The following is a 203,365-nucleotide window of genomic DNA, read 5'->3' as shown; positions in this document are numbered from 1 at the left end:
TGCTGGCGCACGACCGGGCGTATGACCGCGACTACGTCTCGGTCAGGCCTGCCTGACGGCAGGCCGGGCTAGCAGGAAAGGAAGGCAGGACCCGTCCACAGGTTGCGACGGATAGATGAGCATCATGGCAAGACAGGTCGGACCGCGGGAGCGCAAGCCCAACGAGTCACCGGTGCTACCAAGCACGAACAAAAGATAGGGACGCTCCCGGCGGATATCCATGAAGGCCCGCAGGCTCGCCTGCACCGCAAGGCCGGATATAAGTCTGCAACCAGTCCTGCTCAAGCCAGCATGTTCGTCTTACCTTGCAAACCGGGGCGCGTTCATATAAGTGACTCGCCGGCTACGCCGGCGAAACGGCAGCGTATGCCAAGCACGACACGCCAATCAAAACCCTACCGGCTACGCCAGCGAAACAGCGGCGCCCGCCAAGAGCGTCACAGCCCATCCCGCCAATTCGACGACGAACCCTTTGTATCCCTCTGTATCACCCCCACGCGCCGATACGTGAGCACGCGCACCGGGCCTCCATGCAATAAGGCCGCGATACACCGGTCGACTTAAATGCAGGCGTGGCAGCGCGATGAACGCGCCAGCCACATCGCCCAACGACCAGAGAGCGCGACCGGCGTCGCGTCCCAGCCCCAATCATGCGCACCTTCATTCGCGCCGCCATGGCAGCGGCCATCCTCATTGCCATCTATGTCTTCAGCACCGGGTTCGGTGCCTCGTCCGGCCCGGACATTGCGGACCAGGGCAAGGCTCCCGAGTTCACGGACATCGACCACTGGCTGAATTCGCCGCCGCTTTCGATGCGCGAGCTGCGCGGCAAGGTCGTGCTGGTCGATTTCTGGACCTATTCATGCATCAACTGCATCCACACGCTGCCCTACGTGAAGCAGTGGCACGAGAAGTACAAGGACCAGGGACTGGTCGTGGTCGGCGTGCATACGCCGGAGTTCGCCTTCGAGAAATCGACCGCCAATGTGCAGGAGGCCATCCAGCGCTTCGGCATCCGCTATCCCGTTGCGCAGGACAACGCGTATGCCACGTGGTCGGCATTCCGCAACCAGTATTGGCCGGCCACCTACCTGATCGATGCACAAGGGCGCATCGTCTACCGCCACTACGGTGAAGGGAACTATGCCGAAACCGAGGCGGCCATCCAGAAGCTGCTGGCGCAGCGCACGTCGCCACCCGAGGATGCAAAGTCGAAATCGGTCGTTGGGGCAGGGGCGGATCGTTCATAGACTTCAGGCAGGGCCGGCGGATCGACCGCACGGCCCCTTGCAAGGAGTCTTCATGGCCGAGTGGCTCGACTGGCTTACCGCGATCGGCGCGGCCGTGGTCGTGTATGCGGCCTTGCGCTACCCGATCTACCCGCCTGGCTTCTACGACGACGAGCCTGCCAGGACGAAGGCGCGGCAATCCCATTGAGAGTGGTGTCCGGGATTTTCCCGAAATCCGGGAAAGTGATTGCCGGATCATCCTGCTAATCAAAGAGGTCAATAAAGGCTACGCTACAGTCCATTCTTCCCTGACCGGCTGGCGGGCACGCCCGCCAACCGGTACGAACCACCGGACTGTGACCATGAAAGCCATCGGCCTGACCCGCTACCTGCCCATTTCCGATCCTGATTCGCTGGTCGACATCGAGATCGAAACCCCCGCCGCGTCCGGCCGTGACCTGCTGGTCAAGGTCGAGGCGATCGCCGTCAACCCGGTCGACGCCAAAGTGCGCGCGCCCAAGCCGCAGGTGGAGGCGAATCCGCGCGTGCTGGGCTGGGATGCGGCCGGCACGGTCGTTGCCGTGGGGCCGGATGTCACGCTGTTCAAGGTGGGCGACCCGGTCTACTACGCGGGCAGCATCACGCGCCCCGGCGCCAACGCGGAGTACCACCTCGTGGACGAGCGCATTGCCGGGCACAAGCCGGCATCGCTCGATTTCGCACAGGCCGCGGCCCTGCCGCTGACGGCCATCACCGCGTGGGAGGCGCTGTTCGACCGGCTCGGCGTGTCGCCCAAGGGGGACGATGCGGGCAAGTCCGTGCTGATCATCGGCGGTGCGGGCGGCGTGGGCTCCATCGGCATCCAGCTCGCCAAGACGCTGGCGGGCCTGACGGTGATCGCCACGGCGGCGCGGCCGGCGTCGCAGGCGTGGTGCAAGCGGCTCGGCGCCGACCATACCGTGGACCATCGCGGCGACATGGCGGCGCAGTTGAAGGCGCTGGGGTTTGCACAGGTGGACTACATCCTGTGCTTCAACGACACCGATGGCCATTTCCCGGCCATGGCGGAGCTGGTCGCGCCGCAGGGCAAGATCTGCACGATCGTCGAGAACGCGGCACCGCTGCCGGTCGAGCGGCTCAAGAGCAAGAGCGCGGCGCTGATCTGGGAGTTCATGTTCACGCGCGCCATGTTCGGCACGCCCGACATGATCGCGCAGCACCGGCTGCTCAACGAGGTGGCGCGGCTGGTGGATGCCGGGCGGCTCCAGGCCACGGTCGGGGAACACCTCGGCACGATCAACGCGGCCAACCTGCGCCGCGCCCATGCCATGCTCGAAGGCGGCCAGACCATCGGCAAGCTGGTGCTGGAAGGGTTCTGAAGCCGGCGGGCGCGCAAGCGCCTGCAAGCGCCCGCAAGCCCCCGAAAGCAGAAAGCGCCTGCCGCACGCAAGTGCCCGGCAGGCGCTTTCCGTTTTATGCCCGCATCAACGCACCTTGCCGAGAATGCCCTGCATTTCGTCGGCATTGAACGCGCGCAGCGTTTGCGTACGCACATTGCCCTGCGCACCGATCGACATGCCGAAGGCGGTCATTGCCGCGTCATCCGATGCTTCCGCGACCAGCACCACGTCATAGGCGCCGAGCGTCCAGTAGATGTCCTTTACCTGCACGCCGAGCTGCGCCCCCATTTCGCGCACCGCGGCGGCGCGCTTGGTGGTGTCCTTCACGGTACGGATGCCCTGGTCGGTGAAGGTTGCCAGTACGAGATATCGGGTCATGTTGTGTCTCCGGCAAGTTGGATCGGCGCCGTCGGCGCGGCTGGCGCCGACGGTGGTTCAGGGCTTCGGAGCGTGCCGGGCGGCCCGGATATCGGAGCCCGGGCCGCGTGCGGGAGGTGGAGCGATGAGGCGCTCGCGCCTCGGGGGAGAGGCGCCCCTGGCATCTGAGCAAACTAGCCATCACGCAAGTTGCGCGCCACGCGCCGTACCAGGCGGCTTTCCGGTCTTCAGGGGTGACGCGCGGCGCGGCCATTGGCTCGCACCGTTGCAGGCGTGATACGGCTGGTCAGTCGCTTTCAGCGTCTGCAGCGCCGGTATCCAGTGCCTGCATATTGTCCAGCAGCTTGAGCAGGTAGTGCAGCGTATGCGTCAGGTCGTTCGTGGAGAAGCCATCGAGCGCGCGCTCGTAGTAGTCGCGGATCTTCGGCTGTGCCTGGTGCAGCCACACCTCCCGTCCGGTTTCGCTCATCCGCACCAGCCTCGACCGGCGGTCCCGCCCGTCCGGCGCCAGGCTTACGTGGCCGTCCCGCTCCATGCGGCTGACCAGCCCGGACAGGTTCTGGCGGCTCACCATCAGGTATCGCGCCAGGTCGCCCACGCTCATGCCGTTGGCGGCCTCCGGCCGCGACAGCGCGCCCAGGACCGCCCACTGCTGCGTGGTCAGCCCCTCGGCTTCCACGGCGCGGGAACCGGTCTTATGCAACATGTTTGCGCATTGATAGAGGCGAAAGAACAGCCGGTTGGCCAGTTCCATCCGTGCGTTTGGGGCGATATCGTCGCCAAATTCCGGGTTAACCATGATGCTATCCATTGATTGAGAGCCTTGCGTGCTGACACGACACAGCCTAGTATAGGTAAATATATTTACCTAATTCAGTGGCGACGCGTGATTCGATGGCGGCACGATAGCACTGGAGACCTCGTAGGAGAAAGCTGTGCAAGGACTCAAGGGCAAGACGGTCATCGTGACCGGGGGTGGTGGCGGTATCGGCGGCGCAACGTGTTTGCGCTTTGCACGGGAAGGCGCGGCAATAGGCGTGCTGGATCTGGGCGCGGATGCGGCACGGACGGTGGCGGCGCGCATCACCGAGGCCGGCGGACGCGCGTTCGCAATACCTTGCGACATTACCGACCGCGCCAGCGTGGATGCGGCAGTGGCGGCGGTCCAGCACGAACTCGGTCCTGTCGACGTGCTGGTCAACAACGCGGGCTGGGACGTGTTCAAGCCCTTTACGCGAACCGAGCCCGCGCAATGGGAGCGCCTGATCGCCATCAACCTGACCGGCGCGCTGCATATGCATCACGCGGTGTTGCCCGGCATGGTGGAGCGCAGGCAGGGACGCATCATCAACATCGCCTCGGACGCGGCGCGCGTGGGGTCGTCCGGAGAAGCCGTCTATGCCGCGTGCAAGGGCGGGCTGGTGTCGTTTTCCAAGACCATCGCGCGCGAACATGCGCGCCACGGCATCACGGTCAACGTGGTGTGCCCGGGGCCGACGCAGACCGCGCTGTTCGAAGACTACAAGCAGGGTGCCGGCAACCCCGAGAAGCTGGTGGAAGCGTTCACGCGCTCGATCCCGCTCGGCCGCATCGGCCAGCCCGACGACCTGCCGGGCGCGATCGCCTTCTTTGCCAGCGATGACGCGGCATTCATCACGGGACAGGTACTCAGCGTGTCCGGCGGCCTGACCATGAACGGCTGACCATCGACAACACGCAACACACACACAAGGCATCCGACCGGAGACAGAACACCATGCAATACGAAGACATCCTCTATGAAGTCCGCAACGGCGCGGCCTGGATCACCATCAACCGCCCCGGGAAGATGAACGCGTTCCGCGGCCGCACCTGCGACGAGCTGATCCACGCGATCAACCGTGCCGGCTACGACCGCGAGATCGGCGCGATCGTGCTGGCCGGTGCCGGCGACAAGGCGTTCTGCACCGGCGGCGACCAGTCCGCGCATGAAGGCCAGTATGACGGGCGCGGCACCATCGGCCTGCCGATGGAAGAGCTGCATAACGCCATCCGCGACGTGCCCAAGCCCGTCATTGCGCGCGTGCAGGGCTATGCCGTCGGCGGCGGCAACGTGCTGTGCACGATCTGCGATTTCACGATTGCCTCCGAGAAGGCTGTGTTCGGGCAGGTCGGGCCGAAGGTCGGTTCGGTGGACCCTGGCTACGGCACCGCTTTCCTGGCCCGCGTCGTCGGCGAAAAGAAGGCGCGCGAAATCTGGTACCTGTGCCGCCGCTATCCCGCCGCCGAGGCGCTGGCGATGGGCCTGGTCAATGCCGTGGTGCCGCATGAGCAGCTCGATGCCGAGGTGCAGAAGTGGTGCGACGAGATCCTGGAGAAGAGCCCGACCGCCATCGCCATCGCCAAGCGCTCCTTCAACATGGACACGGCCCACCAGAGCGGCATCGCCGGCATGGGCATGTATGCGCTGAAGCTCTACTACGACACCGAGGAATCGCGCGAGGGTGTCAGGGCCTTCCAGGAAAAGCGCAAGCCCGAGTTCCGCAAGTACGCGAAGTAAGGCGCCGCCAGGCAGATCGAGAAGACACCATGAATCCCTACCTCAACGAAGACCTGCAGGCGCTGGCCGGGCATGCGCGCCGGTTCGCCGATGAATGCATCGCGCCGGGTTTCCTGGAACGCGACAAGACGCGCGTGCTTGACCGCACGCTGATGCGGCAGATGGGCGAGATGGGCTTTATCGGCCCCGAGTTGCCGGAGGCCTGCGGCGGGCAGGGCATGGGTTGCCTGGCCGCGGGCGTCATCCACGAAGCCGTCGCCCGCGCGGACCTGAGCATGTCGTACGTCAACCTGCTGGCCTCGCTCAACGGGCAGATCCTGGCGCAGCATGCTTCGCCTGAAGTGGGGCGGCCATGGCTGCAGCGGCTCACGCGCGGCGAGGCCCTGCTGGCGATCGCGCTGACCGAGCCGCGCGGCGGGTCGGACGCCGCGAGCCTGCGCCTGCGCATGGAGCGCGTGGGTGACAGCTATGTGCTCAATGGCGAGAAGACGTCGATCTCGGCGGCCGACCAGGCCGATGCCGCCGTGGTCTTTGCGCGCACCGGCAGCGTCGAGGATGGCGCGCGTGGCATCTCCGCCGTGCTGGTGCCGATGGACTTGCCGGGCGTGACGCGCAGCCGCTTCGACTGCCACGGCCAGCGCGCGATCGGGCGCGGCTCGATCTTCTTCGAGAACGTGCGGGTGCCGGCGGACCACTTGCTGGGCAGGGAAGGCGAGGGCTTTGTCCAGGTCATGCAGGGCTTCGACTTCTCGCGCGCGCTGATCGGCCTGCAGGTGCTCGCGGTGGCGCAGGCGGCGCTCGACGAGACCTGGGAGTACGTGGCCGGGCGCCAGGCGTTCGGCAAGCCGCTGTCCGCGTTCCAGGGTGTATCGCATCCGCTCGCGGATTTCGAGACGCAGGTGACGGCTGCACGCCTGCTGTGCCTGCAGACGCTGTGGCTCAAGGACCAGGGGCTGCCGCACACGGCTGAAGCCGCCATGTGCAAGTGGTGGGCGCCCCGGCTCGCCTACGACGTGGTGCACCAGTGCCTGCTGTCGTTCGGGCATGGCGGCTATGACCGCGGCGTGATGGAACAGCGCCTGCGCGATGTACTGGGCTTTCAGATCGGCGACGGCACGGCCCAGATCATGAAGACCATCATCGCGCGCGGCCGTGCCGGGCGCGCCGCGGTGCCGGCCTGAGGCAGCCGGCGGGCCGGGCTATCCATACAAGTACAGAGGAGACAAGCGATGGATTTCGACGCGGTACTGATTGCGCCGCGCCGCGCGGCGAGCGTGGCGGCAGGGCTTTGGCATGACCGGACCATCAACGACTATCTCGACGCCAGCGTGGCGCGCTCGCCGGACGGGGCCGCCGTCACCTCGCTGCAGGTGGAGAGCGGCGCGGTGCGGCGCTTTACGTGGCGGCAGCTCGACGCGGTGGTCGCGCGTATCGCCGTCGAGCTGAGCCGGCTCGGGATCGCGCGCAATGATGTGGTGTCGTGCCAGCTGCCCAATGGCTGGGAAGTGACGACGCTGTACCTGGCCTGCGCGCGCATCGGCGCCGTGCTCAATCCGCTGATGCCGATCTTCCGCGAGCGCGAACTGGCGTTCATGCTGGCGCACGCGGGCAGCAAGGTCGTGGTTGTGCCGCGGCGGTTCCGCGGCTTTGACCACGCGGCGATGCTGGCAGGATTGCGCGCGTCGTTGCCGGACTTGCGCCATGTCGTGGTGACCGGGAGTGATGGCCCCGACGGGTTTGAAGCCATGCTGTGCGGATCCGGCCATGAGGACGATCCGGATGCACCGGCCATTCTGACGCGCGCTCGACCGGGCCCTGACGACATCACGCAGCTGATCTATACGTCCGGCACCACGGGCGAGCCCAAGGGCGTGATGCATACGTCCAACACGCTGCTGTCGAACATCCTTCCGTATGCGGAACGGCTGCGCCTTGGTGCCGCAGACGTGGTGCTGATGGCCTCGCCGATGGCGCACCAGACCGGCTTCATGTACGGACTGATGATGCCGGTGGTGCTCGGCGCGCATGCGGTGCTGCAGGACATCTGGGACCCGGTGCAGGCGGCCCGGCTGATCCGCGAAACCGGCGTCACCTTCACCATGGGATCGACGCCGTTCCTGACCGACCTGGCCGGCACGGTGACGGAATCGGGCCAGCCGGTGCCAAGCCTGCATACCTTCCTGTGCGCGGGGGCGCCGATCCCCGGGGCGCTGGTCGAGCGGGCCCGTGCGGCGCTGGGCGCGAGCGTCGTCTCGGCCTGGGGCATGACCGAGAACGGCGCGGTGACGACCACGCTGCCCGATGATGCCGAAGCGCGCGCGTCGACGACCGACGGCGTGCCGCTGCCCGGTGTCGAGGTGACGGTGGTGGACGGACTTGATGCGCCCGTGCCCGCCGGCGATATCGGGCGGCTGCTGGTGCGGGCATGCTCGAATTTCGGCGGCTATCTCAAGCGATCTCAACTGAACGCCACCGATGCCGAGGGCTGGTTCGACACCGGCGACCTCGCGCGGATCGATGCGCAGGGCTATGTGCGCATTGCGGGGCGCAGCAAGGACGTGATCATCCGCGGCGGCGAAAACATCCCGGTGGTCGAGATCGAGACGCTGCTGTACCGCCATCCCGCCGTGTCGCAGGTGGCCATCGTCGCGTATCCGGACGAACGGCTGGGCGAACGCGCCTGCGCCGTGGTCGTGCCCCGGGAGGGGCAGGGCTTCGACAAGCAGGCGATGGTGGACTTCCTGAAGGCGCAGAAGGTGGCGCTGCAGTACATCCCCGAGCGGCTGCTTGTGCGGGACGCCTTGCCGGCAACGCCGTCCGGCAAGGTGCAGAAATTCAGGCTGCGCGAAATGCTTCAGGAGCCGACGATCGAAGGTAAATTAAGCAATTAACTGACAGGCCGTCCCGACCACCCGCATGAGCGGGACGGCGCTTCGCGCCACCCCGCCAGAAAGCGCTAGTTGCCGGTGCGCAAAGGTTGGGCCAGCCCCAGCAGGCGCTTGAAACGGCTACGCCAGCCGTTTCCGGCAACGCCGCCCGATCGGCAGCGCGTCACGCGCAGGGTGGCCGGGGTAACGGCGTAGAGTTCCACGCGGCTGGCTTCGGGCAGCGTGAAACTCTCGCTGGCGGCGAGCGAGGTGTCCTTCGGATCGCCATCGCGGATCAGCCACAGTTCGCCCTCGGTGCAGCGCACCGCGACGCGTTCGCCCGGGTCGGCCACTACGCGCAGCGACGCGCGGGCGGGCAGGGTGGCAGTCATATCGTTGCTGACCAGGAACATGTCGGTTCTCCCGTGCTCACTGCAAGGCCAGGTCCGGCCGCGCCAGCCCCGGTAAAGATTGCGCGGCCGCCGGCCGGATGAAACCGGCGATGCGCGCGATGACGCCCGCGTCCTGCAGGATGCGCCGGTGGCCCAGGCCCTCGGTCGTCACCAGTTGCGACTGCGGCCACGCGCCGGCAATGGCGGCGCCATCCTCCCAGCGCACCTCGCGGTCGTGCCGGTCATGGACGATCAGCGTCGGCGGTACGGGGCGCGTGCGGCCCACCTCCGGCACGTTGAAGGCGGACCAGGGCATGCCCAGCCATTGCTCGCTGTCGCGCTGCATGCGCGCGAGCACGCGCGGACCGATGCCGAGCCGCCACGCCATCGTCGCGCAGGCGGCGTGCATGTCGGCCGGCGGGCCCACCATCACGGCGGCGCGCACGGGCAGGCCTTCGCGAATGGCCAGCGCGGCGGCGGCACTTCCCAGCGAGTGCGAAACCACCGCATGCACGGGGCCCGCGTGCCACGCCGCCGCCAGCAGCGAGCGCGACATCTCGAGCACGGAGGTCTGCGTGCTGCCACGCACGCCGGCATCCGAGGCCCCGTGCGACAGCGCATCGAAGGCCACCACGCGCATGCCGGCTGCCAGCAGTCCCTCGACTACCGCATGCCACTGGCCTGCATGGCCGCCCCAGCCATGGGCCAGCAGCACGACAGGGCCTTTGTTGCCCCAGCGATAGACGCGCACGCGCCGGCTCGGTCCGTGGCCAACCACCAACGCCCAGTCGGCACGCGCGCGCTCGATCACGCGCCGTGCTGCGCCGTTCGGGATCGCATGCGGCGGGCCGAACCACAGCCTTTCCAGCGCCCGCGCCGTGCCCGCCGGGTCGAGCAGGCTGCCGGCCTGCCAGCGCAGGCGCGTCAGGGCGCCCGCTGCACCCTGGCCCGGAGCCGTCAGCTTCACGGCGGGGCCTGGGGCCGATGATGAAAGTCCTTGCCTCACAACAACCACCTCCAACTGATTGGACGCGCGGATCGGTCCGGATCAGGCCGTTCGTGCCTGTCGCTGTCTGCGCTGTTATAAAGAACGACCAGTCGTGCTTTTTTAAGGAAAGTCCGGCACTGCCGTTCAGGATCCTTCATGGCTATGTCAGCCTGCCATCGACGTCCGCTGACGGGTGCGTTCAAGCAGGCCGGCAAACGCGCGCCGCGCCATGGCTTCGGCGTCGGCGCGCCCCAGCAGCTTGAACGACTGCTGGAAGGACATGCCGATGCCCACCAGTTCGAACGCGAACTGGCGCGGATCGACATCCGGCGCGACCTGGCCTTCCTCGATGCCGTCGGTCACCACGCGGGCGATGGTGCCGTGCCAGTCCTTCAGCGACTGCACCACCTGGTCGCGGATCGCGCCCGGCTTGTCGCGGTATTCCTGGCCAAGCGCCATAAACAGGCAGCGTCCCTGGGTTACGGTGCCGCCCAGCCATTGCAGATAGCCTTCGAACAGCGCCTCCAGCCGCGGCACGCCGCGCGGCTGGCGCATGGCGGGGCGCGCGACCATCGTGGCGAAGCGTTCGATGGCCAGTTCCAGCACGGCCTGCTGCAGCGCCTCCTTCGACTTGAAGTGCGCATACAGCCCACTCTTGGACATATTCGTGTCCGCTGCGAGGCTCGCCAGCGACAGCTGTTCGAACCCGACCCGGGTGGCTGTGTCGAGCGCCTGTTCGATGATGGCGTTGCGCGTCAGTTGGCCTTTTTGCATGGAATGCAGAATAGCACGACCGGTCGGTTTGTCAATGAAGTTATCCCTGCTTGGGCGTTGGGGCGGTCACGTCCTATGGTTTTCGCGTCAACGCAATCGGCACATTGTCGTTAGTGTCAGGGCGGTGCGGCGATGCAGTGCAGTATCCGGCCCATAGACAGCCGGCTTTGGCCCCGGAAAACCTCGTTGCAAGAAATCTGCACAAAGTGTTTCGGCAGTTACATACGGAATGCTTTGCGTGCTCTATACTCGAATGCACGTCCGCGCACTTTTTTTTCACTGGTGACTGGAGACCGACATGAACAGTACAGCCGTGCCAAGAGGCGCTAGCGAACCGTTCCGGCAACTGCGGGCGTTGCGTCGAGCGCGCAAGCTGAAGCAGGAAGACGTTGCCCGAAAGGCGGGGATTTCGCGAGAAGCGTACCTGCGGGCAGAGTCTGGCCAGGCCGATCCCCGCATGTCGACCTTCCTGGCCGCATGCGAAGCCCTCGGGCTTGAAGTCGTCCTGGCGCCGCAGCATCTTGCGGCCGACGTAAACGCATTCATCGCCAGCCGCAATGGCGGCGTCACGGCAGCCTCGATGGCCGGCCAGCCGGCAGCCGCGAGTGCGCCGGCGACCGCGGCCAGCCCGGCAACCGGTGGCTTCGGCTCCGGTACAGGCGAGGGCCACTAGCCAGCCTTCTCATGACTCTGCCTGACCGGCCACGTTCCAGACGCGGCCGGCGGGAGCGGAGGAATGCCGGAAAGGGGGGCAGCAACCGGCACAGTGCGAGATGGACTGTGCCGGTTGCTGTTGTCTGCTTTTTCGGTGGTTACATCGCATCATCGCCTTTGGCTGCTTCGCGACTCACTAGTCAGCTGGCGGCCGGCATCAATGTCTCTGGCGCCGACACTTTCCCTTTTTTGGTTTTTCAGCTGAGCCGCGCGCAGCGCAGCCGTTGGCGTCCCCATAACGCCGCTTTCGGCAACGGTCACCAAGTAATCCCGGTTCCTCCATCGGGCGGTTCGCCCACCACGAAAATGCGCTTTCTGTCGCTTTTGCCGTCCGCGCAAAAGTGACTCGTCGGCTGCGCCGGCGAGACAGCAGCCCTCGCCACGCCCCAAAACCCCCGCATCCCCAATTTCCCCACTAGAACATCATTGAGGCCACGCCATCGTCAATGGTTTGACACGCCTGCGTCCGACGATTACGATATGGTAAATGCATTACGCATTCCGTAATTACCCCTGAGGAGCCCAATAAGGACAAAGCTCCCAGGCCCGCGGCACAGCCGGATACCGGCGTGACATGGAGACACCGTGGACACCAGCTCCCAGCCCCGTACCTTCGCGTACCAGCCATGCGCCGAGCAGCGCATGCCGCTGGAGGGCGGCGGTCAGCCCGCGTCGCATCCCGTTGCAATCGTGGGTGCGGGGCCGGTCGGGCTGGCCACGGCGATCGACCTCGCGCAGCGCGGCATACCGGTGGTTTTGCTTGACGACGACTGCACGCTGGCCAGCGGCTCGCGCGCGATCTGCTTTTCCAAGCGCACGCTCGATATCCTGGACCGCCTGGATTGCGGCGAAGGCATTGCCGCCAAGGGCGTCAGCTGGCACGTGGGCAAGGTGTTCTTCGACGCGTCGCTCGTGTACCAGTTCGACCTGCTGCCGGAAAGCGGCCACCGCCGTCCAGCCTTCGTCAATCTCCAGCAGTACTACCTGGAAGGCTTCCTGGTCGATCGCGCCGCCGAACTGCCGGCAATAGACCTGCGCTGGCGGCACCGCGTCAGCGGCGTGGAGCAGGACCGGGATGGCGTCTGCCTGACCGTCGAGACGCCGGACGGCAGCTACAGTTTGCGCGCGCGCTACGTGGTGGCCGCCGACGGCGCGCACAGCACCGTGCGGGCGCTGATGGGACTCGAAAGCAAGGGCCGCGTCTTCCGCGACCGCTTCCTGATTGCCGACGTGAAGATGTCGGCGCCATTCCCGGCCGAACGCTGGTTCTGGTTCAATCCGCCATTCAACCGCGGCCAGTCGGCGCTGCTGCACCGCCAGGCCGATAACGTCTGGCGTATCGATTTCCAGCTTGGCTGGGACGCGGACCCCGACACCGAGAAGCAGCCGGAGCGCGTCATGCCGCGCATCCGCGCGATGCTCGGCGACGATGTCGATGTCACGCTGGAGTGGGTCAGCGTCTACACCTTCTGCTGCCAGCGGATGGACGCATTCCGCCACGGCCGCGTGCTGTTTGCCGGCGATGCCGCGCACCGGGTGTCGCCGTTCGGCGCGCGCGGCGCCAACAGCGGCGTGCAGGACGCGGAGAACCTGGCCTGGAAGCTGGCCCTGGTCCTGCAAGGCCGCGCCCCGGACGCGCTGCTCGACACCTACGCCAGCGAACGCGAGGCCGCGGCCGACGAGAACATCCGCCATTCCACGCGTTCGACGGATTTCATCACGCCCAAGAGCGCGGTGAGCCGCACGTTCCGCGATGCCGTCCTGCGGCTGGCCCGCCATCATGCGTTCGCGCGGCAACTGGTCAACAGCGGCCGGCTGTCGCAGCCATCGGTGCTGGACGGCTCGCCGCTCAATACGCCGGATGCCGACAGCTTTGCCGGCGCCATGGTGCCCGGCACTGCCTGTGCCGATGCGCCAGTCACCACCGGTACGCCCGCCCATGCGGGCTGGCTGCTTGGCGAAATGGGCGCGGGCTTCACGCTGATGGTGTTCGGCAACGGGCAGGGCGTTTCGCTGGATGCGCTTGCCGCCGCGCCCGTGCCATTGGCTGTGCTGTGCGTCGTCGCTCCCGGAGCGCACTGCGCGGTACCGCCCGGCGTGCATGCCGTGACCGACACCGAAGGCCTGGCCGCGCGTCGCTATGACGCCCGCCCGGGCACCTGTTACCTGCTGCGCCCCGACCAGCACGTCTGTGCGCGCTGGCGCAGTTTTTCCGCGGATGCCGTGCTCCGCGCCATGCAACAGGCGATCTGTACGCCGACCGTTCACCAGGCCACGGCCTAGCACGGCATGCCTCCCGATTCCGCCAGGAAACTCCCGACCACCGACGCTGATCCGACCATGAACCTCACGCACACCCAGCTGGCCGAACACGGCTACATGTCCGGCTTTGCCAACGAATTCGCCACCGAAGCGCTGCCCGGCGCACTGCCCGTGGGCCAGAACTCGCCGCAACGCGCGCCGTATGGCCTCTATGCCGAGCAGCTGTCCGGTACGGCCTTCACGGCACCGCGCGCCCATAACCGCCGTTCGTGGCTGTATCGCATCCGTCCGGGCGCGGTGCACAAGCCGTTCACGATGGTGGAGCAGTCGCGCTTCCTGAGCCGCTTCGACGAAATCCCGGCATCGCCGAACCAGATGCGCTGGAGCCCGCCAGCCATGCCGGCCACGCCGACGGATTTCATCGATGGCATCGTCACCATGGCCGGCAACGGCGGCCCGGAAGCCATGACCGGCTGCGGCATCCACCTGTACCTGGCCAACCGGTCGATGCAGGACCGCTTCTTCTACAACGCCGACGGCGAAATGCTGGTCGTGCCGCAAGAGGGCCGCGTGCGATTCGTGACGGAAATGGGCCGGCTCGATGTCGAGCCGCAGGAGATCGTGGTGATTCCGCGCGGCGTGCGTTTCCGCGTGGAGTTGCTGGACGGCGAGGCGCGCGGCTATATCTGCGAGAACTACGGTGCGCTGTTCAAGCTGCCCGACCTGGGCGTGATCGGCTCCAACGGCCTGGCCAACCCGCGCGACTTCATGACGCCGGTGGCCGCGTATGAGGACCGCGAAGGCGATTTCGAACTGGTGGCCAAGTTCCAGGGCAATCTGTGGCGCGCCGATATCGGCCACTCGCCGCTGGACGTGGTGGCGTGGCACGGCAACTTCGCGCCATACAAGTACGACCTGCGCCGCTTCAACACCATCGGCTCGATCAGCTTCGATCACCCGGACCCGTCGATCTTCCTGGTGCTGCAGTCGCCGTCGGACACGCCGGGCGTGGACACCATCGATTTCGTCATCTTCGGGCCGCGCTGGCTGGCGATGGAAAACTCGTTCCGCCCGCCCTGGTTCCACCGCAATATCGCCAGCGAGTTCATGGGCCTGATCACCGGCGTGTACGACGCCAAGGCCGATGGCTTCGCTCCGGGCGGCGCCAGCCTCCACAACTGCATGAGCGGCCACGGCCCCGATGCGGAGACGTTTGCCAAGGCCACCTCGGCCGATACGTCCGCCCCGCATCACATCACCGACACCATGGCGTTCATGTTCGAGACGCCGGGCGTGATCCGGCCCACGCCTTATGCGGCCAGCTCGGCATCGCTGCAGCAGGACTACTACACCTGCTGGCAAGGGCTGAAAAAGCATTTCAACCCGAACGAGCGCTGAGCACACAGCAGGCGCCACATATCCAAAAGAAGCAAACGGCGCGCGGCAGTCCGCGCGCCACAGACAATTTCCGGAGTCCCTCATGACCGCCCCGACCACCAGCTGGATTGAATCCGCCAACGACGGCAAGACCCATTTCCCCCTGCAGAACCTGCCGTACGGCATCTTTTCCGTGAAGGGCCAGCCCGCGCGCGTTGGCGTGGCAATCGGCAACGCCGTGCTGGACCTCGCCGCGCTCGACGACGCGGGCCTGCTGTCCGCGGCGGCCAAGGGCAGCTTTGCCGCCGCCAGCCTGAACCGCTTCATCGCGCTGGGCAAGCCGGTGTGGTCGGAGACCCGCCAGCGCCTGACGGCACTGCTGTCGGGCGCGGACGCCGCGCTGCGCGACAACGCCGCACTGCGCGATCGCGCTCTCGTGCTGATGGACCAGGTCACGCTGCACCTGCCGGTCGAGATTCCGGGCTACACCGATTTCTATTCGTCGAAAGAGCACGCCACCAACGTCGGCCGCATGTTCCGCGACCCCGAAAACGCGCTGCTGCCGAACTGGCTGGAAATCCCCATCGGCTATAACGGCCGCGCCAGCTCCGTGGTGGTAAGCGGTACCGACCTGCGCCGTCCGAACGGCCAGATCAAGCTGCCGAACGAGGCGCGTCCAACCTTCGGCCCGTGCCGCAAGCTGGACTTCGAACTCGAGGTCGGCTTCATCGTCGGCAAGGAATCCGCGCTCGGCGAGCCGGTCAGCACCGCCGATGCGCCGGACCACATGTTCGGCATGGTGCTGCTGAACGACTGGAGCGCGCGCGATATCCAGCAGTGGGAATACGTGCCGCTCGGCCCTTTCAATTCGAAGACCTTCGGTACGTCGATCTCGCCGTGGGTGGTGACCATGGAGGCGCTGGAGCCGTTCCGCCGCGACAATCCGGCGCAGTCGCCGGAGCCGCTGTCGTACCTGCAGCAGCACAGCAAGAACGCCTATGACATCGCGCTGGAAGTGGCGCTGCGCCCGCAAGGCGCTGCTGCCCCGAGCACGATCTGCCGCACCAACTTCAAGGCGATGTACTGGACCATGGCGCAGCAGCTCGCGCACCACACGGTGTCGGGCTGCAATGTGCGCGTGGGCGACCTGATGGGCTCGGGCACGATCAGCGGCACTACGCCGGATTCCTATGGCAGCCTGCTGGAACTGACGCGCAATGGCGCCGAGCCGCTGAAGCTTGCCGACGGCAGCAGCCGCGCGTTCCTCGAGGACGGCGACGAGATCGTGATGACCGGGTTTGCCGAGGGCAACGGCTTTGTCGTGGGCTTCGGCGAGGTATCGGGCAAGATCCTGCCGGCACCCAGGCCGTAAGCCGGTTCAGGCGGCGCCGGGCAGCGCCACGTCGAGAATGACCGCCGCCCGGCCGGCAAGCAGCCGCTTGTCGCCGCCGCTGACTTCGAACGTATAGAGCACGTTGGTGCCTTCGCCACTGACGCGATGCGCTTCGATGGTCAGCGGCCCGTCGATATCGTCGAGCCGTTCGACGTCGAGCACCAGCTTGCGCACGCTGGCCAGGTAGCCCGTGCGCGGACGCTGCGCGCCTTGCTGCAGCACCGCGCCATGCACGGCCATTGCCTGCGCCGCGTATTCCACGCCGCACACGGCGGCCAGCCGGCCATGCGTGCGCAGCGGGTTGTCGGCGCTGCGGTGGCTCGTGGCCTCGCAGCGGATGAAGTCCGCATCCCAGTCGAGCACGCTGTCGAGCAGGCACATGCTGCCCTGGTGAGGAATCCGGGCAGCGATCCAGGCCTGGTTCAGCGGCGTATGCGGGGCCGGCACGCTATCCGCCAGTCCCGGGCCGCGCGGACGGCTGCACCGCCACCTGAAGCTGCAGGTCGTCCAGATAGTCGATCACGACCGTGCTGGCCGACTGCATGGCAATGGCGTGCAGCAACGGCAGCGCGCGCGCGGTCGGTACCGAGCGGCGCAGGCTCTCCAGTGCGGCGTCGTCCATCGGCGTGACCGGCGCGTGCGCCAATCCCACTTCGATCCGTGCCAGAGATCGGTCCGACGCTTGCGGCGACAACAGCAGCGCCACGCCGAATGGCGCGGCAATGGGCCGCAGCGTGCGCAGCGGTTCCGGGTAATCGGAGTCGTAGGCGATCAGCAGGCACGGCTCCTGGTCGGCCGACACCTGGGCGGCCGCTTCCAGCAGGCCGGCGGCGAAGCTTGCATCCAGCGCGCTCAGCACATTGGCCGGTCGCATGGCGCGCGTGGCAATCGACCAGTACCCGGCCGCGACGTTGTGCACCGAGTTGTGGAAGCGCGTGGGCGACATCAGCGGTTCGGGCTGCGCGAGGGCTTCGCAGATCGCGTGGAAGTTGTGACCGTCCGCACTCGACGACGTAATTACCGTTGGCAGGTCCGCCGCGTCCATGCCGCCAGCGTCCACGGCCTGTTGCCCGATGCCAAGCGCCAGCCTGACGGCCGTGCCGCTGCGGCGCCGCTCGGCGGGTGGCAGGATGGCCGGGGGCGCCAGTTCGGTCGGCGCGGGCCGGTAGGGCTGCCTGCCGGCGAGCACGTCGCCGGCCTGGGTCCAGTTGCCGAGCCCCGGGCCCAGCACGCCGATGCCTTCGATAAAGGAGAAAAGCGGTGCGCCCATGGTCATTGCCCGCCAGTGGCGCGCCCGAGCAGCAGGCTGCAGTTCGAACCGCCGAAGCCGAACGCGTTGCTCAGCACATGGCGCAGCGGCTGATCGCGGCTGGCGAGGCGATAGTCGACCGTCAGCGCCGGATCCACCTGCGTGGTGTTGATGCCGCCCGGCAGCAGCCCGTGACGCAGCGCCAGCGCGCAGATCACCGCTTCCAGCGCGCCCGCGGCGCCGAGCGTATGTCCGGTGGCGCCCTTGGTGGAGCTGCACGGCGTACCCGGCAACAGCGCGTGGATCGCGCGCGCCTCGGCGGTGTCATTGGCACGCGTGGCGGTGCCGTGCAGGTTCACGTAGCCGACCTGTGCCGGCGCGACGCCGGCGCTGGCCAGCGCCTGCTCCATGGCCATGCGCGCGCCCAGCCCCTCCGGGTGCGGCGAGGACATATGGTGCGCGTCGCTCGACTCCCCGATGCCCAGCAGCAGGATGGCGCCTTCGGGTGCCGGCTCCGGTGCGCGTTCGACCAGCACGAACGCCGCGGCTTCCCCGATCGAGATGCCGTTGCGGTCGGCGTCAAAGGGCCGGCACGGCTGGTCCGAGAGCAATTCCAGCGAGCCGAAGCCATACAGCGTGGTGTGGCACAGCGAATCCACGCCGCCCACCACGGCGGCGTCGATCAGGCCGGCTTCCATCAGCCGGCGCGCCGACGCAAACACCTTGGCGCCCGACGAGCATGCCGACGACACCGCGGCGGCCGGACCTTTCAGCCCGAAGTACGCGCGCACGAAGCCCGGCAGCGAATACGGACTGTGGGTGCCGGCATAGCTGAATCCTGCAGGCAGTGCGCCGGTCTGCGGGTCGCGCTGGCGGTAGGCAAGCTCGGTCTGCAGCACGCCGGCCGTACTGGTGCCGAGGAACACCCCGATCCGGTCCGCGCCATACCGCGCCACGGCCTCCCTGACACGATCGGCGAAGGCATCCTGTTCCAGCGCGAGCAGCGCCAGGCGATTATTGCGGCATTCGAAGCCCGCGAGCGCCGGGGGAAGGGCGACGTCATCCACGCCCGGTACCTCTCCGATCCAGGTATCCAGGCGGACGTCTGCGAACCGGCATGGCGCCAGGCCGCCGCGCTGTTCGCGCAGGGCGCTCAGCGTGTCGTCAAGCCCGGTGCCGATGCAACTGGTGGCGGTGAAGTGGGAGAGATGGAGCGGCGACACTGGGTGCGTGTGTGGGGGGCGCGGGGGTGAAGTCATTGTATCAAGCCGTGCGCGGCGCCTCTGCCGCCATGCCGGCGGGCAGCGTCACGCACTGCAGGCCGGCATCGGCAATGGACGTCAGCAGCCCGGGCAGCACTGTCGTGCAGTGCGGCCTGCCTGCAGGGTCGACCCCGCTGTTGCCGTCATGCAGCAGCAGGATATCGCCAGCGGCCAGGTTATGCGCGAGGCGCTGCACGACGCGGGCCGCGCGGTCCCCGTTGCGCGTGTCGAAGCCGCGCCGGGTCCATGCCGCCAGCTGCAGGCCCTCCGTGCACAGGATCGGTTCAAGGAACGGGTTGCGCAGGCCGGCCGACGCGCGGAAATAGCGCGGCGGTTGCCCGGTGATGTCTCCAAGCAGGTGCTGGGCGTCGCGGATTTCCCGGCGCATGCGCCAGGGCCCGAAGATCGAGAAGTCCAGCCGGTGATGCATGCTGTGGTTTTCCACCGTGTGGCCCCTGCGCGCAATCTCGCGCACCAGGCCCGGGTAGCGCGCCGCGCGTTCGCCGATGCAGAAGAACGTGGCCCGCGCGCCGTGACGGTCGAGCACGTCGAGCACGCGTGGCGTGAGTTCCGGATGGGGGCCGTCGTCGAATGTCAGCACCACGCTATTGCCTGCCGCGCGCGGCAGCCGCAGCACGTTCGGGCCCAGCCAGGTGCTGCGTGGCCACAGTCCCACGGCTGCCAGCGCCGCGTGCGTGGCGCCGACGCCTGCCGCGGCCCATGGCAGCGTGGACGGGTTGGCCAGCACGGCCACGGCAGCGCCGGCGTGCACCACGCCCGCGCCGCACAGCAGCATGCCCGGACGCCAGTGGCGCGTGGTGGCCTGGGTCTGGCCGTGTGCCGGGGCGGGCAGGGGTGTCGCGGGTTTCATCTCGGACGTCTTCCGGTTACGTCTTCCGGTTGCCCGGCCTTGGCGCGGCTGCCGCCCGCCGGCGCACGCGCCAGGATGGCAGAGAAGCACAGCGCCAGTACCGCCCCCGGCCCCACCGTCAGCCCGAATGCCTTGAGCAGCGGCAGGTCCGACCAGGCCAGCAGGCCGAAGGCCGCCACGGTGGTCAGGTTGGCCAGCAGCAGCGATACCAGTGTATGCGCCGAAATGGCCGTTGCCGGCCCCGTACTGGCCGCGCCGTTGAAGAACAGCGCGTAGTTCGATCCGACCGCCACCAGAAGCAGCAGGCCCACCAGGTGCAGCAGGTTGAGCGGCTGCCCCAGCGCGGCAAGCCCGCCCATGACAGCCAGCGCCGCCGCGGCAAGCGGAAGTACGGTCGCCAGCACGCGGCGGGGCGAACGCAGCGCCACCGACAACAGCACGAGGATGGCGAGCACGCCACCCAGGGACAGGTGCAGCGCCTCGCGCATATAGCCGCCGTAGAGCTGGTCCGACTCGCGCTTGAGGTCGACGAAGAGCGCGTGGCTGGCACCGGCGCGATCCAGCGCCGCGCGAACCGGCTGGCTGTCCAGCACATCGGTGGCCCTGGCCGTTGCCGGCGCGCGCAGGGGCAGGGTGGCGTTCCAGTGGTCGCCGCGCTGCGTGAGCAGGGCGTCGATGGCCAGCGCCATCGAAGTGCCCTTCAGGTCCTCGCGCTGCAGCGGCGCAGCCGTGCGGGCCTGACCGGCCTCGGCCAGGAACGGGGCGAACAATTCCGGGCGCACCGGTTGCTGCGCGACCGCCGCTTGCAGGCGCCGCGCCAGTTCGTCGGGCGCCGGCAGGCTGGCCTGGCGCGCGCGCTGCGTGGCGGCGCTGGGCAGATAGCGCGCCGGGCTTTCGTAGCCGCCGATGACGCCGGACGCGACCAGCGGGTCGAGCTGCCGCGCCACGCGCTCGGCACCCTCCAGCACGGACTCCTGGTCCGGGCCGGACAGCACCACCAGGTAGCGCACATCCGGCGCGCCAAGATCCGCGCGCAGCGAGGCATCGAGCGCCTGTTCCGCCGCCGGTACGGGGCTCAGCGCCGACAGCTCGCGTCCCCACAGGGTGTCGTGGCGGGCCCACAGCACGGCACAGGCGGCAATGGCCACCACCGCGACCAGCCAGCGCAGGCGGCCGGCGCGGGCCAGCAGCGCGGCCAGGCGCGTGCCGAGCGGCGTGACGTCGCGCAGGTGCAGGGTGGCCGGAACCAGGTGCGGCAGCACGAAGCGCGTCACCAGCGCGGCCGTGGCCAGGCCGGCGATCGAGTACAGGCCCAGTTGCGCCAGCCCGGGAAACCCCGACAGCAGCAGCGAGGCAAAGCCGCACACCGAGGTCAGCACGCCGAGCCGCACGGTTGGCCAGAAGCCGGCAATCCACGCGCGGTTGTCGCGCTGCCCGCCACGCGTGTACTGCGCCGACTGGACGAACAGGTAGATGGAGTAGTCCACGGCTTCGCCGATCAGCGTGGTGCCGAAGCCAAGCGTCAGCCCGTGCACCGTGCCGCCGAAGCCAAGGCTGACCGCCGCCACCCCGGCCAGGGCGCCGGACAGCACCGGGACCAGCCCGAGCACCAGCAGCGGCACCGACCGGTACACCACCAGCAAGAGCGTGACGATGATGGCGATGCCGATGGCCGACAGCCGCTCCACGTCATGCCGGATGGTGTCGCGCGCCTTGACCGAGAACACGCCGGGCCCCGTCATCACGAGACGGTACGGACCGGCCCTGGCCGCGACGGCGAAGGCCTCGCGGATGGCGTCAATGGCCCTGGCCTGGCCGTCGGTATCGGAACCGGCGCTGGCCGTCTGCGCGAGCAGCACGGCACGCCGGCCATCGCGCGAGACCCAGGCGCCGGCATGCATCGGCACGCGCTGCCGGGCGTCGAGCTGCGACATCACCGACATCACCTCGCCAGTGGGGTCGCGCGGCAGCAGCGACTTGGTGAAGAGCCCGGCGGGGGACGCCAGCAGGTCGAAGGTGTCCGCGACGGCCGCCGTGAGCCCCTGCTGCGAGAACCGTTCGGGCGTGACCGAAGGGCTCAGCAGGTAGCGGTGGTTGTAGAGATAGCGCTGGTCGGCCGCCTGGTTGACCGGCTCGCCGTTGCTGATGGCGGAGAAGCCTGCATCCTTGCGCAGCTGCGCGGCCATGGCGCGCGAGACCGCTGCGCGCCCGTCCGCATCGCCGCCTTCCACGCCGACCAGGATCAGGCGCGAGACCAGCCCTTCGCGCAACTGGTCCACCAGCAACTGCTGTTCGGCGCTCGGCATGCGCGGCAGGAAGGCCGACAGGTCCGCGGTAAAACTCGTGCGCGTGACGACCGCCGCGCAGGCCAGCAGCCACGCCAGCCAGAGCACCACGGCCAGGCGCGCGGCCGGCAGGGCGGTTGGACGCGGCCCGCCGCGCGGCGCGAACATCATGGCCTGGCGGGGCGGATCTTCATGACCGAGCGGTCGCCGTCGGCCTGGCGGATTTCCACGCTGTCCAGCGCGTCATGGGCGCCGTCGATGCGCACCTGGCTGATGATGGCGGCCATGCGCGAATCGGCCGGCGTGAGCGTCAGCGTCCAGCGGCTGGCGCGGCCTTCCACGCCCAGCTTGTAGTAGCGCTCCAGCGCGGTGCGGTTGCCCGCGAGCGTGCCGCGGATGCTCTCGATGAACGCGGCGATCTCGGGGTAGTTCTGCAGCGGCAGGGTGAAGCGCTTGCCGCCGCGTTCCACGGTCATCATGTCGCCGTCGAGCACCAGGTTTTCGGGCTTGGGCGCGACGGTGCGTTTCTCCAGGTGGTCCGGCGCGACGAAGACGAGTTCGCCGCTCGATTCCACCGGGCGCTCCAGGATGGCCAGGTACTTCTTCTCGGTGAACTGCACGCGGCCGGACTTGCGCTGCGCGAGCGCGGACATGAGCTGGTCGACGCCCCAGGCGGCCGGGCCGCTGTCAGCGGCCAGCGCCCGGCCGGTCATGGCGGGCAACAGCGCAACGCCCAGCACCAGGGCTGGCAGGATCAGGCGGATTCGGCGCATGGGTCAGGGCTCGTTGCCGGGGGGCGGCTGCTCGGACAGCGGCGGGCCGGCGTGCCAGAAATCGTAGAAGTTGAACCAGTTGTAGGGGGCGCTGCGGCAGAACTGTTCGAGCAGCGCCACGTAGCGCTGCAGCGCACCCTGTACCTCGGCCTCGCGGCGCCCGCGCGCGACCTGCGAGAAATCGGCCAGCCGCACGAAGTGCACATCATAGCGATTGCCGCCGCGATACAGCCCCGTGATGAAGAACACCGGCCGGCGCAGCATCGCCGCCATGCGCAGCGGTCCGGTCGGGAAACCCGTGGGCGCGCCGAGGAAATCGCACTGCTGGATCGGGTCGGTGGCGCGCTGCGACAGCGTGCGGTCGGCCAGCATGCCGATCATGTAGCCGCGGTCGAGGTAGTCGCGCACCTTGAGCATGGCATCGACCTTGCCGAGCGTGATCATGTCGCGCCGCATGGCCGGGTTGATCGACTGCAGCACGTCGTTGAGCTTGTGGGCGTTCTCTTCGTACATGGTGATCGCGACCCGCATGTCCGGATGCTGGCGGCCCATCGCGCGGGCCACCTCGAAGCTGCCCAGGTGCGCACCGAGCAGGAACGCGCCTTGCCCGCGCGCCATGGCCTCCTCGAGCTGCTCCTGGCCGTGCAGGCGGATATCGAACAGGTCGAACCGTCCGTTGAGCAGGTAGATGCGGTCGTGGATCGTCGACGCGAACGTGAAGACATGGCGGAAGCCGTCGATCCAGCCGGCCTCGCGGCCGAGCGCGCGGTCCATGTAGGCGCGCGACGCATGGCGTGCCGCCGGCGAGCACAGCGTGAAATAGGCCGCGATCAGCCGCAGCACCACGCGTCCGGCGGGACGGCCGAGCGCCAGCGAGATCCACGTCATGATGCGCATCAGCGTGACGTTGCTGCGTTCCTGCCGGCCGGACCAGTTCGCGTCCAGCGGCTGTGCCTTGCGGAGCCAGGTCAGCATGGCGATGCCTCCTGGCGGCCCGGGGCCGGCCGCATGGTCAGCGTGCCGCTGGCCACGTCGCGCCCGCCCGCGCTCAGCCTGAAGCGGATCGAGGCCAGGGCCGCGCCGGTATCCTCGTCCTGCAACTGGTGATCGACCTCGACCCGTTCACCGGGCCGGACCGGACTGAGGAACTTGACCGTGCCGACCTGGCTGACCGCCACCGGGCGCCCGAGCGCCGCGCCGATCTGCAGGATGGCATGGTCCAGCAGCACCACGCCGGGCACCACGGGGTTGCCCGGGAAATGGCCGGCCAATGCCGGGTGCCCGGCGTCGATCACAAAGCCCGGCGCATGGCGTTGCGCAAGCCGGGCCGCGACCAGCGGCGCCAGCGCTTCGCGCGGCAGCTTGCCCGCGGCGTTGCGCGGCAGTTGCCCGACCAGGCACAGCGGGCGGGGCAGGAAGGCGGCGTCGATGCGCCCGCGCAGCGCCTGCAGGATATGTGCGGCCGTCACGCCGGGGGCCACGGCCAGCGCCACCAGGCGCACCACGCGGCCGGCGGCCTCGTCTTCGTGCACGTCGTCGGGCAGGAAGAAGGTGCCGTCCTGCACGCCGTCAATGCTGGTGAGCTGCTGGTTCAGGTAGGCGAGCGAGGTGCGCTTGCCGGCGATCTTGATCATGTCGGCCTTGCGGCCATGGAGCCGGAAACGCGCGGCGTCGATCGGCCCGATGGCATCGCCGAGCGCGACCGGCTGGTCGATGTGGCCGCCCATGGCCCAGGTCACCGTCGCGGCGCCGGCGGAAGGTTCGGGGCGATGATCGAGCGTGATGCCGGGCAGCAGCGTCCATTCCTCTGTTGCGGCCGTTGCGCGCGTGGCGAGTGCGCCGGTCTCGGTGCTGCCATAGATCTCCGTCACGGGTGCCGCCAGGCCGGTCTGTGCCTGCCGCGCCAATGCACGGCCCAGCGGGGCCGTGGCGGAGAGCACCAGGTCGGCCGGGGGGAGCTCGCTGCCAGCCTGCAGCAGCGCGCGCAGGTGCACCGGCGAGGTCACCAGCGCGCGTGGCCGCGGAACCGCTTGCAGGGCGGCGCGGATATCGGCCGGATAGAAGGCCGTGGCGCAGGCCAGTGCCGCGCCGCCTTGCAGCGCCAGCATGACGGTCGCTTCCAGGCCGAACATGTGCTGCGGCGGCAGCGTACCGACCAGGGTCCACGCGCGGCCGTCGAGCAGCCCGAGGCGCTGCGCCGTGGCGCGCGCGCCGCGTACCATCGCGCCCCAGGTCTTGGCATGCGCGACGGGCTGGCCGGTCGAGCCCGACGTGAATACGTGGGCCATCAGCCGGTCGGCAGGGACCTCCGGTATGGTCGGCTGCGCGGCGGGCGTCGTGGGATTTTCCCCGCCGGCATAGAAGAAGCGCGGCAGATCCACATTGCAATCCGCCTCGTCATGCAGGCAGTAGAGATCAGGCGCAAAGGCCGCCAGCTGCCGCACCATGTCCGGGGTCTGCGACGGCGGCAGCAGGCTCACCTTGCCGCACAGCAGCGCGGCGCAGAGGCCGACCGCGAAGCGGTAGCGGTCCGTGCAGGCGTTGAAGACATGCTGAGCGGCAGGCAGTCGCGCAGCCAGTGCGTTGACGTCGGCAAGGAACCGGCTGGCCGTGATGGCCTGCCCGCCTTGCCAGGCGACGACGCTGTCCGGCGTCGGGTGCGAGAGTAGCGGGAACGTGGTCATGGGCAACCCGCGTTCAGTGCGACGTGCCGGCACGGCTGGCGCGCTCAGTCATGACGGCCCGATAACCGCGCACGGCACCGCGCACGGCATCGAGCACGCCGGTGTGCTTCGCCGCCGGCAGGACGGCGCGGCGGCAGGCGGCTTCGGCCACGAACATCGCTGCGATCAGCACGGGCGTGCCGAGATTGGCGAAGGTCGACCAGGCGGGCATCGGCGCGAGCGCGAACAGGACCAGCGATACCGCCGCCGTCAGCGCGAAGAACAGGGTCCAGGCCTGCGTGACACGCCGTGTGTAGTGCCGCATCTCCGGCGTCAGCGGCCCATGCACTGCCGCCGCGAACTCCGTGCACAGCGGCGTGCCCTGGCGCAGCGTGCGGCCGAACATGGCGGCCAGCGCCGCGTTCGCGCCAAAGTGCTGAAGGAAGTAAGTCCAGCCGAAATGTGCGGCCAGTGGAAGGCGGCCCAGCCACAGCGCGGCGCCACAGGCGGCCAGCAGGAGCAGCCAGGGCAGGCGCGCGGCAGACCGCCACGCGGCGGCCAGTGCAATCAGCACGAACGGCGCCAGGCCCAGCATCAGCGCGCCAACTTGGCCGCCCGGCGTGTGCGCCGCGTGATGGAGAGCCGACTCGTAGGCGAGGAAGCCCACGGGCGCGGCGATCCAGCCGGCGCGCTGTAGCAGCGGCGTTGCGTCGGGAGACGTGGCAACGGAGTGGGGAAGCTGGCTCGAAGACATTGAATGGTTATTGTGGTGCAAAATACTCTTTTCCTGCCACCGAACCGGCACATGGGGCGATTTGCGGCGCGCCAGGACGGCAAGGCGAACGTTTTATACCTTAAAAGACCCGGCCGGCGCAGCGATGTTTCAGCAAAGTGGCTCCAATGTTGTTACTAAACTTCTCGCAGGTAGTGCGATGTGCCGCGCTTTGGTAGCATCGCCTCGCCATCTTCCGGCGCCTCTTGTGGCGGGGAAGAAGACCATGACAACCATGAACGAACTCCAAACGGAACTCGCCAGCCTGATCATTGGCGAACTCGATATTGCGGACCTGAAACTGGAAGACGTCAGCGCCGATACGCCGCTGTACGGCGAAGGCTTCGGGCTGGATTCCATCGATATCCTCGAAATCGCGCTTCTGGTGTCCCGCAAGTACGGGGTCGAATTGCGCTCGGACAATCCCGACAACAAGACGATCTTCGCCTCGCTGGGCAGCCTCGCCGACTATGTCGCGGCCAACCGCACGCGCTGAGCGCGGCGCGGGCCGCAGCACGGCGCGTCCGTAATCCGGCAGACACGGGAGCAGCATATGGCGCAGCAGGGCACGCCGCAGGTCACGCGCAGGCTGGCGCTCGTCACCGGCGCGAGCGGCGCCATCGGCAGCGCCATCAGCCACGCGCTGGCGGGTGCCGGACATGAGGTCTGGGTGCACGCCAACCGCAACCTGGCCCAGGCGGAAGCCGTGGCGGCCGCCATCCGCGCCGCGGGCGGTGCCGCCACCGCCATCGCCTTCGACGTGACCGACGCCGACGCCACCGAAGCGGCGTTGCAGGGCATCCTCGCCCACGGCACGGTCCAGATCCTCGTCAACAACGCCGGCATCCACGACGATGCGCCGCTGCTCGGCATGAGCCGCGAGCAGTGGCGCCGCGTGATCGATGTCTCGCTGCACGGCTTTTTCCACGTTACCCAGCCCCTGCTGATGCCCATGATGCGCACGCGCTGGGGCCGCATCATCAATATGGCCTCGGTGGCGGGCGTGATGGGCAACCGCGGGCAGGCCAACTATGCCGCGGCCAAGGCCGGCCTGATCGGCGCCACGCGATCGCTGGCGATCGAGATGGCGTCGCGCGGCGTGACGGTCAATGCCGTGGCGCCGGGCGTGATCGAATCTCCCATGACGGAGCTGGCGTTTCCCGCCGAGCGTATCCGCCAGCTTGTGCCGGCGGGCCGCGCAGGCACGCCCGAAGACGTGGCGGGCATGGTGGCCTACCTCGCTTCCGATGCCGCAGCCTATGTGACCGGCCAGGTGCTGTCGGTCAATGGCGGCATGGCCTGAACCGAGCGCGCCGCCATGGCCGTGCAGCCGTCCCCGACCCATCTGGTGCTGATCCCCAGCTACAACCCCGGCGCCATGCTGCAGGGGACGCTGCGCGCCGCCCGCGAGGCGTGGTGCCCGGTCTGGGTGGTGGTGGATGGCAGCACCGACGACAGCGTGGCGTGGCTTCAGGAGCAGGCCGCCAACGATTCCGGCCTGCGCGTGCTGGTCCTGCCCGAGAACCAGGGCAAGGGTGCCGCGGTGCTGCGCGGCATCGAGGCCGCCGCCGCGGAGGGCTTCACCCATGTGCTGGTGATGGACTCGGACGGCCAGCATCCGGCGCACCTGATCGGGCAGTTCATGGCGGTGTCGATGCGCGAGCCCGGCGCGATGGTGCTCGGACGGCCGGTATTCGACGCCAGCGCTCCGGTCGAGCGCGTCTACTGGCGCCGCCTGTCCAATCTCTGGACGGACATGGAGACGCTGTGGGCCGGCGTCGGCGACTCGCTGTACGGGTTCCGCGTCTACCCGATTGCACCGCTGCGCGCCGTGATGCGCGAAAGCCGCTGGATGCGCCGCTTCGACTTCGACCCGGAAGTCGCCGTGCGCCTGTGCTGGCGTGGCGTGCGGCCGGTCAACCTCGACGCGCCGGTACGCTACTTCGATCCACGCGCGGGCGGGGTATCCCATTTCCGCTACCTGCGCGACAACCTGCTGCTGGCGTGGATGCACCTGCGGCTGACGGCGGGCTGCCTGGTGCGCCTGCCGTGGCTGGTCTGGCGACGCCTGCATGCGCCGGCGGGCGGCAACTCGCATCCGCCGAACCGGGCCGCCTGACGAGGCTGGCAGGACGAGGCTGGCCGGACGATTGCCGGGCTCCGTGCGGCATCGTGCTTCTGCACTACGATGGTCTCAGGCACCGCCCGGAGCTTGCGATGCGGTGCCGAAGCAATAAGGAGAAGACCATGAATGCGCATTCTTCCGGGCACCGGGCGCGGCTGGCATGGCTGGCGGCCGCGACGCTCGTGCCTTTGCTGGCAGCCGGGCCGGCCAGTGCCCAGGAGCCGGCCGCGGCCGGCATGGAGATGATCAATCCCGCTGCGTTGAAATGGGCTGACGCGCCACCCTCGCTGCCCAAGGGGGCGAAGCTTGCCGTGCTCTACGGCGACCCGGGCAAGGACGCACCGTTCGTCATCCGGCTCAAGATGCCGGCCGGATACAAGGTGGCACCCCACTGGCACACCCAGGCCGAGAACCTGACGGTGATCTCGGGAGCGCTCTACCTCGGCGCCGGAGACAAGATGGACATGGGCCACGCCCATGCCCTGAAGACCGGCGGCTTCCACTACCTGCCGGCCAAGGCGCATCACTACGCTTTCAGCAAGACCGAGACGGTCGTGCAGATCCACGGCACCGGCCCGCTGGACATCAACTACCTCAACCCGAAAGACGATCCTTCCGGCAAGTGATACCCGCCCCGGCCGGCAGCCAGTTGCCGGCCGGGTATGGCCATACGGCCCCATGTATACCCTGATTGAACGGGCTTCAGCGCAGCCACCCTGCAAGTCGCGCCAGTCTGTGGGCGCCTTTGCGGGCAATACCCTCAAGGTATTCCGGAAATACCCATTCGGTGTTGGACTGCCGGCTTGCCGCACTCCTATCCTCCACGCCAGAAGACGTGCCGCCGGCAACGTCGCGATCCCGACGCAAGAAGCGGGACCTTTGGACGACAAGGAGACAGGTAGTGAGAAAAATCGACGTATATGCGGTGGCGGACGGCGCCACCTTCAACCGCTTTCATGCCGGCGTGCTGTTCTGGTGCGCGCTGATCATCATTTTCGATGGCTATGACCTGGCGGTCGCCGGCATTGCCCTGCCAGCCATCATGAAGGACATGGGCGTGTCGGCCACGCACGCCGGCTTCATGGTCAGCTCGGCGCTGTTCGGCATGATGTTCGGCGCCATCTTCCTGGGCACGATCGCCGACCGCATCGGCCGGCGCAAGGCCATTGCCATCTGCATTCTCTTGTTCAGCGTGTTCACCGCGGCGTCGGGCCTGACCCATGATCCGATGGTGTTCGCCGCAAGCCGCTTCCTGGCCGGCCTGGGCATTGGCGGCGTCATGCCCAACGTGGTGGCGCAGATGACCGAGTACTCGCCGCGCCGCATCCGCGGCACGCTGGTGACGCTGATGTTCAGCGGCTACTCCGTCGGCGGCATGCTGGCCGCGCTGCTCGGCAAGCAGCTGCTGGAACAGTATGGCTGGCAGTCCGTCTTCCTGGCGGCCGGCGCGCCAGCCGTGCTGGTGCCGCTGATTCTCGGCAAGCTGCCCGACTCCATGCCCTTCCTGCTGCGCACCGGTCAGCACGACGCGGTGCGCAAGATCCTGCGCGCGATCGACCCGGCGCGCCCCTGCCGTGACGACGACCACCTGGTCCTGCCGGACGCCAGCACGGGCGGCAAGGCCGCCGTGGCCGAGCTGTTCCGCGAAGGGCGGGGCTTCAGCACGCTGATGTTCTGGCTGGCCTTCTTCATGTGCCTGTTCATGGTCTACGCGCTCAGCTCGTGGCTGACCAAGCTGATGGCGTCGGCCGGCTACAGCCTGGGCTCGGCGCTGACGTTCGTGCTGGTGCTGAACATCGGCGGCATGCTGGGGGCCATCGGCGGCGGCTGGCTGGCCGACCGCTTCAGCATCAAGTACGTGCTGATGGGCATGTATGCGCTGGCCGCGGTGTCGATCGCGCTGCTCGGCTACAAGGTGCCCACGCCGGTGCTGTTCGTGCTGGTGGGCCTGGCCGGTGCCTCGACCATCGGCACGCAGATCGTCACCTATGCCTATGCGGGGCAGTTCTACCCGGTGGCCGCGCGCTCGACGGGCATCGGCTGGGCCTCGGGCGTGGGTCGGGCCGGCGCCATCCTTGCGCCGATCGTGATCGGCGTGCTGGTCGGCATGGCCTTGCCGCTGGAGCAGAATTTCCTGGCGATCGCGGTACCCGCCGTGGTGGCCGTGCTGGCGGTGGGCGGCATCGACCACCGGCGCGCGGCGGCGGCGGGCGCGTCCGCGCCGGAGCAGGCAGAACTGGCGCCGAAGGCCTACGCCACTTCCCGCGCCGAGGGCTGATCCCGACGGCTACGGCCGCGCGCCGGCCACGGCGCCGGCCAGCCGGCCCAGCGTGGCCAGCGCGGTCTCGGCGCGCTTGTCCCACTCATGCCCGTAGTTGAGCCGCATGCAGTTGCGGAAGCCGGGCCGCGCCGAAAAGATCGGCCCCGGCGCAATGCTGATGCCGTGCGACAGCGCGAGCTGGTGCAGCGCCAGCGTGTCGGTGCCTTCGGGCAGTTCGATCCACAGGAAATAGCCGCCCGCCGGGCGCGTGGCGCGCGTGCCGGGCGGGAAGTGGCGCGCCACGGCCTGCGCCACGGCGTCCTGCCGCAGCATGAGCGCATGCCGCAGCTGGCGCAGGTGGCGGTCATAGCCACCTTTTTCCAGGTAGGCGGCAATGGCGGCCTGCGCGGGCGCGGAGCCGGCCAGCGTGGTGGTCAGCTTGAGCCGTGCGACGTCGCGCGCGAAGCGGCCCGGCGCGGCCCAGCCCACGCGGTAGCCCGGTGCCAGGCACTTGGAAAACGACGCGCAGTGCATGACCAGGCCGGCCTTGTCGAAGGCCTTGGCCGGCGTAGGGCGGCGCGTGCCGAAGTAGAGCTCGCCATAGACATCGTCTTCGATCAGCGGAACCTCGTAGCGCGCCAGCAGCTCCACCAGCGCCTGCTTCTTGGCGTCGGGCATCAGCGAGCCGAGCGGGTTCTGGAAATTGGTCATCAGCCAGCACGCCTTGGGGCGGTGGCGCTGCAGGGCCTGCTCCAGCGCGCCGAGATCAATGCCCTCGCGCGGATGCGTGGGCACTTCGATCGCGGACAGGCCGCAGCGCTCCAGCGCCTGCAGCGCCGCGTAGAACGTGGGGCTTTCGATCACCACCGCATCGCCGGGACGCGTGACGGCCATCAGGCACAGGTTCAGCGCTTCCAGCGCGCCGTTGGTGACGACGATCTCGTCGGCCTGCACGGTCAGGCCGTCGGCCAGGTAGCGCAGCGCGATCTGGCGGCGCAGGCTCGCATTGCCGGGCGTCAGGTCATCCACGCTGCTCCACGGGTCGAGCTTCTGCACCGTCGCGGCCATGGTCTTGGCCAGCCGTTGCAGCGGGAACAGCAGGGGACTCGGAAAGGCCGAGCCGAACGGCACCACGTCGCGCCGCATGGTCGATTCGAGCACCTTGAAGACCAGTTCGCTGACATCGATCGGACCGGATACCTCGGCCGGCGCCGACGGCGTTTCCGCTTCCGGCGCCAGCTGGCGCGAGCCCGTGGCGACGTAATACCCGGAACGCTCGCGCGCCCGGATCAGGCCGCGCGCCTCGAGCAGGTAATAGGCCTGGAACACGGTCGACTGGCTCACGCCGCGGCCCGCGCTCGCCTGGCGGACCGACGGCAGGCGGTCGCCCAGGCGCAGCACGCCGGCATGGATCGACTGGGCGATGTCCTCCGCCAGTTCTTCATAGCGTGTCATCTGTCGCGCGGTGCCTGTCATCTGATCTCGTCCTTTTCGCCCTTTCATCAACTGTAATGGATGCAGGGGATCGGTACCAGACCGGTCTTGTCTGCCAGCCTGTTCTTGGCGTGTGAAGTACGAGCTGCGACAAAAGGTAGCACCCACGGAAACGCTGCTCCGGTCGTTTCCTCCCTTTCTGCTTCTGTTGCACCGGAGAGGGCGCGTCTAGCATTGGCCGGCCAATTCCCGGGAGACGGACCGCACCGGCCCGCTCCCGTATCGCCCCCAATGCCATGGATCCCACCAGCCTGCTGCTGCTTACCTTCCTGCTGTCGATCGGCGGCCTGTTCGCCTTTATCTGGTCCCTGAGGAAAGGGCTGTTCGACCTGGAGTCGAGCGGCGCCCGGACCATCTTTGCCAGCGGCGAGGTGGGCCGGCCCGAAGATCCCTCGGGGTCCGGCGCGACCACGGCGCCCGACGCAGACCTTGCCGAGGAGCTCGCCGCGCGCGCCCGGGCCGACCGTTCCAGCGCCATGCCGGCGCTGATGCTGCTGAGCTGTGCCGTGGTCTGGCTGGTGGTCGCGTCCGCCGCGGGGCTGGTCAGTTCGCTCAAGCTGCACCTGCCCGACTTCCTGGTCACGCAGGCGTGGCAGTCGTTCGGCCGCATGCGCGTGCTGCACCTGAACGCGGTGGCCTATGGCTGGGCGCCGATGGGCCTGCTGGGCCTGGCGATCTGGATGATGCCGCGTCTCTTGCGCACGCCGCTGAGCGGCGGCCGCTTCGCGCTGGCCGGCACGCTGATCTGGAACGCGGGGCTCGTGGCCGGGCTGGGCGCGATTGCCAGCGGCATCAATGCCGGCATGGAATGGCTGGAGATCCCTTGGCAGATCGGGCTGCTGTTCGCGGCGGGCGGCATGCTGATCGGCGTGCCGCTGGTGCTGATGCTGCAGCGGCGCCAGGTGCATCATCTCTACGTGTCGGTGTGGTACATGGGAGCGGCGCTGTTCTGGTTTCCGGTGCTCTACATCGTCGCCAAGGTGCCGGGCGTGCATTTCGGCGTGGAGCAGGCCACCATGAACTGGTGGTTCGGCCACAACGTGCTCGGGCTGTTCTACACGCCGCTGTCGATTGCCGCGGTGTACTACTTCCTGCCCAAGGTCATCGGCAAGCCGGTGCAGTCGTACAACCTGTCGCTGCTGGGCTTCTGGACGCTGGCGTTCTTCTACGGACAGGTCGGCGCGCACCACCTGATCGGCGGACCCATACCCGGCTGGCTGATCACGCTTTCCATCGTTCAGAGCGTGATGATGATCATCCCGGTGGTCGCGTTCTCGGTGAACCAGCACCTGACGCTCAAGGGCCATTTCGGCGTGCTGAAGCATTCGCCGACGCTGCGCTTCGTGGTGCTGGGCGCCATCATGTACACGCTGGCCTCGGTGCAGGGCTCGTTCGAGGCGCTGCGCTCGCTCAACGCCATCACGCACTTCACGCATTTCACCGTGGCGCACGCGCACCTGGGCATGTATGGCTTCGTGTCGATGGTGATCTTCGGCGGCATCTACTTCGCCATGCCGCGCATCGTCGATGCGCCGTGGCCGAAGCCGGCGCTGATTTCCGCGCACTTCTGGCTGGTCGCGGGCGGGTTTGCGATCTACCTCGTGACGCTGACGATCGGCGGCGTGCTGCAAGGGCTGGCGCTGCTTGACCCGGCCCGGCCATTCATGGAGTCGGTCGCGGTGACCTTGCCCTGGCTGCAGGGACGCTCGATCGGCGGCGCGCTGATGACACTCGGCCACCTGGTGTTCGCCTGCCACTTCGCGCTGATGGCGTTCCGCCCGGCCACGCTGCGGCAGGGCGACCGCGTGGTTTCCGAATCCCTGGCCTGACTGGCCGACGGACCGACGACGATGGAAAACGAACTGAAGCTCGTAGGCGGCGCCATGGTGACGCTGTCGCTCGCCACCTGCGCCATGATCGTGGTGCCCTTTCTGCAACTGAAGGATGTGCCGGCGCCGAAGGAACTCGCGCCCTACACCAGCGCGCAACTGCGCGGCCGGCAGGTCTACATGGCCAACGGCTGCATTGCCTGCCATACCCAGCAACCCAGCTCCACCGGCGCCGGCATTGCCGATGCGCAGCGCGGCTGGGGCCGGCCCTCGGTCGCGGCGGACTATCACTATGACGACCCGCCGCTGCTCGGCACCATGCGCACCGGCCCCGACCTGTTCAATATCGGCGTGCGACAGCCCAGTGCCGACTGGCACCTCGGACACCTGTACCAGCCGCGTGCCTACGTGCCCGGCAGCATCATGCCCGCCTATCCGTTCCTGTTCGAGACCAAGGACAGCGACGCCGTCGGCAAGGACGATCGCGTTGTCTCGCTGCCGCCCGGTGCCGCCCCGGCCGGAAAGGCCGTGGTGGCGACGCCGCAGGCGCTGGACCTGGTTGCCTACCTGACCGGGCTGCGCCACACCTATCCCGTCCTGACCCCGACCGAGGCGAGCCTGGCCAAGGGCCTCGCGCTCGCCGCCGGCACCACGAAGAGCCATGCCCCAGATGAAGCCCGCAAACAGCCACAAGACTGAACACGCCGACCCGCACGAGCAGCACAACCCGGTGCCGAAGATCGTGCTGGGCCTGGTCGCCGGACTGGTGGTCTGGGCCGCCAGCTATATCTGGACCGAGCGCGCCGACGGCCTCGCCCAGCTTGGCGATCGGCGCGACGCGCAGGCGCTGGCCCAGGGTGCTGCCGGAGGTGCGCGCGTGGCCGACGGCAGGCAACTGTTCGCGGCCAACTGCCAGGCCTGCCACCAGGCTACCGGCCAGGGGCTGCCTGGCGTATTTCCGCCGCTGGCCGGGTCGCCGCTGGTGACGGGCGATCCTGTCGTGCTGTCGCAGATCGTGCTGCACGGACTGACCGGTCCCGTCGAGATCCTGGGCACGACCTATAACGGCGCGATGCCCGCCTTCGGCGAGCAGCTGGGCGATGCCGAACTGGCCGCGGTGCTCACGCATATCCGCAGCGCGTGGGGCAACCAGGCGCCCGCCATCGACGCGGCGGCCGTTGGCGCGGCCCGCAAGTGGAGCGCGTCGCGCAAGGACCCGTGGCATAGCGACGAACTGCATAAGCTCGCCGGAGCACAGTGATGTCCGGCGGCTGGCGGGGCACCCTGGTTGCGACGGCCCTCGTCAGCGCGCTGGCGCTATTCGCCTTCGCCCACGTGACACGCGGCTTTCGCGTGGTGACGTCGGACGGCGCGAGGCAATATGACCTCGCGCGAGCACCGCTTGCACTGCCCGGGATCGAACTGGCCGATGCCTCCGGACGCCGCTTCCCCCTGCGCGAACCCGGCAGCGCGCAACGGCAGACGCTGGTCACCTTCCTCTACACACACTGCCTCACGGTCTGCCGCAGCAGCGCGTCCGGGCAGGCCTACCTGCAGGCCGAGCTGGTCGCGCGCGGCCTGGCAGGGCGCTACCGCTTGCTGGCCATCAGCTTCGATCCGGGCCGCGACACGCCTGACGTGCTCAGTGCCTATGCCCGCAAGCAAGGTGCCGATCCCGCCGTCTGGCGCATGGCCACGGTGGCGGACGCCGCCGACCTGCCGGCCTTGCTGAAGGCGTTCGGCATTGTCGTGCTGCCGGATGGCCGCGGCGACTACGTCCACAATGCCGCGCATTTCCTCATCGACGCGCAGGGCCGGCTGGCCCGCGCCTACGACATCGACCGGCCGGATGCCGTACTGGCCGACATCGTCCATGCGCAGCGCTGAGCGGCCCACCCCGGCCTGGCTGCCCGGCGCGGCGCTGGCCATGCTGGCGCTGCTGCGTGGGTGGCTGGAGGCCTCGATGTTCCGGCATATGGCGATCGAACTGCCGTTGCTGCTGGCACTCGGCGTGGCTGCTGCCGCGCTATCGGGCCGGAATGCACAGGCTTGCGACAGCTGGAACCGGCGCGGGCTGCCGGGCCTGGTTGCCGTCACGGCCATCGCCAGCTACTGGATGCTTCCGGTCGCGCTGGATCTCGCGGTGCTGGATGCGCGCTGGTCCGTTGCGAAAGTGGCGAGCATGATCATGGCCGGCGCCGCGCTGGGCCTGTCCTGGCCGCGCGCCGGCGTCGTGCTGCAGGCATTCTTTGCGATCAACTGGAGCGCGATGACGCTGGTGGCGGGGCTGCTCTACCAGGACGCGCCGCAGCAGCTGTGCAGCGTGTACCTGGCGGACCAGCAAGGTGCGGCCGGACGCGCGCTGGTTGGCCTTGCAGTCGCCGGGCTGGCGGCCTGGACCGTCTCCGTGGTGCGCAGGGTCGGCCGCGACGAGGGCGGCCTGCGGATCTGAGCGCCATGCGTCGCCGCGGGCAGGCGTCAGCCGCGCGCGGCGTCCGCCTGCTGACGTCGCCGGGCAATTGTCGGGTTCTGGTAGACCGCCGCCTTGAACGGTTCGAAACCGACGCGCTCCACCACATCGATGAAGCGCTCCGCCTCGCTGTCGCGCATGGCAAGGTAGCTTTTGATCAGTTGTTCGATCACCTCCGGGATCTCGTCGCGCGCGAACGATGGCCCGATGATGCGGCCGATCGCTGCCCCGGACGGCCCGCCCTGGCGCCCGCCGATGGTGACCTGGTACCACTCCTCGCCAGCCTTGTCGACGCCGAGGATGCCGATATGGCCGACATGATGGTGCCCGCACGAGTTGATGCAGCCGGAGATGTTCAGGTCCAGCTCGCCGATCTCGTAGAGATAGTCGAGATCGTCGAAGCGCTGCTGGATCGCTTCGGCCAGCGGAATGGACACGGCATTGGCCAGCGAGCAGAAGTCCCCGCCCGGGCACGCGATGATGTTGGTGAGCAGCCCGATATTGGGCGTGGCGAGGTTCCACGTCTGCAGTTGCTGCCACAGCTCATGCAGGCGCGTGCGGCGCACGTCGGCGATGATCAGGTTCTGTTCATGCGAGACGCGCAGTTCGCCCGAACCGTAGCGGTCCGCGAGGTCGGCCGCGGCGTCCATCTGGTCGGCGGTGATGTCGCCGGGCGGCGTGCCGGTTGCCTTCAGTGACACCGTGACGGCGGCGTAGCCAGGTACGCGGTGCGCATGCACGTTGCTGCGCAGCCAGCGCGCATAACGCGGGTTGGCGGCCGCCAGCGCGGGATTGGGGTCGTCATCGGTTGCGGCGGAGGGCGCGTATTCCGGGGTGGTGAAGCGCGTGGCGATCGCGCGCACGAACCCGGCATCGACCGTATCGGGGCCGCCGCGAATGCTCTGCCAGTGTTCGTCGACCTGTTGCGCGAAGACTTCCGGCGTGAGGTCCTTCACCAGGATCTTGATGCGCGCCTTGTACTTGTTGTCACGGCGGCCATGCAGGTTGTAGACCCGCAGGATGGCTTGCAGGTACGTCAGCAGGTCAGACCAGTGCACGAACTCGCCGATCACCTTGCCGACCATCGGCGTGCGGCCCATGCCGCCACCGACCCAGACGCGGAAGCCGGTTTCGCCGTCGCGCTCGACGGCCTGCAGGCCGATGTCGTGCACACCCACCGCTGCGCGGTCGGTGCTGGCGCCGCTCACGGCAATCTTGAACTTGCGCGGCAGGAAGGCGAACTCGGGATGGAGCATGGACCACTGCCGGATGATCTCGCACCACACCAGCGGGTTCACCACCTCATCCGGCGCAATGCCGGCGAAGTGGTCGGTCGTGGTGTTGCGGATGCAGTTGCCGCTGGTCTGGATCGCGTGCATCTGCACCGTGGCGAGCTCGGCCAGGATAGCGGGCGCGTCTTCCAGGCGCGGCCAGTTGAACTGCATGTTCTGGCGCGTGCTGAAGTGGCCGTAGCCGCGGTCCCAGCGCCGCGAGATTTCCGCAAGCTTGCGCAGTTGCCGCGAGACCAGCATGCCGTAGGGGATGGCAACGCGCAGCATCGGCGCATGGCGCTGGATGTAGAGCCCGTTCTGCAAGCGCAGCACGCGGAACTCTTCTTCCGGAAGCTGTCCGTTCAGGAAGCGTGCGGTCTGGTCGGTGAACTGCGCAACGCGCTCGTCGACCAGTTGCTGGTCGGTGGAGTCATAGAGGTACATGGGGCTGGTCTCGCATAGCTCTGGGGCTGGCCACGCTTTGCAGGCGTGGTACAGGCTCAAGGCTAGCGATGTCCCCTGACTGCGGACAGCAGCAGTCGGGCGCGAATTCGCCGTAGCAGAGCGCCGCGTTCAGCCCCAGTGCCGCACGCGTCCGGTGTCGATGTGCACGAAATCCTCCTGCGCATAGAAGCCTACGCCGCCGACGCCAAGCGACATCGCGGCATCGCGCAGATCGGCCAGCGCCACGCCGGGCAGGCGGATATCGATGGCCTTCCCGTCCATGTGCAGGCTGTGCCTGGCGACACCGCCACCGCCCGTGCGGCGCAGGCGCGCGTTGGTGACGGGGCTGCGGTAGCCCGAGATCACCTGGAACGGTGACTCGCTGCCGAGCGTCTGGCGCAAGTCGAACAGCAGGCCGAACAGTTGCGGATCGATCACGCCCACCTGGCCCGAGTAATGATCGCGCAGGAAGCGGTTGAGGGTGGCCTGTGCCTGCGGCAGCACCTGTTCGCCCAGCGCGTACACCAGCGAGAGGTGCTCGCCGGTATGCGTATGGTCGAACGACAGCCTGCGCGCGCCCGGCACGCTGGCCAGCGCCAGCTGCGGCGAAAGCGCGGCCAGGCCGGCCCCGATGGCCAGGCCGCCGGTGTGTTGCAGGAAGCGCCGGCGCGAAGGAATGCGGGAGTGTTTCATGTCGGGTTCTGCGATGGCGAGGGATGTGCAAGGGCATCCGGCGCAGCCGGTGCCGATGCAGGCACACCGGGTGGCCGGCGCGCGGTGTTCTGCCGCAGCGCCTGGTCCAGCAGCTTGTCCTGGCCGTAAATGTCAGGCAGGAAGTATATCCGGCCATTGGCGCGGGCAATGGCGGTGCCATAGGCCAGCACCACCGGCAGCGGCTGCTGGAGCGCCACGGTATTGGACTGGCCCTTGGTCATCGCCTGGCGGATGCGTGCCTCGGTCCAGCCCGGCATGTCCTTCAGCACGAACTGCGCGAGCGCCACGGGCTCTTCCACGCGGATGCAGCCATGGCTGAAATCGCGCCGGTCGCGCTTGAACAATTGCGGGGTGGGCGTGTGGTGCAGGTAGATGTTCTGGTTGTTGGGGAACACGAACTTGATGTCGCCGAGCGCGTTCATCGGACCGGGGCGCTGGCGGATGCGCATCTGGCCGTTCAGCACCGCGTCCAGGTTGGCGTCGGACAGCGTGGTCACGGCCTTGCCGTTGGAGACGAACTCGAAGCCCTGGCGCGTGAAGTACGCCGGATCGCGCCGCAGCTGGGGGATGGTCTCCGAGCGCGCGATCGACGGCGGCACGTTCCAGTACGGGCTGAACTCGATGTAGCGCATGTCCTCCTTGAACAGCGGTGTGCGCGTGTCCAGCGCCTTGCCGACGATGACCTTCATCTCCAGCTTGATGTCGAGCTTGCCGTCGTTGTATTCATAGGCGCGCAGCATGAACTCGGGGATGTTCACGACGATCACGCGCGGTCCCTCGGCAAGCGGAGTCCAGCGCAGCCGCTCCATGGTCAGCTCGATCTGCCGTACGCGTGCCGCCGGCGGGGTATTGAGCTGGGCCAGCGTGCCGGCGCCGATGGTGCCGTCCGCTTCCAGTGCGTGGCGCGACTGGAAGGCCTTGACGCCGTCCACGACGGCGCCGGCATAGCGCCGCGGCACCCGCGCGTCCGCAGCCATGTCGCCGAGCGCTTGCAGGCGCCGGGCCAGTTCGGCAATGCCGCTGTAGGCCTGCCCGCTGGTCAGCTTGCCGCCCGGCGGGGCGGGCAGCGGACGTTCCCAGCCTGGTTGCGCGGCCAGTGCACGATAGCGCGCGAGCGCATCGCGCAGCGTGCCGTAGAGCGGGAAGGATGGCGCGGCTTCACGGATCGCGTCGGGCAGCCGGTGGCTGGCCACGGCGGCGCGCAGGTAGCTGTCGGGCTCGAACTGCGCCGACGCCGGCGCCGTGAAATTGGCGTGCACCTTGCGCGGATCGACGCGCCCATGGTGCAGGTCCGACAGGTAGCGCCGCATGGCGTCGCTGAGCGCGTTGTCGAGTTTCTCCATGGCCTCCGGCGCCGCTTGCGGGCCGGTAGCGGCCTGCTCCAGCGCACGCGTCAGGCCCTCGGCATCGTAGTCCTTCGGCGTCAGGCCGTCAGCCTCGGCGCCGGCCAGCGCCGTCACGGCCTGCTGTGCGTCGGGCGTCGGGCGTCCGCCCGCGAACCATAGCGGCTGCGCGCCGGCGCTCGCGGCGCAGGCCAGCAGCCAGGCGGCGAGCGTGCCGCCGATCCAGCGGCGGGCATTGCGGGCGGGAATGGAAGGCAGGCGCTTGCAAGGCGTGTCGGGTGTCATGGGGATCGAATGGGTGTGGCTTGCCCGCCTATCGTACTTGAATAACGCGGGAATCCGGGCGGCTGGGACCGTGCAACAAATATCTTCAGCTCGCCTGTAAAACCGTTAAAGCCGGTCCGGTCCCGGCGCGCCCATGCGGACATGGAAACGCCCGCTGCGCGGGCAGCGGGCGTTGGCAGAGGCATGCTGTTGGCGTTCCGTCCCGGGCTACTTGCCCAGTTCGTGGCCGACTACGCCGCCCACTACGGCACCACCCACGGTGCCTGCGGTGCTACCGTGCGTGAGTTCGTGCCCCGCCACGCCGCCGGCTACCGCACCCGTCGCGGTACAGCCGGCCAGGCCCATGCCGGCGCTGATCACCAGCGCGATTGCAAGTTTCCACATGGTCATCTCCTGTACCGTGCACGGATGACCGCGGCCGCCCGTGCTCCTGCCTACAGCTTAGGCAGACCGGTACATCGGGCCTCTCGGGCGCTTGCCGATTGCTGTGTAGGAATTGTCGGACGGCCGCAGGTGCCGTCCGGATCGCTCATTCCCCGGAGAAGCGGCGCAGGCGCTTGATCAGCGACGAGGTGTCCGCGCGGCCGCAGCCCATCTGCTGCAGGTCGGCATAGAACTGGTCCACCGTTGCGGTGACGGGCAGGCTGGCGCCGTTGCGGCGCGCCTCGTCGAGGCAAAGCCCAAGGTCCTTGCGCATCCAGTCCACGGCGAAGCCGAAGTCGAACTTGTCGTCGATCATGGTCGGGCCGCGGTTCTCGAGCTGCCAGGAGCCGGCTGCGCCCTTGCTGATGACGTCCAGCACCAGCCGCATGTCGAGGCCGGCGCGTTCGCCGAAGGCGATCGCTTCGGACAGGCCCTGGATCAGGCCGGCGATGCTGATCTGGTTGACCATCTTCGCGAGCTGGCCGGCACCTGCTTCGCCGACGCGCGTCACGGCACGCGCGTACGCGCCGAGCACGGGCTCGGCGCGCGCATAGACTTCGGCGTCGCCGCCGCACATGATGGTCAGGATGCCTTTTTCCGCGCCGACTTCGCCGCCCGATACCGGCCCGTCGATGAAATGCAGGCCGCGCTCGCGCGCGGCCGCATAGAGTTCGCGCGCCACATTGGCGCTGGCGGTGGTGTGGTCCACGAAGATGCAGCCGGTGGGCGCGGTGAAGAAAGCGCCGTCCGGGCCGATCAGGACCGAGCGCAGGTCGTCGTCGTTGCCGACGCACGAACACACCACGTCCGCCTGCCTGACGGCCAGGGCCGGTGTTTCCGCCGCGCTGCCGCCAAACTGTGCGACCCAGGCCTGCGCCTTGGCCGCGGTGCGGTTATACACGGTGACTTCATGGCCCTTGGCGGCAAGATGGCCGGCCATATGGAAACCCATGACGCCAAGCCCGAGGAATGCGACACGCATGCTGCGACTCCAGTAACTGATTGGATATTGTTGGATATTCGGTGACGCGCGGCGGCTCCTGCAGCGAGCACCACAGGGAGACGCGCCGCGCGGGGGAGGCATGGCCTCTGTCGCAGAGTATACGGCTGGAGCCGCATTTGTTGCCGGTTGCTTTGCCGAGGCAGGGCAGGGCGAGGCTTGCCGCAGATGTATGGCGTGACCGTGCGTTTCGTGGCAAGCGGCTGGTCGATGCGTTGCCGTGGCCTGAACGGGTATCCCGCCCAGGCCGGTTTCCGGCAGGTGCCTGCTTAGTCCGGCTTCACGCCGGCATCGCGGATGACCGTATTCCACTTCGCCAGTTCGGCCTTGATCCGCGTACCGGTCTGCGCCGGGCTGGTCCAGGTGGCGATGGCGCCCTGCTTGAGCAGGGCGTCCTTGACCTCCGGTTCGGCCAGGATCTTCTTCAGGTCGGCGCTCAGGCGGTCGACCACGGGCGCCGGCGTGCCGGCCGGCGCCACGATGCCGATGAACTGACCTCGAAGTCCTTCAGGCCGGCCTCCTCAGCCGTGGGCACGTCGGGCAGGGCGCTCACGCGCTGGGCCGAGGTCACCGCCAGCGCGCGGATCTTGCCGCCCTTCACATAGGCCTGCGCGGCCGGCACGGTTTCCACCATGCTCAGCACCTGGCCGCCGATCAGGTCGGTCATGGCCGGGCCGCTGCCCTTGTAGGGCACGTGCAGCATGTCCACGCCGGCCATGCGCTTGAACATCTCACCGGCCAGGTGTTGCGGCGAGCCGTTGCCGGCCGAGCCATAGGTGATGGTGCCCGGCTTCGACCTGGCCAGCGACACCAGTTGCGGCAGCGTGCTCGCGTTGACGGACGGATTGACCACGAACACCAGCGGCACGGTGCCGACGATGGCCACCGGCGCAAAGCTTTTCTCGATGTCATACGGCACGCGGCTCTTGTACAGCGCGGCGTTGATCGCATGGCTGGTCAGCGCGCCCATCAGCAGCGTGTAGCCGTCCGGCGCCGACTTGGCGACCAGGTCCGCGCCGATATTGCCGGCGGCGCCGGCGCGGTTGTCCACCACGACTTGCTGGCCGAGCGTGACCGACAGGCGCTGGGCCAGCGTGCGGCCGATGACGTCGGTGGCGCCGCCCGGCGGGTAGGGCACGACCAGGCGGACCGGCTTGTTGGGATAGTCGCTGGCGGCGGCCAGAGAGGGGGCCAGCAGCAGGCTGGCGCAGGCCAGCGACGACAGCAGCAGGGCGCGGCGCGGCGCGCGAACGCCCCGGCCAGGCATGCGGGAAATGCCGGACATGTAAGTCTCCTGTGCCGGGATCTTGTGGGAATCGGGGGGAAGCCGCGGCGACTCGCGTGCCGCATCGCTGATGATGCCCGGCTCGTCATCGCGGCCAAGTGTAGGGTGGACCTCTTGATTGATGAATCAGAATTTTTCTATCGACTGATCTCGAAATCGGATTAATTGGCCATGTTCCCGGAGGCGCTTGCAGCGTGCCCCCCAGGCCGGCTAAGCTTCGCATCTCGATTATCAATAATCCTATTGGAGATGCAGGATGCCTTCCTCCCGAGACCCCGAACAGTCGCCGGACACGCCCGCAAGCACCCAGGGCCTCGCCAAGGGCCTGACCAACTACGGCGACACGGGCTTCTCGCTGTTCCTGCGCAAGGCCTTCATCAAGGGGGCGGGCTTTACCGATGACGCGCTGTCGCGGCCGGTCATCGGCATCGTCAATACGGGCAGCAGCTACAACCCCTGTCACGGCAACGCGCCGCAGCTCGTGGAGGCGGTCAAGCGCGGCGTGATGCTCGCGGGCGGCCTGCCGGTGGACTTCCCGACGATTTCGGTGCACGAGAGTTTCTCCGCGCCGACCAGCATGTACCTGCGCAACCTGATGTCGATGGACACCGAGGAGATGATCCGCGCGCAGCCCATGGACGCGGTGGTGCTGATCGGCGGCTGCGACAAGACCGTGCCGGCGCAGCTCATGGGCGCGGCCTCGGCCGGCGTGCCTGCCATCCAGCTTGTAACCGGGTCGATGCTGACCGGCGCGCACCGCGGCGAACGGGTCGGCGCCTGCACTGACTGCCGCCGCTACTGGGGACGCTACCGTGCCGAGGAGATCGACGGTGCCGAGATCGCCGACGTCAACAACCAGCTGGTGGCCAGTGTCGGCACCTGTTCGGTGATGGGCACGGCCAGCACCATGGCCTGCGTAGCGGAAGCGCTCGGCATGATGGTGAGCGGCGGCGCGTCGGCACCGGCGGTGACGGCGGATCGCGTGCGCGTGGCCGAGCGCACCGGCACCACGGCGGTCGCCATGGCCGCCGCCCGGCTGACGCCGGACCGCATCCTGACCGGCAACGCCTTCGAGAACGCGCTGCGCGTGCTGCTGGCCATCGGCGGGTCGACCAACGGCATCGTCCACCTGACGGCAATCGCCGGGCGCCTGGGCATCGATATCGACCTCGCCGGGCTGGACCGCATGAGCCGCGAGACCCCGGTGCTGGTAGACCTGAAGCCTTCCGGCCAGCACTACATGGAGGACTTCCACAAGGCCGGCGGCATGCTCACGCTGCTGCGCGAGCTGCGTCCGCTGCTGCATCTGGACACGCTGACCGTCTCCGGCCGCACGCTGGGCGAGGAACTGGACGATGCCCCGCCGCCGTTCCCGCAGGATGTGATCCGCACCGCGGCCAGCCCCATCTATCCGGCCGGCGGCCTGGCGGTGCTGCGCGGCAACCTGGCACCGGGTGGCGCCATCATCAAGCAATCAGCGGCCAACCCCGCCCTGATGGAGCATGAAGGGCGCGCCGTGGTGTTCGAGCATGCCGAGGACATGGCGCAGCGCATCGACGACGAGTCCCTGGACGTCAAGGCCGACGACATCCTGGTGCTCAAGCGGATCGGACCGACCGGCGCACCGGGCATGCCGGAAGCGGGCTATATGCCGATTCCGAAGAAGCTCGCGCGGGCCGGCGTGAAGGACATGGTGCGCGTGTCCGACGGGCGCATGAGCGGCACGGCCGCCGGCACCATCGTGCTGCACGTGACGCCTGAAGCCGCCATCGGCGGGCCGCTGGCGCTGGTGCGCAGCGGAGACCGCATCCGCCTGTCCGTGGCGAACCGCGAGATTGCGCTGCTCGTCGACGACGCCGAGCTTGCCCGGCGCGCTGCGGAGCAGCCGGTGGAGCGCCCGCGCGCCGAGCGCGGCTACCGCAAGCTGTTCCTGGAGACCGTGACTCAGGCCGACCAGGGCGTGGATTTCGACTTCCTGCGTGCAACGCAGACCGTCGACACCGTGCCGAAGCAGGGCTGAGCCATGGGCGCCACCACAGCGACGGTCACTGCCATCGACGGCGGCGACGCGATGCAGCAGGTCGTCGCGACGCTGGAGGAAGACATCGTCTTCGGCCGCCTGCACCCGCGCGAGCGTCTGACGGAAGACGCGCTGATGGCACGTTTCGGCCTGAAGCGCCACGTGGTCCGGCAGGCGCTGGCAGAGCTGGAGCTGATGGGCGTGGTGGAGCGCCGGCGCAATGTCGGCGCGGTGGTGCGCGCTTTCGACGCGCATGAGGTGGTGGAGCTCTACGCACTGCGCGAGGTGCTGGAATGCCATGCGGCGGCGCTGATCGCCATGCCGGTGCCGCCGCGGCGCCTGCAGGCGCTGATCGACGTGCAGCAGCGCCACGATGCCGCCGTGGCGGCCGACGACCCGCGCGCCGTGTTCCGCATCAACCAGGCATTCCACCGCGAACTGTTCGCGCTGTCCGACAACGCCGTGCTGCAGCAGGCGATCGGCGAATACGCGCGGCGCACCCACCCGATCCGCTTCGGCACGCTGGCCGCGGCCGCGTACCGCGAACGCGCGCGGCAGGAGCACTGGTCCATGATTGAAGCGCTGCGCGAAGGGCGGCGCGACGACCTGGTGGCGCTGTGCCGGCGGCACCTGCTGCCGTCGCGCGATGCCTACCTGGCGGCGCAAAAGGCGCGCGGGCAGTAGTCCGGTTAGTCCCGCTCCCGGGGCGCGGCGACGCTAGTCCCGGTGCGCGTGCCGGAACTCCCCGGGAGTCATCGGCTGGGCCTTGTTCCAGCAGGAACGGAAGGCCTGCACGCTCGCGAAGCCGCATTGCCCGGCAATCTCGTCGATCGGCAGCGAAGACGCCTCCAGCAGCCTGCGGGCCTTGTCCATGCGCAGCGCAAGCTGGTACTGCTTGGGCGTCAGCCCGGTTTCCCTGGCAAACACACGCGACAGGTGCCTGACGCTGGTGGCGAAGGTCCCGGCAAAAGACGGATCGGACACGCTGGCGGCCAGGTCCGTGGAGATGGCGTCCTGCACCGCATGGACCAGCGCATTGCCGTGCGAGCGCGAGCGGAATTTCGAATCGAGCTCCGGATCGCTGCCGAAGCGCCGGAAGGGCACGACGTTCTCGCGCGCCACGCGGATCGCGGCCTCGTCGCCGAACACATCGGCCACGAGCTGCAAGGCCATGTCGATGCCCGAGGCGACGCCTGCCGAAGTCCAGATATTGCCGTCGCTGACGAAGATGCGGTTGTCGACCACCGATGCGCCCGGATGCCGTGCGCGCAACCTGCCGACGTGGGCGTAGTGCGTGGTGCAGAGCCGCCCGTCCAGCAGGCCGGCGTCGCCGAGCAGGTAGGCACCCGTGCAGACGGCGGCAATGGTAGGTCTTTCCCGCGCGCAGGCTGCCACGCCGCGCAGCCAGTCTGCCGTATCACGCCATGCCGGCGAGCGGGTCAGCGTGTCCGTCATCTTGCTGCCGATGGCCAGCACCAGATCGCCCGGAAGCAGCCGCGCCGGCAATGGCCCGACCCGGCCGAGTTCGATACCCTGGAACGCCTGCACGCTCGAATGCGGTCCCACGCAGCGCACGGCCAGCTTGCCGATGCCAAGTTCGGCAACCGTTGCAAGGATCTGCAGCGGCCCGGCCAGGTCCAGCATGTGGATGCCGGGCAGCATGAGGAAATAGGCGGTTCGCATGGGTGGGATAGTCGTGGCCTCGATGCGGTCAGTCTAAATATTGCCACAGGTGCAAGTTTATCGCGTCCATGTGCCTTCAGACTCGAATATCAGGATGGCCGAAAATTTGCCATGGATGGCGGGTCCGTTGCTGGCGGGGGGCCGCCGCATGCCATAGCATCGAATCATTACTCACTGTCCGCCGCCCGGTAACCGCCGCGCCGCGTGCTATCCGGAGACCGATGCCATGCTGCCTTGCCATTTCCCCGCGCCGGGACTGCCGGCTTGCCCCCGGAGCCGCTGACATGACGACCGTCCGGGTTTCCCGCGCCGTCACGCTGCTGCTCGTCGCCACCGGCTTTGCCGTGATGTTTGCGTCGACCGCCGTCAAGGGCGTCTACCAGGTCTACTTCGTGCAGCTTGCCACGCACTTCGGCCAGGGGCGCGCGCAGTTCGCGTGGTCGGGCGGACTGTTCATGCTGGCCACGGGCCTCATGTCGCCCGTGGTGGGCGCGCTGAGCGACAGGGTGGGGCCATTGCGCACCGCGGCGATCGGGGCGCTGGCGGCGGGCCTGGCCTATGCCAGTGCGGCGTGTTGGCACCAGTCGCTGGTCTGGTTCAGCCTGGCGTTCGGCATCGTCGGCGCATTCGGGCTCGCGGCGATGACCTTCGTGCCGATGGGCGTGCTGGTGGACCGCCTGTTCGAGGCGCGCAGGAAAGGGCTGGCCTATGCCGTCGTCACGAACGGCACGGCGATCGGCTTTATCGTGCTGTCGCCGTTCTGGATCTGGCTGCAGCCGCAGGCGGCGTGGACCACGGTGTTCGGCGCCGTTGGCCTGGTCTTCGCGCTGCCGGTGGCCGCCACGCTATGGCTGCTGTCGCGCTGGGAGCCGCCCGCGCCCGGGGCTGCCGTGGCGCAGGTGCAGGCCTCGGCATGGGCGATCGTGCGGCGTGATCCGGTGTTCTACGTGCTGGCCGCCGGGTTCTTCGGCTGCGGCGCGACCATGGCCTTCATCGACGTGCACCTGCTGGCGCACTGGCAGGACCGTGGCGTGCCGCGCCTGGAAATGGGTTACGCGCTGAGCGCGCTCGGGGTGCTGGAACTGGTGAGCGGCATCGCCTCAGGCGCGCTGGCGCTGCGCTTCGACAAGCACCGCCTGCTGGCCGGCTTCTACGCCATGCGCTGCGCGGCGATGCTGTTGCTGCTGGTGCCGCAGGCGGGCGTGCTGCCGTTTGCGCTGCTGTTCGGCAGCAGCTACCTGGGCACGGTCATCCTGACGTCGATGTTCTGCTTCGAGCGCTACGGCAGCCAGGTCAAGGGCAGGGTGTTCGGGCTGCTGTTCCTGGTCCACCAGGTCGGCGCATTCCTGACCGTGCAGCTTGGGGCGCGTTCGTTCGAATCCACCGGCAACTACGTGCAGACCATCGTCGCGCTCGGCCTGGTGACCGGCTTTGCGGCCGTCTGCTCTTGGCTGGGTTTGCGCCGCGGTGCCAGCTTGCCGCCCGCCGCGCATGCCGGTGCGGGCGCGCAGGCCTGACCCCGGCGGAGCGACGCATGCTGGCAATCCGCTGCGTGTTCATCGGAGCCTGCCTGCTTCCGCTGGTCCTGACGGTCCCCGGTGCCGGCAGCCGCGCCGGACGTGCGGCCGCGTGGTCCGGTATTGCCTTGCTGGCCGCGCTGCTCTGCCTGGTCGATCTTTCCGCGTGGATGCAGGCACGCGTCGACGGCACGCTGTTCCGCGCGGGTTGCGGCGGGTAATACGGCAGGTAATACGGCTGGCAATACGGCTGGCAATACGGCTGGCAATACGGCACGTCGCGCAGCCCGCTATTCGTTCGGACGGGATCCCGGTGCCGACTCCGGCGCGGCGTTCGCGTCCGCCTGGCGCGCTTTGCGCCAGCTTGCCCAGCGGTCGGAACCCGCGCTCAGGGGCGGGCGCACCAGGTTGGCCTGCCACGCGTGCTGCATGATCTGCTCGATCTGGTTGAACGCCTGCTTGGAGATCACGGCTTCCTCGCGCATGGACGCCAGCGAGTGTTGTCCCTTGCGCAGCGCGAACAGCATCAGCAGGCGCCGCTCCAGCGCCACCGTGTAGTCGCCGAACTGCTCGCGCATCTGCGCCAGTCCCTCGCCGGCCGAGTGAAAGCGCTCTTCCAGCACGCCGTCCAGCACCGTGGTCATGCGCGCGCCAAACACCGGCGTGAGGAGCGAGCGGTTGTAGCGGCGCAGGCGGTCCAGCACGGTCTGCCGGCAGATCAGCAGCTCGAAGCGGTCGGCCAGCGCGCGCGCCAGCGGCCGGTCCAGGCCCAGCCACTTGTGCAGGAAGAGCGCGATCCGGTAGCCCAGGTGGTACTGCAGGATGGCCCGCGCCGCGCGGTTGTAGCCGATGCGGCCCTGCTCGCGCGCGGCGTCGATCATGTGCGAGGTGTTGCGCATCATGGCGTCCAGGTTGGCCACCGAGATCACGCCGTCGCCGTACTCGGGAATCAGCTCGCGTTCGCGCGTCGCCAGCGTGACCAGGCCGATGGTCAGGCGGTCGCGCTCGGACAGCGCGCGGTCGAAGTCGAACTCCGCCGAGCCCAGTTCGATGCCGCGCCGGTAGTGCTGGGCGACCTCGCGCGCGGCGGCCGGCGGCAGGTCGAAGGTGTCGGCCACGCGGCCCAGCATGGCCTCGACCTCCTCGGTCGACAGGCGGATCGCCTGCTGCTGCAGCGCGCGCTCCTGCGGCGAAAGCTGGTTCAGGCCAAGCCGGTGGATCAGCCAGCGCAGCGTGGTGCCGTTCAGCAGCAGGCTGACCAGCACGAAGCCGGTGGCCAGGATCGCAACGAAGTGGCGCACCGGGTGCGGCAGCGCGGTGTTCTCGGCGATGCCGAGCGCAAGCACCAGCGTGACCGCCCCGCGCAGGCCGCCCCATGCGATGGCCAGCTTGAACGCGCCGTTGATCGGCGCGCTCAGCCGCAGCCACGACAGCACGGGCAACAGGCCGAACAACGTCAGCAATCGTGCCGCCAGCGCGGCCACCACCAGCACCAGCAGCAGCCAGCCGTGATGGACCGAGACGCCGGCCAGCAGCGACGGCACGCGTACCGCGGCCAGCAGGAAGACCACGGCGCCCGCGATGCCCGCGAACTGTTCCCAGATCATGCGCAGGTGCCGCCAGTTGGCGGGCGTCAGGCGTGTCGGGCCGAGCGCGCTCACCATCAGGCCGGCACAGACCACGGCCACCACGCCGGACACGTCGAGCAGCTGGTCGGCCAGCAGGTACAGCGGGTAGGGCAGCGCCAGCGTCAGCGCGCTCTCGGCCATGGCCAGTCCCGACAGGCGTGGCAGCACCTCGGCCACCAGCCGGCCGGCCAGCGTGCCGCACAGCACGCCGCCGACGAACGACCACGCCAGCTCGCGCACGCCGGCGCCCAGCGTGGCCTGCGCGCCGTGGCCCGTGAGCATGGCTACCAGTACGCCGACGATGGCGATGGCCGCGGCGTCGTTCAGCAGGCTCTCGCCCTCGACCAGGCGGATCAAGCGCGCCGGCGCGCCCACGTCACGGAAGATTGCAATGACCGCCGCGGGGTCGGTGGTGGCCACCACGGCCCCGAGCAGCAGGCAGGCGGCCAGCGGCATGCCGCTCGCGGCAGCGGTGGCAAGGCCGATCACGCCCGTGGCGACGATCACGGCGACCACGGCCAGCAGCAGGATCGGCCCCGCGTCGGGCAGCATGCTGCGCACGTCGGCGGTCAGCGCGGCGTGGAACAGCAGCGGCGGCAGGAAGATCCACAGGTAGGCCTCCGGTGGTAGTTCAGGGTCGATCAGCGGATGCAGGAAGTGCCGCGCGAACTCCGGATGCGCGGCATCGATCGCCACGTAGCCCGCGCCAATGGCGATGCCGATGGCCGACAGCAGCGTCGATTCCGGCAGCACGAGACGCGCGGCGGCGACCTGCACCACGGCCACGATCGCCAGCAGGATGCCGGCCAGCACCAGGACGTCGACGAGGATGCTCATGCATCCACCCCTGCGCTGGCCGCTTCGGGCTGGCCGCGGAACTGGGAAAGATGCACGCGCACGGCGTCGGCCAGTTCCGCCGCGGCGGGCGACAGGCTGCGGTTGCGGGGCGTGACCAGCCCGATCGAACGCTCTGTCACCGGCCCCGTCAGCAGCCGCTCGACGATGCCCGGCTGGCGCACCGTGCCCGCGGCGATCTCCGGCAGCGCCGCCACGCCGAAGCCGCATTCGACCATGGCGGCGATGGTGGCCAGGTGCTCGGCCTCGAACACCGGCTGGAAGCGGATGCGGTTCTGCAGGAAGGCCCACTCGGCATACTGGCGCACGCTGCTCGGGTGCGTCATCGACACATGCGGCGCGCTGGCGGTGTCGGCCCAGCGCAGCGGGCCCGTGCTGCGCGCCAGCGGATGCGCGGCCGGAATCAGCAGTACGAAGCGGTCGGACAGCAGGGGTTCATAGTGCAGGTCGGCCTGCTGCGGATCGGCGGCGGTCAGCGCGAAGTCGACATCGCCCGAGCGCACCAGGTCGAAGGCGGGGCCGGACAGCGTATCGAACACCTTCAGCGCCACCTCGGGGCGGGCGCGGTGGTAGTCCATCAGCACGCGCGGCAGCATGCGCGCCGCCAGCGATGGCAGCGCCGCTACGGCCACCTGGCCGCGTTCGGCGCTGGCAATGCCCGTGACCGCATCGATCGCGCCACGGAAGGCCGCCTGCAGCAGCGCGGCCTGCTGCATGAAGACCTGGCCGGCCGCGGTCAGCCGCACCGTGCGCGTGGTGCGGTCGAACAGGCGCACGCCGAGTGATTCCTCGATCCGCAGGATCTGGGTGGAGAGCGCCGATTGCGACAGGTGCAGCTGGGTGGCCGCCTGACGGAAGTTCAGCGTGCGGCCGAGTACGAGCGTGGTCTCGATGTCACGCATCGACAGGTTGATCTTCATGGGCGATGGCATCCCGGCTCGGTTCCGGGCCGGATGATTGATCTCGAATTCAGATCATTTTATCCATAGAATCGACTTCATCAATCAAAGCGGCTTCTCTACACTGCTGCCATTCCCCAATTCCGGCGGTGGCCAAGCGTGCCTGCCGCCTTCGCCATGCCAAACGACGCTATGCAGAATCCCGTCCCCTCCGTCCCCCCCGTCCCGCTTGACCGCCCTGGCGTTGCCCATGCCGTCGTGGTCGGCGGCGGCACCATGGGCGCCGATGTCGCCGTGGTCCTGACCCGGGCGATGTGCCATACCACCGTGATCGAGCCCGATGCCGGCCGTGCCGGCGCGCTGCCCGGCCGCGTGGCCGCCAACCTGGCGGCGATCGGCCGCGCCGAAGGCGCGCAGCGGCTTGCCGTGGTGCCGGACCTGGACGCAGTGGACTGGTCCTCGGTGGACCTGGTGATCGAGTGCATTCCCGAGCGGCTCGAACTCAAGCAGGCGCTGTTCGCGGACCTGTGCGCACGGGCGCGCCCCGACGCCGTGCTGGCCAGCAACAGTTCCAGTTTCCCGATCAGCGCCATCGGCGACGGGCTTGCCGGGCGCGGGCGGATGCTGGGCCTGCACTTTTTCATGCCGGCGCACCTGGTGCCGCTGGTCGAGGTGGTCATGGGCACGGGCAGCGACGAAGCCTGTGCCGATGCACTGATCGCCTTCATGCGCCGCTGCGGCATGGTGCCGGTCAAGGTGCGCCAGGACCTGCCCGGCTTCCTGGCCAACCGGCTGCAGCACGCGCTGTCGCGCGAGGCCTTCAGCCTGATCGACCGGGGCATTGCGTCGGCCGAGGACGTGGACGCCGCGGTGCGCTTCGGCTTCGGCTTCCGCTTCCTGGCCGTGGGGCCAGTCCTGCAGCGCGACCATGCCGGCATCGACGTGCACGCCGCCGCCGGCGCTACCATGTACCCGACCTTCTGCAATGACGACCATCCCGCGCGCTGTCTGAGCGAGCGCGCGGCCGACGGCCGCCACGGCATGAAGCGCGGCGAAGGCTTCTATGCGTGGACCCCCGAAACCATTGCCGCCGAACGCGCACGCTATGACCGGCTGCTGCGCGCCGGCCTTGACCTGATTGCCCCCGAACTGCCCGAGATCCAGCCATGACGCAAGCAACCCAGGCCCCGCCCCAGCAACCGCTGGCGAGCTCGCCGCTGATCATCACCGTGGCGCCCAATGGCGCCTACAAGCGCGCCAGCGACCACGCCGCGGTACCGCTTACCGCCGCCGCACTGGCGGCTGACGCCAAGGCCTGCCTTGATGCCGGCGCGGCCATGATGCACATGCACGTGCGCGATGCGCAGGGGCGCCATTCGCTCGATGCGCAGACCTACCGCGAGGCGCTGGCCACGGTCAGGCAGGCGGTGGGCGATGCCTTGCTGGTGCAGGTCACCAGCGAGGCCGCCGGCGTGTACCAGGCCGCGCAGCAGATGGCGATGGTGCGCGAGCTGCGGCCCGAGGCGGTATCGGTGGGCCTGCGCGAAATCGCGGTCCCGGACGTGAGCGAGGCCGAGCTGGCGGATTTCCTCGGCTGGCTCGCGCGCGAGCGCATCATGACGCAGGTGATCCTGTATGACGCGGCGGATGTGCAGCGCTGGCAAGCCATGCGCGAACGCGGCATGGTCCCGCCCGGCGCGTGGTCGGTGCTGTATGTGCTGGGGCGCTATTCCGCGGGACAGGTATCGTCGCCGCGCGATTTGCTGCCGTTCCTGCAGGTGGCCGACGGCACCCTGCCGTGGTCCATCTGCGCATTCGGCCGCGAGGAGAATGCCTGCGTGACCGCCGCGGCGGCGTTCGGTGGCCATGTCCGCGTGGGCTTCGAGAACAACCTGTACCTGCGTGACGGCAGCCTGGCCGCGGGCAACGCAGCGCTGGTGGCACAGGCCGCGCAGGGCGGGCTGACGCTGGGCCGTCCGCTGGCCACGGCCGCGGACGCCCGCCGCATCTATGGCGAGGTGCGCTGAGCCATGAGGGCTCAGGCGCCGTCGGAGTAGGGATCGGGCGTGCGCGGACCGCTGCGCCCGCCGTCGGTGTACGGGTCGGGCGTGCGCGGGTTGCTGCGGGCGCCATCGGTGAAGACATCGCGCGGGCTGTGGATGCTGCGCGCGCCGTCCAGATAGGGGTCGGGCGTGCGTGTGCCGGCAGCGCTCGCCGCGGTGGCCACGCCGGCCAGGGTAGCGGCCATTGCCGTGGCCATCAGGGTATGTCTGAGCAGTCGCATGGTGTATCTCCGTCATCGGCGGTCAGGGCTTGACCAGCCATGCGGGCAGTCTAGGCAGGCGTGCCGCACGGCAGCATGACTCCACCATGACAATGGCGTCATGGGCCCGCGCCTGCGGGTCGCCGGCCGCGTTTCGCGGGACCCGTCGCCAAACACGGTAAAATCCCGGAAATCAAACCGGTGCCGCTGTCTGGCGCCGGTCTTCCATTGCACCGCCGGGATCGGAGACATTGCGGCGGGCTTCTCACAATACGCATGCCTGAGTCTGAATCAGCCAAGCTTGCCGCGATCGCCTGGATTCGCGAGCAAATGGACAACTACGCCCTCACGCTTGACGACCTGATGGCCGCCGGATGTTTCGACGTGGAACCGTCCCCCGGAGAGGCCGCGGCCGCGGAAATTCCCGACGCAACGGACAAGCCCACGCCCATTGAAGCCACTGCAGTGCAGCAGCCGCCAAAGAAGGCCGTGCTTTACCGCAATGCAATGGGACAGAGCTGGGACGGCACCGGGGAGTATCCGGACTGGCTTCAGCGCGCGGTCAACGCGGGCCAGTCGATCGATTTTTACCGCGTCGACTAAACCGCGTCGACTAAACCGCGTCGACCAATCCGCGTCGATTAAGGCACCTGCAGGTCCTGGCGGGCGCGCCAGGACGCTTCAGGGCAGGGCAGGGAAGCCGCTGAGGGGGCCGGCAAAAACGGCCGTGGACGCCATCGCGGCAGCATGGCCATAGTGCGCCAGCGACGCGATCGGGAGTTCGGTCAGCACGCCCACGGTGCATCCGTCGCGCGCGGCGCAGCGGCCGTCGGCACGGCTGCTGTCGCCCTGGGCGGGCTTGCCATCGGCGTTGCCGTTCCTGTCGTGCAGTTGCAGGGGGCTGCCGTCGCTGTCGGGGTTGGTCATGACGCGCACGGCGCCATCGGCGCAATGCGGCGCCGGAACCAGGGCCGCTTCGGCGCTCGCCTTGGCCGCCGCATGTCGTTCGGCCAGCGACAAGCCCGCGGCCTGCACCACGGCACAGGCCGGCGACTGGGATGCGGCCTGGCCCGCACCGGGCAGGGCCAGCAGCGCAAGGCACAGCAGGAAGAAGCGGATATTCGGGCGTTTCATCGGGGGGGGCGTGGAACCAGCTGTGGAACCAACAGGTGCGTTCGGTGTCAGTGGCCATTCTACCGGGCTCGCTGACGCGGATGCGTCACCTGCAGATGACATTTTTGACATCTTGCGCCGCGCTGGACCAGACTCCGCTAGCGTTATGCCCTGGCGGCGCAATGGTGCCCGCCCGAAAGGACCTGCATGCGCATCCTGATTGTCGAAGACGAGCCCAAGGCGGGCGATTACCTGCAAAAGGGACTGACCGAATCCGGCTTTGTGGTCGACCTCGCGCGGGACGGCATCGACGGCCTGGCCCACGCGCGCGAGCAGCCCTATGACCTGATCGTGCTCGACGTGATGCTGCCCGGCCTGGACGGCTGGAGCGTGCTGCGCGAGCTGCGCCGCGAGCGCGATACGCCGGTGCTGTTCCTGACCGCGCGCGACGAGCTGCAGGACCGGCTCAAGGGCCTGGAGCTCGGCGCCGACGACTACATGGTCAAGCCGTTCGCGTTCGCCGAGCTGGTCATGCGCATCCGCACCATCCTGCGCCGCGGGCCCCTGCGCGAGAGCGAATTCATCGAGCTGGCCGACCTGCAGATCGACGCGATCCGCCGCCGCGTGACGCGCGCGGGGCAGAAGATCGACCTCACGTCGAAGGAATTCGCGTTGCTCTACCTGCTCGCGCGGCGCCGTGGCGAGGTGCTGTCGCGCTCGCTGATCGCCTCGCAGGTGTGGGACGTGAACTTCGACAGCAACACCAACGTGGTCGACGTCTCCATCCGCCGGCTGCGCGCCAAGGTCGACGACCCGTTCGACCGCAAGCTGATCCACACCCGGCGCGGCATGGGCTATGTGCTCGACGAGGATGAGCCGAGCCTGGGCGACGCGTGATGCGCCTGCCTTCCTCCCTCACCGCGCGGCTGACGCTGGCGTATGGCCTGGCCACGGCTGCGATCCTGGCGGGCGTTGCGGCCTACCTGTCGGGCGCGCTGTCGGCGCAGTTGCAGGGGCGTGACGAAAGCGAGCTGGTCGGCGAAGTCTTGCTGGTGCGCCACCTGCTGCGCGAGGTGCGCAATGAAGACGAGGTCCGCGCCGATACCCACCGGTTCGCCGATATCGCCATGGGGCACGAGGGCCTGATCCTGGTGGTGCGCACGCCGCAAGGCGAGCCGCTGGTCACGCTCAACCCGCGCAACGAGGCCATTCCGGCGCTGCATGTGCTGCCCGTCGCCACCCAGCCGCAGAAGTCGCTGCTGCAGACGTGGCAGCCGAAGAGCGGGGCGGAGTCGTCGGCCATCGCGGCGCTTGGGCAGCTTGGCGATACCGGCCGTTCGGTGGAGATCGTGGTGCTGCGCGACGCCGGCTATCGCGTGGCGCTGATGCGCGAATACCGCCACCGGCTGCTCGCGGCAACACTGTGCGGCGCGGCCGTGGCTGCGGCGCTCGGCTTTGTGCTGGCGCGGCGCGGCCTGCGGCCGCTGCGGCGCATGGCGGCCGATGCGGCGGCGGTGACCACGAGCCGCCTGGCCACGCGCCTCGACGCCGGCAGCGCACCGGCCGAACTGCGCGAACTGGCGGGCGAACTCAACGGCATGCTGGCGCGCCTGCAGGACAGCTTCTCGCGGCTGTCCGCGTTCTCCGCGGACCTGGCGCACGACTTCCGCACGCCGATCAGCAACCTGGTCGGCCAGACCGAAGTCACGCTGGCGCAGAGCCGCAGCGTGGCCGAGTACGAGGCCTTGCTCGAATCCAACCTGGAGGAGTACGAGCGCCTGTCGCGCATGATCGAGAACATGCTGTTCCTGGCGCGTGCCGACCATGCGCAGGTGGCCATGGGCGTGCGCGCGCTCGACGCGCGCGCCGAACTCGACAAGGTCGCCGAATACTTCGAGGCGGTAGCGGCCGACCGCGATGTGCGCGTGTCGGTGGCCGGCGCTGCCAGCATCCACGCGGACCAGACGCTGCTGCGCCGCGCCGTCACGAACCTGCTCGACAATGCGTTGCGGCACGCGCCAGCGGGCAGCACGGTGCGCGTCGATGTTGCCCGTCGAGCCGGCGAAGAGGGCGGCGATATCTGCATCCGCGTGGCCAATGCGGGGCCGGCCATCGCGCCGGAGGTCCTGCCTCATATCTTCGGCCGCTTCTACCGCGCCGATCCGTCGCGACGCAACTCCGCGGCATCCACCGGCCTGGGGCTGGCCATTGTCGATTCCATCATGCGCCTGCATGGCGGACGTGTTTCGGTAAGCAGTAGCGACGGTGAAACCATGTTTGCGCTGCTGTTCCCGGCGCACGGCGAGCCGCGGCCGCACGCAACTGCCTGATGCCACGGAGCCGCCGGCGCGCTGCACGGCGCCCGTCGCCTCAGACCCGCCCCCCCACCGCCGTCACGCTCGCCACCAGCGCCGCGATCTTTTCATCCTCCCCCGACTCCCTGCGCCACATCACGCCCACGGGCGGCAGGTCCCAGCTCAGTGGGTGGGGTAGCGTCGTCGCGCCTTCGGCCTCCACCAGTTCGGCGGCGACGCCTCTTGGCACGATGGTGATGGCGCCCAGATGGCTGCGCAGCACGGTGGCCATCGTCTTGATCGAGTACGTTTCGACGATCGGCGTGGGCTGCGCCACGCCTGCCACCGCGAACATGGTGTTGATGGTGCGGCGGATGGGCGTATTGGGCGGGGGCAGCAGCCAGTCGCGCTCGGCCAGGCGGCCCCAGTCCAGCCCGCTGCGCGCCAGGCGCGCCGCCGCCTGGGTCGGCACCACCAGCACCGGCTCTTCGCGGTAGAGCGGACGCTGCATGATGTCCTCGCCGGGCACGTAGAACGTGCGCGCGATCACGCAATCGAGTTCGTGGGCGCGCAGCGCGGCCACCAGTTCATCCGTGGTGCCCTCGCGCACCAGGACCGAGATGCGCGGGGAGCGCGCCAAGCCGAAGGTGCAGGCGGCGTCCAGCACCGGCCGCGCGATGTACGGAATTACCCCCAGGCGCAGCCGCCCCGACAAGCCGGCCTCGATCACGGCAAGCTCGCGGCCGAGCGCGTCCGCGTCGGCCAGCGCCAGGCGGGCGTGCGCCAGCACGCTCAGGCCGGTCGGCGTCGGCTCCAGCCCCTGACGCGTGCGCGTGAACAGCGGTACCGCGAAGATGTCCTCGATTTCGCGCAGCATCTTGGTGACGGCCGGCTGCGACAGGTTCATCTCGGCGGCGACCCGCGAGACCGAGCGCTGCCTTTCCAGCGCCAGCAGCAGCGGCATGTGCCTGAGGCGCAACCGCGAGATGACACGATGGACCAGCTGGTCGGAGGCGATGGACATGAGGGGACGGGGCAGGACAGCCGTATAACCAATCGGTAATGCAATGATAACTAAAGATGTCATTGCGGTTATTTCATGATCCTATACTGACCTGATCCCCTGGAGCCCTTCTATGTTCACTACCCGTCCGGAAATCGTCGGCACCTTTGGTGTGGCGGCATCGACCCACTGGCTGGCCACGCAGACCGCCATGGGCGTCCTGGAGCGGGGGGGCAATGCCTTCGACGCCGCGGCCGCGGCCGGCTTCGTGCTGCAGGTGGTGGAGCCGCACCTGAACGGGCCCGGCGGCGAAGTACCGATCCTGTACTGGAGCGAACGCGAGCGCCGCGTGCGCTCGGTCTGCGGGCAGGGCGCCGCGCCGGCGCTGGCCGACCCGGAAAAACTGCGCGCCATGGGCCTGGAACTGATGCCCGGCATCGGCCTGATGCCGGCCACGGTGCCGGGCGCGTTCGGTGCCTGGCTGACCATGCTGCGCGACCATGGCACCTGGCCGCTCGCCGACGTGCTGGCGCCGGCCATTGGCTACGCGCGCGACGGGTTCCCGCTGGTGCCCCGCATTTCCCGCGCGATCCTGGCCGTGCAGGCGCTGTTCCGCGACGAATGGCACAGCTCCGCCGAGACCTGGCTGCCCGATGGCAAGGTGCCGCGTCCCGGGAGCTTGCATACGCTGCCCGCGCTGGCGGCCACCTACACGCGCATCGTCGAGGAAGCGCAGCAGCGCAGCCAGAGCCGCGAAGGCCAGATCGACGCGGCCATGGACTGCTGGTACCGCGGCTTCGTGGCACGCGAGATCGACAGCTACTGCCGCAACACGCACGTGCGTGACACCACCGGCGACAAGCACACGGGCCTGCTCCGGTACGAGGACATGGCCGCATGGCAGCCTGACGTGGAAGCGCCGGCCACGCTCGACTTCGGCCGCTATACCGTGGCCAAGTGCGATATCTGGAGCCAGGGACCGGTGTTCCTGCAGCAACTGGGCATGCTGCGGCAGGCAGGCCTCGAACAGCACGCCCCGGACTCGGCGGAGTTCGTCCACCGGATTGCCGAGGCCTGCAAGCTGGCCATGGCCGACCGGCTCGCGTGGTATGGCGATCCGCGCTTCGCGGCCAGTCCGCTTGCCGCGTTGCTGGACGGCGGCTACCTGGCCGGCCGCGCGCAGCGCATCGGCGAGCGTGCCGCGCGCTCGATCGACCCGGGCATGCCTGGCGGCGCGACGCCGCGCCTGCCCGACCTGGAAGCCGCGGTGCGCACGCTGCAGCGCGCCGACGTGCGCTTCGGCGTGGGCGAGCCGACCTTTGCCGAGCTGCCGCCGGTGTCGGAGTGGGCCGAGCGCGAGCTGTTCGTGGGCGACACCTGCCATGTGGACGTGATCGACCGGCACGGCAATATGGTGGCGGCCACACCGTCCGGCGGCTGGCTGTCATCGAGCCCGACCATCCCCGCGCTGGGCTTCGCGCTCAATACGCGCCTGCAGATGACCTGGCTCGAGCCCGGCCTGCCGAACTCGCTCGCGCCGGGCAAGCGCCCTTGCACGACGCTGTCGCCTTCGCTCGCGCTGCGCGACGGCGAGCCGTACATGGTGTTCGGCACGCCCGGCGGCGACCAGCAGGACCAGTGGTCGCTCGCGTTTTTCCTGCGCCATGCGGTGCATGGCATGAACCTGCAGGAGGCCATCGACGCGCCCGGCTGGCATATCGACCATTTCCCGGGCTCGTTCTGGCCACGCCAGACCGTGCTCAACCGGATCACCATGGAATCCCGCTTCCCCGAGGCCACGCTCGCCGCACTGCGCGACCGCGGCCATGACGTGCGCGTGGGCGATCCATGGTCCGAAGGGCGCATGTCCGCATGCACGCGCGAACGCGACGCGAGCGGGCGCCTGGTGCTGCGCGCCGGTGCCAATGCGCGCGGCATGCAGGGCTACGCCGTCGGGCGCTGAAGCCGGCCATCCATCAACAGAAGGGGGCGCGGATAGCGGCACGCTGGTTCGCGCGAGACAGAGGAGAGCAAGACCATGAAATCCATCGTGAAACGACTGCTGGGCGGCGTTGCCGCGCTGGCGCTTTGCGCCGCCGCGCATGCCGCGGACACCTACCCGCAGAAGCCGATTACGCTGATCGTGCCGTGGGCCGCGGGCGGTTCCACCGACATCCTCGCGCGCGTGCTGTCCGAGCACCTGACGCGCTCGCTCGGGCAACCGGTCATCGTGGACAACAAGCCGGGCGCGTCGGGCAATATCGGCTCGGCGATGGTCGCGCGCGCCAAGCCCGATGGCTACACGCTGCTGGTCGGCTCGATGAGCACGCATGCGATGAACCCGGCGCTGATGGCCAATATGCCGTTCCGCGGTGTCGAGGATTTCACGCCGCTGGGGCTGCTTGCCTATGTGACCAACACGATGGTGGTGAATCCGTCGGTGCCCGCGCAGAACCTGAAGGAGCTGATCGCCTACGCCAAGGCGAATCCCGGCAAGCTGGCCTATGCGAGCGCGGGCCCCGGCTCCACCAATCACCTGAGCGCGGTGCTGTTCGAGCGGATGGCCGGCGTGCAGATGCTGCACGTGCCGTACAAGGGCGGTGCGCCGGCAGTGGTCGATACGGTCGCCGGCCAGACGCAGGTACTGTTCTCCGCGGGCACCCAGACGCTGCCGCACGTGAAGGCCGGCAAGCTGCGCCTGCTGGCCGTCACCGAAGCCAAGCGCTCGCCGCTGCTGCCCAATACGCCGACCGTCGCGGAGACCGTGCCGGGCTATGAACTGGCCGTCTGGTACGGCGCGTTCGGCCCGAAGGGCATGCCTGCCGAGCTGGTCACGCGCTTGAACCGCGAAATCAATACGGTGATGTCGCTGCCCGAGGTCAAGAAGCAGATGAACGCGATCGGCGTGGAGACCGCCACGTCCACCCCGCAGCAGTTCGGCACCATCCTGCGCAAGGATGCGGACCGCTACGGCAAGCTCATCCGCGAGCTCGGCATCCATGGGGAATGACGTGAGTGCCGCCCTGGACCACGCCGCGGAGATACTGGTCTGCGCCAATGGCCTGTGCGATGCGCTGCAGCGCGCGGCCAGCCCGCTGGAAACGCTGGATGCCGTAGGCCGGGCGACGCTGCGGCTGCTGGGACCGGGCCTGCTGACCATCAACGCGTGGCATGCGGGTACGGCGGAAATCGAGCGGATCTGGTCGTCCGATCCCGCGGCCTATCCGCCGGGCGGGAAGAAGTCCAAGCCGGACAGTCCCTGGCGCCGGCAACTGCTCGAAGCCGGCCAGGTCTTCGTCGGCGAAGGCGACGCGGCGCTGGCCGCGGTGTTCGACGACGTCGCACTGATCCGCTCGCTGGGATGCACGGCCGTGGTCAATGTGCCGCTGTGCAAGGCCGGGCGCGTATTCGGCACGTTCAACTACCTGGCCGGCCGCGCGGCCTGGGATGCCCGCGAGATGGCCGCGCTGCGCGTGCTCGCGAACCTCGCGGCCCCCGCGGTTCACGCCACCCTCTGACGGGTCCGAGCCGGCGCCGCAAGGCGCCGGGATCCGGGCTCCGGGACGAGGCCCGCGCGGCGCTAGCTGGCCGGATCGCGCACCAGCGCACTGCGCACGCCTTCGCCGGCACCCACCGGCTCATCGCGGCGATGCGCAAGCCGGTACAGCACCGGCAACACCAGCAGCGTCAGCGCCGTCGACGACACGATCCCGCCGATCACCACCGTGGCCAGCGGGCGCTGCACTTCGGCACCGGTGCCCGTGGCGATCGCCATCGGGATGAAGCCGAGCGAGGCCACCAGCGCCGTCATCAGCACCGGCCGCAGCCGGCTCAGCGCGCCGGAGCGCACGGCCTCGTCGAGCGCCAGTCCTTCCTCGCGCAGGCTGCGGATGAACGACAGCATGACCAGCCCATTGAGCACCGCCACGCCCGACAGCGCGATAAAGCCCACCGCTGCCGAGATCGACAGCGGAATGCCGCGCAGCCACAGCGCCAGGATGCCGCCGGTCAGCGCGAACGGGATGCCGGTGAACACCAGCAGGCCGTCCTTCAGGTTGCCGAACATCGCGAACAGCAGCACGAATACCATCAGCAGCGCCAGCGGCACGACGATCTGCAGGCGGTTGGTCGCCGACTGCAACTGCTCGAAGGTGCCGCCCCAGGCGATCCAGTAGCCGGTGGGAATCGCCACGCGCCCGGCAATCGCGGCCTGGGCGTCGGGCACGAAGCTGCCGACATCGCGCCCGCGCACGTTGGCGCTGATGACGATGCGGCGCTTGCCGTTCTCGCGCGACACCTGGTTGGGGCCTGGCGCGATGTCGAACGTGGCGATCTCGCCAAGCGGGATATAGCTGGTGCGGGGCGCGGCGTCGGCCGATGTCATGCGCACGCCGCTGGCGGCTGGCCTCGCATCGGACGGCAGTGGAATCGGCAGGCGCCGCAGGGCATCGACATCGGCGCGCACGTCTTCAGGCAGGCGCACCGCAATGCGGAAGCGCCGGTCGCCTTCGAACAGCGTGCCGGCATCGCGCCCGCCGATGGCGATGGCGACGGTGTCCTGCACGTCGGTCATGTTCAGCCCGTAGCGCGCCGCGCGGGCGCGGTCGATCGCGACCGTGAGCACGGGCAGGCCGGTGGTCTGCTCGACCTTGACTTCGGCGGCGCCGGGTACCGATTGCAGCGCAGAGGCGATCTTCTGCGCCGTGGCTTCCAGCACCGCGTTGTCGTCGCCGAACAGCTTGACCGCGACATCGCTGCGCACGCCCGAGATCAGCTCGTTGAAGCGCAGCTGGATCGGTTGCGAGAACTCGTAGCGGTTGCCGGGGATGGTCTCGAGTTCCGCCTGCATCTGCGCGAGCAGCCGGTCGCGCGTCTTGCGCGGATCGGGCCATGCGCTGCGCGGCCGCAGCATGATGTAGGCATCCGAGGCATTGGGCGGCATCGGGTCGGCGGCGATCTCGGCGGTGCCCGTGCGCGAGAACACACGTTCGACCTCCGGGAATTTCTCCTTCAGGCGCGCCTCGATCTGCTGCTGCATCGCCACCGACTGGCTCAGGCTGGTGCCGGGGATGCGCAGCGCCTGGACGGCGATGTCGCCTTCGTTCAGGTTCGGGATGAACTCGCTGCCAAGACGCGTGGCGACCAGTCCGCTCAGCACCACGGCGACCAGGGCGAAGGCCAGCACCACCGGCGTATTGGCGATGGCGCGGGCCAGTGCGGGCGCATAGAGTTGGCGCGCCCACTGCATCACGCGGTTCTCCTTTTCCGCGACGCGCTCGCCGATGAACAGCGCCACGGCGGCGGGCACGAAGGTCACCGACAGCAGCATGGCGCCGGCCAGTGCCAGCACCACCGTGATCGCCATCGGGTGGAACATCTTCCCTTCGACGCCGGACAGCGCAAAGATCGGCACGTAGACGATCATGATGATCAGCTGGCCGAACACGAGCGGGCGGCGCGCCTCCCGGGCCGCCGCAAACACCTCGTGCAGGCGTTCGCTGCGCGTGAGCGGGCGGCCGTGGTGGTGTTGCGCATGGGCCAGGCGGCGCACGCAATTCTCGACAATGACCACCGCGCCATCGACGATGATGCCGAAGTCCAGCGCGCCCAGGCTCATCAGGTTCGCGCTGATGCGGTAGGTGGCCATGCCGGTGAAGGTGAACAGCATCGACAGCGGAATCACCAGCGCGGTGATGACCGCCGCGCGGATATTGCCGAGGAACAGGAACAGCACCGCCACCACCAGCGCCGCGCCTTCGAGCAGGTTCTTCTTCACGGTGGCAATGGCCTTGTCGACCAGCACCGTGCGGTCATACACCGTCACGGCGCGCACGCCCCGGGGCAGGGAGCGGTTGATCTCGGCCATGCGCGCGTCCACCGCGCGCGAGACCGCGCGGCTGTTCTCGCCGATCAGCATGAACACGGTGCCCAGCACCACCTCGCGGCCGTTGTCGGTCGCAGCGCCGGTGCGCAGTTCGCGTCCCAGGCCGACCTCGGCCAGGTCGCGGATGCGGATGGGCTGGCCCTGCGCGGTGCCGACGATCACGTCGCGGATATCGTCCATCGAGCCGACCTGGCCCGGCGCACGCACCAGGTACTGCTCGCCGCGCCGTTCGATGTAGCCCGCGCCCACGTTGCTGTTGTTCTTCTCCAGCGCCCGCACCACGTCCTGCAGGCTCAGGCCATACGACGCCAGGCGTTCCGGGCTGGGTGCCACCAGGTACTCGCGCGCGAAGCCGCCGATGGTGTTGATCTCCGTCACGCCAGCCACGGTGCGCAGCTGCGGCTTGATGATCCAGTCCTGGATCTCGCGCAGGTCGGTCGGCGTGTAGCGCGTGCCATCAGGCTTGCGTGCGTTGTCGTCGGCTTCGACGGTCCACAGGTAGATTTCCCCGAGGCCGGTGGAAATCGGCCCGAGCTGGGGCGTGGTGCCGTCGGGCAGCTTCTCGCGCGCTTCCTGCATGCGCTGGTTGACGAGCTGGCGCGCGAAGTAGATGTCGGTGCCATCCCTGAAGATCACGGTGACCTGGGACAAGCCATAGCGCGACAGCGAGCGCGTCTGCTCCAGCCCGGGCAGGCCGGCCATGGCGGTCTCGATCGGGTAGGTCACGCGCTGCTCGGTTTCCAGTGGCGAGTAGCCGGGAGCCTCGGTGTTGATCTGCACCTGCACATTGGTGATGTCGGGCACGGCGTCGATCGGCAGGCGGCTGTAGCTGTACAGGCCCAGCAGCGCCATGCCCAGCACGCCCAGCAGGACCAGCCAGCGCTGCTCGATGGCAAAGCGGATGATGCGTTCGAACATGGTCAGCTCCTGCCGGTCAGTGGGCGTGCTCGGCGCCGGCCTTGCCCTGCTCGGCCTTCAGCACGAAGCTGTTGCGCGCAACGTAGCGGGCGCCGGGCTGCAGGCCCTGCACGATCTCGATATGCTTGCCGTCGCTGCGCCCCGTGGTGACCTGCCGCGCTTCAAAGCCGCCGGGTACCTCGACATAGACCATTGGCTGACGGCCTTCGGTCTGCACGGCTTCGCTTGCCACGACGACAGGGACTTCCGTTTCCTGTCCGGCCACGCTGACGGTGACGAACAGGCCCGGGCGCCACGCCATCTCGGGGTTCGACAGCGTCACGCGCGCGGTCGCGGTGCGCGTCTGCTGTCCGAGCAGGGAGCCCACGTAGGACACGGTCCCGGCGGCGGTGCCATCGAACGCGGTGGAAGCGATGCTGACTTTTTCGCCGAGCCGCACCTGGTTCAGGTCCTTGGGTGCGATCACGAACTCCGCCCACACCGTGGCCAGGTCGGAGACCGTGAAGACGGTGGTGTCCGCCGCTACCGCTTCGCCAAGCGCCAGGTGTTTCTCCACGACGATGCCGTCGAACGGCGCGCGCAGCTCGAACTGGTTGAGCCCGGCCGACGCCGGCCGCGCGCCGATTGCGGTGAGCTTCTGCGTGGCGTTCCGCACGGCGATCTCGGCTTCCTGCAGCGCGGTGCGCGCGGCCAGGAAGTCCTGTTCGGCGGAGATCCTGTCTTCCCACAGGCGTTTTTCGCGCGCATAGGTCGTGCGGGCCAGCTCCAGCCGCTTCTGCGCGGCGAGCAGCTCGCTGCGCTGGTCCGAGAGCTGCGTGCTGGCCAGCACGGCCAGCAGGTCTCCCTTCTTCACGCGCTGGCCCAGTACGGCCGGCACGGCTTCGGCCACCCCGGCCACGCGCGGCACGACGTGGGCGGTGCGGTCTTCGTTGAAGCGGATCTCGCCCGGAAACTGCACCGCGGCCTGCACGCGGCCGGGGCCGGCGGTGCGCAGTTCGAGTCCGGCACTGCGGATCTGTTCGGGTGTCATCGCGATGCTGTCGGCGGCGTGCGGGTCCGCGGCCTGCGCGGCGGATGCGGCGGATGCGCTGGACGCGGTGTCTTTGCCTTGCGGCTTTGATGCCTGCTCGCCGTGATCGTGGCCGTCGCCGGTGCCGCGGCCCGTGAAAAGCAGCGAGGCGCCGGCCAGTACGCCGGCACCGATGATCGCCACGATGGCGTTGCGTTGGGTCTTGGTGATTGCCATGGGAATCCTTGGTGGGCCGTCAGCGGCCGAGCATGCGGTCGATGGCGGTGGCGGCCTGGTAGGTGGCGGCCACGGCGCCGAGATAGCGCACGCGTGCCTGCAGCAGCGTGCGCTGGGCGTCCAGCACTTCGAGATAGGCGAACTTGCCCGCTTCGAACCCCTGCGCCGCCGCCTGGTAGGCGCGCTGCGCGGCCGGCAGCACGGTCTGGCGCAAGGTCAGGGCGCTGTTGCGCGACAATGCGAGCTGGCTGGAGGCCTGGCGCAGGTCGCTGGCCAGCCGCACGCGCGTGGCGCGGTATTCGTCGGCGGCCTTGTCGGCCTGGCGGATGGCGGTGTACAGGTTGCCCTGGTTGCGGTCGAACAGCGGCAACGGCAGCGAAATGCCGAGCACCGGGTAGTAGCCGCGGTCCGACGCATATTCGCGCTTGGCGCCTACGCTCACGGTCACGTCCGGATACTGCCGGCTGCGCTCGACATTGACGATCGCCTGGCGCCGCGCGATCTCGCTCTGGCTGGCGCGCATGGCGGGCGCGACATCGAGTGTCTCATCGAGGGCATTGGGCAGCGGCCGCGATGGCAGGGCCTCCAGGTCGCCGTTTGCCGAAGCGAATACCGGCGCCTGGCTGCCCCACTGGGCGGCGAGCTGCTGGCGCGAGGTATCGAGCGTCGCGCGTGCCTCGGCCAGTTCCAGTCCGGCGTTGGCCTGCTCGACTTCCGCACGGGTCTGCTCCACGGGCGAGACCTTGCCGGCGGCCACGCGGCGCGCGGCGGCCTGCATCCCGCGCGTAGCGATGCCGGCCGAGCTCTCGGCCAGGCCGACGCGCTCCTGCGCCACCAGCACCTGGAAGAAGGTGCCGATCACCGCGGCGCGCAGGTCGGCCTCGGCATTGCCGAGCTGCGCGCTGGCCAGTTCGCGCGCCTTCTGCGCGGCATCGATGCGGGCCGAGCGCTTGCCGCCAAGTTCGATCGGCAGGCTCACTTGCGCCGTCGTCGTGCGCGACGCGCGCCGCGTGTCTTCCATCTCGAAGCCGACGGCCGGATTCGGGATCGTGCGCGCCTGCGTGATGCCGCCTTCGGTGGCGTCAAGCTCCTGCCGCGCGGCGGCAAGGGCAGGGTTGCGGGCCATGGCCAGCGCCAGGGCGGCGTCCAGCGTCAGGACGCCTTGCGGCTCTGTCGCGTCGGGCGGTTCTGCGAAGCGCCGCACCTGAGGCACGGGCGGCATGGCCGCATCGGTGGCGGCCTGCGCAAGGGGGCCAAGCAAGGCGGCAGCCAGCCCCAGCGGTATCACTACGTGTTTCATCGGGTATCACCAGATCGACGTCAGGGAACACCGGCGTGACCGCCGTCAGGCGCGCGCATGCGCGCTCTGACGGCGGTCACGCCGCGAGATCCGCCGATCCGGGATGCCGGCAGCCGCGCGGTCAGCGCGGGCGCGGCAAGGGCAGAGGATGGGCCGTGGCCCCGAACCGGCGGATTACGCCAGTTGCGGCCACTGGGGCCGATCCGGTTCGCGCGCGAGCACCGACCCGTAGTTCACGGGCAGCACGCGGTAGCGCACGGTGATGAAGTGGTGGGACGCCGGCTGCGTCGCGGCCGGCACCATGACCTGCGAGCCGGCGAAATGGCACACCGCGCAATCGGCATCGGGCAGCTTGGTGCCCGTCTTGCCATGGGCGCCGGCCTCGTGCTCGTGCGTGTGATGGCCGAAATGCCAGGCCGGCACGGTGCCGGTTTCCTGCTGGCGCTGATGCTCGCGCCCGTGCTCGCAAAATGCGGCCGCGCTCGCCCAGGTGAACTGGAGCGGCAGCATGATGGCGAACAGGAGGATGAGCAGGCGGCGCATGGCCGCGATTATAGCGGCGCACCGCTGCGGTCTGGCAAGCGCAGGCTGCGCCACCCTGACGGGGTCCGGGTCTTGTCGGCACCATGCTTGACTCTGTAGTGGCTACAGGGTCTTCAATGGCATCAGGTCAAACCAGCGGGATAGAAGAAATGGCTCGCACGACACCTGAAGACGCCTTGCCACACGAACACACTCGCAGCGAAACGGGCTGTGGCCACGATCACGGGCACACCCATGAACCTCATGGCCACCAGCACGGGCATGAGCACCACGGCCACGACCACGACCACGACCACGACCACGACCACGACCACGACCACGACCACGACCACGACCACGCGCCGCAGCCGGCAGCGTGCTGCGGTGGCGGCTGCGATACGGCGATCAGCGTCGCGCCCGTGGCGCCGGCGGCGATTCCCTCCGGCGCACGCTCGGCCAGCTACCGGATCGACGCCATGGACTGCCCGACCGAGGAAACGCTGATCCGCAACAAGCTGGGCGGCATGGCCGGCGTGGCGGCGCTCGATTTCAACCTGATGCAGCGCGTGCTGACCGTGCATCACACGCTGGCCTCGACCGATCCCGTGGTGACGGCAATCGAGAGCCTCGGCATGAAGGCGGAGCCGCTCGACCCGGAGCGGGCCGCGCCGCCGCCCGCGGTGGAACCCAAGCCGTGGTGGCCGCTGGCGCTGGCTGGCGTGGTCGCGGTCGGGGCCGAAGCCACCGAATGGCTGGGCCTCTGGGATCCGTGGCTGCCGGCGCTGCTGGCGATTGCTGCCGTGGCGCTGGGCGGGCTGACCACCTACCGCAAGGGCTGGATCGCGCTGCGCAACGGCAACCTGAATATCAACGCGCTGATGAGCATTGCCGTGACCGGCGCGCTGGTCCTGCGCGAATGGCCCGAGGCGGCCATGGTCATGGTGCTGTTCGCGCTGGCCGAACGCATCGAGGCCGCGTCGCTGGACCGCGCGCGCAATGCCATCCGCGGCCTGATGGCCATGGCGCCCGAGCAGGCCACCGTGCGGCAGGCGGATGGCGGCTGGGCTGCCGTGCCGGCGGCCGGCGTGAGGGTGGGGGCGCTGGTGAGGCTGCGCCCGGGCGAACGCGTGGCGCTGGACGGGCGCGTGGTGCGCGGGCAGTCCGCGCTGGACCAGGCGCCGATCACCGGCGAGAGCGTGCCGGTCGACAAGGCCGCCGGCGACGCGCTGTTCGCGGGCTCTATCAACCAGTCCGGCGAGATCGAGTACGAAGTCACCGCGCCCGCCAGCGATTCCACGCTGGCCCGCATCATCCACGCCGTGGAAGCCGCGCAGGCCAGCCGCGCGCCGACGCAGCGCTTTGTCGACCAGTTCGCGCGCATCTACACGCCGACGGTGTTCGCCATCGCGCTGGCCGTGGCGGTGCTGCCGCCGCTGGCCATGGGCGCGCCCTGGGTGGAGTGGATCTACAAGGCGCTCGTGCTGCTGGTGATCGCCTGCCCGTGCGCGCTCGTGATTTCCACGCCCGTGACCATCGTCAGCGGCCTGGCGGCCGCGGCGCGGCGCGGCATCCTGATCAAGGGCGGGGTCTACCTGGAACAGGGCAAGGACCTGTCATGGGTGGCGCTCGACAAGACCGGCACCGTCACGCACGGCAGGCCCGCGCAGACCGATTACGCGATGCTCGTCGACGACGCGCCGCGTGCGCGCGCCATCGCCGCGAGCCTGGCCGCGAGGTCGGACCACCCTGTGTCGAAGGCGGTGGCCGCCGCGGCGCAGGCGGATGGCATCGCCTTGCTGGACGTGACGGACTTCGAGGCGCTGGCCGGGCGCGGCACGCGCGGCCGCAGCGATGGCAATGATTACTGCCTGGGTAACCACCGGCTGATCCACGACATGGGCGCGTGCTCGCCCGAACTGGAAGACCGGCTCGAGGCTCTGGAGCGCCAGGGCAAGACCGTGGTGCTGCTGGCGCGCCTGGGCGAGGACGGCGCGGCGATGGCGCAGGCCCTGTTCGCGGTGGCCGACACCGTGCGCGACACCAGTCGCCAGGCCATCGCCGAGCTGCACGCGCTGGGCGTGAAGACCATCATGCTGTCCGGCGACAACCCGCATACGGCGCAGGCCATCGGCACGCAGGTCGGCATCGACGAGGCACGCGGAAACCAGTTGCCGCAGGACAAGGCCGACGCCATCGGCGCGCTGGCTGCCGACACGCATGCGGCGCGCGGCAAGGTCGGGATGGTCGGCGACGGCATCAACGACGCGCCGGCGCTTGCGCGGGCCGATATCGGCTTCGCCATGGGCGCGGCCGGCACCGATACCGCGATCGAAACCGCCGACGTGGCGCTGATGGATGACGACCTGCGCAAGATCCCCGCGTTCGTGCGGCTGTCGCGGCGTACGTCGCGCATCCTGTGGCAGAACATCACGCTGGCGCTGGGCATCAAGGCGCTGTTCCTTGCGCTGACAGTAGCGGGGATGGGAACGATGTGGATGGCGGTGTTCGCCGATATGGGGGCGAGCCTGCTGGTGGTGTTCAACGGGCTGCGGCTGGCGCGGCGCTAGCGGCTGTCCGGGCGCACGGGATGCGCCCGGTCGGTCGGCAAGGCTCAGGGCTGGATAATCAGCTCGCCGCTGCGCCCTTCGATGGCGCCCCAGGTCACCGGCAGTTCAGGCAGCGTGGTGCGGTCGATGTGCCGGTAGCAAGTCGCCATCGACACCAGTTCATGCCCCTGCGCGCGCCAGCCTTGCAGCAGGCGGCGGAACACGGGCGCGAGCTTGCCGCCTTCCAGTTCGGTGTGCAGCGTGAAGACATGGTCGCGCATGCCGCCCGCGCCTTCCGTCAGGCGCAGCACGGCCTCGTGGACGTTGTCCTCGGTCAGGCCATCGACGCCGATCATTTCGTCGAGCGTGGGCAGCGTGGTGGGCATCTGCACATGGTGGCAGGCCACGCCGCCGACGGTCGGGATGTACGGCGCCGTGCCGCGCCCGTCCGACGCGTAGGCCATGCCCCAGTCGTCGATCTGCCGGAACGCCTCGTCGTTCATCTGCCAGCCGGCCGCGCCGTGGGTGGGCGGGGCTTCGCCGAAGATGTCGACGTAGCGCGCGAATGCGTTCTGCATCTGGCGGCGCGTCCAGGCGGGGTCGCGCTCGCGCACGTTGTCCTGCCAGTAGACGTGGTCCCAGGTATGGATGCCGCATTCGTGACCGGCCGCGCGCGCCGCGCGCATTTCGGCCGCCGCCTTGCGGCCGATGTCCGGCCCCGGCAGCAGCACGCCGTACATCAGCGTGCGCAGGCCGTAGTTGGACACCACCGAGGTGCGCGACACCTTCTTCAGGAACCCGGGCCGGAATACCCGGCGCAGCGCCCAGCCGGTGTGGTCCGGGCCCAGGCTGTACAGGAAGGTGGCCTGTGCCTGCACCGCATCGAGCATGGACAGCAGCGCCGGCACGCCTTCGCGCGTGCCGCGCAGTGTGTCGACGTCAACCTTGAGGGCGATTCTGGCCATGGGTCCGCGCTCAGTTGGCGCCGTCGACGAGGGTGCGTGCTTCCACGACCTTTTCGCGATAGGCCTCGAAGATCTGGCGCAGGGCCTGTTCCATCGTCACCTCGGGCTTCCAGCCGAGTTCCTGCATGGTGTTGTCGATCATCGGCACGCGGTGCTGCACGTCCTGGTAGCCCTTGCCGTAGAAGTCGCCCGACGAGGTCTCGACGATCTGCGACTTGCGCGCCTGCTCGGCGTACTCGGGGTAGTCGGCGGCCATCTTCAGCATCATCTCGGCCAGTTCGCGCACCGAGTGGATGTTGGCCGGGTTGCCGATGTTGAAGATCTTGCCCGTGGCCACGCCGTTGGGGTTCTCGATGATGCGCATCAGCGCCGAGATGCCGTCCGTGATATCGGCAAAGGCACGCTCCTGGGCACCACCGTCGACGAGCTTGATCGGCTCGCCGCGCACGATATGGCCCAGGAACTGCGAGACCACGCGCGAGGAGCCTTCCTTCGATTCGAAGATCGAATCGAGGCCGGCGCCGATCCAGTTGAACGGGCGGAACAGCGTGTAGTTCAGGCCCTGCTCCATGCCGTAGGCGTGGATCACGCGGTCCATCAGCTGCTTGGAGCAGGCGTAGATCCAGCGCGGCTTGTTGATCGGGCCGTAGATCAGCGGCGAGGACTCGGGGTCGAATTCCTCGTCGGCGCACATGCCGTAGACCTCGGAGGTCGACGGGAAGACCAGGTGCTTGCCGTACTTGACCGCGGCGCGCACGATCGGCAGGTTGGCTTCGAAGTCGAGTTCGAACACGCGCAGCGGCTGGCGCACGTAGGTGGCCGGGGTGGCGATGGCTACCAGCGGCAGGATTACGTCGCACTTGCGGATGTTGTACTCGATCCACTCCTTGTTGATGGTGATGTCACCCTCGAAGAAGTGCATGCGCGGATGGTCGACCAGGTCGCCGAGGCGGTCGGACGACATGTCCATGCCGTAGACCTCCCACGGCGTGGTTTCCAGGATGCGGCGCGTCAGGTGGTGGCCGATGAAGCCGTTGACGCCAAGAATCAGGACCTTTTTCATCGGTTTTCCTCGTTGGATTGTTCGCTAAGAATGGAGGCCAGCGCCTCCGGGGTAACCGGGGTGGACGTCGCGCCGGCGAGCAGGGTGTCAATGCGCACCTGGCCGCCGTCGCCGCACAGGCCGACGATCCGGCCCTGGCTGACGTGCAGGCCCGGGCGCAAGCCGGCCGGCAGCGCCGGGGCGGACAGCGGGCGGCGTGCCTGCGCAACGACGAAGCGCTGGCCGGCAAGATCGGTGAACGCGCCCGGGTAGGGCGGCGCCACCGCGCGGATCAGGTTGTAGACCTCGGCCGCGGGGCGGCTCCAGTCGATGCGGCCGTCTTCCGGGCGGCGGCCCGAGAAGTAGCTGCCTTCGGCGAGCACGTTGGGCTGCTGCGGCGTCTTGCCCGACATCATGGCCGGCAGCGCGCGCCAGAGCGTCTGCTCGGCGGCCACGGTGACTTTCTCGAAGACCTCGCCGGCGGTGTCGTCCGGCAGGATCGGCACGGAAGTCTGGTCGACGATGTAGCCGGCGTCGGGCTTGGCTTCCATTGCGTGCAGCGTGGCGCCGGTCTCGGTCTCGCCGTGCAGCACGGCCCAGTTGACCGGCACGCGGCCGCGGTACTTGGGCAGCAGCGAGCCGTGCATGTTGAACGCGCCGTGCGGGGCCAGCGCGAGCACGCTGGCCGGGATCATCGAGCGGTAGTAGAACGAGAAGATGACATCGGGCCTGGCGTCGCGCACGGCCTGCGCGAGCGCCGGGTCGGTCGGGTCCTCGCCGTACTGGAACGGGATGCCGAGTTCCGCCGCGGTATCCGCCATGCGACGGAACCAGATGTTCTCGTCGGCGCGGTCGCGATGCGTGATGACCAGCGCCACCTCCACGCCGCGCGCGTGCAGCACGCGCAGGCAGCGGTCGCCGACGTTGTGGTAGCCAAAGACAACCGCGCGCATCATGCCTCCGTTCGCTGGCGGACCGGGTCCGCCTCAAGGACGGCCTTGATGCGATAGCGCGGCCGGTCACGCACTTCCTGGTAGATACGGCCCACGTATTCGCCGAGCAGGCCCAGGCCGAACAGCAGGATGCCGATCAGGAAGAAGTTCATGGCGAACAGGGTGAACACACCCTGTACTTCCGAACCGAACAGGAACCGGCGGATCAGCAGCACCACGAACAGCACGCCGGACAGCAGCGACAGCACCGTGCCGATGGCCGAGAACCACTGCAGCGGTACGATCGAGAAGCCGGTGACCAGGTCGAAGTTCAGGCGGATGAGCTGGTACAGCGAGTACTTGGACTCGCCGGCGTGGCGCTGCTCATGGCCGACCTCGATCTCCACCGGGCTCGACGCGAACGTGTAGGCCAGTGCGGGAATGAAGGTGTTGACCTCGCGGCAGGCATTGATGGTGTCCACCACGTTGCGGTCATACGCGCGCAGCATGCAGCCCTGGTCCGTCATGCGGATCCGGGTGATCTTCTCGCGCAGTCCGTTCATGGCGCGCGACGCGTAGCGGCGGAAGGCCGTGTCGTTGCGCTGGCGGCGGATGGTGCCGACGTAGTCGTGGCCTTCGCGCATGGTCTGCACGAGGCGCGGAATCTCCTCGGGCGGGTTCTGCAGGTCGGCGTCCAGCGTGATGACGATCTTGCCGCGCGTGTGTTCAAAGCCGGCCAGGATGGCCATGTGCTGGCCAAAGTTGCCGTTGAACAGCACCACCCGGGTCACGTCCGGGCGCTTGTGGAACTGCGCGGCCAGCATCGCCGCGGAGCGGTCGGCGCTGCCGTCATTGATGAAAATGACCTCGTACGAGTCGCCAAGGCCGTCGAGCGCCGGGTACAGGCGGTCGAACAGGGCTTGCAGCCCGTCCTCTTCGTTGTAGACCGGAATGACGACCGAAACCTCGACCGGACTCATTTGCAGAGACGTTTGCATGTTTCGCTAAGAGTTGCGCAGACCCGTTCCACATCGGCGGCTTGCATGGCAGGGAAGAGCGGCAGCGTGACGATGCCGCGTCCGATGCGCTCGGCGTGCGGCAGCATGCCTTCGCGCCAGCCCAGGGAACGGTAGTAGGTGAAAAGGTGAATCGGGGGATAGTGCACGCCAGTGCCGATGCCGCGCTCGCGCATGGCCTGCATGACGTTGTGGCGCGCCTGCGGCGCACCGCCTTCCAGGCGCGCGGTGGGCAGCACCACCTGGAACATGTGCCAGTTGGTGGTGGCCTGGCGCGGGTCCAGCGGCAGCGGCAGTTCGATACCCAGCTCGGCCAGTCCGGCGTCGGCCGCGCAACGGAAATAGATCTCGGCCAGCTCCGCGCGGCGCGCGGTGATGGCGTCGAGCCTGCCAAGCTGCGCGAGACCGATCGCGGCGTTCACGTCGGTCAGGTTGAACTTGCCGCCGGGTTCTTCCACGTCCATGCCATCCATGCCGGAGCGGATCACGCCCTGCAGGCGCAGGCGCTCGGCGCGCACGGCTTCCTCCGGTGTATTCATCACCAGGCAGCCGCCTTCGACGCTGGTGATGTTCTTGTTGGCCTGGAAGCTGAAGCTGACCAGGTCGCCGAAGGCGCCGATACGCTTGCCCTGCCAGCGCGAATCGATGGCTTGCGCGGCGTCTTCGATCACGCGCAGCCTGTGCTTGCCCGCGATCGCGTAGAGCCGGTCCATGTCGACGGGCAGGCCCGACAGGTACACCGGCATGATGGCGCGCGTGCGCGGCGTGATGGCCGCTTCCACGGCGTCCAGGTCGATGTTGCGCGTGCGCGGGTCGATGTCGACGAACACGGGCTTCGCGCCGACCGCGAGCACTACGTTGGCGGTGGCGACCCACGTGATCGGCGTGGTGATGACTTCATCGCCGGGGCCGATGTCCGCGATGCGCAGGGCGATCTCCATCGTGGCCGAGCCGTTGGCGAAAGTGCGCACGGGACGTCCGCCGAAGAGCCGGGACAGCGCGTCCTCGAACGCCTGCATCTTCGGGCCGGAGGTGATCCAGCCGGAAGCGAGCACCTTGCCGACTTCGGCAATGGTGTCGGCATCGATCTCGGGCCGGACGAAGGGAAGGAATTCGGAAGCGGCGGTAGCGGTCATCGGAAAGCTTGCCAGTTAAAGGTGCAGCACAGTTGGGCGCCGGGTCACGAACGCGCGATCAGGAATACGCCGGCCAGGATCAGCAGGATGCCGCACACGCGCAGCGGTCCGATCATCTCGCCGAACAGCCAGTACGCGGCCAGCGCATTCACCACATAGCCGAGCGAGAGCATCGGGTAGGCGATCGAGACATCCACGCGCGACAGCCCGACGATCCACACGCCCACGCTGACGACATAGAGCGTCAGCCCGGCCAGCACCGGCCACTGGGTCAGCACGCGCAGTGCCGTCACCAGCAGGGTGCTGCGGTCGATGGTGATGGCGCCGACGGCGTTGACGCCGGCCTTGAGCAGCAATTGCGCGGCGGCATTGAGCAGCACGCCGGTAAAGATAAAGGCAAAAGTCGATAGCGTCATGGCGCCGGGTTCAGTCCTTGGATGGTTGCGGCCGGGCCGGTGCCGGCAGCGGGAAATTGGCAACGACGATGCGGCGCTTGTCCTCGGCCACCGTGTTCATGGGCACGCCGCGCGCGGCGAGGTCCTTGAACGTGTCGGCCGACATGATCGCAATGGCGTGCGGGCCCTGCTTCCAGCGTTCCACAAAGGCATCGACGGTCGGGATCCACTTCTGCGGCTCCTGGCCGACGCCGAACTCCAGCTCGTCGGGGTGCTCCACGAGGATGGTAGTGCGGCGCAGGTAAAACGGCAGCGTGTGGTCCAGCAGGCGCACGCTGTAGATCGGCATGTCGGGGGTCAGCACCTCGCTGATCGCGGGCACCAGGTCGGCGCCCGAAGCCGGGCGGCCCATGGCTTCATGCCCGCGGAAGGCCAGTGTCGCGCACAGGAACATGGCCACAGCATAGGCGACGATGCTCGGAAATACGCCGCGGGAGCGCACCAGGTGGCGTGCGAGCAACGTGCCCGCCAGCATGCAGGCAAAGGCCAGACCGATCCACAGCGCGAATTCGCGGTAGACCACGTTGGGCGTGCTGGGCTTGTCGAGCGTTGCCACGTAAGGGGTGGCCAGCAAGCCCAGGACGGCCAGCACCAGCATGAAGTTCACCTGCCGCAGCCACGAGCGTTCGGTGGCGGTGTCGAGCGCCACGCCGGCCAGGATGCCCAGCGCCGGGAAGATCGGCACGATATAGCCCGGCAGCTTCGAGCCCGACAGGCTGAAGAAGGCGAAGATGGCAATGGCCCAGATGGCGGCCAGCATCGCCGGCTGGAACGGCCGCGGGGCGCTGCCCCGCTCTACGCCGGCGCGTTCGCGCACGGCCTGCCACATGCCCGGGAAGACGCCCAGCCACGGCAGAAAGCCTGCGACGAGGAGCGGCAGGAAGTACCACAGCGGGCCCTTGCGGGAGTGCACCGTCGAGGTATAGCGCTGCCAGTGCTCGTGGATGAAGAAGAAGTTCAGGAATTCGGGGTTGCGCTCGGACACCAGCCAGAACCAGGGCACGGTGACCACGAGCATCAGCACGATGCCGGCCACCAGATGCAGCCGGCGCCACAGGCCAAAATCGCGCGTGACGAGCGTATAGACCACCAGCACCAGCCCGGGCAGGGCAATGCCGACGAGGCCCTTCGTCAGGACGGCAACGCCCATGGCGACCCAGCAGGCGAGCATCCAGTTGCGGCGCGCCGACGGCGTGGCCTCGGGGTGCTGGGCAAGCAGCATGAAAGCGAGCACGCAGGCCATGGCGCCCGACAGCGTCATGTCCAGCGAATTGAAATGTGCCGCCACGTTCCACATCGGCGCGGCGACCAGCACCAGCCCGGTAAGCAGGGCCGCGCGCAGGCCAAACCAGCGGTGCGCGGCGAGCATGGAAACCAGCAGGCCGATGGCACCGGACAGCGCCACGCACAGCCGCGCCTGCCAGTCGCCAATGCCGAACAGCGTATAGGACAGTGCGGTCACCCAGAGATGAAAGGGCGGTTTCTCGAAGTACTTGAGCGCCTGGTAGCGAATGGTCACCCAGTCGCCGGTGGCGAACATCTCGCGGGCAATTTCAGCGTAGCGGCCTTCGTCCGAGCGCAGCAGGTGGCGCATGTCGAGCGTGCCGAACCAGACCAGCAGGATGCCGAGGCTGATCGCGGCGATAACGCCAACTGACAGCCCGGCATAGCGCGAGGTCGAAGAACTACGCATAGAACTCCCTGGAATTGTCGACGAATGAATGGCTTGCGTCGGGTGGCGACAGTCGGAGCCGACCGCTGCTGGATACCGGGCATGGCGGGAAGACGTCACAACGCTTGCGACCGGTCCACGGTGGACAAGGCAAGCCTCAGGCCCCGATTTCTGGTCTGAATTGTGATGCAAACGTATCTTATTCCCGGTGCTCGGACCGTCCCTCTCGCGGGCGGCAATGGTAGCACGGGTGAGGCATCCGTCCTGCTTTCGGGCGGCCCGGCGACATCCGGTGGGCCACCGTTGCGCCGAAGTCAGGCTGGCTGGGCTGGCTGGGTAGCGGTCGCCGGCCGGACACTGCGCAACCGCAGTGCGACCCCAAGGAGCAGGATGCCGCACACAATGGCCCATGAGCCGATCAGCCAGAGTACGGCGAGCGCTCCGGCCAATGGCCGCCACAGCACCAGGAATGCGAACGCGATGCTGACCAGCCCGGTCAGGATCAGCCACCATTCGTTCGGGATCTCCTTGCGCAGTCGCACGGCTGCGACAATCTGCAGCACGCCCGTGGCCAGGGTCCAGGCGGCAATATAGATCAGCAGGGACAAGGCCGTGATGGTCGGGCTCAGCCAGGTGAGCGCGCCGACGCCCAGCCCCAACAGGCCCTGCAGCGCCAGGATCCAGCGGTCGCTGCTCTCGCGCTGCTTGCCGGAAATCGCCATGAGCAGGGCCATCAACCCGTCGGCCGCCACGAACGCGCCGAAGATGATGATCAGCGCGGCCAGCGTGGCGATCGGCGCGAAGAACGCGCAAATGCCGAACATCAGCGCCAGCAGACCGCGCAATGCGATCACCCACCATAATTTCGCGTAGTACTGAAGCATGGGATCTCCCTGCAAGGTACCGGGTCGCCAGCCCGGCCCGGCCTCCGCAAGCCCGACGAGACAGGCGGCGGGAAACGCGCTAACTTTGAAGCGGGCCGCTTGCTGACCCGGGCCGGCCCGGGCCAGCCGGGCGCCAGGTTGGGGGCGCAAGACCATTCTAGACAGGGATTCATGTGAAGACAAAGGCGCAGCACTTCCGGCGAAAGGGCGCAGCGGGCGCGCTTGCCCTGCTGCTGGCCGGCGTCGCGTGGGCGCAGGAGCGGCCAGCAGCGGTGCAAGCGCGCCAGGGCGGCTCGTCGCCCGGCGGTTCTCCGCCACCATCGGCCGGCGCCGTGCTCTGCGACGCGCCGTGGTTCCGCTCGGGCTCGCACGTGCAGATGGAGGGGGACGGCGCCCTGCCGATGTCGATCACGATGACATTGCGCGACGCCGGGCGCAGGGCTTCCGGGTGCCACGCGCAACTCGAGATCAACTCAAAATCGGCCATGTCCGCGCTGATGGGGCCGCCCGTCATCATGGACCAGGTGCATCAGCTCCATATCGACCGGCGCACGCCCGCGGACCAGACCAGTATCGAAAGCCAGCATGCCGTGATCAACGCCCGTGCGCGCTACGCTCGCATGTACGGCGAGGCCGCATTCAGGGGCAGCGGCGTGTTCAGCTATGCCGGCATGAACCTGCGCGAAGGGAGCACGCTGCAGGGCGAAACGTTTGAATCGAGCCTGTCGCTGAAGGTATATCCGCTAGGTTCGGACGAGGTGGTCAGCACCATGCGCGCGCTGCACGCCTCCATCAACATCAGCTCGCGCCAGGTCGGCCGCCGGCAGATGATCGACACCGTCATGGGGCGCAAGGAATGCCTGCCGATTACCTACGAGAAGCGCACGTCGCTGGGGCCGCTGCTGGTTGGTGACGAAGTCGTGCAGGTCGAGCCCACGGTCATGCAGATAACCGACTGGTACTGCCCGGCCGAGGCCTTTGTGCTGCGTACCGAAGTCATGCAGGACGGCAAGGTGCAGCGCATCGACGTGACGGCGATGGAGCAGGATACGCAGGCGCCGTAGGCGCGCTCGGCCGGCACCGCACCCCGAAATGCAAAAGCCCGTGCGCAGGCACGGGCTTTTGCATGGCTGGCTGGGTATCAGCTGGCCGCCGGCGCCGAAGCGGCCTTCTTCTTGCTCTTCTTGGACTTCGACTTGGCCGGTTTCTTGGCTTCCGGGGCCGAGGCGTCGGTCAGTTCGCTGCGGGTGCTCTTGTTCGCGCCCTGGCTGTACGGATCGAACTTGTCGCCGGTCTTGGCGCCCTCGGTGTACGGGTCGAACTTCTGACCTGACTTGGCACCCTGGGTATACGGGTCGAACTTCTTGCCGCCGGTTTGCGCGTGGGCGGCCACAGCAGCCGTGCCCAATGCGAGCGCGATCGCGGTCGCAACAAACTTGTTCATGATTTCTCCTGAGTCCTGCCTGGTTATGCCACCCCGTCGGGCGGTTCTTCGCGGTTGCCCCTCTGGCGGGGGCGACCGGTTTCAGTGTCGCCAAGCTGTTGTCAGGCTGTCAACTGGGTACCTACCCGACGGTAGGGACTCATGGAAACCATGGATTGCCGTATCAGTTTGTGTGCGTCTGATACGTTGGCGTCACTCCGTGGCGGTATCGGAAGGGTGCTTCCAGGCTTCGCGTACCTGGCTCGACGGGGCCAGGGCGAGGTTGATGTTGCGGCTGCCGATGGGTTGCTGGAACCAGCGCTTCTGCAGCGACGTGATGCCCGGACCCGCGAACGTGCTGGCCAGGGTCTGGTCGACGAACTGTTTCCATTCCGGGTCGGCCTTCGACATCATCAGCGCGTTCTGCTCCGTCGAAAGGGCGGGGCCGACGATCACGAACTGAGACGGGTCCTTGGCGCGTGCGCGCAGGCCGGCAAGCAGGACGTCGTCCATCACGAAGGCTTGCGCGCGCCCCGATTCCAGCAGCAGGAACGATTCGCCATGATCCTTCGCGTAGATGTCGCGATAGCCGTATTGTTGCTTCAGGTGGCGCACATGGCGGTCGCCCGTGGAACCGGCGCTGGTGACCACGGTCTTGCCGCGCAGGTCCTCGAAGGACTTGATGCCGGAGTCGGCACGCACCAGCATGCGCACGGTCGACACGTAATGCGACACGCTGAAGGCCACCTGCTTCTGCCGCTCCGGCGAGTTGGTATTGGGGGCGCAGTCCAGGTCCACCAGGCCATTGACCATCGCGGGGAAGCGGTTCTGCGGCGTGAGCGGCATCCAGCGCACCTTGATGTCCTTCAGCCCCAGTTTCTGGCGGGCTGACTCGGCCACGCGCCGGCACAGGTCGACGGCATAGCCGGCCGGCTGGCCCTTGTCATCGGCAAACGAAAACGGCAGCGCGGACTCGCGGTAGCCGAGCACGATGGTGCCGCTGTCGCGGATCTTCTCCAGGACCGGGCTCTGCGCGTGGGCGCCCAACGGGGATAGCGCGGCCAGGGACAGCAGCAGGATGGCCAGCGGGCGGATCAGCTTGCGCGGGGCGGTGAAGGCGGGGACGGACAACATATGGGAGGCGGGCGAGGCGCAATGGCGCCAGTTGCAGCAAAACCGCAAGGGTATACCCGTGCTCTGCCCGGAGGAACGACAACTTTCTCATAAGCAAATGCTTCGCCGTCAAGACAACTGACTTCCCCATTCCGATAAAGGCACTTACCGGAGATTTGTGTAACGATTACTCATTTTGTGACAAATAAGGCGCAAACGGATGGCGCGAAGACGGTAAAATCGCGGCCATCGTCTTTGTAACGTTCTTATAACAATGAGCCCCCGTCCTTCGCGCCTCGCGTGCATTGACGCCCTCAAGGCCGTCAGCTCGCAACTGATCGTGCTCCATCACCTGGCGTTTTACGGCCCCATGTCCGACTCGGCCTATTCGCTGGCGCCGGATGTCCTTGACTGGCTGTCGCAATACGCCCGCATCGCGGTTCAGGTCTTCCTTGTCGTCAGCGGTTTCCTGGCGGCGCGCAGCCTTGCGCCGCATGGACGGCTGGTGATCCGGCAGCATCCGCTGGCCGCCGTCTGGCGCCGCTACCAGAAACTGGTCACGCCGTATGCCGCGGCGATCCTGGTCAGCATCGCGGGGGCCGCCATCGCGCGTACCTGGATGGTCCATGACTCGATCCCCGCGCCGCCGCACCTCATGCAGTTCCTTGCCCATGTGCTGTTGCTCCATAGCGTGCTGGATGTCGATGCCCTGTCGGCGGGCGTCTGGTACGTGGCGATCGACCTGCAGCTGTTCGCGCTGCTGGTGACGGCGCTGTGGCTGGCGCGCAGCGTCTCGGGGCAGGGTGCGCAGGCAGGGGTGGTGGTGGTGTCGGCGCTGGCGGTGGCATCGCTGTTCTGGTTCAACCGCGATGCCGGGTGGGATATCTGGGCGGTGTATTTCTTCGGTGCCTATGGCATGGGCACGCTCGCGTACTGGGCGTCCAATTCCGGGCGCTCGGCCATTCCGCTCCTGTTGCTGGGGGCGCTTGGGCTTGCGGCACTGATCGTCGATTTCCGCCTGCGCATCGCGGTGGCGCTGGCCACGGCCTTGCTGCTGGCGGTGGCCAGGCGCGGCGGGTGGCTCGAAAGCTGGCCGCGCGCGGCGGTGGTGGGCTTCTTTGGCCGCATCTCCTATTCAGTGTTCCTGGTGCATTTCCCGGTCTGCCTGATCGTCAACGCGGTGGTTTCCCACCTGGCGCCGGGCAACCCCGTGCTCAACGCACTGGGCATGCTGTTCGCCTGGGTGGCGAGCAACGTTGCCGGAACCTTGTTTTACCGCTATGTGGAAAGCGCCAGTCCGGTCGCCGCGCTGTGGACGTGGGTGGCCGGTGGCCGCCGCGGCGCGCAAGGGGAATCGACAACGTAACCACAACGTTAACCCCGTGGCCTGGCCGCCGCGCCTTCAGTGCGGACGGGATCAGGATAGCAGCGGCACGTAGCCATCCCGGCACGTGCCGCTTTTTCGTGGTGCGTGGCGCCGTGCGCGGCAATGCCGATGCCCGCCTACGGTGCGGCCGGCGGCCGTTGCCCGCGTGCGACGACCCACGCAGGGGCCCGAAACGGGCATTGGGTGATGGCACAGAGATTGCCTACTATGGAATCGTAAACCTGACCGTTTGGTCAGGATTCCATCACGGAATCGAGGCTGTCATGTCCGACCATATCGTCCTCACTTCGCATGCGCGCCGCGACAAACCGGCGGAGCCGATCCACTGGGGGGCGCCGACGGCAGCGGAACGAGGGCCGGTGATTGCCAGCCTGACAGACCCTGAGCGGCGCAATGTGATCGGCACACACTCGGGCGCCTATGCCATCTACCGGGCGCTTGCCGTGGCCTCGGGCCGCCTGCAGCGCGACCACCGGCCGGACCTGACCGATACTGCGCCGGCCGAGTCGATCGGCCCGCACCCGCAGTGGGCGGACGCGGACAAGATCGTTTCACTGGACCCGTGGGGCCATCTCGTTTCCAGTGCCTTTGCCGACCGCATCGCCGCAGGCGTGGATATCCGCCCGACCATTGCCGTGACGCGCGCGCACATCAACATGCCCGAGCTGGCCTCCGCGATCGCGGCGGGACGGCTGAAGCCGGACGGCGACATTCTCCACGCCAACGGCGACGTGCGGGTCACCAAGGCCGCGGTGGATCCGGTCTGGTACCTGCCCGGGCTGGCGCGCCGTTTCGATATCAAGGAAACCGCGCTGCGGCGCAGCCTGTTCGAGCAGACCAGCGGCATGTTCCCGGAACTGGTGACGCGGCCCGACCTGAAGGTCTTTCTGCCGCCCATCGGCGGCATGACGCTCTATTTCTTCGGCGATATCGCCAAGCTGGGCAAGCCGGACACGCATGTGGCCTGCCGCGTGCATGACGAGTGCAACGGCTCGGACGTGTTCGGCTCCGACATCTGCACCTGCCGTCCCTACCTCGCGCATGGCATTGAAGTATGCATCGACATGGCGCAGCAAGGGGGCGTAGGCTTGGTGGTCTATAACCGGAAGGAAGGACGCGCGCTGGGCGAGGTGACCAAGTTCCTGGTCTATAACGCCCGCAAGCGCCAGGTGGGCGGCGACCGCGCCGAGACCTACTTCGCCCGCACCGAGTGCGTGGCCGGCGTGCAGGACATGCGCTTCCAGGAACTGATGCCGGACGTCTTCCACTGGCTGGGCATCCGGCGCATCGACCGCTGGGCGTCGATGAGCAATATGAAACATGGTGCGCTGGTGGCCCAGGGCATCGAAGTGGTCGAGCAGGTGGCCATACCTGAAGAACTGATCCCGGCGGACGCGCGCGTGGAAATCGACGCCAAGGTGGCGGCCGGTTATTTCACGCACTACACGCCGCCTGACGCCGACGAACTCGCCCTGGCAAAGGGCAGGGGGTTGAACGAATGAGCACGTATCCCGAAGCGGACCGGCCGGCCGGACCGGCCGACGGCCATGGCAGCGGCTGGTTCAGTCCGGTGCCGGCGGGGCATCCGGCCGCGGCGCTGCTTTGCGCCGAGGCTGTCCGCACGCATTGCGCGGCGATCACGGAGCACGTGGCAGCCGGCCAGTCCGAACTGTTCACCTGGCATCCCGATCGGGTTCATGCGATTGCGGACTACGTCGCCAGCACCGTCCGCCAGCGCTATCCGGACCTGCAGGTGCCATACCACAGCCGCTGGCGCCACTTCGAAAGCGGCGGCTCCGGCGAGCGGCTCGACCGCTGGCAGATCCTGTGCGAACGTGCCGCGCTGAGCGGCCCCGAGCACCGCGAGGACCGCGCCCGCATCGGGATCGACCTGGTCATTCCGAGCGTACTGCTGGACGCCGGGGCCGGGCCCGACTGGCGCTACCGCGATCCGGCCAGCGACCTGACCCTGACGCGCTCGGAAGGGCTCGGCGTGGCCAGCTTCGACCTGTTCGCGCGCGGTGGCTTTTCGGCCGAGCCGGGCGATCCGCTGCGCGCCGATGCCGATCGCCTGATGCGCATCGACGCGTCGAGCATCGCCACGGCGTTCCAGGTTGCGCAGCACAATCCGCTGGTCGGCCTGGAAGGACGCGCGGGGCTGCTGCGCCGCCTGGGTGAAGTCATGCAGGCCACGCCGGCCGTGTTCGGCTCGCCGGCGCGGCTCGGCAACCTGTTCGACTACCTGAAGGCCAATGCGGTCGACGACCGCATCGAGGCGAGCTTCATCCTGAAGACGCTGCTGGTGGCGCTGGGTCCGGTCTGGCCGGGGCGGGTCGCGCTGGAGGGCGTCTCGCTCGGCGATACCTGGCGGCACCCGGCCGCCCCAGGCGGGCTGGTGCCGTTCCACAAGCTGACCCAGTGGCTGACGTATTCGCTGCTGGAGCCGCTCGAGGACGCGGGCCTGATTGTCACGGGACTGGAGTCCCTGACCGGGCTGCCCGAATACCGCAACGGTGGCCTGCTGTTCGACTTCGAGTTGATGGTGCCGCGCGACCCGGGGTTCGCGGAAGCGGCGCATGAGGTGCAGGAGCCGGTCATCGTCGAATGGCGCGCCCTGACGGTGACAGGGCTGGATCTCGTGGCCGACGGCGTGCGCCAGGCGCTCGGATTGACGGAGGCCGAGTTTCCGCTGGCGCGCGTGCTCGAAGGCGGCACCTGGGCCGCGGGGCGGCGCATTGCCGCCAAGCGCAGGCCCGGCGGGCCGCCGCCGTTCGCGATCCACAGCGACGGCACGGTATTCTGAGCGCCGTGGTTGTGCAGTAGGCTTGCCCGCCGGCCGACGCCGCCCGGCGGTGCAATCCCTGATTCCCCCGCCAGTCCGATTGCATAGGAGTCACCATGAACGACGTGTCTGCCGTCCCCGTGGCCCCGGCCGAAGCCGCCAGCGCCCCGGCCGTCACCGCCTCCGTGCTGGTGGTGGACCACCCCCTGGTCCAGCACAAGGTCACGCTGGCGCGCAGCGAGGAAACCACCACGGACAACTTCCGCCGGCTCGTGCGCGAGATCAGCCAGCTCCTGACCTACGAAGCCACGCGCGACCTGCCGATGGAGACCATCGCCATCAAGACGCCGATTGCCCCCACGCAGTCGCCGGTGCTGGCGGGCAAGAAACTCTGCCTGGTGTCGATCCTGCGGGCGGGCAATGGTTTCCTGGACGGCATGCTGGAACTGCTGCCGGCCGCGCGCGTGGGCCATATCGGCCTGTACCGCGACCCGGAGACGCTCGAGCCCGTCGAGTACTACTTCAAGATGCCCGAGGACATCCGGGAGCGGATGGTGATCGTGGTGGACCCGATGCTGGCCACGGGCAATTCGGCCATCGCGGCGCTGAACCGGCTCAAGGAGAGCGGCGTGACCATGCTCAAGTACGTGTGCCTGATCGCGTCGCGCCCGGGGCTGAACGCGCTGCGGGCCGCGCATCCGGACGTAGCCATCGTCACCGCGGCCATCGATGAGGAGCTGAACGAGCACGGCTACATCGTGCCCGGACTTGGCGACGCCGGGGACCGCCTCTACGGCACGCGGTGATGGACGGCCCGGCGACCGCCGCGACGCGGCGCCTGCCTCTGGCGCGCGACGCCAGCGGCGGACGCATCCGGCAGGAGAACGAGGCCATGATCCTGCGCGCGGCCGAGCACGTGTTCGCTCGCGCCGGCTTTGCGGGGGCCACCATGGCCGAGATTGCCGTGCGCGCCGGCGTGCCCAAGTCCAACCTGCACTACTACTTCCGCACCAAGCAGGCGCTGTACCGTGCCGTGCTGGCGCACACGCTGCAGCTCTGGCTGTCCGAGACCGAGACCATCCGCGCCGAGCTGCCGCCGCAGGTAGCGCTGGAAGCGTACATCCGCGCGAAGATGCGGCTGTCGGCCAGCCATCCTGATGCTTCGCGGGTGTTCGCGAATGAACTGCTGCACGGCGCGCCGGAGATCGGTGAGGTGCTGCGCCATGCGCTGCGCGAACTGGTGGCACACAAGGCCGCGGTCATCCGCCAGTGGATCGCCAACGGGCAGATGGCCAGCGTCGATCCGCAGCACCTGTTCTTCACCATCTGGGCCGCGACCCAGACCTATGCCGATTTCGAATCGCAGATTTGCGCCGTGCTTGGTGTGAGCCGACTGGGCCGGCGCGATTTCGAGCTGGCCACCGAGCACCTGGTGGCGCTGCTCCTGCGCGGTTGCGGGCTGCGGCCCGTGGCCGCGCCGCTTGTCCGGGACGTGCCAACACCGTAGGACTCAAAACAAGGGAGAGAGAACCATGATGTCTGGACGCAATCGCAGGACCTGGCTGAAACTGGCCGCCGCAGGCGCAGCCGTGGCCGCCATCGGCGTGGTGCCGGTGGCGCACGCGCAGGCGAAGCTGAAGGTGGCGGCGGTGTACACCGTGCCGGTGGAGCAGCAGTGGGTGTCGCGCATCCACAAGGCGCTCAATGAAGCCAAGGCCCGCGGCGAGGTGGACTACGTGTTCTCCGAAAGCGTCTCGAATGCCGACTATGAACGCGTGCTGCGCCAGTACGCGGAGCAGGGCGCGGTGCTGATCGTCGGCGAATCGTTCGCGGTCGAATCCGCCGCGCGCAAGGTGGCGAAGGACTACCCGAAGACGGCCTTCCTGATGGGCTCGTCGGGCAAGCCGCAGGCGCCGAATTTCTCCGTGTTCGACAACTATATCCAGGAGCCGTCCTACCTGACCGGCATGATCGCCGGGGGCATGACCAAGACCAACCACATCGGCATGGTGGGCGGCTACGCCATCCCCGAAGTCAACCGCCTGATGCATGCCTTCATGGAGGGCGCGCGCGCGGTCAATCCCAAGGTGAAATTTACGGTGAGCTTCATCGGCTCATGGTTCGACCCGCCCAAGGCCAAGGAAGCCGCTTTCGCGATGATCGACAAGGGTGCCGACGTGCTCTACGCGGAGCGCTTCGGCGTATCGGACGCCGCCAAAGAGCGCGGCAAGCTGGCCATCGGCAACGTCATCAATACGCAGCCGCAGTATCCGGCCACGGTGGTGGCGTCGGCACTGTGGAATATGGAGCCGACCATTGGTGCGGCGCTGGGCAAGGTCAAGGCGGGGCAGTTCAAGGACGAAGACTACGGCAAGTATTCGCTGATGAAGTACAAGGGGGCCGAACTGGCGCCGCTTGGCACCTTCGAAGGCAAGGTGCCGGCTGACCTGATGGTCAAGGTGCGCGCGAGGGAGAAGGCCATCCTCGATGGCAAGGAGGCCGTGAAGGTGGTCGAAACGGAGCCGAAGTCCACACCGTAAGCGCCCCGCGGCAATTGTGCGATCGTTCCCTGCGGATTGCCATGCCTGGCGGGTGGCCGCCAGGCATGGCCTTTTATTCCCGTCCTGACATCCATGTCCCTGCCTGACTCGCTGCCGGTACTGCGCATGGCCGGCATCACCAAGCGCTTTGGCGCATTGCTGGCCAACGACGATATCTCGCTCGCGCTGCAGCGCGGCGAGGTGCTGGCGCTGCTCGGCGAAAACGGCGCGGGCAAGAGCACGCTGGTGAATATCCTGTTCGGCCACTACGTGGCCGATGCCGGCAGTGTCGAGATCGACGGCGTGGCGTTGCCACCGGGCAATCCGCGCGCGGCGCTGGCCGCAGGCATCGGCATGGTCCACCAGCATTTCACGCTGGCCGACAACCTGTCGGTGCTCGACAATATCCTGATCGGCACCGAGCCCCTGTGGCAGCTGCAGCAGGGCCGGCGCGCCGCGCGCATGCGCGTGCAGGAACTGTCGCGCCGCTTTGGCCTGGCCGTGCAGCCGCACGCGCGCGTCGGTGCGCTTTCGGTGGGCGAGCGCCAGCGCGTGGAGATCATCAAGGCGCTGTATCGCGGCGCGCGCGTGCTGATCCTCGACGAGCCGACCGCCGTGCTGACGCCGCAGGAGGCCGACAGCCTGTTCGCCACGCTGGCCCAGCTGATTGCCGACGGCATGTCGGTCATCTTCATCAGCCACAAGCTCGACGAAGTCCTGCGGGTCTCGCATCGCGTGGCCGTGCTGCGCGGCGGCCGGCTCGTGGCCACGCGCGATGCGGCAGCCACGTCGCGCGCGGAGCTGGCCGAGCTGATGGTCGGACGTGCCGTGCAGATGCCCGCGCGCACGCGGTCCGCGCTGCGCAACGAGTCAGATGTCCGCGCCGAACTCGCGCGCGTCAGCGTGCCGGCATCGGCGGGGCGCGTCGCGCTGCACGGCGTATCGCTGTCGCTGCATCGTGGCGAGATTGTCGGGATTGCCGGCGTGGCCGGCAACGGCCAGGTGACGCTGGCCGAGGTGATGAGCGGCATGCTCGCGCCCGCGTCGGGCACGGTGACGGTGACCGGCCAGGTCATGCCGGCCGAGCCGCAACGCTGGATCGCGGCCGGCGTGGCGCGCGTGCCGGAAGATCGGCACGCGCAGGGGGCGGTGGGAGACCTCGCGGTGTGGGAGAACGCCATCGCCGAGCATCTCGGCCAGCCGGCCTTCGCGCGCGCCGGCGTGATCCTCCGCGGCGCCGCCAGGCGCTTCGCGCGCGACCTGGCCGCGCGCTTCGACGTGCGTGGCGGCGGCATCGATGCGCCCACGCGTACGCTGTCCGGCGGCAATATGCAGAAGCTGATCCTCGGGCGGGCGCTGTCGGTGGGCGGCGAGGGCATTGCGCCGCGCGTGGTGGTGGCGAGCCAGCCGACGTGGGGCCTCGATATCGGCGCCGTGGCCTATGTCCACCGGCAGCTTCTGGATGCTGCCGACGCGGGGGCAGCCGTGCTGCTCATCTCCGAAGACCTCGACGAACTGATGACACTCGCTGACCGCATTGCGGTGATGCATCGCGGACACCTGACCGAAGCGCTCCCGGCGCAGGCCTGGACGCTGGCGACACTGGGCCTGGCCATGGCCGGCGCTACGGCATCGCCGCAAGGTGCCGCGGCAGCGGGCGGCACGGAGGTGTGCGATGCGGCTTGAGGCGCGGGCAACGGTGTCGCGCGTGGCGCTGGTGGCGGCGCCGGTGGGCGCCGTGGCGGCCACGCTGGCGATCTGCGCGCTGCTGGTCGCGTGGGCCGGTGCGCCGGTCGGGCGGGCCTACCTGACGCTGCTCGAAGGCGGCTTCGGTTCGCGCTTTGCCTGGTCGGAGACGCTGACGCGCGCCACGCCGCTGATGCTGACCGGGCTGGCCGTGGCCGTGGCATTCCGCGCGCGGCTCTTCAATATCGGTGCCGAGGGCCAGCTCTATCTTGGCGCGCTTGCCGCGGTGGCCATCGGCGGCCAGGTGGACGGCGGCCCGGCGCCGTGGGCCGCGCCGCTACCTGCCGGCGTGCTGTTCGCGCTGATGGTCGCGGCGGGCATGCTGGCCGGGGCGCTGCTGCTGCTCGGCCCGGCCTGGCTCAAGCTGCGGCTCGGTGTCGACGAGGTGGTGACCACGCTGCTGCTCAATTTCATCGTGCTGCTGCTGGTCTCGATGATGCTTGACGGCCCGATGAAGGACCCGCTGGCGATGGGGTGGCCGCAGTCCGTGACGCTGCTGCCCGAGCTGGAGCTGTCGAGGCTGATGGAACGTTCGCGCGTGCACAGCGGGCTGCTGGGGGCGTGCGCGCTGGCGCTGGCGGTGTGGGCGATGAACCGCTACACCGTGTTCGGCCTGCAGATGCGGGCAGTGGGCGCCAACGCGCGCGCGGCCGCGTTCGCCGGCATGCCGGTGGGCCGCGTGACGCTGCTCGCGGCGTTGCTGTCTGGCGCGCTGGCGGGTTTGGCCGGCGTGGTGGAAGTGGCGGGTCGCACCAGCTACCTCACGCTCGACATGTCGCCTGGCTACGGCTATGCGGGCGTGGTCATCGCCATGCTGGCCGGGCTGAACCCGCTCGGCGTGGTGGCGGCTTCGGTGTTCGTGGCCGGCGTGCTGGTCGGCGCCGACGGCATGAGCCGTGCGGTCGGCGTGCCCAATGCCATTGCCGACGTGATCGTCGCGGTGGCGCTGCTGGCCATGCTGGTCGCGACCATGCTGACGCGCTACCGCATCCGGCTGGACCGCGTGCGCGGAGTGGCCTGATGGAACTGTTCGACATCCTGGCCGCCGCGCCGTTCTGGGTCGCCGTCCTGCGCGTGGCCACGCCGCTGGTGTTTGGCACGCTGGGCGTGTTGCTGTGCGAACGGGCCGGGGTGCTGAACCTTGGCATCGAGGGCATCATGGTGGCCGGTGCGTTTTCCGGCTGGCTGGCGGTGTACCACGGTGCGCCGCTGTGGGGCGGCGTAGCGGTGGCGGCGGGCGCCGGGCTGGTGTTCGGGCTGCTGCACGGCTGGCTCACGGTGACGCTGGCGTTGTCGCAGCATGTGGCGGGGCTGGGGGTCACCATGCTGGCGACCAGCCTGTCCTATTACGCCTACCGGATCGGCTTTGCCTCGGTATCGTCGCCGCCGACCATCACGCCGTTCGCGCCGATGCGCTGGCTGGAACAGGTGCCGGTCGCGGGGCCCTTGCTGGGGCCGGTGCTTGGCGCGCAGACAGCGCTGACGCTGCTGGCCTTGCTGCTCGCGCCGGTGATCGCATGGCTGCTGTACCGCACGCCGCTCGGGCTGGCGGTGCGCATGGTCGGCGAGAACCCGGCGGCGGCCGAAGGGCAGGGCATCCGCGTGGGAGCGGTGCGCATCGGCGCGATCATGGCCGGCTCGGCGCTGATGGCGGTGGGTGGCGCATTCCTGACGCTGTCGGCGTTCAACGCGTTCTTCTTCAATATGATCAACGGGCGTGGCTGGATCTGCGTTGCGCTGGTGGTGTTCGCCTCGTGGCGGCCCGGCCGGGCGCTGCTGGGCGCATTGCTGTTCGCCGCGTTCGATGCGTTGCAGCTGCGCCTGCAGCAGGGCGGCGCCAGCCTGCCCGGGCTGCCGCCGCTGCCTTACCAGCTTTACCTGATGCTGCCCTACGTGCTGTCGATCGTCGCGCTGATCCTGGTGGCGCGGCGCGCCACGTATCCGCAGGCGCTGATGAAGCCGTACCGCCGGGGCGAGCGCTGAACCTGAACCCACCGATCCTGGAGCGACCATGCTGGAACTGATCCTGCGCCACTGCACGCTGCCTGACGGGCGCAGTGGCATCGATATCGGCGTCGACAATGACCGCATTGTCGCCGTGGAAGCCGCGCTTGCCGCGCAGGCGGCCACCGAGATCGACGCCGCGGGGCAACTGGTGACCCCGCCGTTCGTCGATGCGCATTTCCACATGGATTCCACGCTGTCCTACGGGCTGCCGCGCGTGAACCAGTCCGGCACGCTGCTCGAAGGCATTGCGCTGTGGGGCGAACTCAAGCCGCTGCTGACGCAGGAGGCGCTGGTCGAGCGCGCGCTGGCGTACTGCGACTGGGCCGTGGCCAGGGGGCTGCTGGCCATCCGCTCGCACGTGGATGTGTGCGATCCGCGCCTGCTTGCGGTGGAGGCGCTGTTGCACGTGCGCGAGCGCGTGCGTCCCTACCTTGATCTCCAGCTCGTGGCGTTCCCGCAGGACGGCGTGCTGCGTGCGCCGGGCGCGCTCGACAACCTGCGCCGTGCGCTCGATATGGGCGTGGAGGTGGTCGGCGGCATTCCGCATTTCGAGCGCACCATGGCGGACGGCGCGGCGTCGGTGCGCCTGCTGTGCGAGCTGGCCGCCGAGCGGGGCCTGCGCGTCGACATGCACTGCGACGAGAGCGATGACCCGATGTCGCGCCATATCGAAACCCTGGCCAGCGAGACCGTGCGGCTGGGCCTGCACGGACGTGTCGCCGGCTCGCATCTGACGTCGATGCATTCGATGGACAACTACTACGTGTCCAAGCTTCTGCCGCTGATGCGCGAGGCGGGCGTGGCCGCGATCGCCAACCCGCTGATCAACATCACCTTGCAGGGCCGCCACGATACCTACCCGAAGCGGCGTGGCATGACGCGCGTGCCCGAATTGCTTGCGGCAGGCGTTCCGGTCGCCTTCGGCCATGATTGCGTGATGGACCCCTGGTACAGCCTGGGCAGCGCCGACATGCTGGAGGTCGCCCACATGGGCCTGCACGTGGGCCAGATGACCGGGCAGGAGGCCATGCGCAGTTGCTTTGCTGCCGTGACATCCACGCCGGCGCAGATTCTCGGCCTCGATGGCTACGGCCTTGCGCCGGGCTGTCGCGCGGACCTAGTCCTGCTGCAGGCGCGCGATCCCGTCGAGGCCATTCGCCTGCGCGCCACGCGCCTGCTGGTGGTGCGCGGCGGCAAGACCGTGGCGAGCACGCCGCCGGCCACGGCCGCGCTGCATCTGCCGGGACGCCCGGCGCAGGTGGACTTCATCGCCAGGCGTGGAGACGCTGCACGGGACAGCTGACATGCAGATTTTTCACGGAGGAGTGTTGACAAGGTCTGTGTGGCCCAGCATAATTGCGTTCTTCGCATCGCAGCAGCAATGCAGCGAAACGAAGCCCAGATGGCGGAATTGGTAGACGCACTAGGTTCAGGTCCTAGCGGTGGCAACACTGTGGAGGTTCGAGTCCTCTTCTGGGCACCAAATTCAGAAAAGGCCCGCAGCAATGCGGGCCTTTTTCCGTTTACGGTCGGGGTGTGGTCGGGGTGTGGTCGAGATGTGGCCGGGATATGGATCGAGGCAACGGCTGAAGCGGTACACCGCGCCAGGCAGCGCGGTGTACCGGCTCAATCGTCGACAGCCTCGGCGGGTTCATCGGCGCGCCGCACGCAATTGCGGCCATCGGTCTTGGCGCGGTACAGCGCGGCATCGGCCGCGGCAAACAGCCGCGGCCAATGGATGACGCCGCTGCGGCCGGTCGCCACGCCAAAGCTGGCGGTCACGGGCAGTCGTGTGCCGTCGGCCAGGCGGATGGGTTCAGCGCAGATCGCCGTGCGCAATGCCTGGGCCATCGACGCCGCTTCGTCGGTGCCGGCGCCAGGTACGAGCACTGCGAACTCCTCGCCGCCAAAGCGGGCCAGCGCGAATGCGGGATTCAGGAAGTCGCGCATCAGGTCAGCCAGCGCGCGCAGCACCTCGTCGCCGGCGGGGTGGCCATGGCGGTCGTTGATCTGCTTGAATCGATCCACGTCCATCAGGATCAGGCTGACCGTTGCCGGTCCGGCCGGATCGGCGGGCTGCGCGGCAATATGCTCCAGCGCGCGCCGGTTCAGCAGTCCCGTCAGGCTGTCGGTACGGGCCTGGTGTTCGAGTTGCTCGGTGAGCGATGCGCGCTCGCGCAGCTTGCGTCGCAGGATGTCCAGCGCATCGAACAGGCGCCGCATCTCGCGGCCGGTTGCTGGCGTGGCAAGGCCGGGGCGGCCGCGCCCCTCGGCCAGCGCGATGACCGCATCGCGCGCATGCAGCAACGGCAGGAATACCGAGCGCTGCGCGAACACCAGCAGGTAGCCGAGCACCAGGAGGATCAGCGCGGTCGCGCCGCCGGCGATGGCGAGCAGGCGCAGCGCGCGCGTGCGGTCGGCCTCGAAATGCGCGATCACCTCATCCAGGAACGCGCTGCGCAGGCGCTCCAGCGGCTCCAGTGTCGGCACATAGCGATTGGTGAATTCCGTCGGGGTCATCGAGTAGTGGCCGGACAGGCGGCCTTGCGCCACCATGCTGTCGACCATGGACAAGCCGTGGCCAAAGAACTCGTGGCTCGCGTCGGCGTGGGCCTGCTCGAGCCGCGGGGCTTCGCCATACATGTTGTAGGCCGGGCCGGCCAGTTCCCACAGTTCCAGCAGCCGTCCGCGCGAGCGTGAGGTATCGGCAAGGCTGCGGATCGGGATCGGCTGGTGCGCGGCAATGGGCGCCATGATCTGGGAAGCCGCGCGTCCGCCGTACTCGCGCAGGTCGCCGAACATCTTGCCGGCGAGCGCGGGCGCCGCCAGGCCCGGGTGGCATGCCGACAACTGCCTGACCTGCCAGCCAACCAGGGGCTGCAGCGCATCGACGGCCTCGAACATGCCCTCGATGGCATGCTGGAGTTCATCCATCTGCCGGTCTTCCCGCTGCCGGGCTGCCAGGGCATCGACCTCCGCGCGGGCGCGGCGCAAACGATCGCGCACGCGCTCCACCATCAGCGGCGGCAAACGGTGCTGGTGCAGGCCGGCTGGCGCGGGCGGTGGCATCAGCAGCCGCGTGAGGGCGGCGTCGCTGCGCGCGCGGAATTCGCGCAGCCTGTCGCGCGCCGCACTTTTCTCCGCGGGCGCTTCTCCGAGCACACTGTTGGCGGGGCCGCGTTCGGCCGACAGCACATTGGCCGCGTCCAGCAGGACACGGTATTCCGAGATGTCATGCAGGTTCTGGCGCGCCGCGGCGAAATCGCCATACGAGCGCGCCATCAGCAAGGCAGCCAGGCCAACCGTACACAGCGCGGCCACGGTTGTCGCAGCCGACAGCTTGCGCTTCAGGCTCTGGCTTCGGCCTGCCGCCAGCGAATGGCTGGCGCCGGTATTGCCGGCCGGGCGAAGTCTTCGCCAGAACGCCATGGTTGTCTCCTCCCGCGCCTGTTCGGCCAGGAAGGCAGGCATAGGTAATCGTTGAATTCCGACATTATTGACGAAAACCGCTAGGGCATCGGGCAAAGCCGACGCCATTGCTCCACTAAACGTGACGTCACCCCGGCTGTCCGGAACACTGGCTCAGCGGCTGCGCGGCAGCGGACATTCGTCGCTTCCCCGACGGCGGGCATATGACCTATCCTCAAACAAATCGGGCAAGCTTTGATAACGTCCGAAGGTGGTTGCCATGACCGAGGTCTTGTCATCATCAGCAGAGAGGGAGGCAGGGGCGTACCCTGCGTGGCACGACTGTGCCGCGACACAGCACGGGGCGCGTCACCATCCGCTGCAATGCTGCTGCGTGCTGGCCATGCTGGTTTGTTCCGTGGCCAGGGCCGACGATGGTGCCCCGGGCACCGATTCCATTCTCGGCTGGCAGCATGTGCAAGCGAGCGACCTTGGCGGGATGGCTGCCGGTGCGGCAACCGCCGGCCGCGGTTCTGGCTCCTCCGCCGAACACAACGGGCCGCCACCCGGTTACTCGCCGCGCATCGAGGTAACGACCGGAGCGGGGCCGGATGACGACGCGCCTGGCCTCGCGGCCATCGACAGCGATACCGAACGCATGCGCTACGGCCCGCGGCGGATCCTGGTGCATGTCGACGATATCACCACCGCCAGCGGATTCGTGGACAGCCGCGTGCGCACCATGGCGCTGGCACTCGACGCCGTCGTGCCGCATGCCGGTGGCCTGACCATCCAGCCTCGCGTGCAACTGGCCTATCAGCCGGGCAATGCCGCCACGGGGACGCAGGCGCCCGACATGCTGGGCGATTCGAGCGCCACGGGTTTCGGCGTGCGCGTGTACGGTGCCCAGCCAACCCGGCTCGCGGGCGTCTACCCGTTCGTCGAGGCCGACTGGTGGCAGGACAGCCGCAAGCAGACCATCAACGTCAGCGGCACGAAGATCGATACAGACCTGCTGCGCGGTCTGTTCTCGTTCAATATCGGCGCGCACGGCAATACCGCATCGGGCATGAAGCTCTGGTTCAAGGTCAAGGCGGGGCGGAATGCCGGAGGCACCGTCGGCGCGCGCTATCGCTGGTAGCCGCTGTTCGAAAGTTTTTCTCGGAAGGGGCTTGCACAAAATCCAAACTGGGTTACAATCTATGTCTCGCGTGCGGCTGTAGCTCAGTTGGATAGAGTACTTGGCTACGAACCAAGGGGTCGTGGGTTCGAATCCTGCCAGCCGCGCCACCTATGCAGAACGAAAAGGGCTTCCGGAAACGGAAGCCCTTTTTCATTCCTGCGCTCGAAATGCGTCCGCTGCGCTCAAAGCGCGATCGTGCGCGGCCGCAGCGCTGCGCCCTGCATGGGGCGCCATTTGGCACTACAGTGAATGAGCTTCGGCGATTCAGCCCGGGTTCCCATTCAGCCAGTGACGCAGACCTTGCCCAGATGCCCGCACCGACTCCATTGCCCTTCACGCCAACCCGCATGACGTTGCGGGATGGGCGCCATCTCCTGCTGCGTGAAATCTGCGAGCAGGACCGCGCCGGATTGCTCGCCGCGTTTTCGCGGTTGTCGGACGACGCCCGCTACACGCGCTTTATGGCACCCATGCGGGAACTGCCTGAGGCCATGGTGGAGCACGCCACGCACCCGGAGCCGGACCATGAATGCGCATTCGTCGCCTGGAGCGAGGCAGAGGGCAAGGAAAGCGGTGGCCGGCTGGTCGGCGGCGCGCGTTTCGTGGCCGCGCCGGGCAGCGAGGTCTGCGAGTTCGCCATCACGCTCGATGACGACTGGCATGGCGCGGGCCTTGCGCGCATCCTGATGTCGTCGCTGATCGACACGGCGCGCGCGCGTGGCTACCTGCGCATGGAGGGCTTCGTGCTGGCCATGAACACGCCCATGCGGCGCCTGGCACGTCGCCTTGGCTTTTCCGACGTCAGGTGCCCCGATGATGCGACCCTGCGCATCGTCACGTTGCAGCTGGACAAGCAGGCCGATGCCGCAGGCGGCGAATGAAGTGGAGGGTGACGAGGCCGTAGAAAACGAAGGGAGGCCGCCATGTCTGTACTGTTGCTCGGCAATATCGAGCCCGGCACGACCGAAGACGAGATCCGCGCATTCCTGGTGAAGTATGGACTTCCGGTATTCGATGCCCTGGAGCATGTGCCCGGCGATGGCAGCAATCCCGCGGTCATGCTGACGTTCCGCGCACTGGACCCGGCCACCCTGCGCAGGCTGCTGACACGCATCCACGGCATGTTCTGGAAGCGCCGGCGCCTGAGCGCGCTGGTCATGGCGGAGCGCTACATCTGAACGATGCGCGGCGCCGGCCGCGCATCGTTGTCATCGCTGCATCGTCAGAGCTGCGCGGCGTGATGGCGGATGTGGTCCGCGATAAAGGTGCTGATGAAGTAGTAGCCGTGGTCGTAGCCGGTATGCCGGCGCAGCGCCAGCGGCTGGCCAGCGGCCGCGCAGGCGGCCTCGAACGCTTCGGGATGGAGCTGGTTCGTCAGGAACTGGTCCGCCAGGCCCTGGTCCACGAGGATGCCGGCCGGAAAGGGCGCCGCCTTCTGCGCCGCCATCAGCGCGCTGGCATCATGTTCGGCCCAGCGGCCGCGGTCCGTGCCGAGATAGCCGGTGAAGGCCTTCTCTCCCCACGGGCACCGCGTCGGCGCGGCGATGGGCGCGAACGCCGACACCGAGCGGAAGCGCTGCGGATGCCGCTGCGCCAGCACCAGCGCGCCGTGCCCGCCCATCGAGTGACCGAAGATGCCGACGCGGTCGGGATCGACCGGCAATTCGCGGCTGACAAGGTCGAACAGTTCCTGCGTGACGTAGCTCTCCATGCGCCAGTGCTGGTTCCATGGTGCCTCGGTCGCATCGACATAGAAGCCCGCGCCGACACCGAAGTCCCACGCATCCGCCTCGCCCGGTATCCCGGCGCCGCGCGGGCTGGTATCCGGCGCGACCAGGACCAGGCCGTGCTCGGCGGCGAAGCGCTGCGCGCCGGCCTTGATCATGAAGGTTTCTTCGGTGCAGGTCAGTCCCGCCAGGTAGAACAGCGCCGGCAGCCTGGCGCCAGCCTGTGCCTGCGGCGGCAGGTACACCGAGAAACGCATCGGCAGGCCAATGGCGGCCGAAGCGTGCCGGTAGAAGCGCTGCACGCCGCCATGGCAGCCGTGCTCGGACAGCAGTTCCAGGGTCACGGCGCGCTCCTCAGTACAGCACGACCGAGCGGATCGACTCGCCGCGCTTCATCAGGTCGAAGCCTTCGTTGATGCGCTCCAGCGGCAGCGTGTGCGTGATCAGGTCGTCGATGTTGAGCTTGCCGTCCATATACCAGTCGACGATCTTGGGCACGTCGGTGCGCCCGCGCGCGCCGCCGAAGGCCGAGCCCTTCCATTCGCGCCCGGTCACGAGCTGGAACGGGCGCGTGGAGATCTCCGCGCCGGCCTCGGCCACGCCGATGATGATCGACTTGCCCCAGCCCTTGTGGCAGCACTCCAGCGCCTGGCGCATGATCTGCGTATTGCCGATGCACTCGAACGAGTAGTCCGCGCCGCCGTCGGTGAGCTGGACGATGTGGTCGACGACATCGCCCACTTCCTTCGGATTGACGAAATGCGTCATGCCGAACTTGCGTGCCATGGCTTCGCGCGCGGGGTTGATGTCCACGCCGATGATCTTGTCGGCGCCCACCATCTTCGCGCCCTGGATCACGTTCAGGCCGATGCCGCCGAGGCCGAACACCACCACATTCGCGCCAGCCTCCACCTTGGCCGTGAAGATGACGGCGCCCACGCCGGTGGTCACGCCGCAGCCGATGTAGCAGACCTTGTCGAACGGCGCGTCGGGGCGGATCTTTGCCAGTGCGATCTCCGGTACCACGATGTGGTTCGCGAACGTCGACGTGCCCATGTAGTGGAAGATCGGCTTGCCGTCGATCGAGAAGCGCGAGGTGCCGTCCGGCATCAGGCCCTTGCCTTGCGTGGAACGGATGGCCTGGCACAGATTGGTCTTGCGCGACAGGCAGAACTTGCACTGGCGGCACTCCGGCGTGTAGAGCGGGATCACGTGGTCGCCAGGCTTCAGCGAGGTCACGCCCGGGCCGACGTCGGTGACGATGCCCGCGCCCTCGTGGCCGAGGATCGCCGGGAAGATGCCTTCCGGGTCGGCGCCGGACAGGGTGTAGTAGTCGGTGTGGCAGATGCCGGTGGCCTTGATTTCCACCAGCACTTCACCGGCGCGGGGGCCTTCCAGGTCCACGTCTTCGATGGTCAGCGGGGCGCCGGCTTTCCAGGCGATGGCGGCTTTGGTCTTCATGGAATCCTCCGGGGGAATGGGGGGAACAGATAGGGGGAGCAGATCGGCCCGCACGGGCCAGAGGCATGACTATACGACCTTACCGGGAGACATAGGCATCACTTCCTTGAGGCGCGTGGCCGCTGATCGGCCGCGTTGCATCGCATCCCCCACGAAAGTGGGGGTGAGCAACTGCCGGTTCCTTCCGTTGCTTGCAGGCTGGAGGCATTGGCGTTCGGGTTTTGTCCCGTCCCCCAATGACCCACCCGACCCACCCGTCGCCCCTACATCGTAAATGGAATGAAGACTCTGACTCTCAATCAACGGCTCTGGATTCCCTTTGGCCTGATCTGGATCGCCATGCTCGGCATCTGCACCTACGAGGCGTTCGTCACACGCGCGGAGATGTTCGCCGGCCGCCAACGCGAGATCCAGAGCGTTGCCGAGGCCTCGGTCAGCCTGGTCGCCGCCATCGAGAAAGACGCCGCAAGACAGGGCATGTCCCTTGAAGAGGCGCAGAAGCTGGCCAGGGAGCGCCTGCGCCCGCTGCGCTTCGGCAAGGACGGCTATGTCTCGATCACGGACTTCTCAGGCCGCTCGCTGATGCACCCGTTCAAGCCCGAGAACGAAGGCAAGAACCTGAGCGGGATGAAGGACCCGAACGGCGTGGCGATCTACGTGGAGATCGCGAAGATCGCCAGCGGCCAGGGCGCGGGCTTCCTGAACTACATGTGGCCGAAGCCGGGCGCGAGCGAGCCGCTGCCCAAGGTCAGCTACATCAAGGCCTTCAAGCCGTGGGAGTGGACCATCACCACGGGCGCCTATGTCGATGACATCGAGGCAGCCTTCCGGCAGGCGCTGCTCCATTCCATCCTGACGCTGGTGTGCCTGGGCGGTGCGGCGACCTTGCTGGCCGCGTGGCTGCTGCGCGGCGTGCGCCGCGACCTCGGTGGCGAGCCCGCCTATGCCGCATCGATTGCCAGCAGCATCGCGGACGGCGATTTCACGCGCAGGATCGATCTGCGCCAGGACGACACCTCCAGCCTGCTCTATGCCATGCAGCGCATGCAAGGCAAGCTGGCCGGCACGGTGAGCGGCATCCGCGCCTCGGTCGATTCGGTGGCCACGGCCACCGCGCAGATCGCCGCGGGCAATTCGGACCTGTCCTCGCGTACCGAGCAACAGGCGGCCTCGCTGCAGGAGACGGCCGCCAGCATGGAAGAGCTGACGACCACCGTGCAGCACAACGCCGACAGCGCGCGCCAGGCGAGCGGGCTGGCCGACAATGCGTCGGAGATCGCCAATCGCGGCGGCGAGGTGATGGAGCAGGTCATCGCCACCATGACGCAGATCGCCGACAGCTCCGGCCAGATTGCCGACATCATCGGCGTGATCGAGGGCATCGCGTTCCAGACCAACATCCTGGCGCTCAATGCAGCGGTGGAGGCGGCGCGCGCGGGCGAACAGGGGCGCGGCTTTGCCGTGGTGGCGGGCGAGGTGCGCAGCCTCGCGCAGCGCTCGGCTGGCGCCGCCAAGGAAATCCGCACGCTGATCGGCACGTCGGTCGAGCGCGTGCGCAGCGGTTCGGACCTGGTGACGCGCGCGGGTGCGACCATGACGGAGATCACGCAGTCGATCCGCCGCGTGACGGACATCATGGGCGAGATTGCGGCCGCGTCGGTGGAGCAGCGCACGGGTATCGAGCAGGTCAACCAGTCGGTCGCGCAGATGGACCAGGTGACCCAGCAGAACGCCGCGCTGGTCGAGGAAGCCACGGCCGCGGCCCATTCGCTGGAAGAACAGGCGGCCGCCCTGCGCCAGGCCGTCGCGGCATTCCGGATTGCGCATCAGGACGGTGGCAATGCCGGCGCGCTGCGCAGGCCGGTCCCGGCGCAGCGTCAGCCGGTCCGGCAGCAGGCGCAGCCGGTGCGCGCTGCGCGCGCCGCCAGTGCCGATGGCGGCGACGACTGGGCAAAGTTCTGAACGCCGCGCGCTAACGCGGCTGCGCGGCCGATGACGACGTGGCGCTCCGCGTCGAGCCGGCCGGGGCGGGGCCCGCCTGCAGGAGCTGGAGTTCATGCCGGCGCCCCAGCCACCACCCCAGGAAGGCCCACCCCAGGGCCAGCGCGGCCCCGGTCAGCGCCACCGCGGCGGCATGGCCGGAAATCGCGTCGACCGCCGTCTTGACCCACGCGCTCACGGCATCGCCGGCGCGGTACACCGCGGTATCGATGACGTTCTTGGCCTTGTACTTGGTCTCCGGGTCCACCACGGTGAACAGCATCTCCCGGCCCGGGCGCAGCAGCGCGTATTCGCCGACGCGGCGCAGGATCATCACGCTCGCCAGCACGCTGAAGGTCGGGAACATCGCCAGCAGCAGGAATCCGGCGACCACGGCGAGCGGCACCATCGTCAGCAGCGCGGCAACGCCGTAGCGCCGCGCCACGCGACCCGAAAAGAACAGCTGGACGATGATCGTCAGCGCCTGCACGACGGCGTCGAGCGCGCTGAATACCTGCGTCTGCCGCGCACGCTGCGGAAATGCCTCCGCCACCAGGCGCGCCTGCTCGAAGTACAGGAAGGTGCTTGCCGTGGCCAGCAGGATGACGAACAGGCTGATGCCCAGCAAGTAGCGCGACCGCATCACCAGCGACAGGCCGGCCCAGAGTCCGCCGCCGACAGGATGCGCCGGATCTGCGGCCACGGCGTCGCCAGGTTTCGCCACGCCCGCGCCGGCGCGGCCGCGCCAGCCGAACAGCCAGCCCACGCCGGGCAGCGTGGCGGCCAGCAGCGCCGCCGACAGCAGCATCAGGCCGGTCAGGCCGATATGCACCACCAGCCAGCCGCCCATCACCGGGCCGGCCAGGCCGCCCGCGCTGGCGCCGGCAGCCAGCAGCGCGAACAATCGCCGGGCCTGCTCGGGCCGGAACACATCGGCCATCAGGCTCCATGCCACGGACACCACGAACAGGTTGAAGACCGACAGCCAGACATAGAACACGCGTGCCAGCCAGACGTTGTCCGGCACCGCCCGCGTGGCCAGGGCAAAGCCGACCAGGTTGGCAATGAAGAATCCATAGACCCATGGCACGAAGCGCCGGCGCGGCAGCCACGCGCAGCACGCGCCATAGAGGGGAATGGCGGCCAGCATGACGACGAAGGTGGCCGTGAACAGCCATTGCAGGTTCTTCACGCCGCCGGCAATGCCCATGGTCTCGCGCACCGGGCGCAGCATGAAATAGCTGGCGAACAGGCAGAAAAAGAACAGGAAGCCGGCGACGACGGCGCCCGTTTCGCCGGGATGGATGCCAAGGCCATGGCGCAGCCGGGCAAGCGGCCCGCCGGCCGGGGGCAGGTGGTGGTCCATGGACTACGCGAGCAATGCCGCGATGCGCTCGCGCTGCCCGGCATCCGGCATGCGTCCGAGCGCGGCGCCCAGGTTGTCCGCCATGTTCTTCGGCTTGGAGGTGGCGGGAATGGCCGCGGTGACGGCCGGATGGCTGACCACGAACTTGAGGAAGAGCTGCCCCCACGAGTTGCAGTCGACCTCCCCGGCCCAGGGCGGCAGCGGCCTGTCCTTGACCGCGCGGAACATGCGGCCGTCCTGGAACGGCCGGTTGATCAGCACCGCCACGCCGCGCGCCTGGCACAGCGGCAGCAGCGTGCGCTCGGCGCCGCGCTCCGCGAGCGAATAGTTGATCTGCACGAAGTCGACGCGCTCGCTGCGCACGATCTGCGCCAACGCCTCCTGGGCGTCCTCGCGATAGTGCGTGATGCCGAGGTAGCGGATCTTGCCCTGTTCCTTGAGCTGCCGCAGCCAGTGCAGGTTTTCGCGCCAGTCGATCAGGTTGTGGACCTGCAGCAGGTCCACCTTGTCGGTATGCAGGTCGGCCAGCGAACGTGCCCACTGCGCCTGGGCCGGTGCTCCGGCGGGCGCCGACACCTTGGTGGCCAGGAAGGCCTTGCCGCGCGCGCCGGCGCTGCGCAGCAGGTCGCCCGTCACGGCTTCGGCGCTGCCATAGCTGGGCGCTGTGTCGATGACCGAGCCCTGGTTCCGCAGCAACAGGCCCATGACCTCGGCCAGCGGCGCGCGCTCATCCGCACCGGTGCCGACGTTGAAAGTGTCGGCTGTGCCCATGCCGACCACGGGCAGCGCCTCGGTGGTGCCGGGGATGGTCCGCCGCATCGGTGCCGCTACCGTGGATGCCGCGGCGGTGCCGGCGGCGGCCGCAAGGCCGGGCACTGCGGCCAGTCCGGCGGTAAGCGCAAGAAACGAGCGGCGGTCGATCGACATGGACGGATTTCCAGGCGGAAGGGACTCACTGACCTTAATCCTACGGGATTGCCTTGTAAAGCATCCGGCCTCCCGCAAGCAGCCCACCCCGGGTGGGGCCGGATTGCAAAAAATACGCACAGCCGGAACAATCCGCCCGATAAAGTGCGGCGGCCGCACTGGCCGCGGCGGCCCCAGCGTGGCCAGGCGTGTTCGGGTCTGGCCCTTACCCGCGTGGTCGGGTCTGGACCTTACCCGCGTGGTCGGTCCGGACCTTACCCAGAACTGGACTGGAGACAGGCAACATGCGTACCCGGGTCGCAATCATCGGCGCGGGCCCGGCCGGGCTGCTGCTGGGTCATCTGCTGCAGCGGGCCGGGATCGACTCCGTCATCCTCGAAGACTGCACCCAGGCGCATGTCGAGGCGCGCATCCGCGCCGGAGTACTCGAGCAAGGTACGGTCGACCTGCTGGAGCAGGCCGGCGTCGCCGCGCGGCTGCGCCAGCAGGGCATGGTGCACCACGGCATCGAACTGCGCTTCGACGGGCAGCGCCACCATATCGACCTGAGCGGCCTGACCGGCGGTCGCGCCATCACGGTGTACGGGCAGCATGAGGTCGTGCGCGACCTGATCGCGGCCCGGCAGGCATGCGGCGCGCCGCTGCTGTTCGAAGTCTCGCGGGTGGCCCTGCACGGGCTGGACAGCCAGTCGCCGTCCGTGTCGTTCGACCATGGCGGACAGCGGCAGGTGCTGGCGTGCGATTTCATCGCCGGCTGCGACGGCTCGCATGGCGTGTCGCGCCAGGCGGTTCGGCCCGGCGCGCTGCAGGTCTTCGAGCGGACCTATCCGTTCGCCTGGCTGGGCATCCTGGCCAGGGCCGCTCCCGCGGCGCATGAGCTGGTCTATGCCGGCCATGCGCGCGGCTTTGCCTTGTTCTCGATGCGCTCGCCCGAGATCACGCGCCTCTACCTGCAATGCCGGCCCGACGAAGACCTGGCCGGCTGGTCCGACCGGCGCATCTGGGACGAACTGCACGCCCGGCTGGAGACCGGCGACGGCTGGCGCCTGAACGAAGGTCCGGTGCTGCAGAAGGGCATCACGCCGATGCGCAGCCTGGTGACCGAACCCATGCAGCATGGCCGCCTGTTCCTGGCCGGCGATGCCGCGCATATCGTGCCGCCGACCGGCGCGAAGGGCATGAACCTGGCGGTGGCCGACGTGCGCAACCTGGCCCATGCGCTCGCCATGCACTACCAGCACGGGCGCGACGATCTGCTCGCCGGGTATTCGTCAGCCTGCCTCGCGCGCGTCTGGCGTGCCGAGCATTTCTCATGGTGGATGACCTCGTTGCTGCATCGCTTCGACGACCACACGCCCTTCATGGCGCGGCTGCAGCATGCCGAACTGGCCTATGTATGCGCGTCGCAGGCGGCGTCGCGCATGCTCGCGGAGAACTATGTCGGCCTGCCCTTCGCGCCGCTGCCCGCGTAAACATGGGGCAGTGCTTTCCTTCAACGCTGGCTTCCCGAAGCGGGGGTACCGACCACGATGACAAGTCTTCTGGGCGTGCTGTTTGACGGCCTAGCCTACGGCAGCCTGCTGTTCCTGATCAGCGTCGGCCTGTCGGTGACCATGGGGCTGATGAATTTCATCAACCTTGCGCACGGCGCCTTTGCCATGCTGGGCGGCTATGTCGCCGTGGTGCTGATGAACCGTGCAGGCGTGCCGTTCCTGCTGGCGCTGCCGGCTGCCTTCATGGGCGCGGCGGCGGCGGGCTGGGTGCTGGAGCGCACGCTGTATCGCCGTCTCTACCAGGCCAGCCACCTGGACCAGGTGCTGTTTTCCATCGGCCTGACCTTCATGGCGATGGCCGGCGCGAGCTACCTGTTCGGCCCGGGCCAGCAACCCGTGGAACTGCCCGAGGCGCTGCGCGGCCAGGTGCGCGTGGCCGGACTGGAACTGGGCGCGTACCGGCTGTTCCTGATCGGCGTGGTGGTGGCGATTACCGTGGCGCTTGGCTGGCTGGTGGCGCGCACGCGTTTCGGCGCGCAGGTGCGGGCGGCCGTCGATAACCAGCAGGCCGCGCGCGGCCTCGGCATCAACGTGGGGCGCGTGTTCAGCCTGACGTTCGCGCTGGGCTCCGGCCTGGCGGGGCTGGGCGGCGGGCTTGGCGTGGATGTCCTGGGACTGGACCCGGCGTTCCCGCTCAAGTACATGGTGTATTTCCTGCTCGTGGTCGCCGTGGGCGGCGCGGGGTCGATCCGGGGTTCGCTGCTCGCGGCGCTGGTGCTCGGTGTCGCGGACGTGGCCGGCAAGTACTACGTGCCGGCCGTCGGGGCATTCGTCATCTACGCGATGATGGTGCTGCTGCTGGTCCTGTTTCCCGCCGGACTGTACGGGAGGCGCGCATGAAGACGCTGATGCGTTCGCTGCGCCCGGACCCGGCCTCCCGCGAGGCAGCCGGCGCGCCGGTGCCGGCCCGGCGCAAGTTGCCGGACGGGCGCTGGCACCCGGCCGAGTTCATGTTCTGGCTGCTGCCCGTGGCGGCCTTCTTTGCGTTGCCGGACTACCTGATCCTCGGCAGCCAGATCCTGATTACCGGGCTCTTCGCGTTGTCGCTGGACCTGATCCTCGGCTATGCGGGCATGGTCTCGCTGGGGCACGCGGCATTCTTCGGCCTCGGTGCCTATACGGCGGGTCTGCTGGCGGCGCATGGCTGGGGCGAACCGGTCAGCGGCCTGCTGGCCGCCGCGGCGATCGCGGGCGTGGGCGGCTGGCTCTGCAGCTTCCTGGTGGTGCGCGGCGGTGACCTGACGCGGCTGATGGTGACGCTGGGCATCGGCCTGATGCTGTTCGAGGCGGCCAACAAGGCCGCTTTCGTGACGGGCGGCGTGGACGGCCTTTCGGGCGTGGCGATGGATCGCCTGTTCGGCGTCTTCGAGTTCGACCTGTCCGGCAAGACCGCCTACCTGTACAGCCTGGCGGTGATGTTCGTGCTGTTCCTGCTGCTGCGGCGCCTGACGCAGTCGCCGTTCGGGCTGTCGCTGCGCGGCGTGCGCGAAGGCGTGCGGCGCATGCCGGCGCTCGGCGCGGATGTGCCGCGACGGCTGCGCACGGTGTTCACGCTGTCGGCCGCGATTGCCGGCGTGGCGGGCGCGCTGCTGGCCCAGACGACCCAGTTTGTCGGCATGGACGTGCTGGGTTTTCCGCGCTCGGCCGAGCTGCTGGTCATGCTGGTGCTCGGCGGCGCCGGGCGCCTGTACGGGGCGCTGGCCGGCGCCGCGCTGTTCATGATTGCCCAGGACGTGCTCGCCGGCATCAATCCGGTGTACTGGCAGTTCTGGATCGGCCTCATGCTGGTGGTGATGGTGCTGTTCGCGAAGGGGGGCGTCATGGGCGCGGTCGACACGGCGCGCGCGCGGCTGGCCGCGCGGGCGGGGCGGCAGCCCGAAGGCGGTGCGCAATGACGGGGCTCTTGCGGACCGAAGGCCTGTCGCGCCACTGGGGCGCGTTCGTGGCGAACAGCGACATCTCGCTCAGCTTCGCGCCCGGTGCGCGCCATGCGCTGATCGGCCCGAACGGCGCGGGCAAGACCACGTTCATCAACCTGCTGGCGGGGGCGCTGGCGCCTACGTCCGGGCGCATCTGGCTTGGCGGACAGGACATCACCCGGCTGCCCCAGCATGCGCGCGTGCGCCTGGGCATGACGCGGACCTTCCAGATCAATACCCTGTTCCCGGGGCTGACGGTGCTCGAATCGGTGGTGCTGGCCGTGGCCGAGCGCACCGGGGCGGCGCGCGTGTGGTCGCGCACGGTGGCGTCGCAGCGCGCGCTGGTGGACGAAGCCATGGCGGTGCTCGCCAGCCTGAGGCTGGACGGCGAGGCGGACGTGGAGACGCGTCGCCTGCCGTATGGCAGGCAGCGCTTGCTGGAGATCGCGCTCGCGCTGGCCACGCGGCCGTCGATCCTGCTGCTGGACGAACCCGCAGCGGGCATTCCGTCGGCGGAAAGCGCCGAACTGTTCGAGGTCATTGCCGCGCTGCCGCGCGAGATCACGATCGTGTTTATCGAGCACGACATGGACCTGGTGTTCCGCTTTGCCGAACGCATCACCGTGCTGGTAGGCGGCAAGGTGCTCACTGAAGGCACGCCGGCCGAGATCGCCGCCGATCCGCGCGTGAAGGAGGTTTACCTTGGGGAGTCGGCCCATGCCTGAGCTGCTGCGCGTGGAAGCGCTGAGCGCGGGCTACGGCGACGCCGTGGTCCTCGACGGCATCGACCTGGCCCTGGACGCCGGGGACAGCCTGGCGCTGCTGGGACGCAACGGCGTGGGCAAGACCACGCTGCTCGCCACGCTGATGGGCTTCACGCGCGTGCGCCGCGGCACGCTGCGCTGGCAGGGGCGCGACCTGGCTCGGCTGCCGCCTCACCAGCGCGCCCAAGCCGGCATTGGCTGGGTGCCGCAGGAGCGATGGGTGTTTCCGTCGCTGACGGTGGAAGAGAACCTGAGCGCGGTGTCACGGCCGGGGCACTGGACGCTCGCGCGCATCTACGAACTGTTTCCGCGCCTGCAGGAGCGCCGGCGCAACCTGGGCAACCAGTTGTCGGGCGGCGAACAGCAGATGCTGGCGATTGCGCGCGCGCTGATGCTCAATCCCGCCTTGCTGCTGCTGGACGAACCCATGGAGGGCCTGGCCCCGGTCATCGTGCAGGAGCTGCAGCGCGTGATCGGCAAGCTGATCGGGCAGGGCGGGATGGCGGTGATCGTGGTCGAACAGCACGCGCGGCTGGCGCTGGCCATGACACGGCAAGCCATGGTGCTCGACCGGGGCAGGGTGGCGCATGCGTCGGACAGCACCGGCCTGCTGGCGGACAAGGAACGCCTGGACCGGCTGATGGGCGTCGGGTAGCGGCTTGCGGTGGGAGGATCCGGGCGGCCGGCGCAAATGTATCAAAGACGGTCACGATGGTTTGCGGAAACCCGATCTGCCGCTATGCTCCGCAGTCTGTGCCGGCCAGTTCAGTTCAGCGCCCCGCAAGTCCGTGACGCGGCAGCAGATCCGATCCCGAGACCGAACATGACGCTTTACCAGATCAAACCGAAGTTCCAGGCCTTGCTGCGGCCCACCGTGGAGCGCCTTGCCGAGTCGGGCGCGACGGCCAACCAGGTCACGCTGGCGGCGGCGGCCGGCTCGCTGGTTGTCGGCGCGCTGGCGGGCGGACTGGCCTGGCTGCCCGGCGTGTTCCTGCTGATGCCGCTGTGGCTGTTCGTGCGGATGGCGCTGAACGCGATCGACGGCATGCTCGCGCGCGAACACGGGCAGCAGAGCGTGCTGGGCGCGTACCTGAACGAACTCGGCGACATCGTTTCGGATCTGGCGCTGACCATCCCCTTCGCCTGGGCCATGCCGTCGTCGGGCGGCGAGGTCATGCTGTTTGCCATCCTGGCCGTGGTGGCCGAGTGCGCGGGGCTGATCGGGCCGCTGGCGGGCGCCAGCCGGCGCTATGACGGGCCGCTCGGCAAGAGCGATCGCGCGCTGGTCCTGGGCGCGCTTGGACTCTGGGTGGGCTGCGGGCTGGGCCTCGGGCCGTACGGGCACTGGTTCTGGATACTGCTGTCGCTGTTGTCCGTGGTGACCATCATCAACCGCGTACGCCGCGGCGTGCGGGAGGCTCGCGAGAGCCAGGCCCGCCGGCCGGCTTTCTGACCTGTGGAGACGCACCGCGTGGAACGTACCCCGATCGAATCGCGCTTTGCCACCCATGACGGGCAGGAACTGTTCTACCGGCACTGGCCGTCCGTGGGCGCGGCGCCGCGCGGGGCCGTGCTGCTGTTTCATCGCGGGCATGAGCATTCCGGCCGCGTCGCGCATCTGGTGGATGAACTGAACCTGCCGGACCACGACTTCTTTGCCTGGGACGCGCGTGGCCACGGACGCTCGCCGGGCGAGCGCGGCTACAGCCCGGGGCTTGCCTGTTCGGTGCGCGACATCCAGACCTTCGTCGACCACATCGAGGCGGCACACGGCATTGGCGCGGAACGCATGGCCGTGGTGGCCCAAAGTGTCGGCGCAGTGCTGGCCGCGACCTGGGTGCACGACTACGCGCCACGCATCCGCTGCCTGGTCGCGGCTTCGCCGGCGTTCCGGGTCAAGCTCTATGTGCCGTTCGCGCGGCCGGGCCTGAAGCTGATGCATCGGCTGCGCGGCAAGTTCTTCGTCAACAGCTACGTCAAGGCGAAGTTCCTGACGCACGATCCGCAGCGCGTGGCCAGCTACGACGCCGATCCGCTGATCACGCGGCCGATCGCCGTCAACATGCTGCTCGACCTCTATGACGCCGGCGAGCGCGTGGTGGCCGATGCCGGCGCCATCACCGTACCCACGCAACTGCTGATTTCCGGCGCGGACTGGGTCGTGCATCGCGGTCCGCAGGACGCGTTCTTCGAGCGCCTGGGCTCGCGCGTGAAGGAGCGCATCGTCCTCGACGGCTTCTATCACGATACGCTCGGCGAGCGTGACCGGGCATCCGCCGTGGCCGCGGCGCGGAATTTCATCGTCCGCGAATTCGACATGCCGTCGGCGCCTGTGTCGCTGCTTGAAGCCGACCGCCGCGGGCCCTTCAAGGAAGAGTCCGACCGGCTGGCCGCACCGCTGACGGCGGCAAGCCCCGCCGGAATCTACTGGGGGACCGTGCGCGCCGGCCTGCGCCTGGGCGGCATGCTGTCCGAAGGCGTTCGTCTGGGCCACCAGACCGGCTTCGATTCGGGTTCGACGCTGGACTATGTCTACCGCAACCAGGCGACGGGCCGTTTCGGCATTGGCCGGGTCATGGACCGCAACTACCTGGACGCCATCGGCTGGCGCGGCATCCGGCAGCGCAAGCTGCATGTGGAGGAACTGATCGGCGCGGCCATCCACCGCCTGCAGGCCGCGGGCGCCCCGGTGCGCATCGTCGACATTGCGGCCGGCCACGGCCGCTACGTGCTGGAGGCCCTGACTTCGCAGCGCGGCAGCATCGACGGGAACGCGGTGGAGGGCATCCTGCTGCGCGACTACAGCGACATCAATGTCGAACAGGGACGGAACCTGATCCGCCGCAAGGGGCTCGATCCGATTGCGCGCTTCGAGAAGGGCGACGCATTCGATGCGGAAAGCCTCGCCGCGCTCGACCCGGAACCCACGCTGGCCATCGTCTCCGGCCTGTATGAGCTGTTCGGCGACAACGAATTGGTCGGCCGCTCGCTGCGCGGGCTGGCGCGGGCGGTGCGGCCGGGCGGCTACCTGGTCTATACGGGGCAGCCGTGGCATCCCCAGCTCGAGTTCATCGCGCGGGCGCTGACCAGCCACCGTGCCGGATCGGCGTGGGTGATGCGCCGCCGCTCGCAGGCCGAGATGGACGAGCTTGTCCGCGACGCCGGCTTCGAAAAGCTCGCCCAGCGCATCGACCCGTGGGGCATCTTCACGGTCAGCCTGGCGCGCAGGAAAGGCGAGGGCAGCTGATGCAGGGCGACGGCGCACACTATGGCCCCGCGGCGCTGGAGAGGACTCCGGTGCCCGCGCCGGGCCGGCCCTGGGGCCTGGCTTTGGGGTTGCTCGCCGGCATGGGTGTGCTGTTCTTCTCCAGCTACGGCCTGGCCAACTGGCTGGCCAGCCAGCGCGCGGACGTACCGTATTTCCACTTCGGCTGGGAGCGCGGGATCCCGTTCGTGCCGTGGACCATCGTGCCGTACTGGTCGATCGACCTGCTCTACGGCATCTCGTTCTTCCTCTGGCCGACCCGCGCGGGCCTGCTGACCCACGTGAAGCGGCTGCTGGCGGCCCAGCTCGTCTCGGTCGCATGCTTCATCGCGTTTCCTCTGCGCTTCGCCTTTGCACGTCCCGAAGCGGACGGGTTGCCGGGGCGGCTTTTCACACTGCTCGGCGGGTTTGACAAGCCGTTCAACCAGGCGCCGTCGCTGCATATCAGCCTGCTCGTGATCCTTTGGGTTGCCTATGCCACGCACCTGCGTGGCGGCTGGCGCTGGCTGCTGCACCTGTGGTTCGCGCTGATCGGCGTATCCGTGCTGACGACCTACCAGCACCATTTCATCGACCTCCCGACCGGCTGGCTGGTCGGGTGGCTATGCGTGTTCGCCTTTCCGCCCGTGCCAGCCGGGGCGGCGGCTGGCACTCCCGATGTCGGCCTTGCGCGCCGCTACGGGCTGGCGGCGGGGCTGCTGGTGCTGGCCTCCGCGGCGGCCTTGAGCGTGTCGGTCGTGGCAGGGTTCCTGCTGGCGTGGGCGGCCATCGCGCTGGGCTGCGTGGCCATGATCTACCGCGCCGGCAGGCCGGGGGCATTCCAGAAGCGCGCGGATGGCACCCTGCCGATGTCGGCCTGGTGGGTGCTGTGGCCCTATGTGCTCGGCGCCTTCGCCAACTCGCGCTGGTGGACACGGCGCCAGCCTGCGGTCAGCCGGCTGGCCGATGGCGTCTGGATCGGCCGCCTGCCCGGCGCGGCCGAGCTGCGCGAGTCCGGGGCGGATGCCGTGCTCGACCTCAGCGCGGAACTGCCTCGGCTGGTGACAGGCGTCTCGTATCGCTGCATACCCGTGCTGGACCTGACCGTGCCATCGCAGGCGCAACTGCATGCCGGCGTCGAGACCATCGGGCGCTGGCGGCAGGAAGGGCGTACGGTGCTGGTCAGTTGTGCCCTGGGTTACTCGCGCAGCGCGCTGGTCGCGGCGGCATGGCTGGGCGCGCACGCGCAACTGCGTGATCCGCAGCAGGTGCTGGCCCGGTTGCGGCAAAGCCGTCCCGCGGTGGTGCTGGGCCCGCCGAGCGTGGCGGCCCTGACGCGCTTCCTGCAAGCCGCCGCAGGCGGCCAGCAGGTTCCCGATTCGGAAGGAGCCGCCCATGCTGACTGAAGCCGATTCCCGCCCCGCGCCCGGCACCGAGGCCTGGATCGCGCGTATCACCGCCAGCGCCATGCACGCAGCCGCGCGGCTGAATGGCGCCGGCCTGGTCCTGGCCATGGCCAACCTGATGCTCGCCGGACTGTTCGCGCCGGCTGCGCTGGTCTACCTGATCCTCGGGCTGGTGGCCGCCATCGTCGGCGCGGCGCAGCTCTGGCTGCTGGTCCGTATCGAGCTGGACCGTCGCCTGTTCGAGGCGCTCGCGGTCTCGGCGGACGCCGCCGATCCTGATGCGCTCGACCAGGCGCTGTCCGCCCTGGGCTGGCAGGCGCCCGGGCGTGCGGGCCGCTCGCTGGCGGAGCGCTCGCGTGCGACGCTGCGTTTCCTGAAGCTCGCTGGCGCACTCGCGGCGGCGCAGTTGCTGCTCGCGCTCCTTTTGCTGCTATTGAGATGACTTCGCCATGACCTGGCTTTCACGACTGGTGGCGCGCGCCATCATCCTGTTTGCACAGATGCTGACCGGTATGCAGGCGCGCTGGAACGGCTGCATGCCCGCTGCCGTGCAGCGCGTCTACTTTGCCAACCACAGCAGCCATGGCGATTTCGTGCTGATCTGGGGCTGCCTGCCACCCGATCTGCGGGCGGTGACGCGGCCCGTGGCCGGCGCGGACTACTGGGAAGCCTCGCCGGTGCGGCGCTTTATCGGCCGCGACGTCTTCCGCGCCCTGCTGATCGACCGCACCGGCGGGCGCGACGGCACCGCCCCGGACCCGGTGGCCCGGATGGAGCAGGCGCTGCGCGCCGGCGCCTCGCTGATCCTCTTTCCCGAAGGCACGCGCAACACCACCGACGAACGGCTGTTGCCGTTCAAGAGCGGCGTGTTCCATCTCGCGCGGGCGTGCCCGGACATCGAGTTCGTGCCGGTGTGGATCGACAACCTCAACCGCGTGATGCCGAAGGGCGAGGTCATCCCCGTGCCGCTGCTGTGCACCGTGACCTTTGGCACGCCGCTGCGGCTGCAGCCCGAAGAACCGAAAGAATCCTTCCTGTCCCGCTGCCGGCAGCAACTGCTCGCGCTGGCGCCGGCGCTGGAGTAAAGCCATGTCAAGTATCCAGGCTATCCACGACACCCGCGTGCTGTTTGGCGGGGTGCTGTGCGTGCTGCTGCTGGCCTCGCTGGTGACCGCGCTGCTGCGCTGGCGCGTGGCGGGCGGCGCGCCCCATGCGGTCATCGACAACCTTGCGGCGCGGGTATCGGCATGGTGGTGGATGGTGGCGATCCTCGGCATTGCCTTCGCCATGGGGCGCACGGCGGTCATCGTGCTGTTCTGCCTGCTGTCGTTCTATGCGCTGCGCGAATTCATCACGATTACGGCGACCCGGCGCGGTGACCATCGCGCCATGGTGGCCGCGTTCTTTGTCTTCCTGCCGTGCCAGTACATCCTGGTCTACATTGGCTGGTACGGGCTGTTCTCGATCTTTATCCCGGTGTATGCGTTCCTGATCCTGCCGATCCTGTCGGCGCTGTCTGCGGAGACCACGCGCTTTCTCGAACGCTGCGCGGGCGTGCAGTGGGCGGTGATGATCTGCGTGTTCTGCATCTCGCACGTGCCGGCGCTGCTCACGCTGCCGATTCCCGGCTACGAGGACCGCAACCTGCTGCTGATCGCATTCCTGGTGATCGTGGTGCAGGGCAGCGACGTACTCCAGTATGTATGGGGCAAGCTGCTCGGCAAGCGCAAGATCGCGCCGCTGCTGTCGCCGTCCAAGACGGTCGAAGGCTTTATTGGCGGCGTGGCCAGCGCGACGGCGCTGGGGGCATCGCTATGGTGGATCACGCCGTACGGCTCGCCCTGGAAGGCCGGCGCGATCGCGCTGGTGATCGCCCTGATGGGCTTCCTGGGCGGCCTGGTCATGTCGGCGATCAAGCGCGACCGCGGCATCAAGGACTGGGGCCACATGATCGAGGGCCACGGCGGCATGCTGGACCGCCTGGATTCGGTGGTGTTCGCCGCCCCGGTGTTCTTCCATCTCACGCGCTACTGGTGGGTGCCCTGAGGGTGGGTGCCCTGAGCGGCGCGATCCCGGAACCGGCGCCCGGGGTGGCGGGGTCTTACTTGCCCGAGTCCTTCACGTCGGCAAACTTGTCGAACTCGATGTTGTACAGCTCGCTGCCGCGCTTCTCCACCTTGCGGATGTAGACGGTCTGGACGATATCGCGCGTGGCCGGATCGATCATGATCGGCCCGCGCGGACTCATGATCTTCATGCCCTTGAGCGCGCCGATGATCTGGTCGCCATCGGTCGCGCCATTGGTTTTCTTCAGCGCCTCGTAGATCGCGGCCATGCCGTCATAGGCTGCCACTGCCATGAAATTCGGGCGGCCGGCACCGGGGTTGGCGGCGGAATAGGCGCTCAGGAACACCTTGTTCTCGCGCGAGTCGTGCGCCATCGAGTAGTGGAACGAGGTGATCACGCCCAGCGTCGAGTCGCCCATGGCGGGCAGCACGTGGTCGTCGGTCAGGTCGCCGGTGGCGATCACGCGGATGCCGGCCTCGGCCAGCCCGCGCTCGCGGAAGCCCTTCATGAAGGCCACGCCTTGCTCGCCAGCCGGCAGGAACAGGAATACCGCCTCAGGCCTGGCGTCCTTGATGCGCTGGATGAATGGCGCGAACTCCGGGTTGCGCAGCGGCACGCGGATCGACTCAATGACCTGCCCGCCGCCGCCGATGAAGTTGGTCTTGAACGCGGTCTCGGCATCGATGCCGGGCGCGTAGTCGGCCACCAGCGTGACCACCTTGCGCACATTGTTCTTCACCGCCCAGGTTGCCATGGGCGCGGAGATCTGCGGCAGCGTCATCGACACGCGCGCAATGTAGTTCGACTTGGTGGTGATGACCGACGAGGCCGCGTTGAAGATCACCATCGCCTTCTTCGCCTGTTCGGCGACCGGCGCAACCGCCAGGGCCTCCGGCGTCAGGCCGAAACCGGCCAGGATGTCGACCTTGTCGCGCACCACCAGTTCCTGCGCGAGGCGCTTGGCCACGTCGGGCACCGGGCCCGTGGTGTCCTTCATGATGACCAGCACCTTGCGGCCCGCCACGGTATCGCCATGGAGCGACTGGTAGGCCTTGACGCCGGCCTCCATCTGCTTGCCGTAGTCGGCGAAGCTGCCGGAGAAGGGGGCGATCAGGCCGACCTTGACGGGTTCGGCGGCCTGCGCCGCGGTCGACAGCAGGGCGAGGGCGCCGCAGGCCACGATGGCGCGCTGCAACAGCGTGAAGGTCATGGATTGTCTCCTCGATAGGGCGCGTGCGGCACTCGCGGCCGCATCGAGGAGGGAGTGTAGGAGGGTGCCCGGGCCAAGGCAATCCCGATTGACACGGGTGCCCTGGCCCGGCCCGGGCGGTCAGACGACGGTGGCGAGTGCCAGCGTCAGCAGCAGGGCGATGACCGAGATCAGGGTTTCGCAGACCGACCAGGTCTTGAAGGTCTGGGTCACGGTCATGTTGAAGTACTCCTTGACCAGCCAGAAGCCGCCGTCGTTCACGTGCGACAGGATCAGCGAGCCGGCGCCGGTGGTCAGCACCAGCAGTTCCGGGCGGGTGCCCGGCACGCTGGCGGCGATCGGGGCGACGATGCCGGCGGCCGTGGTCATGGCCACGGTGGCGGAGCCGGTGGCGATCCGGATCATCACGGCCACCAGCCAGCCCAGCAGCAGCACCGAAACGTGGGCGTTGGTGGCCACGTCGACGATGGCATTGGACACGCCCGAGTCGCGCAGGATGCGGCCGAAGCCACCACCGGCGCCAACCACCAGCGTGATGATGGCCGTGGGCGCCACGCACTCGTTGGTGAACTTGAGGATCGACTCGCGATTAAAGCCGCGTGCCTTGCCGAAGGTGTAGAAGCTCACCAGCGCGGCGATCAGCAGCGCCATCACCGAGTTGCCGATCAGCTTGAGGAAGTCGTTGGCGAAGGTCTTGGGCGTGGTGAACAGGTCGGCCCAGCTGCCGATCAGCATCAGGATCACGGGCAGCAGGATGGTGAACACCGTAATGCCGAAGCCGGGCAACTGGTGCGAGGCCTTGACGCCTTCGTCTTCCTCGGTGAACTGCACGGCCAGCGGGTTGATGTCGGGAAGCTTTACGTAGCGGTCCATCAGCTTGGCGAACAGCGGGCCGGCAATGGCCGCGGTCGGGACGCCCACGATCAGCGCGTACATGATGGTCTTGCCGATATCCGCGCCGTATGCCGTCACGGCCAGCAGCGCGGCCGGGTGCGGCGGGATCAGGCCGTGCACGACGGACAGGCCGGCCACCATCGGGATGCCGACCAGCACCATCGACGTGCCGGTGCGCTTGGCCACGTTGAAGGCAATCGGGATCAGCAGCACGAAGCCGACTTCGAAGAAGACCGGCAGGCCGACGATAAAGGCGATGGTGACCATCGCCCAGTGCACGTTCTTCTCGCCGAAGAAATCGATCAGCGTGCGCGCGATGCGCTCGGCGCCGCCGGACTCGGCCATCATCTTGCCGAGCATGGTGCCCAGGCCGATCACCAGCGCGATATGGCCGAGGGTGCCGCCAACGCCGGCTTCGAAGGACTTGATGATGTCGCCCATCGGCATGCCCACGGCAAAGCCGAGCAGGACCGAGACGACGACCAGGGTGATGAACGGGTTGAGCTTGAAGCGTGCGATGAGCACCACGAGGGCGATCACGGCGATCAGCGCATACACCAACAGTGTGGTTCCGGTGACGGCACCCATGTTGTCTCCTTCTGTGGAAAAAAGGCCGCTTGTAGCGGCAATAGTTCGGCTTGTTGTTTTCTCCCCTCTCCCGTGTGCGGGAGAGGGTTAGGGGCGCAGACAGTCAGTCAGTCGAGGCCGGCGGCAGGCTCACGCCGTCGGCTTCTTGTACGCAATGCAGTCCACTTCGACCTTGCAATCCACCACCATGCTGGACTGCACGCAGGCACGGGCGGGCGGGTTGGCGCCGAAGTATTCCTTGAAGATCTTGTTGAACGAGGCGAAGTCACGCGCGTCGTCCAGCCAGACGCCGCAGCGCACCACGTGCTCGGGGCCGTAGCCGGCCTCGGCCAGGATGGCCAGCACGTTCCTGATGGCCTGGTGCGTCTGCGCGACGATGCTGCCGTCGACCAGTTCGCCGTTGATCATCGGCACCTGGCCGGAAACGTAGAGCCAGCCGTCGGCAGCCACCGCACGGGCAAACGGCATGTGCTGGCCGCCCTGGCCGGTGCCGCCTTCTACGCCGAATCGCTTGATATCCATGAAAACTCCTGAAATCGGGTGAAACAGAAAAAGGGGGGGAAGTCAGGCCGCCGGCCGGGGGCCGCGCGGCAGGAAGCGGCCGGCGCGCAAGCCGGTGGGCTGGCGCTGCAGCCAGGACAACTCGCCGTTGACCCAGACCGCGGCAATGCCTTCGGCCGGTTGCATCGGATCGGTAAAGCTGGCGGCGTCGCGGATGGTGTCGGCGTCGAACAGCACCAGGTCGGCCCAGTAGCCTTCGCGCACGAAGCCGCGCCCGGCCAGGCCGAAGCGCTCGGCCGACATGCCGGTCATCTTGTTGACGGCCACCGCGAGCGGGAACAGCTCGCGGTCGCGCGCATAGTGGCCGAGCACGCGCGGGAACGCGCCCCACAGGCGCGGATGCGGCAGCGGGTCGTTGGGCAGGCCGTCGGAGCCCACCACGGTGGCCGGGTGGCTCAGGATGCGGTCGACGTCGGCGTCTTCCATGCAGTGGTAGACGGCGCCGGCGGGCATCAGGCGGCGCGCGGCCTCGTGCAGGTCGACCTGCCATTCGGCCGCGATCTCGGCCAGCAGGCGGCCGCCCATTTCCGGCGCGCCTTCGGACCAGGTCACCATGATGTCGAAGTCGCTGGTCACCTGCTTCAGGTCCAGCGTCGACGAACTGGCGGTATAGGGATAGCAGTCGCAGCCCACGGGCTGCCAGCGCTGCGCGGCGTCGACGGCGTCGAGCACTTCCGTGCTGCGGCCCCAGTTGGGCACGCCGGCGCATTTCAGGTGCGAGATCACCACGGGCACGCGCGCATGGCGGCCGATGCGGAACGCTTCGTCCATCGCGTCGAGGATCTCGGCAAACTCGCTGCGCAGGTGCGTGGCGTAGAGCGCGCCGGCATTGGCGAGCGGTTCGGCCAGGGCCAGCACTTCCTCCGTGGGCGCCGAGAAGGCGTTGGCATAGGCCAGTCCGGTGGACAGGCCGAGCGCGCCATGCTGCAGTGCCTCTTCAAGCTGCGCGCGCATGGCGGCAATCTCGGCAGGCGTGGCGGCGCGGTCCAGCTGGTCCATCTGGTTGCTGCGCAGCGCGGTGTGGCCGACCAGCGCCGCGACGTTGACGGCCGGCTGCGCGGCTTCGACAGCTTCCACATACGAGCGGAAGTCCGGGTAGCAGAAGGCATCGGCATGCCCGAGCAGGTTCATCGGGTCGGGCGGATCGCCCGACAGCACGACCGGTGCCGCGCTGATGCCGCAGTTACCGACGATCACGGTGGTCACGCCTTGCGACAGTTTCGGCGTCATTTCGGGCTGGCGGACCACGTTGGTGTCGTCGTGCGTGTGCACGTCGATAAAGCCTGGCGACAGGACCAGGCCGTGGCCTTCGACCACGTGGGCGGCGGCGTCCGGGTCGATGGCGCCGGATTCGTCGATGCGCGCGATCAGGCCGTCGCGCAGGGCCACGTCGGCCATGCGGGCCGCGGCGCCCGAGCCATCGAGCAGCATCACGCAGCGGATCAGGGTGTCGAACAGGTGTGGCATAGGGTCAGTCTCCCAGCGGCTGGCGGCCGTCCGGGCCGGCGCCTGCATCTTGGCCGCGCTCGCCGCCGGGGCCGCGGTGGGCGTCGAGCACGTATTTCAGGCGGCGCAGCCGTTCCTTGCTCTGGTCCTGCTGCAGCAGCGCGCACTGCGTGGCCAGCACGTCCAGCACCAGCAGCATCGCGTAGCGCGAGGCCGACGGCTTGAAGATGAAATCGGTCTCGAGCGTGCGCACCGGCAGCAACACGTCGGCGCGCGCGGCCAGCGGCGACCCCAGCGCGGTCACGGCCACCAGCGTGGCGCCGTATTCGCGCGCGATATCGCAACTGGCCAGCATCTCCGGCACGCTGCCGCTCGCCGAGAATGCGAGCACCACGTCGTCGCGGCTGAGCGTTGCCGCCACCATCTTCTGCAGCAGCGCGTCCTGGTAGCTGGCCACGGGCTGCCCCAGCCGCGCCAGGCGGTGGCGCGCCTCGTCGGCCATGATGGACGAGCCTCCGCCCATGCCAAAAGCGTAGACCATGCGTGCGCCCAGCAACAGGCGCGCGGCCTGCTCCACGCGCTCGGCATCGATCAGCTTGCGGTTGACTTCGAGGGCGCTCAGTACGTCGGCATGGATGCGGTCGGCCAGGGTGGCCGGGGTGTCGTCCGGCACTGACGCGCCATCCGGCTGCAGGAAGCGCATGCCCACCGCGGTGGCCTGGGCCAGCCGCAGCTTGAGGTCGCGCACATCGCGGCAGCCGATCGCCTTGGCAAAGCGGGTTACGCTGGCTTCGCTCACGCCGGCCTTGCGCGCCAGCTCATTGATGCTGGCGGCCGCCGCGCCCGCGAGGTCCTCCAGAACGACTTGCGCCACCTTCTGCTCGGCCAGGCGCAGCGCGGGGCCGCGCTCGGCGATGCGGGTCAGGATGTCGAAGGGCGCGGTCATGGCTCGGGAAGGTCCTGGGGCTGGCGAAGGGCTATAACTGATAGTGCCGGCCCGGGTGCGAGGCGGCGCCGACGCCAGTCAGGCTGCCCATCCGGAAACGGCGTGTTACTTTATAACAAGGATGAAATATCGTAATTTCAGGGATATCATTACGTCAATCAGATTTTTTCAGGGTGATGACAGGCATGCGTGAAACAAAGTACCAAGCCGGCACGATCGATCCGCTCAACAAGGCGCTGGGCAGGCTGGAAGCCCCGCTTGCCCCCGAAGACGCCGGCCAGACCGGCTGGAGCCTGCTGCGCGAAGAGCTCAGCCTGCCGGCCGCGGTGCTTTATGAGGAGCGCCTGTCCCACAACCTGGAATGGATGCGCCGCTTCATGGATGAGTACGGTGTGCAGCTTGCACCCCATGGCAAGACGACCATGGCGCCCAAGCTGTTTGCGCGCCAGCTTGGCGCGGGCGCCTGGGGCATTACGCTGGCGACGGCGCACCAGACCGCGGCGGCCTATGCCCACGGCGTGCGCCGGGTGCTGATGGCCAACCAGCTGGTGGGCCGCCGCAACATGGAAATCATTGCCGACCTGTTGCGCGATCCTGGCTTCGAGTTCTTCTCGCTGGTCGATTCCGCCGACCTGGTGGACCAACTCGGCGCGTACTTCCGCGAGCGCGGCCAGACGCTGCAGGTGCTGCTGGAGCTGGGCGTGGAGGGCGGGCGCACCGGCGTGCGCGACGCCGCGCAGCAGGCCGACGTGCTGGCGGCGCTGGCGCGCTGGCCGGACGCGCTGTCGCTGGCGGGCGTGGAGATCTATGAAGGCGTGCTCAAGGAAGAGGCCGACATCCGGCGCTTCCTGCAGCGCACCGTGGCGGTCACCCGCGAGATTGCGCAGCAGGGCCGCTTTGGCCGCAGCCCGGTGGTGATGTCGGGGGCCGGCTCGGCCTGGTACGACGTGGTGGCCGAGGAGTTCGCCCGCACCGATATCGGCACCCCGATCGAGGTGGTGCTGCGCCCGGGCTGCTACCTGACCCACGACGTGGGCATCTACAAGGCCGCGCAGGAGCGCATCCTGGCGAGCAACCCGGTGGCGCAGAAGATGCGTGAGGGCCTGCTGCCGGCGCTGCAACTGTGGGCTTATGTGCAATCCGTGCCCGAGCCCGGCCGGGCCATCATCGGCATGGGCAAGCGCGACGCGGCGTTCGACGCCGGCATGCCGATTCCGGCGGTGATCTACCGCCCCGGCAGCGCCGCTCCGGTGGCCGTGCCCGCGCACTGGGAAGTCACGGGCATGATGGACCAGCACGCATACCTGCAGATCCGCGCGGGCGACGATGTGCGGGTCGGCGACATGATCGCCTTCGACATCTCGCACCCGTGCCTGACCTTCGACAAGTGGCGGCATATTCCCGTGCTGAACGGCGACATGCGCGTCATCGACATTGTCCAGACCTTCTTCTGAGACGAGCGCGACATGAGCATCGATATCCTGGCCTATGGCGAGCCGCTGGTGGAGTTCAACCAGCAGCCCGACGATCCGACCCGCTACCTGCAGGGCTTTGGCGGCGACACTTCGAACTTCTGCATCGCGGCCGCAAGGCAGGGCGCGACCACCGGCTACATCACTGCGGTGGGTGCCGACGCCTTCGGCGAACGCCTGATGGCGCTGTGGACACACGAGCGTGTGGATACGCGCCACGTCCGCGTGGATCCGGTCGCGCCGACCGGCGTGTATTTCGTCAGCCATGACAGCCATGGCCACCGCTTCGACTACCTGCGCGAAGGTTCGGCCGCGGCCCGCTACCATCACGAACAGCTGCCGCTGGCCGCGATCGCGCAGGCCAAGTTCCTGCATTTGTCAGGCATCAGCCTGGCCATCAGCACGAGCGCCTGCGATGCGGGCCTGGCCGCGATGGAGCATGCGCGCAAGGCTGGCGTGAAGGTGTCGCTCGATACCAACCTGCGGCTGCGCCTGTGGTCGCTGGCGCGGGCGCGCGCCATCATGCGCGAGGCGTTTTCCTTCACGGAAGTGTGCCTGCCGAGCTGGGACGACATTACCGTCCTGACGGGGCTCGATGACCGCGACGCCGTCGTCGATTACCTGCTCGGCTGCGGCGTTGGCCTGGTGGCGCTCAAGCTTGGCGAAGAGGGCGCCTACGTGGCCACGACCGAATCGCGCACGCTGGTGCAGCCGTTTGCGGTCCAGCCGGTCGATGCCACGGGTGCCGGCGACTGCTTCGGCGGCAGCTTCATCGCGCGGCTCGCCGCAGGCGCCGATCCGTTCGAAGCCGCGCGCTATGCGAACGTGGCCGCAGCGCTGTCCACCACGGGCTATGGCGCCGTGGCGCCGATTCCTTCCGCGGACACCGTGCTCGCCAGGCTGGCGCAGTCGGTGTCCGTGATCGCCTGATCGATTGATCTACTGATCTACCTCTTGTCCGCAACCATCCAGACTGCCATGCAAGTTCAACCTTCCCCGCTGCTCGCGCGACTGGCCAATGTGCCGGTCATTCCCGTACTGGAGTTCGGCTCCGTCGACGAGGCGCTGCATGTCAGCGAAGCGTTGGTCGCCGGCGGCCTGCCGCTGCTGGAGATCACGCTGCGCACACCGGTGGCGATGGACGCCATGCGCGCCGTGGCCGCGAAGATTCCGGGCGCATGCGTAGGCGCCGGCACGGTACTGACCGTGGCGCAGCTCCATGCCGTGCGCGATGCCGGCGCGCAGTTTGCCGTGTCGCCGGGCCTGACGCCCGCGCTGGCGGCCGGGGCGCAGGATGCCGGCATCCCGCTGCTGCCGGGCGTGGCCACGGCCAGCGAGGCGATGGCCGCGCTCGAGGCCGGCTTCACCTTCCTGAAGTTCTTCCCGGCACAGGCCGCGGGCGGCGTGCCGATGCTCAAGTCGCTGTACGGACCGCTGTCGCAGCTGCGTTTCTGTCCGACCGGCGGCATTGACGCGGCGCTGGCGCCGAGCTATCTCGCCTTGCCGAACGTGGTGTGCGTGGGCGGTTCCTGGGTAGTGCCCAAGGACGCTGTCGCGGCCGGCGACTGGGGCCGCATCCGCAAGCTGGCCGAAGAGGCCGTGTCGCTGCGGCGGAACTGACAGTCATCGGACGTCATCGCCCATCCGCATGGAAAGCAAAACGGCACGCATTGCGTGCCGTTGCCTTGGATGCGCCGAGCCCCTGCAAAGGGGGCTTGCCACTTACTTGTGGCGGTCTGCCGCGCCTTCCAGTTTCTGGCCGCCGCGCTGGATATCCTGGCCGAGTCCGGCCATGGTATTGCAGCCAGCCAGCAAGGTCGCGAACAGTACGCACCAGATCCAACCTTTCTTCACGCCGGGCTCCTTTGAGGTCATGGACATTTCGCGGCAGATTTTACCCGTCAGCGGCGTCCGGCATCACATGTGATGTGTCGCAATTTGTAAATCGTGCCGAGCAGGCCTTGTCCCCGCCGCAGTGGCATCACGCCGCGGGCCCGAGCAGTTCCCGGGCACGCTGCTGGATCGCCCAGTGCGTCTGTGCCAGCCAGGTGGCCGGAAACGGCTGGGCGAGCAGGTAGCCCTGGACGCTGTGGCAGCCCCAGCCGTGCACCTGTTCCAGCTGCTTGCGCGTTTCCACGCCCTTGGCGCAGACCATGGCGCCTGCCTTGCGTGCCACGGCGCAGGCCGTCCGCAAGCCGGCCGCCGCATGGGCGGGCTGGTGGGCGTGGCCGAGGCTGCGCACGTCCAGCGTGACACGGTCGGGCCGCAGCCGGCCAAAGGTTTCAAGGCTTTCGGGGCGCTCGTTGAAGTCGCTGAGCGACAGTTGCAGGCCGCGCCGGCGCAACGCTTCGAACCGGGCAATCAGTTCGGCGTCGTCGGGCAGGTTGGTGGAGGGCACTTCGATGCAAAGCCGTTGCGGTGCGATGGCCCCGGTATCGAGCGTACGCGTGAGCGCGTCGACCATGTCCAGCTGATGCAATTGCGCACTGGAGGCCAGCAAGGTGAACTGCAGCGGGCCAATATCGGCCGCCGCGTGTGCCAGCGGTGCCAGGCTGCGAAGCAGCCAGTTGCCCACCGGTCCCATCAGCCCGAGGCTTTCCAGTGCCGGCAGGAAGTCCTGCGGCGCGACCCTGCCAAGGGCGGGATGGCGCCATCGCAGCCGGACCGAGTAGCCGCTGATCCGTGCGCCTTCGAAGTCGGCGCGGGGCTGCAGGTGCAGGCTGAGTTCGCCGCGTTCCAGCGCGAGCGGCAAGGCCGTGATCATCTGGTCCGCCGCGGGCGGACCGGCCCACATGGCGCTGGCCAGCCCGTCGCCTCCCTGGCGGCAGATGCGAAGCATGGCGTCGAATGCATGCTGCAGGCTGCGCTCGGCGGCGACGTCGGGATGATCGAGGGACACGCCGACGCTGCAGGACAGGAACAGCTCGGGGCCGTCCAGCGTGAAAGGGCGGGCCAGTTCATCGGCCATGCGCTGTCCCAGCCGGACCGGGTCCGGCGTTGTCGCCGGCAGCGGGGTGACGACCGCCAGGTCGGCCGGCCCCTGCCAGTACATGCGGGCTTGCGGGTGCAACCAGCGCGTCAGGCGCGCCTGCACGAGCTGGCGCAGTCGCGCCGCCCCTTTGGGTCCCAGGGATTCGCATGCGCTGGCAAAGCGATCCAGTCGAATGACAAGAATGACCAGCTGCGCGCCGCCGGAAGACGCGCGGCAATCCCCCAGCGCAGCCACGAATGCGGCGGGCTGGACCATGTCGTACGCATTTCCGGCACGTTGACCGGCGCGGTCGTCGGCGTCGTCTTGGTGCATGCGATCTATTTTGCGCGCAGCGGCGGCAAGAGGCCGGCCACTGTCCACGCTTACCGTTCTGCGGTTGTTTTCGAGTTCTGCCACCAGGATGGCACGTTGCCGTGCCGCCAGTAGCGCGGCGTCCTGTGTGGCGCAGCTTCGATGATACGGCAGGGAGGGCGCGAGGGGCACGCACGGAATCAAAGTGGGGGGATCTGGCCGGCGCCCGCCACGCCGGCCTTGACCGCCGGAGGAACCGGTCGGGGCCGGCGTCAGCCGGTGGTTTCCTCTTCGGGTCCTTCGGACAGCGGCACGCGCGTGGCCAGCACCTTGTCGATGCGCTTGCCGTCCATATCCATGATTTCGAAGCGCCAGTCCTGCCACTGGACGCTGTCCGTGGTTTGCGGCAGGCGGCCGAGCAGCAGCAGGAGCATGCCGGAGAGCGTGTGGTAGCGCTCCTTCTCTTCCTCGGGGACCTGGCGCAGGCCGATGCGGTCCTTCAGCTCGGGGATGGGGATCAGGCCGTCGAGCAGCCAGGAGCCGTCTTCGCGCTGGATCGCCCACTCCTCGTCCACGCTGTCCGGCTTGAATTCGCCGGTGATGGCTTCGATCAGGTCCTGCAGCGTGACTAGGCCGAGCACCTCGCCGTACTCGTCGATCACGAACGCGATCTGGCCGCCGGAGCCGCGGAAGTTCTCCAGCAGTTCCATGCCCGTCACGCTCTCGGGCACGAACACCGCCGGCTGCACCGCGGCCATGAGGTCGGCCTCCTCGCCGCGCAGGCGGCGGGCCAGCAACTGGCGCGCGCTGAGCACGCCGACAATGTCATGCATGCCGCCGCGCACGACCGGAAAGCGGGAATGGTCCGATTCTTCGATGCGCTTGAGGTTTTCTTCCAGCGGCACTTCGACGTCCAGATACACCACGTCCCCGCGCGGCACCATCAGCGAAGCCAGCTGGCGGTCATCGAGGCGGAATACATTGCGCACCATGGTGTGCTCGTGATGCTCGATGACGCCGGCCTCCGAGCCTTCGACCAGCAGCGCGTGGATTTCTTCCTCGGTCACGCCCGAGCCGCGATTGGTGTTGACGCCGAGCACGCGCAGGACCAGGCGCGTCGACCCGGACAGCAGCTTGACGAATGGGGTGCTGGCCACGGCGAGCCAGGCAATCGGTCGTGCCGCCAGCCGGGCAATGGTTTCGGGGGCAAGCTGGCCCAGGCGTTTGGGCACCAGTTCGCCCAGCACGATCGAGAAATAGGTCAGGCCGGCAACGACGATGGCCGTCGCCACATAGCCAGCCGTGGGCTGTGGTAGCCCGAACCCCTGCAGCCATACGCCCAGCGGTTGCGCCAGCGTGGATTCGCCCACCACGCCGTTGAGCACGCCAATCGACGTAATGCCGATCTGGACGGTGGACAGGAAGCGGGTGGGGTCTTCGCCAAGCTTGACAGCCTCGATCGCTCCGCGGTCGCCTTCTTCAATCTGGCGCTGCAGGCGCGCCTTGCGGGCGGTGACCAGCGCGATTTCAGACATGGCGAACAGACCGTTGAGCAGAATCAGCGCCAGCAGTATGGCAATTTCCATCAGGGTGAGCGCCCTTTGCGCGCGGGAATCAAAAGATCAAGCATACCATTCGCCTGTTACACCTTATCGCGGTGTGCGCGACAGGGCGCATATCGCCACTGCAGTGTATGAGCGTCATTACGTCCAAGGTAGTCGCTAGCATGCGCCGCTCATGCTGTAATACGTCACATGGAAACCCTCACACCCGGCTCCGAGACAGCCCTCGACTTTCCCGGCCTGCTGCGATACTGGCGCGGCAGGCGTGGCTATAGCCAGCTTGCGCTTTCGCTTGCAGCCGGGGTGTCGCAGCGCCACATCAGCTTCCTTGAGTCCGGCCGCTCCAGGCCCAGCCGCGAGATGGTGCTGGCGCTGGCTGAACGCCTCGGCGTGCCGCTGCGCCAGCGCAACCGCATGCTGCTGGCGGGCGGCTTCGCTCCCGGGTATAGCGAGCACGCTCTGGTCTCTCCGCCGCTGCAGATGGTCCAGCAGGCCATTTCGCTCATTCTTGCCAAGCAGGAGCCGTTCCCGGCGGTGGTGCTCGACCGTTTCTGGAACCTTGTCGACGCCAACCCCGCTTATCGCCGCATGCTCGACAGGCTGCTCGCCGGCCGCGCACCCGAGGCGCTGGAAGAGGGTGGTGGGCGCATCAACCTGATGCTGACCGTGTTCGATCCGCATGGCTTGTGGCCGGTGATCGAGAACGCCCGGCAGGTCGGCCGCTACCTGCTGCGGCGTGTCTGGCAGGAACTCCAGGTCCAGGCGAACGACCAGGCCGCGCGCGAAATCTTCGCGCGCATCGCGGCCTGGCATCCGGACATGGTGGGTCCCGGCGGTGCGCTGCTGCCTGATGATGAAGCGGCTGATGGTCCGCCGCCGCCGGTGCTGCCGGTCACGCTGCGTGCCGGAACGTTCCGCGCTTCGCTGTTTTCCACGATCACCACGCTCGGCATTCCGCAGGACATCACGCTGCAGGAAATGCGCATCGAGTGCTTTTTCCCGGCCGACGAGGCCACGCGCGAGGTGTTCGAGACGCTGGCGCAAGATTCACCTCCGCGCCCTCAGAAGCGATAACGCAGGTACACCGTGCTGAAGCCCGTGCCCGGGTTCGGTTCCTTGATCCCGGCATTCGAGATGTGCTGGTAGCGGTAGCCGACCGCGAACTGCTGCGCCTTGCCGAACGCCACGCCGACGCCCGCGTATTCCGAGAACTGGAAGGCGGTGGAGTAAACGTGATCGTCCGAGGTTCGGGTCTCGGTCAAAAGGCGCACGCCAAGCGACAGCTCCAGGAACGGCACCCAGCTGTAGCGCTTCCAGGCCACCCTGGCCACCGGCGAGAAGCCGAACTCCCACGGGTTGCGGGGGTTGTTGCTGCTGGTGCTATGCCAGCGTGCAACATTTACTTCCCAGAGCAGGTCGACGAGCAGACCCTGCGGGTTGCCCCAGGCAAAGCCGGAGTCCCACAGGAAGGCGGCTTCGATCTTCTGGACATCGTGGTTGGGGTCGAACCCATAGCCAAGTTGAACGGCAGGTATGGGCGGAGCTGCCTGCGCGGGATTGCTTCCGAGGGCTGCGCCAGAGAGGACCGCGATCAGTGCCGCCTTGCGGAAGCAGCGCGCTCCGGAAAACCCGCGGTGCGGGGAGGCAGTAGCGGAACAGCCGGGCCGGGCATCAGGCAGCGGTCGCATAGGTTGGCTCGTTATTGTCGGGAGACCCGGACCGTGCCGCGTGGCGCGTCCGGGACCGGGCGGTGATGCGCACAGTCCCTTTTTCATCACACCTAAGCTAAGTTGTAGTACACGGCGGACCACATTGCACGCCGAAGAAAAAAGAACAGTCGTGCTACCATCGGCCGGCCGGCACTTGTCGCGCCTTGCTATCGAGGCACGGCGCAGAATGCCGGCACCGTTACGTCTTCAGGGCGGGGTGAAAGTCCCCACCGGCGGTATGTCGCAGCGTACATCCCGTACGATGCGGCGAGCCCGCGAGCGCCTGCACCTTGCGTGCAGGGTCAGCAGACCTGGTGCGAAGCCAGGGCCGACGGTCATAGTCCGGATGAAAGAAGATGGGCGGAAGCCTGCCTGGCCGCCTCGGGCGCAGGGCATCGATGGTCACGCTTGCCGCGGCCGGACGCATGCGTCCGCGCACGGACTCGTGCCGTCATGCCACGCGCCTGCTGTGTTTGCCGGCGCGCTTCCGTTGATCCTCCCCTGAAACGCCCACTGATCAGCTAGCAAGGAGCGTTTCATGCCAAACCTTTCCAACGAATCCGATTCCGTCACGCTTGCGGCCGACGCCGACGAGCGCCCATTGGCCGTGCGCATTGCGCAGGCGCTCGACGCCATGCGCGACGGGCGCCCGGTTGTGCTGCTCGATGACGACGACCGGGAGAATGAGGCCGATCTCATTCTGGCCGCCGAGTGCCTCACGCCATCCAATATGGCGATGATGATCCGCGAATGCAGCGGCATCGTCTGCCTGTGCCTGACGGCTGCCAAGGTGCGCGAGCTTGGCTTGCGCCCCATGGTGGAAAACAACCGCAGCCAGTACGGAACGGCGTTCACCGTGTCGATCGAGGCGCGCGAGGGCGTCACCACCGGCGTGAGCGCGGCGGACCGCATCACGACCATTCGCGCGGCGATTGCCGACGATGCCGGGCTCGATGCGGTGGTCAGCCCGGGCCACGTGTTTCCGCTGGTCGCGGTGGATGGCGGTGTCCTGGTGCGGCGCGGGCATACCGAAGGCTCAGTCGAACTGGCCCGGATGGCCGGCCTGTCTCCGGCCGCGGTGCTGTGCGAACTGATGAATCCCGACGGCACCATGGCGCGCCGTCCCGAGGCGCTGGCCTTCGCCGAAATGTACCGGCTGCCCGTACTGACCATCGCCGACCTGGTCGCCTGGCGCGAAATACACGGCTGATCGGCGGTGGGCCTTGCGCCGCACGGGTCGGCAAGCGCGGCGGCATATGCGACAATGCGGATCGTTTTTTCCCGTCAATTCGAGGGCGATGCAATGTTTTTCCGCGTTTTTCGAAGCGCCGCCTTGTTGTTAGGCTGCGCTCTGGGCATGGCGGCCCACGCTCAGGCCGGGGCCGGCTACGATAGCCGTCCCGCCGCTGCCGCCGGCCTGTACCAATGCCAGCAGCCATCGGGAGACACGGTCTTCCGCTCCACGCCACGCGAAGGCTGTACCGTTGTCGCCGCGCCGGAAGGGGCGGCTCCAGACCCGCAGCGCTGGCTCGCGCTGATGGGCGCCAACGGCGTGATCTCGTACTTCGACCAGGCCGCCGTCAAGCGTGCCGGGCCGGAGGTCGGCGTGGTGGTGATGCGCAACGCGCCGAGCGGGGTGATCCGTACCACGAACGGCGAACCGATCCGGTCCTCGCTCAAGCGCATGGTGCTCAACTGCGCATCGTCGATGGTGGCCGTGGTGGAGCAGACGCTCTACAGCAAACGCTTCGCCCGCGGCGAGGCGCTCTACACGATCCGCTCGCAATCTTCACGGTTCCAGCCCGCTGCCTCCGGGTCGGTGGCCTCGGAGCTGATGCGCCGGCTGTGCCACTAGGGGACAGACCCTAAGGGCCGGTCGCGGTTATTCAGCGACCTGGCGTGACTTCCACTTGCCGTCCTTCTGCTTGCAGAACCAGCCGCTCCAGTGCTCTTCGGCGGTGCCGCGCTTGAGATCGGTCTTGAGTCGGCGGCACGATTGGCCCTGGTCGGTCTTGCTCGTGACCGGGGTCAGCGTGCCGGCCAGCGCCAGGCGCTTGCCGGTGGCGGGAAACTCCCAGTCAATCGACTGACCGTCCGCAGTGTCGTTCAAGGCCTTGCGGACGGACTTGGCGAACGATGTCGCCTCATCATTGTTCATCTTGCCGATGATGGTGCCGGACAGGTAGTTGTCGAAGTACGCCCGGGCGGGGGCCGTCACGGCGAACATCAGCGTGGCGCCCAGTGCGCTGGCCAGGGCAACGGTGGGGAGGCGTCGGGCTTGCCGAGACAGCATGGTGGTTCCTTTTTCTGTTCGTTGGCGCGGCGTGCCGTCGCGCGGGCCAGTGCATTGTAAGCCCAACTATCGCGGCAATGACCGCTGGCGGCGCCTCTCGCGCCGCTTGTGCGGTGGCGTGGTTGACAGGCGATTTTCACTGGCCTAGCGTTGATTGTTGCCACTGATGCCTGCCGCGACGCCATCCGCCTCGGCAGGCAGCGTGGCACAACGCGCAATCACCGCGAGAGGAGTCCCCATGAAGCTGCGCCACCTTACCCTCGGCCTGGCCCTCGCCGCCGCGTTTGGCGTCGTGCATGCCCAGTCGCCGGCCGCCAAGAGCGGAAAGTTCGATCCGTACACGGACGGCGCCAAGGCTGGCAAGTTCGACACCTATACCGACGGCGCCAAGACCGGCAAATTCGATGTCTATACCGAAGGCGCGAAGTCTGACAGCATGACATCGCTGGCCCCCGGCGCGCGTACCGACCAACTCCAGCCAATCGAAGGCGCAAACCGGGTTGGCAAGTCTGACCCGTACACGGACGGCGCCAAGACCGGCAAATTCGATACCTATACCGACGGCGCCAAGAGCGGCAAGTTCGACACCTACACCGACGGCGCGAAGCAGTAGCGCTTCGTAGCTGGCCGGATCAAACGCCGCGCGGCAGTTGCCGCTGTCCGCGCGGTGTGACGCGGACGTCCGCGGTGCCGGCGCGATGCGCCGTTCCCGTGGCAGGGGTTTCATTTTGTTGCAAACCTTGCGTGATCGAAACGTGACTTTTGCGTCTCGAATTGTTAAGGTTTATTGCACTTCGCACCCAAGCGAGACCGAGCCGGCTGGCTCGGTTTTTTCGCGCCCCGGGCCGGCCGTGACTGTCGTGTCAGGTCTGTCTCTTGCTTGGTGGATCCCTGAGCCGTCCCCCAGGTCGTCCGCCATTCCGGCCGCAAGAGCCGGTTGCACCGTCCACGCTTCCAATCTGGGCATTCATGTCATCAAACGCCACGCTAAGCCTGTCCGAACCATTGCCAGCACGGCCTTCCGGCCTTGCCCGCTGTCGCGGGACCTCGGCCGGCGCGGGTGCGCGGATGGCGCGGTGGCTGGGTGGCGGCGCGCTCGCCTTGCTTGCCGTGGCGGCGCATGCCTTCGATTTCGATACGGTTGCGGCGCGGGCGCGCCAGCTGGCGGCCTCTCCCTACAAGGCAGCACAGCAGAACCTGCCGAGTGAACTGCGCGAACTGTCCTACGAGCAGTACCGCGAGATCGAGTACAAGCCGGACCGGTTTGCCTGGCGCAATGCGCGCCTGCCGTTCGAGCTGTCGTTCTTCCACGAGGGCATGGTCTTCGACCAGCCCGTGCGCATCCACGAGGTGGTCAGCGGCAGCGTGCGCGAATTCCGTTTCGATCCGGCCGCGTTCAACTATGGTCCGCACAAGGTCGACGCCGCGCGGCTCAAGGGCCTGGGCTTCGCCGGTTTCCGCGTGCTGTATCCGCTCAACCCGGGCAAGCGCAAGGATGAACTGGCTTCGTTCCTCGGCGCGAGCTACTTCCGCGCGCTCGGCAAGGACCAGTGGTACGGGCTGTCCGCGCGCGGACTGGCCGTGGACACCGCGCTCAATTCGGGCGAGGAGTTTCCTCGCTTCGTCGAATACTGGATCGAGCGGCCCTCCGCATCGGACAAGCAACTGACGATCTATGCGCTGATGGATTCGCGCCGTGTGAGCGGGGCCTATCGCTTTGTCATCAAGCCAGGCGAAGAGACCTCGATGGAGGTCAAGTCGCGCCTGTTCCTGCGCGAGAACGTGACCAAGCTTGGCCTGGCGCCGCTGACCAGCATGTACCTGTTCGGCGAGAACCAGCCGCCTTCGCAGCCCGACTTCCGCCCGGAAGTGCATGACTCCGACGGGCTTTCGATCCATCTCGGTACCGGGGAATGGGTCTGGCGGCCACTGGTCAATCCGAAGCGCCTGCTGGTGACGTCGTTTTCCGCTACCAATCCGCAGGGCTTCGGGCTGATGCAGCGCGACCGCAGCTTCGCCAACTACCAGGAAATCGGCGCGTGGTATGAACGGCGGCCGAGTGGCTGGGTGGAGCCGCGCGGCAACTGGGGCTCGGGCAGGGTGGAGCTGGTGCAGATCCCGACGCCGGACGAGACCAACGACAACATCGTGGCGTACTGGGTGCCCGACAACCCGCCCAAGCCCAGGCAGCCGTTCGACTACGAATACCGCCTGATGTGGCAGAAGGATGGCGAGCAGATGCCGCCGCTGTCGTGGGTCACGCAGACGCGCCTGGGGCAGGGCCTCACGCGCAAGCAGGACGACACTAGCTTCTCGCTGGTGGTGGATTTCGAAGGCCCGGCCTTCCGCAAGCTGCCGGCCGATGTGCGCATCGACCCGGTGGTCTCGGCCGATGCCAATGCCGAACTGATCAAGACGTCGGTGCAGCGCAATGACGCCACCGGCGGCTGGCGCATGACCATGATGATGCGCCGCAAGGATGTCAACAAGCCGGTTGAGTTGCGCGGCTATCTTCGCAACGGCAATACAACCTTATCCGAGACGTGGAGCTACATCTTACCCCCAGGCTAAAGCAGCGACCGGCCCAGGCGGCGGCATGCGAGCGCTATGTCGACCGCCTGCCCGTATCCTCTGAATTGCGCACGGAACTGCTGGCCGATCCGCCTGCGCCCGCTACCGGCGGAATCGCCATCGATCCGCGCGACGCCCAGGCTGCGATCGAGCAACTGCAGTCCAGGCTGTCGGCGCGCGAACCGGCCAGGGATGAACCGCCTGCGCCGGGCGGTCCGACCTACGCCTCGGTCGCGCGGCGTTTCTCGCTGGCCTATGGCAATCCGCAAGCCGCCGGCGAACCCTTGCTCAAGCGCAGAGCCGATGGCACTGTCCACGTCGACACCGGACCCGAGCCGGAACGCAGCTCGATGGTGCCGCGCCAGTGGCCGCCGCATATCGTCACCGGCTGGCTGCGCAATACCTGGCGCCGCATGCTGGGCCGCCCGCAGATCCCCGAAACCTGGGACACCCTGCACGATGGTCCCGATGCCGAAGGCAAGTGGCATCCCGCCGGCTCGCATCGGCGCTGGTTCCTGCTGGGGCTGGTGATCGCACAGACGGTGCTGGCCACGTACTTCATGACCAGGGTGCTGCCGTACCATGGCGCCGATCCGCTCGAGATCGCGATCCTGGTCCTGTTCGCGGTGCTGTTCTCGTGGGTGTCGGCCGGCTTCTGGACCGCCATGATGGGCTTCCTGGTGCTGGCCAAAGGCGGCGACCGGCACCTGATCTCGCGCTCCGCCGCGCCCGATGCACCGCTTGCGCCCGATGCGCGCACGGCAGTCATCATGCCGATCTGCAATGAGGACGTGACCCGTGTCTTCGCCGGCCTGCGCGCGACCTACGAATCGCTCGAGCGCACGGGCCATCTTGCCAATTTCGATTTCATCGTCCTGTCCGACAGCGGCAACCCGGACCTGCGCACGGCGGAGGTCGACGCATGGATGGAAGTGTGCCGCGCGGTTGGCGGCTTCGGGCGGATCTTCTATCGCTGGCGCCGTCACCGGGTCAAGCGCAAGACCGGCAACGTGGCCGATTTCTGCCGCCGCTGGGGCAGCAAGTACCGCTATATGGTGGTGCTCGACGCCGACAGCGTGATGAGCGGCGATTGCCTGGCCACGCTGGTGCGCCTCATGGAGGCGAATCCGGGTGCGGGCATCATCCAGACCGCGCCGCTGGCCGTGGGGCGCGAAACCCTCTATGCGCGCGTGCAGCAATTCGCCACGCGCGTGTACGGTCCGCTGTTCACGGCGGGCCTGCATTACTGGCAACTGGGCGAGTCGCACTACTGGGGCCACAACGCGATCATCCGCGTCAAGCCCTTCATGGAACACTGCGCGCTGGCGCCGCTGCCCGGCCGCGGGCCGCTGTCGGGCGAGATCCTGTCGCACGACTTTGTCGAGGCCGCACTGATGCGCCGCGCGGGCTGGGGCGTGTGGATTGCGTATGACCTGCCGGGCTCGTACGAAGAGCTGCCACCGAACCTGCTCGACGAGGTCAAGCGCGACCGCCGCTGGTGCCAGGGCAACCTGATGAATTTCCGGCTGTGGCTGAAGCAGGGCTTTCACGTGGTGCACCGTGCCGTGTTCCTGACCGGGATCATGGCCTACCTGTCGGCACCGCTGTGGTTCCTGTTCCTGCTGTTGTCGACGGCGATGCTGGCCCGCCATGCGCTGGTGCCGCCCGAGTATTTCACGCAGCCTTACCAGTTGTTCCCGACCTGGCCCGAATGGCATCCGCAAAAGGCCCTGGCGCTGTTCTCGGCCACCGCCACGCTGCTGTTCCTGCCCAAGGTGGCCAGCGTGCTGCTGCTGGTGCGCCAGGCGCGCCAGTATGGCGGCTTGCCGCGCCTGGTGCTGAGCATGCTGATCGAGGTCGTGCTGTCCGCCTTGCTGGCGCCGACCCGGATGCTGTTCCACACCAAGTTCGTGGTGGCGGCCTACAGCGGCTGGGGGATCTCCTGGAAATCGCCCCCGCGCGAAGACGCCGAGACGACCTGGGGCGAAGCGCTGCGCCGGCATGGTTCGCACACCTTGCTGGGCCTCGCGTGGGGCGCGCTGGTGTACTGGCTGAATCCGTCGTTCGTGCTGTGGCTGTTGCCGATCGTGGGATCACTGGCATTGTCGATCCCGTTGTCGGTCATGTTGTCGCGGGTATCGTTCGGCCGCGCATCGCGCGAGGCCGGTCTGTTCCTGATTCCCGAGGAAGCCATGCCGCCGCGGGAAATCGTCGAAACGCAGCAACACGTGGAGCAAGTGGCCGAGACGCCCGACTTCGTGGATGCCGTGGTCGATCCGGTGACCAACGCGCTGATGTGCGCGACGGCGTCGGCCCGTGTCGTGCAGCCGGAATCCGCGAAGGAGCGCCACGCGGCACTGGTGCAACACGCACTGACGGGCGGCCCGCGCGCGCTGACGGCGTCGCAGCGGCATATCCTGCTGGGCGATCCGTTCGCGCTGTCAAAGCTGCATGAACTCGTCTGGGGATCGCCGCTGGCCGATGCCGGGTGGAAGGATATCCGGCTGCTGGTCCGGCGCGCGCCGAACGTGCTGCCGCTGCGTCCGCGCGTCGCCTGAACGGGGCAGGGGCGCGCAACCGCGGCGCTCCGCAATGACTTGCGCAGCGGTCCTTAGCGCAGGGCCGCGGTGCAGATCGGCGCGTTGATGTAGACGTCGCCGACGCGGCGTTCGCCGCGGTCGTTCCGTGTCATGTAGCGGAACATCATGCTGAGGCCCAGCTTGGTCAGGATTTCCACGTCGCGGTTGGCGCAGATATTGCGCTGCAACGGAGCCGCGTACTTGACCTCGAAGCTTGCAAGATCAAGCATCGGCCCACGGTAGTTGGTCAGCTCGAGCTGGAACAGCACGTGTTTGCCCGGTGTCGACTGGCAGCGCCGCAGGCGGGTCTCCCCATCGATCTCGATCGGCAGCGCGTCGTTGAGCTGGCGGCACGCGCGCGCCAGCACGCTGTCGGGCCGGTTGGTGTTGCGCAGCAGTTCAGGCACGCCCGCCGCGCCGGTATTCTGTCCGGTGGCCGCCCCCTTGAGCATGCGGGACAGTGCATCGGCTTCATCGAATACGGGCGCCGGCGCCGGTGCCGAGGCAGGCAGCGTGCGCAGCTGTGCCGGAGCGCAGTGCGCCGGCCAAGGCAGCAGCAGTGCAGCCGCGAGAGCGGCTGTGCCTAGCGTAGCGGTGAGCGGCGTGTGTCGTATTCTCATGCAGGATAACGTTGCCGGGGCAAACCTGTCGCCCATCTCTGCGCGGCCGCCGGTCTGTCGCGTAGACAGGGCCGACAGGCTCGCATTGTACCCTCCACCCCCATTCGCGTGAAAGCGGCGCCACACGTTAACACACGCGCAGCTCCGCGAAACTGCCAGTCAAACCAATACTGCCAAGATTAGGATATTTGTCGAACCCGTCGTTGGCGGGGCATGGCATTGCGCTGGTGCAGCCTGGCGGCAGATGCCACAAACATTGGATCTTTGTCATTCCAGCCAGATTTGTCATGCTGTGCAACAATTCGCGGTCTGGCGGCCGGCTGGCATGCGCTGCCGCCGCTGGCAAGGACTCCCCGGAACTGACACTGATGCCTCAATCCTCCAGCAGCCAGAAGGCTGCGCGCTTTCCCGCCTGGCTGTTGATCTGCGCCTCGCTGACGGCCATTGCGCCGCTGTCGATCGACATGTACCTGCCCAGCTTTCCGGCGCTGTCCGCGGACCTGCATGTGGATATCGGGCAGGTGCAGCTGACGCTGGGCACGTTCCTGGTGGGGCTGGCACTCGGGCAGGCATTCTACGGACCGATCAGCGACCGTTTCGGGCGCAAGCCGCCGTTGTATGTCGGCCTGGGCCTGTATGCGCTGGCCGCGGCCGGCTGCGCCATGGCGCGCAGCGTCGAGTCGCTGATGCTCTGGCGTTTCCTGCAGGCACTGGGCGGCTGTGCCGGCATGGTGATGGCCCGCGCGGTGATCCGCGACCGGCTCGATGCCCATGAATCGGCCCGGGCATTCTCGTCGCTGATGCTGGTGATGGGGCTGGCGCCGATCCTGGCGCCGATCATCGGCGGCGCCATCCTGAGTACCCTGGGCTGGCGTGCCATCTTCTGGTTGTTGACGCTTGCGGGCGTGCTGATCCTGGCGCTGGTGCACTTCCGCATGGAGGAGTCCCTGCCGCGTGAACGCGCCGCGCAGCTGCATCCCGGTGCGGTGGCGGCAAACTATGCCGAACTGCTGCGCGACCGCGAATTCCTGGGCTATTCGCTGGCGGCCGGGTTCGGGCAGGCCGGCATGTTCGCCTATATCGCGGGATCGCCGTTCGTGCTGATCGAGCTCCACGGCATCGACCCGTCGCACTATGGTTTTGTATTCGGTGCCAATGCGCTCGGGCTGATCGCCATGTCGCAACTGAATTCACGCCTGGTGCACGGGCGCACGCTTGACCAGGTGCTCGGGCGCGCGGTGCTCGCACCATGCGCGGCGGGCCTGATGCTGGCGGCCGCGGCGCTGGCCGGCGTGCTGGTGCTGCCCGTGCTGCTGGCCGGCTTCTTCGTCTTTATCGGTGCGCTGGGTTGCATCACGCCCAATGCGTCGGCGCTGGCACTGACGCATCAGGGGCATCGCGCCGGCACGGCCTCGGCGCTGATGGGGACGCTGCAGTTTTCACTGGGCACCGTGGCCGGCGCCGCTGTCAGCCTGTGGCATGACGGCACGGCCATGCCGCTGGCCGTGGTGATGGCCGTGTGCGGTGTCGGGGCAGTGGCGTTGCGCGCCTGGGGAAGCGCAGGGCCGTCGACGGCTGCAGCGGCTTGAGCGTCAGGCGGCGGCGTTCTTCACGACCACCATCTGCGCCGGCATGGGCGAGGCATAGCCCGCCTGGCCAAAGCTTTCGCGAATGATGCGATTGCTGTCGAAATAGACCTGCCAGTAGTGGTCGTTGTGGCAGTACGGACGTACCGCCAGGACCGGCCCGACCAGCGTGAATTCGAGGATCTCGACGTCGACCGGCGGATCGGCCAGGACATTCGGAATCGCGCCGATACGCTCCTTGAGCAACGCCACCGCGGCGGCCGCGTCGGTGCTGCCGGCAAGCTGGGCCTTCAGATCCACGCGGCGGAACGCGTTGATGCTGAAATTCTGGATGGTGTCCGAGAAGATCTTGTTATTGCCGATCACCGTCAGGATGTTGTCCGGCGTGTCGAGGGTCGTGGCGAACAGGCCGATCTCGCGCACCGTGCCGGTGACCCCGCCGATGGTCACGAAATCTCCGACCTTGAAAGGCCGCAGCACGACCAGGAAAGCGCCGGCCGCGAAGTTGGCCATCAGGCCCGACCAGGCCATGCCGATGGCCACGCCGGCGGCAGCGATCAATGCCGCGAAGGTCGTGGTCTGGATGCCGAAGTAGCCGAGGATGCCGATCACCAGGACCACGTTCAGCGCAACCGTCACGATCGAGCCGACGTAGCGCAGCAGGGTCGGATCCACCTGCTGCCTGCCCAGCGCGCCCTGGACCATGCGTACCACGACATGGATCAGCCAGCGGCCGATGATCCAGAAGGCCAGCGCGGCGAGGACCTTGACCCCGAATTCCGTGGCATAGGCAATCACCACGACCTTCAACTTCTCCAACGTTGACGCATCCATCGGCATTCCCCTGGTCTGTTGGCCGGCTTTGGGCCGGCACGCAACGAAGAACTGCGAAGACTGTCTGGCAAATCTTGCACGCTGGCGCGGCGCAAGATGACGGGCACGGCAATTATTGCCATGCCGTCCGGGGAAGTTCAAGAAAAGAATTGTCAGGAACGGCGCCTGCGCGCGCGTTCCTGCGGGGGACTTACCAGTTGGTTTCGCGCTCGGGCGTGGCCGAGATGCGATGCAGGGTCAGGTCGGCGCCGTTGAACTCGGCTTCCGCATCGAGACGGATGCCCACCAGCTTCTTGAGCGTGCCATAGACGAGCGTGCCGCCCGCCAGGGCGATCACGATGCCGAGCAGGGTGCCGATCAGCTGCGCGCCCAGCGAAACACCGCCGATGCCGCCCAGCGCGTGCGTGCCGAAGATGCCGGCCGCAATGCCGCCCCAGGCGCCGCAAAGCCCGTGCAGCGGCCACACACCGAGTACATCGTCGATGTGCCATTTGTTCTGCGCGAGCGTGAACAGGTGGACAAACAGCACGCCGGCCACGGCGCCGGTGATCAGCGCGCCGAGCGGATGCATCAGGTCGGACCCGGCGCAGACGGCGACCAGGCCTGCCAGCGGGCCGTTGTAGGCGAAGCCCGGGTCGTTGCGGCCGGCCCACCAGGCGGCCAGCGTGCCACCGGCCATGGCCATCAGCGAATTGATGGCGACCAGGCCGCTGATCTTGTCCACGGTCTGCGCGCTCATGACATTGAAGCCGAACCAGCCCACCGCCAGCACCCATGCACCCAGTGCCAGGAACGGGATATTCGACGGCGGATGCGCGCTGATGCGGCCATCCTTCTGGTAACGGCCCCGGCGTGCGCCGAGCAGCAGTACCGCGGGCAGGGCAATCCAGCCGCCTACCGCGTGGACCACGACCGAACCGGCGAAATCGTGGAACGGGGCGCCGGTCACGCTGGTGATCCAGTCCTGGATGCCGAAACGATGATTCCAGGCAATGCCTTCGAAGAACGGATAGACAAAGCCAACCAGGACAAAGGTCGCGAGCAGCTGCGGATTGAAACGCGAGCGTTCGGCAATGCCGCCCGAGATAATCGCGGGAATGGCCGCGGCAAAGGTCGCCAGGAAAAAGAACTTGACCAGTTCGTAGCCGCTCTTTTGTGCCAGCGTATCGGCGCCGGCCATGAATTGCACGCCGTAGGCAACGGTATAGCCAATAAAGAAATAGGCAATGGTGGAAACCGCGAAGTCCACCAGGATCTTCACCAGCGCATTGACCTGGTTCTTCTTGCGCACCGTGCCCAGTTCCAGGAAGGCGAAGCCGGCGTGCATGGCCAGCACCATGATTGCGCCAAGCAGGATGAACATGGCGTCGGTGCCAGTCTTCCAATTGTCCATAGGTTCCTCATGCTCAAAATGGGAGCATGGGTATGCAAAAACCATTCCAGAACTGGCTGCATGCTGGTGCCGATTGCACCGCCGTGGTGGGATTCGCACCGGATTGCCACCAGGCGGGCGCAATTTCAGGCGGCGGCGTGGTGCAGCCAGATATTTCGAACCGAGCGGAACGGCCGGCGCGCGCCACAATGATGCAGCCGGAATGGGTTGTCATGAACCGTGACGGTGCATTGCACCATAGCGGTGAATCGCGGGTGCGGCCCGGCCATGCTGTCGTGACCGGGCGACAGGCGGGCGCTGTCCACTTGCGCTCCCGGCAGAAATCACGCAGGCAAAACGGCCGGAACAGAGGGCAAAATCTCCCGCTATCCGGCCTCAAGCAAGGATTTCCGGGTTTTTTCGTTGCATTGGTGCCACTGGGGATTGCCCAAGGCGCGAAGGGCAGATTAGACTGCGCCGATCGATGCAATGCCTGCTGGCAGATACATCGGTGACGACGACCAACAAGGGAAATCAGCCATGAATAAAGGTGAACTGGTATCGGCCATCGCCGCGGAAGCAGAACTGAGCAACGCCGCAGCCGAGCGTGCGCTCAACGCAGCGCTGGACAGTATCAAGAAGGCAGTGGCCAAGGGTGATTCGGTAACGCTGGTGGGTTTTGGCAGCTTCAGCTCGGGCAAGCGCGCCGCCCGCACGGGCCGCAACCCGCGCACGGGGGAAACGATCAAGATTCCGGCAGCGAAGACCGTCAAGTTTTCTGCTGGACAGGGTTTCAAGGACGCCGTGAACAAGAAGAAGTAAGCTGTCTGCGTCCGGAGTAGCGAGAGAGCGGCCTGTCGGGCCGCTTTTTTTGTTGGCGGCGTGGTGGCCCGATGCCGCGCGCGTGGCGCTCCGGCCATATCGGGCGGCTACCCGTGCCGCGCCCGCTCCGGGGCCCCCCGAGCGCCGGTTTACGGGTTACACTGCCGCGCCTCGGCCCCCGCAATCTGCACCATCATCATGAACGACCAGTCCCACCAGCTTTCCATGACCGTGCTGATGACGCCGGACATGGCCAATTTCTCCGGCAACGTGCACGGCGGCACCATCCTCAAGTACCTGGACATGGTGGCCTATGCCTGCGCCAGCCGCTATGCCGGCCGGTACGTGGTCACGCTGTCGGTGGACCAGGTGGTGTTCCGCCAGCCCATCCACGTCGGTGAGCTGGTGACCTTCCTGTCCTCGGTGAATTTCACCGGACGCAGCTCCATGGAAATCGGCATCAAGGTGGTGACCGAGAATATCCGCAGCAAGCTGGTGCGCCACACCAACAGCTGCTATTTCACCATGGTGGCTGTCGACGACAATGGCGCGCCGGCCGAGGTGCCACCGCTGGAGCCGCGCGACGAGGTCGAGCGCCAGCGCTTTGCGGCGGCCCAGCAGCGCCGCGCACTGCGCCAGGAAATGGAAAAGCGCCACGACGCCATCAAGGTGAGCGGGAGCTGATCCGGCCATGGCCCGCGTTCATTCCCTGCTTGCCGGTGCCTGCCTTGCGGTGGCCGGCGCCCATGCGATGGCCGAGGAAATTGGCAGCGTCAATACCAATTTCCGCATGACCGGCTCGGACAAGGTGGTCATCGAAGCGTATGACGACCCGATGGTGCAGGGCGTGACCTGCTACGTGTCACGCGCCCGCACGGGTGGCATCAAGGGCACACTGGGCATGGCGGAAGATCCGCCCGAGGCGTCGATTGCATGCCGTCAGGTAGGGCCGATCTCGTTCAAGGGGCCGCTGCGCCAGCAGGACGACGTGTTCTCGGAGCGCATGTCGATCCTGTTCAAGACCCTGCACGTGATCCGTGCCATCGACCGCAAGCGCAATACGCTGGTCTACCTGACGTATTCCGACCGCATCGTCAGCGGCAGCCCGCAGAACAGCGTGACGGCCGTGCCGGTGCCGGGCGATACCGCCATTCCGGTCAAGTAGCCGCCCGGCCATCCGACTGCCCGGCCCGGATCAGGTGTCTGGCCCGAACAGCTTGCGCAGATTCGATTTCAGGATCTTGCCGTTCGCATTGCGCGGCAGCAGGTCGGGCAGCACGATGATCCGCACCGGCACCTTGAACGCCGCCAGCCGCTGCGCGACAAAACCGCGCAGCTCGGCTTCGGTGGCGTGCAGGCCGGGCTTCAGGCTGACCACGGCCCCCGGTTCCTCGCCCAGCATCCTGTGCGGAATGCCGACCAGGGCGGCATCCATGACCGCCGGGTGCTCGTAGAGCGTGCTTTCCACCTCGATGCAGTAGATGTTCTCGCCGCCGCGGATCAGCATGTCCTTCATCCGGTCGACGATATAGAGGTAACCGTCTTCGTCGAGCCTGGCGATATCGCCAGTGCGCAGCCAGCCATCGGCAAAGGTCTGCGCGGTAGCCTCGGGCTTGTTCCAGTACCCGCGCACCACATTCGCACCACGCACCATCAGCTCGCCGGCTTCGCCGGCCGGCAGCGCACGGCCGCGGCCATCCACGACCTTCATTTCGCCAATCGGCAGGGCCGGGCCGCTGCTGTCCGGCCGCAGCACGTACTCCTCCGCGCTATGGCTCGTGAACGTGGCGGAGGTTTCGGTCATGCCCCAGCCGATGCCCGGCGCCGACTGCGGAACGGTTTCGCCGATGCGGCGCACGAGTTCCGGCGAGGCCGGCGCGCCGCCGTAGCTGATGCTTTCCAGCGACGACAGGTCGAAGCGCCCGCGCTCCGGATGCTCCAGCAGTTGCCAGGCGATGGTGGGCACGCCGCCGGCCGTGGTGCAACGCTCCCGCTCGATCAGTTCGAGCGCACGCAACGCATCCCAGCGGTGCATCAGCACGATCTTGCCGCCGGTCGCCAGCGCGCTGTTCAACACAGCCATGCATCCGGTCACGTGGAAGAACGGGACGGACAGCAACACGGCCTTCTGCGGCGCGGCCGGATCCGGCGAGGGAATTGGCTCACCGCGGCGCAGCAGGTTGCGCAGCGGGCTGAACAGGCCGGCCACGGCAACGCTGGTGGCATTGCGATGCGTGCCAAGCGCGCCCTTGGGCTTGCCGGTGGTGCCCGAGGTATAGAAGATCGTTGCGTCGTTTTCCGGCGCGATGTCCACGTCGGGAAGCGGTAGTTCGGGCAGCGTTGCCCAGGTCGCGGAGGGACCGGTCACGCTTTCCAGCGGCACGACCTTCGCCTCGCCACCCAGAGAGCCCGCGCGCGACACATAGACGCGCTCCAGCGCGGTGCAGTTGGGCAGATGCGCCGCCAGTCGATCCAGCCGTTCCGCGTCGACAATCGCCACGCGGCTGCCTGAATCGACCAGCCCGTATTCAAGCTCCGCTCCGCTCCACCACGCATTCAGCGGCGTGACGATGGCGCCGGTCAGCAGGGCGCCGTAGAACGCCACCGGCCATTCGGGCAGGTTGCGCATGGCGACTGCCACGCGGTCGCCCGGGCGGACGCCGTCGCGCACAAGGGCCTGTGCGACGTGCAGTGCCGCGCGCCGGAAGCCCGCATAGGTGACGCGCTCGTCTTCGTAGACCACGAAGGTACGCTCGCCGAAGGCTTGCGTGGCCTGGAACAGGTCGCGCAGCGTGGGCGGCGCGTTTTTCCAGACGGTGGTGGGAATGCCGCGGATGACGCGCGTTTCCGTTTCGAACGGAGCGCCCGGCGCGGTAAGCCGGGCGTGGGCCTCGGCCAGTGACATGGCTGGCCAGTTGCCGGCCGGCTCGAAATTGCTGGACATGACTGCCTCCCGGACTGCAATGCAGGTGGCGGACGGCGCAACGCGCCATCCTTGAGGGAAACGCAGGAAATGCAGGGAACAGCGGGGAACAACGGGCAAGGCTGGCAAGGCGGCGGCGCCGCCTTGCGTCAGGCATCAGATCGTGACACCGCCGTCGACGACCATGGCCTGGCCCGTCATGAAGGTGCTCGCCGCGGAGGCTAGGAAGACGGCCGCGCCGGCGATCTCGACCGGTTCGCCGATGCGGCGCAGGGGCGCGCCCTGGGTCGATTGCTTGTAGCGCTCGGGGTCTTCCCACAGCGCGCGGGCAAAGTCGGTCTTGATCAGTCCGGGCGCGATGCAGTTCACGCGCACATTGTGCGGACCGAACTCCACGGCGAGGTTGCGCGCGAGCTGGAAGTCGGCGGCCTTCGAGATGTTGTACACGCCGATGGTCGGCGAGCCGCGCAGGCCGCCGATGGACGAGACGATGATGATCGAACCGTCCTTGCGCTCGATCATCTGCGGCGCCACCATCTGGATCAGCCAGTGGTTCGAGATGACATTGTTGTCCAGCACCTTGCGGAACTGGTCGTCGGACACGCCGCTCATCGGGCCGTAGTACGGGTTCGATGCGGCGTTGCAGACGAGGACATCGATCTTGCCGAACGCGCGGTTGGTTTCATCGACGAGGCGCTGCAGGTCGTCCTTCGAAGAGATATTGGCCGGGATGGCGATCGCGGTGCCGGCGCCGTGGCGCGCATTGATGGCATCGACGACTTCCTGGCACGCTTCGATCTTGCGCGACGAAATGACCACTTTGGCGCCCTGGACCGCCATCTGCTCCGCAATGGCGCGGCCGATGCCGCGCGATGAGCCGGTCACGATCGCGACCTTGCCCGACAAATCGAACAATGACATGGAGTCTCCTGATATCGGGGCGGCCCGTCCGGGGCCTGCCTGTGTTCTGTTGGACAGCGCCCCTTGGGGCCTGCCGGCACATTATGGTTGGGGCCTTTGGGCCAGTCCACAGGGAAGCCACCGCCAGCGGGTCCATATCAGTATTCTTTCTGCGGGCAATGCGCGGCATGCATGAGTTCGCTGCCGGACAGCGCGCAGTGAGGGCAGGGATTCAGGCGTGCAGCAGCGCGGGCAGCACACGCCCGAGCCGGTCGCGCACTTCCGCGTCGAGTTCCAGCTGGAAGCGGTTGACGAGGGCGTCGATGACATCGTCGGCCGAAGCCAGCGTCTGCCGCCGCGAGCTGCCGTTCGCGCTGCGTTCCGCCAGGTCGCCGTTGGCGAGGGTCAGGCGCAAGTCGCCGTCGGTGCGGGCCAGCATGAGCCGCTGCGTGAAGATACTATCCGGGTGCGTGCTGATGTACCAGTTGCGCGGGATGAAATCGATCCACGGCTGCGGCGACAGGTCGAAACGGTAGACCTTGAGCCAGCCTTCCGCGCCGCGCACTTCCAGATCCTGGCAGTGGAACGCGCCAGCCATGGTGTCTTCCGGCGCCGCGACCAGGCGGTATGGGAACGACCTGGCAGGTGGCGTCGACATGGGCAGGGCCTGGTAAGGCGTGGGGCCGCCAAAGCCCACATCGGCAAGATAGCTGCGATGCGCTACTTCCACGCGCAGCAGCATGTGCGAAGCCAGGGTCTGGACCGTGTCGGCCACGCCCCAGCGCACGCGTGCGGCAAGCGGGGTCACGGCATAGCCCAGGGCCGTCAGCGCGGCAGCCAGCAGCGTGTTGAGCTCGAAGCAATAGCCGCCGCGCCGGCGCGTAACGAGCTTGTCGAAGACGGCGTCAATATCGATACGAACCGGGCTGCCCAGCAGCGGGTCGATGTTCTCGAACGGGATATGCGTGAGCTGCGCCGCGATCAGCGCGTCGAGCGCTTCCAGTGTGGGCGAGGGTGGGGTGGCGATGCCCAGGCGGGCAAGATAGGCGTCCAGGCGGTTGGGATCGAGCATGATCATGTCGCGTACCGTATTCAGTTGAGCGCTTCGAGTGCGGCAAGGTCCAGCAGTTCGACGCTGCCGTACCGCAGGCGCAGCAGGCCGCGCGATTCAAGCTCGCGCAGTGCCTGGTTGACCGTCTGCCGCGACAGGCCGAGCATCTGCGCAAGCTGTTCCTGCGGAATCTTCACGGTCTGGATCGCGGGGGGCGTAGCGGGGGCTGCGTCCTCCGCAGCGTGAGGCGGGTTGCCATAGCCGCGCGCAATGGCGGCCAGCCGGCGGGCAATGCGCGCGGCCGGCGGCAGCAGCTGCATTTCCTCGACATAGTCGAAGACCATCCGCGTCTTGGCGGCGAGCAACAAGCCGAACTCGCGCCACCATGCCGGGTGCTGCGCGAGCCGGCGCTCCAGGCTCGCGCGCGGGATATGCCACAGCAGCGCGGCGTGCACGGCGCGCGCGTCGTGGGTGCGCGGCAGCCCGTCGAACAGGCAGATTTCGCCGAACCAGGCGCCCGCTTCCAGCAGGCCGAGCAGGGCCGCCTTGCCGGACTCGCCGGCGGCATCGACTTGCATGGTGCCGCCGGCCACGCAATAGAGCCCGTCGAATGCGTCGCCGCGTGCAAACAGCATTTCTCCGGCGCCCAGCCGGCGCCATGCGCCATCCTCCAGAAGCGCCTGGCGCAACGCCTCCGGCAACTGGGAAAACCAGGGGCTCGCGTGCAGCGCGACAGCGGCGTCCGGGCGTGAATGTGCCGCACTGCCGCCGGGTGTGGCGCGGGGGATGCCTGACGGAGCGCGTGTGCCGCCGCCCGGAGGCTGAGCCATGCCCATGTTGTCTCCTGTCTTGTTCTGTTCGGGTTGAACCGTACTGCGCGGCGCGTCCGACTGTCAAAAATCAGACAGACGCCGCGGGACCCGCCCACTACTATAAATCGACAAGAACCCACAAGACAGCGAGGCGCCGGGGTTGCCGCATCCACCGGACCCGCGCACAAGGAGACGCCTCATGAAAACCCTGGTCGAGCATCTGGCCAACTACGCCGCCTATCACCGCGATTCGCGCAATGTCGCCACGCATTTCATCGGGATCCCGATGATCGTGCTCGCCGTCACCACGCTGCTGGGGCGGCCCGCCATGCCGCTGGGCGAAGGCCCGGCCCATCTCACGCCCGCCATGGTGGTGTACGCGCTGTCGTGCCTGTTCTACCTGCGCCTGTCAGCGGGCTTCGGCATAGCCATGGCGATAATCCTCGCGCTGTTCGTATACGCCGGCGCGCATCTGGCGGCGCTGCCCACCTGGGCATGGCTTGCCGCCGGCGTGGGGCTGTTCGTTGCGGGCTGGATCATCCAGTTCGTCGGCCACTACTATGAAGGCCGCAAGCCCGCCTTCGTCGATGACCTGGTCGGGCTGCTGGTCGGCCCCTTGTTCCTGGTGGCGGAAACCGCGTTCGCGTGCGGTCTGGCGACGGACACGCGCGACGCCATGCTGGCACGCACGTCCTGACACGGCTGCCTGCAACTCCTGCGGGGCCGGTCAGGCCATGCCGGCCGGCAGCCGCAGGCGCGCCGCCAGGCCGCCCAGCGTGCTGGTGCCCAGCTCCAGCGATCCTTCGTACATCGCCGCAATTTCGGTGACGATGGCAAGCCCGAGCCCGCTGCCGGCGGCGCTTTCGTCCAGCCGCCCGAAGCGGGCCGCGGCAAGCTCGCGCGCCTCGGGCGGCATGCCGGGGCCATCGTCTTCCACGAGGACTTCAAGTACCGCCGCCTCGGCATCTTCATGCAGGCGGATGCGTACCTGCGAACGTGCCCACTGGCAGGCGTTGTCGAGCAGGTTGCCGAGCATCTCCACTAGGTCCTGACGGTCGCCGGCGAAGTGTCCTTCGCCCTCCACGTCCATGTCGAGCTGGCGCGCAGCATGCAGGCGCGCCAGCGCGCGTGTCAGTTCACGCGCGGCGGGGCCTGCCTCGATACGCTGGCCACGTGCGGCCGCGGCGCCCGCCGCGCGGGCGCGGGCCAGGTGGTGGTCGACCTGCCGCCGCATGGCATCCACCTGGCGCGAGACGGCTGCGGCGGCCGGGTCCGGCAGGCTGACTGCCTCGTTGGCGAGCACCGCCAGCGGCGTCTTGACGGCATGGGCCAGGTCCGCCGCCTGCCGCCGCGACCGCTCCAGCGCCTGCGTGTTGTCGTCGAGCAGCGTGTTGATCTCGCTGACCAGCGGTTGCACCTCGGTTGGCCATTTTCCGCCGAGGCGGCGCTCGCGCCGCGCCTGCATTGCCGCCAGGGCTTGCCGCAGGCGCTTGAGCGGCGCCAGCCCGAAGCGCACCTGCGCGGCCACCGCCAGCAGCAGCCCCGCGCCAAGCGCGCCCAGCGACCAGGCCAGCATGGTGTTGAAGGCGCGCCGTGCCGCGCGCAACTCGGTGCGGTCCAGCGCCACGGAAACATCGACAGGCGTGTCGGATGAGGCCAGCACGATGCTGCGCGACACGACCAGCAGTGACTGCCGGTTCGGCCCGGCACGCACTTCCGCTGGCGTGCCGGCGACCTCGTGCACCGCCTTTTCCGGCATCTCGGTATCCCACAGCGAGCGCGATCGCAGCAGCGCGCCGGCTGCGCGCGCCTGCCAGTAGGCGCCGGAATAGGGGAGTTCATAGCGGGGGTCGGCGGGCGCGCGCGTCAGCTGCAGCCGGCCATCGGGGCTCCAGTCGAGCGCGGCCGTCAGGCTGGTGAGCTGGTGCTCCAGCTGGCGGACATAGGTGTCGTTGACATGCCGCTCGAACAGCGTCGACAGCATCCACCAGCTGGCGCCAAGCGCCGCGGCCAGCCACACGGCGGCCACGGCAAGCAGGCGCAGCGCCAGGGAGTTGCGCATATTGTTCTTTACACTCCGTCCGCAGCGGGCGGGCGCAGCCGGTAGCCCTGCCCACGCACGGTTTCGATCACGTCCACGCCGAGCTTGCGGCGCAGCCGGCCGATGAAGACCTCGATGGTGTTGCTGTCGCGGTCGAAGTCCTGCGCGTAGATGTGCTCGGTCAGCGTGGTCTTGCTGACGATGGCGCCCGGATGGTGCATCAGGTAGTCCAGCACCTTGAATTCGTGCGCGGTCAGCACCACGGCGGCGCCGTCCACGGTCACGGTGCCGGCGCGCGGATTGAGCTGGACAGGTCCGCAGGTCAGCTCCGGGGCCGGCATGCCGTGCGCGCGCCGGATCAGCGCGCGGATGCGGGCCTGCAGTTCCTCCATGCGGAAGGGCTTGGACAGGTAGTCGTCGGCGCCGGCATCGATGCCCTCGACCTTCTCGGTCCAGCTGTCGCGCGCGGTGAGGATCAGCACGGGAACGTTGACCTGTTCCGCGCGCCAGCGGCGCAGCACGCTCAGGCCATCCAGGCGCGGCAGGCCCAGGTCGAGGATCACCGCGTCGTAGGGCTCGTTCGCGCCGAGGTGCCAGGCGTCGAGGCCGTCGGCAGCCATGTCGACGGCATAGCCGGCCGCAGCCAGGCTCGCCTGGACCTGGCCAGCGAGCGTCGGTTCGTCTTCCACCAGCAGGATGCGCATGATGCGGGGCTCCGGATGCGTCAGGGCTGCTTGCGCGCCTGCTCGAGGTTGCGGCCTTTTGCCTTGAGCAGCGCACCGGTGCGCGCATCGTATTCCAGCTTGGCCACGGAGCCGCCCGGCAGCAGCAGCTTGACCTCGTACTGCCAGATGCCGTCATCGCGATCCAGTTCGACGCCGATGACATCGCCGGCGTACTGCTGCGACACCGCCGCCAGGATGCGCGACAGCGGCAGGATTTCGCCGGACTGCACGGCCGCGCGGGCACGGTCGGCATCCTTGTCGGCATGTGCCGGGCCGGCGATCCCGAGCGCAAGCGCAAGGGCGGCAGCGGCCAGCACGAACGCGGGTCGGCGCGCGTGGCGGGGCCGGGCAGGGCGAGGTGCGCGAATTCTGATCATGGCCTGAAGTTTGCATCAAAACGCCTGAACGCAGGCTGAACGGATGCCTCAGCCGGCGTTCAGGTGCCGTTCACGACAATGCTTGCCAACCGTTCCAGGAGTCCAGCCATGTCGCACGACCCGTTCCATGCATCCCTGTCACCGTCCCGACTGCCGCGCACGCCAGATCGGCGCGTGGCACTCCTGGCGACGGGCGCGCTGTTCTCGCTGCTCTGTGTTGCGAGCCTGTTCTGGATGCACGTCGACCTCGTGGCGCTGCTGCACGAGTGGTCGCGCGCCGATGCGAGCTTGCCGCTGATCGCGCTCGGCACCGTGGCAGTGGGCCCGCTGATTGCAGCCGGGCTCGGCGAATAGTGCCTGAAAAACAGAGTGCAACGAGCTTTGCCGGGGGCGTGTACCGCCGCGGTTTTCTTCCCGCCGAAGACGCCTGACAACGCGAAAGTGGGGGGACGTAATGCTCCTGCGCGTTCCCGCTGAGGTAAAGCCGCGACAAAACACGGGGTTTTCACGGGGTTTTGGTCATTGCGCGCATGAAAACCCTTTGATACACGGATGTTTCCGCTATGATTCAGTGGCGCCGGCATGGGGTATTGGCAACGCGATGCGAAGCCGTCGAACGGCCGGCTCTGATCTGTTCAACTCTCGTATATCGATATGGCGACCAAAGCGAAACCGACCGCGAAGACGACTGCAACCAAGCCCGCTGCCAAGAAGGCCGCGGCAACGAAGGCACCCGTGAAGGCTGCCGCCAAGAAGGCCGCGCCGGCCAAGAAGGCTGCTCCGGCTGCCGCGGTGACCCCGCGCCCGCTGAAGGACACCTTCAACAAGTCGAGCCTGGTCGCTCACCTGGTAGCCCAGACCCAGCTGGAAGCCAAGGCCGTGAAGACGGTGCTGGCCCACCTGGAAAACACCATCGTCAGCGCGCTGAACAAGAAGGGCGCAGGCGAGTTCACGCTGCCGGGCCTGCTGAAGGTGACCGCGCAGCAAGTGCCGGCCAAGAAGAAGCGCTTCGGCAAGGATCCGTTCACCGGTGAAGAGCGTTGGTTCCCGGCCAAGCCGGCCAGCGTCAAGGTGAAGGTTCGCCCGCTGAAGAAGCTGAAGGACGCTGCCGCCTGACCGGCCAGTCGATCCGCATGAGAAAGGAGCCGCTAGCCGGCTCCTTTTTTCGTTGGGCGCGGTATCGGCACCGCCCGGCACGTCGGGTCCGTCAGACTTGCCTTGACTTAACCAAGGTCAAACTGGCGCCGGGGGTGGCCGTCTAGAATCCAAAGCGTCATGGGTGCGGGGGCGCTCCCCATGGCAACTGGCTGCCGGAGTCTTCCCGGAAGCCTCGCCCGCTGCCAGAGATGGCCGCGGGCTTTCTTTTTTGAGCGCCGTGCCGTGGGCACGGCACGCGTCAGCTGCCCACGATCTGCTTGGCGTAGCTGGCGCGCTCCATTTCACATACTTCGACGCTGATCTGCACGCTCTGTCCTTCGGCGGTGGCGGGGCGAACCGCCTCGGCGATGACGTCGCAGACGTCCTGGCCCAGCGCGCGCCTGACCGCCAGTTCGCGGCCATCCAGGATGGACAGGCGTGCGTGCACGAAGGCGCGCTCGGCGGCCTGCACGCCTTGGCGGAACGTGGACAGCGTGGTGCAGCGCGACTTGATATCGGCCTCGCCGAATTCGCCCGACGCCAGCAGCGCGGCGTTGGCCTCGTCGAGCAGTTCTTCGGGCGAACAATTGAGGCGCGTGTTTTCGGTGATTTCGATGACGAGATGGGGCATGGCAGCTTAGGGTAAGGCGGTACAAGCCGGGCCGCAGGAGCCCGGGACGAGTTGCCATGATAAGGGCATTCGGCCGTCATGCCCGGTTGCCTGAGGTAAGCTTGCGTCAGCGCCTGTGGCGTCTGATCGGCCACAAGAACACCTATGGAAAACATCAGCTTCGAAATCTTCCTGCGCCTGTTTTGCGGCTTGCTCGCCGGCGCCGTGATCGGCCTGGACCGCAACCTGCGCGGCAAGGCCGCCGGCATGCGCACACTGGGGCTGGTATCGCTGGGCGCGGCAACGGCGGTATGCCTGGTGACGCAGTCCGGACATCCGTTGGACGCAGTCTCGCGCGTGCTGCAGGGCCTGCTGACCGGCATCGGCTTCCTGGGCGTGGGCGTGATCGCCCGCCATGGCACGCACCAGCGCCCGCAGGGACTGACCACAGCGGCGGCAATCTGGCTGGCGGCCATCCTGGGCGCGGCGGCGGGCGCGGGTTACTACGTGGTCGGCGGCCTGGCGCTCGTGCTCGGCATGGCGCTGCTATGGATGGGCGGGCGCCTGGAAGCGCGGCTGCATCGCGTGCTGGATCCGATCAACGGGGATAAGCATGCCACTCGCGACAACGGCGATGCGGGCAAGCAGGCGAGAAGCGACGACCGCGGCGATCACGAAGACGATATCTTTCCGTGAGTCGCCGGGATCGGGAACCTTGCACCGCGGCAAGTTGCCAGACCCGACAGGGACGGCGTTTTTCCACCATCGCCGTTACCTGTCCAACGCGCACAGGAGGCCCCCATGAAGCCGATTACCCTGTTTGGTGCGCCGACGGATGTCGGGGCGAGTACCAGAGGCTGCACCATGGGTCCCGAGGCGCTGCGCATTGCCGACATCGTTCCGGCCCTCGCCAGGATGGGATTGGATGTGCGCGATGCCGGCAATATTGCCGGTCCGGTCAATCCGCTGGCGCCGCCCGTGCAGGGCCTGCGCCACCTCGATGAGGTGGTGGCATGGAATCGCGGAGTATTCGACGCCAGCACGCGCGTACTCGAAGAGGGCAGGATGCCGGTCCTGCTGGGTGGGGACCACTGCCTGGCGGTCGGGTCGGTGAGCGCCGTGGCGCGCCACTGTCGCCTGGCAGGGCGGAAGCTCGTGGTGCTCTGGCTCGACGCGCACGCCGACGCGAACATCGGGTCCAGCACGCCGACCGGCAATATGCATGGCATGCCGGTGGCCTGCCTGTGCGGCGACGGGCCTGTGCCGCTGACCATGCTCGGGGGCCAGGCTCCGGCGGTATTGCCGCAGGAAATCCGGCAGGTGGGCATCCGCAGCGTCGACGCGCAGGAAAAGCTGAGGCTGCATGCGTTCGGCCTGAAGGTGTTCGACATGCGCTTTATCGACGAGTACGGCATGCGCCAGACCATGGAGCAGGCGCTGGCCGGCGTGGACGACGACACCCACCTGCATGTGAGCTTCGACGTGGATTTCATCGATTCCGCCATTGCACCGGGCGTCGGCACGATGGTCCTGGGCGGCCCGACCTATCGCGAGACGCAGCTGTGCATGGAGATGATCGCCGACACGGGACGGTTGTCGTCGCTCGACGTGATGGAACTCAACCCTGCCTGCGATGTGCGCAACGAGACGGCAAGGCTGGTGGTGGACTTCCTGGAAAGCCTGTTCGGCAAGTCCACGCTGCTGCGGGCACGCTGACGGCCTGCCTCGCAGGCAAAGACAAAGCGAAGGGGCGCCATGGCGCCCCTTGTGCATCGTGTGTGATGACGCGCTCAGGCGTGCAGTGCCACGGCGGCAGCCGGCTGCGCAGGGGTATCGAAGCGGGCGGGTTCTTCGCGCGCCAGCCGCTGCAACTGGGCCAGCTTGGCCCGCAGACCTGCGTCGAGCCGCGGCGGCGGCAACAGCGTGGACGGGCAGGCCACGCCAAGAATGTCCAGCGCCTGCCGGAAGTTCGCGACCGTGAGGCCCTCGGCCGGGTCGACGCTGACCAGGTGTTCGCGCTGCGCTTCGGTCATCGATTCGGCCGGCGCGCAGGACACGATCACATAGGACGACGGCATGGCACGGCGGGCAAAGTATGCGTCGATCTCTGCGCCGTGACCGCCTGCCACGGGCGGCGTCATGCCTTCCACCTGCAGGTCGAGCTGTTGAAAGACGGCGGCCGGCGTGCCGCGCCGCCAGGCGTCCGAAACCACCACGCGTGCCCCGGCCAGGCCGAAGAGCCGGCGGATATAGCCCAGCGCGATGGGATCGAAGAAGTGGACATCGCGCAAGGTGCCCGAGTCGGGAACCCCGCCGAGCCGGGCCTGGGACCGGTCGGAATACAGTACGCCGGGTACGTCCAGCATGATGAGTCGTTCGGACATGATTTCCTTGGGGTTACCCGTGGGTTGGTGTGAGCAAAGATTACTCGGCAACCCGGGGCCTGCGCGTAACAACGCCGCCCCCAAGTGAAACATATCTGTAACTTCATCGCGGAACTCGTAAATGCCGGTTACCTCTCAATGTCAAATGTTTCCGGCTGACACATCTATACGCCTGTCCGCGTCCGCGGGCTAAAAGCGGAAGCGCGCCACGTCCTGCTCCAGCCCGGCTGCGAGGGCGTCCAGGCGCTCGGCCTGTGCTGCCACGGTATCTACCAGCTCCGCGTTCTGTTGCGCGGTTTGCTCGAGCTGGCCGACCGAGTGTCCTACCGTGCGTACGCCCAGTGCCTGTTCGTCGGCCAGTCCGCAAAGCTGGCTGGCCAGTTCGTGGCTGTGGCTGACGGCGGAGTCGATGCGACCCATTGCACTGACCACCTCCGTGGTCAGATGCGCACCGCGCTCGATCTCGCGCGTGGCGCTGCCGACGATGTCGCCGATTTCACGGGCCGAACTTGCGCTGCGCTGCGCCAGTGCCCTGACTTCCTGCGCCACCACCGCGAAGCCGCGCCCGGCCGGGCCGGCGCGCGCGGCCTCGACGGCAGCATTCAGGGCGAGGATGTTGGTCTGGAATGCAATGCTCTCGATCAGCGTGACGACTTCGGCGATTTGCCGCGAATGCACGTGCACGGCCTCCATCGCGCCGCTCATCTCGCGCACCACTGCCGAGCCGGAGTCAGCGGCTTCGCGCGCCCGTTGCGCGACACCGCTGGATTCGGTGGCCTGCGCGTGGGATTGTTCGACCAGTCCGGCCAGGCGGCGCACGCTCTCGGCCGCGCCAGCCAGTGCGGCGGCCTGCTGGTTGGTGCGTGCCGCGAGGTCGTGGTTGCCGGCGGCAATGCCGGCGCTGGCGGCGGTGATGTCCTGGGCGGAATCGCGGATGCGTGCCAGCACGCCGGCCAGCTGGTCGCGCATGCGCGAAAGCAGGCCCAGCACGCTGTGCGCGTCACCGTTACGCAGACGGATGTCGCCCGTGAGGTCGCCGGCCGCGATGCGCGTGGCGGCCTCCGCGGCGTCCGCCGGTTCGCCGCCAAGCTCCGTGGTGAGACTGCGCGCGGCGAACCATGCCAGCCCGGCTGCGGCGACAAGGCTGGCGGCCAGCAGGCCGATCATCAGCGCCTGCGCCGTGGCCTGGCGCGAGCCGACGCTGGCCATGGTGCCGGCCGCCTGCCGCTCCTGGCGCGCGCGCGTATCTTCCATCATGCCGCTGAGCTTCGTGAGCTGTTCGGCGACAAAATGGCCGTCTACGGAAACTGCGCTGTCGAACTGCAGCGGGTCCAGCGGTTGCTGCCGTACCAGTGCAACGTAGGCCTGCAGCAGCTTGCCGGCCTGGGCGCGCTCCGGCTGCAGGCGCTCCGCCTGTGCCGGTGCGGCGTGCCGGATCCCGTCGAGCGCGGCATCGAGCCGGCCCAGCGCGGCGTCGATGTCGGCGGCGGCCTCATCGCGTTCGGTGCCGCTGGTTGCCATGGTCACGGACAACTGGGCGCGGCCCAGCCGGGCCAGTGCCGATTGCGCCCGCTCGGCGGAGATCGCCCCGTGCATATCCTGTCGATACAGGGCGTCGCTGCGCTGGCGCAGGTCGATAAGGTTGACGATGCCGGTCACGCCTACCGCAGCGCCGAACAGGTACACCAGCGCGAACGCGGCGCACAGTCGCGCCAGCAACGGCAGGCGCGTAAACCGCGATGCCCGGCGGGCACGATCCGTCGGCCCGGACAACTTGAGTGACTGCAACATGAATACGACTCCGGCGGGCATGGTGCCCGCATGACATGTCCGTCGGATCGCGCAGGTGCTGGCACAGTGGCTGGCACCGGAATCCCGGACGTTCCTGACCCCGGCCGGGCGATCGCGCTTCTTTGCAGAGTGTGCGCGCGGGCCTCGGCCGGCACGGATAGTCGGACAGAAATGTGACGATGACGTGACACATGCCGGGTATTGCCGATGTCATATTGGCGTCACATTATTGTCATGAAATGTGCGCCGGGCGCTTGCCCTGCAATTTTCCGGTCACTTTATGCCAGGCTCGCCCGCCGCCATGCCTCCTCATAGGCACTCCGAGGCACGTTCTTCCTTGCCATTCCAGTTGTCATCACTGCCGCCCCTGCATGCCGTGTTTCAGCCCATCGTGCAGGCCGAATCCGCGGAAATGCTGGGCTATGAAGCGCTGATCCGCGGCCCGGCCGGCTCGCCTTATGCCAGTCCGGAGGCGCTGTTCCAGCTGGCGCAGAACCCCGCGGGCACCATTGCGCTGGAGATGCATGCCGCGCGCACGGCGCTGGCGGCCTGGGGCGCGCTCGATCTGCCGGGCAAGCTCTTCCTCAATTTCAGCCCGCTTACCCTTCGCCATCTGCTCGCCGGGCGCGGCAACGGCCTTTCCATGCTGATCGGCGCAGGCATCTCGCCGACGCGCCTCGTGGTTGAGGTCACGGAACAGACGCCGATCGGCGATGCGGCCAGCTTCGGGCAGGCCATGGCTGTGCTGCGGGAACTGGGCATGCAATACGCGCTGGATGACTTTGGCACCGGCCATGCGAACCTCGATCTGCTGGCCCAGTTGTCCCCGCAGTTCGTGAAGATCGACAAGTCGCTGATCCGCGGCATCGCGTCTTGCTCGCGGCGGCTGGAGATCCTGCGCGGCGTATTGCGCATGATGGGGGCGTTTGGCGGCCGTGTGATCGCCGAAGGCGTCGAGGATGAAGAGGAACTGGCCGTGGTCCGCGACCTGGGCGTGGCGGGTGCGCAGGGCTACTACCTTGGCCGGCCGGAGACCGAGCCGCCCGCGCAGGCCGGCATGCATGTCAGGCGGGTCCTGACCTCGCGCCAGATCGCGGTGTTTCCCCAGATGGTCCGTTCCGGCTGGTCGGGCATCACGGCAGGGCGGTTGCTGCGCGCGGCGCCGGCTGTCCTGCCCGGTACAGCCAATGACGACGTGCTGCGCGCGTTTCAGTCGCAGCCGGAACTGCAGGCCGTGGCAATCGTCAGCGAAGACCAGAAGCCGCTGGCCATCATCAACCGGCAGAGCTTCATGGACCGCTACGCCGCGCCATTCCATCGCGAACTGTACGGCAAGAAAGCCTGCATTACCCTGGCCAACCGCGAGCCCGCCTGTTTCGACCTGCATGCCGGGCTGGAAACCATGACGCAGATCCTGGCCGGCGAGAACCCGCGCTCACTGGCCGACGGCTTTGTCATCACGAGCCAAGGGCGCTATATGGGCCTGGGCACGGGGGCGGACCTGGTCCGTGCGATCACCGAGATCCGTATGGAGGCTGCGCGCTATGCCAACCCGCTTACCTTTCTGCCCGGCAATATTCCGCTGAACCAGCATATCGACCGACTCATCGAAGCCGGCAATGCCTTCTGCGCATGCTATGTCGACCTGAACCACTTCAAGTCCTACAACGACAAGTACGGCTACTGGGAAGGCGACGAGATGCTCAAGGGCGCCGCAGCCATCCTCACCGAGGCTTGCGACCCGGCACGCGATTTCCTTGGGCACGTCGGCGGCGACGATTTCCTGGTGCTTTACCAGAGCGCGGACTGGTCGGTGCGCGTGGGCGCGGCCATTCGCCGCTTCAACGACGCGGCGCGAGACATGTACACGCCGGCAGACCGCGCCGCGGGCGGCATCCATGCCGAGGACCGCAACGGTCAGCCGGCCTTTTTCCCGCCCGTATCGATGGCGGCAGGCGTGGTGCGCGTGGAGGCGGAGGCGGTCAGCGGGTTGCGGCGCGCTGGCAGCCAGCGGATCGGCGCTGCGGCCGCGGCCGCAAAGCATGAGGCCAAGCGGGCCGCCAACGGCCTGGCGGTACTCGACTTCCGGGCGCTGGCAGGCCGCCTGCCAGCGTAGGCGGGGTCAGGGCACGGTCAGTGCGAGTGGCTTGCCGGAAAGCGGATTGGGCAGTCGCATGGAAACGCCGTCGTCATGGACGTCTAGGCGATAGCCATGCGCATAGACCACCGTGATCGAAACACCAATCTCCGGACTGAGCCGCAAGGCCTTGCGCAGGCGCGACATCAGACCGGCCAGTGCGCGCGACAAAGGCGGCAGTTCACGGTGCCAGATGGCCTGTTCGATGCGGCGGTTGGCCAGCACGCGTCCGGCATTGGAGAACAGCAGCATGGCCAGGTCGAATTCCTTGGGCGTCAGGGTGATGCGTTCGCCGTTCAGCGTCGCGAAGCGGCCCACGCTGTTGAGTTGGTACGGGCCCGCGCGCACCACCAGCCCCTGCCGCTGGCGGTCGCCAGTGGCGCGCCGGCGCAGCGCAGCCATGCGCGCCAGCAGCACGCGCGTGCTCGGCGGACCGCAAAGGTAGTCATCGGCGCCGGCGTCCAGTGCCTCGACCAGTGCCTCCTCGCTGCTGCTGCCGCCAAGCATCATGATGGGCAGATCACGCGAGCGCGCGCAGCGCACGGTGCGGATGACATCGATGGCAGCCGTGCCTGGCAGTTCGTCGTGGATCAGCAGCATGTCGTACGAAGCCAGGCTGACGCCCTGGATGAGCGCGCGCGCGGAGGCAAAGACATTGCATCGGAAGCCTGAGCGGGCCAGCAGGTCCGGTACGGCTTTCAGGTGCGCTGACTGACCGCTCAGCAGCGCGATGTTCATAGGGTCAGGCATAGGGTGGAGGCAGGAATCAGGAGATCGGGTTTCTGATTCGGGAGCGTATTAAGGCAAACGCTGCATAACAATCGGACAAATCCGATTCCGGCTGGAAACTTGAGGTGACGCAGAGGCTTGGCTCGATTGCGTTGCGCGGCTTTCACTAGGGTGGAAGCGGGCAATCGGGGCGGTGCGGGGACTTGGCGCCGCGGCCGGCACTTTGCTGTGCCAAAATAGGACTTATCGTGATCCGGTTCCGCATGGTGGGAACCTGGGAAGCCTGCACATGCTAAGCGCGAGCGTTGTCGCGACGGTCGTCCTGATTTTCCACGTCATCGGCGTGCTGGCTGCCTTGCACGCCGTCATGACGGTGCGCACGGCGCCGGGCGCGATCGCCTGGGCAGGGTCGCTGGTGATGATGCCGTATTTCGCGCTGGTGCCTTACCTGATCTTCGGCAGGAGCCGGTTCGCCGGCTATGTCAACGCGCGCCGGTTCAACGACGACCGGCTGCGGGAGATCCGCCACGGCATGACGCCCGCAGACCGCGAGGCGCGCAGCGCCTGCGTGGTGCATGCGCCGGAGCAGGTCTGCATGCGCGCCCTGCCGCGGCTGACGGGCATGCCGTGCCTGGCCAACAACGATGTGCGGCTGCTGGTCAACGGCACGGCAACGTTCGATGCCATTTTCAAGGCGGTGGCCGCCGCCACGCAGGTGGTGATCGTCCAGTTCTTCATCGTCCACGACGACGTGCTTGGCCGGCGCCTCCAGGCGCTGTTGTGCGAGCGTGCGCAGGCGGGCGTCAAGGTCTATTTCCTCTACGACAGCATCGGGTGTCACGCCTTGCCGCGCGGCTACGTGAAAACGCTGCTCGCGGCCGGCGTCGAGGCGCGCGCGTTCTCCACCCACCGTGGCTTTGTCAACCGATTCCAGCTCAACTTCCGCAACCACCGCAAGCTTGTCGTCGTGGATGGCGCGCAGGCCTTCGTCGGCGGGCACAACGTTGGTGTCGAGTATCTGGGACAGCGGCCGCCACTGGCGCCATGGCGGGACACGCATATCAGCGTGCGCGGCAGCGCGGTGCTGGACCTGCAGATGGCGTTTGCCGAAGACTGGTACTGGGCCGCGCGCGAAGTGCCCTACCTGCTGATGCCGCCGCCTGAAGAGGTCGGCCGCATGACCTGCCAGGTGGTGCCTACCGGCCCGGCCGATGCGCAGGAGACCTGCTCGCTGTTCTTTGTCGAGGCGATCCAGGCGGCGAAGCACAGGGTCTGGATCACGTCGCCTTACTTCGTCCCGGACGAGGCGGTCTTCGCCGTGCTGCGGCTGGCGGTATTGCGCGGGGTGGACGTCCGCATCCTGATCCCGGCCCGCCCGGATCATCTCGTGGTCTTTGCCGCGTCCACGCTTTACGCCCACCAGGCGGTAACCGCCGGTATCAAGCTGTACCGATACCAGCCAGGCTTCCTCCACCAGAAGGTCATCCTGATCGACGACGACGCGGCGGCAATCGGCACGGCGAACCTGGACAACCGCTCATTCCGGCTGAACTTCGAACTGATGGTCATGACCGCCGATCGGGCCTTCGCCGGCCAGGTCGCCGAGATGCTGGAGGCCGACTTCGCGCTTGCGCGGCGCATCGGCGTCGAAGAGTTCCTCAGGGCCCCGGCCCCGCTGCGCGTCGCGATGCATGTGGCGAAACTGTTTGCGCCGATCCTGTAGCCGCAGCAGCGGAACTGCGCCGTCGCATCCTATTGTGTACACTGTTCACTATTGGTTGGGCAAGATAAGAACAGCATGTACTGGGGGAAATCATGAGCCGGATTGCTTCACCTATGCCGGCCCGCGAGACGTATCGCCACGGCGACTTGCGCCGCGCGCTGCTGGAAGCCGGGATCGACCTGGCGCGCGAAGGGGGACCGGACGCCATTGTCCTGCGCGAAGCCACGCGTCGGGTTGGCGTGGTGCCCAACGCGGCCTATCGGCATTTTTCCAGCCGGCAGGATTTATTGCAGGCCGTGCGTGCGGCGGCGCTATCCGCGCTGGCCATCGCCATGGAGGCGGAACTGGGCGGTATCCGTCCCGGCAGCAGCGGCGCGGCGCTGGCTCGCGCAAACCTGCGCGCGGTCGGCACCGGCTATCTGCGTTTTGCACTGGCCGAACCCGGCTTGTTCCGTACGGCTTTTTCGGTACCGGACGAGGTGGAGACCGATGCCGATCCGGCAAAAGCGGGGCACGGCGGGCTGAATCCTTTTCAATTGTTGTCGGCGGCGCTGGACCGGATGGTCGAAGCGGGGATCCTGCCGGCGCGGCGGCGTCCCGGTGCCGAATACCTGGCCTGGTCCGCGGTACACGGTCTGTCGATGCTGCTGCTCGACGGGCCCTTGCGCGGACGGGAGCCAGCGCAGGCCGAGGTGCTCGGGCAGCGCCTGATCGATATGGTGGAACAAGGACTCCAGGCGCCGGGCTGAGGGCACCGGCTCAAAAAAATGCCACGACGGCGGGAACCATCGTGGCAGGGCAAGGAACCAGGAAAGGGGAGCCCTGGCTCCGTCGGGGCACCCGCGGGACGGGTGCCCGGCAAATCTATTGCGTTAGTTCTCATCAGAAAATCGGATAAGTCCTAAATTTGTTCATGAATTGTGTCTTTGGACACCAGGTCTGGCGATCCGCGCGCGGGACGCTTGGGGGATAGACCCGAGGCGCCGTGGGTCTAACAGGTATCAGGCGGGTACTCCGGCCCGCCGGCGGCATTGGATGGATCATGCGATACACGGTCGGCGGCATTTTCACGACGGCAGCGATGACCGCGCTATTGGCAGGCGGGCTATTGGCGGGTTGCGCGGTGTATCCGGACTATTACGGCGGTGACTATCTTGCCTACCCCGCCTATCCGGCCGGCTCGCCGTACTACAGCGGGTATCCCGTGACGCCAGGCTATCCCTATTACGGTCCGGGTTACGGTGGTTACTATGGCAGCTTCGGCTACATCTATGGCGGAGGACGATGCTGCTGGTACGGCGGCCACGGCGGCTGGCACGGTCACGGTGGGGGCTGGCATGGCGGCGGGGGCTGGCATGGCGGTGGCGGCTGGCATGGCGGTGGCGGCTGGCATGGCGGTGGCGGCTGGCATGGCGGTGGCCGCGGAGGCGGGCGCGGGGGCTGGGGCGGGGGCGGTTCCCACGGCGGACATGGGCGCTGAACGCAACGCGGATCTTGTCAGGGCCGCCGCGAGGGCTGGCCTGCGCACACAGGCCGCCAGCAGAGGAGTGTTGCCATGAGCACACGAGTACCAGGAAATGCGCCGAAGTCCGGCCGGACGCATGACAAGCCTGTGCCGGCGACGCCTGACGAGCAGATCGAGCGCGAACTGGATGAGGCCCTGGAAGAAACCTTTCCGGCCAGTGATCCGGTTGCAGTGGATACCGAGGTGTTGCGCCCGCAGAAGAAGCCGTCGCGGAGCAAGGCCTAAGGCAACTGCCGCAACTGTCCGATGACGGACATCAGCCGGCCATGCGCCACGATGACGCCGGATTCATCCTGCAGTGCCTCCTGATAACGCTTGCGGAACGTGCCGTCCCCCTTTTCGCTGAACAGCCGTTCGGCGGCACGCGCGACGGCGCGGCAGGTTTCATCGTGGTGTTCGGGTGACTCCAGTTCTTCGTCGATCTCGATGATCAGGCGCGACAGCGGGTCAAGCCAGCGGAAGAAACTGTCTTCTGTCACCCGTTGCACAAACAAGCCTGCGGGGATGGGGCCGTTCAGGCGTTCGTACTGCCCGCGGTCATAGCCGATGACTTCCTTGTGGACCTGCAGCAGCGCGGCGCGCAGGGCCTGCAGGCCCGAGCGCCGTGTTTCCTGAGTAGCTAGGAATTGTTCGTTGGGCATGCCCTTCTCCATGTTCATGGCCCGTGGGCAGGCAAGCGGAGGTGCATCCAAGGGCGAGCCGCCGATGCCTGCAGAGAATTCAGAGCGCAAGCGCGGACAGTTCCCTGTCGGTGCCCGGTTTTGCCTGCCAGTATAGGCAGGGTGGTCCGTGCGCCGCGCTAGCGATATACCCGTATTGCAGCGTTGATCGTCGGGCGCCCTTGCACGCGTATTGCTGCACGAATCAGTCCGCTCACATGGCATGCGGCATTGTCCGGCAATCGTGCTCGCCAACGCGTCAAGACGGCCGGGAAGGTGCCGGATGATGCTCGCTCCCCATGCGCGCCAGCGTAACCCGGTACTTTCTTACCGAAAAGACTGCAAGGCTTCCACGCGGTTCGGCTGACCGGACCATAGAATGCAAAGGTCCGCGCTTCCCGACAGGGTTGCACCGGATCAAAGCCCGCGGCATGCAGTGCAACCACGGCATGTCAGGGTCAAGCCCCTTCGTTCCGTGCCGCATGGAACCAACCTGGATAGGCGAACTCTCCAATGCCAGAGAACCTCCCCGCGCCTCAAGCCGTTGATAGCCCCATCACAGGCAGCGCCATCTTCATCGTCGCCACCCTTGGCGCAGGAAACGAGCATGCCGCCACCGTGCGCGCGTGGTGCGCAGACGTAGCCGGCCTGGTTCGTGCCGTGGGAAAGCGTGTTCCGGACGGCAACCTCTCATGCATCTGCGGCTTCGCCTCGGATGCGTGGGATCGCCTCTTCGGCGGCCCGCGCCCGGCGTCGCTGCATCCGTTTCGCGAATTCGGGGAAGGTCACCGCCGCGCGGTGGCCACACCCGGTGACGTGCTCCTGCATATCCGCGCGGATCGGATGGACCTGTGCTTCGAACTCGCCGCGCAGCTGATGCACGGGCTCGGTGGTGCCGTATCCGTTGTCGACGAAGTGCACGGCTTCCGCTACTTCGACATGCGCAGCATCATCGGATTCGTCGATGGGACCGAGAACCCTGCCGGCGATGACGCGGTCCGGTTCACGATCGTCGGAGACGAGGATTCACCGTTCGCAGGCGGCAGCTACGTGCTCGTGCAGAAGTACCTGCATGACATGGCGGCGTGGAATGACCTGACCGTCGAGGCCCAGGAGCGCATCATCGGCCGCAGCAAGCTGTCGGACATCGAACTCGATGAAGCGGCCAAGCCGTCCTGGTCGCATAGTGCGCTGACGACCCTGGTCGAAGATGGAGAAGAGGTGAAAATCCTGCGCGACAACATGCCGTTTGGCCAGCCGGGCAAAGGCGAGTTCGGGACTTTCTTCATTGGTTACGCGCGCACGCCTGCGCCGATCGAGCAGATGCTGGAGAACATGTTCGTCGGGCGGCCACCGGGCAACTATGACAAATTGCTGGACTTCAGCCGCGCGGTGACCGGGTCGCTGTTCTTCGTCCCGTCCGCCGACATGCTGGAAGCCCTTGCCGGGCGCGAACCGGATGCCCGCGCTGTGGCAGCGCAACCGGTGGGCTCCATGGGTTCCTGAGCTTGCCCCTGGTCTCGGGTGGGCCGGGCATCCACCGGCGGTCTTATGCCGGAGGCGCTGTCTAGCACCCCGCGCGCAGCAACCCGGCCCATTGCAGGATAGCCGCCCCTGAGACGGGGTTTCGATCACAGTTCGCGCCGGCGCACCGGAGTACAGCGGCGCTGACGCGCCCAGGTCGGGCCGCGAGGCGGCGGCGTGACTGCCTGTCAGCCAAACAGGCGCCAGGCCAGGCGTGCCGCCACGCGTGCGCCCTGGTGGTCGCGGTCATACTGCGGGTTGTATTCCGCCAGGTCGGCCACGCGCAGCTTGCCGCTGCGGCGAGCGAGCAAGGCCACTTCCTCCACCACGGACAACGGCACGCCATAGGCGGCGGGTGCCGACACGCCCGGCATCACGGCCGCCGGCAGTGCGTCGAGGTCGATGGTCAGGTACAGGTGGTCGGTGGCATCGATGCGCGCCGCCAGTTCCGCGAGACGCGAGGGCAGGTGGCGCTCCTGCATGTCCACGTCTTCCACATAGCTGACGCCCAACGCATCGGCGCGCCCGAAGAGCGCCGGCGTGTTGCTGAGGCGGCTGACGCCCAGGCAGACATAGTCGAACGGCTGCCCGCGCTCCGCGCACGCGTTGGCGATCTGGTCGAACGGCGTGCCGGAGCTCGCGGGCCGGCTGGTGCGCAGGTCGAAGTGGGCGTCGATATTGATGATGAGTACACGACCGCCGTCGTCCCGCGCATCCAGATGCGCGCGCAGGCCTTGCCAGGTGCCCCAGGCCACTTCATGGCCGCCGCCCAGCACCAGCGGAAGCCCGCCGCGCGCCAGCACGTCGCGCACGGTTTCCGCCAGCGCCAACTGGGCCGATTCCAGGTTGCCGTCTTCACAGCCGACATTGCCGGCGTCATACAACGCGGACAGCCCGTGCGCCGGCACGTTGGCCAGCGCCTGGCGGATGGCGTCCGGGCCGTGCGCGGCGCCGGGGCGGCCCTGGTTGCGCAGCACGCCGGCGTCGCAACTGAAGCCAAGCAGCACCGGCGCGCCGCCAAGGGGCGCCGGGTCTGCCGCTTCCAGCGCATGCACAATGCGGAACAGGCGCGTGGTGTCGCCGCGCTCGCCGTGATCGACACGGCCCTGCCAAAGATTCTGGGTCACAGCCATCCTCACGCCCGCGTCAGCACGGCCTGCAGGAAGCCGCGCGTGCGTTCCTGCGTCGGCGCCGAGAAGATGACCGACGGCGGCCCGGCCTCGATGATGCCGCCGCCATCCATGACCACCACCACATCGGCCACTTCGCGGGCAAAGCCCATTTCATGGGTGACCACGACCATGGTCATGCCTTCGGCCGCCAGCAACTTCATCACCTGCAGCACTTCGCCGACCAGCTCCGGGTCCAGTGCCGAGGTCGGTTCGTCGAACAGCATCACGCGCGGTTCCATGGCCAGTGCGCGGGCAATGGCCACGCGCTGCTTCTGGCCGCCCGACAGGCTGGCGGGCATGGCGTGGGCCTTGTGCGCAAGGCCGACCTTCTCGAGCAGGCGCATTGCCTTGCGCTCGGCTTCTTCGCGCGAGACGCCGCGCAGCATGCGCGGACCCACCGTGACGTTGTGCAGCACCGACAGGTGCGGGAACAGATTGAACGACTGGAACACCATGCCCACTTCCGTGCGCAACTGGTTCAGCTCGTGCTCGCCGATCAGCTGGCCTTCGGTCACCAGCCGCTTGCCGACGATGTCGATGGTGCCGGCCTCGGGTTGCTCCAGTCCGTTGCAGCATCGCAGGAAGGTGCTCTTGCCCGAGCCGCTGGGGCCAATCACGACCACGACCTGCGACGGCTCCACATCGAAGTCGATGCCGCGCAAGACCGTATGGCCGCCGAACGATTTGCCCAGGTTCCGGATCCGGATGATTGCGGAATCGCTCATTGCACCATGCCTCCCATGCGCAGCCGTTGTTCTGCGCGTTGCAGGATCAGCCCGGCCGCGCTCGTCAGGATCAGATAAACCAGTGCGATCGCCAGATAGACTTCCAGCGACCGGTACGACACGCTGATGATCTTCTGGCCTTCATGCATCAGGTCGGCAATGGTCAGCAGCGACACCAGCGCCGAGTTCTTGATCAGGGCGATGAACTCGTTGCCCAGCGGCGGAATCATCCGCACGATGGCCTGCGGCAGGATCACCGCGCGCATGGCCTGGCCGGCAGACATGCCGATCGAGCGGGCCGCTTCCATCTGGCCCTTGTCCACCGACTGGATGGCGCCGCGCACGATTTCCGACACATAGGCGCCGGAATAGATGCCCAGCCCGATCACGCCGCACACAAAGGCCGGCAGCAGGATGTCGAATTGCGGCAGCCCGAAGAACAGCAGGAACAGCTGCACCAGCAGCGGCGTGCCGCGGATGAACGTCACATAGGCCGTACAGAGGCCATAGATGACGCGACGCTTCGGGTCCAGCCGGCCGATGCCGACCAGCAGGCCCATGATGCAGCCCAGCACCAGCGCGCACGCGGTCACCTCCACGGTAATGATGGCGCCGTGGAGGATGTCAGGCCAACCGGCAAAGACAGGAGAAAAATCCAGTTCCATGATGATGATCCGCGCGGCTTACTTGGCGGCTGCGCTGGCGGCGCTGCCAAACCACTTCTGGGTCAGCCTGGCGTAGGTGCCATCGGCCTTCACCTTGGCCAGCGCGGCATTGAGGGCGCGCGTGAGCTCGGGCGTGTCCTTGCGCACGGCCATGCCGTATTCCTCGGTAGTCAGGGGCTGCTCCACCATGCGCAGGCCGCCGCGGGTCTTGACGTACTGCATCGCGGCCGGCTTGCCGGTCACGGCCGCGTCGGCACGGCCGATTTCGACCAGGTTGAACATTTCCTGGTTCTTCTCCACTTCCACGCGTTGCACCTGCGGGTACGTGTCGCGCAGGAAGCTGACCGACTTGGTGCCCACCTGCACGCTGACCTTCTTGCCGTTCAGGTCGGTCGGGGTGTGGATGGTGGTGTTGCCGCTCTTGACCAGCGCCACCAGGCCGCCCGTGTAGTACGGCTCGGTGAAGTCCACCACCTTGCGGCGCTCGGGAGTGATGTAGATGCCGGACACGGCCATGTCGAAGCGGCGCGAGACCAGCCCGGGGACCAGGCCCTTGAAGTCGATGTCGGTCCATTCCACCCGCTTGCCCATCACCTTGGCCATGGCCTCGACGAGTTCCACATCAAAGCCGGTGCGCTTGCCGTTCTCGATGAATTCCATCGGCGGGAAGGTGGCGTCGGTGGCCACGCGCAGCACGGCACTGTCCTCGGCGTGGGCGGCGGCGCCGAAGGTCAGGCCGATCAGGGCCGTCAGGCCGGCCATCAGGCATTTGCGACGAAGGTTCATGGAGGTCTCCTTTTCTCGGGAACGAGGGATCCGCCGTCGCAGGGGTCTGTCGACGGCGGCGGTAATGGTTTGCCTTGTGTTCAGTAGGACTGCAGCCGCGCGGAAATCCGCATCGCCGCGGCCAGGGTCATGTCGATCAGCGCGCTCTCGCGCCCTTGCCGTCGCGTGGCCGGCACCATCAACGTGATGGAGCCCAGCGCATCTGTCTTGCCCCGGCGCGAGAAGAGCGGGGCGCTCACGCCCCAGACACCCGGGTCCACCGCGCCTTCGCTGACGGCGTAGCCGGTCTCGCGAATGGCGGCCAGTTCGGCCAGGAGCCGTTCGGCTTCGTCCGGCTCGCACAGGGCATGGACCAGACGCTCGCGCGCTTCGTCGCGCATGAACGCCAGCAGCGACTTGGCCGACGCACCGGCACGCAGCGGCACGCCGCGGCCCTTTTCGAACGAGCAGCGCAGCGACTGGCGGCTTTCCACCATCTCCAGGCACACGGCGTGATCCTTGACGGCGACGACCAGGCCCACGCTTTCACCGGACTGCTGCGCCAGGAGCCGCATGTCGGGCAAGGCTTCGCGGGCCAGGTGGGAGGCCATGTCGAAGCCGAGCGCCAGTTGCAGGCTGATCGGGCCCGGCGCGTACTCGCCGTCGGACTCCAGCACGAAGCCCCAGCGCTTGAGCATCACCAGTTGGCGGTAGAGCGTGCTCTTGGGCAGTCCGGTCTTGGCTACGAGTTCCCGCACCGTGATCGGCGCGCCGTGTTGGGCCAGGGCCGCCAGGACGAACAGCACGCGATCCGCACCGCCCGCGGGCTGGCCGGATTCGCCTGGCGTGGAGGTAAGAGGCGTCACGGCGCCAGGGTTGTCGACAGCATTCAGCATAGGGACGAAGCATAGGACCTCATTCCCAAAAATCAAAACCACCAGTCCCAGGAAATGGGAATGCGTGGCTAGGGATAACCCTTAAATCCCTACAATGATTGTGCCAAGTGCGTGGGGCGCCGCTGCGTCACGGTTTGCTAGACTTTCCAGACACCCAGCCTTTGTATTCAACGTGAACCCGTCCAACCTGGAACGCCAGCTGTCCTTCCTCCGGGAGATTGACCGGTTGAAGAGCGTCGTACGGATGTCGCCGCTCATTGACCAGTCGCGTCGCGAGAACAGTGCCGAGCATTCCTGGCATCTCGCCATGTACGCGCTAGTCCTGTCGGAGCATGCGGCAGCGCCCGTCGATGTGACTCGCGTGGTGAAAATGCTGCTGATCCACGACATCGTCGAGATCGATGCGGGCGATGTGCCGTTCCATGTCCCCTCGACCCATGCAGGCCAGGCTGAACGAGAGCAACTGGCGGCGGAGCGCATCTTTTCCCTGTTGCCGGAGGCGCAGGCTGCGGAGTTTCGCGCGCTCTGGTTCGAGTTCGAGGCAGGGGAAAGCGACGACGCAAGGTTCGCCAAAGCGCTGGACAGGTTTCAGCCCATGCTCCATAACGCCGCGACAGAAGGCGGTACCTGGGTCGAGTGTGAAGTCACCGAAGAACAGGTCATTGCGCGCTGCCAGCACCCAATCGAACGCGGCGCGCCGGCACTCTGGCAGGCCGCCGCCAGGCTTGTAGAAGAGCACTTCCGCAAGCCCGACGCTCAATGAGCCGGTGAGGGGCGAGGGGGGCGGTAGCGCGCATTGCTCAGCCTTGCCCGTTCAGCAGCCGAAGAATCTCCGCATGCACGCGGGCGTCGCCACAAGCGACCACAGCCCCGCCTTGTTGCGGGTCGCCGCCGGTCCAGCTGGTCATGATCCCGCCGGCGCCTTCGATGATCGGGATCAGGGCCTGCACGTCATAAGGCTGCAATCCCGCCTCGACTACGGCGTCGACCTGGCCTGCGGCGACCATGCAGTATCCGTAGCAATCCCCGCCGTATCGCTGCAACCTGGCCGCCCGCGCCACGCGCTGGAAAGCGTCCCATTGCCCGCCGGCTTCAAACATGTCGGGAGTGGTACAGAGCAGCTTGGCCTCCGAGAGCGACTTGCAGGGCTGCACCTGCAATGGCTTGCCATTCATCCAGGCCTGGTTGCCGTCGCCGGAAAAGCGCTCGCGCGTGAACGGCTGATCCATGACTCCCAGTACCGGATGCTGGCCGTCGTTGAGTGCGATCAGCGTGCCCCAGAGTGGTAGCCCCGTGATGAAGGCGCGCGTCCCGTCGATCGGATCCAGTACCCACGAGAACGGCTCGGTCCCGGTAACCCGCTGTTCCTCTTCACCCAGGATGCCGTGGGTGGGGTAGGTCCTTCGGATCAGGTCGCGCATGGCACGCTCGGCTTCCCGGTCGGCTATGGTAACGGGATCAAAGCGTGTGGCGCCTTTGTCCACCACTTCCAAGGCCGCGCGAAAATAGGCGAGTGTGACAGCGCTTGCTGCATCGGCCAGGCGGCCGGCAAAGGCGAGATATTCGGCGTGCTGATCTGTGTGCATTGGCATGGCGATTCAAACGTACGGCGTAGTGAAATGGTGCTCGCGATTGTAGCCCTGGCATCGGGCCGCAACAGGCTCGGGCGGCCCTTCCTCAAACCAATCGCGGAGCGACTGCCGGTGCACCGTGCGCGGCCATGGCATCCTGCATATCCGGGCTGTCGAAGCCCTCGGTGAATGTGCGTCTGATCCCGTCCAGCATGGCATTGGCCGGCTCCGTCCTGCCTTGTTGCCGCCAGAGTCGCGCGAGGCTCAGCGCCGCGCGCAACTCGAACGACCTGGCATGCTGGCGGTGGGCGATGGCGATCGCACGGCGAAAACACGCTTCGGCCTCCGCGTGCCCGGCAGCCTTGAGCTGGTGGGGGCTCGCCCCTTGAAGCAGCAACTCCCCCCTGATCCGATGCCACTCTGCTTCGCAATAGTGCTCCCCGGCCGCTTTCACCGCGCGGGCAGCCTCATCCAGAGCGCTCAGGCCCGACTCGATCTGGCCCATGCTTCCATAGGCCTGGGCCAATAACTCGTGGAAGTGGGAATGGCCCAGCGCTGCGCCCGTAGCGTGGTGAGCGGACAGCCCGGCGTGGATCTCCGCGATGCCCGCCTGATGCTGTCCCTGCCCGGCAAGGGCCCAGCCGCGAAGGACCGTCGCCCACGCGAGCCAGAATGGGAAGCCTTGTTCGGTCGAGAGGGCGATCGCGGCGTCCGCGTATTCCTGCGTGAGCCTGAGATCGCAGCGGAACTGGTGCAACTCCGCCGCCAGGCAGAGGGCATGAGCCAGGCTGAATGGGTGCGAAAGATTGCGGGCCAGCACGATGGACGCCTGTGCGCGCTTGCAGGCCTCTTCAGGGTATCCCAGTGTCCAGCGGACCAGCGCCGCGGTGGATTGCGCGCGAAGCTCCGGATCGACGCCATGGAAGTTCGGGTGCGGGTGGCGGGGTTCCGCGTCGTACAGCGCCAGGGCATCCATCAGATGGGCATCCGCGGCCCTGAACCGGCCGGAGTAATACAGCGTGGTTCCCAGCAGGACATGGGCTTCGCCCACTAAATCCGGATCATTCGCGTTTCTGGCCAGGCCGAGAAGTTGCTTTCCCAACTTGTAGGCCTTGCCATGTTCGGCGCGCAGCGAGAAATAGGTTCGTAATCCCACCTGCGTCGGAAAGAGCTGCGAGGTTTCGCCCGCCTGTCCGCACAGGGCCAGGGCACGGCTGTAAGTCGCCTCCACTTCGGACGAGGCAAAGCCCCTGGCGGCAATCAGCGCGGGCCCGATGGCAAGCCGCAAAGCGAGTTCCTGGCGTACGCGTTCGGGCGTATCGGGCTGGCGCTTGAGCAGTTCCAGGGCAGCATTCAGGTGGTGGATCGCTTCCTGGTAGGCCGAGCGCTGGATGGCCTGTTGCCCGGTGCGGTGAAGATACTCCACCGCTTTCGGGTCGTTTCCGCTCAGGCTGTAGTGGCGCGCCAGTTCGCTGTAATAGTCCTTCAGCTGGGGCTGGAACAGGGCCTCGATTGCCTGGGCCGTGCGCTCATGCAATGCGGTGCGCTGTTCCCTGAGCAGCGAGTTTCCCGCAACTTCCTGGGTCAGCGCATGCTTGAAGGTGTATTCGGTGTCGGGAAACGAGGGCCGCTCGTAAATGAACTCGCCAGCCTCGAGATGGGCCAGGAGCGGGAGCAGCTGGTCATCCGGCTGGGCGACCACCCGCTGGATCAGGCGCAGGGAAAACTGTTTCCCGATCACGGCAAGGCTCTGCAACAAGTCTTTCTCGGCGCGGGGCAGCCGGTCGATGCGGGCAGCCAGTACGCCCTGTACCGTGGTCGGGATATGCAGCCTGCTCGGGGTCTGCTCGATGCGGTAATGGCCAGGCTCGCCCTGAATGACTGTTTCCTCCGACAAAGTCTGTACCACTTCCTCCATGAAGAAGGGGTTGCCCTCGGTCTTGTCCTGGATAAGCGTCTTGAGAGGCGTGAGCGAGGGTTCCTCGCCGAGCAGGGCAGTGAGCAGTTCCCTGGCCTCTACCTGACCCAGCGGATCGAGCCGAAGGTGGGTGTAACTGCCGCGGTGGCTGAAATCATGCTGATACTCGGGCCGATAGTTCAGCATGAGCAGGATCCTGGCGTCTGGCAGGTGCTCGACGAGGACATCCAGGAAGGCTTCTGTTTCGCTGTCCAGCCATTGCAGGTCTTCGAACAGCAGCTCGAGCGGCTGGTTGCGGCTCTCGCGGACCAGCAGGCGCGTGATCGCGTCGAACGAGCGTTGGCGCCGGATCAGCGGGTCCATGTTCGGTAGCGCCGAACCAGGCTCGGCGATGCTCAGCAAATAGAGCAGGTAAGGCAGCACGTCTTCCAGTGCACGGTCCAGCATCAGCACTTTGCCTGCGACCTTTTCCCGGCACTTGCGTTCATCGTCGTGCGCATCGATCTGGAAATAGTTCTTCACCAGCTCGATCAATGGCAGATAGGCAAAGGATTTGCCATGCGAGACCGAGAAGGTTTCCAGCACCAGGCAGCCTCGCTGCGACAGCACCTTGAATTCGTGGAACAAGCGGGATTTCCCGACCCCGGCGTCGCCGGCCACTCCGACAATCTGCCCCAGTCCTGCCTTGGCCCGATCCAATGCAGCCTGCAATTGCTCCAGCTCGGCTTCGCGCCCCACGAAGCGCGCCAGGCCGCGGCGCTGCGCCACTTGCAGGCGCGTGCGCAGCACCCCGGGGCGCAACACCTCATAGACCGCGAGAGGCTCCGGAATGCCTTTCACCTGGGTCGCGCCAAGGGCTTTGAAGTCGAAATATCCCTCGGTCAGCTTGCAGGTGGCATCGCTGACGAGAATGGACGCTGGTGTCGCGATGCTCTCCATGCGCGAGGCGATGTGGATGGTGTGCCCGACCGGATCGTAGTCCGTGTGCAGGTCGTCCCTGCGGATGGAACGCACCACCACTTCCCCGGTGTGGACGCCAACCCGGATCTGAAGTGGTATGCCTTGCTCCAGCCGGATGCGGTCACTGTGACGGCGCATGGCGTCCTGCATCCGCAGCGCTGCATACAGCGCGCGCTGGGGATGGTCTTCGTGGGCGATCGGGGCGCCGAACAAGGCCAGTATGCCGTCGCCCAGGGACTTGGCCACATAGCCCTCATAGTGGTGCACGGCTTCCATCATCAGGGCCACGACCGGATCGATCAGGCGGCGTGCCTCTTCCGGGTCGAGGTCGCGGATCAACGCCGTGGAGCCAGCCATGTCGGCAAAGATGGCGGTGATGGTCTTGCGTTCGCCGGCAGGGGCTCCCCTGGCTTCCATGGCGGCCTGCTCGGCCAGAATGCGCTCGGCCAGGTGGCGCGGCGTGTAGTCGATGGGCGCGGGGGGCGTCGATGCCGTGCCGGGCGGCAGTTCGGCGGAGACCGTCAGGGATGCGCCGCATTCGATGCAGAACTTGTCGCTGGAACCCGCTTCATGGCCGCATTTCGGGCAGCACCGGGCCAGCCTTGCTCCGCATTCCCTGCAGAATCGTGCTTCGGCGCAGTTCTCGGAACCACAACTCTTGCAGTGCATTTCGCTCTCTTCCGTTCCTGCCCTAATCTAAGACGATTAAATGCCTTCTCTTCTTGGGTAGCAATGGCCGACACGTGCCGATTGCATCGCACGGATCGTGTCGCAGCGCCGTTTCACGGGGTTTCATAGTTGAAATGATGAAACCCGACGATGAAATCCTGTTCACCCATCGGTTCGGCAATACCGCATGAAAACAATGACTTAGGCGCATCGTGCGGCCTTGGTGCGCTTCTTGCGGTGTCGGTGTATTGATGGGGCGAAAGGAATCGCGCCCCGCATATCTCGTATTGAATTCGCCATCGCGTGGCGTCAAGGGTTTGAGGAGGAGTGCAAGGTGACGTACTACGGAAAGATCGAAGCAGGCGCGGAGCGTGAGCCTGCCGCTGATGGAAGCAAGCTGCATGCGGGTCAGGCACTCGGCGAAAGTGGCAATCGCACTGAGGCGCCACCGCGGCGTTCGCATTGGGCATGGGCAGCCGCAAAGGGACACCACGACTGGATGGATTCGCACACGCCCTTTGCCCGCCACGAATAGAGCCACAGAGCCACAAATAGCGGTCCGTTCGCTCTGGCTCGCCAACAGGGGGAGCCAGAGTCTCCGATACCAAACCAAGCCGTGCCTCTTGCGCATGGCGGACTCGTTTTCTATTCGCCCCCATGGACTACACCCCGATCAAATCCCTGCTGATTGCCAACCGCTCCGAGATCGCGATTCGCGTGATGCGCGCCGCGGCCGAGATGAATATCCGCACGGTGGCGATCTATTCGAAAGAAGACCGCCTCGCGCTCCATCGCTTCAAGGCGGACGAAAGCTACCTGGTTGGCGAGGGCAAGAAGCCGCTGGCGGCCTACCTCGACATCGACGACATCCTGCGCATCGCGCGGCAGGCCAAGGTCGACGCGATCCACCCGGGCTATGGCTTCCTCTCGGAAAACCCGGATTTCGCGCAAGCCGTGATGGACGCCGGGATCCGCTGGATCGGCCCGTCGCCGGAGGTCATGCGCAAGCTGGGGAACAAGGTGGCGGCGCGCAATGCCGCGATCGAGGCGGGCGTGCCCGTGATGCCGGCGACCGATCCCTTGCCCAGGGAGCTCGACGAGTGCAAGCGCCTGGCGGCGGGCATCGGCTACCCGCTGATGCTCAAGGCGAGCTGGGGCGGTGGCGGGCGCGGCATGCGCATGCTGGAGAACGAGCAGGACCTGGAAACCGCGCTGCCGGCCGCGCGGCGCGAGGCCTTGTCGGCATTCGGCAATGACGAGGTGTATGTCGAGAAACTGGTGCGCAACGCGCGCCACGTGGAAGTGCAGGCGCTCGGCGATACGCACGGCAATCTGGTGCACCTGTACGAGCGCGACTGTACCGTGCAGCGCCGCAACCAGAAGGTGGTGGAGCGCGCGCCGGCGCCATACCTCGACGACGCCGGCCGGGCCGCGCTGTGCGATGCGGCGATGCGGCTGATGCAGGCGGTCGGGTACACGCATGCGGGCACGATCGAATTCCTGATGGATGCCGACTCCGGCCAGTTCTATTTCATCGAAGTCAATCCGCGCATCCAGGTCGAGCACACGGTCACCGAGATGGTGACCGGGGTCGATATCGTCAAGGCGCAGATCCGCATCACCGAGGGCGGCCATATCGGCATGACCGAGAACACGCGCGATGCCGACGGCAAGATCGTCGTGCGCGCGGCCGGCGTGCCGGAGCAGGCGGGCATCTCGCTGAACGGGCATGCCCTGCAATGCCGGATCACGACCGAGGATCCCGAGAACGGCTTCCTGCCGGACTATGGCAGGCTCTCCGCCTACCGCAGCGCCGCGGGCTTCGGCGTGCGCCTGGACGCCGGTACTGCCTACGGCGGCGCAGTGATCACGCCGTACTATGATTCGCTGCTGGTCAAGGTCACCACGTGGGCGCCGACCGCCCCCGAGTCGATCCGGCGCATGGACCGCGCGCTGCGCGAGTTCCGCATCCGCGGCGTCGCCTCCAACCTGCAGTTCCTCGAGAACGTCATCAACCATCCGGCCTTCCGCTCCGGCGAGGTCACCACGCGCTTTATCGACAAGACGCCGGAACTGCTGGCCTTCACCAAGCGGCAGGACCGCGCGACCAAGCTGCTGCGCTATCTCGGCGAGGTGTGTGTCAACGGGCATCCGGAAATGAGCGGCCGCTCGCTGCCGCCGCTGCCGCTGCCCAGCCCGGTGCTGCCTGCGGTGGATACCGCCGGCCCGCTTCCGACCGGCACGCGCGACCTCCTGCGCGAACTCGGCGCGGAGAAGTTCTCGCGCTGGATGCTGGAGCAGAAGCGGGTGCTGCTGACCGACACGACCATGCGCGATGCGCACCAGTCGCTGTTCGCCACGCGCATGCGCACGGCCGACATGCTGCCGATCGCGCCGTTCTACGCGCGCGAACTGCCGCAACTTTTCTCGATGGAGTGCTGGGGCGGGGCGACGTTCGACGTGGCGCTGCGCTTCCTGAAGGAAGACCCGTGGCAACGTCTCGAGCAACTGCGCGAGCGCGTGCCCAACATCCTGTTCCAGATGCTGCTGCGCGGCTCGAACGCGGTCGGCTACACCAACTATGCGGACAACGTGGTGAAGTTCTTCGTCCGCCAGGCCGCCAGCGCCGGCGTGGACGTGTTCCGTGTCTTCGATTCGCTGAACTGGGTGCGCAATATGCGCGTGGCCATCGATGCCGTGGGCGAGAGCGGCGCGCTGTGCGAAGGCGCGATCTGCTACACGGGGGACCTCTTCGACGGCTCCCGCCCCAAATACGACCTGAAGTACTACGTCGGGATCGCGCGCGAACTGCAGGCTGCCGGCGTGCACGTGCTGGGCATCAAGGACATGGCGGGGATCTGCCGTCCGCAGGCTGCCGCCGCGCTGGTGAAGGCGCTCAAGGAAGAGACGGGCCTCCCCGTGCATTTCCACACCCACGATACCAGCGGCATTTCGGCCGCTTCCGCACTGGCTGCCATCGGTGCCGGCTGCGATGCGGTCGATGGCGCGCTCGATGCGATGAGCGGGCTCACCTCGCAACCCAACCTGTCGAGCATCGCGGCGGCACTGGCCGGCAGCGAGCGCGACCCCGGCTTCGACCTGGAGCGTCTGCATGAGGCGTCGATGTACTGGGAGGGCGTGCGTCGCTACTACGCACCGTTCGAATCGGAGATCCGCGCCGGCACGGCAGATGTCTACCGCCACGAGATGCCCGGTGGCCAGTACACCAACCTGCGCGAGCAGGCCCGCTCGCTCGGCATCGAGCATCGCTGGACCGAGGTGTCGCGCGCGTACGCCGATGTCAACAAGATGTTCGGTGACATCGTGAAGGTCACGCCGACCTCCAAGGTGGTTGGCGACATGGCACTGATGATGGTGGCCAACGACATGAGCGCCGCGGATGTCTGCGATCCGGCCCGGGAGATTGCCTTTCCGGAATCGGTGGTCTCCCTGTTCAAGGGGGAACTCGGCTTCCCGCCCGACGGCTTCCCGGCGGAACTCTCGCGCAAGGTCCTGCGCGGGGAGCCGCCCGTGCCTTACCGCCCGGGCGACCGGATTCCCGCGGTTGACCTGGACGCGGTGCGCGCCGAGGGCGAAGCGGCGTGCGAGCAAGCGCTCGACGACCGCCAGCTCGCTTCCTACCTGATGTACCCGAAGCAGGCGATCGCCTACCACGCGCACGTGCGGACCTATAGCGATACGTCAGTCGTACCGACGCCGGCCTTCCTGTACGGCCTGCAGCCCCAGGAAGAGGTGGCCATCGACATCGCGGCGGGCAAGACCCTGCTGGTTTCCCTGCAGGGGATGCATCCCGACGCGGAGGAGGGCAACATCAAGGTCCAGTTCGAGCTGAACGGACAGTCACGCACGGCACTGGTCGAACAGCGCAGCACCGCGCAAGCGGGGCCGGCACGTCAGAGCCGGGCCGTTGCCGAGCCTGGCAACCCCTTGCATATCGCCGCGCCGATGCCGGGCTCGATCGTGACCGTGGCGGTGCAGCCCGGGCAAAAGGTCGCGGCTGGCACGACACTGCTGGCGCTCGAGGCGATGAAGATGGAAACCCACATCGCGGCCGAGCGCGACTGCGAGATTGCCGCCGTGCACGTGAAGCCGGGAGATCGTGTGGCCGCGAAGGATCTGCTGATCGAACTGAAGGGAGCGGATTGACATCGGGCGAACGGGTTGCGTCCATGCTGGTCGCCAGCCCTTTGCCTTGATCTCGATGGGGCAATCTCGTGATTGCCCCATCATTTCCTGTTTCATGCGTTGCCGGTGCCGGTAAGCACCGCACACTCGCTATTTTTCCTGGTTCCCTCATCACAGCAGTCCGGCAGGGACAACTGGAGACCTTCCTCAGCGAAGGCACGACCATCGAGGCAGGTTGCCCTCCTGGTCGTCTGCACCCACCGCGGCACTGATCGGTCCTGGCGGGCACGAGGCCCGCACTTCCTCCCAAGTAAAGCATTGCCCTGATGAAGGGTTCTCCGCACATGGCGGAGCCGCTTGCGCTCGTCCATCTGCGGCGCACGGCTTCGAAGTCTTCAGTCCGCTACTGCCTGTTCTTCAAGCCTCCTGCCGTCTGATGAACCGGCTGATCGCTCGACATGTCGCTTTTTTCTGACGGTATTTGGCCTGCCCGGCATCGGTCTTTACCTGCTCAGGACACCGACTTTCCAAATCGCGACATCCGGGGCGCTGCCGCGTCAGGCGACGGCAGTGTTCCGTAGGATTGCCCCGTCGTAGCGAGATGGCTGGACTAATTAGACAGATAAGGGTAGAGGAGAGAACGCAATGAAGAAGACGATTATTGGCCTCGCGGCCGCCTGCGCCTGCGGAGCGGTGCAGGCGCAATCCAGCGTGACCTTGTATGGCGTGGTCGACGTCAACGTCGAGTATGTCAATCACGTCGGCGCGGTGCCGTCGGCGAGCAATAACTTCAATCCCGGCCAGGGCGGCAAGGTGATTCGCGAGGACGCCGGTGGATACTCGGGCTCGCGCTGGGGCCTGCGCGGCACGGAAGATCTCGGTGGCGGCTTGAAGTCGATTTTCGTTCTGGAGAGCGGCTTCAATTCCGATACCGGCACCATGCAACAGGGCGGGCGCCTGTTCGGTCGCCAGGCCTTCGTTGGCCTGACTGCGCAATACGGCCAGCTCACCTTTGGCCGGCAATATCATTCCATGTTCTCCACGCTGGCCAACTTTATCCCGGCGCGATACGCGACGCAGTATGAGCCCGTTGGCGTGATCGCAGGTGGCAACTTCCGCGAGGACAACACCGCGAAGTACACGGGCACGTTCGGCGGCCTGACCGTCATGGCGAACTGGTCGTTCGGCGTAGGGACGACCCTCCCGCAAGTCACCCCGGCCGTTCCGGGTGCGGGCAGCAACGGCGAGGTGCCGGGGGCGTTCCGCCGCGATTCGGCATATGGTGCCGGCGTGAGCTACCTTGCCGGGCCTTTCGGGGTGGGTGTCGCCTATGACCAGTGGAATCCGACGATCGGGACTGGCAACGGTGCTTTCAAGAAGGCTGCGGTCATGGGCAGCTTTGCCTTCAATGACACGGCGAAGGTGATGGGCGGCTACCGCTGGGGGCAGAACAAGAACCAGAACGGAACGCTGATCCTGCGCGACGATTTCTACTGGATCGGCGGTCAATACCGCTTCTCCTCCGCACTCGACTTTACGCTCGAGTACGACTATCAGAATGTAAAGAATATTGGGGGCAATACCGGCATGGCCAATCCGTGGCAGATCGCCCTGATTGCCGACTATGCGTTCTCGAAGCGTACCGACATTTACCTGACCACGGCCTATTCAAGGAACGGCGGTCTGGCCATGGAATCGGCCGCGAGCAACTTTGCCACCAGTCTTACGCTGAACAGCTACGCCCTGCCGAATGGCAAGACGTCGATGTTCGGTGCTGCTGTGGGTATCCGCCACATTTTCTGAGCCCGACGGGAGCCGGAAGCAGGGCTCCCGCAGAACACACGAGCGCCAGCGCGCCCTGCCGGAGTCCCGGGCAGGGCGCGCTGGCGCTCGTGCTTTGTCGTTTGCGAGCGGAGCGAGGCGTGCCATCGACTCCCGGCTTGATGCCGCGGGCGAGCCGGTGCACCGGCGCCGGCGTGTCACATATGGAAAAGCCCACGACGTGAACGGCAAAGCGGAAAGTTGCGCCAGGCCAGAAGATTCGCTTGTCCTGTGGCGAGCTCAAGCGGCAAGCCCCAGGTTAGCGATCACATAAGCGGTCACATAAGCGGTCAAATCAGATAGAGAACAGGAGACGACATGGCGAAGGTCGTGAAGTTTTACGAAACAGGCGGTCCCGATGTCCTTCGTTTTGAGGACGTCAGTGTCGGCGAACCGGGGCCGGGGGAAGTTCGCCTCCGTCACGTGGCCGTCGGCCTGAATTTTGCCGACACTTACTTCCGCAGCGGTACTTACCAGGTGCCGTTGCCTAGCGGCCTTGGCAATGAGGCCTCCGGCGTGATCGAGGCCGTCGGTGCCGGCGTCACCCATCTGGCGGTCGGCGACCGTGTGACCTATACGGGCTTTACCAACACGCTGGGCGCCTACAGCACGGAGCGGCTGATCTCCGCCGCACCGCTGATCAAGCTGCCGGAGGCAATCAGTTGCGAAGTCGCGGCGGCCATGACCATGCGGGGCCTGTCAGCGGCCTACCTGATGCGCCGCATCTACCCCTTCAAGGCGGGCGACTCCATCCTGCTGCATGCCGCCGCAGGCGGTGCCGGCCTGATCATTTCGCAATGGGCCAAGCTGCAGGGACTGACCGTGATCGGAACGGTTTCCACCGACGCCAAGGCCGAAGTCGCGCGCGCCCATGGCTGTGATCACACGATCAACTACAGCCATGAGGACGTGGCCAAGCGCGTGCGGGAACTGACCGATGGCGTGGGCGTGAACGTGGTCTTCGACAGCGTGGGCAAGGACACCTTCATGTCCTCGCTGGACTCGCTCAAGCGCCGCGGCCTGCTGGTGTGCGTGGGGTTTGCCTCCGGTCCGGTCACCGGGTTCGATCCGGCTATCCTGGCCCGCAAAGGCTCGGCATTCCTGACGCGTCCGGGCCTGGCCGACTATATCGCCGATCCTGCCGAAAAGGCGGAACTGGTCGATGAGCTGTTCGGCCACGTGGCGGCAGGCCGCATCCGCATCGGGATCAACCAGCGCTATGCCCTGGAGGATGCCGCGCAGGCACATCGCGACCTCGAGTCCCGCAAGACCACCGGCTCGTCCATCTTCCTGGTTTGACAGGCCTTTCCTGTCAGATTCGACATTCCCGGCATTCGCAAATCAATTTGGATACCCATCAACATGAACTTCCTCGACGGCCACCTGTATCCCGAAAATCAGCAGCCTCTGATCATCACCGCCGCTCCCTATGCGCCGGGCTGGATTCCTTCGGACTTCCCGGAAGACATCCCTGTCACCATGGCGGATCAGATCCAGAAGGCAGTGGATTGCTACGAAGCCGGTGCGAGAGTGCTGCATCTGCACGTGCGCGAAGAGGACGGCAAGGGCAGCAAGCGCCTGTCCAAGTTCAATGAACTGATCGCCGGGGTGCGCGAGGCCTGCCCGGAAATGGTCATCCAGGTGGGCGGCTCGATCAGCTTCGCGCCTGAAGAGGGGCAGGGCGCCAAATGGCTCAGCGATGACACGCGGCATATGCTGGCCGAACTCGACCCGAAGCCCGACCAGGTGACGGTGACCGTCAACACGTCGCAGATGAATGTGACGGAGCATGCCGGTGTGGATGACTTCAGGGGCGTTTCGCGGGGATTCCCGCACCTCTACGAGACCTACAAGGACATGGTCGTGCCCTCGAATCCCAGCTGGTACGAGGAGCACGTTCGACGCCTGACCGCCGCGGGCATCCAGAGCGAGTTCCAGTGCTACAACATCAACAGCTTTGAAACCATCGAGCGCATGATTCGCCGCGGCGTCTACAAGGGCCCGCTGGTGATGAACTGGGTGGCGATCAGCGGCGGGATGGACCAGGCGAACATCTTCAACCTGGCCAACATTCTGCGCGCCGTGCCGGACGGTGCCGTGGTGACGGTGGAGAGTTCGGTGCTCAATGTGCTGCCCATCAATATGATCGGCATGGCGCTGGGCCTGCATGTGCGGTGCGGCATCGAGGACGTACTCTGGAACCAGACCCGCACGGGCAAGATGAGCACCGTCGAGCAGATCAAGCAACTGGTGCGTATCGCCGGCGAATTTGGCCGCCCCATCGCCACGGCGCAGCAGACCCGCGAGATCCTGCAGCTTGGCGTCTTCTACGACACGGTGGAAGAGACGCTGCAGAAGAATGGCTTCGCCCCCAATCGCAACGGTGGCCACCAGGGCTTCCTGAAGAAGTTCGAGTGCCAGTAAAGGGTTTTTGGGGGAACTGACAGCCTGTGCTGCATGCGTCGACCAGCTTTTTCCGGAGACGCACTCGGGCTGACGCTGCAGTTCCCCTCATCGACCGTCAAGAAAACTAGTACATGGAGGTAGACAATGGCATTGCGAATTAAAAAACTGGTTGCGGCCACGCTGGGCTCGGCGGCGCTTCTGGCGTTGTGGGCATCCGGCCCGGTGCAGGCGGAGGAAGCAGCCTGGCCCGCGCGCCCGATTCAGATGATCGTTGCGTCGTCGGCAGGATCAGGAACGGATGCCCTGGCACGCGTGATGGCGCAACGCCTGACGGTAGCCTTGAAGCAACCAGTCGTGATCGAAAACCGGCCAGGCGGCAGTGGAGTCATCGGCACCAACGCTGTCGTCAAGGCGCCGGCCGACGGATACACGATTCTCTACACCACGGCATCGAACCAGGTTGTCGCCCCGGCCGTTCTGAAGACCATCCCGTACGATCCGAAGAAGAGCCTTGTACCGATCGCCGAGACGGCCGAGGGTGGCGTGGTGTTGCTGGTGAGCAATGACCTGCCGGTCCGCAACCTGCCGGAGCTGATCCAGCTGGTGAAGGCGAATCCGGACAAGTACAGCTACGCTAGCTGGTCCACGGGATCTTCAGGGCAGCTGATGATGGAATGGCTCAAGAAGCAGACCGACATGAAGACCGATCACGTCGCGTATCGGACTTCGAATCAGCTGCTGACTGACCTTGCCTCTGGTGTCGTGAAAATTGGCTGGACGGATCCGGCCGCGCCCGTCCCCTTCCTGCGATCCGGAAAGGTCCGCGCCATTGCCGTTGCTGGCAATGTACGCGCACCGCAGTTGCCCGATGTCAAGACCATGGGTGAACAGGGCTACAAGTTCGATGCAGTGGGCTGGTTCGGCATGTTCGCGCCGGCGGGAACCAACCCGGCGATCGTGAAGAGACTGGCCGATGAAGTCAATAAGGTCCAGGCGTCCCCTGAGCTCGCAACCATGATGAAAAACATGAACTTCGGGCCGCCGCCCTTGAAGACCACGGCACAGTTCGCCGAAACGGTCAGCCGCGATCTGCAGCTGTGGGGGAAGATCGCAGCCGATGCAAAGATCCGTCTCGACGAGTGAACGGTGCGGCGCGTGGGAGCGTCGTCAACTTGCTGGTCGCGGATAACGCCGCAACAGATGAGGCTCCCCCGGAATCCGTGGCGGTTGGAAGCGGAGGGTCCGGCTCTCGAGGTGCGCCTTTGCCCACGCCCGCGTCATGCCCTGGTCGCCCGTGAAGGCGCTGCCTGTCGGCAGCGGTGCCGTTTGCGACCCGGCTCTCCCCGGGGCTGCAGCCTCTGCTGCGGCATGGCAGACCCCCTCTGTCAGCTGCAGCGCGCAGCGCACCATAGTCCTGCGTCGTGGATGGCTGTCGTCAAATGCTAAATGCAAGGCGCACAAGGCAAAGCCGGAAGTATCGCCAGGCAGGATGATTCGGTGACAGAGGTCCTTATCGACAATGGTCACGTCGAACCCAGGGCAAGCGCTCAGGAACAGAAGAGTAGTAGGACAGGGGCCTCTCGCACGTCCGCTGCGCTTGCCGGCGGCCGGCCTGAGAGAATGGAGATCGCATTGAACTGCTTCACCCAGATAGTGCGCCAGGGCATGGCGCTCACGCTTGCCTTTGGCGCGCTGATTCCGGCCATGGATGCGGCACGGGCCGCAGAATGGCCCACCAAACCTGTGCGCATCCTCGTAGGCGCGCCTCCGGGCGGCACCGCGGATATCGTGGCACGCCTGATTGCCCATGAGCTGGAAACTCCGCTCGGCCAGACTGTTATCGTCGATTACAAGCCTGGCGCGGGCGGCTCCATCGCCGTCCAGAGCATGCTGTCTTCGCTGCGCGATGGCTACACGTTCCTCCTGATCCAGAAGGGGATCGTCTCGGAAGTGCCTCACGTCGTCAAGGCGCCATACGACCCGTTCAAGGATATCGTCCCGATTGCCCAACTCACGCGGTCCAGCCTCATTCTGGTCGGGAATCCCGGCCTGCCCGCGAAGAATCTTGGGGAGCTGGTCACGTACGCCAAGGCGAAGCCGGGCAAGCTCGACTACGCGAACTTCGGTGTCGGCACGCGTGGCCAGACCATGGGCGTGCAGTTCAACCGGCTTGCCGGGCTCGATGTCGGCAATGTGAACTACAAGGGTTCGCCGCCCGCACTCCAGGATGTCATGGGCGGACAGGTGCCTCTCATGTTCGACGGCCCCGCGACTTCGATGCCGTTCATCAAGGCCGGGAAGCTGAGGGCCTATGCCGTGGCTTCGCCGAAGCGGATGGCGGCACTGCCCAACGTCCCCACCTTTACCGAGCTAGGATATCCCGACCTCCAGGACGTGAGCTGGATGGGGATCTGGTCAGCGTCTGGCGTACCGCCAGCCGTGATCGCCAAGATGCGCGACGCTACGCTCAAGGTCACGCAATCGCCCGCGCTCCGCCCGAAGCTCGAACAGATGGGAATGGAACCCGGCTCGCTGGCTACTACCGAAGAGCTCTCGAAGGATGCGCGCGAGTCCTACGAGCGCCAGGGCAAGCTGTTGCGCTCCATCAACTTCACTCCGGACTGACGGCGGCGGGGTTGTGGAAGGTGCGCCTGCGCGTCTTCAGACAGCCCTTGCCGGCCCATCAGTCTGCGCCATCAACGATTGCAGGGAACGTCAATGACTCAAGCACTCAGGATCGATTTTGTCTCCGATATTGCCTGCCCGTGGTGCGCCATCGGCTTGTGGTCGCTCAAGCATGCGCTGAAGCAACTCGGGGACGAAGTGGACGCCGAGATCGTCGTGCATCCGTTCGAGTTGAATCCCGACATGCCGCCGGAAGGGCAGACCGTCCTCGACTACGCCAGCAGGAAGAACGGCAGTACTGCCGCGCAAGTCGCCGAGAGGCAGGCGCTGATACGCGAACGCGGTGCCAGCGCGGGCTTCGCCTTCGCCCCCCGGACCCGCATCTACAACACCTTCGATGGTCATCGGCTGCTGCACTGGGCTGGCGCGCAGGGCAAGAAGCTGCCGCTCAAGGAGGCGCTGCTGAAGGCCTATCACGGCAGCGGCAAGGACCCGAGCAATCACGATGTGCTGCTGGAAGCGGCCCAGTCGGTGGGGCTCGATGCTACGCAAGCGCGACGCGTGCTGGAGAGCGGCGAGTATGCGGACGAGGTGCGCGGCGAAGTGGCGAAGTTCCAGTCGATGGGTATCAACTCGGTCCCGTCGATCATTTTCGACAACCGCTATCTTGTCTCGGGTGGACAGCCGGCCGAGGCCTTCGTGCAGATCATCCGCGAGGTGCTGGCGAAGCGCAAAGGCTGACGGCGGGGCTGACGGCGGCACAGGCCGCCGCCGCTCACAACCGTTGGCTGATTTCCGGATGTCGTGGGATTCATACTCCTGGTTTGGTTGAATAACTCGCCAGCGCAGTCTTGTCCGTCGGCGAGTAGGCCCATGGTGGGCCCTGCACGCGCGTGCACTGGCCGATAGTTCTGGTTCGTTGTCAGCAAGGCATTTCAGGTGCCTGCCCGGGACCGGCCGCATGACCTAGTCCGTATCGCACCGAACCACGACGGTGCCGAGCCTGGTGCCCGCCTCGACGGCCAGATAGGCCTGCGCTGTGTCTCGCAAGTCGAAGATGCTGTCGACAGCGTGAATGGCACCCGGGACGTCTTTCATCCAGCGCGACAATCCCTTCTGGACTATCCAGTGCACCTCGCAGGGCAACCCTGGCAGGTAGAGTCCCTGCAGGCGGAGATTCTTGCGAATCAGCGCCACCAGGGGAAGCGCCTGGTGGGCACCGCTGGCATACGAGACCCACCGCGCATGATTAGAGGCGACCTGCAGACAAAGCCCTGCGTTGTCGACTGCATTGACATCGACGGCAGCTCGCCGAATTCCAGCACCTGCGCCGCCGGCCCTTGCTTTTCATACCGGATCGCCCCCATGATGCCCTTGTCCAATTGCGCATGGAGAGCAGCACGTGATCCTGCCGGCCCGTTTGCGAATCAGTAGGGGATATCGCCCACGATGCCGGCGCGCTCCAGCTTGCGCGGTGCCGGGAAGTAGTCGTTGACGGCGTAGTGCTGTGTGCTGCGGTTGTCCCAGACCGCCACGTCGCCCTCCTGCCATGCCCAGCGCACCTGGTACTCGGGAATGGTGGCGCGGCTGGTCAGGTATTGGAGCAGCAGAGGGCCGCCGGGCGACTTGTCGATCCCGTAGCGCACATTGTCCGGCGTGCTGTAGTTGGTGAAGTGCGTCGTGAACGAGGCGCCGACGAACAGGATCTTCTCCCCGGTCTCCGGATGGGTGCGTACCACCGGATGCTCCACGGGCGGATGATCGCTGGCCAGCTTGGCGCGGTTTTCCGGCGTCATGACCGCCCCGAAGCTGTGCTCGATGCTGGCCCTGGCGCGCAGGCCGTCGATCTTCTTTTTGATCTCCTCCGGCAGTTCCTCGTACGCCTTGACCATGTTGACCCAGATGGTGTCGCCGCCGAGTTCGGGACATTCGATACAGCGCAGCACCGCCCCCATGGCCGGGTTGGGGCGCCAGAGGCCGTCGCTGTGATAGCTGTTCTCGTAGCTGTGCGGGTTGTCGCTGCGGTAGACCTTCACAAGCCCGGGGTGCTCGGGAACACTGCCAGCTACAGGGTGGTCTTCCAGTTCTCCGAAGCAGCGCGCGAAGGCCACATGATCGGCGCGCGTGATCTCCTGCTTGCGAAAGAAGAGGACCCGATGCTTGAGCAGTGCCGCCCGGATCTCGGCGAAGAGCGCCGGATCGCGCGCCGCCGCGCCGAGGTTGACGCCAGAAATCTCGGCCCCGATGGCGGGGGTGATTTGCCTGATCTTCATATTCTGTCTCCTACAGTTCAGGTGAATGCAATGATGGTTGCATCACGTTCGACCGATTCTCGATAAGCACTCCAGGATCATCCCGCCTGGCGACACTTTCCGCTTTGCCTTGTACGCCTTGAGCTTGGCTTTTTGCGACAGCCATCTCGCTGACGCGGAAAGCACTGGATCACCACGGGGTGACGGATTCAGCGCAGATTGAGGCGCGCGTTGCCGCGCGTACTGGAGAGTGAGCGTCACGGGTTATCCTCGCTTGACAATGCGTGACAGGCATCTATCATGGGCTGTCAATTTTCTGCGTCGCTCCAGATGTCATTACTTGTCCGCGCTGCGGCCCTCACCAATTACAGCGAGGTTGCTCGTGCCGCCGGGCTGAATCCGGTGCGGATGCTGTTTGACGCGGGGATCAGTCCGAGCGTACTTCACGAGCCCGACCTGATGATTCCGGTCGAGCGCTTCGGACGCCTGCTCCATGCCTCCGCCACCATGTCGGGCAACGAGAGCTTCGGGTTGTGCATGGCCGAGTCTCGCCTGCTGTCCAATCTCGGCGCGGTAGGCATGCTGATCCGGGACCAGGCGACGCTGCGCGACTCGCTTGGCATGCTGATGCGCTACCAGCCGATGCTCAACGGCTCGCAGTCGCTGGCGGTCGAGGAGTGCGGCGAACTCGTCATCATCCGCGAGGCGCTGATCGCCGGCAATGCGCATCAGCCGACTCGCCAACGGGTGGAACTGGCGCTAGGGGTCATGGTGCGGTTGATACGCCAGCTCATCAAGCCCGACTGGCAGCCGCAACGCGTCTGCTTCGAGCACTCGGCGCCGCGCGACCTTAGTGCGCACCAACGTTTTTTTGGCCCCTACGTCCAGTTCGATTGTGACTTCAACGGCATCATCTGCGCGAAGGCCGATCTGGATGCCCGCAACCCGTGGGCCGATCCGGCCATGGCGCGCTACGCGCAGCGGCTGGTAGACGAATCTCCCGTGGCGCAGCAGGCGACCATGCTTGAGGACGTGCGGCGCACGATCCCTTTGCTGTTGCCTAGTGGGCGCTGCAGCGTCGAACAGGTGGCCGAACACCTGGGCGTGGTGTGCCGCACGGTCCAGCGCCGGCTGGCGGAACAGGGGCAGAGCTTCTCGTCGATCGTCAACGACATCCGCACGGAACTCGCGACGCGCCATGTCATGGAGAGCGACCGCCCGTTGACGGAAGTGGCGACCCTCCTGGGCTTTTCCGCACCAAGCGGATTCTCGCGCTGGTATCACACGCAATTCGGCTGCAGCCCGAAAGAGAGCCGGGCCGCAAGCGGCACCGTGCGCCGGCAGACGGAACCTTCCCCTGACAACAGGGCATAGCCCTGCCCGGATACATCCCGGGCTGCACTTGTTTCTGAGGCGCCCACCAATGCGAAGCCCCGGAAGACCATGGCCTTCCGGGGCCTCGCGTCTCCTTCCTCGACCATCGGCCCGAGCACGAAGCCGAGCAGGATCGGCGCCACCGAGAACTGCAGGTACATCAGCAACGCGCCAATCAGGCCAAAGGCCAGGACTTCCCGGATCTGGAACAGGCTGCTTTGCGTGCTGAACACGTCGACAGCGATCTAGAGCATGGCCGACGGGAACAGGTAGCGATACGGCTGTCTCCTTCAGTGCCCGCGCACGGGTTCAGCCCAACCAGGGAAAGTTACCCGTACCGTAACGATCGGGCGTCGCTGGTTGATTGATGCGCGGCAGCGCGATTCCTAGAGTTGTCTGCAAAGCCGGCCCCGCGCAATGCGGTGCCTAAAACGCCAACTGGAGACAACCATGATCATCTACGGAACCGCCTTGCTGGCCATCTGCCATCTGGCCGGCCTGTACCTCGGCGACCTGCTTGGCGCCGCCATCGGCGTCAAGTCCAATGTCGGCGGCGTGGGTATCGCCATGCTGCTGCTGATATCCCTGCGGCTCTACCTGCATGACCGGGGTCTGATGCCGAAGGAGACGGAAGCCGGTGTGGGCTTCTGGGGCGCGATGTATATCCCCGTGGTCGTGGCGATGGCGGCCCAGCAGAATGTGGTGGCAGCGCTGCGCGGCGGCCCGGTCGCCTTGCTGGCGGCCATCCTTGCGGCGGCGGCCTGCGCCTGCCTGATTGCGCTGCTCAGCCGCTCCGGCGACCACGAGCCCCTGCCACCGCTGGCCGAAGCGGTTTCGGAATAAGCCAGGAGATCGCCATGACTATTGCTGCTACGGCCACGATGTTCGACAACGTCCTGCTCCACAACGGCCTCGTGACGGCATTCGCCACCGTCGGTATCGTGATGTGGGGGGCCTCCCAGATATCGAAGCGGCTCACGAAGGGGCGCCTGCATGCTTCGGCCATCGCCATCATGATCGGCCTGGCGCTGGCGTATTACGGCGGCGTGGCGACTGGCAAGGAAAAAGGGCTGGCCGACTTCGCGCTGTTCTCGGGCGTCGGGCTGATGGGCGGTGCCATGCTGCGCGACTTTGCCATTGTCGCCACGGCCTTCGAGGTGCAGGTACGCGAGGCACGCAAGGCGGGCATGGTGGGTGCCGTGTCGCTGTTGCTGGGGACCGTGGTGCCGTTTGTCGTCGGCGCGCTGGTGGCGCGGGCGTTCGGCTACAGCGACGCCATCAGCATGACGACCATCGGCGCCGGCGCGGTGACCTATATCGTCGGCCCCGTGACTGGCGCGGCGCTGGGCGCCAGCTCCGACGTGATTGCCCTGTCGATTGCCACGGGCCTCATCAAGGCCATCATCGTGATGGTCGGCACGCCGTTCGCGGCCGGCTTCCTCGGCCTGAACAACCCGCGCGCGGCGATGGTGTTCGGCGGGCTGGCGGGCACGGTCAGCGGCGTGTCAGCCGGGCTGGCGGCCACGGATCGCCGGCTGGTGCCCTATGGCGCGCTGGTGGCCACGTTCCACACTGGCCTGGGTTGCCTGCTCGGGCCCTCGGTGCTGTACCTGGCCACCAAAGCGCTGGTGGGCGGCTGAGGGCAGGAGCGCGGCCGATAGACTGCGTCGTGGCCGAGTTTCACTGTGGGAGCAGCGCGGTGCGTTACGGCGCTCACGATCGCAAGGGAAAGGGCGGGCTGAGCCGGCGGTGGATTAGAAATTCCTGCGCCGCCATCCACCTGAGCATGACGAAGAGAAGGGCGTCGAGTGGCGAAGCATTGTTGCCATGCAGATGCCACCGACACCCGAGCAGTCGGGGTTCTATTCTTCATTACTCCTTGAACTGGGCGCTTCCTTTCAATACGGCGGCAAGGCTATCTGCGCTAGGGAACCTGAGTCGCGCTCTGCTCACGGGTGGCGGGCTTCATGCCGCCGGGCCTGGCGTGCGCGGTCGCGCGCGACGCATGTCGTGGCGATGCCGATTTTCAAGTCTCACCACCAGGACTTCACGCCGCGGATGCGGCGCCGGGCGGGGTCGCCCGGCGTTCCGGCGTCAGGGTTCACAGGTACGGTGTATTGCCAACCCAGTACGGCTCGCGCTCATAGTAGCGATGCACTTCGGTTCCCCATTGCGAATCCGCCATGCTGGGCCAGCTGTCCTTGTTGAAGCCCGGCGCGTTCTTGATGCGGTCGGCGGTAAGGCCCAGTCGGAAGCATTTCGAGTCCGTGTCCATGACCAGCGCGCTCCAAGGAATCGCATGCAGCGTATCGCCCATGCCGAGGAACCCGCCGGTAGTGAGGACCGCGTAGGCCACGCGGCCACGCGGGACGTCGATCATGATCTCCTTGATTTCGCCGACGTGCTTGTCGTCGGACGAATAGACCTTGGTGTCGTCCAGGCTGGAGGCCGCCATGACTTCCGGGCCGGGGCCTTCGCCGACGCCGCTGCCCACGATTGCAGCGCCCTGGTTCGAGGTGAGATTGGGATCCATAGCAGTCTCCGAACGGTTGCAGGTTCACTCGTAGAGCAACTCGCATGCCCACTTTCATCGCATCCCTGCCGGCGCTGCGATGCGGCGCGCGGGGATGCCCCATCTCGCCATGCGCGGAAGAAAGTACAAGAATCGGTAATGACGCCCGGAAGCGGCATCACAGGCTGAACGGACATGCGTCCGGCATATCGCCGGACGCATGGGCTGCTTATTCGTAGCTGTCGGCACGCGCCGGTGCGATCTCGTCCAAAATGAGACCATTCTGAAGCCAGGCCAGTATGCCGGATGGCCAACATTCAGCCGAGATTGATCGCGGCGCCGTCTAATGTAGATGATGAAGCCTCGGCGCGGACCGGATTGACGTGTCGATCGACAAGGGGCTGCTCACCATCAGCGGTGAGCGCTCCGCGGCTCTGCCGGAAGGCGATGCCGAAGCGCGCGCCTACGCGAAAGGGCGTTTCTCGGGGAGCTTCCGCCGTGGGATGCCTCAGTCGGCCGACCCTGACAAGGTACAGGCGCGCTATGCCAACGGCTGCCTGTCGGTCAGCGTCGGCAATCGCGAGACCTCGCGTCCGCGGGCCATTACTGTCAGCTAAGCGATCGTTCAAAGGAGCAAATCCATGAATGATTCCACCCAGGTCCAGCCGATCCCCAGTACGTTCACGCCCCACTGCACCCTCGAGGAGGCGGCCAGGCTCATGGATGACCTCAGTGTCGCCACGCTCCCGGCGTGCGCCGGCGGCCACCTGCGCGGCATGGTGTCGACCGCGATATCACGTGCCGGTGCATCGCCGCGGGCAAGGGACCCACAGACCAGGATCGCCTAGGCGAAGTCGGAGGGCCCGCTATGGTGCTGCGACAACGACACGTTCGACGACACGTTCGACGCGACACTGGCGCGGCTGCTGTTCCGGCTCTACCAGCCCGATTCGGGCCGCATCCTGATCGACGGACAGGACCTGCGCCTGGTCACGCAGCGCAGCCTGCGCGAGGTGGTCGGCATTGTTCCGCAGGACACCATCCTGTTCAATGACACCATCGCCTACAACATTGCCTATGGCAGGGAAGGCGCGAAGCCGGCACGCACGAGGGATTGCTCGCGCGCGGCGGCGTCTATGCGCAAATGTGGCGGCTGCAACAGCAGCAGCGCGAACTAGAGTTCCGGTGCGTAGACCAGCGCCCAGCCCAGCGCGGCCAGTCGCAGCGAGAGCAGGGTTTCTTCGCCGCCGATAAAGAGCCGCGAATCGTAGCCGCCGGCCTCCAGGTAGGCGGCGGTACGGAAGGCGGTGGCGCCCGTCATCACACCAAGGATCATGCGTCCGCGCAGGCCGGCGGAGGGCAGGGGGCTGTGCGACATCGCGGTACTGGTCGGATCCTCGCGCTCGGTCTCGCCAACCAGGATGCGGGCGGTCAGCGCGCCGGCCTGCCACCAGCAATCGTCGTCGCAGAAGGCCACGTACGGCGTGGGCGCACACTCGGCGCCCAGGTTGCGGCCCGCGGCGCCCAGGTTGGTGCCGCAAGGCAGGCGGGACTGTCTACTACATGATGGATGACCGGGATGTGCAGCGCATACTGTCCTTCGACCAGACGATGATCGGCTCGGACGGCTTGCCGCACGACGAATCTCCGCATTCGCGTCTTTGGGGAAGCTTCCCACGTGTGCTTGGCCACTACGGTCGGTCCCTGGGCCTGTTTTCGCTTGAGACCGCGATCCACAAGATGACCGGACTGACCGCCAGGAATTTCGGGCTCACCGACCGTGGTGTCGTGCGGGAAGGGGCCTTCGCAGACTTGACCGTCCTCGATCCCGAAACCGTTGGTGAGGGAGCGTCATTCGCCAGGCCGATTGCGCCGGCCATAGGCATTGATACGGTGCTCGTCAACGGCAGCGTCGTGTGGCGCGATGGCAAGTCCAGCGGCGCGCGGCCCGGCCAGGTGCTACGGCGGGAGCGAGCGTAGCGCCAGGCACGCCGGCGCACCACACGCCCTGACTGCGCGGACGTGAATGCCGAGGTTCCAAGGTGGTTGCGTTCGGCGCGCCAGGCGATGCCTCCCGCGATTGGGGCGGAAACGGATGGAATCAGTTCTTGCTTCCCGGCGTGCGTGGCAATTCGGATGACAGCATGGGCCTGTGATTGGCTGAGGGGGTGGCATCACTACTTGATGAACTGTACGTCTGTGGCGAGAATATCCAGCTATCAACCCACGATAAGGGGTCTGGCATGAGCATCCAACTGCCTGATTCAATTGCCACCTTCTTCGAGATGAGTAACGGTGGCGACACTTCATTGCTGAGATCGTGTTTGGACGAGCAAGCTGCCGTTCGCGATGAAGGCAAGGTGCACCGGGGCCATGAGGCCATCCAGGCATGGCTAATGGAGGCCCGGCGCAAGTATGCCTATACCGTTGAGCCCGAAGACGCCACGGAGGATGGCGCAACCGTGCATGTGCGAGCTAGGGTCGCCGGTAGCTTTCCAGGCAGTCCTATCCAACTCACATATACCTTCGTCTTGACCAACAACAAGATTGCTTCACTGGAGATTCACTAGTGACATCTTGGCGGCCAGCCTGGGTCGCGCGTTGGGCTTGAAGCGAAGGGGAGGGAACTTCGGCAGGGCGAAGCGTTGCCATATGCGACGATTGGTGTTTCGGGTCGTCCACTCTCTCATGGCCGGCCTTCTTCGTTCTTGCCAGGCACTGGCCAAAGCCCGGTACCGTCTCGCCTGGTTTTCAGCGTTTTCTGGACGCCCGCAAATCGGCATATCCTTTTCGCACGCTACGCGTAGCCCTCTGCGCACGCCAAAGCAATGCCCATTTCGATATAGGCCCGATGCGCCGCTGGACGTCCCTGCCAGGCCTTCCAACGCCTTCTTCGATGGCGGCGAATGCGAAGTGGCCTGCATCCGTGCAGGCCACCCGCTCAGTCGTTCAGGCGTCCGCCAGGGACAGTGGTCAGGCTCCTGGCATGCCCATGGCCGGATCGCTGACGCTGTCCTTGCCGGTTTCAAGACGCCCGGCGAAGCGCCGCAGGTAGCTCGCGTCGTCCGCGCGCACGACGCTGAAGTCGTACCAGCGCGCGCTCCTCTCCAGCGACCAGCGCTGTTCCACGACCTCGCCGCCCGGGGGGACGGTCAGCGTCCACGGGCCGTCGTTGCGGTACGCGTTGGCCGTTACCGTCACGGTGCACGCGGCGTTGCCGGCGTTGCGCATATGCAGGTACAACTGTCCGTTCTGCAGGTCGTAGCAGACCTGGCACTCCGGTTGCGCGCCGCTGCCGGCCACGGTTCCGGTGAAGTGCCGGACGAAGCCGTTGGGTCCGAGCACCCACAGGTCGTACTTGCCGTTGTCCGCGACGACATCCCATGCGTCCGACAAGGACTTGTCCGCTTCCACGGTGTAGCGCCGCGGAATGCGGTCCAGGTGCAGCTTGTCGTAGACGTGGAACACCGCGCCTTGCGCGCCGCTGTTGGCGAACAGCAGCGTCACGCTGCGGCCGCCACTGTCGACGCGCGCGCTGGTGTGCAGCTCGTAGGGCAGGGCGCGCGAGAAACGGGTTCCGCTTTCCTGGAACAGCGGCTGCGGCGTGGAGGGCGGCGTCGGCGCCGGCATGGATTTCTGCTGGGCTTCGATGGTTGCGTAGTCGCTGGTGTCCGGCAGCGCCGGGAACTTCGGGTCGTTAGGCGTGGCGAAGTCGAAAGCCGAGGTGAGGTCGCCAGAGACGGCGCGGTGCCATGGGCTGATGCCGGGAATGGTGATGCCGAAGCGCTGTTCGAGGAAGCGCCCCATCGAGGTATGGTCGAACGTCTGCGAATTCACCCAGCCGCCCTTGCTCCATGGCGATACCACGTACATCGGCACGCGCGGTCCCAGCCCCCACGGGCGCACGTTGCCGCTGATGGTGTCCTCGGGGTGCAGGTACTTGCGCGCCGGATCGGAGAAATACTCGCCATCCAGCGGCAGCGTGGACTTGCCTGCAAGCGTGCCGTCCAGGTTGTAGGAGGGCACGGCGGGCGCGGGCATGTGATCGAACAAGCCGTCGTTCTCGTCGAAGGTCTGGAAGAAGACTGTCTTGCTCCAGACCTCCGGGTTCGAGGTCAGCGCGTTGAGCACCTGTGCGGTGAAGTTGCCGCCGTGCTGCGGGCTCGAGGGCGCGCCGGGGTGCTCGGACTGCAACTGCGTCGGCAATACCCACACCACTTCGGGCAGCGTGTCGTTTTTCACGTCGCGCTGCAGGTCCTCGATGGTCCACAGGCTCATGCCCTGCTTGTACATCGGCGAGTCTGGCTGGGCCGAGCGGAAACTGTCGAACGCCAGGCCGCCGTGCATTGCGCCAGTCCAGTTGTCGTTCGGATTCTGGTAGATGCGCCAGCTGATCCCGGCCTTTTGCAGGACATCGGGAATCGTCGGCCAGCGGAAGGACGAGCCGGCATAGGTGTAGCCGGGCGTCGGCAGCGCGCCCTTGATCCAGCAGCGCAGGTTGTTCGGCTCGCTGTCCGTATCGGTGGAGTTGATGCCTTGCGCACGCAGGTCCGGATTGAAGTTGGAACCCGAGAAGAAGACGATGCGGTTGGGATCCGTGCCGGTGGTGATCGAGCAATGGTAGGCGTCGCAGATCGTGAAGGCTTCGGCCAGCGCGAACTGGAAAGGGATGTCGTCCCGCTTGTAGTAGCCCATCGAGTACGGCTTCTTGTACTTGGGCCACATGCCGAGCTTGCCCTGGTTCCAGGCCGCCTGCGCATCCGAGTAAGAGTGCGGCGTGCTGGGCATCAGCAGCGCGTTCATGGTCTGCTTGTCCAGGTGGAACGGCGGAATCTCCTTGGTGCCGTCCGACTGGTACCAGACGGGTTTGCCGCTTTCGAGCGGAATCGGGAAACGGTCGCCGAAGCCGCGTACCCCGCTCATGGTGCCGAAGTAGTGATTGAAGGCACGGTTTTCCTGCATCAGGATGACGATGTGCTTGACGTCCTTGATGGTGCCGGTTTCTACCGCGGCGGGCACGGCGAGCGCGCGGCGGATGCTGGGCGGCAGCACGGTGAGCGCGGCGGTGGCACCCATGGCCTGGGTGGCGGCGCGGAGGAAATTGCGTCTGTCGTTGGATTTCATGTGGCTGACCTGTGGGCGAAGGGCGACGGGAGAGGCAGGCGGGGTATCAGGGGGCGCAGTGCAGCGTGTCCGCCGGCTTTTTCGCATTTGCATTCGCTTGTACCGATGCCGGCTGCGCTTGCGTTGCCGTTGAGGCGGAGTCCTCGCCGCCGCCGCAGCCGGCGAGCGCTATGGTCATCACAACGCCGGCCATGGCAGCCAGACAGCTTGTGCGCAGAGTTTTCATGGTGGGTTCCGTGTCGCATGGTGGGGGTGGAGCAACACGAATCCTAGTCATGCCACATGACAATTAAATGAACAAAGCTCAATCAAATGTGATTGTAGAATGAGAAAAATTCAACGCGAGTGGGGTTCATGCATGGCGATTACCAGGCAATGTCTTTCCGACCAACGTGTGGCCGAAATGGTCGGCATTCCGGAGCGCGGGCTGCCACCCTGGCGCGCGGCGCCATGGCGTTACATCATCGACCTCGACGGCACGCTGATCCGCAACGGCGCGGCATTGCCGGGTGCGGCCGCACTGCTTGAGGCATTGCAGGGCCGTTACGCCATCGTGTCGAACAACTCGACCGACACGTCGGTGGGCCTGTCGCGCAAGCTGCGTCGCATGGGCCTGGCGGTGGCACCGGCGCAGCTGGTGCTCGCCGGCGAAATGACTGTGAACTGGCTGCGGCGCACCTCTCCCGATGCGCACGTGCTGTTGCTGGGCAGCCCCGCACTACGCCGCTATGCGCAGCGGATGGGCTGCCGGCTGGTGGAGCAAGACCCTGACGTGGTGCTGCTCGCGCGCGACCCGCACTTCGATTACCGCAAGCTTTCACTGGCGGTGAACGCGTTGCGCGCCGGCGCCCGGCTGGTCGTCTCCAATCCCGATCTCAGCCATCCCGGCGACAATGGTACGTGTGTACCGGAAACCGGTACGCTGCTGGCGGCGCTGACAGCCTGTGCCGAGGTGCGGCCTGAGTGCATCATCGGCAAGCCTGCTGCCGGGCTATTCAGGGAGGGACTGCGGCGCTTGCAGGCAGGTCCGGCGCAGGCGCTGATGATCGGCGACAATCCGGCGACCGATGCCGCGGGCGCCGTCTCGCTGGGAATGTCATTTCTGCTCCTTGGCACGGAGCCCGGTGCTGAGGCGCAGACCCCGGCGCAGCTGCTGAACACATGGTGTTCCGGCCGCCAGGCTCTGCCCTTCAGGATCAATACCGTTTGAGCGACAGTATCTCGAAGGTGTGGCGAATCGTTTTCACCGCGCGCTCGTAATCGGTCAGGGACAGGCAGGCGATCAACACATCGATGATCGCCAGTTGCGCCAGGCGGCTGGTCATGGCCTCCGTGCGGAACTGGGTTTCCCGAGCCATGGTCAGCAGCACCACATCGGAAAAGGCCTGGATCGGCGATTTGCCAAAGTTGGTAATGCAGATCGTGTGCGCGCCGGCTTCCTTGGCCAGCCGCGTCGCCGTCACGGTCTCGTGCGTGCTGCCGGAATGGGAAATGGTCAATACCGCGACCTCCGGTCCGGTCAGCGCCGCGCTGATCACCTGCACATGCGAGTCGACCACGGCTTTGGCGTTCAGGCCGATACGGAGCATGCGGTAATGCGCATCCTCCGCGATCGGAGCTGCGCTGCCGATGCCGTAGATCTCGATGCGCCTGGCCTTCTTCAGCATGCGGACCGCGCGCTCCAGCGCGCCGACATCGAGGGTCGACTGGGTCTCGTGCAGGGTCTGCACATTGCTCTGGAAAATCTTGCGTACCACGGTGGCCGCATTGTCGCCGGGCTCCAGGTCTTCGTGGATCAGCTGTACCGGCCGCACGATTTCCTGCGCGAGCGCGATCTTCAGCTGCTGAAATCCTGTCGCCCCGAGCGTCTTGCATACGCCGACCACGCTCCCTTCACTGGCGCCGGTGCGGTCGGCCACTTCGCTGACCGACATATGGACCACCTCCTCGGGATGGCTGGCGATGAAATCCACGATGCGCTGCCCGGTGGCACCCAGCGTGTCTCGAATGCTGGCGATACGCGTCACGATGGCGCTCAGCGCATTCTGCGGCGCGCTGGCCGGGGGATTCCTGGGGCCCTTCTTCTTGTCTGCTGGCATGGATCTTCTTCACTGGACGTCCGCTGCTGTGGACACGTGCTCGCCATTGTAGAAGAACGCCACACGCTTCCGGCAGACCCATGCGTAAGTACTGGCTCGCCTCACCAGCCATGGAAACGCTCCCAGGTCGTCAACTGGTTGTCACCGGAGAGCGCCCGGTATTCGGGGAACTGCGCGCCGGTGGCACAGGCATGGTTCGGAAGGATGCGCAGCCGCGTGCCGAGAGGGAAGCGCTCGACAATATCCAGGGCCGGCGCGGACTCGCATGACACGATCCCGTGCTCCTGGTTGGCCTGGCTCAGCACGTACCCGGGGAGCACCGTGCCGTCCTGGGTGCAGACCTGGCCATAGCCATAATCCCGATGCTGCTTCTGGGTGCCGCGATCGCGGCTCATCGCCATCCAGCCCGCGTCCACGATCGCCCAGCCCTTGTCGACCTGATGGCCGATCACCGTGGTCAGCACGCTCAGCGCGATATCGTCGGTGGTGCAGACGCCGACGTTATGCATCACCAGGTCGAAGAGCACATAGACGCCGGCGCGTACTTCGGTGACGCCATCGAGATGCGCGGCGGAAAGCGCCGTAGGGGTGGAGCCGATGCTGACCACGGGGCAGGGCAGGCCCGCGGCGCGCAGGCGCTCGGCGGCGCCCACGCACCCGGCGCGTTCCTGCTCGGCCAGCGCAGCCAGTGCCTCGGGCGTATCCAGTTCGTAGCTCGAGCCGGCGTGGGTCAGCACGCCCGCCAGTCGCATGCCGCCATCGTGCAACGCATGGCCGACGTCCAGCAGCGTGGCATCGTCGGGCCGGATCCCGGAGCGGTGGCCGTCCGTGTCGACTTCGATCAGCACATCGAACACCTCGCCGTTAGCGCGGCCGAACGCTGCAATCGCCTGCGCCGAAGCGACGCTGTCGGTCAGCACTTTCAGGTCGCAACCGCGCCGCCGCAACGCGAGCGCCTGCGGCAACCGATGCGCCGCCATGCCGACGGCATAGACGATGTCGGTGATGCCTTCCGCAAAGAAGTATTCGGCTTCCTTCAGCGTGGACACCGTGATGCCTTGCGCACCGGCATCAAGCTGGGCGCGCACGACCGGCGTGCATTTGGAAGTCTTGACGTGCGGGCGGAAGCGCACGCCCAACGCATTCATGCGCTGCTGCATCCGGTCGATGTTGCGCTGCATGCGCGCCAGGTCGATGACGGCCGCGGGGGTATCAAGGGAGTCGAGGGATGTGGACATGTCTGGCTGGATCGGCAATGGGTTCACTGGAGCGCGCTGAGCTTGCGCAACAGCCGGATGTGCGGCGTCCAGTCGGTCATGGCATCGAGCGGGACCATCGGGCGCGGCAGGCGTTTGAAGTCGAAGCGGGACAACACTGGCGATGTCAGCCCCGGGGCATCGACGCTGAAAATCTGCTCGGGCCTGAAGAACTGGTCGAACGCCGCGCGGAAATGGCCGCGCGATTTCACCACCACCGTGCGGGCGGCGGCGATATCGATGCCGAACATCTCGAAGAACGCGGGCTCGTGGCATTGATGGCGATTAGTGATCACCACCACCTTCACGGCTCCCACCTGCAGCAGTGCGGACGGGCCCAGGTTGAAGCTGCACCCGGCAAGCTGTCCCCGTCGCCCCACGCCCTGGCCAGCGTGCAATCGCAGTACCGTGGCGGGTGCGCTGAAGGCTTCGGAGTATGCGGTGCTCTCGCCGCGATTGAAATGGGCAACAAACTCAGCGCCCGCGCCGAGGGCATGGGCCTGCGCGCTGAGTTCAGGATCGGTGACCACACCGAGCACGGCATCCCGCACGCCTGCGTGCAACAACGCCTGCAGCAGGAAGGGGGTATTGCCGCGCCCGCCGCCGCCGGGGTTGTCCGCCACATCGGCAAGCAATACGGGCGGCAGTTCGTGATCCTCGCCAGCGGCCTTGGCCAGCGCGACCGCCTCGTCAACCGACGTCAACACGGGCGTGAACGCGGCGCGGCCAGTCCATGCAGGCATCACGAGATCGTGGGCGGTCTGCCTGGCGAGGTCGGCATCACCGCGGGTCGTGACGATGACCGTCATGCCGTTCTTCGGGGTGTCGCCGAAGGCGAAGCCGCCCACCACCGAAATATTGGCGATGCGCGGGTCGGCCAGGGCTTCCGCTTGCGCGATCATGTCGGCGTAGGGGCCGGTCCCGGGCGCGGTCAATAGCTGCGTGGGGGGCGCACAGACCGGCATGCGCACATGGGCGACGCAAAACCGTGCACCTTGCATCAACTCGGTCAGTATGTCAGCCGCGTCTGTGCCGCGTTCGGCCATGTCGGTATGTGGGTTGCGGCGATAGGAAATGAGCGTATCCACCGCGTCAACCATGCGATCCGACACATTCGCATGCAGGTCGACGGTGGCGACGATCGGCACCGACGGCCCCACGATGGAGCGCACCATTTCGAAGACCAGACCATCGGGATCGTCCTCTTCGGTGGTGATGGCGGCACCGTGCTCGCAGATATAGACCGCATCGAGCGGCAGCGCGGCGCGCAATCCCCGTTCAAAGATGGCGAGCGTCTCCATGAAGAAGGCGTGGTCGACCGCGCCGCCCGACTCTGCATTGGCGAACAGGATCGGGACGGGCTGCCACGGCCCGCCGGCATCCATGCGGCGGACAAAGGCGGGGATCTCCGGTGTCATGGCCGGTGCCGGGGCGCGGGCATCCGACAGCAGCGCGTTGCCGGCAAGATAAGCCCGCGATACGAAGTCGGCGCGCGTGGACACTGGGGCGAAACGGTTCGATTCAATGGCAAAGCCGAGAATCGCGATGCGTGGATTGGACATGGTCGGCGGAAAGCTCAGTTCTGCTTGGGGATGTTCGCGGCTGCGACCAGGTCGGCCCATTTCTTCTGTTCGCTGGTGATGAACTGGATGAAATCTGCGCGGGTGCCGGTGGCGGCGACGGCGTTGGCATTAGCCAGGTCCTGGCGCAGGCTGTCGGTCTTCAGCACTTTTTCCAACGCCGTGCTGAGCTTGTCGACAATCGGCTGCGGCGTGCCCTTGGGAAACACAAGCCCCCCCCACGAGACGTTCTCATAGCCCTTCAGGCCTGACTCATTGAGCGTCGGCACATTGGGATACAGCGTGACGCGCTCGCGGCTGGTGATCGCCAGTGCGCGCAGCTTCCCGCTCTTGACTAATGGCCATGCCACCGACGCATTCGTAATGGTGTAGTCGAGACGGCCACCGGCGAGATCGGTCAGGGACGCCGGGTCTCCGTTATAGGGAATGAACAACACGTCGATCCCGGCCATCTTCTTGAGCAGCTCGCCGCCCATGTGGCCGCTGCTGCCAGTGCCGGCCGCGGCATACGACAGCTTGCCAGGGGATTTCCTGGCCAGTGCAATCAGCTCGGTGACGTTCTTGACCGGGGAATCGGCGCGGACCACCAGCAGGTTATAGATCGAGAACATGCGGCCCACAGGCACGAAGTCCTGCCGCGCATCATAGGGAAGCTTGCTGAACAGCGCCGGATTGATGGCGAGGGTGTTGATGTTGCCATAGCCCAGCGTGTACCCATCCGGTGCCGCGCGCTTGACCTGCGCCATGCCGATGTTGCCGGCGGCCCCCGGGCGGTTGTCGACCACAAAGTTGGCGTGGGTTTCCCTGGCAAGGTGCGTCAGCACAACGCGGGTCAGCACGTCGGCCGAGCCGCCGGCAGCGGAGGCAACGATGACGGTAACCGGCTTTTGGGGCCACGGGTTGTCAGCCGCCCGAGCGGCGGAAGTGAAGCTACAGGCAGCGCTCAATGCGAGCGCTGTGAGGGCAGGGATGAGACGCATGAAACCAACTCCGGACAGAACAGGAATGGAGGCCCTTGACCATCCGGAAGCGCATCAAAGGCGTGCCGCGGGCAAGGCGCCGAAGCCGCGCAGCGGCTGCGGTGACATCGTGGAAAGTAAGCGGCTCCTACATAGTGCAAACATCGATTAAAGCGTTACCACGACCACGGAATGCTGGAGCCTATGCCCGCCGCACCAGCCCGCTGATGGAGCAGGCGTGCGACGGTCAGGTCCTGCAGGGCAAGACCGGTCATGTCGAATACAGTAATGTCGGTCGGGTGCCGATCCACACGCGCCTTGTCCGTCAGCAGATCGCCCAGTTCGATGCACGGCGTATCGGGCGCCCACTGGGTTTCACCGATCTGACGTGCCTGTTCCTGGTCGTCGACGAACAGGCGCACCCGCTCCAGCAGCCCCTGGGGCAGTTCGCGCTTCCCTTTCGTGTCTGCGCCGACGCAATTCAGGTGCGTTCCCGGCTGCACCGACTGCGGCTCGAACAAGGCGCCGCCTCCTGGCGTAGCGGTGATGACGATGTCGCTCTCCGACACGGCGGCATTGCGGTCGCGCGCCGGCGAGATCTCGCAATGGTGCGCGAACTCGGCCTCGAAGGCAGCGTCGCGCTTGCCGTCCACCGTGACATAGCGGACCTTGGCAAGCGCAGGCAACAACCGCAGCGCGAAGCTGAGTTGCACGCGCGCCTGGACACCGGTGCCGAACAGGCACAAGCGGGTACTGTCCGCCCGTGCGAGTTGCTGCAGCCCCAGGCCACCCGCGGCGCCGGTGCGCATGGTCGTGACCGCGTTGCCGTCCAGGATGCAGACGGGCCGCCCGGTAGCGGGGTCGATCAGCATGATGGTGGCCTGGTGCGGCTCCCCACCAAGTTGACGGTTGTTGGGCCAGAATCCCGCAGCCTTGAAGCCCAGCAGGCCTTGTGCCTGCACATCGCCGGACTTGATGCCGAAGACGCCGCCGGTTGCCAGGGGCTCGCGCACCACCGGGAACACACGGCCCTCGCCCTGGCTATGCAGCAGAAAGGCCTCCCGCACAGCCTGCAGCACGTCGTCAGGCAGCAGCAGGGCCTCGACGTGGTTCTTGTCGAGCAATAGCAGGCGGGCGTCACTTGGCATCGCTGTACACCGTTGCTCGCGATACACCCAGGTGCATTGCGACGATTTCCATGGCCCGACGCATTTCCATGCAGCCCGCTTCCTTGAGCTCGCGAATCAGCGCGCGCCGCTCCGTCGCCTTGAGTGCCCGGGGTGTCGTCGCGAGCCGCGCCGCAAACTGGTCGATGCGCTCCCTGATACTGTCGGCGCTGATCGGGTCGAGCGATTCGGTAACACCCGCGGCAGCGCCAACGCTCCCAAACTGCCCCAGCATGCTCTGCAGACCGCGGAAAAGGGTCAGGTCCACATTCAGGCACAGGGCCGCGATGTATTGCCCGCTGGAATCCTTGATGCCGATCGACGTACTCTTGGCCTGGCGGCCGTCGGCGAACTGGTTCGCATAGTTGGCGATGACCTGCT

The 203,365-nt window shown here is 67.3% G+C and carries 188 protein-coding genes, 2 tRNA genes, 6 pseudogenes and 1 riboswitch (1 of these 197 running past the window's edge); of the genes and pseudogenes, 105 read left to right on the top strand and 91 right to left on the bottom strand.

Annotated elements, in window-relative coordinates; all coding sequences use genetic code 11:
- The first annotated feature begins 650 nt into the window (after positions 1–650).
- The 3 genes from KHO22_RS07935 to KHO22_RS07930 all read left to right on the top strand — a co-directional run bounded on the left by KHO22_RS07935 (position 651) and on the right by KHO22_RS07930 (position 2,608).
- Positions 651–1,250: a thioredoxin family protein gene (locus KHO22_RS07935; RefSeq protein ID WP_211946547.1), complete on the top strand. Its 600-nt coding sequence runs from the start codon at positions 651–653 to the stop codon at positions 1,248–1,250.
- Positions 1,251–1,302: 52 nt separating this feature from the next.
- The gene (locus KHO22_RS32725) at positions 1,303–1,437 is read left to right on the top strand and encodes a hypothetical protein (RefSeq protein ID WP_268914529.1); all 135 of its coding nucleotides are present in this window, start codon (positions 1,303–1,305) and stop codon (positions 1,435–1,437) included.
- A 154-nt stretch (positions 1,438–1,591) separates the two neighbouring features.
- Positions 1,592–2,608 carry a zinc-binding alcohol dehydrogenase family protein gene (locus tag KHO22_RS07930; protein WP_211946546.1) on the top strand — a complete coding sequence of 339 codons (1,017 nt, stop codon included), beginning with the start codon at positions 1,592–1,594 and terminating at the stop codon, positions 2,606–2,608.
- Positions 2,609–2,713: 105 nt separating this feature from the next.
- On the opposite strand, the gene KHO22_RS07925 is transcribed toward KHO22_RS07930, so the two are convergent.
- Together KHO22_RS07925 and KHO22_RS07920 are read right to left on the bottom strand one after the other, a co-directional pair.
- Complete coding sequence (locus KHO22_RS07925) at positions 2,714–3,007, bottom strand: GYD domain-containing protein (protein ID WP_211946545.1); 294 nt, start codon at positions 3,005–3,007, stop codon at positions 2,714–2,716.
- A 286-nt stretch (positions 3,008–3,293) separates the two neighbouring features.
- Positions 3,294–3,806 (bottom strand): MarR family winged helix-turn-helix transcriptional regulator, encoded by a 513-nt coding sequence (locus tag KHO22_RS07920; protein WP_211946544.1) that lies wholly within the window; start codon positions 3,804–3,806, stop codon positions 3,294–3,296.
- A gap of 136 nt (positions 3,807–3,942) precedes the next feature.
- On the opposite strand from KHO22_RS07920, the gene badH reads away from it, so the two are divergent.
- Genes badH through aliA form a run of 4 tightly spaced genes read left to right on the top strand, consistent with a single transcriptional unit; the run spans position 3,943 to position 8,437 of the window.
- Entirely contained in the window at positions 3,943–4,710 is a 768-nt protein-coding gene (gene badH, locus KHO22_RS07915; RefSeq protein ID WP_211946543.1) for a 2-hydroxycyclohexanecarboxyl-CoA dehydrogenase, read from the top strand.
- 53 nt (positions 4,711–4,763) lie between these two features.
- On the top strand, positions 4,764–5,546 hold the full coding sequence (gene badI / locus KHO22_RS07910) for a 2-ketocyclohexanecarboxyl-CoA hydrolase (RefSeq protein WP_211946542.1): 783 nt from the start codon (positions 4,764–4,766) through the stop codon (positions 5,544–5,546).
- Positions 5,547–5,575: 29 nt separating this feature from the next.
- Complete coding sequence (aliB, locus tag KHO22_RS07905; RefSeq protein ID WP_211946541.1) at positions 5,576–6,727, top strand: cyclohexanecarboxyl-CoA dehydrogenase; 1,152 nt, start codon at positions 5,576–5,578, stop codon at positions 6,725–6,727.
- Between the two features lie 48 nt (positions 6,728–6,775).
- A complete protein-coding gene (aliA, locus tag KHO22_RS07900; RefSeq protein WP_211946540.1) occupies positions 6,776–8,437 on the top strand; it encodes a cyclohexanecarboxylate-CoA ligase in 1,662 nt (553 codons plus the stop codon).
- A gap of 65 nt (positions 8,438–8,502) precedes the next feature.
- On the opposite strand, the gene KHO22_RS07895 is transcribed toward aliA, so the two are convergent.
- The 3 genes from KHO22_RS07895 to KHO22_RS07885 all read right to left on the bottom strand — a co-directional run bounded on the left by KHO22_RS07895 (position 8,503) and on the right by KHO22_RS07885 (position 10,567).
- On the bottom strand, positions 8,503–8,826 hold the full coding sequence (locus KHO22_RS07895) for a DUF2917 domain-containing protein (protein ID WP_211946539.1): 324 nt from the start codon (positions 8,824–8,826) through the stop codon (positions 8,503–8,505).
- A gap of 16 nt (positions 8,827–8,842) precedes the next feature.
- Entirely contained in the window at positions 8,843–9,772 is a 930-nt protein-coding gene (locus tag KHO22_RS07890; RefSeq protein WP_230426773.1) for an alpha/beta fold hydrolase, read from the bottom strand.
- A gap of 186 nt (positions 9,773–9,958) precedes the next feature.
- A complete protein-coding gene (locus KHO22_RS07885; RefSeq protein WP_211946537.1) occupies positions 9,959–10,567 on the bottom strand; it encodes a TetR/AcrR family transcriptional regulator in 609 nt (202 codons plus the stop codon).
- Positions 10,568–10,865: 298 nt separating this feature from the next.
- Between KHO22_RS07885 and KHO22_RS07880 the strand changes: the two genes are divergently transcribed.
- From KHO22_RS07880 to fahA, 4 genes are all read left to right on the top strand, one after another.
- A complete protein-coding gene (locus tag KHO22_RS07880; RefSeq protein ID WP_211946536.1) occupies positions 10,866–11,240 on the top strand; it encodes a helix-turn-helix domain-containing protein in 375 nt (124 codons plus the stop codon).
- Between the two features lie 626 nt (positions 11,241–11,866).
- Positions 11,867–13,564: an FAD-dependent oxidoreductase gene (locus KHO22_RS07875; RefSeq protein ID WP_268914528.1), complete on the top strand. Its 1,698-nt coding sequence runs from the start codon at positions 11,867–11,869 to the stop codon at positions 13,562–13,564.
- 57 nt (positions 13,565–13,621) lie between these two features.
- Positions 13,622–14,941, top strand: a complete 1,320-nt coding sequence (gene hmgA, locus KHO22_RS07870) for a homogentisate 1,2-dioxygenase (RefSeq protein ID WP_211946535.1) — start codon at positions 13,622–13,624, stop codon at positions 14,939–14,941.
- 82 nt (positions 14,942–15,023) lie between these two features.
- The gene (gene fahA / locus KHO22_RS07865; protein WP_211946534.1) at positions 15,024–16,292 is read left to right on the top strand and encodes a fumarylacetoacetase; all 1,269 of its coding nucleotides are present in this window, start codon (positions 15,024–15,026) and stop codon (positions 16,290–16,292) included.
- Positions 16,293–16,298: 6 nt separating this feature from the next.
- Here the strand turns inward: fahA and KHO22_RS07860 are convergent, their stop codons facing one another.
- The 9 genes from KHO22_RS07860 to KHO22_RS07820 form a co-directional block, all read right to left on the bottom strand.
- Complete coding sequence (locus tag KHO22_RS07860; RefSeq protein ID WP_230426784.1) at positions 16,299–16,694, bottom strand: ApeP family dehydratase; 396 nt, start codon at positions 16,692–16,694, stop codon at positions 16,299–16,301.
- 67 nt (positions 16,695–16,761) lie between these two features.
- Entirely contained in the window at positions 16,762–17,589 is an 828-nt protein-coding gene (locus KHO22_RS07855) for a beta-ketoacyl synthase chain length factor (protein ID WP_211946532.1), read from the bottom strand.
- Entirely contained in the window at positions 17,586–18,785 is a 1,200-nt protein-coding gene (locus KHO22_RS07850; RefSeq protein WP_211946531.1) for a beta-ketoacyl-[acyl-carrier-protein] synthase family protein, read from the bottom strand. The genes KHO22_RS07855 and KHO22_RS07850 overlap by 4 nt, the downstream gene beginning before the upstream one ends.
- Positions 18,786–18,825: 40 nt before the next feature.
- Complete coding sequence (locus KHO22_RS07845; RefSeq protein ID WP_211946530.1) at positions 18,826–19,695, bottom strand: polysaccharide deacetylase family protein; 870 nt, start codon at positions 19,693–19,695, stop codon at positions 18,826–18,828.
- Complete coding sequence (locus KHO22_RS07840) at positions 19,692–22,151, bottom strand: MMPL family transporter (RefSeq protein WP_211946529.1); 2,460 nt, start codon at positions 22,149–22,151, stop codon at positions 19,692–19,694. The genes KHO22_RS07845 and KHO22_RS07840 overlap by 4 nt, the downstream gene beginning before the upstream one ends.
- Positions 22,148–22,753 (bottom strand): LolA-related protein, encoded by a 606-nt coding sequence (locus KHO22_RS07835; RefSeq protein ID WP_211946528.1) that lies wholly within the window; start codon positions 22,751–22,753, stop codon positions 22,148–22,150. Before KHO22_RS07835 ends, KHO22_RS07840 begins: the two co-directional genes overlap by 4 nt.
- A 3-nt stretch (positions 22,754–22,756) precedes the next feature.
- Positions 22,757–23,728: an LpxL/LpxP family acyltransferase gene (locus tag KHO22_RS07830; protein WP_211946527.1), complete on the bottom strand. Its 972-nt coding sequence runs from the start codon at positions 23,726–23,728 to the stop codon at positions 22,757–22,759.
- Complete coding sequence (locus KHO22_RS07825; protein ID WP_211946526.1) at positions 23,722–25,437, bottom strand: AMP-binding protein; 1,716 nt, start codon at positions 25,435–25,437, stop codon at positions 23,722–23,724. The genes KHO22_RS07830 and KHO22_RS07825 overlap by 7 nt, the downstream gene beginning before the upstream one ends.
- 13 nt (positions 25,438–25,450) lie before the next feature.
- Positions 25,451–26,170 (bottom strand): COG4648 family protein, encoded by a 720-nt coding sequence (locus KHO22_RS07820; RefSeq protein WP_211946525.1) that lies wholly within the window; start codon positions 26,168–26,170, stop codon positions 25,451–25,453.
- 253 nt (positions 26,171–26,423) lie between these two features.
- Here KHO22_RS07820 and KHO22_RS07815 point away from each other — a divergent pair, with 253 nt between their 5' ends.
- The 5 genes from KHO22_RS07815 (at position 26,424) to KHO22_RS07795 (ending at position 30,591) form a co-directional block, all read left to right on the top strand.
- On the top strand, positions 26,424–26,684 hold the full coding sequence (locus KHO22_RS07815; protein ID WP_230426772.1) for a phosphopantetheine-binding protein: 261 nt from the start codon (positions 26,424–26,426) through the stop codon (positions 26,682–26,684).
- A 57-nt stretch (positions 26,685–26,741) separates the two neighbouring features.
- Positions 26,742–27,491 carry a 3-oxoacyl-ACP reductase FabG gene (gene fabG / locus KHO22_RS07810; protein WP_211946524.1) on the top strand — a complete coding sequence of 250 codons (750 nt, stop codon included), beginning with the start codon at positions 26,742–26,744 and terminating at the stop codon, positions 27,489–27,491.
- Positions 27,492–27,506: 15 nt separating this feature from the next.
- Positions 27,507–28,307, top strand: a complete 801-nt coding sequence (locus KHO22_RS07805; RefSeq protein ID WP_211946523.1) for a glycosyltransferase family 2 protein — start codon at positions 27,507–27,509, stop codon at positions 28,305–28,307.
- A 128-nt stretch (positions 28,308–28,435) separates the two neighbouring features.
- Complete coding sequence (locus KHO22_RS07800; protein ID WP_211946522.1) at positions 28,436–28,939, top strand: cupin domain-containing protein; 504 nt, start codon at positions 28,436–28,438, stop codon at positions 28,937–28,939.
- Positions 28,940–29,214: 275 nt separating this feature from the next.
- On the top strand, positions 29,215–30,591 hold the full coding sequence (locus KHO22_RS07795) for an MFS transporter (RefSeq protein ID WP_211946521.1): 1,377 nt from the start codon (positions 29,215–29,217) through the stop codon (positions 30,589–30,591).
- 9 nt (positions 30,592–30,600) lie between these two features.
- Here KHO22_RS07795 and KHO22_RS07790 read toward each other — a convergent pair whose 3' ends face one another.
- Positions 30,601–32,028 (bottom strand): aminotransferase-like domain-containing protein, encoded by a 1,428-nt coding sequence (locus KHO22_RS07790; protein WP_211946576.1) that lies wholly within the window; start codon positions 32,026–32,028, stop codon positions 30,601–30,603.
- Positions 32,029–32,303: 275 nt separating this feature from the next.
- Here KHO22_RS07790 and KHO22_RS07785 point away from each other — a divergent pair, with 275 nt between their 5' ends.
- From KHO22_RS07785 to KHO22_RS07765, 5 genes are read left to right on the top strand one after another with little or no spacing between them, the layout of a single operon-like run.
- On the top strand, positions 32,304–33,896 hold the full coding sequence (locus KHO22_RS07785) for a cbb3-type cytochrome c oxidase subunit I (protein WP_211946520.1): 1,593 nt from the start codon (positions 32,304–32,306) through the stop codon (positions 33,894–33,896).
- 21 nt (positions 33,897–33,917) lie between these two features.
- Positions 33,918–34,595, top strand: coding sequence for a cbb3-type cytochrome c oxidase subunit II (locus tag KHO22_RS07780; RefSeq protein ID WP_211946519.1), 678 nt, complete (start codon positions 33,918–33,920; stop codon positions 34,593–34,595).
- Positions 34,567–35,157 carry a c-type cytochrome gene (locus KHO22_RS07775; RefSeq protein ID WP_211946518.1) on the top strand — a complete coding sequence of 197 codons (591 nt, stop codon included), beginning with the start codon at positions 34,567–34,569 and terminating at the stop codon, positions 35,155–35,157. The genes KHO22_RS07780 and KHO22_RS07775 overlap by 29 nt, the downstream gene beginning before the upstream one ends.
- The gene (locus tag KHO22_RS07770) at positions 35,157–35,783 is read left to right on the top strand and encodes an SCO family protein (RefSeq protein ID WP_211946517.1); all 627 of its coding nucleotides are present in this window, start codon (positions 35,157–35,159) and stop codon (positions 35,781–35,783) included. Before KHO22_RS07775 ends, KHO22_RS07770 begins: the two co-directional genes overlap by 1 nt.
- Complete coding sequence (locus tag KHO22_RS07765; protein WP_211946516.1) at positions 35,770–36,348, top strand: hypothetical protein; 579 nt, start codon at positions 35,770–35,772, stop codon at positions 36,346–36,348. The genes KHO22_RS07770 and KHO22_RS07765 overlap by 14 nt, the downstream gene beginning before the upstream one ends.
- A gap of 26 nt (positions 36,349–36,374) precedes the next feature.
- On the opposite strand, the gene KHO22_RS07760 is transcribed toward KHO22_RS07765, so the two are convergent.
- From KHO22_RS07760 to KHO22_RS07735, 6 genes and pseudogenes are all read right to left on the bottom strand, one after another.
- The gene (locus KHO22_RS07760; protein ID WP_211946515.1) at positions 36,375–38,081 is read right to left on the bottom strand and encodes a nitrite/sulfite reductase; all 1,707 of its coding nucleotides are present in this window, start codon (positions 38,079–38,081) and stop codon (positions 36,375–36,377) included.
- Between the two features lie 129 nt (positions 38,082–38,210).
- Positions 38,211–38,774: a YcbK family protein gene (locus KHO22_RS07755; RefSeq protein WP_211946514.1), complete on the bottom strand. Its 564-nt coding sequence runs from the start codon at positions 38,772–38,774 to the stop codon at positions 38,211–38,213.
- Positions 38,771–40,423 (bottom strand): L,D-transpeptidase family protein, encoded by a 1,653-nt coding sequence (locus KHO22_RS07750; protein WP_211946513.1) that lies wholly within the window; start codon positions 40,421–40,423, stop codon positions 38,771–38,773. The genes KHO22_RS07755 and KHO22_RS07750 overlap by 4 nt, the downstream gene beginning before the upstream one ends.
- Before the next feature lie 207 nt (positions 40,424–40,630).
- Positions 40,631–40,807, bottom strand: coding sequence for a glycine zipper 2TM domain-containing protein (locus tag KHO22_RS07745; RefSeq protein ID WP_211946512.1), 177 nt, complete (start codon positions 40,805–40,807; stop codon positions 40,631–40,633).
- Between the two features lie 145 nt (positions 40,808–40,952).
- A complete protein-coding gene (locus tag KHO22_RS07740) occupies positions 40,953–41,828 on the bottom strand; it encodes an NAD(P)-dependent oxidoreductase (RefSeq protein WP_211946511.1) in 876 nt (291 codons plus the stop codon).
- A gap of 287 nt (positions 41,829–42,115) precedes the next feature.
- Positions 42,116–43,131 (bottom strand): annotated as a pseudogene (locus tag KHO22_RS07735) (tripartite tricarboxylate transporter substrate binding protein).
- Between the two features lie 256 nt (positions 43,132–43,387).
- On the opposite strand from KHO22_RS07735, the gene KHO22_RS07730 reads away from it, so the two are divergent.
- The gene (locus tag KHO22_RS07730) at positions 43,388–45,151 is read left to right on the top strand and encodes an IlvD/Edd family dehydratase (RefSeq protein ID WP_211946510.1); all 1,764 of its coding nucleotides are present in this window, start codon (positions 43,388–43,390) and stop codon (positions 45,149–45,151) included.
- Between the two features lie 3 nt (positions 45,152–45,154).
- Complete coding sequence (locus KHO22_RS07725) at positions 45,155–45,835, top strand: GntR family transcriptional regulator (protein ID WP_211946509.1); 681 nt, start codon at positions 45,155–45,157, stop codon at positions 45,833–45,835.
- A gap of 33 nt (positions 45,836–45,868) precedes the next feature.
- Here the strand turns inward: KHO22_RS07725 and KHO22_RS07720 are convergent, their stop codons facing one another.
- A complete protein-coding gene (locus KHO22_RS07720) occupies positions 45,869–46,834 on the bottom strand; it encodes a GlxA family transcriptional regulator (protein ID WP_211946508.1) in 966 nt (321 codons plus the stop codon).
- A 284-nt stretch (positions 46,835–47,118) separates the two neighbouring features.
- On the opposite strand from KHO22_RS07720, the gene KHO22_RS07715 reads away from it, so the two are divergent.
- Together KHO22_RS07715 and KHO22_RS07710 are read left to right on the top strand one after the other, a co-directional pair.
- The gene (locus KHO22_RS07715) at positions 47,119–48,351 is read left to right on the top strand and encodes an MFS transporter (RefSeq protein WP_211946507.1); all 1,233 of its coding nucleotides are present in this window, start codon (positions 47,119–47,121) and stop codon (positions 48,349–48,351) included.
- Positions 48,352–48,368: 17 nt separating this feature from the next.
- On the top strand, positions 48,369–48,572 hold the full coding sequence (locus tag KHO22_RS07710; protein WP_211946506.1) for a hypothetical protein: 204 nt from the start codon (positions 48,369–48,371) through the stop codon (positions 48,570–48,572).
- 69 nt (positions 48,573–48,641) lie between these two features.
- Here the strand turns inward: KHO22_RS07710 and KHO22_RS07705 are convergent, their stop codons facing one another.
- Positions 48,642–50,816: a cation:proton antiporter gene (locus KHO22_RS07705; RefSeq protein ID WP_230426771.1), complete on the bottom strand. Its 2,175-nt coding sequence runs from the start codon at positions 50,814–50,816 to the stop codon at positions 48,642–48,644.
- On the bottom strand, positions 50,813–51,754 hold the full coding sequence (locus KHO22_RS07700) for a LysR family transcriptional regulator (protein WP_211946505.1): 942 nt from the start codon (positions 51,752–51,754) through the stop codon (positions 50,813–50,815). Before KHO22_RS07700 ends, KHO22_RS07705 begins: the two co-directional genes overlap by 4 nt.
- A gap of 171 nt (positions 51,755–51,925) precedes the next feature.
- On the opposite strand from KHO22_RS07700, the gene KHO22_RS07695 reads away from it, so the two are divergent.
- Positions 51,926–52,903: a 3-hydroxyacyl-CoA dehydrogenase family protein gene (locus tag KHO22_RS07695; protein ID WP_211946575.1), complete on the top strand. Its 978-nt coding sequence runs from the start codon at positions 51,926–51,928 to the stop codon at positions 52,901–52,903.
- Positions 52,900–53,760, top strand: coding sequence for a beta-keto acid cleavage family enzyme (locus KHO22_RS07690; protein WP_211946504.1), 861 nt, complete (start codon positions 52,900–52,902; stop codon positions 53,758–53,760). The genes KHO22_RS07695 and KHO22_RS07690 overlap by 4 nt, the downstream gene beginning before the upstream one ends.
- Before the next feature lie 11 nt (positions 53,761–53,771).
- Here the strand turns inward: KHO22_RS07690 and KHO22_RS07685 are convergent, their stop codons facing one another.
- Entirely contained in the window at positions 53,772–54,017 is a 246-nt protein-coding gene (locus tag KHO22_RS07685) for a hypothetical protein (protein WP_211946503.1), read from the bottom strand.
- A 255-nt stretch (positions 54,018–54,272) separates the two neighbouring features.
- Between KHO22_RS07685 and KHO22_RS07680 the strand changes: the two genes are divergently transcribed.
- A complete protein-coding gene (locus KHO22_RS07680; RefSeq protein WP_211946502.1) occupies positions 54,273–54,599 on the top strand; it encodes an H-NS family nucleoid-associated regulatory protein in 327 nt (108 codons plus the stop codon).
- Positions 54,600–54,677: 78 nt separating this feature from the next.
- Here the strand turns inward: KHO22_RS07680 and KHO22_RS07675 are convergent, their stop codons facing one another.
- A complete protein-coding gene (locus KHO22_RS07675) occupies positions 54,678–55,130 on the bottom strand; it encodes a hypothetical protein (protein ID WP_211946501.1) in 453 nt (150 codons plus the stop codon).
- A 186-nt stretch (positions 55,131–55,316) separates the two neighbouring features.
- Between KHO22_RS07675 and KHO22_RS07670 the strand changes: the two genes are divergently transcribed.
- Both KHO22_RS07670 and KHO22_RS07665 read left to right on the top strand, forming a co-directional pair.
- A complete protein-coding gene (locus KHO22_RS07670; RefSeq protein WP_211946500.1) occupies positions 55,317–56,006 on the top strand; it encodes a heavy metal response regulator transcription factor in 690 nt (229 codons plus the stop codon).
- Positions 56,006–57,439 carry a heavy metal sensor histidine kinase gene (locus KHO22_RS07665; RefSeq protein WP_211946499.1) on the top strand — a complete coding sequence of 478 codons (1,434 nt, stop codon included), beginning with the start codon at positions 56,006–56,008 and terminating at the stop codon, positions 57,437–57,439. The genes KHO22_RS07670 and KHO22_RS07665 overlap by 1 nt, the downstream gene beginning before the upstream one ends.
- Positions 57,440–57,479: 40 nt before the next feature.
- Here KHO22_RS07665 and KHO22_RS07660 read toward each other — a convergent pair whose 3' ends face one another.
- Complete coding sequence (locus KHO22_RS07660; RefSeq protein WP_211946498.1) at positions 57,480–58,427, bottom strand: LysR substrate-binding domain-containing protein; 948 nt, start codon at positions 58,425–58,427, stop codon at positions 57,480–57,482.
- Positions 58,428–58,539: 112 nt separating this feature from the next.
- On the opposite strand from KHO22_RS07660, the gene KHO22_RS07655 reads away from it, so the two are divergent.
- The 3 genes from KHO22_RS07655 to KHO22_RS07645 all read left to right on the top strand — a co-directional run bounded on the left by KHO22_RS07655 (position 58,540) and on the right by KHO22_RS07645 (position 61,924).
- Positions 58,540–60,369, top strand: coding sequence for a gamma-glutamyltransferase family protein (locus KHO22_RS07655; protein ID WP_211946497.1), 1,830 nt, complete (start codon positions 58,540–58,542; stop codon positions 60,367–60,369).
- Between the two features lie 75 nt (positions 60,370–60,444).
- Positions 60,445–61,416, top strand: a complete 972-nt coding sequence (locus KHO22_RS07650; RefSeq protein WP_211946496.1) for a Bug family tripartite tricarboxylate transporter substrate binding protein — start codon at positions 60,445–60,447, stop codon at positions 61,414–61,416.
- Positions 61,406–61,924: a GAF domain-containing protein gene (locus tag KHO22_RS07645; protein ID WP_211946495.1), complete on the top strand. Its 519-nt coding sequence runs from the start codon at positions 61,406–61,408 to the stop codon at positions 61,922–61,924. Before KHO22_RS07650 ends, KHO22_RS07645 begins: the two co-directional genes overlap by 11 nt.
- Positions 61,925–61,986: 62 nt before the next feature.
- Here KHO22_RS07645 and KHO22_RS07640 read toward each other — a convergent pair whose 3' ends face one another.
- The 4 genes from KHO22_RS07640 to czcI all read right to left on the bottom strand — a co-directional run bounded on the left by KHO22_RS07640 (position 61,987) and on the right by czcI (position 68,297).
- On the bottom strand, positions 61,987–65,208 hold the full coding sequence (locus KHO22_RS07640; RefSeq protein ID WP_211946494.1) for a CusA/CzcA family heavy metal efflux RND transporter: 3,222 nt from the start codon (positions 65,206–65,208) through the stop codon (positions 61,987–61,989).
- Between the two features lie 16 nt (positions 65,209–65,224).
- Entirely contained in the window at positions 65,225–66,454 is a 1,230-nt protein-coding gene (locus KHO22_RS07635) for an efflux RND transporter periplasmic adaptor subunit (protein ID WP_211946493.1), read from the bottom strand.
- A 19-nt stretch (positions 66,455–66,473) separates the two neighbouring features.
- Positions 66,474–67,754, bottom strand: a complete 1,281-nt coding sequence (locus KHO22_RS07630) for a TolC family protein (RefSeq protein WP_211946492.1) — start codon at positions 67,752–67,754, stop codon at positions 66,474–66,476.
- Between the two features lie 174 nt (positions 67,755–67,928).
- Positions 67,929–68,297, bottom strand: a complete 369-nt coding sequence (gene czcI / locus KHO22_RS07625) for a cation efflux protein, CzcI family (RefSeq protein ID WP_211946491.1) — start codon at positions 68,295–68,297, stop codon at positions 67,929–67,931.
- Between the two features lie 149 nt (positions 68,298–68,446).
- On the opposite strand from czcI, the gene KHO22_RS07620 reads away from it, so the two are divergent.
- Positions 68,447–70,843, top strand: a complete 2,397-nt coding sequence (locus KHO22_RS07620; RefSeq protein ID WP_211946490.1) for a heavy metal translocating P-type ATPase — start codon at positions 68,447–68,449, stop codon at positions 70,841–70,843.
- Positions 70,844–70,887: 44 nt separating this feature from the next.
- Here KHO22_RS07620 and KHO22_RS07615 read toward each other — a convergent pair whose 3' ends face one another.
- The 8 genes from KHO22_RS07615 to KHO22_RS07580 all read right to left on the bottom strand — a co-directional run bounded on the left by KHO22_RS07615 (position 70,888) and on the right by KHO22_RS07580 (position 78,924).
- Positions 70,888–71,787 carry a polysaccharide deacetylase family protein gene (locus KHO22_RS07615; protein WP_211946489.1) on the bottom strand — a complete coding sequence of 300 codons (900 nt, stop codon included), beginning with the start codon at positions 71,785–71,787 and terminating at the stop codon, positions 70,888–70,890.
- A gap of 10 nt (positions 71,788–71,797) precedes the next feature.
- Entirely contained in the window at positions 71,798–72,850 is a 1,053-nt protein-coding gene (locus tag KHO22_RS07610; RefSeq protein ID WP_211946488.1) for a bifunctional UDP-4-keto-pentose/UDP-xylose synthase, read from the bottom strand.
- On the bottom strand, positions 72,847–73,782 hold the full coding sequence (locus KHO22_RS07605; protein ID WP_211946574.1) for a formyltransferase: 936 nt from the start codon (positions 73,780–73,782) through the stop codon (positions 72,847–72,849). The genes KHO22_RS07610 and KHO22_RS07605 overlap by 4 nt, the downstream gene beginning before the upstream one ends.
- Positions 73,782–74,759, bottom strand: coding sequence for a glycosyltransferase (locus tag KHO22_RS07600; protein ID WP_211946487.1), 978 nt, complete (start codon positions 74,757–74,759; stop codon positions 73,782–73,784). The genes KHO22_RS07605 and KHO22_RS07600 overlap by 1 nt, the downstream gene beginning before the upstream one ends.
- Positions 74,738–75,913: a DegT/DnrJ/EryC1/StrS family aminotransferase gene (locus KHO22_RS07595; RefSeq protein WP_211946486.1), complete on the bottom strand. Its 1,176-nt coding sequence runs from the start codon at positions 75,911–75,913 to the stop codon at positions 74,738–74,740. The genes KHO22_RS07600 and KHO22_RS07595 overlap by 22 nt, the downstream gene beginning before the upstream one ends.
- A 44-nt stretch (positions 75,914–75,957) precedes the next feature.
- Positions 75,958–76,329, bottom strand: coding sequence for a DMT family transporter (locus KHO22_RS07590; protein WP_211946485.1), 372 nt, complete (start codon positions 76,327–76,329; stop codon positions 75,958–75,960).
- A 10-nt stretch (positions 76,330–76,339) separates the two neighbouring features.
- Positions 76,340–78,061, bottom strand: a complete 1,722-nt coding sequence (locus KHO22_RS07585; protein WP_211946484.1) for a glycosyltransferase family 39 protein — start codon at positions 78,059–78,061, stop codon at positions 76,340–76,342.
- Positions 78,062–78,354: 293 nt separating this feature from the next.
- Complete coding sequence (locus KHO22_RS07580; protein WP_211946483.1) at positions 78,355–78,924, bottom strand: HdeD family acid-resistance protein; 570 nt, start codon at positions 78,922–78,924, stop codon at positions 78,355–78,357.
- Between the two features lie 173 nt (positions 78,925–79,097).
- On the opposite strand from KHO22_RS07580, the gene KHO22_RS07575 reads away from it, so the two are divergent.
- Positions 79,098–79,988: a hypothetical protein gene (locus tag KHO22_RS07575; RefSeq protein WP_211946482.1), complete on the top strand. Its 891-nt coding sequence runs from the start codon at positions 79,098–79,100 to the stop codon at positions 79,986–79,988.
- A gap of 77 nt (positions 79,989–80,065) precedes the next feature.
- Here the strand turns inward: KHO22_RS07575 and KHO22_RS07570 are convergent, their stop codons facing one another.
- Complete coding sequence (locus tag KHO22_RS07570; protein WP_211946481.1) at positions 80,066–80,368, bottom strand: amino acid ABC transporter permease; 303 nt, start codon at positions 80,366–80,368, stop codon at positions 80,066–80,068.
- 192 nt (positions 80,369–80,560) lie between these two features.
- Positions 80,561–81,481: an amino acid ABC transporter substrate-binding protein gene (locus KHO22_RS07565; RefSeq protein WP_211946480.1), complete on the bottom strand. Its 921-nt coding sequence runs from the start codon at positions 81,479–81,481 to the stop codon at positions 80,561–80,563.
- 253 nt (positions 81,482–81,734) lie between these two features.
- On the opposite strand from KHO22_RS07565, the gene KHO22_RS07560 reads away from it, so the two are divergent.
- From KHO22_RS07560 to KHO22_RS07510, 11 genes are all read left to right on the top strand, one after another.
- Positions 81,735–82,826, top strand: a complete 1,092-nt coding sequence (locus KHO22_RS07560; protein ID WP_211946479.1) for an acyltransferase family protein — start codon at positions 81,735–81,737, stop codon at positions 82,824–82,826.
- Between the two features lie 284 nt (positions 82,827–83,110).
- The gene (locus KHO22_RS07555; RefSeq protein ID WP_211946478.1) at positions 83,111–84,349 is read left to right on the top strand and encodes a GTP cyclohydrolase II; all 1,239 of its coding nucleotides are present in this window, start codon (positions 83,111–83,113) and stop codon (positions 84,347–84,349) included.
- Positions 84,346–85,650: a URC4/urg3 family protein gene (locus KHO22_RS07550; protein ID WP_211946477.1), complete on the top strand. Its 1,305-nt coding sequence runs from the start codon at positions 84,346–84,348 to the stop codon at positions 85,648–85,650. Before KHO22_RS07555 ends, KHO22_RS07550 begins: the two co-directional genes overlap by 4 nt.
- Positions 85,651–85,745: 95 nt before the next feature.
- Positions 85,746–86,435: a uracil phosphoribosyltransferase gene (gene upp / locus KHO22_RS07545; RefSeq protein WP_211946476.1), complete on the top strand. Its 690-nt coding sequence runs from the start codon at positions 85,746–85,748 to the stop codon at positions 86,433–86,435.
- A complete protein-coding gene (locus KHO22_RS07540) occupies positions 86,435–87,136 on the top strand; it encodes a TetR/AcrR family transcriptional regulator (protein WP_211946475.1) in 702 nt (233 codons plus the stop codon). The genes upp and KHO22_RS07540 overlap by 1 nt, the downstream gene beginning before the upstream one ends.
- 25 nt (positions 87,137–87,161) lie before the next feature.
- Positions 87,162–88,169, top strand: coding sequence for a BMP family protein (locus KHO22_RS07535; protein ID WP_211946474.1), 1,008 nt, complete (start codon positions 87,162–87,164; stop codon positions 88,167–88,169).
- 93 nt (positions 88,170–88,262) lie between these two features.
- The gene (locus KHO22_RS07530; protein WP_211946473.1) at positions 88,263–89,855 is read left to right on the top strand and encodes an ABC transporter ATP-binding protein; all 1,593 of its coding nucleotides are present in this window, start codon (positions 88,263–88,265) and stop codon (positions 89,853–89,855) included.
- Positions 89,845–90,936, top strand: coding sequence for an ABC transporter permease (locus KHO22_RS07525; RefSeq protein ID WP_211946472.1), 1,092 nt, complete (start codon positions 89,845–89,847; stop codon positions 90,934–90,936). Before KHO22_RS07530 ends, KHO22_RS07525 begins: the two co-directional genes overlap by 11 nt.
- A complete protein-coding gene (locus KHO22_RS07520) occupies positions 90,936–91,898 on the top strand; it encodes an ABC transporter permease (protein ID WP_211946471.1) in 963 nt (320 codons plus the stop codon). The genes KHO22_RS07525 and KHO22_RS07520 overlap by 1 nt, the downstream gene beginning before the upstream one ends.
- 28 nt (positions 91,899–91,926) lie before the next feature.
- The gene (locus tag KHO22_RS07515; protein WP_211946470.1) at positions 91,927–93,225 is read left to right on the top strand and encodes an amidohydrolase family protein; all 1,299 of its coding nucleotides are present in this window, start codon (positions 91,927–91,929) and stop codon (positions 93,223–93,225) included.
- A gap of 93 nt (positions 93,226–93,318) precedes the next feature.
- Positions 93,319–93,405 (top strand) — tRNA-Leu (locus tag KHO22_RS07510).
- 143 nt (positions 93,406–93,548) lie between these two features.
- Here the strand turns inward: KHO22_RS07510 and KHO22_RS07505 are convergent.
- Entirely contained in the window at positions 93,549–95,351 is a 1,803-nt protein-coding gene (locus tag KHO22_RS07505; protein WP_211946469.1) for a GGDEF domain-containing protein, read from the bottom strand.
- Positions 95,352–95,733: 382 nt separating this feature from the next.
- On the opposite strand from KHO22_RS07505, the gene KHO22_RS07500 reads away from it, so the two are divergent.
- The 4 genes from KHO22_RS07500 to KHO22_RS07485 all read left to right on the top strand — a co-directional run bounded on the left by KHO22_RS07500 (position 95,734) and on the right by KHO22_RS07485 (position 97,691).
- The gene (locus KHO22_RS07500) at positions 95,734–96,471 is read left to right on the top strand and encodes a hydrolase (RefSeq protein ID WP_338031324.1); all 738 of its coding nucleotides are present in this window, start codon (positions 95,734–95,736) and stop codon (positions 96,469–96,471) included.
- A gap of 72 nt (positions 96,472–96,543) precedes the next feature.
- Positions 96,544–96,620 (top strand) — tRNA-Arg (locus tag KHO22_RS07495).
- Positions 96,621–96,821: 201 nt separating this feature from the next.
- Entirely contained in the window at positions 96,822–97,394 is a 573-nt protein-coding gene (locus KHO22_RS07490; protein ID WP_211946467.1) for a GNAT family N-acetyltransferase, read from the top strand.
- Between the two features lie 42 nt (positions 97,395–97,436).
- Positions 97,437–97,691, top strand: coding sequence for an RNA-binding protein (locus KHO22_RS07485; protein ID WP_211946466.1), 255 nt, complete (start codon positions 97,437–97,439; stop codon positions 97,689–97,691).
- 44 nt (positions 97,692–97,735) lie between these two features.
- Here the strand turns inward: KHO22_RS07485 and fghA are convergent, their stop codons facing one another.
- Complete coding sequence (fghA, locus tag KHO22_RS07480; RefSeq protein WP_211946573.1) at positions 97,736–98,578, bottom strand: S-formylglutathione hydrolase; 843 nt, start codon at positions 98,576–98,578, stop codon at positions 97,736–97,738.
- 16 nt (positions 98,579–98,594) lie between these two features.
- Positions 98,595–99,701, bottom strand: coding sequence for an S-(hydroxymethyl)glutathione dehydrogenase/class III alcohol dehydrogenase (locus KHO22_RS07475; protein WP_211946465.1), 1,107 nt, complete (start codon positions 99,699–99,701; stop codon positions 98,595–98,597).
- 279 nt (positions 99,702–99,980) lie between these two features.
- Between KHO22_RS07475 and KHO22_RS07470 the strand changes: the two genes are divergently transcribed.
- Positions 99,981–101,663 carry a methyl-accepting chemotaxis protein gene (locus KHO22_RS07470; RefSeq protein ID WP_211946464.1) on the top strand — a complete coding sequence of 561 codons (1,683 nt, stop codon included), beginning with the start codon at positions 99,981–99,983 and terminating at the stop codon, positions 101,661–101,663.
- A gap of 10 nt (positions 101,664–101,673) precedes the next feature.
- Here KHO22_RS07470 and KHO22_RS07465 read toward each other — a convergent pair whose 3' ends face one another.
- Positions 101,674–103,047 carry an NTP/NDP exchange transporter gene (locus KHO22_RS07465; RefSeq protein WP_211946463.1) on the bottom strand — a complete coding sequence of 458 codons (1,374 nt, stop codon included), beginning with the start codon at positions 103,045–103,047 and terminating at the stop codon, positions 101,674–101,676.
- A 3-nt stretch (positions 103,048–103,050) separates the two neighbouring features.
- Entirely contained in the window at positions 103,051–103,974 is a 924-nt protein-coding gene (locus KHO22_RS07460) for an aldo/keto reductase (protein WP_211946462.1), read from the bottom strand.
- 284 nt (positions 103,975–104,258) lie between these two features.
- Between KHO22_RS07460 and pobA the strand changes: the two genes are divergently transcribed.
- The 11 genes from pobA (at position 104,259) to KHO22_RS07405 (ending at position 114,906) form a co-directional block, all read left to right on the top strand.
- A complete protein-coding gene (pobA, locus tag KHO22_RS07455; protein ID WP_211946461.1) occupies positions 104,259–105,446 on the top strand; it encodes a 4-hydroxybenzoate 3-monooxygenase in 1,188 nt (395 codons plus the stop codon).
- 57 nt (positions 105,447–105,503) lie between these two features.
- A complete protein-coding gene (locus tag KHO22_RS07450; RefSeq protein WP_211946460.1) occupies positions 105,504–106,367 on the top strand; it encodes a branched-chain amino acid ABC transporter permease in 864 nt (287 codons plus the stop codon).
- An 8-nt stretch (positions 106,368–106,375) separates the two neighbouring features.
- Positions 106,376–107,422, top strand: coding sequence for a branched-chain amino acid ABC transporter permease (locus tag KHO22_RS07445; protein WP_460483868.1), 1,047 nt, complete (start codon positions 106,376–106,378; stop codon positions 107,420–107,422).
- Entirely contained in the window at positions 107,419–108,171 is a 753-nt protein-coding gene (locus KHO22_RS07440) for an ABC transporter ATP-binding protein (RefSeq protein WP_211946458.1), read from the top strand. The genes KHO22_RS07445 and KHO22_RS07440 overlap by 4 nt, the downstream gene beginning before the upstream one ends.
- The gene (locus KHO22_RS07435) at positions 108,164–108,865 is read left to right on the top strand and encodes an ABC transporter ATP-binding protein (protein WP_211946457.1); all 702 of its coding nucleotides are present in this window, start codon (positions 108,164–108,166) and stop codon (positions 108,863–108,865) included. Before KHO22_RS07440 ends, KHO22_RS07435 begins: the two co-directional genes overlap by 8 nt.
- A gap of 168 nt (positions 108,866–109,033) precedes the next feature.
- Positions 109,034–109,663, top strand: coding sequence for a CDP-alcohol phosphatidyltransferase family protein (locus tag KHO22_RS07430; protein WP_211946456.1), 630 nt, complete (start codon positions 109,034–109,036; stop codon positions 109,661–109,663).
- Between the two features lie 18 nt (positions 109,664–109,681).
- The gene (locus KHO22_RS07425; RefSeq protein ID WP_211946455.1) at positions 109,682–111,457 is read left to right on the top strand and encodes a bifunctional alpha/beta hydrolase/class I SAM-dependent methyltransferase; all 1,776 of its coding nucleotides are present in this window, start codon (positions 109,682–109,684) and stop codon (positions 111,455–111,457) included.
- A complete protein-coding gene (locus tag KHO22_RS07420) occupies positions 111,457–112,860 on the top strand; it encodes a phosphatase PAP2/dual specificity phosphatase family protein (RefSeq protein WP_211946454.1) in 1,404 nt (467 codons plus the stop codon). Before KHO22_RS07425 ends, KHO22_RS07420 begins: the two co-directional genes overlap by 1 nt.
- Complete coding sequence (locus tag KHO22_RS07415; protein WP_211946453.1) at positions 112,850–113,302, top strand: hypothetical protein; 453 nt, start codon at positions 112,850–112,852, stop codon at positions 113,300–113,302. The genes KHO22_RS07420 and KHO22_RS07415 overlap by 11 nt, the downstream gene beginning before the upstream one ends.
- Before the next feature lie 7 nt (positions 113,303–113,309).
- Positions 113,310–113,945, top strand: a complete 636-nt coding sequence (locus tag KHO22_RS07410) for a lysophospholipid acyltransferase family protein (protein WP_211946452.1) — start codon at positions 113,310–113,312, stop codon at positions 113,943–113,945.
- A 4-nt stretch (positions 113,946–113,949) separates the two neighbouring features.
- Positions 113,950–114,906, top strand: a complete 957-nt coding sequence (locus KHO22_RS07405; protein ID WP_211946451.1) for a phosphatidate cytidylyltransferase — start codon at positions 113,950–113,952, stop codon at positions 114,904–114,906.
- Between the two features lie 55 nt (positions 114,907–114,961).
- Here the strand turns inward: KHO22_RS07405 and KHO22_RS07400 are convergent, their stop codons facing one another.
- From KHO22_RS07400 to KHO22_RS07380, 5 genes are all read right to left on the bottom strand, one after another.
- Entirely contained in the window at positions 114,962–116,137 is a 1,176-nt protein-coding gene (locus KHO22_RS07400) for an ABC transporter substrate-binding protein (RefSeq protein ID WP_211946450.1), read from the bottom strand.
- 120 nt (positions 116,138–116,257) lie between these two features.
- Positions 116,258–117,619 (bottom strand): GntP family permease, encoded by a 1,362-nt coding sequence (locus KHO22_RS07395; protein WP_211946449.1) that lies wholly within the window; start codon positions 117,617–117,619, stop codon positions 116,258–116,260.
- Between the two features lie 129 nt (positions 117,620–117,748).
- Positions 117,749–118,141, bottom strand: coding sequence for a RidA family protein (locus tag KHO22_RS07390; RefSeq protein WP_211946448.1), 393 nt, complete (start codon positions 118,139–118,141; stop codon positions 117,749–117,751).
- Between the two features lie 42 nt (positions 118,142–118,183).
- Entirely contained in the window at positions 118,184–119,647 is a 1,464-nt protein-coding gene (locus KHO22_RS07385; RefSeq protein ID WP_211946447.1) for an N-acyl-D-amino-acid deacylase family protein, read from the bottom strand.
- A 4-nt stretch (positions 119,648–119,651) separates the two neighbouring features.
- Positions 119,652–120,572, bottom strand: a complete 921-nt coding sequence (locus tag KHO22_RS07380; protein WP_211946446.1) for a MurR/RpiR family transcriptional regulator — start codon at positions 120,570–120,572, stop codon at positions 119,652–119,654.
- Positions 120,573–120,757: 185 nt separating this feature from the next.
- Here KHO22_RS07380 and KHO22_RS07375 point away from each other — a divergent pair, with 185 nt between their 5' ends.
- Genes KHO22_RS07375 through KHO22_RS07365 form a run of 3 tightly spaced genes read left to right on the top strand, consistent with a single transcriptional unit; the run spans position 120,758 to position 123,664 of the window.
- A complete protein-coding gene (locus tag KHO22_RS07375) occupies positions 120,758–122,026 on the top strand; it encodes an amino acid deaminase (RefSeq protein ID WP_211946445.1) in 1,269 nt (422 codons plus the stop codon).
- 12 nt (positions 122,027–122,038) lie between these two features.
- Positions 122,039–122,974: a sugar kinase gene (locus KHO22_RS07370; RefSeq protein WP_211946444.1), complete on the top strand. Its 936-nt coding sequence runs from the start codon at positions 122,039–122,041 to the stop codon at positions 122,972–122,974.
- Between the two features lie 48 nt (positions 122,975–123,022).
- On the top strand, positions 123,023–123,664 hold the full coding sequence (locus tag KHO22_RS07365) for a bifunctional 4-hydroxy-2-oxoglutarate aldolase/2-dehydro-3-deoxy-phosphogluconate aldolase (protein ID WP_211946443.1): 642 nt from the start codon (positions 123,023–123,025) through the stop codon (positions 123,662–123,664).
- Positions 123,665–123,766: 102 nt separating this feature from the next.
- On the opposite strand, the gene KHO22_RS07360 is transcribed toward KHO22_RS07365, so the two are convergent.
- The 3 genes from KHO22_RS07360 to KHO22_RS07350 form a co-directional block, all read right to left on the bottom strand.
- Positions 123,767–123,898, bottom strand: coding sequence for an entericidin A/B family lipoprotein (locus KHO22_RS07360; protein ID WP_041680161.1), 132 nt, complete (start codon positions 123,896–123,898; stop codon positions 123,767–123,769).
- 127 nt (positions 123,899–124,025) lie between these two features.
- Positions 124,026–125,348 (bottom strand): bifunctional diguanylate cyclase/phosphodiesterase, encoded by a 1,323-nt coding sequence (locus tag KHO22_RS07355; RefSeq protein ID WP_211946441.1) that lies wholly within the window; start codon positions 125,346–125,348, stop codon positions 124,026–124,028.
- Between the two features lie 251 nt (positions 125,349–125,599).
- Entirely contained in the window at positions 125,600–126,913 is a 1,314-nt protein-coding gene (locus KHO22_RS07350) for a hemolysin family protein (RefSeq protein ID WP_211946440.1), read from the bottom strand.
- A 168-nt stretch (positions 126,914–127,081) separates the two neighbouring features.
- Between KHO22_RS07350 and KHO22_RS07345 the strand changes: the two genes are divergently transcribed.
- The gene (locus KHO22_RS07345) at positions 127,082–127,963 is read left to right on the top strand and encodes a helix-turn-helix domain-containing protein (protein ID WP_211946439.1); all 882 of its coding nucleotides are present in this window, start codon (positions 127,082–127,084) and stop codon (positions 127,961–127,963) included.
- Here KHO22_RS07345 and KHO22_RS07340 read toward each other — a convergent pair.
- Complete coding sequence (locus KHO22_RS07340; protein ID WP_211946438.1) at positions 127,951–128,577, bottom strand: acyloxyacyl hydrolase; 627 nt, start codon at positions 128,575–128,577, stop codon at positions 127,951–127,953. The two genes, KHO22_RS07345 and KHO22_RS07340, sit on opposite strands and share 13 nt — an antisense overlap.
- A gap of 220 nt (positions 128,578–128,797) precedes the next feature.
- A riboswitch (FMN riboswitch) is annotated at positions 128,798–128,960 on the top strand.
- A 176-nt stretch (positions 128,961–129,136) separates the two neighbouring features.
- Here KHO22_RS07340 and ribB point away from each other — a divergent pair.
- Together ribB and KHO22_RS07330 are read left to right on the top strand one after the other, a co-directional pair.
- Positions 129,137–129,808 carry a 3,4-dihydroxy-2-butanone-4-phosphate synthase gene (ribB, locus tag KHO22_RS07335; RefSeq protein WP_211946437.1) on the top strand — a complete coding sequence of 224 codons (672 nt, stop codon included), beginning with the start codon at positions 129,137–129,139 and terminating at the stop codon, positions 129,806–129,808.
- Positions 129,809–129,901: 93 nt separating this feature from the next.
- Entirely contained in the window at positions 129,902–130,453 is a 552-nt protein-coding gene (locus KHO22_RS07330) for a surface-adhesin E family protein (RefSeq protein WP_211946572.1), read from the top strand.
- A gap of 27 nt (positions 130,454–130,480) precedes the next feature.
- Here the strand turns inward: KHO22_RS07330 and KHO22_RS07325 are convergent, their stop codons facing one another.
- Positions 130,481–130,891, bottom strand: a complete 411-nt coding sequence (locus tag KHO22_RS07325; protein WP_211946436.1) for an RT0821/Lpp0805 family surface protein — start codon at positions 130,889–130,891, stop codon at positions 130,481–130,483.
- A 238-nt stretch (positions 130,892–131,129) separates the two neighbouring features.
- On the opposite strand from KHO22_RS07325, the gene KHO22_RS07320 reads away from it, so the two are divergent.
- The 3 genes from KHO22_RS07320 (at position 131,130) to mdoH (ending at position 136,020) form a co-directional block, all read left to right on the top strand.
- On the top strand, positions 131,130–131,504 hold the full coding sequence (locus KHO22_RS07320; RefSeq protein WP_211946435.1) for a hypothetical protein: 375 nt from the start codon (positions 131,130–131,132) through the stop codon (positions 131,502–131,504).
- A gap of 356 nt (positions 131,505–131,860) precedes the next feature.
- Complete coding sequence (locus KHO22_RS07315; RefSeq protein ID WP_275950836.1) at positions 131,861–133,462, top strand: glucan biosynthesis protein G; 1,602 nt, start codon at positions 131,861–131,863, stop codon at positions 133,460–133,462.
- Complete coding sequence (gene mdoH / locus KHO22_RS07310; protein WP_211946433.1) at positions 133,435–136,020, top strand: glucans biosynthesis glucosyltransferase MdoH; 2,586 nt, start codon at positions 133,435–133,437, stop codon at positions 136,018–136,020. Before KHO22_RS07315 ends, mdoH begins: the two co-directional genes overlap by 28 nt.
- 53 nt (positions 136,021–136,073) lie before the next feature.
- Here the strand turns inward: mdoH and KHO22_RS07305 are convergent, their stop codons facing one another.
- Positions 136,074–136,661 (bottom strand): hypothetical protein, encoded by a 588-nt coding sequence (locus KHO22_RS07305; RefSeq protein WP_211946432.1) that lies wholly within the window; start codon positions 136,659–136,661, stop codon positions 136,074–136,076.
- A gap of 368 nt (positions 136,662–137,029) precedes the next feature.
- On the opposite strand from KHO22_RS07305, the gene KHO22_RS07300 reads away from it, so the two are divergent.
- Positions 137,030–138,250: a Bcr/CflA family multidrug efflux MFS transporter gene (locus KHO22_RS07300; protein ID WP_211946431.1), complete on the top strand. Its 1,221-nt coding sequence runs from the start codon at positions 137,030–137,032 to the stop codon at positions 138,248–138,250.
- 3 nt (positions 138,251–138,253) lie between these two features.
- Here the strand turns inward: KHO22_RS07300 and KHO22_RS07295 are convergent, their stop codons facing one another.
- Positions 138,254–139,081: a mechanosensitive ion channel family protein gene (locus tag KHO22_RS07295; RefSeq protein ID WP_211946430.1), complete on the bottom strand. Its 828-nt coding sequence runs from the start codon at positions 139,079–139,081 to the stop codon at positions 138,254–138,256.
- A 190-nt stretch (positions 139,082–139,271) separates the two neighbouring features.
- Entirely contained in the window at positions 139,272–140,474 is a 1,203-nt protein-coding gene (locus KHO22_RS07290; protein ID WP_211946429.1) for an ammonium transporter, read from the bottom strand.
- Positions 140,475–140,506: 32 nt separating this feature from the next.
- Here KHO22_RS07290 and KHO22_RS07285 point away from each other — a divergent pair, with 32 nt between their 5' ends.
- The 4 genes from KHO22_RS07285 to KHO22_RS07270 all read left to right on the top strand — a co-directional run bounded on the left by KHO22_RS07285 (position 140,507) and on the right by KHO22_RS07270 (position 142,440).
- Entirely contained in the window at positions 140,507–140,968 is a 462-nt protein-coding gene (locus tag KHO22_RS07285) for a hypothetical protein (RefSeq protein WP_211946428.1), read from the top strand.
- A 25-nt stretch (positions 140,969–140,993) separates the two neighbouring features.
- Positions 140,994–141,275, top strand: coding sequence for an HU family DNA-binding protein (locus tag KHO22_RS07280; protein ID WP_008651272.1), 282 nt, complete (start codon positions 140,994–140,996; stop codon positions 141,273–141,275).
- Between the two features lie 198 nt (positions 141,276–141,473).
- Positions 141,474–141,959: an acyl-CoA thioesterase gene (locus KHO22_RS07275; protein ID WP_211946427.1), complete on the top strand. Its 486-nt coding sequence runs from the start codon at positions 141,474–141,476 to the stop codon at positions 141,957–141,959.
- A 7-nt stretch (positions 141,960–141,966) separates the two neighbouring features.
- Entirely contained in the window at positions 141,967–142,440 is a 474-nt protein-coding gene (locus KHO22_RS07270; protein WP_211946426.1) for a CreA family protein, read from the top strand.
- 30 nt (positions 142,441–142,470) lie between these two features.
- Here the strand turns inward: KHO22_RS07270 and KHO22_RS07265 are convergent, their stop codons facing one another.
- From KHO22_RS07265 to KHO22_RS07250, 4 genes are all read right to left on the bottom strand, one after another.
- Positions 142,471–144,219, bottom strand: coding sequence for a class I adenylate-forming enzyme family protein (locus tag KHO22_RS07265; RefSeq protein ID WP_211946425.1), 1,749 nt, complete (start codon positions 144,217–144,219; stop codon positions 142,471–142,473).
- A gap of 135 nt (positions 144,220–144,354) precedes the next feature.
- On the bottom strand, positions 144,355–145,119 hold the full coding sequence (locus KHO22_RS07260) for an SDR family oxidoreductase (RefSeq protein WP_211946424.1): 765 nt from the start codon (positions 145,117–145,119) through the stop codon (positions 144,355–144,357).
- Positions 145,120–145,330: 211 nt separating this feature from the next.
- Positions 145,331–146,176: an arylamine N-acetyltransferase family protein gene (locus KHO22_RS07255; RefSeq protein ID WP_211946423.1), complete on the bottom strand. Its 846-nt coding sequence runs from the start codon at positions 146,174–146,176 to the stop codon at positions 145,331–145,333.
- Between the two features lie 14 nt (positions 146,177–146,190).
- The gene (locus KHO22_RS07250) at positions 146,191–146,985 is read right to left on the bottom strand and encodes a Crp/Fnr family transcriptional regulator (RefSeq protein WP_211946422.1); all 795 of its coding nucleotides are present in this window, start codon (positions 146,983–146,985) and stop codon (positions 146,191–146,193) included.
- A gap of 175 nt (positions 146,986–147,160) precedes the next feature.
- On the opposite strand from KHO22_RS07250, the gene KHO22_RS07245 reads away from it, so the two are divergent.
- Complete coding sequence (locus tag KHO22_RS07245; protein WP_211946421.1) at positions 147,161–147,658, top strand: Mpo1 family 2-hydroxy fatty acid dioxygenase; 498 nt, start codon at positions 147,161–147,163, stop codon at positions 147,656–147,658.
- Positions 147,659–147,688: 30 nt separating this feature from the next.
- Here the strand turns inward: KHO22_RS07245 and KHO22_RS07240 are convergent, their stop codons facing one another.
- From KHO22_RS07240 to KHO22_RS07230, 3 genes are read right to left on the bottom strand one after another with little or no spacing between them, the layout of a single operon-like run.
- A complete protein-coding gene (locus tag KHO22_RS07240) occupies positions 147,689–149,023 on the bottom strand; it encodes a sensor histidine kinase (RefSeq protein WP_211946420.1) in 1,335 nt (444 codons plus the stop codon).
- 8 nt (positions 149,024–149,031) lie between these two features.
- Positions 149,032–149,706, bottom strand: a complete 675-nt coding sequence (locus KHO22_RS07235; protein WP_211946419.1) for a response regulator transcription factor — start codon at positions 149,704–149,706, stop codon at positions 149,032–149,034.
- 20 nt (positions 149,707–149,726) lie between these two features.
- A complete protein-coding gene (locus KHO22_RS07230) occupies positions 149,727–150,104 on the bottom strand; it encodes a PepSY domain-containing protein (protein WP_211946418.1) in 378 nt (125 codons plus the stop codon).
- Positions 150,105–150,212: 108 nt separating this feature from the next.
- On the opposite strand from KHO22_RS07230, the gene KHO22_RS07225 reads away from it, so the two are divergent.
- Both KHO22_RS07225 and KHO22_RS07220 read left to right on the top strand, forming a co-directional pair.
- On the top strand, positions 150,213–150,458 hold the full coding sequence (locus tag KHO22_RS07225) for a hypothetical protein (RefSeq protein ID WP_211946417.1): 246 nt from the start codon (positions 150,213–150,215) through the stop codon (positions 150,456–150,458).
- 300 nt (positions 150,459–150,758) lie between these two features.
- The gene (locus tag KHO22_RS07220) at positions 150,759–151,220 is read left to right on the top strand and encodes an HU family DNA-binding protein (protein WP_211946416.1); all 462 of its coding nucleotides are present in this window, start codon (positions 150,759–150,761) and stop codon (positions 151,218–151,220) included.
- Positions 151,221–151,500: 280 nt separating this feature from the next.
- Here KHO22_RS07220 and KHO22_RS07215 read toward each other — a convergent pair whose 3' ends face one another.
- Entirely contained in the window at positions 151,501–151,872 is a 372-nt protein-coding gene (locus tag KHO22_RS07215) for a 5-carboxymethyl-2-hydroxymuconate Delta-isomerase (RefSeq protein WP_211946415.1), read from the bottom strand.
- 144 nt (positions 151,873–152,016) lie between these two features.
- Between KHO22_RS07215 and KHO22_RS07210 the strand changes: the two genes are divergently transcribed.
- Together KHO22_RS07210 and rocF are read left to right on the top strand one after the other, a co-directional pair.
- On the top strand, positions 152,017–152,547 hold the full coding sequence (locus KHO22_RS07210) for an MgtC/SapB family protein (RefSeq protein WP_211946414.1): 531 nt from the start codon (positions 152,017–152,019) through the stop codon (positions 152,545–152,547).
- Between the two features lie 105 nt (positions 152,548–152,652).
- A complete protein-coding gene (gene rocF / locus KHO22_RS07205) occupies positions 152,653–153,567 on the top strand; it encodes an arginase (RefSeq protein ID WP_211946413.1) in 915 nt (304 codons plus the stop codon).
- Positions 153,568–153,641: 74 nt separating this feature from the next.
- On the opposite strand, the gene KHO22_RS07200 is transcribed toward rocF, so the two are convergent.
- Positions 153,642–154,235, bottom strand: a complete 594-nt coding sequence (locus tag KHO22_RS07200) for an HAD domain-containing protein (protein ID WP_211946412.1) — start codon at positions 154,233–154,235, stop codon at positions 153,642–153,644.
- Positions 154,236–154,424: 189 nt separating this feature from the next.
- A complete protein-coding gene (locus KHO22_RS07195; protein WP_211946411.1) occupies positions 154,425–156,026 on the bottom strand; it encodes a methyl-accepting chemotaxis protein in 1,602 nt (533 codons plus the stop codon).
- Positions 156,027–156,306: 280 nt separating this feature from the next.
- Between KHO22_RS07195 and KHO22_RS07190 the strand changes: the two genes are divergently transcribed.
- Positions 156,307–158,142 (top strand): phosphodiesterase, encoded by a 1,836-nt coding sequence (locus KHO22_RS07190; protein WP_211946410.1) that lies wholly within the window; start codon positions 156,307–156,309, stop codon positions 158,140–158,142.
- Positions 158,143–158,148: 6 nt separating this feature from the next.
- On the opposite strand, the gene KHO22_RS07185 is transcribed toward KHO22_RS07190, so the two are convergent.
- Positions 158,149–158,901, bottom strand: coding sequence for a response regulator transcription factor (locus KHO22_RS07185; RefSeq protein ID WP_211946571.1), 753 nt, complete (start codon positions 158,899–158,901; stop codon positions 158,149–158,151).
- Positions 158,902–159,181: 280 nt separating this feature from the next.
- Here KHO22_RS07185 and cls point away from each other — a divergent pair, with 280 nt between their 5' ends.
- The 4 genes from cls (at position 159,182) to KHO22_RS07165 (ending at position 162,365) form a co-directional block, all read left to right on the top strand.
- The gene (gene cls / locus KHO22_RS07180) at positions 159,182–160,615 is read left to right on the top strand and encodes a cardiolipin synthase (RefSeq protein WP_211946409.1); all 1,434 of its coding nucleotides are present in this window, start codon (positions 159,182–159,184) and stop codon (positions 160,613–160,615) included.
- A gap of 92 nt (positions 160,616–160,707) precedes the next feature.
- On the top strand, positions 160,708–161,364 hold the full coding sequence (locus KHO22_RS07175; RefSeq protein WP_211946408.1) for a TetR/AcrR family transcriptional regulator: 657 nt from the start codon (positions 160,708–160,710) through the stop codon (positions 161,362–161,364).
- A gap of 293 nt (positions 161,365–161,657) precedes the next feature.
- Positions 161,658–162,095, top strand: a complete 438-nt coding sequence (locus tag KHO22_RS07170) for a hypothetical protein (protein WP_230426767.1) — start codon at positions 161,658–161,660, stop codon at positions 162,093–162,095.
- Positions 162,096–162,170: 75 nt separating this feature from the next.
- A complete protein-coding gene (locus KHO22_RS07165) occupies positions 162,171–162,365 on the top strand; it encodes a hypothetical protein (RefSeq protein ID WP_211946580.1) in 195 nt (64 codons plus the stop codon).
- Here the strand turns inward: KHO22_RS07165 and KHO22_RS07160 are convergent.
- Complete coding sequence (locus tag KHO22_RS07160) at positions 162,362–162,781, bottom strand: hypothetical protein (protein WP_211946569.1); 420 nt, start codon at positions 162,779–162,781, stop codon at positions 162,362–162,364. The two genes, KHO22_RS07165 and KHO22_RS07160, sit on opposite strands and share 4 nt — an antisense overlap.
- A 531-nt stretch (positions 162,782–163,312) precedes the next feature.
- Here KHO22_RS07160 and KHO22_RS07155 point away from each other — a divergent pair.
- Entirely contained in the window at positions 163,313–164,305 is a 993-nt protein-coding gene (locus KHO22_RS07155) for a Dyp-type peroxidase (protein ID WP_211946407.1), read from the top strand.
- Between the two features lie 206 nt (positions 164,306–164,511).
- Here the strand turns inward: KHO22_RS07155 and hutG are convergent, their stop codons facing one another.
- From hutG to KHO22_RS07130, 5 genes are all read right to left on the bottom strand, one after another.
- Positions 164,512–165,456, bottom strand: a complete 945-nt coding sequence (gene hutG / locus KHO22_RS07150; protein WP_211946406.1) for a formimidoylglutamase — start codon at positions 165,454–165,456, stop codon at positions 164,512–164,514.
- A 2-nt stretch (positions 165,457–165,458) separates the two neighbouring features.
- Entirely contained in the window at positions 165,459–166,220 is a 762-nt protein-coding gene (locus KHO22_RS07145) for an amino acid ABC transporter ATP-binding protein (RefSeq protein ID WP_230426766.1), read from the bottom strand.
- Entirely contained in the window at positions 166,217–166,885 is a 669-nt protein-coding gene (locus KHO22_RS07140; RefSeq protein ID WP_211946405.1) for an amino acid ABC transporter permease, read from the bottom strand. The genes KHO22_RS07145 and KHO22_RS07140 overlap by 4 nt, the downstream gene beginning before the upstream one ends.
- Positions 166,886–166,903: 18 nt before the next feature.
- On the bottom strand, positions 166,904–167,671 hold the full coding sequence (locus tag KHO22_RS07135; protein WP_211946404.1) for a glutamine ABC transporter substrate-binding protein: 768 nt from the start codon (positions 167,669–167,671) through the stop codon (positions 166,904–166,906).
- Between the two features lie 80 nt (positions 167,672–167,751).
- Complete coding sequence (locus KHO22_RS07130; RefSeq protein WP_211946403.1) at positions 167,752–168,546, bottom strand: IclR family transcriptional regulator; 795 nt, start codon at positions 168,544–168,546, stop codon at positions 167,752–167,754.
- Between the two features lie 172 nt (positions 168,547–168,718).
- Between KHO22_RS07130 and KHO22_RS07125 the strand changes: the two genes are divergently transcribed.
- The gene (locus tag KHO22_RS07125; RefSeq protein WP_211946402.1) at positions 168,719–169,309 is read left to right on the top strand and encodes an HD domain-containing protein; all 591 of its coding nucleotides are present in this window, start codon (positions 168,719–168,721) and stop codon (positions 169,307–169,309) included.
- Between the two features lie 37 nt (positions 169,310–169,346).
- On the opposite strand, the gene hisN is transcribed toward KHO22_RS07125, so the two are convergent.
- The gene (gene hisN / locus KHO22_RS07120) at positions 169,347–170,138 is read right to left on the bottom strand and encodes a histidinol-phosphatase (protein WP_211946401.1); all 792 of its coding nucleotides are present in this window, start codon (positions 170,136–170,138) and stop codon (positions 169,347–169,349) included.
- Between the two features lie 85 nt (positions 170,139–170,223).
- Complete coding sequence (locus tag KHO22_RS07115) at positions 170,224–173,664, bottom strand: adenylate/guanylate cyclase domain-containing protein (RefSeq protein WP_211946400.1); 3,441 nt, start codon at positions 173,662–173,664, stop codon at positions 170,224–170,226.
- A gap of 657 nt (positions 173,665–174,321) precedes the next feature.
- Between KHO22_RS07115 and KHO22_RS07110 the strand changes: the two genes are divergently transcribed.
- From KHO22_RS07110 to KHO22_RS07080, 7 genes are all read left to right on the top strand, one after another.
- Entirely contained in the window at positions 174,322–177,831 is a 3,510-nt protein-coding gene (locus KHO22_RS07110; RefSeq protein WP_211946399.1) for a pyruvate carboxylase, read from the top strand.
- 624 nt (positions 177,832–178,455) lie between these two features.
- Positions 178,456–179,613: a porin gene (locus KHO22_RS07105; RefSeq protein ID WP_211946398.1), complete on the top strand. Its 1,158-nt coding sequence runs from the start codon at positions 178,456–178,458 to the stop codon at positions 179,611–179,613.
- 336 nt (positions 179,614–179,949) lie between these two features.
- Complete coding sequence (locus KHO22_RS07100) at positions 179,950–180,930, top strand: quinone oxidoreductase family protein (protein ID WP_211946397.1); 981 nt, start codon at positions 179,950–179,952, stop codon at positions 180,928–180,930.
- Positions 180,931–180,993: 63 nt separating this feature from the next.
- Entirely contained in the window at positions 180,994–182,055 is a 1,062-nt protein-coding gene (locus KHO22_RS07095; protein ID WP_211946396.1) for a beta-keto acid cleavage family enzyme, read from the top strand.
- A gap of 126 nt (positions 182,056–182,181) precedes the next feature.
- Positions 182,182–183,180: a Bug family tripartite tricarboxylate transporter substrate binding protein gene (locus KHO22_RS07090; protein WP_211946395.1), complete on the top strand. Its 999-nt coding sequence runs from the start codon at positions 182,182–182,184 to the stop codon at positions 183,178–183,180.
- Between the two features lie 522 nt (positions 183,181–183,702).
- Positions 183,703–184,662, top strand: a complete 960-nt coding sequence (locus KHO22_RS07085; protein ID WP_211946567.1) for a Bug family tripartite tricarboxylate transporter substrate binding protein — start codon at positions 183,703–183,705, stop codon at positions 184,660–184,662.
- 93 nt (positions 184,663–184,755) lie between these two features.
- Positions 184,756–185,403 (top strand): DsbA family oxidoreductase, encoded by a 648-nt coding sequence (locus KHO22_RS07080; RefSeq protein WP_211946394.1) that lies wholly within the window; start codon positions 184,756–184,758, stop codon positions 185,401–185,403.
- Between the two features lie 225 nt (positions 185,404–185,628).
- Here KHO22_RS07080 and KHO22_RS07075 read toward each other — a convergent pair whose 3' ends face one another.
- Together KHO22_RS07075 and KHO22_RS07070 are read right to left on the bottom strand one after the other, a co-directional pair.
- On the bottom strand, positions 185,629–185,859 hold the full coding sequence (locus KHO22_RS07075; RefSeq protein ID WP_230426765.1) for an MDR/zinc-dependent alcohol dehydrogenase-like family protein: 231 nt from the start codon (positions 185,857–185,859) through the stop codon (positions 185,629–185,631).
- A 230-nt stretch (positions 185,860–186,089) separates the two neighbouring features.
- On the bottom strand, positions 186,090–186,935 hold the full coding sequence (locus KHO22_RS07070; protein WP_211946393.1) for a TauD/TfdA dioxygenase family protein: 846 nt from the start codon (positions 186,933–186,935) through the stop codon (positions 186,090–186,092).
- A 309-nt stretch (positions 186,936–187,244) separates the two neighbouring features.
- On the opposite strand from KHO22_RS07070, the gene KHO22_RS07065 reads away from it, so the two are divergent.
- A complete protein-coding gene (locus KHO22_RS07065; RefSeq protein WP_211946566.1) occupies positions 187,245–188,288 on the top strand; it encodes an AraC family transcriptional regulator in 1,044 nt (347 codons plus the stop codon).
- Between the two features lie 83 nt (positions 188,289–188,371).
- Here KHO22_RS07065 and KHO22_RS32440 read toward each other — a convergent pair.
- Positions 188,372–188,569 (bottom strand): annotated as a pseudogene (locus KHO22_RS32440) (tripartite tricarboxylate transporter permease); the annotation flags it as partial.
- A 169-nt stretch (positions 188,570–188,738) separates the two neighbouring features.
- Between KHO22_RS32440 and madL the strand changes: the two are divergent.
- From madL to KHO22_RS32435, 3 genes are all read left to right on the top strand, one after another.
- On the top strand, positions 188,739–189,131 hold the full coding sequence (gene madL, locus KHO22_RS07060; RefSeq protein WP_211946392.1) for a malonate transporter subunit MadL: 393 nt from the start codon (positions 188,739–188,741) through the stop codon (positions 189,129–189,131).
- Between the two features lie 14 nt (positions 189,132–189,145).
- A complete protein-coding gene (gene madM, locus KHO22_RS07055; RefSeq protein ID WP_211946391.1) occupies positions 189,146–189,928 on the top strand; it encodes a malonate transporter subunit MadM in 783 nt (260 codons plus the stop codon).
- A 124-nt stretch (positions 189,929–190,052) separates the two neighbouring features.
- Complete coding sequence (locus KHO22_RS32435; protein ID WP_338031325.1) at positions 190,053–190,496, top strand: TniB family NTP-binding protein; 444 nt, start codon at positions 190,053–190,055, stop codon at positions 190,494–190,496.
- Here KHO22_RS32435 and KHO22_RS07045 read toward each other — a convergent pair.
- Entirely contained in the window at positions 190,390–190,821 is a 432-nt protein-coding gene (locus tag KHO22_RS07045; protein ID WP_211946390.1) for a PRC-barrel domain-containing protein, read from the bottom strand. The genes KHO22_RS32435 and KHO22_RS07045 overlap by 107 nt on opposite strands.
- Positions 190,822–191,171: 350 nt before the next feature.
- Between KHO22_RS07045 and KHO22_RS07040 the strand changes: the two are divergent.
- From KHO22_RS07040 to KHO22_RS07030, 3 genes and pseudogenes are all read left to right on the top strand, one after another.
- Positions 191,172–191,417: pseudogene (locus KHO22_RS07040) on the top strand (Hsp20/alpha crystallin family protein); the annotation flags it as partial.
- Positions 191,418–191,441: 24 nt separating this feature from the next.
- Positions 191,442–191,648, top strand: coding sequence for a CBS domain-containing protein (locus KHO22_RS07035; protein ID WP_211946389.1), 207 nt, complete (start codon positions 191,442–191,444; stop codon positions 191,646–191,648).
- 60 nt (positions 191,649–191,708) lie between these two features.
- A pseudogene (locus KHO22_RS07030) lies at positions 191,709–191,930 on the top strand (ATP-binding cassette domain-containing protein); the annotation flags it as partial.
- 47 nt (positions 191,931–191,977) lie between these two features.
- On the opposite strand, the pseudogene KHO22_RS07025 reads toward KHO22_RS07030, so the two are convergent.
- Positions 191,978–192,331: pseudogene (locus tag KHO22_RS07025) on the bottom strand (glycosyltransferase family 2 protein); the annotation flags it as partial.
- A gap of 17 nt (positions 192,332–192,348) precedes the next feature.
- Here KHO22_RS07025 and KHO22_RS07020 point away from each other — a divergent pair.
- Both KHO22_RS07020 and KHO22_RS07015 read left to right on the top strand, forming a co-directional pair.
- Positions 192,349–192,780 (top strand): annotated as a pseudogene (locus KHO22_RS07020) (amidohydrolase family protein); the annotation flags it as partial.
- A gap of 263 nt (positions 192,781–193,043) precedes the next feature.
- The gene (locus tag KHO22_RS07015; RefSeq protein ID WP_211946388.1) at positions 193,044–193,370 is read left to right on the top strand and encodes a nuclear transport factor 2 family protein; all 327 of its coding nucleotides are present in this window, start codon (positions 193,044–193,046) and stop codon (positions 193,368–193,370) included.
- Positions 193,371–193,773: 403 nt separating this feature from the next.
- On the opposite strand, the gene KHO22_RS07010 is transcribed toward KHO22_RS07015, so the two are convergent.
- Together KHO22_RS07010 and KHO22_RS07005 are read right to left on the bottom strand one after the other, a co-directional pair.
- On the bottom strand, positions 193,774–195,924 hold the full coding sequence (locus KHO22_RS07010; RefSeq protein WP_211946387.1) for a phosphocholine-specific phospholipase C: 2,151 nt from the start codon (positions 195,922–195,924) through the stop codon (positions 193,774–193,776).
- A gap of 46 nt (positions 195,925–195,970) precedes the next feature.
- Positions 195,971–196,150 carry a hypothetical protein gene (locus tag KHO22_RS07005; RefSeq protein WP_211946386.1) on the bottom strand — a complete coding sequence of 60 codons (180 nt, stop codon included), beginning with the start codon at positions 196,148–196,150 and terminating at the stop codon, positions 195,971–195,973.
- Between the two features lie 132 nt (positions 196,151–196,282).
- Between KHO22_RS07005 and KHO22_RS07000 the strand changes: the two genes are divergently transcribed.
- Positions 196,283–197,134, top strand: coding sequence for an HAD-IIA family hydrolase (locus KHO22_RS07000; protein ID WP_230426764.1), 852 nt, complete (start codon positions 196,283–196,285; stop codon positions 197,132–197,134).
- Here the strand turns inward: KHO22_RS07000 and KHO22_RS06995 are convergent.
- The 6 genes from KHO22_RS06995 to KHO22_RS06970 form a co-directional block, all read right to left on the bottom strand.
- Positions 197,121–197,954, bottom strand: coding sequence for a MurR/RpiR family transcriptional regulator (locus KHO22_RS06995; RefSeq protein ID WP_211946563.1), 834 nt, complete (start codon positions 197,952–197,954; stop codon positions 197,121–197,123). The genes KHO22_RS07000 and KHO22_RS06995 overlap by 14 nt on opposite strands.
- A gap of 170 nt (positions 197,955–198,124) precedes the next feature.
- Positions 198,125–199,261, bottom strand: coding sequence for a DSD1 family PLP-dependent enzyme (locus KHO22_RS06990; protein WP_211946385.1), 1,137 nt, complete (start codon positions 199,259–199,261; stop codon positions 198,125–198,127).
- Positions 199,262–199,284: 23 nt separating this feature from the next.
- Entirely contained in the window at positions 199,285–200,841 is a 1,557-nt protein-coding gene (locus tag KHO22_RS06985; RefSeq protein WP_211946384.1) for a M81 family metallopeptidase, read from the bottom strand.
- 14 nt (positions 200,842–200,855) lie between these two features.
- On the bottom strand, positions 200,856–201,839 hold the full coding sequence (locus KHO22_RS06980; RefSeq protein ID WP_211946383.1) for a Bug family tripartite tricarboxylate transporter substrate binding protein: 984 nt from the start codon (positions 201,837–201,839) through the stop codon (positions 200,856–200,858).
- A gap of 155 nt (positions 201,840–201,994) precedes the next feature.
- The gene (locus KHO22_RS06975; protein ID WP_211946382.1) at positions 201,995–202,966 is read right to left on the bottom strand and encodes an ornithine cyclodeaminase family protein; all 972 of its coding nucleotides are present in this window, start codon (positions 202,964–202,966) and stop codon (positions 201,995–201,997) included.
- Positions 202,956–203,365, bottom strand: the 3' portion of a protein-coding gene (locus tag KHO22_RS06970; protein WP_211946381.1) for a helix-turn-helix transcriptional regulator. Its footprint extends 220 nt past the window's final position; 410 of the gene's 630 nt are visible here — the last part of the coding sequence; the start codon falls outside the window, past its right edge — the gene reads right to left on this strand; its stop codon occupies positions 202,956–202,958. The genes KHO22_RS06975 and KHO22_RS06970 overlap by 11 nt, the downstream gene beginning before the upstream one ends.

Source organism: Cupriavidus yeoncheonensis, assembly GCF_905397275.1.
In the GTDB taxonomy this organism is placed as follows: domain Bacteria; phylum Pseudomonadota; class Gammaproteobacteria; order Burkholderiales; family Burkholderiaceae; genus Cupriavidus; species Cupriavidus yeoncheonensis.
This window is presented reverse-complemented; position numbering and strand designations above follow the sequence as displayed.

Excerpts from the sequence above, each read along its gene's own strand:
- KHO22_RS07935 (WP_211946547.1), top strand. The coding sequence starts at position 651 with ATGCGCACCTTCATTCGCGCCGCCATGGCAGCGGCCATCCTCATTGCC.
- KHO22_RS32725 (WP_268914529.1), top strand. The coding sequence starts at position 1,303 with ATGGCCGAGTGGCTCGACTGGCTTACCGCGATCGGCGCGGCCGTGGTC.
- KHO22_RS07930 (WP_211946546.1), top strand. The coding sequence starts at position 1,592 with ATGAAAGCCATCGGCCTGACCCGCTACCTGCCCATTTCCGATCCTGAT.
- KHO22_RS07925 (WP_211946545.1), bottom strand. The coding sequence starts at position 3,007 with ATGACCCGATATCTCGTACTGGCAACCTTCACCGACCAGGGCATCCGT.
- KHO22_RS07920 (WP_211946544.1), bottom strand. The coding sequence starts at position 3,806 with ATGGTTAACCCGGAATTTGGCGACGATATCGCCCCAAACGCACGGATG.
- badI (WP_211946542.1), top strand. The coding sequence starts at position 4,764 with ATGCAATACGAAGACATCCTCTATGAAGTCCGCAACGGCGCGGCCTGG.
- aliB (WP_211946541.1), top strand. The coding sequence starts at position 5,576 with ATGAATCCCTACCTCAACGAAGACCTGCAGGCGCTGGCCGGGCATGCG.
- aliA (WP_211946540.1), top strand. The coding sequence starts at position 6,776 with ATGGATTTCGACGCGGTACTGATTGCGCCGCGCCGCGCGGCGAGCGTG.
- KHO22_RS07895 (WP_211946539.1), bottom strand. The coding sequence starts at position 8,826 with ATGTTCCTGGTCAGCAACGATATGACTGCCACCCTGCCCGCCCGCGCG.
- KHO22_RS07885 (WP_211946537.1), bottom strand. The coding sequence starts at position 10,567 with ATGCAAAAAGGCCAACTGACGCGCAACGCCATCATCGAACAGGCGCTC.
- KHO22_RS07880 (WP_211946536.1), top strand. The coding sequence starts at position 10,866 with ATGAACAGTACAGCCGTGCCAAGAGGCGCTAGCGAACCGTTCCGGCAA.
- hmgA (WP_211946535.1), top strand. The coding sequence starts at position 13,622 with ATGAACCTCACGCACACCCAGCTGGCCGAACACGGCTACATGTCCGGC.
- fahA (WP_211946534.1), top strand. The coding sequence starts at position 15,024 with ATGACCGCCCCGACCACCAGCTGGATTGAATCCGCCAACGACGGCAAG.
- KHO22_RS07860 (WP_230426784.1), bottom strand. The coding sequence starts at position 16,694 with ATGTGCCTGCTCGACAGCGTGCTCGACTGGGATGCGGACTTCATCCGC.
- KHO22_RS07855 (WP_211946532.1), bottom strand. The coding sequence starts at position 17,589 with ATGACCATGGGCGCACCGCTTTTCTCCTTTATCGAAGGCATCGGCGTG.
- KHO22_RS07845 (WP_211946530.1), bottom strand. The coding sequence starts at position 19,695 with ATGAAACCCGCGACACCCCTGCCCGCCCCGGCACACGGCCAGACCCAG.
- KHO22_RS07840 (WP_211946529.1), bottom strand. The coding sequence starts at position 22,151 with ATGATGTTCGCGCCGCGCGGCGGGCCGCGTCCAACCGCCCTGCCGGCC.
- KHO22_RS07835 (WP_211946528.1), bottom strand. The coding sequence starts at position 22,753 with ATGCGCCGAATCCGCCTGATCCTGCCAGCCCTGGTGCTGGGCGTTGCG.
- KHO22_RS07830 (WP_211946527.1), bottom strand. The coding sequence starts at position 23,728 with ATGCTGACCTGGCTCCGCAAGGCACAGCCGCTGGACGCGAACTGGTCC.
- KHO22_RS07825 (WP_211946526.1), bottom strand. The coding sequence starts at position 25,437 with ATGACCACGTTCCCGCTACTCTCGCACCCGACGCCGGACAGCGTCGTC.
- KHO22_RS07820 (WP_211946525.1), bottom strand. The coding sequence starts at position 26,170 with ATGTCTTCGAGCCAGCTTCCCCACTCCGTTGCCACGTCTCCCGACGCA.
- KHO22_RS07815 (WP_230426772.1), top strand. The coding sequence starts at position 26,424 with ATGAACGAACTCCAAACGGAACTCGCCAGCCTGATCATTGGCGAACTC.
- fabG (WP_211946524.1), top strand. The coding sequence starts at position 26,742 with ATGGCGCAGCAGGGCACGCCGCAGGTCACGCGCAGGCTGGCGCTCGTC.
- KHO22_RS07805 (WP_211946523.1), top strand. The coding sequence starts at position 27,507 with ATGGCCGTGCAGCCGTCCCCGACCCATCTGGTGCTGATCCCCAGCTAC.
- KHO22_RS07800 (WP_211946522.1), top strand. The coding sequence starts at position 28,436 with ATGAATGCGCATTCTTCCGGGCACCGGGCGCGGCTGGCATGGCTGGCG.
- KHO22_RS07790 (WP_211946576.1), bottom strand. The coding sequence starts at position 32,028 with ATGACACGCTATGAAGAACTGGCGGAGGACATCGCCCAGTCGATCCAT.
- KHO22_RS07785 (WP_211946520.1), top strand. The coding sequence starts at position 32,304 with ATGGATCCCACCAGCCTGCTGCTGCTTACCTTCCTGCTGTCGATCGGC.
- KHO22_RS07780 (WP_211946519.1), top strand. The coding sequence starts at position 33,918 with ATGGAAAACGAACTGAAGCTCGTAGGCGGCGCCATGGTGACGCTGTCG.
- KHO22_RS07775 (WP_211946518.1), top strand. The coding sequence starts at position 34,567 with ATGAAGCCCGCAAACAGCCACAAGACTGAACACGCCGACCCGCACGAG.
- KHO22_RS07770 (WP_211946517.1), top strand. The coding sequence starts at position 35,157 with ATGTCCGGCGGCTGGCGGGGCACCCTGGTTGCGACGGCCCTCGTCAGC.
- KHO22_RS07765 (WP_211946516.1), top strand. The coding sequence starts at position 35,770 with ATGCGCAGCGCTGAGCGGCCCACCCCGGCCTGGCTGCCCGGCGCGGCG.
- KHO22_RS07760 (WP_211946515.1), bottom strand. The coding sequence starts at position 38,081 with ATGTACCTCTATGACTCCACCGACCAGCAACTGGTCGACGAGCGCGTT.
- KHO22_RS07755 (WP_211946514.1), bottom strand. The coding sequence starts at position 38,774 with ATGAAACACTCCCGCATTCCTTCGCGCCGGCGCTTCCTGCAACACACC.
- KHO22_RS07750 (WP_211946513.1), bottom strand. The coding sequence starts at position 40,423 with ATGACACCCGACACGCCTTGCAAGCGCCTGCCTTCCATTCCCGCCCGC.
- KHO22_RS07745 (WP_211946512.1), bottom strand. The coding sequence starts at position 40,807 with ATGTGGAAACTTGCAATCGCGCTGGTGATCAGCGCCGGCATGGGCCTG.
- KHO22_RS07740 (WP_211946511.1), bottom strand. The coding sequence starts at position 41,828 with ATGCGTGTCGCATTCCTCGGGCTTGGCGTCATGGGTTTCCATATGGCC.
- KHO22_RS07730 (WP_211946510.1), top strand. The coding sequence starts at position 43,388 with ATGCCTTCCTCCCGAGACCCCGAACAGTCGCCGGACACGCCCGCAAGC.
- KHO22_RS07725 (WP_211946509.1), top strand. The coding sequence starts at position 45,155 with ATGGGCGCCACCACAGCGACGGTCACTGCCATCGACGGCGGCGACGCG.
- KHO22_RS07720 (WP_211946508.1), bottom strand. The coding sequence starts at position 46,834 with ATGCGAACCGCCTATTTCCTCATGCTGCCCGGCATCCACATGCTGGAC.
- KHO22_RS07715 (WP_211946507.1), top strand. The coding sequence starts at position 47,119 with ATGACGACCGTCCGGGTTTCCCGCGCCGTCACGCTGCTGCTCGTCGCC.
- KHO22_RS07710 (WP_211946506.1), top strand. The coding sequence starts at position 48,369 with ATGCTGGCAATCCGCTGCGTGTTCATCGGAGCCTGCCTGCTTCCGCTG.
- KHO22_RS07705 (WP_230426771.1), bottom strand. The coding sequence starts at position 50,816 with ATGAGCATCCTCGTCGACGTCCTGGTGCTGGCCGGCATCCTGCTGGCG.
- KHO22_RS07700 (WP_211946505.1), bottom strand. The coding sequence starts at position 51,754 with ATGAAGATCAACCTGTCGATGCGTGACATCGAGACCACGCTCGTACTC.
- KHO22_RS07695 (WP_211946575.1), top strand. The coding sequence starts at position 51,926 with ATGCAGAATCCCGTCCCCTCCGTCCCCCCCGTCCCGCTTGACCGCCCT.
- KHO22_RS07690 (WP_211946504.1), top strand. The coding sequence starts at position 52,900 with ATGACGCAAGCAACCCAGGCCCCGCCCCAGCAACCGCTGGCGAGCTCG.
- KHO22_RS07685 (WP_211946503.1), bottom strand. The coding sequence starts at position 54,017 with ATGCGACTGCTCAGACATACCCTGATGGCCACGGCAATGGCCGCTACC.
- KHO22_RS07680 (WP_211946502.1), top strand. The coding sequence starts at position 54,273 with ATGCCTGAGTCTGAATCAGCCAAGCTTGCCGCGATCGCCTGGATTCGC.
- KHO22_RS07675 (WP_211946501.1), bottom strand. The coding sequence starts at position 55,130 with ATGAAACGCCCGAATATCCGCTTCTTCCTGCTGTGCCTTGCGCTGCTG.
- KHO22_RS07670 (WP_211946500.1), top strand. The coding sequence starts at position 55,317 with ATGCGCATCCTGATTGTCGAAGACGAGCCCAAGGCGGGCGATTACCTG.
- KHO22_RS07665 (WP_211946499.1), top strand. The coding sequence starts at position 56,006 with ATGCGCCTGCCTTCCTCCCTCACCGCGCGGCTGACGCTGGCGTATGGC.
- KHO22_RS07660 (WP_211946498.1), bottom strand. The coding sequence starts at position 58,427 with ATGTCCATCGCCTCCGACCAGCTGGTCCATCGTGTCATCTCGCGGTTG.
- KHO22_RS07655 (WP_211946497.1), top strand. The coding sequence starts at position 58,540 with ATGTTCACTACCCGTCCGGAAATCGTCGGCACCTTTGGTGTGGCGGCA.
- KHO22_RS07650 (WP_211946496.1), top strand. The coding sequence starts at position 60,445 with ATGAAATCCATCGTGAAACGACTGCTGGGCGGCGTTGCCGCGCTGGCG.
- KHO22_RS07645 (WP_211946495.1), top strand. The coding sequence starts at position 61,406 with ATGGGGAATGACGTGAGTGCCGCCCTGGACCACGCCGCGGAGATACTG.
- KHO22_RS07640 (WP_211946494.1), bottom strand. The coding sequence starts at position 65,208 with ATGTTCGAACGCATCATCCGCTTTGCCATCGAGCAGCGCTGGCTGGTC.
- KHO22_RS07635 (WP_211946493.1), bottom strand. The coding sequence starts at position 66,454 with ATGGCAATCACCAAGACCCAACGCAACGCCATCGTGGCGATCATCGGT.
- KHO22_RS07630 (WP_211946492.1), bottom strand. The coding sequence starts at position 67,754 with ATGAAACACGTAGTGATACCGCTGGGGCTGGCTGCCGCCTTGCTTGGC.
- czcI (WP_211946491.1), bottom strand. The coding sequence starts at position 68,297 with ATGCGCCGCCTGCTCATCCTCCTGTTCGCCATCATGCTGCCGCTCCAG.
- KHO22_RS07620 (WP_211946490.1), top strand. The coding sequence starts at position 68,447 with ATGGCTCGCACGACACCTGAAGACGCCTTGCCACACGAACACACTCGC.
- KHO22_RS07615 (WP_211946489.1), bottom strand. The coding sequence starts at position 71,787 with ATGGCCAGAATCGCCCTCAAGGTTGACGTCGACACACTGCGCGGCACG.
- KHO22_RS07610 (WP_211946488.1), bottom strand. The coding sequence starts at position 72,850 with ATGAAAAAGGTCCTGATTCTTGGCGTCAACGGCTTCATCGGCCACCAC.
- KHO22_RS07605 (WP_211946574.1), bottom strand. The coding sequence starts at position 73,782 with ATGCGCGCGGTTGTCTTTGGCTACCACAACGTCGGCGACCGCTGCCTG.
- KHO22_RS07600 (WP_211946487.1), bottom strand. The coding sequence starts at position 74,759 with ATGCAAACGTCTCTGCAAATGAGTCCGGTCGAGGTTTCGGTCGTCATT.
- KHO22_RS07595 (WP_211946486.1), bottom strand. The coding sequence starts at position 75,913 with ATGACCGCTACCGCCGCTTCCGAATTCCTTCCCTTCGTCCGGCCCGAG.
- KHO22_RS07590 (WP_211946485.1), bottom strand. The coding sequence starts at position 76,329 with ATGACGCTATCGACTTTTGCCTTTATCTTTACCGGCGTGCTGCTCAAT.
- KHO22_RS07585 (WP_211946484.1), bottom strand. The coding sequence starts at position 78,061 with ATGCGTAGTTCTTCGACCTCGCGCTATGCCGGGCTGTCAGTTGGCGTT.
- KHO22_RS07580 (WP_211946483.1), bottom strand. The coding sequence starts at position 78,924 with ATGCTTCAGTACTACGCGAAATTATGGTGGGTGATCGCATTGCGCGGT.
- KHO22_RS07570 (WP_211946481.1), bottom strand. The coding sequence starts at position 80,368 with ATGAACAAGTTTGTTGCGACCGCGATCGCGCTCGCATTGGGCACGGCT.
- KHO22_RS07565 (WP_211946480.1), bottom strand. The coding sequence starts at position 81,481 with ATGTTGTCCGTCCCCGCCTTCACCGCCCCGCGCAAGCTGATCCGCCCG.
- KHO22_RS07560 (WP_211946479.1), top strand. The coding sequence starts at position 81,735 with ATGAGCCCCCGTCCTTCGCGCCTCGCGTGCATTGACGCCCTCAAGGCC.
- KHO22_RS07555 (WP_211946478.1), top strand. The coding sequence starts at position 83,111 with ATGTCCGACCATATCGTCCTCACTTCGCATGCGCGCCGCGACAAACCG.
- KHO22_RS07550 (WP_211946477.1), top strand. The coding sequence starts at position 84,346 with ATGAGCACGTATCCCGAAGCGGACCGGCCGGCCGGACCGGCCGACGGC.
- upp (WP_211946476.1), top strand. The coding sequence starts at position 85,746 with ATGAACGACGTGTCTGCCGTCCCCGTGGCCCCGGCCGAAGCCGCCAGC.
- KHO22_RS07540 (WP_211946475.1), top strand. The coding sequence starts at position 86,435 with ATGGACGGCCCGGCGACCGCCGCGACGCGGCGCCTGCCTCTGGCGCGC.
- KHO22_RS07535 (WP_211946474.1), top strand. The coding sequence starts at position 87,162 with ATGATGTCTGGACGCAATCGCAGGACCTGGCTGAAACTGGCCGCCGCA.
- KHO22_RS07530 (WP_211946473.1), top strand. The coding sequence starts at position 88,263 with ATGTCCCTGCCTGACTCGCTGCCGGTACTGCGCATGGCCGGCATCACC.
- KHO22_RS07525 (WP_211946472.1), top strand. The coding sequence starts at position 89,845 with ATGCGGCTTGAGGCGCGGGCAACGGTGTCGCGCGTGGCGCTGGTGGCG.
- KHO22_RS07520 (WP_211946471.1), top strand. The coding sequence starts at position 90,936 with ATGGAACTGTTCGACATCCTGGCCGCCGCGCCGTTCTGGGTCGCCGTC.
- KHO22_RS07515 (WP_211946470.1), top strand. The coding sequence starts at position 91,927 with ATGCTGGAACTGATCCTGCGCCACTGCACGCTGCCTGACGGGCGCAGT.
- KHO22_RS07505 (WP_211946469.1), bottom strand. The coding sequence starts at position 95,351 with ATGGCGTTCTGGCGAAGACTTCGCCCGGCCGGCAATACCGGCGCCAGC.
- KHO22_RS07500 (WP_338031324.1), top strand. The coding sequence starts at position 95,734 with ATGCTGGTTTGTTCCGTGGCCAGGGCCGACGATGGTGCCCCGGGCACC.
- KHO22_RS07490 (WP_211946467.1), top strand. The coding sequence starts at position 96,822 with ATGCCCGCACCGACTCCATTGCCCTTCACGCCAACCCGCATGACGTTG.
- KHO22_RS07485 (WP_211946466.1), top strand. The coding sequence starts at position 97,437 with ATGTCTGTACTGTTGCTCGGCAATATCGAGCCCGGCACGACCGAAGAC.
- KHO22_RS07475 (WP_211946465.1), bottom strand. The coding sequence starts at position 99,701 with ATGAAGACCAAAGCCGCCATCGCCTGGAAAGCCGGCGCCCCGCTGACC.
- KHO22_RS07470 (WP_211946464.1), top strand. The coding sequence starts at position 99,981 with ATGAAGACTCTGACTCTCAATCAACGGCTCTGGATTCCCTTTGGCCTG.
- KHO22_RS07465 (WP_211946463.1), bottom strand. The coding sequence starts at position 103,047 with ATGGACCACCACCTGCCCCCGGCCGGCGGGCCGCTTGCCCGGCTGCGC.
- KHO22_RS07460 (WP_211946462.1), bottom strand. The coding sequence starts at position 103,974 with ATGTCGATCGACCGCCGCTCGTTTCTTGCGCTTACCGCCGGACTGGCC.
- pobA (WP_211946461.1), top strand. The coding sequence starts at position 104,259 with ATGCGTACCCGGGTCGCAATCATCGGCGCGGGCCCGGCCGGGCTGCTG.
- KHO22_RS07450 (WP_211946460.1), top strand. The coding sequence starts at position 105,504 with ATGACAAGTCTTCTGGGCGTGCTGTTTGACGGCCTAGCCTACGGCAGC.
- KHO22_RS07445 (WP_460483868.1), top strand. The coding sequence starts at position 106,376 with ATGCGTTCGCTGCGCCCGGACCCGGCCTCCCGCGAGGCAGCCGGCGCG.
- KHO22_RS07440 (WP_211946458.1), top strand. The coding sequence starts at position 107,419 with ATGACGGGGCTCTTGCGGACCGAAGGCCTGTCGCGCCACTGGGGCGCG.
- KHO22_RS07435 (WP_211946457.1), top strand. The coding sequence starts at position 108,164 with ATGCCTGAGCTGCTGCGCGTGGAAGCGCTGAGCGCGGGCTACGGCGAC.
- KHO22_RS07430 (WP_211946456.1), top strand. The coding sequence starts at position 109,034 with ATGACGCTTTACCAGATCAAACCGAAGTTCCAGGCCTTGCTGCGGCCC.
- KHO22_RS07420 (WP_211946454.1), top strand. The coding sequence starts at position 111,457 with ATGCAGGGCGACGGCGCACACTATGGCCCCGCGGCGCTGGAGAGGACT.
- KHO22_RS07415 (WP_211946453.1), top strand. The coding sequence starts at position 112,850 with ATGCTGACTGAAGCCGATTCCCGCCCCGCGCCCGGCACCGAGGCCTGG.
- KHO22_RS07410 (WP_211946452.1), top strand. The coding sequence starts at position 113,310 with ATGACCTGGCTTTCACGACTGGTGGCGCGCGCCATCATCCTGTTTGCA.
- KHO22_RS07405 (WP_211946451.1), top strand. The coding sequence starts at position 113,950 with ATGTCAAGTATCCAGGCTATCCACGACACCCGCGTGCTGTTTGGCGGG.
- KHO22_RS07400 (WP_211946450.1), bottom strand. The coding sequence starts at position 116,137 with ATGACCTTCACGCTGTTGCAGCGCGCCATCGTGGCCTGCGGCGCCCTC.
- KHO22_RS07395 (WP_211946449.1), bottom strand. The coding sequence starts at position 117,619 with ATGGGTGCCGTCACCGGAACCACACTGTTGGTGTATGCGCTGATCGCC.
- KHO22_RS07390 (WP_211946448.1), bottom strand. The coding sequence starts at position 118,141 with ATGGATATCAAGCGATTCGGCGTAGAAGGCGGCACCGGCCAGGGCGGC.
- KHO22_RS07385 (WP_211946447.1), bottom strand. The coding sequence starts at position 119,647 with ATGCCACACCTGTTCGACACCCTGATCCGCTGCGTGATGCTGCTCGAT.
- KHO22_RS07380 (WP_211946446.1), bottom strand. The coding sequence starts at position 120,572 with ATGACCGCGCCCTTCGACATCCTGACCCGCATCGCCGAGCGCGGCCCC.
- KHO22_RS07375 (WP_211946445.1), top strand. The coding sequence starts at position 120,758 with ATGCGTGAAACAAAGTACCAAGCCGGCACGATCGATCCGCTCAACAAG.
- KHO22_RS07370 (WP_211946444.1), top strand. The coding sequence starts at position 122,039 with ATGAGCATCGATATCCTGGCCTATGGCGAGCCGCTGGTGGAGTTCAAC.
- KHO22_RS07365 (WP_211946443.1), top strand. The coding sequence starts at position 123,023 with ATGCAAGTTCAACCTTCCCCGCTGCTCGCGCGACTGGCCAATGTGCCG.
- KHO22_RS07355 (WP_211946441.1), bottom strand. The coding sequence starts at position 125,348 with ATGCACCAAGACGACGCCGACGACCGCGCCGGTCAACGTGCCGGAAAT.
- KHO22_RS07350 (WP_211946440.1), bottom strand. The coding sequence starts at position 126,913 with ATGGAAATTGCCATACTGCTGGCGCTGATTCTGCTCAACGGTCTGTTC.
- KHO22_RS07345 (WP_211946439.1), top strand. The coding sequence starts at position 127,082 with ATGGAAACCCTCACACCCGGCTCCGAGACAGCCCTCGACTTTCCCGGC.
- KHO22_RS07340 (WP_211946438.1), bottom strand. The coding sequence starts at position 128,577 with ATGCGACCGCTGCCTGATGCCCGGCCCGGCTGTTCCGCTACTGCCTCC.
- ribB (WP_211946437.1), top strand. The coding sequence starts at position 129,137 with ATGCCAAACCTTTCCAACGAATCCGATTCCGTCACGCTTGCGGCCGAC.
- KHO22_RS07330 (WP_211946572.1), top strand. The coding sequence starts at position 129,902 with ATGTTTTTCCGCGTTTTTCGAAGCGCCGCCTTGTTGTTAGGCTGCGCT.
- KHO22_RS07325 (WP_211946436.1), bottom strand. The coding sequence starts at position 130,891 with ATGCTGTCTCGGCAAGCCCGACGCCTCCCCACCGTTGCCCTGGCCAGC.
- KHO22_RS07320 (WP_211946435.1), top strand. The coding sequence starts at position 131,130 with ATGAAGCTGCGCCACCTTACCCTCGGCCTGGCCCTCGCCGCCGCGTTT.
- KHO22_RS07315 (WP_275950836.1), top strand. The coding sequence starts at position 131,861 with ATGTCATCAAACGCCACGCTAAGCCTGTCCGAACCATTGCCAGCACGG.
- KHO22_RS07305 (WP_211946432.1), bottom strand. The coding sequence starts at position 136,661 with ATGAGAATACGACACACGCCGCTCACCGCTACGCTAGGCACAGCCGCT.
- KHO22_RS07300 (WP_211946431.1), top strand. The coding sequence starts at position 137,030 with ATGCCTCAATCCTCCAGCAGCCAGAAGGCTGCGCGCTTTCCCGCCTGG.
- KHO22_RS07295 (WP_211946430.1), bottom strand. The coding sequence starts at position 139,081 with ATGGATGCGTCAACGTTGGAGAAGTTGAAGGTCGTGGTGATTGCCTAT.
- KHO22_RS07290 (WP_211946429.1), bottom strand. The coding sequence starts at position 140,474 with ATGGACAATTGGAAGACTGGCACCGACGCCATGTTCATCCTGCTTGGC.
- KHO22_RS07285 (WP_211946428.1), top strand. The coding sequence starts at position 140,507 with ATGCAAAAACCATTCCAGAACTGGCTGCATGCTGGTGCCGATTGCACC.
- KHO22_RS07280 (WP_008651272.1), top strand. The coding sequence starts at position 140,994 with ATGAATAAAGGTGAACTGGTATCGGCCATCGCCGCGGAAGCAGAACTG.
- KHO22_RS07275 (WP_211946427.1), top strand. The coding sequence starts at position 141,474 with ATGAACGACCAGTCCCACCAGCTTTCCATGACCGTGCTGATGACGCCG.
- KHO22_RS07270 (WP_211946426.1), top strand. The coding sequence starts at position 141,967 with ATGGCCCGCGTTCATTCCCTGCTTGCCGGTGCCTGCCTTGCGGTGGCC.
- KHO22_RS07265 (WP_211946425.1), bottom strand. The coding sequence starts at position 144,219 with ATGTCCAGCAATTTCGAGCCGGCCGGCAACTGGCCAGCCATGTCACTG.
- KHO22_RS07260 (WP_211946424.1), bottom strand. The coding sequence starts at position 145,119 with ATGTCATTGTTCGATTTGTCGGGCAAGGTCGCGATCGTGACCGGCTCA.
- KHO22_RS07255 (WP_211946423.1), bottom strand. The coding sequence starts at position 146,176 with ATGATCATGCTCGATCCCAACCGCCTGGACGCCTATCTTGCCCGCCTG.
- KHO22_RS07250 (WP_211946422.1), bottom strand. The coding sequence starts at position 146,985 with ATGGGCATGGCTCAGCCTCCGGGCGGCGGCACACGCGCTCCGTCAGGC.
- KHO22_RS07245 (WP_211946421.1), top strand. The coding sequence starts at position 147,161 with ATGAAAACCCTGGTCGAGCATCTGGCCAACTACGCCGCCTATCACCGC.
- KHO22_RS07240 (WP_211946420.1), bottom strand. The coding sequence starts at position 149,023 with ATGCGCAACTCCCTGGCGCTGCGCCTGCTTGCCGTGGCCGCCGTGTGG.
- KHO22_RS07235 (WP_211946419.1), bottom strand. The coding sequence starts at position 149,706 with ATGCGCATCCTGCTGGTGGAAGACGAACCGACGCTCGCTGGCCAGGTC.
- KHO22_RS07230 (WP_211946418.1), bottom strand. The coding sequence starts at position 150,104 with ATGATCAGAATTCGCGCACCTCGCCCTGCCCGGCCCCGCCACGCGCGC.
- KHO22_RS07225 (WP_211946417.1), top strand. The coding sequence starts at position 150,213 with ATGTCGCACGACCCGTTCCATGCATCCCTGTCACCGTCCCGACTGCCG.
- KHO22_RS07220 (WP_211946416.1), top strand. The coding sequence starts at position 150,759 with ATGGCGACCAAAGCGAAACCGACCGCGAAGACGACTGCAACCAAGCCC.
- KHO22_RS07215 (WP_211946415.1), bottom strand. The coding sequence starts at position 151,872 with ATGCCCCATCTCGTCATCGAAATCACCGAAAACACGCGCCTCAATTGT.
- KHO22_RS07210 (WP_211946414.1), top strand. The coding sequence starts at position 152,017 with ATGGAAAACATCAGCTTCGAAATCTTCCTGCGCCTGTTTTGCGGCTTG.
- rocF (WP_211946413.1), top strand. The coding sequence starts at position 152,653 with ATGAAGCCGATTACCCTGTTTGGTGCGCCGACGGATGTCGGGGCGAGT.
- KHO22_RS07200 (WP_211946412.1), bottom strand. The coding sequence starts at position 154,235 with ATGTCCGAACGACTCATCATGCTGGACGTACCCGGCGTACTGTATTCC.
- KHO22_RS07195 (WP_211946411.1), bottom strand. The coding sequence starts at position 156,026 with ATGTTGCAGTCACTCAAGTTGTCCGGGCCGACGGATCGTGCCCGCCGG.
- KHO22_RS07190 (WP_211946410.1), top strand. The coding sequence starts at position 156,307 with ATGCCAGGCTCGCCCGCCGCCATGCCTCCTCATAGGCACTCCGAGGCA.
- KHO22_RS07185 (WP_211946571.1), bottom strand. The coding sequence starts at position 158,901 with ATGAACATCGCGCTGCTGAGCGGTCAGTCAGCGCACCTGAAAGCCGTA.
- cls (WP_211946409.1), top strand. The coding sequence starts at position 159,182 with ATGCTAAGCGCGAGCGTTGTCGCGACGGTCGTCCTGATTTTCCACGTC.
- KHO22_RS07175 (WP_211946408.1), top strand. The coding sequence starts at position 160,708 with ATGAGCCGGATTGCTTCACCTATGCCGGCCCGCGAGACGTATCGCCAC.
- KHO22_RS07170 (WP_230426767.1), top strand. The coding sequence starts at position 161,658 with ATGCGATACACGGTCGGCGGCATTTTCACGACGGCAGCGATGACCGCG.
- KHO22_RS07165 (WP_211946580.1), top strand. The coding sequence starts at position 162,171 with ATGAGCACACGAGTACCAGGAAATGCGCCGAAGTCCGGCCGGACGCAT.
- KHO22_RS07160 (WP_211946569.1), bottom strand. The coding sequence starts at position 162,781 with ATGCCCAACGAACAATTCCTAGCTACTCAGGAAACACGGCGCTCGGGC.
- KHO22_RS07155 (WP_211946407.1), top strand. The coding sequence starts at position 163,313 with ATGCCAGAGAACCTCCCCGCGCCTCAAGCCGTTGATAGCCCCATCACA.
- hutG (WP_211946406.1), bottom strand. The coding sequence starts at position 165,456 with ATGGCTGTGACCCAGAATCTTTGGCAGGGCCGTGTCGATCACGGCGAG.
- KHO22_RS07145 (WP_230426766.1), bottom strand. The coding sequence starts at position 166,220 with ATGAGCGATTCCGCAATCATCCGGATCCGGAACCTGGGCAAATCGTTC.
- KHO22_RS07140 (WP_211946405.1), bottom strand. The coding sequence starts at position 166,885 with ATGGAACTGGATTTTTCTCCTGTCTTTGCCGGTTGGCCTGACATCCTC.
- KHO22_RS07135 (WP_211946404.1), bottom strand. The coding sequence starts at position 167,671 with ATGAACCTTCGTCGCAAATGCCTGATGGCCGGCCTGACGGCCCTGATC.
- KHO22_RS07130 (WP_211946403.1), bottom strand. The coding sequence starts at position 168,546 with ATGCTGAATGCTGTCGACAACCCTGGCGCCGTGACGCCTCTTACCTCC.
- hisN (WP_211946401.1), bottom strand. The coding sequence starts at position 170,138 with ATGCCAATGCACACAGATCAGCACGCCGAATATCTCGCCTTTGCCGGC.
- KHO22_RS07115 (WP_211946400.1), bottom strand. The coding sequence starts at position 173,664 with ATGCACTGCAAGAGTTGTGGTTCCGAGAACTGCGCCGAAGCACGATTC.
- KHO22_RS07110 (WP_211946399.1), top strand. The coding sequence starts at position 174,322 with ATGGACTACACCCCGATCAAATCCCTGCTGATTGCCAACCGCTCCGAG.
- KHO22_RS07105 (WP_211946398.1), top strand. The coding sequence starts at position 178,456 with ATGAAGAAGACGATTATTGGCCTCGCGGCCGCCTGCGCCTGCGGAGCG.
- KHO22_RS07100 (WP_211946397.1), top strand. The coding sequence starts at position 179,950 with ATGGCGAAGGTCGTGAAGTTTTACGAAACAGGCGGTCCCGATGTCCTT.
- KHO22_RS07095 (WP_211946396.1), top strand. The coding sequence starts at position 180,994 with ATGAACTTCCTCGACGGCCACCTGTATCCCGAAAATCAGCAGCCTCTG.
- KHO22_RS07090 (WP_211946395.1), top strand. The coding sequence starts at position 182,182 with ATGGCATTGCGAATTAAAAAACTGGTTGCGGCCACGCTGGGCTCGGCG.
- KHO22_RS07085 (WP_211946567.1), top strand. The coding sequence starts at position 183,703 with ATGGCGCTCACGCTTGCCTTTGGCGCGCTGATTCCGGCCATGGATGCG.
- KHO22_RS07080 (WP_211946394.1), top strand. The coding sequence starts at position 184,756 with ATGACTCAAGCACTCAGGATCGATTTTGTCTCCGATATTGCCTGCCCG.
- KHO22_RS07070 (WP_211946393.1), bottom strand. The coding sequence starts at position 186,935 with ATGAAGATCAGGCAAATCACCCCCGCCATCGGGGCCGAGATTTCTGGC.
- KHO22_RS07065 (WP_211946566.1), top strand. The coding sequence starts at position 187,245 with ATGTCATTACTTGTCCGCGCTGCGGCCCTCACCAATTACAGCGAGGTT.
- madL (WP_211946392.1), top strand. The coding sequence starts at position 188,739 with ATGATCATCTACGGAACCGCCTTGCTGGCCATCTGCCATCTGGCCGGC.
- madM (WP_211946391.1), top strand. The coding sequence starts at position 189,146 with ATGACTATTGCTGCTACGGCCACGATGTTCGACAACGTCCTGCTCCAC.
- KHO22_RS07045 (WP_211946390.1), bottom strand. The coding sequence starts at position 190,821 with ATGGATCCCAATCTCACCTCGAACCAGGGCGCTGCAATCGTGGGCAGC.
- KHO22_RS07035 (WP_211946389.1), top strand. The coding sequence starts at position 191,442 with ATGAATGATTCCACCCAGGTCCAGCCGATCCCCAGTACGTTCACGCCC.
- KHO22_RS07015 (WP_211946388.1), top strand. The coding sequence starts at position 193,044 with ATGAGCATCCAACTGCCTGATTCAATTGCCACCTTCTTCGAGATGAGT.
- KHO22_RS07010 (WP_211946387.1), bottom strand. The coding sequence starts at position 195,924 with ATGAAATCCAACGACAGACGCAATTTCCTCCGCGCCGCCACCCAGGCC.
- KHO22_RS07005 (WP_211946386.1), bottom strand. The coding sequence starts at position 196,150 with ATGAAAACTCTGCGCACAAGCTGTCTGGCTGCCATGGCCGGCGTTGTG.
- KHO22_RS07000 (WP_230426764.1), top strand. The coding sequence starts at position 196,283 with ATGGCGATTACCAGGCAATGTCTTTCCGACCAACGTGTGGCCGAAATG.
- KHO22_RS06990 (WP_211946385.1), bottom strand. The coding sequence starts at position 199,261 with ATGTCCACATCCCTCGACTCCCTTGATACCCCCGCGGCCGTCATCGAC.
- KHO22_RS06985 (WP_211946384.1), bottom strand. The coding sequence starts at position 200,841 with ATGTCCAATCCACGCATCGCGATTCTCGGCTTTGCCATTGAATCGAAC.
- KHO22_RS06980 (WP_211946383.1), bottom strand. The coding sequence starts at position 201,839 with ATGCGTCTCATCCCTGCCCTCACAGCGCTCGCATTGAGCGCTGCCTGT.
- KHO22_RS06975 (WP_211946382.1), bottom strand. The coding sequence starts at position 202,966 with ATGCCAAGTGACGCCCGCCTGCTATTGCTCGACAAGAACCACGTCGAG.